At 63.9% G+C, this 227456-nt stretch carries 205 protein-coding genes, 3 tRNA genes, 2 pseudogenes and 2 riboswitches (2 of these 212 only partly in view); of the genes and pseudogenes, 122 read left to right on the top strand and 88 right to left on the bottom strand.

From position 1 onward, the window contains the following. The 4 genes in view from J2Y48_RS05490 to J2Y48_RS05475 are tightly spaced (at most 29 nt apart) and all read right to left on the bottom strand, a layout consistent with a single transcriptional unit that may run on beyond the window. On the bottom strand, positions 1-848 hold the 5' portion of the coding sequence (locus J2Y48_RS05490; RefSeq protein WP_310413909.1) for an ABC transporter ATP-binding protein. The gene continues 70 nt to the left of window position 1, outside the view; the window shows 848 of its 918 coding nt (coding positions 1-848); its start codon is at positions 846-848; the stop codon falls past the left edge of the window. Next, positions 845-2188: a nitrous oxide reductase family maturation protein NosD gene (locus J2Y48_RS05485; protein WP_310413906.1), complete on the bottom strand. Its 1344-nt coding sequence runs from the start codon at positions 2186-2188 to the stop codon at positions 845-847. The genes J2Y48_RS05490 and J2Y48_RS05485 overlap by 4 nt, the downstream gene beginning before the upstream one ends. 29 nt (positions 2189-2217) lie before the next feature. Beyond that, positions 2218-4137, bottom strand: a complete 1920-nt coding sequence (gene nosZ / locus J2Y48_RS05480; RefSeq protein ID WP_310413904.1) for a TAT-dependent nitrous-oxide reductase — start codon at positions 4135-4137, stop codon at positions 2218-2220. A gap of 12 nt (positions 4138-4149) precedes the next feature. Continuing rightward, positions 4150-6450 carry a 4Fe-4S binding protein gene (locus J2Y48_RS05475; RefSeq protein WP_310413901.1) on the bottom strand — a complete coding sequence of 767 codons (2301 nt, stop codon included), beginning with the start codon at positions 6448-6450 and terminating at the stop codon, positions 4150-4152. Positions 6451-6575: 125 nt separating this feature from the next. Between J2Y48_RS05475 and J2Y48_RS05470 the strand changes: the two genes are divergently transcribed. From J2Y48_RS05470 to J2Y48_RS05455, 4 genes and pseudogenes are all read left to right on the top strand, one after another. Beyond that, on the top strand, positions 6576-7406 hold the full coding sequence (locus J2Y48_RS05470; RefSeq protein ID WP_310413898.1) for a ferritin family protein: 831 nt from the start codon (positions 6576-6578) through the stop codon (positions 7404-7406). Positions 7407-7516: 110 nt separating this feature from the next. Continuing rightward, a complete protein-coding gene (locus J2Y48_RS05465) occupies positions 7517-7969 on the top strand; it encodes a hypothetical protein (RefSeq protein WP_310413895.1) in 453 nt (150 codons plus the stop codon). Beyond that, positions 7872-8240 (top strand): annotated as a pseudogene (locus tag J2Y48_RS25315) (hypothetical protein); the annotation flags it as partial. The gene J2Y48_RS05465 and the pseudogene J2Y48_RS25315, both read left to right, overlap by 98 nt. A gap of 195 nt (positions 8241-8435) precedes the next feature. Then, positions 8436-8723 carry a helix-turn-helix domain-containing protein gene (locus J2Y48_RS05455; RefSeq protein ID WP_310413889.1) on the top strand — a complete coding sequence of 96 codons (288 nt, stop codon included), beginning with the start codon at positions 8436-8438 and terminating at the stop codon, positions 8721-8723. Between the two features lie 53 nt (positions 8724-8776). On the opposite strand, the gene J2Y48_RS05450 is transcribed toward J2Y48_RS05455, so the two are convergent. Both J2Y48_RS05450 and J2Y48_RS05445 read right to left on the bottom strand, forming a co-directional pair. Further along, complete coding sequence (locus J2Y48_RS05450) at positions 8777-10177, bottom strand: MFS transporter (RefSeq protein ID WP_310413886.1); 1401 nt, start codon at positions 10175-10177, stop codon at positions 8777-8779. Between the two features lie 139 nt (positions 10178-10316). After that, entirely contained in the window at positions 10317-15107 is a 4791-nt protein-coding gene (locus J2Y48_RS05445; protein ID WP_310413884.1) for an NAD-glutamate dehydrogenase, read from the bottom strand. A 341-nt stretch (positions 15108-15448) separates the two neighbouring features. Between J2Y48_RS05445 and pdxY the strand changes: the two genes are divergently transcribed. Both pdxY and J2Y48_RS05435 read left to right on the top strand, forming a co-directional pair. Continuing rightward, positions 15449-16324: a pyridoxal kinase PdxY gene (gene pdxY, locus J2Y48_RS05440; RefSeq protein WP_310413881.1), complete on the top strand. Its 876-nt coding sequence runs from the start codon at positions 15449-15451 to the stop codon at positions 16322-16324. Positions 16325-16484: 160 nt separating this feature from the next. After that, complete coding sequence (locus tag J2Y48_RS05435) at positions 16485-17126, top strand: carbonic anhydrase (RefSeq protein WP_310413878.1); 642 nt, start codon at positions 16485-16487, stop codon at positions 17124-17126. 273 nt (positions 17127-17399) lie between these two features. Here J2Y48_RS05435 and J2Y48_RS05430 read toward each other — a convergent pair whose 3' ends face one another. Together J2Y48_RS05430 and J2Y48_RS05425 are read right to left on the bottom strand one after the other, a co-directional pair. After that, a complete protein-coding gene (locus J2Y48_RS05430) occupies positions 17400-18221 on the bottom strand; it encodes a lytic transglycosylase domain-containing protein (protein WP_310413874.1) in 822 nt (273 codons plus the stop codon). Between the two features lie 189 nt (positions 18222-18410). Beyond that, a complete protein-coding gene (locus tag J2Y48_RS05425) occupies positions 18411-19445 on the bottom strand; it encodes an aspartate-semialdehyde dehydrogenase (protein ID WP_310413871.1) in 1035 nt (344 codons plus the stop codon). A gap of 584 nt (positions 19446-20029) precedes the next feature. Between J2Y48_RS05425 and J2Y48_RS05420 the strand changes: the two genes are divergently transcribed. Beyond that, positions 20030-21919: an MFS transporter gene (locus tag J2Y48_RS05420; RefSeq protein WP_310413869.1), complete on the top strand. Its 1890-nt coding sequence runs from the start codon at positions 20030-20032 to the stop codon at positions 21917-21919. 66 nt (positions 21920-21985) lie between these two features. Here the strand turns inward: J2Y48_RS05420 and J2Y48_RS05415 are convergent, their stop codons facing one another. Together J2Y48_RS05415 and leuB are read right to left on the bottom strand one after the other, a co-directional pair. Continuing rightward, on the bottom strand, positions 21986-22684 hold the full coding sequence (locus J2Y48_RS05415) for a phosphatase PAP2 family protein (RefSeq protein ID WP_310413867.1): 699 nt from the start codon (positions 22682-22684) through the stop codon (positions 21986-21988). A 684-nt stretch (positions 22685-23368) separates the two neighbouring features. Further along, the gene (gene leuB / locus J2Y48_RS05410; RefSeq protein ID WP_310413864.1) at positions 23369-24481 is read right to left on the bottom strand and encodes a 3-isopropylmalate dehydrogenase; all 1113 of its coding nucleotides are present in this window, start codon (positions 24479-24481) and stop codon (positions 23369-23371) included. A gap of 432 nt (positions 24482-24913) precedes the next feature. On the opposite strand from leuB, the gene J2Y48_RS05405 reads away from it, so the two are divergent. Beyond that, entirely contained in the window at positions 24914-25315 is a 402-nt protein-coding gene (locus J2Y48_RS05405) for a cupin domain-containing protein (protein ID WP_310413861.1), read from the top strand. 60 nt (positions 25316-25375) lie between these two features. Here the strand turns inward: J2Y48_RS05405 and J2Y48_RS05400 are convergent, their stop codons facing one another. The 4 genes from J2Y48_RS05400 to J2Y48_RS05385 form a co-directional block, all read right to left on the bottom strand. Beyond that, the gene (locus J2Y48_RS05400) at positions 25376-25810 is read right to left on the bottom strand and encodes a metallopeptidase family protein (protein ID WP_310413858.1); all 435 of its coding nucleotides are present in this window, start codon (positions 25808-25810) and stop codon (positions 25376-25378) included. A gap of 241 nt (positions 25811-26051) precedes the next feature. Beyond that, positions 26052-26432: a RidA family protein gene (locus J2Y48_RS05395; RefSeq protein ID WP_310413856.1), complete on the bottom strand. Its 381-nt coding sequence runs from the start codon at positions 26430-26432 to the stop codon at positions 26052-26054. A 1-nt stretch (position 26433) separates the two neighbouring features. Continuing rightward, positions 26434-27039 (bottom strand): 3-isopropylmalate dehydratase small subunit, encoded by a 606-nt coding sequence (gene leuD, locus J2Y48_RS05390; RefSeq protein WP_310413853.1) that lies wholly within the window; start codon positions 27037-27039, stop codon positions 26434-26436. 154 nt (positions 27040-27193) lie between these two features. Next, a complete protein-coding gene (locus J2Y48_RS05385; RefSeq protein ID WP_310413849.1) occupies positions 27194-27442 on the bottom strand; it encodes a hypothetical protein in 249 nt (82 codons plus the stop codon). A 155-nt stretch (positions 27443-27597) separates the two neighbouring features. On the opposite strand from J2Y48_RS05385, the gene J2Y48_RS05380 reads away from it, so the two are divergent. Then, positions 27598-28509, top strand: coding sequence for a CoA ester lyase (locus tag J2Y48_RS05380; RefSeq protein WP_310413846.1), 912 nt, complete (start codon positions 27598-27600; stop codon positions 28507-28509). Beyond that, positions 28506-28712, top strand: a complete 207-nt coding sequence (locus J2Y48_RS05375; RefSeq protein WP_310413843.1) for a DUF1737 domain-containing protein — start codon at positions 28506-28508, stop codon at positions 28710-28712. The genes J2Y48_RS05380 and J2Y48_RS05375 overlap by 4 nt, the downstream gene beginning before the upstream one ends. 25 nt (positions 28713-28737) lie before the next feature. Here J2Y48_RS05375 and J2Y48_RS05370 read toward each other — a convergent pair whose 3' ends face one another. From J2Y48_RS05370 to J2Y48_RS05360, 3 genes are all read right to left on the bottom strand, one after another. Continuing rightward, on the bottom strand, positions 28738-30060 hold the full coding sequence (locus J2Y48_RS05370) for a HAMP domain-containing sensor histidine kinase (RefSeq protein ID WP_310413840.1): 1323 nt from the start codon (positions 30058-30060) through the stop codon (positions 28738-28740). Further along, entirely contained in the window at positions 30057-30719 is a 663-nt protein-coding gene (locus J2Y48_RS05365) for a response regulator transcription factor (RefSeq protein WP_310413837.1), read from the bottom strand. Before J2Y48_RS05365 ends, J2Y48_RS05370 begins: the two co-directional genes overlap by 4 nt. A gap of 90 nt (positions 30720-30809) precedes the next feature. Next, positions 30810-32453: a phosphoethanolamine--lipid A transferase gene (locus J2Y48_RS05360; RefSeq protein WP_310413834.1), complete on the bottom strand. Its 1644-nt coding sequence runs from the start codon at positions 32451-32453 to the stop codon at positions 30810-30812. A gap of 359 nt (positions 32454-32812) precedes the next feature. Here J2Y48_RS05360 and J2Y48_RS05355 point away from each other — a divergent pair, with 359 nt between their 5' ends. From J2Y48_RS05355 to J2Y48_RS05335, 5 genes are all read left to right on the top strand, one after another. Then, complete coding sequence (locus J2Y48_RS05355; RefSeq protein ID WP_310413831.1) at positions 32813-33799, top strand: BMP family protein; 987 nt, start codon at positions 32813-32815, stop codon at positions 33797-33799. A 65-nt stretch (positions 33800-33864) separates the two neighbouring features. Beyond that, positions 33865-35259 (top strand): amidase, encoded by a 1395-nt coding sequence (locus J2Y48_RS05350; protein ID WP_310413828.1) that lies wholly within the window; start codon positions 33865-33867, stop codon positions 35257-35259. Next, positions 35256-36791, top strand: coding sequence for an ABC transporter ATP-binding protein (locus J2Y48_RS05345; protein WP_310413825.1), 1536 nt, complete (start codon positions 35256-35258; stop codon positions 36789-36791). The genes J2Y48_RS05350 and J2Y48_RS05345 overlap by 4 nt, the downstream gene beginning before the upstream one ends. Continuing rightward, complete coding sequence (locus J2Y48_RS05340) at positions 36781-37830, top strand: ABC transporter permease (protein ID WP_310413822.1); 1050 nt, start codon at positions 36781-36783, stop codon at positions 37828-37830. Before J2Y48_RS05345 ends, J2Y48_RS05340 begins: the two co-directional genes overlap by 11 nt. Further along, complete coding sequence (locus J2Y48_RS05335) at positions 37827-38768, top strand: ABC transporter permease (RefSeq protein ID WP_310413819.1); 942 nt, start codon at positions 37827-37829, stop codon at positions 38766-38768. Before J2Y48_RS05340 ends, J2Y48_RS05335 begins: the two co-directional genes overlap by 4 nt. 119 nt (positions 38769-38887) lie before the next feature. On the opposite strand, the gene J2Y48_RS05330 is transcribed toward J2Y48_RS05335, so the two are convergent. Continuing rightward, entirely contained in the window at positions 38888-39211 is a 324-nt protein-coding gene (locus J2Y48_RS05330) for a GGDEF domain-containing protein (protein ID WP_310413816.1), read from the bottom strand. A gap of 71 nt (positions 39212-39282) precedes the next feature. On the opposite strand from J2Y48_RS05330, the gene J2Y48_RS05325 reads away from it, so the two are divergent. Next, complete coding sequence (locus J2Y48_RS05325; RefSeq protein ID WP_310413813.1) at positions 39283-40113, top strand: LysR family transcriptional regulator; 831 nt, start codon at positions 39283-39285, stop codon at positions 40111-40113. 81 nt (positions 40114-40194) lie between these two features. Here the strand turns inward: J2Y48_RS05325 and J2Y48_RS05320 are convergent, their stop codons facing one another. After that, positions 40195-40371: a hypothetical protein gene (locus J2Y48_RS05320; protein WP_310413810.1), complete on the bottom strand. Its 177-nt coding sequence runs from the start codon at positions 40369-40371 to the stop codon at positions 40195-40197. 248 nt (positions 40372-40619) lie between these two features. On the opposite strand from J2Y48_RS05320, the gene J2Y48_RS05315 reads away from it, so the two are divergent. The 12 genes and pseudogenes from J2Y48_RS05315 to J2Y48_RS05260 all read left to right on the top strand — a co-directional run bounded on the left by J2Y48_RS05315 (position 40620) and on the right by J2Y48_RS05260 (position 52593). Further along, on the top strand, positions 40620-41066 hold the full coding sequence (locus J2Y48_RS05315; protein ID WP_310413807.1) for a TlpA disulfide reductase family protein: 447 nt from the start codon (positions 40620-40622) through the stop codon (positions 41064-41066). Positions 41067-41068: 2 nt separating this feature from the next. After that, on the top strand, positions 41069-42169 hold the full coding sequence (locus J2Y48_RS05310; protein ID WP_310413805.1) for a transglutaminase domain-containing protein: 1101 nt from the start codon (positions 41069-41071) through the stop codon (positions 42167-42169). A 671-nt stretch (positions 42170-42840) separates the two neighbouring features. Then, positions 42841-45915, top strand: a complete 3075-nt coding sequence (fdnG, locus tag J2Y48_RS05305; RefSeq protein WP_310413802.1) for a formate dehydrogenase-N subunit alpha — start codon at positions 42841-42843, stop codon at positions 45913-45915. A 9-nt stretch (positions 45916-45924) separates the two neighbouring features. Further along, positions 45925-46878, top strand: a complete 954-nt coding sequence (fdxH, locus tag J2Y48_RS05300; RefSeq protein ID WP_310413799.1) for a formate dehydrogenase subunit beta — start codon at positions 45925-45927, stop codon at positions 46876-46878. Continuing rightward, positions 46862-47566: a formate dehydrogenase subunit gamma gene (locus tag J2Y48_RS05295; protein WP_310413796.1), complete on the top strand. Its 705-nt coding sequence runs from the start codon at positions 46862-46864 to the stop codon at positions 47564-47566. Before fdxH ends, J2Y48_RS05295 begins: the two co-directional genes overlap by 17 nt. A 53-nt stretch (positions 47567-47619) precedes the next feature. Next, positions 47620-48537 (top strand): formate dehydrogenase accessory protein FdhE, encoded by a 918-nt coding sequence (fdhE, locus tag J2Y48_RS05290; RefSeq protein ID WP_310413793.1) that lies wholly within the window; start codon positions 47620-47622, stop codon positions 48535-48537. 6 nt (positions 48538-48543) lie between these two features. After that, the gene (locus J2Y48_RS05285) at positions 48544-48828 is read left to right on the top strand and encodes a hypothetical protein (protein ID WP_310413790.1); all 285 of its coding nucleotides are present in this window, start codon (positions 48544-48546) and stop codon (positions 48826-48828) included. 47 nt (positions 48829-48875) lie between these two features. Then, a complete protein-coding gene (locus J2Y48_RS05280) occupies positions 48876-49670 on the top strand; it encodes a tetratricopeptide repeat protein (RefSeq protein WP_310413788.1) in 795 nt (264 codons plus the stop codon). Next, positions 49667-51499: pseudogene (gene selB / locus J2Y48_RS05275) on the top strand (selenocysteine-specific translation elongation factor); the annotation flags it as partial. The gene J2Y48_RS05280 and the pseudogene selB, both read left to right, overlap by 4 nt. Before the next feature lie 129 nt (positions 51500-51628). Continuing rightward, positions 51629-51724: transfer RNA gene (locus J2Y48_RS05270), tRNA-Sec, on the top strand. A gap of 19 nt (positions 51725-51743) precedes the next feature. After that, a complete protein-coding gene (locus tag J2Y48_RS05265) occupies positions 51744-52208 on the top strand; it encodes a hypothetical protein (RefSeq protein ID WP_310413786.1) in 465 nt (154 codons plus the stop codon). Between the two features lie 82 nt (positions 52209-52290). Further along, the gene (locus tag J2Y48_RS05260; protein WP_310413782.1) at positions 52291-52593 is read left to right on the top strand and encodes a hypothetical protein; all 303 of its coding nucleotides are present in this window, start codon (positions 52291-52293) and stop codon (positions 52591-52593) included. Positions 52594-52910: 317 nt separating this feature from the next. Here the strand turns inward: J2Y48_RS05260 and J2Y48_RS05255 are convergent, their stop codons facing one another. Genes J2Y48_RS05255 through J2Y48_RS05245 form a run of 3 tightly spaced genes read right to left on the bottom strand, consistent with a single transcriptional unit; the run spans position 52911 to position 55771 of the window. Beyond that, positions 52911-54206, bottom strand: a complete 1296-nt coding sequence (locus J2Y48_RS05255; protein ID WP_310413779.1) for an FAD-dependent oxidoreductase — start codon at positions 54204-54206, stop codon at positions 52911-52913. A gap of 7 nt (positions 54207-54213) precedes the next feature. After that, a complete protein-coding gene (locus tag J2Y48_RS05250) occupies positions 54214-54537 on the bottom strand; it encodes a 2Fe-2S iron-sulfur cluster-binding protein (protein ID WP_310413776.1) in 324 nt (107 codons plus the stop codon). A gap of 16 nt (positions 54538-54553) precedes the next feature. Then, positions 54554-55771, bottom strand: a complete 1218-nt coding sequence (locus J2Y48_RS05245; RefSeq protein ID WP_310413773.1) for a cytochrome P450 — start codon at positions 55769-55771, stop codon at positions 54554-54556. Between the two features lie 50 nt (positions 55772-55821). Here J2Y48_RS05245 and J2Y48_RS05240 point away from each other — a divergent pair, with 50 nt between their 5' ends. Beyond that, positions 55822-56892 carry a LysR family transcriptional regulator gene (locus tag J2Y48_RS05240; protein ID WP_310413771.1) on the top strand — a complete coding sequence of 357 codons (1071 nt, stop codon included), beginning with the start codon at positions 55822-55824 and terminating at the stop codon, positions 56890-56892. 24 nt (positions 56893-56916) lie between these two features. On the opposite strand, the gene J2Y48_RS05235 is transcribed toward J2Y48_RS05240, so the two are convergent. After that, positions 56917-57366 carry a GNAT family N-acetyltransferase gene (locus J2Y48_RS05235; RefSeq protein ID WP_310413768.1) on the bottom strand — a complete coding sequence of 150 codons (450 nt, stop codon included), beginning with the start codon at positions 57364-57366 and terminating at the stop codon, positions 56917-56919. A 38-nt stretch (positions 57367-57404) separates the two neighbouring features. Beyond that, entirely contained in the window at positions 57405-58172 is a 768-nt protein-coding gene (locus tag J2Y48_RS05230) for an IclR family transcriptional regulator (protein ID WP_310413764.1), read from the bottom strand. Between the two features lie 109 nt (positions 58173-58281). On the opposite strand from J2Y48_RS05230, the gene J2Y48_RS05225 reads away from it, so the two are divergent. From J2Y48_RS05225 to J2Y48_RS05185, 9 genes are all read left to right on the top strand, one after another. Further along, complete coding sequence (locus J2Y48_RS05225; RefSeq protein ID WP_310413761.1) at positions 58282-59433, top strand: ABC transporter substrate-binding protein; 1152 nt, start codon at positions 58282-58284, stop codon at positions 59431-59433. 23 nt (positions 59434-59456) lie between these two features. After that, positions 59457-60329 carry a branched-chain amino acid ABC transporter permease gene (locus J2Y48_RS05220; RefSeq protein WP_310413758.1) on the top strand — a complete coding sequence of 291 codons (873 nt, stop codon included), beginning with the start codon at positions 59457-59459 and terminating at the stop codon, positions 60327-60329. 1 nt (position 60330) lies between these two features. Continuing rightward, positions 60331-61239, top strand: a complete 909-nt coding sequence (locus J2Y48_RS05215; protein WP_310413755.1) for a branched-chain amino acid ABC transporter permease — start codon at positions 60331-60333, stop codon at positions 61237-61239. Continuing rightward, positions 61239-62018, top strand: coding sequence for an ABC transporter ATP-binding protein (locus J2Y48_RS05210; RefSeq protein WP_310413752.1), 780 nt, complete (start codon positions 61239-61241; stop codon positions 62016-62018). Before J2Y48_RS05215 ends, J2Y48_RS05210 begins: the two co-directional genes overlap by 1 nt. After that, positions 62011-62727: an ABC transporter ATP-binding protein gene (locus J2Y48_RS05205; RefSeq protein WP_310413751.1), complete on the top strand. Its 717-nt coding sequence runs from the start codon at positions 62011-62013 to the stop codon at positions 62725-62727. The genes J2Y48_RS05210 and J2Y48_RS05205 overlap by 8 nt, the downstream gene beginning before the upstream one ends. Beyond that, positions 62727-63479: an SDR family oxidoreductase gene (locus J2Y48_RS05200; RefSeq protein ID WP_310413750.1), complete on the top strand. Its 753-nt coding sequence runs from the start codon at positions 62727-62729 to the stop codon at positions 63477-63479. The genes J2Y48_RS05205 and J2Y48_RS05200 overlap by 1 nt, the downstream gene beginning before the upstream one ends. After that, on the top strand, positions 63476-64207 hold the full coding sequence (locus J2Y48_RS05195) for an SDR family NAD(P)-dependent oxidoreductase (protein WP_310413749.1): 732 nt from the start codon (positions 63476-63478) through the stop codon (positions 64205-64207). Before J2Y48_RS05200 ends, J2Y48_RS05195 begins: the two co-directional genes overlap by 4 nt. A 54-nt stretch (positions 64208-64261) precedes the next feature. Beyond that, positions 64262-65089 (top strand): polysaccharide deacetylase, encoded by an 828-nt coding sequence (locus J2Y48_RS05190; protein WP_310413748.1) that lies wholly within the window; start codon positions 64262-64264, stop codon positions 65087-65089. A gap of 63 nt (positions 65090-65152) precedes the next feature. After that, on the top strand, positions 65153-66598 hold the full coding sequence (locus tag J2Y48_RS05185; RefSeq protein WP_310413746.1) for an amidase: 1446 nt from the start codon (positions 65153-65155) through the stop codon (positions 66596-66598). 706 nt (positions 66599-67304) lie between these two features. Here the strand turns inward: J2Y48_RS05185 and J2Y48_RS05180 are convergent. Continuing rightward, a tRNA-Ser gene (locus tag J2Y48_RS05180) sits at positions 67305-67394 on the bottom strand. A gap of 327 nt (positions 67395-67721) precedes the next feature. Here J2Y48_RS05180 and rplU point away from each other — a divergent pair. The 4 genes from rplU (at position 67722) to J2Y48_RS05160 (ending at position 69755) form a co-directional block, all read left to right on the top strand. Beyond that, positions 67722-68096, top strand: coding sequence for a 50S ribosomal protein L21 (gene rplU / locus J2Y48_RS05175; RefSeq protein WP_310413744.1), 375 nt, complete (start codon positions 67722-67724; stop codon positions 68094-68096). Positions 68097-68124: 28 nt separating this feature from the next. Beyond that, positions 68125-68394, top strand: a complete 270-nt coding sequence (rpmA, locus tag J2Y48_RS05170; RefSeq protein ID WP_310413741.1) for a 50S ribosomal protein L27 — start codon at positions 68125-68127, stop codon at positions 68392-68394. Between the two features lie 126 nt (positions 68395-68520). Continuing rightward, positions 68521-69153, top strand: coding sequence for a GNAT family protein (locus J2Y48_RS05165; RefSeq protein WP_310413738.1), 633 nt, complete (start codon positions 68521-68523; stop codon positions 69151-69153). Further along, a complete protein-coding gene (locus J2Y48_RS05160) occupies positions 69150-69755 on the top strand; it encodes a GNAT family N-acetyltransferase (protein ID WP_310413735.1) in 606 nt (201 codons plus the stop codon). Before J2Y48_RS05165 ends, J2Y48_RS05160 begins: the two co-directional genes overlap by 4 nt. Positions 69756-69794: 39 nt before the next feature. Here the strand turns inward: J2Y48_RS05160 and J2Y48_RS05155 are convergent, their stop codons facing one another. Further along, a complete protein-coding gene (locus J2Y48_RS05155) occupies positions 69795-70655 on the bottom strand; it encodes an endonuclease/exonuclease/phosphatase family protein (protein WP_310413732.1) in 861 nt (286 codons plus the stop codon). Between the two features lie 86 nt (positions 70656-70741). Between J2Y48_RS05155 and obgE the strand changes: the two genes are divergently transcribed. From obgE to J2Y48_RS05095, 12 genes are all read left to right on the top strand, one after another. Beyond that, on the top strand, positions 70742-71755 hold the full coding sequence (gene obgE, locus J2Y48_RS05150; protein ID WP_310413728.1) for a GTPase ObgE: 1014 nt from the start codon (positions 70742-70744) through the stop codon (positions 71753-71755). Between the two features lies 1 nt (position 71756). After that, positions 71757-72932 (top strand): glutamate 5-kinase, encoded by a 1176-nt coding sequence (proB, locus tag J2Y48_RS05145; RefSeq protein ID WP_310413725.1) that lies wholly within the window; start codon positions 71757-71759, stop codon positions 72930-72932. Then, positions 72925-74208: a glutamate-5-semialdehyde dehydrogenase gene (locus tag J2Y48_RS05140; RefSeq protein WP_310413722.1), complete on the top strand. Its 1284-nt coding sequence runs from the start codon at positions 72925-72927 to the stop codon at positions 74206-74208. Before proB ends, J2Y48_RS05140 begins: the two co-directional genes overlap by 8 nt. 36 nt (positions 74209-74244) lie before the next feature. Beyond that, positions 74245-74853 carry a nicotinate-nucleotide adenylyltransferase gene (locus tag J2Y48_RS05135; RefSeq protein ID WP_310414320.1) on the top strand — a complete coding sequence of 203 codons (609 nt, stop codon included), beginning with the start codon at positions 74245-74247 and terminating at the stop codon, positions 74851-74853. A 103-nt stretch (positions 74854-74956) separates the two neighbouring features. Next, positions 74957-75370, top strand: a complete 414-nt coding sequence (rsfS, locus tag J2Y48_RS05130; protein ID WP_310414317.1) for a ribosome silencing factor — start codon at positions 74957-74959, stop codon at positions 75368-75370. 101 nt (positions 75371-75471) lie between these two features. After that, positions 75472-75954 (top strand): 23S rRNA (pseudouridine(1915)-N(3))-methyltransferase RlmH, encoded by a 483-nt coding sequence (gene rlmH, locus J2Y48_RS05125; RefSeq protein WP_310413719.1) that lies wholly within the window; start codon positions 75472-75474, stop codon positions 75952-75954. 135 nt (positions 75955-76089) lie between these two features. Next, positions 76090-77514 (top strand): murein hydrolase activator EnvC, encoded by a 1425-nt coding sequence (locus tag J2Y48_RS05120; RefSeq protein ID WP_310413715.1) that lies wholly within the window; start codon positions 76090-76092, stop codon positions 77512-77514. Next, entirely contained in the window at positions 77504-78826 is a 1323-nt protein-coding gene (locus J2Y48_RS05115; RefSeq protein WP_310413712.1) for a S41 family peptidase, read from the top strand. Before J2Y48_RS05120 ends, J2Y48_RS05115 begins: the two co-directional genes overlap by 11 nt. 67 nt (positions 78827-78893) lie before the next feature. Beyond that, the gene (locus J2Y48_RS05110; RefSeq protein WP_310413709.1) at positions 78894-80099 is read left to right on the top strand and encodes a divergent polysaccharide deacetylase family protein; all 1206 of its coding nucleotides are present in this window, start codon (positions 78894-78896) and stop codon (positions 80097-80099) included. A gap of 8 nt (positions 80100-80107) precedes the next feature. Continuing rightward, a complete protein-coding gene (locus tag J2Y48_RS05105; RefSeq protein ID WP_310413706.1) occupies positions 80108-80635 on the top strand; it encodes an RNA pyrophosphohydrolase in 528 nt (175 codons plus the stop codon). Between the two features lie 135 nt (positions 80636-80770). Beyond that, on the top strand, positions 80771-81241 hold the full coding sequence (locus J2Y48_RS05100; RefSeq protein ID WP_310413703.1) for a hypothetical protein: 471 nt from the start codon (positions 80771-80773) through the stop codon (positions 81239-81241). Positions 81242-81292: 51 nt separating this feature from the next. Further along, positions 81293-82426: an AI-2E family transporter gene (locus J2Y48_RS05095; protein WP_310413701.1), complete on the top strand. Its 1134-nt coding sequence runs from the start codon at positions 81293-81295 to the stop codon at positions 82424-82426. Between the two features lie 9 nt (positions 82427-82435). On the opposite strand, the gene ppk2 is transcribed toward J2Y48_RS05095, so the two are convergent. The 4 genes from ppk2 to J2Y48_RS05075 all read right to left on the bottom strand — a co-directional run bounded on the left by ppk2 (position 82436) and on the right by J2Y48_RS05075 (position 86585). Then, entirely contained in the window at positions 82436-83251 is an 816-nt protein-coding gene (ppk2, locus tag J2Y48_RS05090; RefSeq protein ID WP_310413698.1) for a polyphosphate kinase 2, read from the bottom strand. After that, positions 83248-84975, bottom strand: a complete 1728-nt coding sequence (locus J2Y48_RS05085) for a SulP family inorganic anion transporter (RefSeq protein ID WP_310413695.1) — start codon at positions 84973-84975, stop codon at positions 83248-83250. Before J2Y48_RS05085 ends, ppk2 begins: the two co-directional genes overlap by 4 nt. Before the next feature lie 105 nt (positions 84976-85080). Further along, positions 85081-86238, bottom strand: a complete 1158-nt coding sequence (locus tag J2Y48_RS05080) for an HlyD family secretion protein (protein ID WP_310413692.1) — start codon at positions 86236-86238, stop codon at positions 85081-85083. Continuing rightward, a complete protein-coding gene (locus J2Y48_RS05075) occupies positions 86238-86585 on the bottom strand; it encodes a DUF3302 domain-containing protein (RefSeq protein WP_310413689.1) in 348 nt (115 codons plus the stop codon). Before J2Y48_RS05075 ends, J2Y48_RS05080 begins: the two co-directional genes overlap by 1 nt. A gap of 293 nt (positions 86586-86878) precedes the next feature. On the opposite strand from J2Y48_RS05075, the gene J2Y48_RS05070 reads away from it, so the two are divergent. Then, positions 86879-87961 (top strand): porin, encoded by a 1083-nt coding sequence (locus J2Y48_RS05070; protein ID WP_310413685.1) that lies wholly within the window; start codon positions 86879-86881, stop codon positions 87959-87961. A 21-nt stretch (positions 87962-87982) separates the two neighbouring features. Here the strand turns inward: J2Y48_RS05070 and J2Y48_RS05065 are convergent, their stop codons facing one another. The 10 genes from J2Y48_RS05065 to J2Y48_RS05020 all read right to left on the bottom strand — a co-directional run bounded on the left by J2Y48_RS05065 (position 87983) and on the right by J2Y48_RS05020 (position 99403). Then, positions 87983-89497, bottom strand: a complete 1515-nt coding sequence (locus J2Y48_RS05065) for a Na+/H+ antiporter NhaC family protein (protein WP_310413683.1) — start codon at positions 89495-89497, stop codon at positions 87983-87985. A gap of 26 nt (positions 89498-89523) precedes the next feature. Then, on the bottom strand, positions 89524-90459 hold the full coding sequence (gene arcC, locus J2Y48_RS05060; RefSeq protein WP_310413680.1) for a carbamate kinase: 936 nt from the start codon (positions 90457-90459) through the stop codon (positions 89524-89526). Positions 90460-90461: 2 nt separating this feature from the next. Continuing rightward, a complete protein-coding gene (locus J2Y48_RS05055) occupies positions 90462-91466 on the bottom strand; it encodes an ornithine carbamoyltransferase (protein ID WP_310413677.1) in 1005 nt (334 codons plus the stop codon). Positions 91467-91510: 44 nt separating this feature from the next. Continuing rightward, entirely contained in the window at positions 91511-92737 is a 1227-nt protein-coding gene (gene arcA, locus J2Y48_RS05050) for an arginine deiminase (protein ID WP_310413675.1), read from the bottom strand. Between the two features lie 51 nt (positions 92738-92788). Next, complete coding sequence (gene arcD, locus J2Y48_RS05045; protein ID WP_310413672.1) at positions 92789-94258, bottom strand: arginine-ornithine antiporter; 1470 nt, start codon at positions 94256-94258, stop codon at positions 92789-92791. Positions 94259-94733: 475 nt separating this feature from the next. After that, positions 94734-94895, bottom strand: a complete 162-nt coding sequence (locus J2Y48_RS05040) for a hypothetical protein (RefSeq protein WP_310413669.1) — start codon at positions 94893-94895, stop codon at positions 94734-94736. Between the two features lie 154 nt (positions 94896-95049). Next, on the bottom strand, positions 95050-96567 hold the full coding sequence (locus tag J2Y48_RS05035; protein ID WP_310413666.1) for a tripartite tricarboxylate transporter permease: 1518 nt from the start codon (positions 96565-96567) through the stop codon (positions 95050-95052). A 109-nt stretch (positions 96568-96676) separates the two neighbouring features. Continuing rightward, on the bottom strand, positions 96677-97168 hold the full coding sequence (locus J2Y48_RS05030; protein ID WP_310413663.1) for a tripartite tricarboxylate transporter TctB family protein: 492 nt from the start codon (positions 97166-97168) through the stop codon (positions 96677-96679). Further along, on the bottom strand, positions 97165-98109 hold the full coding sequence (locus J2Y48_RS05025) for a tripartite tricarboxylate transporter substrate binding protein (protein ID WP_310413660.1): 945 nt from the start codon (positions 98107-98109) through the stop codon (positions 97165-97167). Before J2Y48_RS05025 ends, J2Y48_RS05030 begins: the two co-directional genes overlap by 4 nt. Before the next feature lie 226 nt (positions 98110-98335). Further along, on the bottom strand, positions 98336-99403 hold the full coding sequence (locus J2Y48_RS05020; RefSeq protein WP_310413658.1) for an ABC transporter substrate-binding protein: 1068 nt from the start codon (positions 99401-99403) through the stop codon (positions 98336-98338). 77 nt (positions 99404-99480) lie between these two features. Here J2Y48_RS05020 and J2Y48_RS05015 point away from each other — a divergent pair, with 77 nt between their 5' ends. Together J2Y48_RS05015 and J2Y48_RS05010 are read left to right on the top strand one after the other, a co-directional pair. Next, positions 99481-100155: a response regulator transcription factor gene (locus tag J2Y48_RS05015; RefSeq protein ID WP_310413654.1), complete on the top strand. Its 675-nt coding sequence runs from the start codon at positions 99481-99483 to the stop codon at positions 100153-100155. Next, a complete protein-coding gene (locus tag J2Y48_RS05010) occupies positions 100152-101558 on the top strand; it encodes a sensor histidine kinase N-terminal domain-containing protein (protein WP_310413652.1) in 1407 nt (468 codons plus the stop codon). Before J2Y48_RS05015 ends, J2Y48_RS05010 begins: the two co-directional genes overlap by 4 nt. A gap of 23 nt (positions 101559-101581) precedes the next feature. On the opposite strand, the gene J2Y48_RS05005 is transcribed toward J2Y48_RS05010, so the two are convergent. Continuing rightward, the gene (locus J2Y48_RS05005; protein ID WP_310413649.1) at positions 101582-102223 is read right to left on the bottom strand and encodes a LysE family translocator; all 642 of its coding nucleotides are present in this window, start codon (positions 102221-102223) and stop codon (positions 101582-101584) included. A 213-nt stretch (positions 102224-102436) separates the two neighbouring features. Here J2Y48_RS05005 and J2Y48_RS05000 point away from each other — a divergent pair, with 213 nt between their 5' ends. After that, positions 102437-102919 carry a MarR family winged helix-turn-helix transcriptional regulator gene (locus J2Y48_RS05000; protein WP_310413646.1) on the top strand — a complete coding sequence of 161 codons (483 nt, stop codon included), beginning with the start codon at positions 102437-102439 and terminating at the stop codon, positions 102917-102919. Then, positions 102916-104127, top strand: coding sequence for a multidrug effflux MFS transporter (locus J2Y48_RS04995; protein WP_405030158.1), 1212 nt, complete (start codon positions 102916-102918; stop codon positions 104125-104127). The genes J2Y48_RS05000 and J2Y48_RS04995 overlap by 4 nt, the downstream gene beginning before the upstream one ends. A gap of 71 nt (positions 104128-104198) precedes the next feature. Here the strand turns inward: J2Y48_RS04995 and J2Y48_RS04990 are convergent, their stop codons facing one another. Then, on the bottom strand, positions 104199-105431 hold the full coding sequence (locus tag J2Y48_RS04990) for a pyridoxal phosphate-dependent aminotransferase (RefSeq protein ID WP_310413643.1): 1233 nt from the start codon (positions 105429-105431) through the stop codon (positions 104199-104201). Between the two features lie 17 nt (positions 105432-105448). Then, positions 105449-106972: an aldehyde dehydrogenase family protein gene (locus J2Y48_RS04985; RefSeq protein WP_310413640.1), complete on the bottom strand. Its 1524-nt coding sequence runs from the start codon at positions 106970-106972 to the stop codon at positions 105449-105451. 447 nt (positions 106973-107419) lie between these two features. Between J2Y48_RS04985 and J2Y48_RS04980 the strand changes: the two genes are divergently transcribed. Both J2Y48_RS04980 and J2Y48_RS04975 read left to right on the top strand, forming a co-directional pair. After that, complete coding sequence (locus J2Y48_RS04980) at positions 107420-108313, top strand: LysR family transcriptional regulator (protein ID WP_310413637.1); 894 nt, start codon at positions 107420-107422, stop codon at positions 108311-108313. Positions 108314-108441: 128 nt separating this feature from the next. Continuing rightward, complete coding sequence (locus J2Y48_RS04975; protein WP_310413634.1) at positions 108442-109725, top strand: FAD-binding oxidoreductase; 1284 nt, start codon at positions 108442-108444, stop codon at positions 109723-109725. 76 nt (positions 109726-109801) lie between these two features. Here the strand turns inward: J2Y48_RS04975 and J2Y48_RS04970 are convergent, their stop codons facing one another. Further along, positions 109802-110998 (bottom strand): MFS transporter, encoded by a 1197-nt coding sequence (locus J2Y48_RS04970; protein WP_310413631.1) that lies wholly within the window; start codon positions 110996-110998, stop codon positions 109802-109804. A 113-nt stretch (positions 110999-111111) separates the two neighbouring features. Between J2Y48_RS04970 and J2Y48_RS04965 the strand changes: the two genes are divergently transcribed. From J2Y48_RS04965 to J2Y48_RS04940, 6 genes are all read left to right on the top strand, one after another. Beyond that, positions 111112-111936, top strand: a complete 825-nt coding sequence (locus tag J2Y48_RS04965) for a helix-turn-helix transcriptional regulator (RefSeq protein WP_310413628.1) — start codon at positions 111112-111114, stop codon at positions 111934-111936. Between the two features lie 157 nt (positions 111937-112093). Further along, positions 112094-112870, top strand: coding sequence for a precorrin-6A synthase (deacetylating) (cobF, locus tag J2Y48_RS04960; RefSeq protein WP_310413625.1), 777 nt, complete (start codon positions 112094-112096; stop codon positions 112868-112870). Further along, positions 112867-114267, top strand: coding sequence for a precorrin-3B synthase (cobG, locus tag J2Y48_RS04955; RefSeq protein ID WP_310413622.1), 1401 nt, complete (start codon positions 112867-112869; stop codon positions 114265-114267). The genes cobF and cobG overlap by 4 nt, the downstream gene beginning before the upstream one ends. After that, a complete protein-coding gene (locus tag J2Y48_RS04950) occupies positions 114264-114896 on the top strand; it encodes a precorrin-8X methylmutase (protein ID WP_310413619.1) in 633 nt (210 codons plus the stop codon). The genes cobG and J2Y48_RS04950 overlap by 4 nt, the downstream gene beginning before the upstream one ends. After that, positions 114893-115630: a precorrin-2 C(20)-methyltransferase gene (locus J2Y48_RS04945; RefSeq protein ID WP_310413616.1), complete on the top strand. Its 738-nt coding sequence runs from the start codon at positions 114893-114895 to the stop codon at positions 115628-115630. Before J2Y48_RS04950 ends, J2Y48_RS04945 begins: the two co-directional genes overlap by 4 nt. Further along, a complete protein-coding gene (locus J2Y48_RS04940; RefSeq protein ID WP_310413613.1) occupies positions 115627-116397 on the top strand; it encodes a precorrin-3B C(17)-methyltransferase in 771 nt (256 codons plus the stop codon). Before J2Y48_RS04945 ends, J2Y48_RS04940 begins: the two co-directional genes overlap by 4 nt. On the opposite strand, the gene J2Y48_RS04935 is transcribed toward J2Y48_RS04940, so the two are convergent. After that, positions 116361-117131 carry a cobalt-precorrin-6A reductase gene (locus tag J2Y48_RS04935; RefSeq protein ID WP_310413610.1) on the bottom strand — a complete coding sequence of 257 codons (771 nt, stop codon included), beginning with the start codon at positions 117129-117131 and terminating at the stop codon, positions 116361-116363. The two genes, J2Y48_RS04940 and J2Y48_RS04935, sit on opposite strands and share 37 nt — an antisense overlap. Between J2Y48_RS04935 and cbiE the strand changes: the two genes are divergently transcribed. Then, complete coding sequence (gene cbiE / locus J2Y48_RS04930) at positions 117115-118392, top strand: precorrin-6y C5,15-methyltransferase (decarboxylating) subunit CbiE (RefSeq protein WP_310414311.1); 1278 nt, start codon at positions 117115-117117, stop codon at positions 118390-118392. The genes J2Y48_RS04935 and cbiE overlap by 17 nt on opposite strands. Next, entirely contained in the window at positions 118389-119150 is a 762-nt protein-coding gene (gene cobM / locus J2Y48_RS04925; RefSeq protein WP_310413607.1) for a precorrin-4 C(11)-methyltransferase, read from the top strand. The genes cbiE and cobM overlap by 4 nt, the downstream gene beginning before the upstream one ends. 14 nt (positions 119151-119164) lie before the next feature. On the opposite strand, the gene J2Y48_RS04920 is transcribed toward cobM, so the two are convergent. Then, the gene (locus tag J2Y48_RS04920) at positions 119165-120043 is read right to left on the bottom strand and encodes a LysR substrate-binding domain-containing protein (protein WP_310414309.1); all 879 of its coding nucleotides are present in this window, start codon (positions 120041-120043) and stop codon (positions 119165-119167) included. Positions 120044-120123: 80 nt separating this feature from the next. On the opposite strand from J2Y48_RS04920, the gene J2Y48_RS04915 reads away from it, so the two are divergent. After that, positions 120124-121149 carry a putative sulfate exporter family transporter gene (locus tag J2Y48_RS04915; RefSeq protein WP_310413605.1) on the top strand — a complete coding sequence of 342 codons (1026 nt, stop codon included), beginning with the start codon at positions 120124-120126 and terminating at the stop codon, positions 121147-121149. A 4-nt stretch (positions 121150-121153) separates the two neighbouring features. On the opposite strand, the gene metH is transcribed toward J2Y48_RS04915, so the two are convergent. Both metH and J2Y48_RS04905 read right to left on the bottom strand, forming a co-directional pair. Then, positions 121154-124942 carry a methionine synthase gene (metH, locus tag J2Y48_RS04910; protein ID WP_310413602.1) on the bottom strand — a complete coding sequence of 1263 codons (3789 nt, stop codon included), beginning with the start codon at positions 124940-124942 and terminating at the stop codon, positions 121154-121156. Positions 124943-125027: 85 nt separating this feature from the next. Then, the gene (locus J2Y48_RS04905) at positions 125028-125240 is read right to left on the bottom strand and encodes a hypothetical protein (protein ID WP_310413600.1); all 213 of its coding nucleotides are present in this window, start codon (positions 125238-125240) and stop codon (positions 125028-125030) included. Positions 125241-125338: 98 nt separating this feature from the next. Next, positions 125339-125561, bottom strand: a riboswitch (cobalamin riboswitch). 456 nt (positions 125562-126017) lie between these two features. Here J2Y48_RS04905 and J2Y48_RS04900 point away from each other — a divergent pair. Further along, complete coding sequence (locus J2Y48_RS04900; protein ID WP_310413597.1) at positions 126018-134507, top strand: GH36-type glycosyl hydrolase domain-containing protein; 8490 nt, start codon at positions 126018-126020, stop codon at positions 134505-134507. Positions 134508-135151: 644 nt separating this feature from the next. Here J2Y48_RS04900 and J2Y48_RS04895 read toward each other — a convergent pair. Further along, positions 135152-136909: a glucan ABC transporter ATP-binding protein/ permease gene (locus tag J2Y48_RS04895; RefSeq protein ID WP_310413594.1), complete on the bottom strand. Its 1758-nt coding sequence runs from the start codon at positions 136907-136909 to the stop codon at positions 135152-135154. A 290-nt stretch (positions 136910-137199) separates the two neighbouring features. Here J2Y48_RS04895 and J2Y48_RS04890 point away from each other — a divergent pair, with 290 nt between their 5' ends. From J2Y48_RS04890 to J2Y48_RS04880, 3 genes are all read left to right on the top strand, one after another. After that, positions 137200-137925, top strand: a complete 726-nt coding sequence (locus J2Y48_RS04890; RefSeq protein ID WP_310413591.1) for a LuxR family transcriptional regulator — start codon at positions 137200-137202, stop codon at positions 137923-137925. Positions 137926-138036: 111 nt separating this feature from the next. Beyond that, complete coding sequence (gene pyc / locus J2Y48_RS04885; RefSeq protein WP_310413587.1) at positions 138037-141492, top strand: pyruvate carboxylase; 3456 nt, start codon at positions 138037-138039, stop codon at positions 141490-141492. A 100-nt stretch (positions 141493-141592) separates the two neighbouring features. Then, positions 141593-142147, top strand: coding sequence for an N-acetyltransferase family protein (locus J2Y48_RS04880; protein WP_310413584.1), 555 nt, complete (start codon positions 141593-141595; stop codon positions 142145-142147). Between the two features lie 111 nt (positions 142148-142258). Here the strand turns inward: J2Y48_RS04880 and J2Y48_RS04875 are convergent, their stop codons facing one another. The 3 genes from J2Y48_RS04875 to acnA form a co-directional block, all read right to left on the bottom strand. Then, on the bottom strand, positions 142259-142654 hold the full coding sequence (locus J2Y48_RS04875; protein ID WP_310413581.1) for a DUF2794 domain-containing protein: 396 nt from the start codon (positions 142652-142654) through the stop codon (positions 142259-142261). A gap of 498 nt (positions 142655-143152) precedes the next feature. Further along, positions 143153-143920 (bottom strand): thioredoxin family protein, encoded by a 768-nt coding sequence (locus J2Y48_RS04870; RefSeq protein ID WP_310413577.1) that lies wholly within the window; start codon positions 143918-143920, stop codon positions 143153-143155. A 173-nt stretch (positions 143921-144093) separates the two neighbouring features. Next, positions 144094-146787 carry an aconitate hydratase AcnA gene (acnA, locus tag J2Y48_RS04865; RefSeq protein WP_310413574.1) on the bottom strand — a complete coding sequence of 898 codons (2694 nt, stop codon included), beginning with the start codon at positions 146785-146787 and terminating at the stop codon, positions 144094-144096. 267 nt (positions 146788-147054) lie between these two features. On the opposite strand from acnA, the gene ccmA reads away from it, so the two are divergent. The 5 genes from ccmA (at position 147055) to J2Y48_RS04840 (ending at position 150164) form a co-directional block, all read left to right on the top strand. Beyond that, entirely contained in the window at positions 147055-147702 is a 648-nt protein-coding gene (gene ccmA, locus J2Y48_RS04860) for a heme ABC exporter ATP-binding protein CcmA (protein ID WP_310414307.1), read from the top strand. A 199-nt stretch (positions 147703-147901) separates the two neighbouring features. After that, entirely contained in the window at positions 147902-148561 is a 660-nt protein-coding gene (gene ccmB / locus J2Y48_RS04855; protein ID WP_310413571.1) for a heme exporter protein CcmB, read from the top strand. A gap of 60 nt (positions 148562-148621) precedes the next feature. Continuing rightward, entirely contained in the window at positions 148622-149398 is a 777-nt protein-coding gene (locus J2Y48_RS04850; protein ID WP_310413567.1) for a heme ABC transporter permease, read from the top strand. Continuing rightward, positions 149395-149556, top strand: a complete 162-nt coding sequence (gene ccmD, locus J2Y48_RS04845) for a heme exporter protein CcmD (protein WP_310413564.1) — start codon at positions 149395-149397, stop codon at positions 149554-149556. Before J2Y48_RS04850 ends, ccmD begins: the two co-directional genes overlap by 4 nt. Next, on the top strand, positions 149553-150164 hold the full coding sequence (locus J2Y48_RS04840; RefSeq protein WP_310413561.1) for a DsbE family thiol:disulfide interchange protein: 612 nt from the start codon (positions 149553-149555) through the stop codon (positions 150162-150164). The genes ccmD and J2Y48_RS04840 overlap by 4 nt, the downstream gene beginning before the upstream one ends. Positions 150165-150387: 223 nt before the next feature. Here the strand turns inward: J2Y48_RS04840 and J2Y48_RS04835 are convergent, their stop codons facing one another. From J2Y48_RS04835 to dapF, 4 genes are read right to left on the bottom strand one after another with little or no spacing between them, the layout of a single operon-like run. Then, positions 150388-151026 (bottom strand): septation protein A, encoded by a 639-nt coding sequence (locus J2Y48_RS04835; RefSeq protein ID WP_310414304.1) that lies wholly within the window; start codon positions 151024-151026, stop codon positions 150388-150390. 14 nt (positions 151027-151040) lie between these two features. Then, positions 151041-152723, bottom strand: a complete 1683-nt coding sequence (gene ftsY / locus J2Y48_RS04830) for a signal recognition particle-docking protein FtsY (RefSeq protein ID WP_310413557.1) — start codon at positions 152721-152723, stop codon at positions 151041-151043. Between the two features lie 12 nt (positions 152724-152735). Further along, on the bottom strand, positions 152736-154013 hold the full coding sequence (gene mtaB, locus J2Y48_RS04825) for a tRNA (N(6)-L-threonylcarbamoyladenosine(37)-C(2))-methylthiotransferase MtaB (RefSeq protein ID WP_310413554.1): 1278 nt from the start codon (positions 154011-154013) through the stop codon (positions 152736-152738). After that, on the bottom strand, positions 154010-154924 hold the full coding sequence (dapF, locus tag J2Y48_RS04820; protein ID WP_310413551.1) for a diaminopimelate epimerase: 915 nt from the start codon (positions 154922-154924) through the stop codon (positions 154010-154012). The genes mtaB and dapF overlap by 4 nt, the downstream gene beginning before the upstream one ends. Positions 154925-155244: 320 nt before the next feature. On the opposite strand from dapF, the gene ffh reads away from it, so the two are divergent. The 5 genes from ffh to trmD all read left to right on the top strand — a co-directional run bounded on the left by ffh (position 155245) and on the right by trmD (position 158989). After that, positions 155245-156831 carry a signal recognition particle protein gene (gene ffh / locus J2Y48_RS04815; RefSeq protein ID WP_310413548.1) on the top strand — a complete coding sequence of 529 codons (1587 nt, stop codon included), beginning with the start codon at positions 155245-155247 and terminating at the stop codon, positions 156829-156831. A 13-nt stretch (positions 156832-156844) separates the two neighbouring features. Next, positions 156845-157168: a chorismate mutase gene (locus J2Y48_RS04810; RefSeq protein ID WP_310413545.1), complete on the top strand. Its 324-nt coding sequence runs from the start codon at positions 156845-156847 to the stop codon at positions 157166-157168. A gap of 36 nt (positions 157169-157204) precedes the next feature. After that, the gene (gene rpsP / locus J2Y48_RS04805) at positions 157205-157567 is read left to right on the top strand and encodes a 30S ribosomal protein S16 (protein ID WP_310413541.1); all 363 of its coding nucleotides are present in this window, start codon (positions 157205-157207) and stop codon (positions 157565-157567) included. 149 nt (positions 157568-157716) lie between these two features. Next, entirely contained in the window at positions 157717-158289 is a 573-nt protein-coding gene (gene rimM, locus J2Y48_RS04800) for a ribosome maturation factor RimM (RefSeq protein ID WP_310413538.1), read from the top strand. A 1-nt stretch (position 158290) separates the two neighbouring features. Then, on the top strand, positions 158291-158989 hold the full coding sequence (trmD, locus tag J2Y48_RS04795; RefSeq protein ID WP_310413536.1) for a tRNA (guanosine(37)-N1)-methyltransferase TrmD: 699 nt from the start codon (positions 158291-158293) through the stop codon (positions 158987-158989). On the opposite strand, the gene J2Y48_RS04790 is transcribed toward trmD, so the two are convergent. After that, positions 158971-159717, bottom strand: coding sequence for a sulfite exporter TauE/SafE family protein (locus J2Y48_RS04790; RefSeq protein ID WP_310413533.1), 747 nt, complete (start codon positions 159715-159717; stop codon positions 158971-158973). The two genes, trmD and J2Y48_RS04790, sit on opposite strands and share 19 nt — an antisense overlap. A gap of 292 nt (positions 159718-160009) precedes the next feature. On the opposite strand from J2Y48_RS04790, the gene rplS reads away from it, so the two are divergent. From rplS to J2Y48_RS04765, 5 genes are all read left to right on the top strand, one after another. Then, positions 160010-160528: a 50S ribosomal protein L19 gene (gene rplS / locus J2Y48_RS04785; protein ID WP_310413530.1), complete on the top strand. Its 519-nt coding sequence runs from the start codon at positions 160010-160012 to the stop codon at positions 160526-160528. 243 nt (positions 160529-160771) lie between these two features. Next, positions 160772-161569: a transporter substrate-binding domain-containing protein gene (locus J2Y48_RS04780; RefSeq protein ID WP_310413527.1), complete on the top strand. Its 798-nt coding sequence runs from the start codon at positions 160772-160774 to the stop codon at positions 161567-161569. Positions 161570-161577: 8 nt separating this feature from the next. After that, positions 161578-162399 carry an amino acid ABC transporter permease gene (locus J2Y48_RS04775; RefSeq protein WP_310413523.1) on the top strand — a complete coding sequence of 274 codons (822 nt, stop codon included), beginning with the start codon at positions 161578-161580 and terminating at the stop codon, positions 162397-162399. A gap of 239 nt (positions 162400-162638) precedes the next feature. Then, positions 162639-164048 (top strand): 3-isopropylmalate dehydratase large subunit, encoded by a 1410-nt coding sequence (gene leuC, locus J2Y48_RS04770; RefSeq protein WP_310413520.1) that lies wholly within the window; start codon positions 162639-162641, stop codon positions 164046-164048. 249 nt (positions 164049-164297) lie between these two features. After that, positions 164298-164816: a histidine phosphatase family protein gene (locus J2Y48_RS04765; RefSeq protein ID WP_310413517.1), complete on the top strand. Its 519-nt coding sequence runs from the start codon at positions 164298-164300 to the stop codon at positions 164814-164816. A gap of 48 nt (positions 164817-164864) precedes the next feature. On the opposite strand, the gene J2Y48_RS04760 is transcribed toward J2Y48_RS04765, so the two are convergent. Beyond that, entirely contained in the window at positions 164865-165413 is a 549-nt protein-coding gene (locus tag J2Y48_RS04760; protein ID WP_310413514.1) for a L,D-transpeptidase, read from the bottom strand. 157 nt (positions 165414-165570) lie between these two features. Here J2Y48_RS04760 and J2Y48_RS04755 point away from each other — a divergent pair, with 157 nt between their 5' ends. Continuing rightward, complete coding sequence (locus J2Y48_RS04755) at positions 165571-166254, top strand: response regulator transcription factor (protein ID WP_310413511.1); 684 nt, start codon at positions 165571-165573, stop codon at positions 166252-166254. A 109-nt stretch (positions 166255-166363) separates the two neighbouring features. Continuing rightward, positions 166364-166819, top strand: a complete 456-nt coding sequence (locus J2Y48_RS04750) for a cyclic nucleotide-binding domain-containing protein (RefSeq protein WP_310413508.1) — start codon at positions 166364-166366, stop codon at positions 166817-166819. Between the two features lie 9 nt (positions 166820-166828). Here the strand turns inward: J2Y48_RS04750 and J2Y48_RS04745 are convergent, their stop codons facing one another. From J2Y48_RS04745 to tesB, 6 genes are all read right to left on the bottom strand, one after another. After that, positions 166829-167635 (bottom strand): exodeoxyribonuclease III, encoded by an 807-nt coding sequence (locus J2Y48_RS04745; protein WP_310413505.1) that lies wholly within the window; start codon positions 167633-167635, stop codon positions 166829-166831. Positions 167636-167757: 122 nt separating this feature from the next. Continuing rightward, entirely contained in the window at positions 167758-168405 is a 648-nt protein-coding gene (locus J2Y48_RS04740; protein WP_310413503.1) for an outer membrane lipoprotein carrier protein LolA, read from the bottom strand. A gap of 91 nt (positions 168406-168496) precedes the next feature. Continuing rightward, entirely contained in the window at positions 168497-171136 is a 2640-nt protein-coding gene (locus J2Y48_RS04735; protein WP_310413500.1) for a DNA translocase FtsK, read from the bottom strand. 259 nt (positions 171137-171395) lie between these two features. Then, on the bottom strand, positions 171396-172757 hold the full coding sequence (locus J2Y48_RS04730) for an ammonium transporter (RefSeq protein WP_310413497.1): 1362 nt from the start codon (positions 172755-172757) through the stop codon (positions 171396-171398). 26 nt (positions 172758-172783) lie between these two features. Continuing rightward, positions 172784-173179 carry a P-II family nitrogen regulator gene (locus tag J2Y48_RS04725; RefSeq protein ID WP_310413494.1) on the bottom strand — a complete coding sequence of 132 codons (396 nt, stop codon included), beginning with the start codon at positions 173177-173179 and terminating at the stop codon, positions 172784-172786. A 165-nt stretch (positions 173180-173344) separates the two neighbouring features. Continuing rightward, positions 173345-174229, bottom strand: coding sequence for an acyl-CoA thioesterase II (gene tesB, locus J2Y48_RS04720; RefSeq protein ID WP_310413491.1), 885 nt, complete (start codon positions 174227-174229; stop codon positions 173345-173347). Positions 174230-174313: 84 nt separating this feature from the next. Between tesB and J2Y48_RS04715 the strand changes: the two genes are divergently transcribed. Continuing rightward, positions 174314-175534: a ubiquinone biosynthesis hydroxylase gene (locus J2Y48_RS04715; protein ID WP_310413488.1), complete on the top strand. Its 1221-nt coding sequence runs from the start codon at positions 174314-174316 to the stop codon at positions 175532-175534. A gap of 16 nt (positions 175535-175550) precedes the next feature. Here J2Y48_RS04715 and J2Y48_RS04710 read toward each other — a convergent pair whose 3' ends face one another. From J2Y48_RS04710 to J2Y48_RS04690, 5 genes are all read right to left on the bottom strand, one after another. Further along, a complete protein-coding gene (locus J2Y48_RS04710) occupies positions 175551-175922 on the bottom strand; it encodes a nuclear transport factor 2 family protein (RefSeq protein ID WP_310413483.1) in 372 nt (123 codons plus the stop codon). A gap of 31 nt (positions 175923-175953) precedes the next feature. Continuing rightward, positions 175954-176142 (bottom strand): Trm112 family protein, encoded by a 189-nt coding sequence (locus J2Y48_RS04705; RefSeq protein ID WP_310413479.1) that lies wholly within the window; start codon positions 176140-176142, stop codon positions 175954-175956. Positions 176143-176152: 10 nt separating this feature from the next. Beyond that, complete coding sequence (locus J2Y48_RS04700; protein WP_310413476.1) at positions 176153-176833, bottom strand: LON peptidase substrate-binding domain-containing protein; 681 nt, start codon at positions 176831-176833, stop codon at positions 176153-176155. A gap of 111 nt (positions 176834-176944) precedes the next feature. Then, entirely contained in the window at positions 176945-177898 is a 954-nt protein-coding gene (gene trxA, locus J2Y48_RS04695) for a thioredoxin (RefSeq protein WP_310413473.1), read from the bottom strand. A 59-nt stretch (positions 177899-177957) separates the two neighbouring features. Then, complete coding sequence (locus tag J2Y48_RS04690) at positions 177958-178479, bottom strand: prolyl-tRNA synthetase associated domain-containing protein (RefSeq protein WP_310413468.1); 522 nt, start codon at positions 178477-178479, stop codon at positions 177958-177960. Between the two features lie 289 nt (positions 178480-178768). Here J2Y48_RS04690 and J2Y48_RS04685 point away from each other — a divergent pair. From J2Y48_RS04685 to J2Y48_RS04650, 8 genes are all read left to right on the top strand, one after another. Continuing rightward, positions 178769-178843 (top strand) — tRNA-Gly (locus J2Y48_RS04685). Between the two features lie 394 nt (positions 178844-179237). Beyond that, on the top strand, positions 179238-180374 hold the full coding sequence (locus J2Y48_RS04680; protein ID WP_310413465.1) for an ABC transporter substrate-binding protein: 1137 nt from the start codon (positions 179238-179240) through the stop codon (positions 180372-180374). Between the two features lie 56 nt (positions 180375-180430). Continuing rightward, on the top strand, positions 180431-181309 hold the full coding sequence (locus tag J2Y48_RS04675) for a branched-chain amino acid ABC transporter permease (protein WP_310413462.1): 879 nt from the start codon (positions 180431-180433) through the stop codon (positions 181307-181309). Beyond that, entirely contained in the window at positions 181309-182289 is a 981-nt protein-coding gene (locus J2Y48_RS04670; RefSeq protein ID WP_310413459.1) for a branched-chain amino acid ABC transporter permease, read from the top strand. Before J2Y48_RS04675 ends, J2Y48_RS04670 begins: the two co-directional genes overlap by 1 nt. Then, entirely contained in the window at positions 182286-183032 is a 747-nt protein-coding gene (locus J2Y48_RS04665) for an ABC transporter ATP-binding protein (RefSeq protein WP_310413456.1), read from the top strand. Before J2Y48_RS04670 ends, J2Y48_RS04665 begins: the two co-directional genes overlap by 4 nt. A 2-nt stretch (positions 183033-183034) precedes the next feature. Then, positions 183035-183766, top strand: a complete 732-nt coding sequence (locus J2Y48_RS04660) for an ABC transporter ATP-binding protein (protein WP_310413453.1) — start codon at positions 183035-183037, stop codon at positions 183764-183766. Positions 183767-184042: 276 nt separating this feature from the next. Continuing rightward, complete coding sequence (locus J2Y48_RS04655; RefSeq protein ID WP_310413451.1) at positions 184043-184747, top strand: GntR family transcriptional regulator; 705 nt, start codon at positions 184043-184045, stop codon at positions 184745-184747. 124 nt (positions 184748-184871) lie between these two features. After that, positions 184872-185834 carry a dihydrodipicolinate synthase family protein gene (locus tag J2Y48_RS04650; protein ID WP_310413448.1) on the top strand — a complete coding sequence of 321 codons (963 nt, stop codon included), beginning with the start codon at positions 184872-184874 and terminating at the stop codon, positions 185832-185834. 163 nt (positions 185835-185997) lie between these two features. Here the strand turns inward: J2Y48_RS04650 and J2Y48_RS04645 are convergent, their stop codons facing one another. Further along, a complete protein-coding gene (locus tag J2Y48_RS04645) occupies positions 185998-187035 on the bottom strand; it encodes an Ldh family oxidoreductase (RefSeq protein WP_310413446.1) in 1038 nt (345 codons plus the stop codon). Between the two features lie 192 nt (positions 187036-187227). On the opposite strand from J2Y48_RS04645, the gene J2Y48_RS04640 reads away from it, so the two are divergent. The 7 genes from J2Y48_RS04640 to J2Y48_RS04610 all read left to right on the top strand — a co-directional run bounded on the left by J2Y48_RS04640 (position 187228) and on the right by J2Y48_RS04610 (position 194871). Next, positions 187228-188745 carry an aldehyde dehydrogenase (NADP(+)) gene (locus J2Y48_RS04640; protein WP_310413442.1) on the top strand — a complete coding sequence of 506 codons (1518 nt, stop codon included), beginning with the start codon at positions 187228-187230 and terminating at the stop codon, positions 188743-188745. A 232-nt stretch (positions 188746-188977) separates the two neighbouring features. Then, positions 188978-189787 (top strand): transporter substrate-binding domain-containing protein, encoded by an 810-nt coding sequence (locus J2Y48_RS04635; protein ID WP_310413440.1) that lies wholly within the window; start codon positions 188978-188980, stop codon positions 189785-189787. Positions 189788-189858: 71 nt separating this feature from the next. After that, the gene (locus J2Y48_RS04630) at positions 189859-190524 is read left to right on the top strand and encodes an amino acid ABC transporter permease (RefSeq protein WP_310413437.1); all 666 of its coding nucleotides are present in this window, start codon (positions 189859-189861) and stop codon (positions 190522-190524) included. Positions 190525-190537: 13 nt separating this feature from the next. Beyond that, positions 190538-191191 (top strand): amino acid ABC transporter permease, encoded by a 654-nt coding sequence (locus J2Y48_RS04625; RefSeq protein ID WP_310413435.1) that lies wholly within the window; start codon positions 190538-190540, stop codon positions 191189-191191. Beyond that, entirely contained in the window at positions 191184-191906 is a 723-nt protein-coding gene (locus tag J2Y48_RS04620) for an amino acid ABC transporter ATP-binding protein (protein WP_310413432.1), read from the top strand. The genes J2Y48_RS04625 and J2Y48_RS04620 overlap by 8 nt, the downstream gene beginning before the upstream one ends. A 7-nt stretch (positions 191907-191913) precedes the next feature. After that, entirely contained in the window at positions 191914-193164 is a 1251-nt protein-coding gene (locus tag J2Y48_RS04615) for an FAD-binding oxidoreductase (protein ID WP_310413429.1), read from the top strand. A 15-nt stretch (positions 193165-193179) separates the two neighbouring features. Continuing rightward, a complete protein-coding gene (locus J2Y48_RS04610) occupies positions 193180-194871 on the top strand; it encodes an aconitase X (protein WP_310413426.1) in 1692 nt (563 codons plus the stop codon). Between the two features lie 175 nt (positions 194872-195046). Here the strand turns inward: J2Y48_RS04610 and J2Y48_RS04605 are convergent, their stop codons facing one another. Next, complete coding sequence (locus J2Y48_RS04605) at positions 195047-196078, bottom strand: trans-3-hydroxy-L-proline dehydratase (RefSeq protein WP_310413424.1); 1032 nt, start codon at positions 196076-196078, stop codon at positions 195047-195049. Between the two features lie 266 nt (positions 196079-196344). On the opposite strand from J2Y48_RS04605, the gene J2Y48_RS04600 reads away from it, so the two are divergent. After that, positions 196345-197010 carry a GntR family transcriptional regulator gene (locus tag J2Y48_RS04600; RefSeq protein WP_310413422.1) on the top strand — a complete coding sequence of 222 codons (666 nt, stop codon included), beginning with the start codon at positions 196345-196347 and terminating at the stop codon, positions 197008-197010. A gap of 20 nt (positions 197011-197030) precedes the next feature. Here the strand turns inward: J2Y48_RS04600 and J2Y48_RS04595 are convergent, their stop codons facing one another. The 7 genes from J2Y48_RS04595 to J2Y48_RS04565 all read right to left on the bottom strand — a co-directional run bounded on the left by J2Y48_RS04595 (position 197031) and on the right by J2Y48_RS04565 (position 203796). Next, positions 197031-197918: an NAD(P)-dependent oxidoreductase gene (locus J2Y48_RS04595; protein WP_310413418.1), complete on the bottom strand. Its 888-nt coding sequence runs from the start codon at positions 197916-197918 to the stop codon at positions 197031-197033. 150 nt (positions 197919-198068) lie between these two features. Then, positions 198069-199253 (bottom strand): VWA domain-containing protein, encoded by a 1185-nt coding sequence (locus J2Y48_RS04590; RefSeq protein WP_310413415.1) that lies wholly within the window; start codon positions 199251-199253, stop codon positions 198069-198071. Positions 199254-199258: 5 nt separating this feature from the next. Then, entirely contained in the window at positions 199259-199708 is a 450-nt protein-coding gene (locus J2Y48_RS04585) for a GNAT family N-acetyltransferase (protein WP_310413411.1), read from the bottom strand. 4 nt (positions 199709-199712) lie between these two features. Then, entirely contained in the window at positions 199713-200636 is a 924-nt protein-coding gene (gene metA, locus J2Y48_RS04580; protein WP_310413408.1) for a homoserine O-succinyltransferase, read from the bottom strand. Between the two features lie 57 nt (positions 200637-200693). Further along, a riboswitch (SAM riboswitch) is annotated at positions 200694-200771 on the bottom strand. Between the two features lie 48 nt (positions 200772-200819). Then, positions 200820-201659, bottom strand: a complete 840-nt coding sequence (locus J2Y48_RS04575; protein ID WP_310413405.1) for a MoxR family ATPase — start codon at positions 201657-201659, stop codon at positions 200820-200822. 126 nt (positions 201660-201785) lie between these two features. Continuing rightward, positions 201786-202511 carry a beta-ketoacyl-ACP reductase gene (locus J2Y48_RS04570; protein WP_310413402.1) on the bottom strand — a complete coding sequence of 242 codons (726 nt, stop codon included), beginning with the start codon at positions 202509-202511 and terminating at the stop codon, positions 201786-201788. Positions 202512-202614: 103 nt separating this feature from the next. Then, positions 202615-203796, bottom strand: a complete 1182-nt coding sequence (locus J2Y48_RS04565; protein ID WP_310413399.1) for an acetyl-CoA C-acetyltransferase — start codon at positions 203794-203796, stop codon at positions 202615-202617. A 339-nt stretch (positions 203797-204135) separates the two neighbouring features. Here J2Y48_RS04565 and phaR point away from each other — a divergent pair, with 339 nt between their 5' ends. Then, on the top strand, positions 204136-204714 hold the full coding sequence (gene phaR / locus J2Y48_RS04560; protein WP_310413396.1) for a polyhydroxyalkanoate synthesis repressor PhaR: 579 nt from the start codon (positions 204136-204138) through the stop codon (positions 204712-204714). Between the two features lie 120 nt (positions 204715-204834). On the opposite strand, the gene rpmF is transcribed toward phaR, so the two are convergent. The 3 genes from rpmF to mtgA form a co-directional block, all read right to left on the bottom strand. Continuing rightward, a complete protein-coding gene (rpmF, locus tag J2Y48_RS04555) occupies positions 204835-205020 on the bottom strand; it encodes a 50S ribosomal protein L32 (protein ID WP_097137963.1) in 186 nt (61 codons plus the stop codon). Positions 205021-205220: 200 nt separating this feature from the next. Next, on the bottom strand, positions 205221-205868 hold the full coding sequence (locus J2Y48_RS04550; RefSeq protein WP_310413390.1) for a glutathione S-transferase family protein: 648 nt from the start codon (positions 205866-205868) through the stop codon (positions 205221-205223). A 76-nt stretch (positions 205869-205944) separates the two neighbouring features. Beyond that, positions 205945-206631 (bottom strand): monofunctional biosynthetic peptidoglycan transglycosylase, encoded by a 687-nt coding sequence (gene mtgA, locus J2Y48_RS04545; protein WP_405030157.1) that lies wholly within the window; start codon positions 206629-206631, stop codon positions 205945-205947. A 240-nt stretch (positions 206632-206871) separates the two neighbouring features. Between mtgA and J2Y48_RS04540 the strand changes: the two genes are divergently transcribed. From J2Y48_RS04540 to J2Y48_RS04530, 3 genes are all read left to right on the top strand, one after another. Next, positions 206872-207789, top strand: coding sequence for a farnesyl diphosphate synthase (locus J2Y48_RS04540; RefSeq protein ID WP_310413384.1), 918 nt, complete (start codon positions 206872-206874; stop codon positions 207787-207789). 3 nt (positions 207790-207792) lie between these two features. Beyond that, the gene (gene hisC / locus J2Y48_RS04535) at positions 207793-208848 is read left to right on the top strand and encodes a histidinol-phosphate transaminase (protein ID WP_310413381.1); all 1056 of its coding nucleotides are present in this window, start codon (positions 207793-207795) and stop codon (positions 208846-208848) included. Positions 208849-208979: 131 nt separating this feature from the next. Next, the gene (locus J2Y48_RS04530) at positions 208980-209624 is read left to right on the top strand and encodes a LysE family translocator (RefSeq protein WP_310413378.1); all 645 of its coding nucleotides are present in this window, start codon (positions 208980-208982) and stop codon (positions 209622-209624) included. On the opposite strand, the gene ispG is transcribed toward J2Y48_RS04530, so the two are convergent. Beyond that, the gene (ispG, locus tag J2Y48_RS04525) at positions 209625-210878 is read right to left on the bottom strand and encodes a flavodoxin-dependent (E)-4-hydroxy-3-methylbut-2-enyl-diphosphate synthase (protein WP_310413376.1); all 1254 of its coding nucleotides are present in this window, start codon (positions 210876-210878) and stop codon (positions 209625-209627) included. 320 nt (positions 210879-211198) lie between these two features. Between ispG and J2Y48_RS04520 the strand changes: the two genes are divergently transcribed. Next, positions 211199-211657, top strand: coding sequence for a 2Fe-2S iron-sulfur cluster-binding protein (locus J2Y48_RS04520; protein WP_310413373.1), 459 nt, complete (start codon positions 211199-211201; stop codon positions 211655-211657). A 2-nt stretch (positions 211658-211659) separates the two neighbouring features. Beyond that, on the top strand, positions 211660-213936 hold the full coding sequence (locus J2Y48_RS04515) for a molybdopterin cofactor-binding domain-containing protein (protein WP_310413370.1): 2277 nt from the start codon (positions 211660-211662) through the stop codon (positions 213934-213936). Between the two features lie 30 nt (positions 213937-213966). Here J2Y48_RS04515 and J2Y48_RS04510 read toward each other — a convergent pair whose 3' ends face one another. From J2Y48_RS04510 to J2Y48_RS04490, 5 genes are all read right to left on the bottom strand, one after another. Then, positions 213967-215163, bottom strand: coding sequence for an MFS transporter (locus J2Y48_RS04510; RefSeq protein ID WP_310413368.1), 1197 nt, complete (start codon positions 215161-215163; stop codon positions 213967-213969). Between the two features lie 66 nt (positions 215164-215229). Next, positions 215230-216048 carry a DeoR/GlpR family DNA-binding transcription regulator gene (locus tag J2Y48_RS04505; protein ID WP_310413365.1) on the bottom strand — a complete coding sequence of 273 codons (819 nt, stop codon included), beginning with the start codon at positions 216046-216048 and terminating at the stop codon, positions 215230-215232. Positions 216049-216194: 146 nt separating this feature from the next. Next, on the bottom strand, positions 216195-216938 hold the full coding sequence (locus J2Y48_RS04500; protein ID WP_310413362.1) for a Bax inhibitor-1/YccA family protein: 744 nt from the start codon (positions 216936-216938) through the stop codon (positions 216195-216197). 260 nt (positions 216939-217198) lie between these two features. Beyond that, positions 217199-219757, bottom strand: a complete 2559-nt coding sequence (locus tag J2Y48_RS04495; protein ID WP_310413359.1) for an ABC transporter permease — start codon at positions 219755-219757, stop codon at positions 217199-217201. Next, positions 219754-220470 carry an ABC transporter ATP-binding protein gene (locus J2Y48_RS04490; RefSeq protein ID WP_310413356.1) on the bottom strand — a complete coding sequence of 239 codons (717 nt, stop codon included), beginning with the start codon at positions 220468-220470 and terminating at the stop codon, positions 219754-219756. Before J2Y48_RS04490 ends, J2Y48_RS04495 begins: the two co-directional genes overlap by 4 nt. A 146-nt stretch (positions 220471-220616) precedes the next feature. Between J2Y48_RS04490 and J2Y48_RS04485 the strand changes: the two genes are divergently transcribed. Beyond that, positions 220617-221261, top strand: a complete 645-nt coding sequence (locus J2Y48_RS04485) for an arylesterase (protein WP_310413352.1) — start codon at positions 220617-220619, stop codon at positions 221259-221261. Between the two features lie 87 nt (positions 221262-221348). Continuing rightward, on the top strand, positions 221349-221930 hold the full coding sequence (gene thpR, locus J2Y48_RS04480; protein ID WP_310413349.1) for an RNA 2',3'-cyclic phosphodiesterase: 582 nt from the start codon (positions 221349-221351) through the stop codon (positions 221928-221930). On the opposite strand, the gene J2Y48_RS04475 is transcribed toward thpR, so the two are convergent. Further along, positions 221849-222355, bottom strand: a complete 507-nt coding sequence (locus J2Y48_RS04475; protein ID WP_310413346.1) for a low molecular weight protein-tyrosine-phosphatase — start codon at positions 222353-222355, stop codon at positions 221849-221851. The genes thpR and J2Y48_RS04475 overlap by 82 nt on opposite strands. A 71-nt stretch (positions 222356-222426) precedes the next feature. On the opposite strand from J2Y48_RS04475, the gene J2Y48_RS04470 reads away from it, so the two are divergent. From J2Y48_RS04470 to J2Y48_RS04445, 6 genes are all read left to right on the top strand, one after another. Beyond that, positions 222427-222726 (top strand): 4a-hydroxytetrahydrobiopterin dehydratase, encoded by a 300-nt coding sequence (locus tag J2Y48_RS04470; RefSeq protein ID WP_310413343.1) that lies wholly within the window; start codon positions 222427-222429, stop codon positions 222724-222726. 79 nt (positions 222727-222805) lie between these two features. Continuing rightward, complete coding sequence (locus tag J2Y48_RS04465; RefSeq protein WP_310413340.1) at positions 222806-223189, top strand: YkvA family protein; 384 nt, start codon at positions 222806-222808, stop codon at positions 223187-223189. 321 nt (positions 223190-223510) lie between these two features. Beyond that, the gene (locus J2Y48_RS04460; RefSeq protein WP_310413337.1) at positions 223511-224014 is read left to right on the top strand and encodes an invasion associated locus B family protein; all 504 of its coding nucleotides are present in this window, start codon (positions 223511-223513) and stop codon (positions 224012-224014) included. A 255-nt stretch (positions 224015-224269) separates the two neighbouring features. Beyond that, positions 224270-225508 (top strand): 23S rRNA (adenine(2503)-C(2))-methyltransferase RlmN, encoded by a 1239-nt coding sequence (rlmN, locus tag J2Y48_RS04455; protein WP_310413334.1) that lies wholly within the window; start codon positions 224270-224272, stop codon positions 225506-225508. 145 nt (positions 225509-225653) lie between these two features. Further along, complete coding sequence (locus tag J2Y48_RS04450; RefSeq protein WP_310413330.1) at positions 225654-226607, top strand: ABC transporter substrate-binding protein; 954 nt, start codon at positions 225654-225656, stop codon at positions 226605-226607. A 125-nt stretch (positions 226608-226732) separates the two neighbouring features. Beyond that, positions 226733-227456, top strand: partial view of an ABC transporter permease gene (locus J2Y48_RS04445; protein WP_310414301.1) — the 5' portion only. It continues 155 nt past the right edge of the window; 724 of the gene's 879 nt are visible here — the first part of the coding sequence; it begins with the start codon at positions 226733-226735; the stop codon falls past the right edge of the window.

The raw sequence follows: 227456 nt of genomic DNA, 5'->3' as shown, positions 1-227456 counted from the left end.
AGACCGGCAAGCGGTGACGGCGGCGCGGTGATGTCGCCAAGCAGTGCGATCTTGTCTTCCGGCGAGACGTCGGCCTCGAAGATCCCGTTTGTCCCCGGCTTCCAGCGGCCGTTGCCCTGAGCCCAGGCCGGAACCGGCGCGTCCTTGGCGAGCTTGACGCTGATCCGGGTCGGCAGCCGCGCAATGCGCCGCAGATCGTCCAGCGTGCCGTCGGCGATCTTGATGCCCTTGTTGAGGATGATCACCCGATCCGCCCTGTCTTCGAGCTCGGTCAGCGCGTGCGAGGACAGGAGCACCGTCGTCCCACGCGTGCGAAGGTCGGTGATCAGGTCGTAGAAACTGCGCCGCAAGGCCGGATCGAGCCCGCTTGTCGGTTCGTCGAGCAGCAGGACGCGGGGCTCGCCGAGCAGCGCCTGGGCAAGGCCCAGCCGCTGGCGCATGCCCTTCGAGTAGGTCCGCACCGGCCGGGCGGCCGCCTGCGGCGCTAATCCGACCCGCTCGAACAGCGCGTCGGTGGAGGCGATATCGACGCGTTTCAGCCGGGCGTAGAAGGCCAGCGTTTCCCGCCCCGTCAGGGCCATGTGAAAGGACACGCTTTCGGGCAGGTAGCCGAGACGCTTACGCGCCATGACGTCACCCTTGCCGGGGTCCTCGCCGAGCATGCGAACGCTTCCCGCGGTGGGGCGGATGAGGCCGAGCATCATCTTGATGAGCGTCGTCTTGCCGGCGCCGTTATGGCCGACGAGCGCAACGGTCTCGCCCCCCTCGAGCGTCAGGGCGACATCCCGCACGGCATCGACCTTGCCATAGCGCTTGGACACGCCCTCGATATTCACGGTTGCCGTCACGGCTTTGCGCTCCTGTCTGCAATCGGTGCCATCAGCGGGTGGCTGTCGACGACGCCCCCCGGCAGCAACGCCGGAAACTGGGACTGTGCCCAACGGATGACCTGGACGGCCGGGCTGGTGGTGAGCAATTTCGCCTGTGGCGCGGTCCAGAGCACCCGATCGATCAGATCGTTCGGACGATAGGGGTTGTCGCCGATGCCGTCGCCGTTGAGGTCGAAGGCGGGATTGTCACTCCAGTAGTTGCCGCGGCCGTCGCTCGACCAGTCGACAAAGCGGGTACCGACGTATTTGACCTGGTTGCGGTTGTCGATGAAGGCGTTGCCGCTCAATTTGTTGCCTTCCGACCCGGCGGTGAAGTGGATGCCGATGTTACACCCCTCGAAGCGGTTGTCGAAAAAACGATTGCGGTTGGCATTGTAGATGAAAACGCATTTTTCCGGGCCGAGCCGCTCGCGCTGATCCGCAGCAACCTCACCGGCGTCTTGCTTCGGCATGCCGTGTTCGCCGCTCTGCACGCCGGCCGACAACCAGCGATCGATGGGCTGCATGCGCCCCCTTACCATGTTGTCTCGGATTTCCGAACTGTTGGCGGCATTGAGAAGCAGGCCGTGGTCGCGGTCGCCATCGGAGACGTTGCCGCTGATCTTCAGCCGATTCGAATACATGATCGCATAGCCGACAGAGTTGCCGGTCGAGACGTTGTCCCTGATCTCGCTGTCGTTCGTATACATGTAGTGGATGGCGAAACGCAGATTGCGGAAGTGGTTGCCGCTGAAGACGTTCCGCTTGCTGGCTGTGGTGGCGATCCCGTCCCTGCCGAAGCTGATGTCGTTGTCCTGTACCTTGGCGCCGGGCGCATTCCATATCGTCACGCCGCTGCCGGCTTCGCTCAGCCGGCCACTCTTCAGGCCGACGATGCGGTTGCGCCGGGCAATCGAATCCACCGCGCCGTAGAGATAGATTCCGGACAGGTTGTCGGTCACCGTGTTGTCTTCGATGACGGCACCCATCGCGGTCTGGGCGGCATAGATGCCGGAATCGCGGGCGGGCAGTTCGCGACCTGATCCGCTGACCGCAAGCCCGCGCACCGTGACACCCTCCGCCTCGATCCTGATGACGCTCCCCCGGCCATTGCCGCGGACCGCTGCCCCTGGCTTCCCGACGAGCGTCAGCGGCTTGTCGATGACGACCGGCCCGATATGGTCGCCCGGCTCGAGGGTGAGGACATCGCCTGGCATCGCCGCATCGATGGCCTGCTGCAGCGGCCGGCCGTCAACCGGCGCCACGGCCAGGCTGGCGGCCACCGCCACGGCTGGAAGGGCGGCCAGAGCGGCCGCCATCCCTGCTGTCTTTGTGAAATGCGCCGACATCACGCCGACTTGGGCTCGACGAACATGCGGCCCTTCATTTCCATGTGCATGGCGTGGCAGAACCACGAGCAGTAGTACCACCATACGCCAGGCCGGTTGGCCTTGAAGGTGACCGATGCGGTCGCCTGCGGGCCGATTTCCATGTTTACGCCGTAGTTGATGATGGCGAAGCCGTGGGTCAGGTCTTCCACCTCGTCGATGTTGGTGATGTATACGGTCACCTCGTCGCCCTGTTTGACAGTGAAGTCCTCCAGGCCGAAGGCCGGCGCTGCCGACGTCATATAGACGCGGACCTTGTCGCCGTCGCGAATGACCTCGCTGTCCAGCATCAGATCGATGCCATCCGCCTTGGCTTGGGCGACGGCATCGGCGAAGAACGGATCGTCACGGTTCCAGACATGGACCGGGTTGATCTTCGAGGCATGCACGATCGTGGCGTCATGCGGTTCGGCAAAGGACGGGCCGTCGTGCACGATGACCATCTCGTCGCCGGAAATGTCGATGAGCTGGTCGTTCTCCGGCTTCAACGGGCCGACGTTGAGATAGCGGTCCTTGGAGAACTTGTTGAGCGAGACGAGCCACTTGCCGTCGGCTTCCTTGGTCTGCCCCATCGACGTGTGGTTATGGCCGGGCTGATAATGGACGTCGAGCTTCTGGCGGATCGGATCGACCTTCTCGCCGGCAAAGGCGCGCTTGGCGTCCTCGATGTTCCATTTGCAGACCTGGCTGTCGATGAACAGCGTCGTGTAGGCATTGCCCTTGCCGTCATAGGCGGTGTGCAACGGCCCGAGGCCCAGTTCCGGCTCGGCGACGACGGTGTCGCGCGGCTTGATCTTGTCGTCGAACAGGTCGTCGAACTTGCGCACGTCGAACACGGTGACCGTCGGCGACAGCTTGCCGTTGGCGACGACGTGGATGCCGTCCGGCGCCGTATTCATGCCGTGCGGGCTGTTGGAGACCGGAACGTAGCGGGTATAGGGGGAACCCTTCCGGCCGTCGATGACCGGCACGCCGCCCATTTCCTTGAAATCGCCCTTGGCGACGGCTTCTTCGATCCGCTTGAGGTTGAAGATGACGACCCAGTCCTGCTCGCTGCCCATCATCTCGGCGAGGTTGACGCCCTCTTCCGAGTTGTAGCAGGTCGCGAACGCATATTTGCCCTGGTAGTCGCAGTCGACGTTGTCGAGGTTGCCGTCGACCATCACCTGCCATGCCACCTTCATGGTTTCGCCGTCCACGGCGGTGAAGATGGCGTGGTACTGCTTGTGATCGCCGAGGATCTTGCCGTCGTTCGGGATCGGAACCCGGTCTTCGCCGTTGCAGAACACGTAGCCGGTCTTCGGGTACTTCTGCACACGCAGGCCGTGCACCGTGTGCTGGTTCGGCAGCTGGATGATCTTGTCGCACTTCATCACGTCAAGACGAATGCGGCAGACGCGCGTGTTGGCCTTGTCGTTGGCAAAGAGATAGCGGCCGTCGTAGGTGCCATCGGTGAAGGACGGATGCGGATGGTGGAGGTCGCCGTTCAGGTAGATGCCGCCCTGGTCGCTGAGGAACTCGACGGTTTCCGGCAGCAGGCCTTCGGTCAGGATCTTGCGGCTTTCATTCGTCTGCCCCCAGCCGGTCGCACTGCAGCGGTTGAAGACCGGAATGCGCATCAGCTCGCGCATCGAGGGGAGCCCGACGATACGGACCTCGCCGGTCTGGCCGCTGGAGAAGAAGGTGTAGTATTCGTCGAGCTCGCCCGGCTTGACTTCATAGCTGTGGCCGTCGGCGTCCTGGGCAACTGCCGATGTAGCCGATCCGGCCGTCAGGCTGATGGCGCCTCCGACGGTTGCCGCGCCTGCTGCGGCGGCGAAAGCGGCCGATCCCAACATCTGGCGCCGATTGAGGCTAATTCGGTTCTCTTGGTCTGACATGGTGTCCTCTCCTTAGTTGGTTGACGGTGCTGGATTGTCCACTTGTGGATCTGCTTTCTGGATCGGCGCTCCCTTGTGGGTAACGACGGTCTTGGCTGGCGCGTCACCGCGCGACGCCGGTGTCGACAGCGCCATGAACTTCTCCCGCTTCAGCCGCACCTGGATCATGTGCGGACAGCGATGGTCGTCGTGATAGAGCTCCTGGCAGTGCATGCAGTAGATGCATTCGTTGACGTTGATCTGGCCCTCGGGATGGATCGACTGCACCGGGCATTCCTTGGCGCAGCGCTGGCACGGCGAGCCGCATTCGGGCCAGCGCTTCAGCCATTCGAACATCCGGATACGGCCCGGGATGGCGAGTGCGGCGCCGAGCGGGCAGAGGTAGCGGCAGTAGAAGCGCTCGATGAACAGTCCCGCCGACAGGACCGTCAGGGCGAAGACCACGAACGGCCATTCCCGTGCGAACTTGAGGATGATCGCCGTCTTGAACGGCTCGACCTCGGCAAAAACCTCGGCAAGCGCTACCGAATAGAGCGACAGACCGAACAGGCCGAGAAAGATGATGTACTTGATCGGCCACAACCGTTCATGCAGCCCCCAGGGGAGGCGAACCTGCGGCACCTTCAGCCACTGGGCGATGTTGTTGGTCAGCTCCTGCAGCGCCCCGAACGGGCAGAGCCAGCCGCAGAACGGTCCGCGACCCCAGAACAGCAGCGCGGCGGCGACCGCTGCCCACAGGATGAAGATCAGCGGCGCCGACAGGAAGAACTCCCAGTTGAAACCGGTGATCAGCGAATTCATGAAGGTCAGGACGTTGACCACCGAAAGCTGCGCGTTGGCGTACCAGCCGAGCCACACCAGGGTGAACAGCAGGAAGCCGCGCCGGATCCAGGCAAACATCACCGGGCGCTTCACCAGCCAGTCCTGGAAGAAGAAGATACCGGTCAGCACGAGCAGGGCGACGGCGGTGACGCCGATCTTGACGCGGTTCATGTCCCACATCCGCAGCCAAAGCGGCTGACCGTCGGCGATCTGCTGGTCCGTCAGGAGGTCGCCGGCCGGAGGCACCGGCGGAGCGGCGGGCACGGCCGCTGGCGCAGGCGGCGGGCTTTCGATCGTCACATAGGCATCGGGCAGCGTGTAGCCCAGATTGTAGGTGAGGACGGACTTGTCACGGCCCTCGGCACTGCGCTGGACCAGCATCTGCAACTCGAACGGCTGCAGGACGTCGAAGGCAAATTCGGTCGGCACGACGTAAAGGGCGATTTCGCGCAGGCGCGGCGCCCCCTCGGCTGCTAGGGCGGGAATGCGGGTATGGTCGCGGTCGCGGAAGCGAAGGCCCTGGCCGTCCTGCAGCAGCTCGATGCGATCGAAGATCCCACCGCGGACATAGCCGGATCCCTTGAACGAATAGGCGCCGTCGCCCGCGACCAGGATAGCGGCCTGTCCCGGCTTCAGCTTCTCCGCCAGCCGGTCATAGGCAGCATCGCCGAGCAATGTCCTGCCAATTGCCGGCACGCTGACGGGTGCGAGATAGAGGTCGATGAAGCGATCCTCGGGATGTTTGGTTTCCGGCTTACCGGCGGCAATCGTCTCACCGGCCTGCCGGAAGGCGTCCGACACCTCGCCCACGGTCATTCGGAGGCTGCGAATCGAGCCATCGCCAAGCAGGGTCTGCCAGTCGCTGGTCTCGGTTTTTGCCAGATTGAGCTTGCGAACTTCCGAGACGGCGGCCGCAGCCACGGGCGTGCCCTGCGCACTTAGGCGATTGCTGCGGATCAGCTGCACCGCCGACCGTGCGACGCTGTCGCCCATCACCAGCACGGTGACGGTCGCACCGCTGACGATGTCGACCTGCGGCGGACGCTCGGCGCCGGCGGCAACGCGCCCCATGTCCTTGCCGATCATCGCGTTCATCGAGGCGACGACCTTTTCCTCCGGTATGCCGATCAGGACGATCGGCTCCTTGTGGTCGACCAGTTTGAAGCCGCGAATGACGCCCTGGGCGTCGATGCCGACGACGATATGGATCGGCTTGCCGGAATAGCCGATCGAACTGGTGAAGTCGGAATTCAGGTAGGCATAGCCGAGTACGTCATCGCCGCGCAGGACCGGCACGATCGGCGGATCGCCGCTCGGTTCGCCAAAGCGGTCGGCGCCCTGGAAGAGTTCGCTCGGTTGGACCTTTTCGAGGAAGGTACCAAGCTGTCCGCCTGCAAAACTGGGAAACGCCAGTGCAAGAACGATCAGAAATGACCAAATCAAAACTGTTGCAATATTGCGGCGCGGCAAAGAGATACGGGTATCTGACATAGGCTCCGGCTTTCTATGGCGGTTAGGCTTATGATGTCAGGAGGCAACGATCCTTGATCTAGGACAAACTTTTTTGGTTGACTTTCGAAGAGAATGATTACCGAGTTCTTTAGGAGAGAAAATCTGTGACCAAATCAGAGCCTTGGATTGTCGGCTCCATGAACGAGGTGCTCGCGCTTGCGCGCTCCATGGAAATGGAAGCGATAAGTGGCTATGCGGCGCTGGCTCGACGGATGCGGGACGAAGACCAGCCCGCCCTCGCCGCGGTATTCGAGGCGCTTGTTTCCGAGGAGCAGGGTCATCTCGACAATGTCGAGAAGTGGATTGGAACGACGAATGCCGCGTCGGCGGCTCCCCCTCCGCCGCCACAGCCGATGTTCGACGACGAGGGCGCGGCACTGGTGGCTCCGGAGCTGCTCAACTCCTACCGCGCCTTTTCCATGGCGGTCAGAAACGAGGAGCGAGCCTTCGTGTTCTGGACCTATGTCGCAGCCCACGCCCCCACGAACGAGATCCGCGAAGCGGCGGAACGAATGGCGCGGGAGGAACTCGGGCATGTCGCGACGCTGCGCCGTGAACGCCGGCGGGCCTTTCATGCGATTCGCGACCGGCGCGGCGATGTTCCGGCCCTTGATCTTGCTGCCCTCGAACAGAAGCTCGCGGATCATCTGGCAAATGCCGCCGGGCGGGCGCCGGCCGGGGGAGGCGAGCAGATTCGGGATCACGCCCGCAAGGCACAGCAACGGGCCGCCGCCGTTGCACCGCGGGATCTCTCGAAACCTTCCCCCGAGCCCGATGTAATGGCCAGGCTTGTTCCGCTTTGCGAGCATCTGCTCGACCACTACCTTGACCTTGCGGAACATGCGCACGACGAGAGCCTGCGGCAGTTCGCCCAAGCCTGCGCGGGCGATCTGGTAGCCTGCCTGCACGCGGTCCGGGCACTGCCGCGGCATTGACATGGCATCCGCCTCCTGCGTGACGCACAGGAAATGGCGCGGCAGAGGCCGGAGAAAATGTCGCATTGTGCAGACGAGTCCGTCCGACTACGTTTTTTTCGGGTGGTGTGATGGCAGATATGACACACAGGTTGTGGGCTTTGGTGCGCGTCTTGTGCGCGATCGCCCTTCTGTCTGTCGGTTTTGCTCACAAGCCGCCGATGCTGGGTGTGCCCGACGGCATTGCGCTGAACGATTATCAGTACGTCCTGCCCGACGGAACGTGGCCCGACAACTGCCTGTCTCTGGCTGGCGGGCACGATGGCGGCGGCCTGGCCTTGAACAAGGGCTGCGAAGCCTGCCGGCTTGGCGCGGCGGCGGCATTGCCCGGCCCGGCCGATACGCTCGGCGAACCGATGCCTTGCGAGCGGGAGCGCAGAACTCCGATCCGCACGGAGGCGTTTTTCCATCGGTTGTTCCCGCCCAATGCGCCACCACGTGGCCCACCATCCGGCTTGCTCGTCAGAGCCGTCGCTGCCCTCGCGGCAGCGGCACCTTCAAGTCGCGCCGGAATCACCGTTTGATGGAACGTCCGGCCTGATACCGGATAGTCCTATGCTCAATACATCCACGACGGTCGACACCACCTTCGTCGAACCCATCAGATCCCAAAAATCCAGCTGTCGACCGGAAAGTTCGCCTGAACCGCTGCTTTACCCGCGTGGCGCGCAGGTCTTCGCCGGCAGTTTCCACCGTGACGCGCTCGTTCGCATTGTCGCGGGCTGTGTTTGCATCTTCCAGACGCTCCGCGATGGACGACGCCAAATCCTGGACGTCCTCGGTCCCGGCCAGATCTTCAGTGCGTGCCAGATCTTCGGTGCAGGCCCATACGCCACTGCGCCAGTCAGGGCCGTTGCGATGGCGATGACGCAATTGGAAGAAATGGACGGCGAAATGGATGCGTCCGGTACCGCCGATGTCTTTCAGCGCCTGCTCGGTCGTTCCCGCGCGCACGCCACGTTGCTCGGGCAAAAGACCGTCCCGGAAAAGATGGCAACGGCGCTGCTCGACCTGGCGAACCAGTTTCCGTGCAACGGCCCCGACGCGGGGGGAAACACACTCTCCTTCAAGCTTCACCTCACGCGCGCCGACCTTGCCGATTGGCTCGGCATGACCCTTGAAACCGTGAGTCGCTGCCTCAACGACTTCAAGCGCAGCGGCCTGATCGAGTTCGACCGACCGTCGGTCATCACGATCCTCAAGCGCGACATCTTGCTGTCGATCGCATCGGGCCGCCACGATGCCGATGAAACGGAAGGCCCAATGTTCCAACCGTAGGAAATGCCTGTACCGACACGACCTCGCCCCGGCGCGGCGATCTGGCCTTGGCGTTATCCTGGGGACCCGCGTTTGTCCGGATTGTGCGCAGGGTAGGGTGTCGGCAGCAGCAGGACGAGGCCAACGCCGAGGAAGACGACGAGCGCTCCCATGCCGAGGGCGGCCGATCCGGTTGCGCTGGTGATCAGGCCGACGGAGAGCGGGGCGGCAAAGGACGTGGCCCGCCCGGTCAACGCGTAGAGCCCGAAATATCGTCCGGCCTCCTCCGGCGCCACGCTGCGCGCCAGATAGGAGCGCGCGGACGCCTGCACCGGCCCAAAGGCAATACCGACAAGCAGCCCGTAGACGATATAGGCCTTCTCCGCGGGGGTGCCGAACAGACCGCCGGAATCGGCGGTGGACAGGGGGACGAGACCAAACAGGGTATGGCCCGGTGCCGTCGAAACGATACCGAGGGTGGCGATGGTCAGGCATATGAGGCTGGCGACGACCACGCCCTTCGAGCCGAAGCGGCTGTCGAGCCGGCTTGCCCACAGGCAGCCACCGATCGCCACCACGTTCAGGATGATGCCGTAGATGCCAAGCTCCATCGTCTGCCAGGCAAACATGCCCGCCGCAAAGGTGCCGCCCAGCGCCAGCAGGCCGTTGACGCCGTCCTGGTAGATCATTCGCGCGATCAGGAACCGGACGATGCCGGGGCGCCCTTTCAGTTCGGCAAATGTGTGACGCAGATCCGCAAGGCCCGCCACAACCGCGGGGCCGATGCGCATGCCGCGTCCGCCATCGGGCGTGAACAGGAACATCGGCAGGACGAAGACAAGATACCAGACGGCTGAAATCGGCCCGGTGATGCGCGCGTCCTCGCCCTTGGCCGCGTCTAGGCCGAACAGCGGCCCGATGCCGAGCGCCGTCCTGCCGGTTTCCGGGTTGGCCGCCAGCAGCAGCACGACGCCGATCAGGACGATCATGCCGCCGAGATAGCCGAGCCCCCAGGCGAGGTTCGAGATGCGTCCGGCCTCCTGCGGCGGCACCAGCCTCGGCATCATAGAATCGTTGAAGACGATCGAAAACTCCGCGGCGATGGTCGCCAGCACGATCATCGCCAGCGGCATGAGAAGACCTGTTCCGGGCACGGCATACCAGAGCATCCAGAGCGATACGATCTGGACGACCGCGAAGAAACCGATCCAGGGCTTGCGCCGGCCGGTCCTGTCGGCGACCGCGCCGAGCACCGGGGAAAGCACGGCGATGATGATGCCGGAGATCGTGAGCGTGTAGCTCCAGGCGGCCTGTCCGGCCACCGGGTCTGCCGCCATCCGCGAGACGAGATAGGGGCCGAAGATGAAGGTGGTGATGACGGTGAAGAAGGGCTGGGCCGCCCAGTCGAACAGCATCCAGCCCCAGATGCCGATCCGCCCTGCTCGGCGTCCGGCCGTATCTTCCCTGCCTGTCATCGCCCCTCCGGTGCCGAGCTTGTGCAGCCGCCCATGCCGGCGATGGCACAGGGCCAGAGACAAGAGCCGATGGTTAGCCGACTATCGTTTTCTCGGGCGCCTCATGCTGCCGGGCGTCGGGGCGCCCGGCAGGACTTTCTCACCTTGCCCGGCCGTGCGCAAGGTCGCTCAAAGAGCCGGCGGCGACGGAGATCTTCGCAAGCGTCGCTTCGCCGGCCTCGGTCAGCGCGCCGAGGCGTCCCGTCACCAGGCTCAGCCTTTCGCCGTCGGCAGCCCGCCAGGCCAAGAGCGGTTGCTTGTCACCCTTGTGCTTGGCGAGCACGGACATGGTGAGCTCGCGGCGCGCAAAGGCGATATCGGCGAGGTTGCGCGCCAGTGCGAGCGATTCGTAGAGGTCCGTGGTCGGCACGCGCGCGGCCGCACCGAGCAGGGCCCCGATGTTGAGGGTCTCGCTGATGCCGGCAAAGGTCTGCGCCGTGCGCACCAGATTGTCGCCCGTCTGGGTGGCGATCAGCATGATCTCCGGAACGAAGCTCATCGCCAGAAGGTCGGCGATCTCGCCCGCAAGCTGCTCCGGAACGCCCTTGTCCTCGAACGAGAGCGCTTTGCGGCGCAACTCCTCGCGCGCCGCCTCGGGCATCAGGCTGGCGAGATGCGGCCGCAGTTGCTTGAGCGCCTGCTTCAGCTTGTGCACCGCCGTGTCCATCGGCGCGTTGATGGCGCCGGTGGTCAGCAGCAGCGCCGTGGCGTTGGAGAAGATCCGGCCGAGATCCTCGTAGACCTCGTTCTGCGCCGATCCGGCGATCGCATTGTCCAGCGCATCAGCGGCCGCATAGAGCGGGAACAGCTCGTAGCCCTCGAAGGCCAGCATGGCCGCCTTGACGACGTCCGCGCTCGAATAGCCGGTGCCGTCGGTCAACTGGCTGACGAAGGCCGGCCCGCCGCGGTTGATCACGCCATTCGCCAGGATCGTCGCGATGATCTCGCGGCGCAGCCGGTGCGACCGGATGTCCTCGGCATAGGCGCGCTGCATCTTTGCCGGGAAATACTTGATCAGGGTCGGCTCGAAATAGGGATCGTCCGGCAGGTCGCTCTCGAGGATCTCGTCGAACAGCACGAGCTTCGAGTAGGAGAGAAGCACGCCGATCTCCGGCCGCGTCAGCGGCTTGCCGGCGTGGTAGCGTTCGTCCATCACCTGGTCGCTCGGCAGCATCTCTACCTTGCGGTTCAGCTGTCCGGCAGCTTCGAGCCGCGTCATCAGCCGCGACAGGCCGGGACGGTTCGCCTGGCCCTGCCGCTCGCAGAGCGAGATCGCCAGCGACTGCAGGTAGTTGTTGCGCAGCACCAGCTGCGCGACCTCGTCCGTCATCGAGGCGAGCAGCGTGTTGCGCTTCGGCCGGGTCAGCCGCTCCTCGCGCATGGCCGAGGCGAGCGCGATCTTGATGTTGACCTCGACGTCCGACGAATTGACGCCGGCAGAGTTGTCGATCGCGTCCGAGTTGCACCGGCCGCCCTTGAGACCGAAGGCGATGCGGCCGCGCTGGGTGACGCCGAGGTTGGCGCCCTCGCCGATCACCCGGGCCTGCACCTCCTCGCCGGTGACGCGGATCGCGTCGTTGGCGCGGTCGCCCACCTCCGCGTCCGTCTCGCTGGCAGCACGGACATAGGTGCCGATGCCGCCGAACCAGAGCAGGTCGACCGGCGCCTTGAGGATTGCGGTCATGATCTCGAAGGGGGTGGCCTTTTGCTTGTCGATGCCGATCGCGGCCATCGCCTCGCTGGTCAGCGTCACGGATTTTTCCGTGCGCGGGATGATCATCGCCCCCTTGGAGAGGGCGGCGCGGTCATAATCCTGCCAGCTCGAGCGCGGCAGCGCGAACATGCGCTTGCGTTCGGCGAAGGAGAGCTCGGTATCCGGGCTAGGGTCGATGAAGATGTCGCGGTGGTCGAAGGCGGCGATCAGCCGCGTCTTCCGCGACAGCAGCATGCCGTTGCCGAACACGTCGCCGGACATGTCGCCGACGCCGACCACCGAGAAAGGCGTCTTCTGGATGTCGATGTCCATCTCGCGGAAATGGCGCTTCGCCGTCTCCCAGGCACCGCGCGCGGTAATCCCCATCTTCTTGTGGTCGTAGCCGGCCGAACCGCCGGAGGCAAAGGCGTCGTCGAGCCAGAAACCGGCCTCCTGCGCCAGCGCATTCGCCGTGTCGGAGAACGTCGCCGTGCCCTTGTCGGCGGCGACGACGAAATAGGGATCGTCGCTGTCGAGCCGCACGGTGTCACGCGGCGGCACGACCGCCTGCCCCTCGATGTTGTCCGTCACCGACAAGAGCGTGCGGATGAAGGTCTTGTAGGCCTCCTTCCCGGCGTTGAAGACCGCATCGCGGCTGCCGCCGACCGGCAGTTGCTTCGGATAAAAGCCGCCCTTGGCGCCGACCGGCACGATCACGGCGTTCTTGACCTGCTGCGCCTTCACCAGGCCCAGCACTTCGGTGCGGTAGTCCTGCGCGCGGTCTGACCAGCGCAAACCGCCGCGGGCGACGCGGCCGTAGCGCAGGTGCACGCCCTCGACTTCGGCGCCGTAGACGAAAATCTCGCGGAAGGGCTTCGGCTCCGGCAGTCCTTCGAGCGCCTGCGGATCGAGCTTGAAGGCAAGGGCGGGAAGCGGCCGGCCCTCGCCGTCGCGCTGGAAGTAGTTTGTCCTGAGCGTCGACTGGATCGCGTTGACATAGCGGCGCAGGATCCGGTCCTCGTCGAGGCTCGGCACGCCGGCCAGCGCCTCTTCGATCTTGGCGGAGAGCTCGCCACCCTGCTTTTCCCGCTTGCGCTCGGCAAGCTTCGGGTCGAAGCGAGTCGCAAACAGGTGGAACAGGTCGGCGGCGATGAGCGGATACTTGTTCAGCGTGTCGGCGATGTAGTCCTGCGAGTAGGCGATCCCGGTCTGGCGCAGATAGCGCGCGTAGGCGCGCACCACCATGATCTCGCCGGCATTCAGGCCGGCCGTCATCACCAGGCGATTGAACGTGTCGTCGTCCGTGCGGCCGTGCCAGGCCGACAGGAACGCTTCCTTCAGCACGCCGGCGAGCTTCGGTAGGTTGATGTCCAGCCCGTCGCGATGGCGCAATTCCATGTCGTGCAGCACGACGAGCCGGCGCGAGCCGTCTTCCTGCATCACTTCGATGTCATGCGTCTGCTCGCTCACCACGTTGAAGCCGAGGTTCTCCAGAAGCGGCACGCGCCGCGACAGCGACACCGCGTCGCCGGCATGGAAGATCTTCAGTTCGAGCATCTTCGTGTCGGTGTTGCCGGGCTTGCGGTAGAAGGCGATGTGGATCGGGTCGGCTTCGGTCGCTGCCTCGATGATGCCGAGGTCGGCGTGGGCCTCCGCCGGGGTGAACGCTTCCTGATAGGCTTGCGGCGCGATCAGCTTGGTCGCATCCGGCCCGGCCAGCGCCTCGAAACGGTCGGTCCAGCGGGTGGCGATATCGCGGACCGCCAGTTCGAGCTTCTTCTGCGGGACGCGCGGCGTCTTGCCGCCGGAGCGGCCGATGATGAAATGCACGCGCGCCAGGCCGCCTTCCGGAAAGGCCGGATAGTAGGCGGACACGCGCCCATCGTAGACCGTCTTGAGGTAGGCGCCGATTTTCTCGCGTACGTCCGAATCATACTGCTCGCGCGGCACGTAGACGATGACGGAGACGAAGCGGTCGAAATGGTCGATCCGTGGCAATACGCGGATGCGCGGCCGGTCGCCGAGTTCGTTGATCTGCTCGCAGAAGGTCGCCAGCAATCCCGTATCGATCTGGAAGAGGTCGTCGCGCGGATAGGATTCCAGCGTGTTGATCAGCATCTTGCCGGAGTGGCTCTGCGGATCGTAGCCGAAATGCTCGATGATCGCCTGGACCTTGGAGCGCAGCAACGGGATCTGCGACGCGGCGTGGGTGTAGGCGGTCGAGGTGAACAGGCCGACGATCCTGAGTTCGCCGGTGACGTTGCCGTCGGAGTCGAACCGTTTCACGCCGATGTAGTCCATGTAGGCGCGGCGGTGGACGACGGAGCGCACGTTCGCCTTGGTGACGATCAGGAACTCGGGCCCTTCCAAGAAGGCCAGGATTTCGGGCGTCGTCGTCACCGCGTCCTTGCCGAGCCGCAGCACACGCACATCCGGATCGGACAAAATGCCAAGGCCCTTGCCGGTGCCGCGTTCGACCAGCGCCTTGTCACCCTTGCCGCTGTAGATGTACTCGCGCATGCCAAGGAAGGTGAAGTTGTCGTCGCGCAGCCAGTCGAGGAAGGCGATGGCCTCGTCCTTGTCAGCCTGGCGGCGCGCGCCGCCGTTCTGCGCCATCTCCGAAACCGCAAGCGCCAGCGTGTCCATCATCGGCTTCCAATCGCCGACCGCCAGGTGAACCTGGGTGAGCACATGGTGGATGCGCTCGATCAGGCTCGCCGCCTCGGAGGCGCCAAGCGCCGTGAGATGGATCTCGATGTGGCTGACGCGATGGGCCGGATCGCTCGGCTCGTCGGGGGAAAACAGCCTCGGCTCCTGGTCCGGTTCGATCACCAAAATCGGATGGATGGCAAGATGGATGTCGCGGTGCGTGCTCGTCACCTCGCCCATCACCGAGTCATACAGGAACGGCTGGTTGCGATCGGTGACTGACAGGATCGAGACCGGCGTTCCCTGCGGGGCGATGGCAGCGGCCGTGGTGACCGTCACGCGCGGTTCGCAGCCGTCCCAGGCAAAGATCTCTGCGTAGGCATGGGCCGCGGTCGCCGCCAGCATCTCGTCGCTGTAGAGGTCGAGATCGTCGTTGCTGGCTCGCCCGAAGAGGATCGAGGGATCGATGAACTTCTCCCCTCTCTTCGCCGCGGCAGCCGCCACCGCATCGATCTGTTTCTCTCTCCTTGTATTGCTGCGTGTAGACATGAATTTCCCCCGAAATTGGATGACAGGACCCTAGCAGAAGAGAAATTCTCCTCGCGACGTTTTTGTAGCTATTCGGCTGATTTCAATCGATTTTGTCCGAAAATCTCCAAAACCGGCGGCAATCTCCGCAAAAAAATGGGCAATTTTCGAATTTTCTGGTCAAAATCGGCAGAAATTGCCGCATTCCCGAAACGCCCCTGATGGGGTTTGGAGGCCCCCGATCGAGGATTTCGGCCAAGCGTCAGCGCATGTTTACTGTCCGCCCAACATTTTCTTGCGGATGGTAAAGCCATGGTTCAATGGATGATCGTTGGCGCAACCGACCTGGAAAGACGCATTGGATGAGCGAAGTCGAAATGGGCGCGATCCTTGTCATATCGAGCCATGTCGTGCGCGGCACGGTCGGAAACCGGGCCGCGGTCTTCGCGCTGGAATCCCTCGGTCATCCGGTGTGGGCCGTTCCCACCGTCATCCTTCCCTGGCATCCCGGGCATGGCCGGGCAACACGGGTCGTGATCGGCGCCGGCGAATTCGACGCACTGGTCGACGACCTGATCGGCGCTCCCTGGCGCGGCGAGATCAAGGCGGTGCTGTCGGGCTATATCGGCGAGGCGGCACAAGCCTCCTCGATTGCCCGCCTCGTGCGCGCGCTGCGGGCCGAGAACCCGGAGATCGTCTATCTCTGCGACCCGGTTTGCGGCGACGAAGGCGGCCTGTATGTGCCGCTTGCCACCGCCGAGGCGATCCGCGACGAACTGCTGCCGCTTGCCTCGATCGCCACCCCGAACCGCTTCGAGCTCGCCTGGCTTGCCGGTGCACCGCTCGAGACGAATGCCGCGATCATGGACGCAGCGCTGTCGCTCGGACCGTCGCGCATGCTGGTCACCTCCGCCGTGGCGATGATGGCCGGAAGCACCGGCAATCTCTATCTTTCCGGCCGGACGGCCCTTCTCGCCGAGCATCGCCAGGTCCCCAACCCGCCGAACGGGACAGGCGATCTCGTCGCCGCCGTCTTCCTGTCGCGGCTGCTCGAGGGCCTGTCCGAGGAGCGGGCTTTGCAGTTGGCGACCGCCAGCGTCTTCGAGATCGTGGCGCGCAGCGCCAAGCGCGGTGCAGACGAGCTGACCCTCGAGCAGGATGCCGCCAGCCTCGCCACGCCGATGGCCATGGTGCAGATGCGCCGGCTCGTCCATCCCGCCGCCAAACGAACCCGGTAGGCGCCGCAAACGCGTAGAATGTGGCTGGTAGTCATCTCCTTGCCCGGTTGCACGACGATGAAAAATCACGGCGCCGTCAGGCTTGCGCAGCGAGGCTGTGCCCGATACAGCATTTTTCCGCGCTTCTACTCATTCGTCATAGTACGGGAGTACCGACCAAATGCATCGCTTTCCGGACCGCCTTCTGACCGGTTATCAGAATTTCATGGACGGACGCTTCAGCGAACAGCAGCAGCGCTACAAGGCGCTCGCGGAAAGCGGCCAGAAACCGAGGACGATGGTGATCGCCTGTTGCGATTCACGCGCGGCTCCGGAAACCATCTTCGACTGCGGTCCCGGCGAACTGTTCGTGGTCCGCAACGTCGCCAATCTGATGCCGCCCTACGAGCCGGACGGCCATTACCATTCGACCTCGGCCGCCCTTGAATTCGCGGTGCAATCGCTACGCGTCTCCGACATCGTCGTCATGGGCCACGGCCGTTGCGGCGGCATCAAGGCCGCACTTGATCCGGATGCGGAACCGCTGTCGCCGGGTGATTTCATCGGCCGTTGGATGAACCTTTTGAAGCCGGCCGCCGCGCAGATCCAGAACAACGACGTGATGACCGCCAGCGAGCGCCAGCGCGCGCTGGAACGCGTCTCGATCCGCAACTCGATCGCCAACCTGAGAACGTTTCCCTGCGTCGAGATTCTCGAACAGCGCGGCAAGCTCAACCTGCACGGCGCCTGGTTCGACATCTCCACCGGCGAACTCTGGATCATGGACGCGAAAACCGGCGACTTTGGCCGGCCGGGAATGTGACGAAGACACTCTGCGCGTGCCCGGGCCAGACTGCCGACGGAACACTCATACGCGCAATCCGCCCTCTTCCGTCGCCCCGGACTTGATCCGGGGTCCAGAAACGCCGCGTCGGCGGCGCGCGAGGGTCTCTCGCTCAAGGACTTGAGCGCGCTGGATGCCGGATCAGGTCCGGCATGACGGGTTCGTTGAGGCCGCTCGAAATATAAGAAGGCTTCGCCCGTGATCGCGGCCCGACAGGTGCCGGGCCTTCGGATCAAGCAGTCAGAACCGGCGTCAGCCGCCGTCGATCTCCGCGGCGATGATGGCGATCGCCTGCTGATAGACGCTGGCCGCGTTCCAGCCCTGAATGGCTGCGAAGTTCGTCTCACCCGGCTGATAGCCGGCGCCGGCGCTCCAGCCGTGGCCGCGCAGGAAGTTTGCGGTCGAGGCGAGCGCGTCCGCCTTGGAGCGGACGAGGTCGATGCGGCCGTCGCCATCCCCGTCCACGCCGTATTTGAGAACGTTGACCGGCAGGAACTGGGTCTGACCGATCTCGCCATGGGCCGCGCCGCGCGCCTGCGTGCTCAACGTGCCGCTCTGCACGAGATTGAGGGCCGCGTAGAGTTGGTTGGTGAAGTATTCCGAACGCCGGCAGTCATAGGCGAGCGTGGCCACCGCCGAAAGCGTGTGCTCCTTGCCCAGGAAACCGCCGAAGCCGGTTTCCATGCCCCAGATCGCGATGAGCGGTCCGGCCGGCACGCCGTACTGGCTCTCAATGCGGGCGAAGAGAGCCGCATTCTGCTTGCGCAGGCCCTTGCCACGGTTGATGATCGTCTGTCCGCCGCGCTTCTGCATGAACTGGTCGAGCGACAGCTTGAAGCTCTTCTGGCCGCGGTCGGCACGGATCGTCGCCCGGTTGTAGCCGACCTCGGCAAACGCCCTGTCGAGGGTGCGCGGGTCGATTCCATTGCCGGAGGCTTCTGCCTTGAACTGGTCGACCCAGCCTGCGAACCCATTGGCGTTGTCGCCGCATGGCGCGGCCAACGTCACCGCTGGAATCGCCGCCGTCAGCATCGCTGCCGCTAGCCCCTGGAACATCCTTTTCATCAAGCCCATAAAATCAACTCCGAGATCTCGAACCGCTTTGCTTCACAAACATGCCAATGCCCGTCAGGCGAGTCGTTGCCGCTTAACGCAATCGGCGGGTGCCATACCCGCCGACAATGTCGCGATCAAGGCAAATGTCCCGCCCCCGTCTGACGGTTGAGGCGGGACCTTTATTTTCACGCTCTATGCTGCTGTCCCTCAGGCGGCCTGCTTCTTCGCCTTGATCAGCCCGCGGTTGACGAGCAACTCGGCGATCTGGATCGTGTTCAGTGCCGCGCCCTTGCGCAGGTTGTCGGAGACGACCCACATGTTGAGGCCGTTCTCGACCGTCGCGTCCTCACGGATGCGCGAGATGTAGGTGGCGTCCTCGCCGGCCGATTCGTAAGGGGTGATGTAGCCGCCGTTTTCCGGCTTGTCGATCACCTGGCAGCCCGGCGCTTCGCGCAGGATATCGCGCGCCTCTTCGGCGGTGATTTCCTGCTCGAACTCGATGTTGACCGATTCGGAATGGCCGATGAAGACGGGAACGCGCACGGCCGTGCAGGTCACCTTGATCTTCGGGTCGAGCATCTTCTTCGTCTCGGCCAGGACCTTCCACTCTTCCTTCGTGTAGCCGTCCTCCATGAACACGTCGATGTGCGGGATGACGTTGAAGGCGATGCGCTTGGTGAACTTCTTGCTCTCGATCGGGTCGGCGACGAAGACGGCGCGCGTCTGGTTGAAGAGCTCGTCCATGCCCTCCTTGCCGGCACCGGAAACCGACTGGTAGGTCGAGACGACAACGCGCTTGATCGTGGCGCGGTCATGCAGCGGCTTGAGCGCGACAACGAGCTGGGCGGTCGAGCAGTTCGGGTTGGCGATGATGTTCTTCTTGGTGAAGCCGGCGATGGCGTCCGGGTTCACTTCCGGAACGATCAGCGGCACCTCGGCGTCGTAACGCCAGGCCGACGAATTGTCGATGACGACACAGCCCTGGGCGCCGATCTTCGGCGAATACTTCAGCGACACCGCGCCGCCCGCGGACATCAGGCAGATATCGGTGTCGGAGAAGTCGTAAGTCTCGAGATTGTGCACCTTCAGCGTCTTGTCGCCGTAGGAGACTTCCGTGCCAACCGAGCGGCTGGAGGCCAGCGCCACGACCTCATCGGCGGGGAAACCGCGCTCGACGAGGATGTTCAGCATCTCGCGTCCGACATTGCCGGTAGCGCCGGCGACTGCAATCTTGAAACCCATGTGTCTAGCTCTCTTTCTCTGTCTCTCCTCGGCTTCGTGAGGGGAAACCCGGCGGCATGCGACGCGGGTTCCGGTCCCCGGCCTTGCCGGGGAGAGAGCGGCGGGCCAGAGACGTCAGACGGTTTTCGTCGTCGTTTTGGCCGGTGTTTTCGAGGAAGCGGGGCAACGCGATTCCGCTCCGGCGGAATCCGCCAGAAGGCTGCTGTCAGCGATAATGAAGTCGCGGCAAAGCATGGGACGCTGTCCTTTTCCGGGGCTGCTATTAAGTGATTTTGCCCGGGAGTCAAGTGAGGGCGGCTGCCGGGGCCGCGGATTGGCGATCACGTTTTGCCAACCCTGCCGGCGCATCGCGCTTGGTCATCGCTCCGCAAGGCGCGATCGCCTCGGGCTGCCGCCCTTTTCCCCGCAATCATGGCGCGATCCTTGGGACTTAGACTAAAGTCATAATCCGAAAGCCGCGCTGCCGCGTTCACCACTTTTCTGCCATTTTGTGACAAGGCGCACCATGTTCGTCCGGCCGAGGAGGATCGGTTGACGAGAGCGGCGGGCGCTCCCCTAGGCCGTTTGAAGTGGAGGATTTCACAATGGCGAATATTGCGACAGCAGAAGGCCCTAAGGCCAAACCCATGACAAGCGAGGAGAAGAAAGTCATCTTCGCCTCCTCGCTTGGCACCGTTTTCGAGTGGTACGACTTCTATCTTTACGGCTCGCTTGCCGTCTATATCGGCGCGGCCTTCTTCAGTTCCTATCCCGAAGCCACGCGCAACATCTTCGCGCTTTTGGCCTTCGCCGCCGGCTTCCTGGTCCGGCCGTTCGGGGCGCTCGTCTTCGGCCGCCTCGGCGACCTCGTCGGTCGCAAGTATACCTTCCTCGTCACCATCCTGATCATGGGTCTGTCGACCTTCCTCGTTGGCCTGCTGCCGGGGGCCGCCTCGATCGGCATCGCGGCCCCGATCCTGCTGATCGTCCTGCGCATGCTGCAGGGCCTGGCGCTCGGCGGTGAATATGGCGGGGCCGCAACCTATGTGGCCGAGCACGCACCGCACGGCCGTCGCGGCTACTTCACCTCCTGGATCCAGACGACCGCGACGCTCGGCCTGTTCCTGTCGCTGGTGGTCATCCTGGGCGTCCAGTTCGCCCTCGGCAAGGAAGCCTTCGCCGCCTGGGGCTGGCGCATTCCGTTCCTGGTCTCCGTCGTTCTTCTCGGCGTTTCCGTATGGATCCGCATGAAGATGAACGAATCGCCGGCCTTCAAGAAGATGAAGGAAGAGGGCAAGACCTCGAAGGCGCCGCTTTCGGAAGCCTTCGGCCAGTGGAAGAACGCCAAGATCGCCCTGCTTGCCCTGTTCGGTGCCGTCGTCGGCCAGGCCGTCGTCTGGTATTCGGGCCAGTTCTACGCGCTGTTCTTCCTGACCGGCGTTCTGAAGGTCGAAAGCCAGTCGGCCAACATCATGGTCGCCGCTTCGCTGATTCTCGGCACCGGCTTCTTCGTCTTCTTCGGCTGGCTGTCGGACAGGATCGGCCGCAAGCCGATCATCATGGCCGGCCTGTTGCTCGCCATCCTGACCTACTTCCCGCTGTTCAAGGCACTGACCTGGGCCGGCAACCCGGCACTCGCACAGGCACAGGCAACGGTCCGCGCGACCGTCACCGCAGCCCCCGGCGACTGCAAATTCCAGTTCAACCCGACCGGCACGGCGAAGTTCACCACCTCGTGCGACATCGCAACCGCGTTCCTCACCAAGAACTCGGTGCCCTATGACGTCGTCACGACGGCGGCCCCGGGCACGCCGGCGACCGTGAAGGTCGGCGACACCGTCATCAACAGCTTCGACGCAATCGCCGCCGGCGACCAGGCCAAGGCCATGACCGCCGCGTTCGAACAGCAGACCAACATGGCGCTGCACGACGCCGGCTATCCGCTGGTTCGCGCCGCCGCCAAGGTTCCGGATGCCAAGCTCGACGCCTTCGTCGCCGCCAACCCGGAGCTGGCCCTCGATGCCGCCGCCATCCGCGCCGGCGAAAAGGCCACGATGACGGGTGCGGACCTTGTTGCCGCCAAGCTGCTGACCGCAGAAGAGGCAAACGGCGTCAACGACATGGCAGTCTTCACTGTTGCCAACGGTGGCGCCTTCGCGATGGTCGCCGACCCGGCTGCCGTCAACTGGACCAAGATCATCGCCGTCCTGACGGTTCTCGTCATCTACGTGACGATGGTCTACGGCCCGATCGCGGCGCTGCTCGTCGAGCTGTTCCCGACCCGCATCCGCTACACCGGCATGTCGCTGCCCTACCACATCGGCAACGGCTGGTTCGGCGGTCTGTTGCCGGCGACGGCGTTTGCGATGAGTGCCGCCCAGGGCGATATCTACTACGGCCTCTGGTACCCGATCGTCTTCGCGGCGATCACCCTCGTCATCGGCCTGCTGTTCCTGCCGGAAACGAAGGACCGCGACATCCACACCATGGATTGATCCCTCCAGCGGGGGGCATGGCGACCGGCGCGTGGTGACACGCGCCGGTCTTTTTATGGGCGCACATCATTCCTTCGCCGGCCCGTCGAAGGCGATCTTGGGTCGCGGCCAGCCGGCGGCATCGAGCCGGAACAGCACGTTCCAGCGGGCGAACAGGAAGGCCGCCATCACCGCGCACCACAGCCCGACCAGCAGCCCGGCGGCAACGTCGCTCGGATAGTGGGCGCCGACGATCACCCGCGACACGCCGATCAGGAGCGCGCCTGCAAGGAACAGCGGCCGCAGCCGCGGCACGAGCAGCGCGAAGGCCCCGAAGAACGAGCCGACCGCCGCCGAGTGGCCGGAAGGAAAGCTCTCGAACACCGTGTTTCCTGTAAACGGCGTCAGGCTATAGGCGCCGAGCTCGACCAGCAATTCCGGCCGCGCCCGGCCGATCAATGTCTTCAGGAGGTGGACGAGCGCGCTGGCGCTGCCGATCGTGACGAAGAAATAGGAAAACAGCCGCATGGCCGTTCGGGCCCGGCCGGCCACCGTCTCGCTGCTACTGGCGTGATGGACGACGAAAGCGACGATCGCCAACAGTCCAGATCCGTAGATCATCCAGCGGAAGGTGCCGAAATCGGTAATCGCCCGATTGAAGGCGATCAGCGGCTCGGGGAGAGCCTGTGCATACTCCGACAGCCGCGCATCGAACGGGACGAGCGCGGCGACGAGCACGGCGGCGGTGGTGAAGATCCAGAGCGAGGAGAATAGCGGACGGTTCATGGGGGCTCCTGTCCGGCGACCATCGCCCCGGCGGGGAGCGTTTTCAAGGTTGCGGCCAAACAACTTCTCGTCGGCGCTTCGCGCCCGCTCTCTCCACGAGGGGACGGCGGCGCGGCAAAGTGGCTATTCATGCATGAATAGCCGCCTGTAGAGCCGGAGCCCAGGATTGATCAACATGATTGCCACGCCGACCAACAGGATTGCTCGAACTGGCGAGATATCAAGCAGTTTCGCCAGTAAAACTGTCGGGAAAAATGATAAATAAATATACGTAATAAATGATAGGCGGCTACCGAGTAACGAGTAAAAGAAGGCTCGTACAAATATATCTAGTTCACGCATGGGATATAACCATGACTGCCCTTTGTTGAGGCGAGGGTAGTGCCTTTCCAAGCAACTTGGAAGGCACGATCTCGATTTTCATGCGGGAACAGAGGACGCAGTTAACATCTTGCGAGCAAAGTCGCCCCATCGTCGCGGCTGCGTAGCGGATCGGGCGCTTTGGGCGCATTCGAGATGAAGCTGACGATCCACAGGCCGACTTGGAACGTTCGCCTGTTAGGATTGCTATCTTAATACGAATACGTAGGCCGCTATTGGTGGCCTTGCCACCCTAGCGGCAAAAAGCCCCTCCTACTTGTGGGGAGGGGCTGGGGAGGGGCGTTTCCACGCCCCACCTTGAAATCAGGCCGACAGCGCCTTGAATTCGGCGAGGATCGCGTCGCCCATCTCGCCGGTGCCGACCTTCGTGCAGCCCTCGGCCATGATGTCGCCGGTGCGGATGCCGCGGTCTAGCACGTTGGCGATTGCCTTTTCCAGGTCGTCGGCTTCCTTCACCAGGTTGAAGGAGTAGCGCAGGCACATCGCAAAGGACGCAATCATGGCGATCGGGTTGGCGATGCCCTTGCCGGCGATGTCCGGCGCCGAGCCGTGCACCGGCTCGTAGAGCGCCTTGCGCTTGCCGGTCTTGGCGTCCGGTGCGCCGAGCGAGGCAGACGGCAGCATGCCGAGCGAACCGGTCAGCATCGCTGCGACGTCGGAGAGCATATCGCCGAACAGGTTGTCGGTGACAATCACGTCGAACTGCTTCGGCGCCCGCACGAGCTGCATGCCGCCGGCGTCGGCCAGCATGTGCTCGAGCTGCACGTCGGAATAGGAGCGCTTGTGCGTCTCGGTCACGACCTGATTCCAGAGCACGCCCGACTTCATGACGTTGCGCTTTTCCATCGAGCAGACGCGGTTCTGGCGGGTGCGCGCCAGTTCGAAGGCGACGCCGGCGATGCGCTCGATCTCGTAGGTGTCGTAGACCTGCGTGTCGATGCCGCGCTTCTGGCCGTTGCCGAGGTCGATGATCTCCTTCGGCTCGCCGAAATAGACGCCACCGGTCAACTCGCGCACGATCAGGATGTCGAGCCCTTCGACGAGCTCGGCTTTAAGCGAGGAGGCGTTGGCGAGCGCCGGATAGCAGATTGCCGGCCGCAGGTTGGCAAACAGCTTCAGGTCCTTGCGCAGCCGCAGCAGACCGGCCTCGGGGCGCACCTCGTAGGGCACCGCGTCCCACTTCGGGCCGCCGACGGCGCCGAACAGCACGGCGTCGGCATCGAGCGCCTTCTGCATGTCCGCTTCCGAGATCGCAGCGCCATGGGCGTCGTAGGCGGAGCCGCCGACGAGGCCTTCGTCGGTGACGAATCCGGCACCCTTTTCGGCGTTCATGTAGGCAATGATCTTGCGGACTTCCGCCATGGCTTCCGGGCCAATGCCGTCGCCGGGCAGGAGGAGGAGGTTGCGCTCTGTCATGGGAAGTTCCTCGTCAAAGAAAGCGGGTTCGCGCGGTTCTTAGCGCAACTTCCGTTCAACGCAAATCGCCGCAACGAAAGAATTTTGCGCGACCGATCCTCTGTCACCGGGGAAACAGGTTCGGCCGCCGCCGTGTGCGATCAAGGGGGCGTAGAGCCGGAAACGAGAAGCCGGCTTGCAAAGACCGGAGGACTTGAAATGTATCGACACATACAGGCCGTCCTCGCCGCGATCCGCTCGGCGATCGATGCGCTCATCTTCCAGCGCCGTCCGCCGCCGGGTTGGGGCTGATGGCAGCGACCCAACCTTTCTTTCCAAGGCCCGGACGCCCCTCGCGTCCGGGGCGCTCTTGCGGCTTCGCCCTTCCCGTCCGACCGTTTCCGTAGCAGGATGATGCGTTGCCGTTCTGCCGTGAGAGAAGGAGAAACCGTCATGATGATCGAGCCCTGCGGCAGCCGCCCCTCCGTCACGCCCTCGCCGGACTATTTCACCGGCCGTGTCCGCCTGGATCCGATCATCGATACCCCGGCGCCCGCCCGTCTGCGGGCGGTCAGCGTCACCTTCGAGCCCGGCGCAAGGACGGTCTGGCACACGCACCCGCTCGGCCAGACGCTGATTGTCACCGCGGGCCGCGGGCTGGCGCAGAGCTGGGGCCACCCGTTGCGCGTCATCCGCGCCGGCGACGTCGTCTGGTTCGAGCCCGGTGAAAAACACTGGCACGGGGCCGCCCCGGAAGCGGCCATGACCCATATCGCGCTGCAGGAGGCCTTGGACGGCAACACGGCCGATTGGCTGGAGCCCGTGTCGGATACGCAATACGCCGGATCGAAATGACTGGCCGGCTACGCGCACCGCGAACCCGAGTGGCCCGGCCCCGGAGGGTGGAGCGACCGCTTAACCCGCCGTCAGATCGGCGTTCGCTTCAATGCGCTCCATGTCGTCGTCTGAAAGGCCGAAATGGTGGCCGATCTCGTGGATCAGCACATGGGTCACGATGTCGCCGAGCGTCTCCTCGTTCTCGGCCCAGTAGTCGAGGATCGGGCGACGATAGAGCGTGATGCGATTGGGCATCTCGCCCGTCTCCAGAGTAAAGCGCTCGGAAATGCCGCGTCCCTCGAACAGGCCGAGCAGGTCGAAAGGCGTCTCCAGCGCCATGTCTTCGAACACGTCGTCGGTCGGAAAGTCGGCGATCTCGATGATGAGGTTTCCGGTCAGCGCACGGAATTCCTCGGGCAAATTGCCATAGGCCTCCACCGCCAGCGATTCAAAGGTGCTGATCGTGGGGGCATGGCGGTTCTGCCAATCTTCAGTCTGGTCGATGCGGGCCATTGGCGCTCCTTTATGCGTCATATAGCACTTCGTGCAGGCTTTTCGAGTGACGAATTCGTTAGTGCGGCTGCAGCCGGCGCCGAAGCGGGCGCCACGCCCCGTGGATGATTTGAGCCTTCACACCGGTTTTTGCGTCGGACTGCGGGCTACCGCCTGATGCAAGGGGAGGACGCACGCCCTTGCATCGGGGGCCGCAGGCAGGCTGTTCATCTGGAGATGGCGGGATATCCCTGCGCCGACTTCAACGTTGCCGCAGGGCCGTGACTTCGATTTCGATCAGCATCTCTGGTTTGATGAGATCGCAGACGATCATCGTGGCCGCCGGGCGAATCTCGCCGAAGGCTTCGCCGAGGATCGGAAAGACGATGTCAGCGAAGGCGACATCGGTCACATAGTAGTGGCAGCGCACGGCATCGGCGAGCGAGAAGCCCGCCTCCTCCAGCGCGCCGCGGATGGTCGAAAGACAGTTGCGCGTCTGCGCCTCGACTGTCTCCGGCATCGTCATCGTGGCGTAGTCATAGCCGGTCGTGCCGGAGACGAAGCACCAGTCGCCCTGCACGACCGCCCGCGAATAGCCGGCGGTGCGCTCGAAGGGCGACCCGGAGGAGATCAGGCGGCGCATATCAGGCCCAGGGACGGGCGTCAGCCGTGGACTTCTCGAAGCTGTCGATGGCGGCCGACTTCTCCAGCGTCAGGCCGATGTCGTCGAGACCGTTCAGCAGGCAGTGACGGCGGAAGGCGTCGATTTCGAAGGAGATACGGCCACCATCGGGGCCGGTGATTTCCTGCGCCTCGAGGTCGACGGTCAGCACGGCGTTGGAGCCGCGGCTGGCGTCGTCCATCAGCTTTTCGAGGTTTTCGGGGCTGACGACGATCGGCAGGATGCCGTTCTTGAAGCAGTTGTTGTAGAAGATGTCGGCAAACGAGGTCGAGATCACGCAGCGGATGCCGAAGTCGAGCAGCGCCCATGGGGCGTGTTCACGGGAGGAACCGCAGCCGAAGTTGTCGCCGGCGACGAGGATGGAGGCGTTCTGGTAGGCCGGCTTGTTCAGCACGAAATCCGGGTTCGGCGAGCCGTCCTCGTTGAAGCGCGCCTCCGCGAAGAGACCCGCGCCGAGACCGGTGCGCTTGATGGTCTTCAGGTAGTCCTTCGGGATGATCATGTCCGTGTCGATATTGACGACGGGCAGTGGCGCGGCGACGCCGGTCAGCTTGACGAACTTGTCCATGACGTAAACCTCGATTGCGATGCGTATCGTTCCGGGCCTGCGTTTAGATGAGTTTCGCCGGGAATTGAAGGAGAATCTTGCGCTGCATCCAGATCGGCCAACCACACAAGCGCCTGAACGGCGCCGATGCGATGGCGTGGCCACCTGCAATCGATCAGAGGTCGATGATCGTCCCGCGACCGTCATTCCAGACGCGCGGTTCGCGATGCCCCGGCCTGTTGGCGCGGGCGTAGACCTTTGCGCGCACGGGCGCCGGCTGCAGCTTGGACGAGATCCAGCTACCAAGCATGACAAGCGAGGCGATGCCGGCGAGCGCCAAGCCGAGCGAAGCTGCGAAGACGAACGTGGCGGCGGCGATGGCGATTGCGACGGCGGTGAGGACGATGGAACGGATGCTGTGCATGTATGATCCTTTCTCTGCGGTCAATGTGGGCAGCGAATGTGGTCTTTGCAAGGCTCGCGCGCGGTCACACTGTCGCACCGGCTGGCAAGCCGCACGGGGCCGCGCGAATGGCAAGACCGCTTGCCCATTCTGACAAAGCGAGGCAGAAAGCAGTCATGGACACGCCGAGCCGCAATCACCCGCTTCGCCTGCGCCGCTCGCTGCTGAGCGTGCCGGCGGCCAGCGCCCGCGCGTTGGAGAAATCGTCCTCGCTCGCCTGCGACGGCGTCATCTTCGACCTCGAGGATTCGGTTGCGCCGGAGAAGAAGGCTGCGGCGCGCGCGGCGCTCACGCAACATTTCGCCGGACTGGAACGCGCGCCGGGGCAGGAACGCATCATCCGCATCAACGCCTTTTCCGACCCTGAGGGACAGCGCGATCTGGACGCAGTCCTAACCTGCGCGCCGGATGCCGTGTTGCTGCCGAAGGTGTCCGAACCGCAGGACATCCGCGCCGTTGCCGACTGGCTGAGCGAGCAGGGCGCCGACGAGAGCCTGCGCCTGTGGGCGATGATCGAGACGCCGGCGGCCATCCTCAACCTTGCCGAGATCGCCGAGGTCGGCCGCACCAGCGGCGGCAGGCTCGATTGCTTCGTGCTCGGGCTCAACGACCTGCGTCTTGCCACCGGCATCGCCGACATCCCCGGGCGCCCCTTTCTCGTGCCGCTGCTGATGCAGACGCTCGTCGCCGCCCGGGCCGCCGGGCTCGACGTGATCGACAGCGTCTTCAACGGCTTCACCGATCTTGAGCCGTTTGCCGCCGAGTGCGAACAGGGCCGGCAGATGGGCTTCGACGGCAAGATGCTCATCCATCCCGCCCAGATCGAAGTGGCCAACCGCGCCTATGGTGTCTCCGCTGCGGCGCTCGCCGACGCGGCTGCCGTGGCGGCCGCCTTCGCCCTGCCGGAGAACGAGGGCAAGGGTGCGATCAACCTCAACGGCCGCATGGTCGAACTCCTCCACCTCGACGAGGCGAAACGACTGCTCGCCAAGGCCGATCTCATCGCGAAGAAAGAAAGCAGCACATGAAAGTCTACCGCTTCCTCACCGGCCCCGACGACGCCGCATTCTGCCACAAGGTAACGTTGGCGCTGAACAAGGGCTGGTCACTGCACGGTTCGCCGACCTATGCCTACAACGCCGAAACGAAGCAGATGCAGTGCGGGCAGGCGGTCGTGAAGGAGGTCGAGGGCAAGGAGTACACGCCGGATATCAAGCTGTCTGAACAGTGAGGCGGCAAGCGGCGGCTAGGCTAGCCTAGCCCGGCGGAACCGGATCGAACCGGATCCGCGCCTCCAGCCCCGACGGCATTCCCTCGGGCGGGGACAGCAATTCCAACCGGGCGTGCATCTGCCGCAGCAGCCGCTCGGCGATGGAAATGCCAAGCCCGGAGCCTGAGGCAGACGTCCGGCCGCGGCCGAAACGCTTGCGGATCAATTCCAACTCCCAGTCCGCCAGGACGTGCCCGTCATTGATGATCCGCACGACGCCGTCCGGCTCGAGCCGGATGTCCACCGGCGCGTCCGCGGCGCCGTGGACCAGTGCGTTTTCGATCAGGTTTCGCAACGCGATCGCAAAGCCGTCCTCGCTGGCCGGATATCTCAGCGACGCGCCCTCGGCGCGCTGAAACCGCAACCGGCCGGAGACCCGGGGATCGCGCTGGAAGTCGAGGACGACCAGCTCCAGCACGCGCGCCAGGTCGACCGGCGTCTCAACGGCGCCGAGCCCGGCCTCGGCCCGGGCCAGCTGCAACAGTTTTTCGGCCAGGTGGCTGAGGTTGGCCAGCGAGGCCTCGATCTGGCGCGCCCGCGCCTTCTTGGCCCCGCTTGGGAGTTCGTCGATCAGCACCTGCGTCTGCGCCAGTGCACCGGCGATCGGCGTCCTGAGCTCATGGGCGCTGTTGGCCGTGAATTCGCGCTCGGCATCGAGCGCCGCCTTCAGCCGGTTCAACAGCAGATTGACGGAGCGCACGATCGGCAACAGCTCGCGCGGCATGCCGTCGCGCGCGATCACGGCAAGGTTTCCGCCGTCCTTGCTGGCAATCTCCTGGCGCAGCGTGTCGATCGGGGCGATCGACCGGCGCCCGATGTACCAGACCAGCGCGATGCTGGCGGGCACGAGCAGAAGCACCGGCAGGAACAGCGCCATGGCGCCTTCGATCAGCGCCTCGCGCCGGTTGGCGAGCGCGTCGGCCACCTGCAGGTAAAGCCTGCCGTCAACGGCGGTTGTCGCCGTGTAGTAGCGATAGCTCGCGTCGCGCCAGAAGCCCCTCTTCAGTGGCACGTCGAACGGCGTCGTCGGCGCATCGTGCGAGCGCAGCAGCACTTCGCCCCGGTCGTTGCGCAACTGGTAGATCAGATACTCCTTGCCGGATGCCGACACCACGCCGCTGTCCGGCGTGGCGTTGTCGGCGACAAGGACCAGCAGGCGTTCCGCCGTTTCCTGCAGCGCACTGTCGAAGATCTCGCCGAACTCGTCCTGCATCACCATGACGCCGAGCGTGGTCGCCAGCAGCCAGAAACCGGCCAATGCGGCGGCCAGCGACAGCGTCAGCCGGCGGGTGATGCTGGCTTCCTTCATGCCTGCATCCCAAGCCGGTAGCCGACGCCGCGAATGGTGAGAATAGTGTCATGCCCCAGCTTCTTGCGCACGCGGCTCACATAGACTTCGACGGTGTTGCTTTCGATCTCCGAGCCGAAGGCGTAGAGCGCCTCCTCGATCTGCGCCTTGGAAACGATGGCGCCCGACCGGGCGAGCAAGGCATCCATGACCGCCCATTCCCTGCCCGAGAGGACGATTTGGCGGCCGTCGCGAACAATGCGGCGGTCTGCCTGGCCGATCTCCAGATCGCCAAGCCGTATGACGGGAGACGGGTTGCCGCCGTAGCGCCGTGCCACCGCGAGCATTCTCGCCGACAGCTCGCCGAGATTGAAGGGCTTGACCAGATAGTCGTCCGCCCCGCTGTTGAGACCCTCGATACGGTCGGAGATCTGGTCGTGCGCCGTCAGGATTATCACCGGCGTACCGTCACCCTCCTCGCGCAAGCCTTTCAGGAAGCCGATTCCGCTTCCGTCCGGCAAACGCAAATCGAGGAGGACAAGACCGTACTTGACCGCCCTGACCGCCGCCTTGGCGTCCTCCAGCGTCCGCACCCAGTCGATCGCGTGCCCGCCCGCCGCCACATAGTCGCGAACAGCCTCGCCCAATATGGCATCGTCCTCGATCAGCAGCACACGCACTTTGCGTCCCTCCCGGAACGCGCCGCGGCGCGTCCATTGCTCTTTGTCCAGACTATATCGGGCGTCACTCCATCGTCCATGCCGTTCCGTTCAGGTGGCGGCAGCAGGCCGACAGCCTGAAAGTACGTCGAGCGCCGGATCGTAGACCGTCGTCGCCACCGACATCAATCCCAGCACGGTGTGGAACAGATTGTCGTGCGACGCCGGTTCGCCGGCGCGTTGGCGCAGGCAGGCCGCGTCGACCGTGGCCTTGTCTTGCGCGCCTAGCCACAGCACGAACGGGACATGCGTCTGCTGTTTCGGCGCAATCAGGTAGGGTGCGCCGTGCAGGTAGAGGCCGTTCTCACCAAGGGACTCGCCGTGGTCGGACATGTAGATCATCGCCCCGTCCAGCCGGCCCTCGCGAGTTTTCAGCGCGTCGATGATCATCGACAGAAAATGATCGGTATAGGTGATGGTGTTGTCGTAGGCGTTGACGATTTCCTCTGTGCTGCAATCGGCAACTTCGGCCGTCCGGCAGTCGGGCTGGAAGCGCCGGTAGGCGTCCGGATAGCGCTCGTAATAGGCGGGGCCGTGGCTGCCGAGCTGGTGGATGACGAGGACGCTGTCCGTCTTCACCCCGTCGAGCCAGGGAACCAGGCGCTCGAGCAGGATGCCGTCCTGGCATTCGCCATCGGTGCAAAAGCGGGAATCGGGGCTGGCGGGTAGGGAATGGTAGGTGACGCGGTCGGCGATCCCCTTGCTGCCGGTGTTATTGTCCCACCACTCGGTCGCAAGCCCCGCATGGGACAGGACATCGAGAAGGTTCTCGGTCTCCAGGCCCTTGCGGTGGCTGTAGCCGTCCCGGTCGTAGATGGAGAACATGCAGGGCAGCGAAACGGCGGTTGCCGTGCCGCAGCTTTCCGTCTGTGAAAAGTAGGTGATATCGCGTGCCGCGAGTTCCGGGTTGGTCGGCCGTGGATAGCCTCCGAGCGAGAAATTGTCGGCACGCGCGGTTTCGCCGGCGACCACGACCAGCACCCGTGGCCGGCGTCCGGCGGCCGCGACGACATGTGCATCGGCGCCGAGCGGCTGCACGACGATATTCTTCTCCGCCTTCGTGCTGATCGCATAGCGGACGGCGCTGACGATCGGCGCGACCGGATTGAGGCTTGCGAGCCAATCGCGATGCTCGCGGCTGGTGACGATCAGCAGGCGCATCTGCATCGACGCGGCGACCGCGGCGATCAGCAGGAGCGGCACCACAAAGGCAGTGTTCCTGCGCGCCTTGGCGAAAAAGGGGCGGTGCTCGACCCGCACCCAGGCGACAGCGAACGAAGGAAGAAGGCCGAACGCGGCAACGTGCCAGGCAAAGGCCGGCGTGATGAGGTTGCTCGCCTCGGCGCTGGTCGTTTCGGCTGCGTTTCGGATCATCTCGACACTGACGAGCACGCCGAAGCGGTCCATGAACCACGAGGCCACGGCACCGGTCAGAATCAGGAAGATGAACAGCGGCTTGGTCAGGAACCGCACGGAGACGGCAATGCAGATGGTGGAAAAGAGCGCGGCCAGTCCAAGCGCCAAAAACGCCATCGCCCCGACGGTTCCGCTGAAATAGATCGCCGTCTTGTCCCAAAAGCTCCGATTTGCCGTCGCCAGCAGAAAGAGCGCCACGACGAAACTCAAGGATACGGCACCGATGCTGGGCCGCAGACTGCGCCGCGCGGCCGTCAGGCCGTCCGTGAAAGTCGTCATCTCGTCTCCTCGTAATCCGCATCATCCGCGGATTAGGAAACCTCGCATGCGCTTCTTGTGAACACGTGCCCGCGCGGGTCAGCCTCGTTGCGGACATTCGCCGCCTCCGCCGCGGCGGAACCTGCCGAGCGATGCTGACAACAGCCTGAACGCGGTCAAGCCCGTCACGGGGCGCCTGCCTCAAGTCGTTGGCAGGACGGAAGTCCTCTCGACGGAAGCCAAGCGGGCCGATTTTCCGCAGCTTGCTGCGGTGGCAAAGGAAGTTTGTCGCCGCGGCGCGGGATCGGCGGAGCTTGACTCGTTTTTGCGAGAAACCTATTGCTTTTGAAGCATTTGGTCAAAACGAAGGGGAACGAAACATGACGAACAGCCTCTTGATTAAACGTCGTACAGTGCTTGCCGGCGGCCTCGTTCTCGGTGCGAGCACGTTCCTGTCGCAGGCGCGCGCCCAGGCACCGCTCAAGGTTGCGGGCATCCATGCCTCCCCCGTCGAAAATGCCTGGAACTCGCGCCTGCACGAGGCGCTGCAGGCGGCGGCCAAGGACGGCGTGATCGAGTACGTGTTCTCGGAAGGCGTCTCCGGCACCGACTATCCGCGCGCCATGCGCGAATACGCCGAGCAGGGCAACAAGCTGATCGTCGGCGAATCCTATGCGGTCGAGCGCGAGGCACGGCAAGTAGCGGCGGACTATCCGGACACCGCCTTCCTGATGGGGTCCAGCGGCGAGGCCGCGGGCGACAATTTCGGCGTGTTCGGCACCTGGAACCATGACGGCGCCTATCTCGCCGGCATGCTCGCCGGCAAGATGACGAAATCCAACATCGTCGGCTCGGTCGGCGCGATCCCGATCCCTGAGGTCAACATGCTGATCAACGCCTTTGCCGCCGGGGTGAAGGACGTGAACCCGGACGCCAAGCATCTCGTCTCCTTCATCGGCACCTTCTTCGACCCACCGAAGGCGCGCGAGGCGGGCCTTGCCCAGATCGACGCCGGCGCCGACATCCTGTTCGGCGAGCGCATCGGCACCGCCGACGCCGCCAAGGAGCGCGGCATCAAGGCGGTCGGCTCGCTGCTCGACTATACGCCGCGCTATCCCGACACCGTCTTCGCCAACGCGATGTGGTATTTCCGCCCAATCCTCGATGCCGCGGTCGCTGACGTGAACGCCGGCAAGCCGGTCGGCCGGAGCTACACGGCGTACGGCCTGATGAAGGAGGGCGGCAGCGACATCGTCTATGTCAAGGGCGTGGCGCCGGCGGAGGCGGAGGCGGCCATGGAGGCCAAGCGGGCCGATATCAAGGCCGGCAAATTCGAAGTGCCGATCATGATGGAAGAGCCGAAGTAAGCCGGCTGGCCGTGGTCGTGTCCACGCCGGAGGCTACAGGTGTAGAAAAGGGAGACGCATCGGCATTGGCCGATGCGATCCGTTCCGGCGTTGTTTCGGCCTGCGAAGCAATGGAGGCGGCGCTGTCGGCCGCTTCCGCCAACACGGCATTCGGCGCGATCTGCCACCTCGATGATGCGCGCGGCCGGGAAGCGGCTGCCAGGCTCGACGCGGAGAGAACGACCAATCCGGCGCATTTCGCAACCAGACCCTTTGGTGGCGTGACGACACTGGCAAAGGACCTCGGCGGCCCCTTTGCCGGCTTTCCCGTCCGCGCGGGGTCGCGCATGCTGGACGGGATGCTGGATCCTGCGATGGATTCCGACCTCGCTGATCGGTTCCGGCAGGCGGGTTTTGCCTGCTTCGGCCTGACGACCAGTCCGGAATTCGGGCTCTCGCTCGCGAGCGAACCGGCCCGCGGGCCGATTTGCCGCAATCCGCTCGACCCGTCGCGCACCGCCGGCGGCTCCTCGGGCGGCGCGGCCGCTGCCGTCGCAGCCGGGATCGTCGCGATCGCCCATGCCACCGACGCCGGCGGCTCGATCCGCGTGCCGGCCGCCTGCTGCGGCCTGGTCGGGCTGAAGCCGACGCGCGGCGCCATGCCCGGCGGACCGCATTTCGGCAACCACCTCGGCGGGATCGCCAGCGAACTTGCCGTCTGCCGCTCGGTGCGCGACACGCGGGCGATCTTCGAGGCGCTGCGCGGCAAGGCCCGAGGTCCCTTTGCCGACCCGGCGCCGGGCGATGTTGCGGAAAGCAATTTGCGGATCGGCGTCCTCACCGAGACCGGCCGCGATTATCCGACGGATGCCGCGCGAAGCACGGTGGTTTCAGATGCAGCGAAGACACTTGAAAGGGAAGGGCACCGGATCGTTCCGCTCTACTGGTCCGACTTTGAGGATTCGGTAGCGATCTCCGCCACCGTCTTCGCCGACATCGCTTCGGTCAATCTGGCCCGGCTCGCCGAGACTGCCGGGCTTGATCTCGACCTTGCCGAACCGCTGACCCGCGCGTTTGCGCAGCGCGGACGAAAAATATCCGGTGGCGACCTCTGGACATCGCTCGATGTCGCGGTGCATGTGAGCCACAGAACCTGGGCCCTGTTCGAAAGCCTGGACTGCGTGCTGATGCCGATGCTCTCTTCCGCCCCCCCGCCGGTCGGGTCCTTTCCCGCCGACCATGCCGACACCGATCTGCACCTGCAGCGGATGACGGCCTTTGCGCCGCTTGCAAGCCTCGCCAACATCTCCGGCTTTCCGGCACTGACGCTGCCCTTCGGCGCGGATGCGGACGGATTGCCGCTGCCGCTTCAGGTGATGGGTCCCATGGGGTCTGAGACGTTGCTGCTTTCCCTCGCCACCCGGCTCGAACGCGAGGCGCGCTGGCAGCATCGTTTTGCCGTCGCGGGACTTGCAGCATGACCCCCGAAACCGTCCTCGAACTGTCCCATATCAGCAAGCGCTTCGGTGCGATCGTCGCGAACGACGATATCTCCATTAGCCTGCGCAAGGGCGAACTGCTGGCGCTGCTCGGCGAAAACGGCGCCGGCAAGACGACGCTGATGAGCATTCTTTTCGGCCACTACACGCCGGACGAGGGCACCGTGCGTGTCGACGGCGTCGAGCTTCCGCACGGCCGCCCGCGCGCGGCGATCAAGGCCGGGGTCGGCATGGTGCATCAGCATTTCTCGCTGTCGCCGAACCTGACCGTGCTCGAAAACGTCATGACCGGCACGGAGCCCCTCTGGTCATGGCGGTCGAACAAGAAGGCGGCGCGGCGCAAGCTGCTTGCAATCGCCGAGCGCTTCGGCCTCGAGGTCGATCCGGGCGCGCGGCTCGGCGACCTGTCCGTCGGCGAGCAGCAACGGGTGGAGATCCTCAAGGCTCTCTACAACGACGCGCGCATCCTGATCCTCGACGAGCCGACAGCCGTACTGACCAACATCGAGGCGGAGCGGCTGTTTCGCACGCTGAAGGAGATGGCGCGCCAGGGCCTGTCGCTGATCTTCATCTCGCACAAGCTGGATGAGGTGATGGCGGCCGCCGACCGCATCGTCGTCCTGCGCGGCGGCAAGGTGGCGGCCGAGCGCATGGCCAGCGAAACCAACAAGGCGGAGCTCGCCGAACTGATGGTCGGCCATCGCGTGACACGGCCGACGCGCGAACCCGCGACACCGGGTGAAACCGTGTTCCAGGCGTCCCGCCTGACGGTGACCAGCGGCGGCATCGACCGTTTGAAGGAAATCGATTTCTTCCTGCGTGAAGGCGAGACGCTGGGCATCATAGGCGTCTCCGGAAACGGCCAGGCGGCGCTGTCGCAGCTGATGAGCGGGCTGGCGGCGCCAAGCAGCGGGGAGATGCGGCTGTTCGGTGAAATCACACCCGCGCTCGACGTGCACGAGTTGGTGGAAGCCGGCGTCGGCCGCATTCCCGAAGACCGCCACCGGCAAGGCACGATCGGCGAAATGGCGATCTGGGAGAATGCTGTGCTGGAGCGGATTCACACCGCGCATTTCTCCCGGGCCGGCCTCGTCAACCGGATGGCCGGCCAGGCGCTGGCCGCCACCATCATCGAGGATTTCGACGTGCGTGGTGGCACGCCGACGAGCCGCGCGCGCCTGCTGTCCGGCGGAAACATGCAAAAGCTGATCCTCGGGCGCAACCTCTACCGGCGGCCGCGCATCCTGATCGCCGCGCAGCCGACGCGAGGCCTCGATGAGGGCGCAGTCGCCGCCGTGCACGCGCGCATCCTCGAGGCACGCCGGCAGGGGACGGCGGTGCTTTTGATTTCCGAGGACCTGGACGAGGTGATCGGCCTTGCCGACCGCATCCAGGCGATCGTCAAGGGGCGGCTTTCCGCGCCGATCGCCGCCGAGGACGCCGACCCGCGCCGCCTTGGCCTGATGATGTCCGGCGACTGGACGTCGAGCGAAGGACAGACCGATGCGCCTTGAACGCCGCGAACACCGCCCGCTGCTGCTGGTCGTCCTGTCACCAATTCTTGCCGTCGCCGCGGCGCTGGCGCTCGCGGGCATCCTGATCGCGCTCGCCGGCGCACCTGTGCTGGAGGCCTATGGCCGCATCCTGACCGGCGCCTTCGGTACGCGGCTCTCCGCCACCGAAACCCTGACGCGGGCGACGCCGCTGATGCTGACCGGGCTTGCGGCTGCCGTCGCCTTCCGTGCACGGCTTTGGAACATCGGCGCCGAGGGACAGTTCTATCTCGGCGCGATCATGGTGGCCGCCCTCGGGTCGAGCGCGCTCTCGGGATTGCCGGGACCGGTGCTGATCCCGCTCCTCTTTGCCGCCGGCGCGCTTGCCGGCATTCTCCTGATGCTGGTGCCGCTCTGGCTGCGTCTGCGCTTTTCCGTCGACGAGGTGGTGACGAGCCTGCTTTTGAACTTCGTCGCCGTCCTCTTCGTCTCGATGATGATCGAGGGGCCGCTGAAGGATCCTCTTGCCTTCGGCTGGCCGCAGTCGATGCCGGTTGCCGACCACGCGCTGCTGCCCAAGCTGATCGAGCGGTCGCGTCTTCATATTGGCCTGCTAGTGGCCGTCGTTACCGCACTGGTGGTCCACTTCCTGCAGGCGCGCACCGTTTTCGGCCTGCAGTCGCGTGCCGCCGGCCTGAACCCGGAGGGAGCCGCCTTTGCCGGCGTGCCGCTCGGCAGGACGCTGGTCAAGGTTGCCTGCCTCTCGGGCGGGCTTGCCGGGCTTGCCGGCGCGATCGAGGTGATGGGCGTGAAGGGATACGTCACGACCGACCTGTCGCCGGGCTACGGCTATGCCGGCATCATCGTCGCGATGCTGGCCAACCTCAATCCGCTCGGCGTGATCGCCGCCGCGCTCTTCACCGCCACCATGTTCGTCGGCGCCGACGGCATGAGCCGCGCGTTGAGCATCCCGACCTACATCGCCGACGTCACCGTTGCGCTGTCGCTCCTGACCATGCTCGTCGCCATCTTCTTCACCCAGTACAGGATCCGCCGATGAGCACGCTGTTCGACATCATCGCCTCGGCCGGCCTGTGGGCCGCGGTTCTGCGGATCGCGACGCCGCTGATCTTCGGCACGCTCGGCGCGCTGCTGTCGGAGCGGTCCGGCGTCCTCAACCTCGGCATCGAGGGGATCATGACCTTCGGCGCGATGATCGGCTGGCTCGCGGTGTTCAACGGTGCCGACCTCTGGACCGGCATCCTTGTCGCCGCGCTATCCGGCGCGCTGTTCGGCCTGCTCCATGCGTCGATGACGGTGACGCTTGGCCTGTCTCAGCATGTGACGGGGCTTGGCATCACCCTGTTTGCCTCCTCGCTCAGCTACTATATTTTCCGCCTGACGGTGCCGCTTGCCTCGACGCCGCCGACAGTGACGCCGTTCCGACCGCTCGCCATTCCGGGCCTCTCGGATCTGCCCTTCGTCGGTCCGGCGCTCTTCACCCAGACCGCGCCCACCTATCTGGCGATCGTCATCGCGCTGCTGCTCGGCTATGTCGTCTACCGCACCCCGCTCGGGCTGGCGCTGCGCATGAGCGGCGAAAACCCGCACGCGGCCGAAGCACAGGGCGTCGACCCGATCAAGGTGCGTTACGGCGCGATCATGGCGGGCAGCGCGCTGATGGCCGTCGGTGGCGCGTTCCTGACGCTGTCGGCGTTCAACAGTTTCTTCCCGACCATGGTGCAGGGGCGCGGCTGGATCTGCATCGCGCTCGTCGTCTTCGCCTCCTGGAAGCCGGCAAGGGCGCTGTTCGGGGCGCTGCTGTTCGCCTTCTTCGACGCGTTCCAATTGCGGCTGCAGGCGGTGCTGGGCGACGTGCCGTACCAAATCTTCCTGATGATGCCCTATATACTCTCCATCGTGGCTCTCGCCGCCATGGCCCGCCGCGCCCGCGTCCCGCAAGCGCTGATGCAGCCCTATCGGCGCGGTGAGCGTTAGGCTCAGGCGGTTGCCCGTTCGGCCCGGTGGGGTCGGAGGCGATGGTCGATCACCTGCTCAAGGCCATGTTCGTTACCTCGCCCGCCTTCATCGCCACGAAGCGTGACGAGCACGGGCGACTACACCTTTGCCATCGAGGCGAGAGACAGCAATGGCGAGCGTAAGGATGGCGCGGATGCAACGCGATCACGGCCGGCTGCCTTGGCGCGGTAGAGGGCGCGATCGGCGCGCTCGATGGCGGGGCCGATCAGGGATCGCCCGAATTCAGCCACACCGAAGCTTGCGGTGACCTGGGAAGTAATACCCGCTGCAGACCAATCGGAAGTTGCCAAATGGTGCCTGGCGCGTTCTGCCCAGTGAACGGCGTCGTCCTCGCGCGCACCTTCAATGAAAATAACGAACTCTTCTCCGCCGAACCGTGCGATATGCATGCGGATATCCAAGCTTATTCTCGGGTCAGAAGAGGGCAAACGAACTATATTGACATTTGAGCGCAGCTTTCATGCTATAAAGCATGGATATTGAGCTCGCCCGCACATTCCTGGAAATCGTTTCGACCGGAAGCTTTATTCGGGCCGCGGAACGTTTGAACGTGGCGCAGACAACGGTCAGCGCGCGGATCCGCAACCTTGAGCAACTCCTTGGCCGGCCTTTGTTCATCCGGAACAAAGGTGGTGCGTCCCTGACACCGGCAGGCGAGCAGTTCCTGCACCATGCGCCGATGTTCGTGCAGCTGTGGCAGCGAACTCGTCATCAGGTCGCGGTTCCCCCAGGCCGCCGTGCGGTGCTGACGATCGGCAGCGAAGTTATGCTTGCGCAACCACTGCTGCTCAATTGGGTCCGATGGATACGCCAGTCCCTTCCCGATATCGCGCTGCGCGTGCATGTGGACGTGCCCCAGGACCTGATCGATCAGGTTGCCTCGGGGATGGTCGACGTGGCGATCATGTATGCGCCCGCCCATCGGCCCGGCCTCAAGATCGACTTGCTCCTGGAAGAAAAGCTCGTGCTTGTGACAACCGACCCAGAGGCGCGACACGGGGAGACGAATTATGTCTATATGGACTGGGGGCCGGACTTCGTGCGGCATCACCATGTGAATTTCCCGGATATCATACCGGATCTCACTTTCGATCTCGGCCCGCTGGCGCTCAGCTATGTCCTTGCAAGCGGCGGGTCGGGTTACTTCAGGTTGAGTACGGTGGAGCCCCTTGTAGCGGCGAAACAGCTTCACATCGTCCCCGAGATGCCGCAGTTCTCCTATCCGATTTACGCGGTACAGTCTGCTACCGCGGATGACAGCATCGTCGGGCCTACCCTCGCCGGACTGCGTACCATTTTCTGACAAGCCGCGTCCTAAGTCACTGATCCAACCGCCGCATATTCGTCCATCGCCGAACTGTCGAGAGCCGGCCAATCGGTGCGCTCACGTATCGCCCCAGGAGTCATCAGCGTGTACGATCGGCAGCCGCTCGGTCGTTGCGAGGGGGCTGGCGATCGATACCGCCTTCGCCGATGCGATATCGACGGGAACGATGCCACCGCTACCCGTCATACTGGTATCGGCAGCGTCGATCGCCACAAGATCGCACCGTGCTGTCAAGCTGGTTGTAGCCTTCCGGACAGGGCAATGACCACCCTGACTTGACAATCAGGCGAGCCGGGCTACCGTTAGGTGTGGCCTTCCATACGGCTCCCGAGGTTCGGGGCGACAGTTTTGCGATCTGTTCTGCCCCCCGCACATTCCTTGCGACGGTGGCCTTGCTCTGCGTTTCCTGGCTGTTGCCGACAATCGCACTGGGCTCTCCTCACGCGACGCTTGCGCCTTGGCTGGGTGGAACAAAACCGCCGTTGGAGCTCGATTCTCTCGACGGCAAAAGGATATCCCTCGAGGACTATCGAGGGCAGGCCGTCATCGTTCATTTCTTCGCCACCTGGTGTGAGCCCTGCGTCGGGGAGTTGAAGTCCCTGGAGAGGTTGGCGGCGCGGCGACACGGCGAGCGCTTGGCCATTCTCGCTGTCGATGTCGGGGAGGTCGATGCACGCGTGCGATCCTTCTTCCAAAAATACCCGGTCAGCTTCCCCGTTCTGCTGGATCGCGATCGAACGATCACAAAGGCATGGCAGGTAATGGCGCTACCGACCAGTTTCGTGCTGGGGCCAGAACTTTCTGCAGTCCTGTTCGTCAAAGGCGAGCTTGATTGGGATAACCGAGATGTCGATTCCGCGCTGGATGAGACGATCAAAACCCCGTTTGAGGGTGGACCGGCATTTGTTGAAAGAGAGGGAGGTAAGTGACAATGACCAGCCGTCGCGAATTCCTGGCCGGGGCAGCGGCCTGTTCTGCCACCGCACTGATGCTGCCGGCACTGGCAAGAGCGGATCTGAGGTTCGATCCTCAGTCCGGGGCATGGCGGACCTTCAGCATTACCACGCGTGTCGATATCCCGAAGTCAAACCGGGCTGCACAGGTCTGGGTTCCATTACCTTCCTTGCACGAAGATGAGTGGATGGTGCCGTCCGGCGACCAATGGTCAGGCAATGCCGCATCCGCCGACATCGTGACTGATCCGAAACATGGCGCGAAGCTGCTGCACGCGAAGTTCTCCGCAGATCAGACATCGGCCGTGCTGCAGATTGAAAGCCGGATCAAGACACAAAGCCGCTCCGCGCCGTTTGGCGCGCGCGCGCCGGTCGCGACATTGAGCGATGCCGAGCGGCAGATTTACCTCGAGGCGACGGAGCTGATGCCGACCGATGGCATCGTGAAGGAAGTCGCCGACAAGATCACGGCCGGTTCGACGACTGAACTTAACAAGGCCAGGGCGATCTACGAATGGATCGTCGAGAACTGCCACCGGGACGGCGCCGTTCGCGGTTGCGGCACCGGGGATGTCGCGAGCATGCTGCAGTCGGGAAATCTCGGCGGCAAGTGCGCAGACCTGAATGCGCTCTATGTCGCGCTGGCCAGGGCATCGGGGCTGCCGGCGCGTGACGTCTATGGGATTCGGGTTGCGCCTTCCCGGTTCGGCTATAAGAGCCTCGGAGCGGGTTCGGAAACGGTCACCAAATCTCAGCATTGCCGCGCCGAGGTCTATGTTTCCGACTACGGATGGATCGCGGTCGATCCTGCGGATGTCCGCAAGGTCATGCTGGAGGAGCCGCCTGGCAACAATGCAATCGATTCTCCGGTGGTCGTTGCCGCGCGGGAGAAGTTGTTCGGGTCCTGGGAGGGCAACTGGCTTGCCTACAACACTGCCCACGATCTGGTGTTGCCGGAGTCGGCCCACAAGGTCGCCTTCCTGATGTATCCGCAGGCCGAGATCGATGGAGAACTGCTCGATACTCTTGATCCCGATGCTTTCAAATACACGATCACTGCCGCCGAGATCGCGTCCTGAGCAACTGACACATGACGGGGCGGGTCCAAGCGATCCGCCCCGCGCGACGATGCGGTTCAAGTGAAATATTGGAGTGTGGCCTGCAAAGGCTCAGAAGATGGTGGTTGCCGGATCAGCGCCCGAGATCTTTTTCGGGTTCGCGAATGAGCCGGTGCGCTTGACGGAACTTGCGCATGGCGGTGGCTGCGGCTGCGCCGATTATTCTTCAGCAACGTCTCGGCTGGCAGCCGGCCACCGTTGTGCAACGTTAAATTCTACCGCCGGAATGAACGAATTTCCAAGCACTTTGCATCATCGACTCGTCGGCTGTTGGCGCGCAATTCAAGTGGTCACTGCTGGCCTCGCCCGAACAACACTGCAAAATTCTTGTTCTTAAGCCGCATTTAAATTCATTTGTACGTGCGCGACCTCATTCGTAAGTTGACAGAGTAAAGCCATCGGCAAGACGCACTCCGCGAACGCGGTGTGGTGACCAGTGTTCGAGGCGAAAAAGATTATCATTAAAGACGTCGAAGGTTATTCGGCGGGTACACTGCGGCGTGTCCTGGAATGCCTAACTATAAGTATTGTTTTCTTGGAAGTTGCTTGTTGCAATGTAATATTTTGTTGCTATCGTTACAGTACTATATGCGCTGATCGTACCCCGGGAGGGTCCCAATCTGGAGGAAAGAATGAACATGGACCTTTCGCGCCGTGCCTTTCTAAAGGGTGCGAGCGCAGGCGTCGCAGGCACCACCCTGGGGGCGTTCGGATTTGGCGGCGTCGAAGCTGCCTACGCGGCAACGGTAAAGCCGTTCAGGCTGACCAAGACAAAAGAGGCGCGAAGCTCTTGCCCGTATTGTGCCGTCTGTTGCGGCATGATGATCTTCTCGGCGGAAAGCAAGGCCGAGCCGGGCAAGATGGAGGTTACCCACATCGAGGGCGATGTGGACAGCCCGGTGAACCGCGGGACGCTGTGCCCCAAGGGCGCGGCAGCGATCGACTACATCAAATCCAAGACCCGCGTGAAGCAGCCAATGTACCGCAAGGCTGGCGGCGACAAGTTCGAGCAGGTGACGTGGGACTTCGCGATGGAACGCATCGCTAAGTTGATGAAGGAAGACCGCGACGCCAATTTCATCGAAACCAACACTGATGGGGTTCCCGTCAATCGTTGGCCGACCATGGCGTTTTTGTCTGGTAGCTCGGTCACCAATGAGACGGGCTGGCTGACCTACAAGGTTGCTCGCGGCCTGGGGATCTTGCAACTCGAGAACCAAGCACGCGTTTGACACGGACCGACGGTGTCCAGTCTGGGCCCATCATTCGGTCGCGGTGCAATGACAAACAGCTGGACGGACATCAAGAATGCTGATGTCGTCTGGATCATGGGTGGTAACGCCGCTGAGGCGCATCCCTGCGGGTTCAAATGGGTCACGGAGGCGAAAGCCGAGCGTGGCGCCAAGCTCATGGTCGTCGATCCGCGCTTCAACCGGTCGGCGGCGGTCGCCGATCACTACGCCCCGATCCGGCCGGGCAGTGACATCGCCTTCCTGTCAGGGGTGGTGAATTACCTCCTGAGCAACGACAAGATCCATCACGAATATGTGCGGCACTATACGAACGCCGCCTATATCGTGCGGGACGACTTCGCCTTCGAGGAAGGTCTGTTCTCCGGCTACGACGAGGAGAAGCGCAGCTACGATCGCAGCAGTTGGGAATATGAGATCGGTCCGGACGGCTTCGCTGTCCGCGACATGACGCTCACCGATCCGCGCTGTGTCTTCCAACTGATGAAGAAGCATTTCGAGCCCTATACGCCCGAGATGGTCGAGCGCATCAGCGGTACGCCGAAGGACAAGTTCCTGCAGGTGGCCGAATGGGCGGCCTCTACCGCCAATGGCGAGCGCGCCATGACGATCATGTACGCGCTCGGCTGGACGCAGCATTCCAGCGGGGCGCAGAACATCCGCACCGCGGCGATGATCCAGTTGCTGTGCGGGAACGTCGGCATTCCAGGGGGCGGGGTGAACGCGCTTCGCGGCCATTCCAACGTCCAGGGCATCACCGATGTGGGGACGCTGACGGCGGCGATTCCGGGCTATCTCGCTCTGCCGACTGACAAGGAGCCGACGCTTGCGGCACATCTGGAGAAGCGGACGTTCAAGCCCCTGCAGCCTGACCAAACCAGCTACTGGCAGAACTACAGAAAGTTCTACGTCAGCTTCCTGAAGAGCTACTTCGGGGCCAAAGCCACGAAGGAAAATGACTTCGGCTTCGACTGGCTGCCAAAGGTGGACGTCGGCTATGACGCGCTGCGCATGTTCGACGTCATGCATCAGGGCAAGACGACGGGCCTGCTGTGTCAGGGCTTCAATCCGCTGATGGCCATCGCCGACTCGCGCAAGACCGGAGCGGCGCTGGCGAAGCTGAAGTTCCTCGTCAGCATGGATCCGATCGAGACGGACACGGTACGGTTCTGGGAGAACCACGGCGAATTCAACGATGTTGAGACCGCCAGCATCCAGACCGAAGTGTTCATGCTCCCGGTCACGTCCTTTGCCGAGGAAGAGGGCAGCCTCACCAACTCCAGCCGCTGCATCATGTGGAAATGGCCGGCTGCGGACCCGTATTTCGAGTCCCGCAAGGACATCGACATACTGGCCGACCTCTTCACGCGCATTCGCAAGCTCTATGAAGTGGAAGGAGGTACGGCCACCGAACCGCTGCTGGCGATTGACTGGAGTTACCAGGACCCGCTGAAGCCCAATCCCGACGAACTCCTGCGCGAGCTCAACGGCAAGGCTCTGGCTGACGTTAAGGATGTCGAAGGCAATGTCATCCGCCGCGCCGGCGAGCAACTCGCCAGCTTCGGCGAGATGCGCGACGACGGCTCGACCGATGGCTCCATGTGGATCTACGCTGGCGTCTACGGTCCGAAGGGCAACTTCGCCCAGCGCCGCGACAACAGCGATCCGTCGGGTCTGGGCGTGTTCGGCAGTTGGGGCTTCTCGTGGCCCGCCAACCGCCGCATCCAGTACAACCGCGCTTCTGCCGATCCGCAAGGAAAGCCGTGGAGCGAGGAGAAGAAGTACATGTACTGGGACGGCCAGCGCTGGACCGGGCCGGACGTGCCGGACTATGTGCCGACCATTCCGCCGGAAAAGGCGGTTGGCCCGTTTATCATGAACGCGGAAGGCGTTTCGCGCCTGTGGGTCCGCGGCCTGATGACGGATGGTCCGTTCCCTGTCCATTACGAGCCGTTCGAGTCGCCGGTCACCAACCCCATGTTCCCGAAGATCAGGGGCAATCCGGTGGCGCGGGTGTTCGATAAGAACATGGAGGTGTTCGGCGATCCGTCCAAATTCTCCATCGTTGCGACCACCTACCGGCTGACCGAGCACTTCCACTACTGGACCAAGAGCGTTCATACCAACGCGGTCCTGCAGCCCGAAGCGATCGTCGAGATGTCGGAGCAACTGGCAAAGGAGAAAGGAATCGCAGCCGGGCAGATGGTCCGCATCTCGTCGCACCGCGGCGAGGTGAAGGCCAAGGCGGTCGTCACCAAGCGCCTCATACCGCTCCAGGTCGACGGCAAGACGGTCCATACGATCGGCCTGCCGCTGCACTTCGGCTTTATCGGGGAAGCCAAAAAAGCCTCGCCGATAAACTCGCTCACGCCACCAGTCGGCGACGCGAACTCGCATACGCCTGAATACAAGGCGTTTCTTGTCGATATCGAGCCCATTTCCGGGCCGGTGGCGTAGGAGGGAGCGATGTTTCCAGTGATTGAGAACCCGACCACGGAACCTGTCGCGCCGAAATTTGGTGACGCAGACCTGATGCGTCGCTCTGCTTCGACCATCGCTCCGCCCGCCCAGCGACAGACGGAAGTGGCCAAGCTGATCGACGTGTCCAAATGCATCGGCTGCAAGGCGTGCCAGTCGGCATGCCTTGAGTGGAACGAGCTGGTGGAGGACGTCGGCGTCAACAGCGGCGTCTATGACAACCCGCATGACCTGACGCCGAATTCGTGGACGCTGATGCGCTTCACGGAGTACGAGAACCCCGACACCGGCAATCTCGAATGGCTGATCCGCAAGGATGGCTGCATGCATTGCGAGGATCCGGGCTGCCTCAAGGCCTGCCCGGCTCCCGGCGCCATCGTGCAGTACTCGAACGGCATCGTGGATTTCGTCCAGGCCAACTGCATCGGCTGCGGCTATTGCGTGAAGGGCTGCCCCTTCAACATTCCGCGCATCTCCAAGGCTGATCACAAGGCCTATAAATGCTCGCTCTGCGTCGACCGTGTCGCGGTCGGGCAGGGGCCGGCCTGCGCCAAGGCCTGCCCGACTCAGGCGATTGTCTTCGGCACCAAGGAAGAGATGAAGCAGCATGCGGCCAGCCGCATCGAGGATCTGAAGTCGCGCGGCTTCACCAACGCCGGCCTCTACGATCCGCCCGGCGTCGGCGGCACCCATGTGATGTATGTGCTGCATCACAATGACAAGCCGGAAATCTATGCGGGGCTTGCCAACAATCCGCGCATCAGCCCGGTGGTCGAAGCGTGGAAGGGGCTGACCAAATATGCCGGCCTGACGGCCATCGGCGCGTTCGCGGCAATCGGCTTCCTCCATCACCTCGTCTCCGGTCCGAACCGGGTGTCGTCCGCGGATGAAGAGGCGGCAAGGCGTCTGGCGGAGGGGAACAGTCATGACCAAGCAAGCTGAAGCGGCGAAAGGCGATAGCATCCACCGGGGCAATCCGGTCACGGTCGACCGCTACACCGCCGCCGCCCGCCTCAATCACTGGATCACGGCAATCAGCCTTGTGCTGCTTGCCTTGTCCGGACTGGCTCTGTTTCATCCAAGCCTGTATTTCCTGACTGGGCTCTTCGGTGGCGGAGCGCTTACAAGAATGATCCACCCCTTCATCGGGGTGGTGTTGTTGCTCAGCTTCATCGGCTTGTTCCTCCGCTTCTGGAAGCTCAATCTGTGGGAGCGGACGGACAGTGTCTGGCTCGGCCGCCTCAGGGACGTTCTGACCAAGAACGACGAGAAACTGCCCGAGGTCGGCAAGTACAATGCCGGCCAGAAGCTGGTGTTCTGGTCGATGTCGCTGCTCATTGTGCTGCTGGTCGCCAGCGGCGTGGTCATCTGGCAGCAATTCTTCAGTGAATACTTCAAGGTCGAGCAGCAACGTGTGGCCGTGCTGATCCATTCAATATTGGCAATCGTGATGATCTGCGTGTGGATCGTCCATGTCTACGCCGCCATCTGGGTGCGCGGTACGATCGGCGCCATGACCCGCGGCCGGGTGACCGGGGGCTGGGCATGGCGGCATCATCGCCGTTGGTTGCGAGAACTGGTCTCCGGTAAGTCCAAGGTTGGCCCCAAGGAGGTCACGCCGGCCGAGTAACAGATAAAGACGGGCCGGCGGCACGTTGCCCGTGTGGTTCGTGGGGGAGAGAATTGAGGAAGTTTCACAACCTGAAAGCCGACCCTACCAAGATTGGGAATATTGCGAAGCCGCCATTCGTGCGGCTTCCCGATCCCGAAAGGCTTTTCATCGATCGGGCAGCACGCTTTCGCCAGTTGGCTGCTGGTCATGACCTCGGTCCCTATCTGGAATTCCTCGCCGGACTTTCAGAGGTTCAGGCTACGATCCAGGACGACCTGCCGGAGCCTTCCATGCCGGCTGCCGAGATCCTCGACCGGGCCGCCGAGCATGAAATGCCGCCGCTCGCCCGCACGGATTTCGTGGCCGACACGGTGTTCTCCTCTCTGTTCGACCGGCTGACGACGGCCGCCGCCGCGCTCGAAATGCCGCCCGAGGCGCATCTCGCTCTTTCCCGCATTCGCGTCGCCGATGAAGAGATGCTGCACGGCGTCATTGGCAATGTGCTGTCCGACTGGGTGCCCGCCGAGGCTGTGGCCGAACACGCCTTCGTGGCGGCGGCGCTCCAGGTTCATTTCGCCCGGCTTGCCGCAAGGCTCGATCCGGACACGCTCCATCCGGTCGGCGACGGCGTCTGCCCAGCCTGCGGTGCGCCGCCTTCAACGAGCATGGTTGTTGGCTGGAACGGCGCGCATGGGACGCGCTTCTGCTCCTGTTCGCTCTGCGGCACGCTGTGGAACTATGTTCGCGCCAAATGCACGCTCTGCGGTTCGACCAAGGAAATTTCGTTCCAGGCGGTCGAATCCGGGCCTGACACGGTCAAGGCCGAAACCTGCAGTTCCTGCCAGGGCTACGTGAAGATCCTCTACCAGGACAAGATGCCGGCTGCCGATCCGATAGCCGACGACGTGGCGACGCTGGGGCTGGACCTGTTGGTGCGCGAACTCAGCTTCCGGCGCGGCGGGGTCAACCCGTTTCTCCTCGGCTATTGAACCGACATGGCGCCGAGGGAAACCACTGCTCCGCTCAATCGTCGACTCCAGGTCGACCAGGGGTTGCAGACGGAAATGGCGTCCCAGGCGCTCGAGCGTTTCGGCCGCCCCCTGGCGGTGGCCTCGGTGCGTGAAAGCTTGCAGGCTGTGCGTACCGGAATGCAATCCGATCCGCCTGAAGCGATCCGGCAGAACATTGCCGACTTGGCGACTGCGTTCGGCGCGTTGCCGGTCTCGGTTGCATCGCTGACCAAATGTTCATTCTCGATTTCCACTGCCTGGAGGATGTAGCTGCAAACACGCGCAATCTCGGCCATCTCAGAATGGATGGGGATCTGATGGGGTTCATCGATAGCTTGCTAAGGCGCTCTGAGACGTCAGTGCCGACACTGCAGGAGCAGATGAGTACTGCACTCACCGCAGCGCAACAGGGCGACTATGATGCGGCCTTGGCGATCTGGGGTCCGCTCGCGCATCTGGGCGTCGCGCGAGCGCAGAACAATATCGGTGCGTGCTTTTCCGGCGGCCTTGGCGTCGAGCGCGACACGGGGCTGGCAATCAAGTGGCTGACGCTTGCCGCGGCGGCTGGCGATCCGGTCGGACAGCGCAACCTCGCCACGGCTTACTTCAGGGGGGAGGGCGTGGGCGAAGATCCGCTACGGGCGGCGGATCTCTACCGTCAAGCGGCTGAAAGCGGCGACGGCGCGGCTCAGGACATGCTGAGCTGGATGCTGCTCGAAGGTGAACTCATAACGCCGGATCATGGCGAGGCGCTGCGCTGGGCGAAGGCGGCCGCAGAACAAGGCGTTGCCTCCTCCATGACGCGGCTCGGCATGATGTATCACAACGCCCTTGGCGTCGAACGTGACGCCTCCGAGGCGCTGCGCTGGTGGGACAGGGCCGCCGCGCGCGGCCAGGCCGACGCGCAGGCCATGCTTGGTGCGGCTTTCCATCTGGGTGCCGGGGTCTCGCGCGACCCGTTCACCGCCCTGGCATGGCTCCTGCGGGCGAAAGCGGGCGGCAGTGAACTGGCTGCTCCGTTCATGGGCGCGGTCGGGGCTTCGCTGTCGGATGCTGAGGTGGCGGAAGCACGCCTCATCGCAGAAAGCCCCCTGCCGGAGCCGGTGGCATGATTGTCGGCACGGCGGGCCATATCGATCACGGCAAGACCTCCTTGGTCCGCGCGCTGACCGGGGTCGACGCCGACCGGTTGAAGGAAGAGAAGGCCCGGGGCATCACCATCGACATCGGCTTCGCCTACATGTCCGGGGCGGATGGCAAGGTGATCGGTTTCGTCGACGTGCCGGGCCATGAGCGTTTCGTGCACAATATGCTCGCCGGCGCGACCGGCATCGACTTTGCGCTTCTCGTCGTCGCCGCCGATGACGGGGTCATGCCGCAGACGCGTGAGCATCTCGCCATCCTCGATCTGCTTGGCATAAAGCGCGGCATCGTCGCGCTGACCAAGGCCGACTTGGTGGCGCCCGACCGGCTCGCCGCAGCGCATAACGAGATTGCCAACGCTCTTCTCGGCACCCGGTTCGAAGGCCTCGACATCATACCGACGTCTGTCGTCACAGAAATGGGTGTGAAGGAGCTTCGTGCCCGCTTGGTCGAAGCGTCCCATCTGCAGGAGCATAGGCAGCTGGAAGGAGCGTTCCGCCTCGCTGTCGACCGCTCCTTTACCTTGGCGGGCACGGGCACGGTGGTGACCGGCATCGTGCTTTCCGGCTCGGTGTCCGTCGGCGACCAGATCGTCATCAGTCCGAAGGGCATCTCGGGTCGCGTCCGCGGTCTGCACGCGCAGAACAGGAAGGCCGAACGCGGCACGGCCGGTGATCGCTGCGCCCTCAATCTGGCAGGCGAGGCCATCTTTAAAGACGCGATCTCCCGGGGAGACATGGTGTTGGACGCAACCCTCCACGGGCCTTGCGATCGCATCGATGCCCAGCTGCGGGTACTTGCATCAGAGACAAAGCCTCTTTCGCAGTGGATGCCGGTGCGTCTTCATCATGCCGCGCTGGAGGTCGGCGCAAGAATCGTGCTGCTGGGAGAACAGCCCATTGCGCCGGGCGAGGAAGGATTCGTGCAACTTGTGCTGGAGCAGCCCGCCGCAATGGCATCGGGCGATCGCTTCGTGGTGCGCGATACGAGCGGGCAGCGGACCATCGGCGGCGGCGTCCTGCGCGATCTACGCGCGCCTGCCCGCAAGCGACGCACGCCGGAGCGCATGGCGCAGCTGAGAGCCTATTCCAACGATGATCCCGAGCGGGCACTGCTGGCTCTGCTGCAAAGCCCGCCACATTACCTCGACATCAACGCCTTCCAACGTGACTTTGCATTGCTGCGCGCACAGGTCGAAGCCATGGCCGAACGGTCCACCCTGCTCAGGCTGCGCGCCGAGACTGCGACGCTGGTGATTGCACCGCCCACGTGGCTGCGCTTGCGCAAGTCGATCCTGGAGCGGCTGGAGAGATTCCACGCCGAGAACCGTGATCTCCCCGGCATCGGCATGGAACGCCTGCGCTTGCAGATCGAGCCGAGGCTTCCGGCGCCGGCTCTTGTCTCGATCCTGCGCGATCTCGCTTCGTCCGGCGTTGTTGCGATGGACGGTGCCTGGGTCAAGCTGCCGACCCACGTCGTCCAGCTCCTGCCGCAGGACGAGGCGTTGTGGGAGATGATTGCGCCGCTGCTGGGGGGCGCGGCGCGTTTCCGTCCGCCGCGCGTGCGAGACATTGCCGACATGCAGGGTGTGCGGGAGACGGAGGTGAGGAAACTCCTCAAACGCCTTGGCCGCATGGGCCGCGTCGACGAGATCGACCACGATCATTTCTTTCTGCGGGGTACCGTAGCGGAGGTCGTGGAGATCGCCAGTGAATTGAGCGCAGCCGCCCAGGATGGACAGTTCAGCGTGGCCCAGATGCGTGACCGGCTCGACAACGGGCGAAAGGTAGCGATCCATATCCTGGAATTTCTCGACCGTCACGGCGTCACGTTCCGGCGCGGCGATGCGCGACGGATCAACAGGAATCGGCTCGACCTCTTCCGTGCGCCTGTGGGCGACGCCAAGGTCGATGCAGTCGTCTTAGCTGGAAGAGATGCGTCCCCGGTGGGGCGTCCGGACTTCAAATCCGGGAGGGGCCGCGAGACGGTCTTTTGTGGGTTCGACTCCCACTCTCTTCCGCCAGAAATCAGGGGAGCACGCGATGATCAGTAGCGAATACGCGGCCTATCTCGACGGTCTCGACCGTCGGGCTCGAGAGGCGAGCGTGGCCGAGGAGCAATTCCGGAAGGAAGCGGCGCGGCAGACCGAGCACCTCAAGAACGAGCGGGTATTCGCCTACCGACGGCTCAATCTGCTCCGTGCAATCGGCAGGGCGGTCGCGACGGCAAAGGACGAGGCAGAGGCGCAAGGCAGCGGCCGAAGCGTGTTTTACCGCGAGGTCGGATGGAATGGGACAACGCAAGCGCAGCGGGATGTCGCGGAGCAGTTCACGCCCGTGATCTTCGCCATCTGGAATGCAGCGGGACCCGACTGGGAGGTCGCCGAGGAGTCCTCCGTTCCCGAGGCGCTGGCCGCTTTCGAACGGTGGTTTGAAGAAAGCCGCAGCACGGCTTTCCTCAACCTCATGGAGCGGGAAGTCGTGGAGCTGCCGCTTGTCGAGGTCTGATGTAGATAGGCATGCGCGTTTTGATAGCTGGATAAGGCAGGAGTTCCGCCGGACGGGCGGTTTCACTGCGCTCGTGATTCTCGTGACCATCGGGAAGCTCAGTGTCACGCCGCTTCGCTCGACCTATTTCCATGTCATCGGTGACGAAATCGGTTGGGCAGAAGTCGCAGCATTGCTCGCCGGGGCAGGCGCTGTCTGGGACGGAGCGGTGTTTGCGACACTGACCGACAAGGACGGGGGCGGCCCGGTCGAGGACGTCAACGCGCGACATGAGTTGCAGCAACTCACCGATCGCCTGATGGAGAGCCGGCTGATTCTCAACGACAATCATTTCTTCGACAGATGGGGCCGGCGACTGAGGATTGATGAGGTGACGGTGCAATGAAGGCGACGCAGCGCGCCGTCGAAACGGGTCCTTCCAACGGACGTGCTCCCGGTAGTTTAGCCATTCCCACTTGCTCCCCGCGGCTCGCGCTTTCGCCGGCAGTCGCACGCTTCAAAGCCAGATCGCCTGGCCCGCCCAGTGGCAGCTTGGTGGACATCACTGGGAGCTGAAGGCCAAGGACACGCATTCTCACCATGACCTTCGACACCGCCACCCCAATGGGACAGCTCATGCTATCCTTCTGGGGCCTACGTAGAGTTTGGGCGAGAATTGATGTTGGAACGTCAACGGGAAGGCCTCGCCGATCCAGGACATCCTCAGTGCCGGCCGCCTGTGGGCTGGCCCCCGGGGGCGGGTTGGGGAAGGTTGGCTTGCGTCATGAATGTCCGAAGGTCACCGTTTGCCTCGGCGATCCGGCCTCGCTCGATTTGTGTGCGATTCGCCAGCAACCGTTTCGCCAGCATATGATCAGCCGGCGAATTTATAGTCTCGACCGCGACCACGAGGTTTTCCCGCATGCGGTACGTGACGAGCCGGTTGTCGCTCTTCAGATAGGAAAGAGCCTCATCCGTTTGCAGGGCCCGGCCGGCTATTTGCAGTTTCATGTCCCCGATATCCGACCAGAACCAGTTCAATGCGTCGAAGGGACCGTTTTCCTTTCCGGTCAGACGGCGCGCCAGGTAGCGGGCTTGGTCGACCGCGTTCTGAACCGATTCGACACGGTGCACTTCGCCGTGACGGTCCGGAAAAAGCGCGCAGTCACCCAGGGCGTGCAATCCCGGCGCTGCAGCTAGAAAAGCGTCCACTGCGATGCCACTGGTTTGTGGTCCAACCGGCGCCTGGACAAGTTCCGCATTCGCGATGCCGCCAATACCGACCAGAATCATGTCGGCTGCCAATTGGCTGCCATCGGTGAGTTGAAGGGAGGAGATTCTGCCGGCTTCATCCAAGATCATAGCAGCGACCTTGGCGTTGGTTTGTATCGCGACTCCCCACGCTTCGAGGCGCCGGTGAATGTGTCCGGCAGTGGCATTGGACAGCACGCGGCCGAGGATAGCCGGTGCCGCTTCGATCACGCAGACCTCGCATCCGAATTTGCGGCGCGCGACGGCGGCAAACTCCAAGCCTATGAATCCGCCGCCAATCACCACGATATGGCGAGCGCTCGTTAATCCTCTCGCCAGGCGATCGGCATCGTCCATGCTTCTCAGGTAATGCGCGTTTTCCGGCAACGGATCAGGGATCAAGGAGTGCGAGCGAGCTCGTGATCCCGTTGCCAGAACGATGTCGGTCGCAAGAATCCTCGTGCCGACTGCGAGGGTGACGCAACCAGTCGATGGATCGATGGTCGACACGGAAATGCCCAGGTGCAACGCGATATCGCGATCCCGAAACAGGGATTCGGGCCGCAAGAGCAGATTCTCTCGCCCGGTCTCGCCCAGCAGGTAGGATTTTGACAGCGGGGGCCGCTGATAAGGAGGATGCGCTTCATCTCCGATCAGCGTGATAGGGTCGTTATAACCCTCGTCCCGGAGCGACAGTGCTAGCTGGGCGCCAGCCTGGCCGGCGCCGATGATCGCGACGCCCGGTGTTTTGGTTGTCATGGTTGTCATTGGATTTTCAGTACTGACTCTCCGGGACGTGCACGCGAATGCCGTCAAGACCGTCGCTCATCGAAATTTGGCAGCATAGCCTCGACGTCCGATCTCGAGAGGTTGCCGTCATGTCCAGCATTTCGTTCTCGAAATCGGATGCTGGTGGAACACGATCAGCCCAATCCTCGTCCAGGTGCACATGGCAGGTGCAGCACGACAATGCGCCGCCGCATTCTCCCACAATGCCCGCGACATCGTTCTGGACGGCGGCGGCCATGATGCTGTCACCTGACCTGGCTTCGACGATGGCCTCGCTCTTGTCCGGCGCGACGAATGTTATTTTCGGCATTTCGATATCCGTATCGTTACGACTTCAATTCAACCGGGACAGAAGCGAAACTGCGCAGGTTGTTGTTGAGATTTCGGCTGGTGGCGCCGGATGGCCGGATCGACTTGACGTGCTTGACCAGCGCCTTCAAAACCAGCTCCCCCTCCATCCGGGCAATCATCTGACCAATGCACATGTGAACGCCGGTGCCCAGCGCAACGTGGGCCGGCATTTTCCGGGTGATGTCGAACTCGTCCGGCCGTTCCCATGCCAGCGGATCGCGGTTCGCCGCCGACAGCAAGACAATGATCTTGTTGTCTTTCGGAACCGTGCGGCCGTCGGCGAAGGTCACGTCTTCCATGGTGAGGCGACAGACGGTCTGGATCGGCGTTTCAAGGCGCATTGTCTCGTCCAGGACACTGCGCACCCTGGTGACGTCTCTGCGAAGCATCTCATATTGCTCGGGAGCTTCGGAAAGCAGCTGGATTGCGGCCGAGATCATTGCCGAAGTGGTGTCGAGGCCGCCGCGCAGGAATGAGCGGATAAGGAGGGGAGCCGTTTCAGGTTCGATTTCGCCACGATCCGCCGCCGCATAGATCTTCTCTCCGAAGCCGCCCGGCAACAATGCCTCGCGTCGCATCTGGGCATTGTTCCAGTCCATGATCTTCGCGGCCGCGGCTTCGGTCGCCAAAAAGCGGGCATTCCTTGGCCCTTGTCCGTCGAAATTCAGTTGGCCGAGAAGAAAGAGTTTTTCGGTGCGGCCCGGACTGTCGGCCCAACCGATCGTGCGGGGGAATACATGAGCCACGAACCGCTCGGATAGCTCGGACACGGCATCGATCCGGCCAGCATCGACCAGGTTTCCGACGAGTTCGTCGGCATAGTCCGCAAACAGTTCTTTCCATTCGCGGATCAGCGCCGGCGTCAGGATTCTCTGTACGGCCATCCGAACCTTCGTATGGTCCGGCGGATCGACCTCGACGATCGGGCTCGGCGCGCGCCAGGCGCCAGGCTTGCGAATGTCCGCTATGCCCGATCCGGAGGTGGACGAGAAGCGCTGCCAATCCTGGAGCACCGGGGCGACATCGGCGTGTCGTCCCATGACATATACCCCGTAGCGCTCCATGAAGGCGACCGAACCGGCATTGCGCACCACCTCATGCATCGCAAACGGGTGCTCAAGCGTCACATCGTCATACGGATCAATGTCGAGGCGGGAAATGTTGTTCGGTACGGTGGGCGTTGAAATATCCATGATGGTGATCAAAGACCTCGAATCTGGAGCCTTGAGGAGGGTGCCGATGCATGCCTTGGCAGTCCATTGGCTTCGTCACCTCCCGGCGGAGAGCGGCGAAGCTGCGGTGCCGCGTGGTGACCGGCAGCAACTCGAAGGAGTATCATCAGATCACTCCGTTCTGTAAAATACATTTGCATAAAGACAGAAATACATTTTATGGGTATCTCATGTCTCAGACGCTAAAACAGCTTTCGTATATCTGCGCCGTTCGTGACCATGGGAGCTTCGCGAAGGCGGCCCACGCGAAGAACATTTCCCAGTCGTCGATACTGGCGGCGGTCGATGCCGCTGAGCAGGAATTCGGGCTTCAGATCTTCTCTCGCCAAAAGGGCAGGGGTGTCGTCATTACCGCTGCCGGCGAACGGTTTATTGCCGCCGCTCGACGGCTTCTGGGGGCCGAGAGCGACTTCAACAGGGAAATGCGCTCACAAGGTCTGGACGGGCGACAGGTGAGGATCGGTCTGTTCGAGCCATTTGGCTCGATCATGATGGTTGAAGTGCTCGATCGCGTGAGAGACCGTCTGGGAGACATATCGATCGAACTGATCGAGGCCGACCAGCCCAGCCTCAAACGCTATCTGGACCGAGGTGAAGTCGACATCATCCTGGTCTACGATCTTGGGCCGGACTTTGATGGAAACATGGAGGTGATCGGTCGCGCCTCGCCGCACGCGGTTGTGCCCGCCAGCAGCCCGCTTGCACAGAAGGCATCGATCAGCATCAACGAACTCGTCAAACATCCGATCCTTTTGCTAAGCCTGCCGCTGACGGTGACTTACATCATGACCTTGTTCGACTACGCCGACCAGCGTCCCAACTTCGCGTTCAAGAGCCGGAGCTACCAGACCATTTTGAGGGCGGTCGCGTCCGGCTTCGGAGCAACGATATTGAATGCGTGGCCGCGAGAACCCTTGCTGGTCGACGCCGGTATCAAGAGGATTCCGCTCAAGGAAAAGCTGCCGTCGGCGACCATCATGACCGTCGATCACTACGGCGACAGGCGCCCTGAGGTGCTGGAGGTTTTTATCCAGACGCTGCGGGATTATTTTCAGGAAGCCTACCAGGAGCGTCTAGCCTAGAGCCGGACGCCCCGTAAGGTAACGTCAGCGCATGTAGCGCAGGAAGTTGGTGTTGCGCGCAATCCGGTCGTAGAGCGTCCGGGCGGTCGCATTGTGCTCCTGCGTAAGCCAGTAGACATTTGCCAGGCCGATTCGGTCCGCTTCGGCGTAGACAGCTTCTATCAAGGCGCGCCCCACGCCCGAGCCGCGATGGTCGGGGTCGGCATAGAGGTCCTGAAGATAGCAGTTGTTCTTCGCAGACCAGCAGGTGCGATGCTGGATGTAGTGAACCAGGCCGACCGCCTTGCCGTCCTTGATCGCGAGGAAGCCGTTCGGCTCGAATTCGCCGCTTCCGAGCAGGCGCTGGAATGTCGTGCGATAGACGTCCTCATCGACACTGGTCTGGTAGAAGTCCAGATAGGCCCTCCAGAGTTGCCGCCATTGTTGCTCGTCGCCTGCTTCGATCGGCCTTACCGTCAGTGTGTTGGTCGTCATGGGCTTTTCCTTGTCATGATGGCCTTCCGGGCGCGCCCTTACGACCTGTTCGAGATGGTGCGTGCGGCGGATATGGCCAGGGGCGCGTGCTTCTTGCAAAAGGCATCCGGATCCCATTCCGATAGCGAGCCTGCGATGTGAACCGCGCCGATCGGCGCATTCCGGTCGTCGAAGATTGCCGCGGCCAGAACGATTTCGCCCAACAGCATCTGCTCGATGCAGAGCGCGTAACCGAGATCCTTCGCCTTGCCGATTTCTGCGATGATTTCCGTCCTCGACGTGATCGTCCGGGGAGAGTGCGGCACGAGATGGGACCGGTCGAGGATGTCCTCGACGACCTCGCTCGGCAGGTGCGACATCACCGCGCGTCCGCCGGATGCGGCGAAGGAGGGGACGCGGCGACCCGTCAGGGTGGCGAAGAATGTCTCGCGCTTGGATTGGCGGCGAAGGGCGTAGACGATTTCCACATCTTCAAACAGGCTGAGATCTATGCGTTCGCCGGTCTCATTCTGGAGATCCATGAGGATGGGGCTGGCGCGCTGGATCGTGGTCGAGTGCCGGAGATACTCGAAGGTGAAGTGCAGGAACTTCTTGCCGAGAGCGTATGTCCGGTTCTGGCCTCGCTCGAGATAGCCGAGTTTGACCAGCGTATGCGACATGCGTTGGATCGTGCTGGCATCCAGGCCAGTCAGTTCCTTCATCTCCTTGTGCGTGAGCCTGCCGCCATCGCCGCTTCTCTCGAAAGCTTCCAGGAGTTGAAACGCCTTCGCCAGCGATTTCACAAACAAAGTATCGTCTTCGATCACGGTACCGCCTCGGCGGACATTGCCGCTTGACCACTATTAAGATGCATAATAAGATGCATAATATCGTAATGCAATATGAAAAGTCAAATTGACTTGATAAGAGGTGAGCATGGGTATCTGGGTAAAGGCTGTTGCCACGGCGGCGTTGTCTGCCGCAGTTTCGATTTCGTCCTACAGTGTTGCGCTGGCTGAGCAGCTCAAGCTGGGGGTTTCGCTCCCGCTTTCGGGGCCGGCCTCGCTCGCCGGAAATTCGATCCGGGAGGGCATTGATTTCGCCATCAAGTCGGCGAACGCCCGTGGCGGTGCCTTCGGTGAGGATGTGAAGCTGTTTGTCGAGGACGACGAAGGTAACCCGACAAAGGGCGTGACGGCCGTCCGCAAGCTCATCGAGCAGGATGGCGTGGTCGCAATCAGCGGCACCTATGTCAGCGCGGTCGCCGCCGCCCAGGTCAAGGTCGCAAAGGACTACAAGGTTCCGATGGTTTCGGCAGGCTCCACGTCGTCTGCCGTGACCGATGCCAACACGCCCGGCGATCCCTGGTTTTTCCGTGCGTTTCCCGGCAGCGTGACGCAGGCGAAGCAGACGGCGTCGGATACCTTGAACAAGCTCAAGGCGCAGTCGGTTGCCGTATTGTATGAAAACTCGATCTACGGAAAGTCGCTTGCCGACGAGTTCAAGGTGAACTTCGAAGCCGCCGGCGGCAAGGTCGTCGCCATGGAGGCCTACAATCCCGGCGAGAAGGACTTTTATTCCCCGCTGACCAATTTGAGAGCCCAATCGCCCGCGGCCGTATATATCGCCGGATTGATGGACTCGGGTGCGCAGATCATCAAGCAGGCAGGCGAGCTGGGCGTGCAGACGCAGATCGTCGGTTCCGGCTCGATGATGAGCGACAAGCTGATCGAGCTGGCCGGGCCGGCTTCGGAAGGTTTCGCCGTGTCCTCCATGTTCGAGCCAAGCACGCCGAACAAGTATGGTGCCGAATTCGCCAAGGAATTCCGGGCTGCCTACAACAAGGAACCGGATGTCTACAGCGCTATCGGCTACGATTCGATGATGCTGCTGATCGAGGCGGCGCGCCGCGCCGGAAAGGCGGATGGTGCCGCGATCCAGCAGCAGTTGCAGAAAATGGAAGATTTCCCGCTGGCCCAGGGGCCGGACGGAACGACCGCGAAGTTCGACGAGAAGGGCAGTGCCGAATTCACGGTTGGTCTCGCTATCGTGAAGAACGGCAAGCGTGAATGGCTTCCGTTCGACTGAGCGGCAGATAAGGAACTCCTTCGTTGATACTTCTGCAGCAATTCCTCGCAAACGGAGTTGTGGTCGGGTCGAGCTACGTTCTTGTCGCGCTCGGCCTGACGCTCATCTTCGGTATCCTGAAAATCGTCAACTTCGCCCATGGTGAGTTCTACATGCTCGGTGGCTATGTGGCGGTCGTCGGCACCCAGTTGCTGGGGCTGAGCCCCATCCCGTCCATCGTGCTGGTTATCACAGTCATGGCGGTCTTCGGCTGTCTCGTTGAGCGCTTCATCTTTCTTCCGATCGGCAAAAAGGATCCGACCAACGTCATCATCGCGTCCTTCGGCCTGTCGATCCTGCTCCAGAACCTGGCGCTCAAGTTTGCCGGTCCCGAACCGATGGCCGCCCAAAGCGGCTTGCCCAGGGGCGCGATCCAGATCGGCGATATCTTCCTGACGAGCGAGCGCCTTGCAATCGTCGCGGTGGCGATCGTCACAGTCACGATCCTGCTGCTCGTTCTTCGCTACACGTGGGTCGGCCTTTCTTTGCGGGCGATGTCCGAAAATGCGACCGTTGCCCGCATCTGCGGCATCAACGTTCGCCGCGTCGGCGTCGTGACTTTCGCCATCGGGGCTGCCTTGGCCGGTCTCTCCGGCGCCTTGATGTCGACGGTGTTCACCGTGCAGCCCAATGCCGGAAGCCTGATCGTCATGAAGGCATTCGTCATCGTTGTTCTTGCCGGAATGGGGAGCATCGAAGGCGCGATCGTGGCGGGCCTTGCCCTCGGCATCATCGAATCCCTCGTCACCGGCTATCTCGGAAGCGAGCTGCGGGACATCGTCGGTTTCATTTTCGTCATGTGCGTTCTGGCCGTACGTCCCCAGGGCCTGTTCGGAATAAAGACGGATCGGTCATAAGATGCGTACAATTCTTCTCATTCTCCTTGCTGCCGCGGCCTTCGCGCTTATGCCGACGATTGTTGGCGGCGGCTATTTCATCAACATCGCGATCGTCGTCTGCATCTACATCATTCTTGCCAGCAGCCTCGATATCGTGATGGGCTGGACGGGGCTCTACTCGTTTGCGCACGCAGCCTTCCTCGGCATCGGAGCCTATACGGCCGCGATCCTCGGACGTGATTTCGGCACGACCTTCTGGATCAACCTGCCGATGGGGATGATCGTCGCCGGACTGTTCGGTTTCCTACTGGGCCTGCCACTCCTGCGCGCGCAGGGGCACTTTCTGGCGATCATGACGATCGCTTTCCAGACGATCGTGTATCTCGTGCTGTCGCAATGGACCGATTTTACCGGCGGTCAATACGGGATCGAGGTCGAGCCCGTCGCGGGCTTCACCGCGCTCTCGTCCTTTTTCTATCTCGTGCTGGCCTTTGCAACGATCTGCCTGATCGCCATCCGTCTGCTGACGCAATCGCGCCTGGGTGATTCCTTGCAGGCGATCCGCGACGACGAGACGCTGGCGAGGACGATCGGCATCAATTCCAAGGCGATAAAACTGGTGGCCTTCGCCATCTCGTCGAGCTTTGCGGGCGGCGCCGGCGTCCTTCTCGCCTATCACATTCGCGGGGTCACTCCGGACGACTACACCGTCCTGGCGTCTGCCACGGTCGTCGCGATGGTGGTGCTTGGTGGCCGCGGCCGGTTCTGGGGTCCTGTCATGGGGGCGGCACTACTGATCGTCCTGCCGGAGCTCCTTTCCAGCCTCGCCGAATACAAGCACGTCTTCTACGGCGCGGTTCTGATCCTGGTCACGATGCTGGCTCCGCAGGGGCTGGCCGGAAAGTTCCTCGAATGGAGGGCTAGATAATGGCTGAGATAATCAAGGCCGAAGGCCTGACCAAGGCTTTCCAGGGAATGGTCGCGCTGAATGCGTTCGACTTTTCCGTCAATGAGGGCGAGATCGTCGGGCTGATCGGCCCGAACGGCTCCGGCAAGTCCACTGTCGTCAACCTGCTGAGCGGCGTTCTGGCGCCAACCAGCGGCCGCGTGCTGATCGAGGGCAAGGACTTTTCCGGAGCTGCGCCGCACGTCGTCGCCAAGCTTGGCGTCGCCCGCACCTTCCAGATGATCAGGCTGTTTTCCAGTTTGACGGTGGAGCAGAACATCGTTCTTGCGCTCCAAGAGCAGTCCGGGCCCGGCTATTTCTCGTCCTTCGTGAACCGAAGGAACGCGCTTGCGTGGCGGGAAACCGCCAGTGCAAAAGCCCGCAAGACGCTGGCGCTGTTCGAGATGGAAAAGCACGCCGAGAAGCTCGCCACCGACCTCTCCATCGGCCAACAGCGGATGGTGGAACTGGCGCGTGGTCTGGCGACGAACCCGCGCATCTTCATTCTCGACGAGCCGGCGGCCGGACTTTCGCCCATCAACGTCGATCGCCTCATCGAGATGATCCGGCGCATGCGTGATGAATTCGGGGTGACGATCCTGCTTGTCGAGCATGTCATGAGAGTAGTCCAGTCTGTCTGCGACAGAGTGGTCGTGCTCGACTACGGCCAGAAAATCGCCGATGGCCGACCTGATCTCGTCGTGAAGGATCCCAAAGTCATCGAGGCCTATATCGGATTGGGGCGGTCGTCCAATGCTTGAGTGCAAAAACGTCAATGCCGGCTATGGCAAGGTTCAAATCCTGTACGGCCTCGACTTTGCCGTGCCGAAGGGCGGCCTGAGCGCGATTCTCGGCAGCAACGGCACGGGCAAGTCGACCGCGTTGAAAACGCTGGCTGGCTTGGTCCAGCCGACGAGCGGTGAGATCCTGCTCGACGGCAAACGGATCGACGGCAAGGGGGCGCATGCCATGGCGGCCGCCGGCCTCTGCCTCGTTCCCCAGGGCAAGGAGGTTCTCGCGGGCCTGACCGTGCACGAGAACATTCTCATCGGCGCCTATCATCGCCGCAAGGACAAGGCCGGCATCGCCGAAGATGTCGAGATGGTCTACTCCGAGTTCCCGCGCCTGAAGACGCGATACAAGGCCGCGGCCGGTCTGCTCTCCGGCGGCGAGCGACAGATGCTCTCGCTCGGCAGGGCACTGATGGCGCGGCCGAGCTTGCTCCTGCTGGACGAACCTTCCGCGGCGCTGGCGCCCAAGGTGGTCGGGGAGATTTCCGACATCATCCGCAAACTGCGGACGCGCGGCCTGACCATGCTGCTCGTCGAGCAGAACGTGTCGATGGCGCTCGAACTCGCAGACGAGGTTCATATCCTGCGCGAGGGGCGGTTCGCCTATTCGCGCAAGAACGGCCCGGATCTCGATGTGGAAGAGCTGCGTGAATTCTATCTCGGAAAGGGGCAGTCGTGATGCGGTTCTCTGGGAAGTCGGTACTGATCACGGGAGCGGCAGGCGCGCTTGGCGCCGATCTCGCCCGGGCGTTTGCCCGCGAAGGAGCCGCGCACCTCTATCTTGTCGACCGCGATGCGGACAAACTCGGCGAATTGTGTGCCGAGTTGGGCAATGTGGCGCAGGCCGTCCACTGCGATGTCGCGTCGGTGGAGAGCATGCGACAAGCCTGGAACAGCATGGACCTCACCGACGGGCTGGATGTTTTGGTGACAGCGGCGGGCACATTGGGCAGCGGAAAGCCTCTCCTGGAGGTCGAGCCGGATGAGTTCGACCAGATGCTGTCGCTGAATGTTCGGGGAACCCTCTTTTCGGTGCAGCTCAGTCTGAGCGCGTTGCGGCTGAGAAAGGGCAATGTCGTCACATACGGATCGACGGCCGGCCTTACCGGCTCTCGCGCTCTCGGGGCCTATTCAACGACCAAGGGAGCGGTCGCGCTGTTGACGCGCAGTCTGGCCCTGACCCTCGCCGAAGAGGGGATCCGGGTCAATTCAGTCTGCCCGGGATCGATCACGTCTCCGATGCTCGAGCGCAACTTTGCGGCGGCTGGAGCCGAAGCCGAGACGCGCCGGCAAGCCTACCGGGAGCTGCACCCGATGAAGCGCTTCGGTGAGACGCGCGAAGTCTCGGAGGCTGTTCTCTATCTTGCCAGTGCTGCGGCCTCGTACACGACGGGCGTTTCGCTGCCGATCGACGGGGGGAGGCTGGCATGACATTCACCGGCAAGACCGCCGTGGTGACCGGTGCCAACAGCGGGATTGGCCGTGCGACCGTCGATCTGCTGCTTTCGCGTGGCGCCTCGGTTGTGGCGGTCGACCGTGATGTCTCGCAGTTGGGCAGCGTCGCCGCCACCGTCGTCTCCGCAGACCTTTCCGAGGATACGGCGCCGCTGCGGGTTGCAGACGTCGCACGCGCGCTGGAGGGGATTGACCTGCTGGTCAACTGCGCCGGCGTCGGCGGTTCAAAGCGACTTGCGGAAACGGATGACGAACTGCTCGACCGGATCGTCGGCATCAATTTGCGTTCGGTCATCCGGTTGACGCGGGAACTTCTGCCCGATCTTCGCCGTCCAGGCGGTGCGATTGTCAATCTCGCGTCCGTATTCGGCGAGGTCGGTCGCAGCGGCACGGCGGCCTATGCCGCAAGCAAGGGCGCTATCTCCCAGTTCACCCGGCAGCTTGGCGCCGAGCTTGGCCCGGAGGGCATCCGGGTCAATGCCGTGGCGCCCGGCTGCATCCTGACCGCAATGACACGCGACAAGATCGATAATGACGCCGAATATCGCAGCACGATGATCGCCGGCACGCCGCTGAAGAGGGTTGGTGATCCCGTCGAGGTGGCCGAGGTGATCGCCTTTCTGGGGTCGCCGCAGGCGTCCTTTGTCAGCGGTCAGGTGATCGCTGTCGACGGCGGCTGGCTGTCTTCCCGCGGTTCATTCTAGGCATAGATTTCCGTTCAGCTTTCGGTGAGCAACTGGACTCAAGGAGTAGGAAACATGGAACACTATGGCCCAATCAAGTGGCCCAATGGCCATCGGCTTGCCGTCATGCTGTCTTTCGACTTCGACGCGGAGACGCTTTGGCTTTCTCGTGATCCGGAGAACGTCCGGCGCCCAGGTACGCTGTCGCAGGGCGTCTATGGAGCCAAGGTCGGCGTGCCCATGATCCTGGAGACGCTGAGCGAGCTGCAGGTTCCAGCAACCTTCTTCGTTCCAGGTTGGACCGCGGAAAAGTACCCCGGCCGGCTGGAGATGATCGTCGCCAAGGGACATGAAGTCGGCCATCACGGCTATCTGCACGAGTGGGTGGATCCCGACCGGCCGGAGCTGGAAGAGGAAGTGTTGGTCAAGGGCCTGGAGGCGTTGAAGGCAACGGTAGGGGTCGTTCCGGCCGGCTACCGCTCCCCCGCATGGGAAACCTCGCCAAACATGATCGGCCTGCTGAAACGCTACGGCTTCTTCTACGACAGTTCCTTCATGGACACGATCAACCCCTATCGGCACCAGCTCGAGGATGGCACGGGCGGTCCGATCGAGCTCCCGGTTCACTGGAGCCTCGACGATGCGCCGTTCGCATTGTTCTCGGTCCGTACGCCGAGAACGATCGTGACCAACGATCACCTCCTCAAGGTGTGGCAGGACGAGTTCCGTGAAATCTATCGCTGGGGCGGGCTTTTCAATTTGACCATGCATCCGCAGATCATCGGCCGACCGTCGAGGATCGCCTTGTTGCGCGAGTTCATTCAGTGGATGCAGACCTTCCCAGGTGTTTGGTTCGCGCCGGGGCGGCAGATCGCCGAGGCATGGAGCACGACTGAACAGTAAATCTTCCGCGTTGTCTGAGCGGATGAACCGAAAGAAAGGCGTTTCTTTCGGAACGGAGATGTTATGAATTTTTCAGAATTTCGGTCCAGGGACGGCGTGGCTCTCGCAGCACTTCTGGCACAGAAGGAAGTCAGCCCGGTGGAGCTGATGCAGATCGCAATAGAAGCCGCGGAACGGTTCAACGCCCACACCAACATGATTTCCTATACGGATTTCGATGGTGCGTTGGACAGAGCACGCCAGCATCAGGTCGTCGCCGGAAAATTCAGTGGCCTTCCTTTCCTGCTAAAGGATTCCGGCCTCGCCTCCACCGATTTGCCGACCAGCATCGGATCGTCGCTTTTTGAGCGCACGACGGCTCAGAGCGATTCAACCCTCGCCATGAGGTTTCGCGATGCAGGCTTCATTTCCTTTGCGCGTTCCACGGTCCCGGAAATGTGCATGGCCCCGACGACCGAGGCGCGTCGCAACGGCGGGCCGACGCGCAATCCGTTCGATCCAAGCCGTTCGTCCGGTGGATCGTCGGGCGGCGCGGCAGTGGCAGTCGCTTGTGGCGTGGTTCCGGTCGCCCATGGCAGCGATGGTGGCGGCTCCATCCGCATTCCGGCGTCCTGTTGTGGCATTTTCGGTCTCAAGCCAACCCGCGGGCGGGTTCCGATGGGCCCCTTTCGCGGGGAGGGCTGGGGAGGACTTGCCTGTGACGGCGTCCTCACACGGACCGTCAGGGACACAGCTCGCGCCCTGGATCTGATTGCCGGGATAGAGCCCGGCGCCCCCTATGCGGCGCCGCCGGGAGACCATTTCGAAGCGGCTTTGGACAGGCCCTTCGAACGGCCATTAAGGATCGCCGTCTGGCAGGATCCATGGGGACTGGCCGTGGATCAGGCCTGCCTTGAAGCGGTTAGGCAGACTGCACAGCTTTGCGAAGCACTCGGACATGAGGTCGTGCAGATTGAAGCGTCTGACTTCGATTATGCGGCTTTCATCAACGCCATAGTGACCGTCATGGCTGCCAATATCACGCTCTCGGCTCGCACGAAGCTCGCAGCGGAACGACGGGATCCCACCGAGGCCGAGCTTGAGCCGGCCATTCTGAATGGATTCCAGATAGGCGCGCGCTTGTCAGCTCCGGATTACGCCGCGGCGATCAACAAGTTGCACGCAACAGGGCGGATGATGGCGCGGATGATGGACGGCTACGACCTCCTGTTGACGCCGACTCTGGCAAGCCTCCCTGTGAAACTTGGCACCATTCCGACGAGCGAACCCGACTTCAGAGCATTCAGGCACAAGGCCGGCGAACTGACGCCGTTCCTTGCCGTCGTCAACGCGTCCGGGCAGCCGGCCGCAAGTCTTCCCCTCTGGCGCGAACAAGGGCTCCCAGTCGGAGTTCAGCTTATCGGGCAATTTGGGCGTGAAGATCTCGTGTTGAGATTGGCAAGCGAGCTTGAGAAATCAGAGCTCTGGCAGGCGGCTCGGCAATGGCCGAGTGTCAATTCTGACGGGTGACGTCACGTTGGATGCGCCGGGGACTGGATGGTTTCGGCTTTGATGGGGCAGTCGCCTCGACTTGGGCAGGGCCACGCGAGTCCGGGAGTTTCAATCGCAAGCCTGACGTCACCAAAGCGCGTCAGGCGGGTTTCGAAGCGCACATCGATCAGGGAGTGCAACGGTCGGAGATTGCGTCGTGACGCTCTGGCCGCGGCATCGAATCGCTTGTCTCCCATCGCCTGGCGCTCATAGGTGAGCTCGCGCAACCGCCAGCGGGTAGTTCCGCCTTCGAACTTCATTGGCTTTGGAAATAGCGTGACGTCTCGGCCCAACGCCAGATGGCTTGCTTCCTCACGCCGCAACGCTCGGCAGCCATGCGGTCAGACAGAAGGCGTCCCTCTGTACCAGCTAGTGCCGGTGCATGCAGGACGGAACCGCAGATGTGATGCGATTCCCCGGCGCGCTGGGCCGCTAAAGCCAGCGGCATCCCAGGGCAATTCGCGCTCGCCGGGACCGATCAGACCCGTCGCAAGGGCATACGAGTTGTTTTGAAGATTTAATGAGTGCGGTGTTTTGCGAATGTTCGACCGCTGACTAGCTCAGAGCCTTTATGAAGTCCAAGATATTTTGTTTCTTTGTCAGCGAGCGCCCACGATGGGGTGACACGGGCCGCCACGGCGTGTCAGCGTAAAAGCGTTATAAAAGAGCATTTTACGCAATTGAATGGCGGAGAGGGGGGGATTCGAACCCCCGATACCCTTGCAGGTATGCCGCATTTCGAGTGCGGTGCATTCAACCACTCTGCCACCTCTCCGCATCGCCGGTTGGCGCCAAAAGGCGCGGTCGGGTACATAGCGGCTGTCTTTTCGCCTTGCAAGGGGATGGCGCGCACAAAAGCGAACTAATTCCATTCGATCCGGCGAAACGTTCTTGACAGTTTTCGGAACCTCGCCTAATGCCGCACGTGCGTGGCAATGGGCAAATGCCATTTGTGCGTGGAATGGTGCTCTGTGCGTGCCGCTTGCGACACCTTGCAGGCCCTCCTTCACCGGCGGACATGTCAATGTCCGTCAAACCCGACTGATAAAAAGACGGCCGCGTCCCTCGGACGAGAGCCGGAACGAACATGAAAGGACAAGAAATGTTCGCAGTCATCAAGACCGGCGGTAAGCAGTACCGCGTGGCGGCCAACGATGTCGTGACGGTTGAAAAACTCTCCGGCGCCGCTGGCGACAAGATCGAATTTGTCGAAGTGCTGATGGTCGGCGAAGGTGCCGACGCAACGATTGGCGCTCCGTTCGTCGAAGGCGCGGTTGTGACCGCCGAAGTCGTCGAGCAGGGCCGCGCCAAGAAGGTCATCGCCTTCAAGAAGCGTCGCCGCCAGAATTCCAAGCGTACGCGCGGCCATCGCCAGCACCAGACGACCGTCCGCATCGTCGAGATCGCGGCAGCCGGCGGCAAGGCCAAGAAGTCTTCCAAGAAGGCTGAAGCCGCTGCCGAAGCAGCAGCGAACTGAGACAACGGACAGGTAAAGGAGAACTCCAATGGCACACAAAAAAGCTGGCGGTTCCTCGCGTAACGGTCGCGATTCCGAGTCCAAGCGCCTCGGCGTGAAGAAGTTCGGCGGCGAAGCCGTCCTCGCAGGCAACATCATCGTGCGTCAGCGCGGTACGAAGTGGCATCCGGGCGCCAATGTCGGCCTCGGCAAGGACCACACGATTTTTGCGCTTACGGCGGGCAACGTGAACTTCCGTACGAAGGCTAATGGCCGCGTGTACGTGTCCGTAATGCCGAAAGCCGAAGCAGCGGAATAAGCCGGTAGCGCTCTAAAACAGCCGGCGTCTCATCGACCCGGCTGATGCTACAGGTGTCAAACCTGCAGAAACAAAAGGGGAGATGGGGCAATCCATCTCCCCTTTGTTCATCTGGAGGATTGAGCCATGATCAGCGAAATGTTGCGGGAAGGCCAAGCCCGGTCTCCCGAAGAACGGCCAAGGCCGGAACGGTCGAGGACCGATTGTCCCATATTGCTGTCGCACAGGCTGGTCCTGCGCGCCCCGCATGAAGACGACATCGACGCCCTTGCCCATCTCGCCAACAACGCCAACATCGCCAATATGGTCGCCCGCATGCCGCATCCCTACACGATCGCGGACGCGGCCGACTTCGTGCGACGCACAAAAGCCGGCGCGATTGGCAAGTGCGTCTATGCGATCACCAAGGCGGACAATGGCGCGTTTCTCGGCTGCTGCGGGATCGAACCGCACGAGGACGGCAAGACCGTCGAGCTCGGCTACTGGCTGGGCGAGCCATACTGGAACCAGGGCTACGCGACGGAAGCGGCGCAGAGCCTGACGGACATGGTCTTCCGCACCCGCGACGTCGAGCAGATCGATGCACGCGTGCGCGTCATGAACATCGCCTCGCGCCGGGTCATCCAGAAGTGCGGCTTCCAATTCCAGGCGACCGGCATGGTCCAGAGCCTTGCCGTCGGCGGCATGGTGCCGGTCGAATGGTACCGGCTCGACCGCAAGACCTGGGTCTCGCTGAAGAGCTGGGGGAACATCGGATGAGCGCGCGGCCGTCGCAACGGGTGTCGTATGCTCAGTCTGATCCCGGGGCCACGCCGGTCGTTGCGACCGAACGGTTGACGCTGCGTCCGCATCGGATCGCCGATGCGGACGCGATCGCCCAGTCACTCGGCGACTTCCGCGTCTCCCGCATGCTGGCGCCGGTGCCTGTACCGTTTGACCGGCAGGATGCAGAGGAGTGGCTTTCCAGCGTCACCAGCGGGCTTCTTCCCGGCTGGACGCTGGCGATCACCACCGGCGACGACGTGCATCTCGGGGTGGTCTCCTTCGAGTGGCGGGCCGGGGCGTGGCATCTCGGCTACTGGCTCAACCGCTTCTTCTGGGGGCGGGGCTACATGAGCGAGGCCGTGCACGCCGCCACCAGCCGCTTTCTCATACGCATGCCGGGCGTGGAGATCTGTTCCGGCGTCTTCGCCGACAACCAGGCCTCGCTGAGGGTTCAGGAGAAGATCGGCTTTCGCATCACCGGCCTGAGCGAGATCTATTCGACCGCACGCAATGCGATGGTCCCGCATGTCGAGACCCGCCTTCTTGCTGGCGACTTTCGCCCGGCGCAGCCACGCGGTAAACCAGCCAACCGATGAGTTGAGCCGATGGCGGCCGTTCCGCCATCGGCCGTTCCTTTAGGCGAGCTCGAACCAGACGGGCAAATGGTCGGAGCCGGTCGCCGTTTCGTCCACCCAGGCCTCCTTGAGGCGCCCGACGAGGCCGTGGCTGACAAAGCAATAGTCGAGGAACATCCGATGGTCGTGGTCGTCGGGATCAATCCAGCTGTAGCTGTCCGGGCGTCGCCCGCCGAGGCCGGCGAGCACATCCAGCGGATTGGTAGCGCGGATTTGGCGGCCGTAATAGCTGTCGATTTCGCCGGCCATGGCGCAATACTCCGGCGATTCGGGAACCATGTTGAAATCACCCATCAGCACATAGTCGTCCGGAAACGGGGGCTCGCGCAGGCCGAATTCCTCGGCGCCGGAAATCGCGCCGCCGTCGAATCCGTAGGCCTGAACGCGTTCCTTCAGATAGCGGATCTGCTCGATCCGTTCGCCGCGGTAGATGTGGTCGAGGTGGACGGAATAGACGCGAAGCGCGCCGCCCGGCGCATTGATGACGGCCTCGGTCGCCCCGCGTTGCAGGTTGAGCTTGCCGATCGTGCGGCTGCGCGGCAGCAAGATGAGGCGCGAGGCGAGGATTGGATCGCGCGACAGCACCATGTTGCCGAACTGGAAACGGCGACTCACGGCGCGGCCGTTCTCGATCGCCGAGCCGGCGTCGACATCACAAGCGGGCCAGTAAACGGAGAAGTACGCCGGCAAAAGCGCCTGCAATTCGGCGACCATGTCGATGTTGCCGTTGCGGTGGAAACCGCGCGTCACTTCCTGCAGCGCGATGACATCGGCGCCCTCGATTTCGGAAGCGATGCGCCTCAGGTCCAATCGGCCATCGAGGCCGACGCCGTACTGGATGTTGTAGCTGACGAATTTCACGATAGTCTTTGACCTCTGCTGGAACCGGCTATATCGATGGCGGCAAATTGATGATCAGGCGCTAGACAACCAAGAACGGCAAACCGATGAAGTTTCTCGACGAAGCAAAAGTCTATATCCGCTCCGGCGACGGCGGGGCAGGGGCTGTCTCGTTTCGCCGCGAGAAATTCATCGAATTCGGTGGTCCGGACGGCGGCGATGGCGGGCGCGGCGGCGACGTCTGGGTCGAGGCGGTCAACGGCCTGAATACGCTGATCGACTTCCGCTACCAACAGCACTTCAAGGGCGCCACCGGCACGCACGGCATGGGGCGCAACCGGACTGGTGCCAATGGTGCTTCGGTGACGCTGAAGGTGCCCGTCGGTACCCAGATCTTCGAAGAGGACAACGAGACGCTGATCGTCGACCTGACCGAAGAAGGGCAACGCTTCCGGCTTGGCGCGGGCGGCAATGGCGGCTTCGGCAACGCCCACTTCAAATCGTCGACGAACCAGGCGCCGAACTGGGCCAATCCCGGCCTTGAGGGCGAGGAAAAGACGATCTGGCTGCGGTTGAAGCTGATCGCAGATGCCGGGCTCGTCGGCCTGCCGAACGCCGGAAAGTCTACGTTCCTCGCAACCTGCACGCGGGCGCGGCCGAAGATTGCCAACTATCCTTTCACTACGCTGCACCCGAACCTCGGGGTCGCCACGGTCGACGGGCGGGAGTTCATTCTCGCCGACATCCCCGGCCTGATCGAAGGCGCGCACGAGGGCACCGGTCTCGGCGACCGTTTTCTTGGCCATGTGGAGCGTACGCGCGTTCTTCTGCACCTCGTCTCGGCGCAGGAGGAAAAGGTCGGCAACGCCTACAAGATCGTCAAGCACGAACTGGAGGCCTATGGCGGCGGCCTGACCGACAAGCCGGAGATCGTGGCGCTCTCGCAGATCGACGTGCTCGATGAGGACGAGCTGAAGAAGAAGGCGAAGGAACTGGAGAAGGCATGCGGGCAGAAGCCGCTGCTTTTGTCGGCGATCACGAACGTCGGCATGCTGCAGGCCCTGCGCGCGCTTCGCGACGAGATTGTCCGCTTCGGGTCGGAAGAACAGGACGAGGCTTGAGATGGCCGCAACCCGCCAGCCGCTGTCGAAGCATCGGCGCATCGTCATCAAGATCGGCTCCGCCCTTCTCGTCGATCGCGCAAGCGGGCTGAAAACGAGCTGGCTCGACGCGATCTGCGCCGACATTGCCACCCTGCGTAAGGGCGGCACCGAGGTGCTTGTCGTCTCCTCCGGCGCGATCGCGCTTGGCCGCACCGTCCTTGATCTGCCGAAGGGCCCGCTGAAGCTGGAGGAAAGCCAGGCGGCGGCGGCTGTCGGCCAGATCGCGCTTGCCCGCGCCTGGTCGGAAAGCCTGTCGACGGATGGCATCGTCGCCGGTCAGATCCTGCTCACCCTTGGTGATACCGAGGAGCGCCGCCGCTACCTGAACGCCCGCGCCACGCTGAACCAGCTCCTGAAGCTCGGCTCGGTACCAATCATCAACGAGAACGACACGGTGGCGACGACGGAAATCCGCTACGGCGACAACGATCGGCTCGCCGCGCGCGTCGCCACCATGGCCGGTGCCGATCTGCTCGTCCTGCTGTCGGATATCGACGGCCTCTACACCGCTCCGCCGCATCTGGATCCCGATGCGCGCTTCCTTGAAACGATTGCAGAGATCACGCCGGACATAGAGGCGATGGCGGGCGGGGCGGCCTCGGAGCTTTCCCGCGGCGGCATGCGCACCAAGATCGATGCCGGCAAGATCGCAACCGGCGCCGGCTGCGCGATGATCATCGCTTCGGGCAAGACTGACCATCCCCTGCGGGCGATCGATGCCGGCGCCCGCTCCTCGTGGTTTGCTCCTTCGGGCTCGCCGGTGACCGCGCGCAAGACCTGGATTGCCGGGCAGTTGCAGCCGGCCGGCACACTTGCGATCGATGCCGGGGCGGAAAGTGCCCTGCGTTCGGGCAAGAGCCTGCTGCCCGCTGGCGTGCGCGCCGTCTCGGGAACATTTTCCCGCGGCGACACGATCGCCATCATCGGTACGGGCGGACGGGAATTCGCCCGCGGACTGGCAAGCTACGATGCCGACGAGGCGCGCCAGATCGCCGGCAAGAAGTCGGCGGAAATCGCTGGGATCCTCGGCTATGCCGGGCGCGCGGCGATGGTGCATCGCGACGATCTCGTCATGACCGGCGCGGCAAAGGCGGACGGCGCGACGGCGCAGGAGAAGGATGCCGCCCATGCCTGACCAGCGCCAGACGAGCAGCGACGTGACCGAACTGATGGCCGAGATCGGCCGGAACGCGCGCGCCGCTAGCCGACCGCTTGCGCTCGCCACGACCGCGACCAAGAATGCTGCGCTCGAAGCGATGGCGCAGGTGATCCTCTCGGATCGTGATCAGATCCTTGCTGCCAATGCGATCGATCTTGCCCGGGCGCGTGAGGGCAGGCTCGCTGCCTCCCTCATCGACCGGTTGACGCTGACGCCGGAGCGGATCGATGCGATCGCAGCCAGCATTCGCGACATCGCCGCCTTCAAGGATCCGGTCGGTGACGTGATTGCCGAATGGGATCGGCCGAACGGCCTGCATATCGAGCGCGTGCGCACGCCGCTCGGCGTCATCGGCGTGATCTACGAGAGCCGGCCGAACGTGACGGCGGATGCGGGGGCGCTCTGCCTGAAGGCCGGCAATGCGGTGATTCTGCGCGGCGGTTCCGACAGTCTCCATTCGTCGCAGGCGATCCACGCCTGCCTAGTGCGTGGCCTGCTCGAGGCCGGCCTGCCGGAGCACGCGATCCAGATGGTGCCGGTCGCAGACCGCGCGGCAGTGGGCGCAATGCTCACCGGCCTCGGCGGCTCGATCGACGTCATCGTGCCGCGCGGTGGGAAGAGCCTTGTCGCACGAGTGCAGAACGAGGCGCGCGTGCCGGTGTTCGCGCATCTCGAGGGCCTCTGCCACATCTACGTCGATCAATCCGCCGACCTTGACATGGCCCGCACCATCGTCGTCAATTCCAAGATGCGCCGGACTGGTATCTGCGGCGCGGCGGAAACGCTGCTGATCGACCGGGCGGCGGCATCGACGCATCTCGCTCCGCTGCTGGATGCGCTCAAGACGGCCGGCTGCGAAGTTCGCGCCACGGAGGAAATCCGCGCGCTCGTTGCCGGTCTGGAATCTGTCGGCGAAACGGACTGGTCGACGGAATATCTCGACGCGATCATCTCGGTGACGCTGGTCGACGGCGTCGAAGGCGCCATTGCGCACATCAACCGCTGGTCCTCGGCGCACACGGAAGCGGTGGTCGCGCAGGACCAGGCGGTGGCCGAGCGATTCTTCGCCGAGATCGACTCGGCGATCCTGCTGCACAATGCCTCGACCCAGTTTGCCGATGGCGGCGAATTCGGAATGGGCGGCGAGATCGGCATCGCAACGGGCAAGATGCACGCGCGCGGGCCGGTCGGCGTCGAGCAGCTGACCTCGTTCAAGTACAGGGTGCGCGGCACCGGACAGGTGCGGCCCTAGGTGCCGCCCGAGGCCGTCGAGGCGCGATACCTGCGGATGCCGCATGTCGAGCAAGGGATGGTCGTCGGCCTGTTCGGCGGCTCCTTCAACCCGCCGCACGAGGGCCACGTGCTCGTCGCCGAGATTGCGCTGCGCCGGCTTCAGCTCGATCAGCTCTGGTGGATGGTGACGCCGGGCAATCCGCTGAAGGATCGCCGTCACCTGGCGCCTTTGGAAGAGCGCCTGCGGTTGTCCGAAGCGATAACCGGGGACCCACGCATCAAGGTCACGGCGTTCGAGAAGACGATCGGCCAGAGCTATACGGCAAGGACGCTGGACGTCGTCAAGGCGCGCAATCCCGGCGTCAGGTTCGTCTGGATCATGGGCGCCGACAACCTGCAGGGCTTTCATCGCTGGCAGAGCTGGCAGAAGATCGTCCGGACATTTCCCATCGCGGTGATCGACCGACCGGGATCGACGCTCGCCTATCTGTCGTCGAAAATGGCAAAGACCTTCGACCGCGCCCGCGTCGACGAGGACGATGCCGGCGCGTTGGCGTTCCGCAGGGCGCCGGCCTGGACCTTCATTCACGGCCCGCGTTCGCCGCTCAGTTCAAGTGCGCTGAGGCAGCGCCAGGAGCTGGAGAAACACGCCGAAAGCAAGTGATGTCTTGAAACCGATAGGCATTGGTGCCTAAATCTAGCGGTGGTTCGTCGCGAGTGGCGCGAATCGCAACCGTGCTGGACCTGTTCAAAGGAAAGGAAATACACTGACAACAGCGCACGCGAAGGGAAGCGTCAGTAGCGCACTTCCCAAAAGCGCAGGACGCGGCGACGATGCCGCCGACCGCGCTCTTCAAGTGGTCCTCGCAAGCCTCGAGGACTCGAAGGCAGAAGATATCGTCACGATCGACATCGTCGGAAAATCCGCACTGGGCGACTACATGGTGGTCGTGTCCGGACGGTCGAACCGTCATGTCGCGGCGATCTGCGACCATCTGCTCACCGACCTCAAGGACGAGGGCTTCGGTTCCGCCCGCGTCGAAGGACTGGAGGCCGGCGACTGGGTGCTGATCGACACGGGCGACATCATCGTCCACGTGTTCCGTCCTGAAATCCGCGAGTTCTACAACATCGAAAGGATGTGGGCGGCTCCGGACATGGAAGAGAGCATGTTGCACTAGATCGTCGCACCGCCCGGCTTCGGGCGCCGCGTGCGGCCATGTTTGACCTTGCACCCGCTCGGGTGAGCGTTGCCGCTGTGTGCGACGGAGGAACCGGATAGATGCGGATCGGGCTTTTTGCGGTCGGACGGCTCAAGGCCGGGCCTGAGCGGGACCTTGCCGCGCGCTATCTTGACCGCTTCGCGAAGTCCGGACCGCCGATCGGCCTCGAACTCGGCAAGCTTGTCGAGGTTGCCGAGAGCCGTGCCTCCAACCCCGACACCCGCAAGCGTGAGGAAGCCGCTCTGCTCGAAAAGGCGCTGCCGGCCGACGCGGTGCTCGTACTGCTCGATGAGCGCGGCAAGGCGCTCGGTTCGGAGGAGTTTGCCGGGCTGATCGGCCGCTGGCGCGACGCCGGCAAGCGCGACGTGATGATCGCGATCGGCGGGGCTGACGGCCTCGACCCCGCGCTGCATGCGCGCGCCGAGGCGGTCCTCTGCCTCGGCAAGATGACCTGGCCGCACCAACTCGTGCGCATTCTCATTGCCGAGCAGCTCTATCGCGCCACGACCATTCTCTCCGGTCATCCCTATCACCGCGCCTGACGATTTCTGCGTCGTCGGGGATTTCGCTCGTCCCCGGACGCAATTTTGGCGTTGTTCCTTGGCGAAATCGGCAAATCGGCTTAGACGGACATTGGAACGGCAACGCGCGGGAAAATGATCACGTCCGCAACACCCATGAACACCAGGCGCCACGCGGCTCGCGGACCGGAACGGCCGCGCCCGTTCATTGTGGCCGTGCTCGGATTTTGCCTCGCCCTGCCTGCCGCACCGCTCCGCGCCGAACCGGCCTCCGCCCCAGTCGCGGCCGGAAAGGTCGGCCGACAGGTGACGGTCGAGGTTGACCCCGCCGCGGCGATCGCCCTTCGGCGCGACAGCACGCGGCGCGAACTGGAGGCGCTGTCGAACACCATCACGCTTTCGGAGGAAAAGGCGCGCGAACTCGAGGCCGGCATCGGCAAGCTGGAGAAGGACCGCGCGTCGCTGCGCGAGGCGATCGTCCAGTCCGCCAGGACGCGCAAGGAGATGGAGGCCAAGATCCTTGCCGGCGAAAAGCGGCTTGCGGCGATGCGGAGCGAGGAAGACGCCGTCCGCGGCTCCCTGCATGAGCGTCGTGGCCTGCTCGCCGAGGTGCTCGCGGCTCTGCAGCGAATGGGCCGCAACCCGCCGCCGGCGATCCTCGTCACCCCCGACGATGCGCTCGCTTCGGTCCGCAGCGCGATCGTGCTGGGCGCGGTCGTGCCCGGCATCCGGGCCGAGACGGAGCGGCTGGTCGCCGACCTGCAGCAACTGGCCACGGTCCGGATGGATATCGACAAGGAGAAGGCCGACCTCGCCGTCGCCATGACGAACCGGCTGGAGGAGGAACGGCGCTCCGAACTGCTGATCAGCGAGAACGAGGCGCTGGCGGCCGCAAACGCCCGCACGCTTGACGCCGAGCGGCGGCGGGCGGAGGAACTCGCCGGTCGCGCAACCAGCCTCGAGGGCCTCATCGGCAGCATGGAGCGCGAGATCACGTCGGTGCGCGAGGCGGCGGCGCTGGCGCGGGTGCAGGAGGCCGAACGTGCCAAGCAAACGGAGGCCGAGCGCCAGCGTGCGCGCGACGCCGCACTGTCGGGTTCGCCCGACAAAAACCGCATTGCTCCGGCATATGCGTTTTCGGAGTTGCAGCAGCGCCTCGATTACCCCGTCGCGGGCGATGCGCTTCGGCAATTCGGCGAGGCGGATGGAACGGGCCATTCGTCCCAGGGGCTGATACTTGCGACCAACCCGGGCGCGCTCGTGACGGCACCGGCCGATGGCTGGGTCGTTTTCGCGGGCGCCTTCAGAAGCTACGGGCGCATGATCATCCTCAATGTCGGCGACAATTTCCACCTGGTGCTGTCGGGCATGGACCGGGTGAATGTCCGTGAAGGACAGTTCGTCGTGGCAGGGGAGCCGCTCGCTGTCATGGGGGAGAAAAGAGTGGCAAGTGTAAACGCATTGGCGCTGGAAACCGACCGGCCGACGCTTTACATTGAATTCCGAAAAAACGGCAAACCGGTTGATTCCCGACCGTGGTGGTCCGCTACTGTCTCTGGAAAGGCAAGCAATGATTCGTAGGGCTTCCCTTGTTCTCGTCGGAGCACTGTTGGGTGCGACGGCCATGAGTTCGATCTACTCGTTGACGATGCCGGCCGAAGCTGCAGGCGCGTCGACCTATCGCGAACTTTCCATTTTCGGCGACGTGTTCGAGCGCGTCCGCGCGCAGTACGTGACGCCGCCGAAGGAAGACCAGCTGATCGAGAACGCCATCAACGGCATGCTGTCCTCGCTCGATCCGCACTCGTCCTACATGAACGCCAAGGACGCCGAAGAGATGCGCACGCAGACGCGCGGCGAGTTCGGCGGGCTCGGCATCGAGGTGACGATGGACGAGGAACTCGTCAAGGTCATCACGCCGATCGACGACACGCCGGCGGCGCGGGCGGGCGTTCTCGCCGGCGACCTGATCTCGAAGATCGATGGCCAGGACGTCCGCGGCCTGAAGCTCGAGGAAGCCGTCGACAAGATGCGCGGCAAGGTCAACACGCCGATCAAGCTGACGATCCTGCGCAAGGGCGCCGACAAGCCGATCGAACTGACGATCGTGCGCGACATCATCGCCGTCAAGGCCGTGAAGTTCCGCGTCGAAGGCGACGTCGGCTATCTGCGGGTCATCTCCTTTACCGAGAAGACCTTCGACGACCTCGAAAAGGGCATCGAGAAGATCAAGGCGGATGTCCCAGCCGACAAGCTGAAGGGCTTTGTCCTCGACCTGCGCCTCAACCCGGGTGGCCTGCTCGACCAGGCGATCAACGTTTCCGACGCCTTCCTGGAGCGCGGCGAGGTCGTTTCGACCCGCGGCCGCAATGAGGACGAGACCCGCCGCTTCAACGCCTCGCCGGGTGACCTGACCGACGGCAAGCCGCTCGTCGTCCTGATCAACGGCGGCTCTGCCTCCGCTTCGGAGATTGTCGCCGGCGCACTGCAAGACCTGCGCCGCGCCACCGTGGTCGGCACCCGGTCGTTCGGCAAGGGCTCCGTGCAGACGATCATCCCGATGGGTGATGCCGGCGCGCTGCGCCTGACGACGGCGCTCTATTACACGCCGTCGGGCAAGTCGATCCAGGGCACCGGCATCACGCCGGACATCAAGGTCGACCAGCCGCTGCCGCCGGAGCTGCAGGGCAAGCTCGAGACCGCAGGCGAGTCCAACCTGCGCGGCCACATCAAGGGCCAGAGCGAGAACGACGAGGGGTCGGGCTCCGCTGCCTACGTGCCGCCGGAAGCCAAGGATGACCTACAGCTGCAGTACGCGCTCCAGCTGCTGCGCGGCGAGAAGACCGATCCGTCCTTCCCGGCCAGCCCGGAAAAGGCCGAGCTGAAGAACTGACGCCTCACGCCCCGGAGGATCGCGGCGATCAAACCGGGGCTCGCTCCTTTCGGCACGGACCTGTCACTTGGGAACGGATCTCAACGCACCGCTCGGCCAGAATCGGAAGGCTGCGTCCGGCCGCGTAAAGTCGTCCCGTTTTTCTGCCGCCCGCGCCGCTGTTGCCGTTGCGGGCGTCTGCGTAGTCGGCCTTTCGTTGTGGACGGCGCTGGCGCCCCGCGGCAACCTGGTAGCGCCGGAGAAAATCGCTCCGCCGGAGGCGCCGGCAACGGAGGAGGCTGGCACCGCGCAACCCGCTGCCGAGCCAGGCGGGCCGGCGGCGGGTATGCGCCGTCAACGGGGTCAATCCGGCGCCAACATCGATGAAACCCGAACTGCCGACGGCAATATCGTGCGGAAGTTCACGCCGAAGGATCGGGGTGACGGCGGGCCGCTCATCCTCGATGCCAGCAGGGTGGGCCAGGACCCGCGTTTCGCCGCGCTTCCAAACGAGGACCTGCTCGAAACCACCGCTCATGGAAAACTACCCGTCACAGGGCCGGACGGCCTGCGCCCGGTCGAACAGTATGCGCGGCCCTGGTCGGGCGCGCGCGGCACCCGGATTGCAATCGTCGTCGGTGGCCTCGGGCTGAGCCAGACGGGAACGCAGCGGGCGATCCGCGACCTGCCGGGCGAGGTGACGCTGGCATTCGCCGCGAGCGGCAACAGTCTGCCGCGCTGGATGCAGGAGGCACGCCGCAACGGCCACGAAATCCTGCTGCAGGTGCCGCTGGAACCCTTTGACGATCCGGGCAACGATCCCGGCCCCCATACGCTTCGGACCGATTTCAGCGCGAAGAAGAATCTCGACCAACTGCATCGCGCCATGGGACAGATCACCAACTATACGGGTGTCATGAACTTCATGGGCGGACGGTTCCTGTCGAGCGCGGATGCGCTGGAGCCGGTCATGCGCGACATTGCCGATCGCGGTCTCCTCTTCCTCGATGACGGCAGCTCGGCGCAGTCCCTGTCGGGAACGGTTGCCGGCGCGCTGGAGATGCCGCACGCCTTCGCCGACCTGCAACTCGACTCGACGCTTTCGCGTGACGCGATCCTGCGCAAGCTGGATGAACTCGAACGTGTCGCCCGCCGCAACGGCACGGCGATCGGCGTCGCGTCGGCCTTTGACGAAAGCGTGCAGGCGATCGCGGATTGGACACAGGAGGCCGGCCAGCGCGGCATCGAGATCGTCGGCGTGGCTGCCCTCGCCGACCAGGACCCGACACAATAGGCATGCCGATGAGCAAGAAAGCGAAAAAGCCCGTGCAACCCGAGGATCTGCCCTACCGGCCATGCGTCGGCATCATGGTGTTGAACAGGGATGGCCTCGTCTGGGCGGGGCGGCGCATCCCGATCGGGAACTCCGAATATGACGGCTCGCCGCAGCTATGGCAGATGCCGCAGGGCGGCATCGACCGCGATGAAGATCCGCTGGCGGCCGCATCGCGCGAGCTCTTCGAGGAGACCGGCATCCGCTCGGTCCAGCTGATTGCCGACGCCGGCCGCTGGATCAACTATGATCTGCCGCCGCATCTGATCGGGATCGGGCTGAAGGGAAAATACCGTGGTCAGACGCAACGCTGGTTTGCCTTCCGTTTCGAGGGCGACGAAAGCGAGATTGCGATCAACCCGCCGCCCGGCGGTCATGAGCCGGAATTCGACGCCTGGGAATGGAAGCCGATGCAGGCGTTGCCTGGGCTGATCGTGCCGTTCAAGCGCAAGGTCTATGAAGAGGTCGTTGCGGCCTTCGCCCATCTCGCGTCCTGACGCCGGACAGCCAATCGGTAAAGCTTAGGCGTTGGCGTGGACCAGTGCGCGTAGCATACTGACATTTCTCTCGTATGTTACTTCAACCCACCGGAGGGACGCTCCAGAATTCGCCTGGATCGTTGGAGGTGCGACATGACCGGTAACGACAAGTCGAATCCGAATGACGCTGTTCTCAGCGCCGAAGCCCTGCGCAAGCAAATTCTCGAGACGCAACTCGCCGACATGGAGCGGGAAGACAAGCTGCGGGATCGCAAAAGGGAAGAGCTCGCCAAGTTTACCGACGAGTTTTTTCACAAGCATGTCGGCGAGCAGGAGCGGGCCATGATCCGCAACGTCGTCGCACGCGCGGTCAAGGAAGGGAAAATGGAGGCCCTGGTCTACACGTTTCCGTCCGATTTCTGCAGCGACAGCGGGCGGGCGATTAACAACGCCGATCCGGACTGGCCGCAGACCCTGCAAGGCAAGGCGAAGGAGCTGTTCGACCGCTTCAAGGAAGTCGCACAGCCACAGGGTTACCGGCTGAAGGCGATGGTGATCAATTTCCCCGGCGGCGTTCCAGGCGATATCGGTTTTTACCTCAACTGGGAGCCCCCGGTCACCTGAGCCGGCCTGTTTCCAAGGCGAGGCGATCGTCCGTTGCCGAGGGGAAACCACATGGACGACAGATCGTCTTCCGCTCCTCAACCGGTGACACCCGACCAGACGACAATCGAACGGCGGGTGACCGATTACGTGCGGCTGGGTATCGTCGCCCTCTTTGCCTACTGGTCGTTCACGCTGGTCGCGCCATTTCTCGTGATCGTGATCTGGGCGGGCATCCTGACCGTTGCGCTCTATCCGGCTTATCAGGCGCTCCGGGTCGCGCTCGGCGGCAGCAAGCGGCTGGCGGCGACCGTGATAACGCTGCTGAGCCTGGCCATCATCATCGGCCCGCTGGCGGCGATCGCGCTGAACTTCGTCGAAGCAACCGATTGGCTGATGACGAAACTGGAAACCGGTTCGCTGCAAATTCCGATACCATCGGAAGCCATCAAGGAGTGGCCGGTCGTCGGCGAGCGCGTCTATGACGCCTGGCGGCTTGCCTCCGAGAACTTGAAGGGCACGCTGGAGCGCTTTGAGCCGTCGCTGCTGGACCTGGGCGGTGATGTTCTCGGCAAGGCCGCCCGTGTCGGCTTGGGATTGCTGAGTTTCATGGCGTCTGTGGTGATTGCGGGATTCTCCTTCGGTCACGGGCCGCAACTGGCCATCGGCATCAACCGCCTTGCCGATCGCATCGCCGGCGACCGTGGAGTGGGCTTTGTCCGGCTGGCGGCCGCGACGATCCACAATGTCGCCAGAGGCGTCATCGGCGTCGCCATCTTTCAGGCCGTTCTGGTAGGGATCGTTCTGTATGTGTTTGCAGTCCCCGCCTCCGGCGGGCTGACCTTCATCGTCCTGATCCTGTGTATCGTCCAGGTCGGCCCGGCGCCGGTGCTGCTGCCCCTGATCATCTGGGCGTGGATGACGAAGGACCTTGGCTATGCGCTGTCGTTGACGGCGTTTCTTGTCCCGGTTGCCGTCATCGACAACGTTCTGAAACCGATCCTAGTGTCGCGCGGGCTCTCGACGCCGATGCTGGTGATCCTCATGGGGGTCCTCGGCGGCACGCTCTCCTACGGGCTCATCGGGCTGTTTCTCGGCCCGATCGTGCTGAGCGTGTTCTACGATCTGCTGGTCGCGTGGCTCCGGGGCCCCTCCGCGCTGGACAGCGGCAAGCTGCCGCTGCCGTGGCAGGACCGGTCGGAATAGAGATCGGTTTCAAGCGACGTCCGGCACTAGTCTCCGAGGCGTCTTGTCTTCCTCGTAGTCATCAGGTCGCTTCTGGCGCTTGCCAAGGTCCGGCGCGTCGAACTTGACCTTCTCATAGGGGATCGACTTGAGGATGTGAGAGATGCAGTTGATCCTGGCACGCTCCTTGTCATCCGAAGGCACGATCCACCAGGGAGAAATGTCGGTGTCGGTCGCCCGCAGCATCTCGTCATAGGCACGCGTGTAGTCCCACCACTTCCGGTAGGATTCCACATCCATCGGACTGAGCTTCCACTGGCGCAGCGGGTCGTCGATGCGACGCCGGAAGCGGCGTTCCTGTTCGTCTTCACTGACCGTCAGGAAGTATTTGAGCAGGATGATCCCGCTTTCGACGATGGCGGCCTCGAACCTTGGCGCCAGTTCCAGGAAACGCCGGGCTTTCTTGTCGCTGCAAAAGCCCATGACACGATCGACGCCGGCGCGATTGTACCAGCTGCGATCGAAGATCACGATTTCGCCGCCTGCCGGCAGGTGCGCGATATAGCGCTGCATATAGATCTGCGATTTCTCGCGGTCGCTTGGCGCCGGCAACGCGGAGACGCGAAACACCCGCGGGCTTACGCGCTCGGTGATGCGCTTGATGATGCCGCCCTTGCCCGCAGCGTCGCGTCCCTCGAAAATGATGACAACGCGCGCACCCGACTTCTTTATCCAGGCTTGAAGATGGGCAAGTTCGACCTGCAGCTTCTCCATCTGCTTGTTGTAGTCGCGGACCTTGCCGTTCTCCTTAGAAGCATTCTCCTTCGCATCGTGCTTCTTGTTCATCGCATCTCTCCCGGTTGCCTGTTTGATTCATTGGCCGCGGATTTCGGTTCGGCGGTCCGAAACGCCTGGAGCGCGTCGTCCAGATCCTCGAAGACGAGCGCTGGACCAATGCGCTCGATCAGCCCCCCGCGCTCGAGAAGGACCTTCGCTTCGGCATGGAGTTCTGCCAGGCAAAGCGCGATGCCGCGCCCGCCGAGTTCGGCGCGAACCTCCTCCAGCATCGCGACGGCGGTGCTGTCCATTTGTGCGATTGCGCCGGCATCGATCACGAACCACCGCGTTCCAGCTGGCAAAGCCGCGGTGATTTCATCCAACCTTCCCCGAACATGGTCGGTATTGAAAAACAACAGGCTGCCTTGGAGGATCCATATGACGATTCCCGGCACCGCCTGCGCCTCCGGGAAGCGATGCAGCTTGTAGAAACCGTCGCGTCCCTGGATGCGTCCGAGCAAAGCGTCGCGCGGATACATCATGTTGCGCAGCAGGTAGACGAGCGTTCCCGCGATCGCCACGATGACGCCGTTGAGGACGCCGAAACTGATGGCGCCCCACATGGTGACCAGCGCAAAGGCGAATTCCACCCGGCTGATGCGCCAGATCTGGCGCAGTTCGTCGACATCGATGAGACTGAGGGCGGCGGAAACGAGAATGGCGGCCAGGGCGGCGACTGGCAGGATCCGCAGGGCATCGTTGAGGAAAAGAAGAACGGCGATCAGGGCCGCGGCAGAGACCAGGCCGGCCAGTTGGGAGCGCCCGCCGATCGACAGGTTTATCGCCGTTCGCGAATCGGAAAAGCTGATCGGAAACGATCCGAACAGGCCTGCTGCGAGCTGGGCGCTGCCAAGGCCGATCAGCTCCCGGTTCGCATCGACCGCTTCCCCCGTGCGCGCACCGAAGCTGCGCGCAGTCACCGCTCCGGAGCCGAAGCTGACCAGGAAGATGGCGGCCGAGCCGAGAACCAGACTGGTAAGCGGCAAGCCCGCCGCCAACGGCAACGAAAATGAAGGGAGAGCGGTGGGTATGTCGCCGACGACGGCAATGCCGTGGGACTGGAAATCGAACAACGCCGAAAGGGTGACGGCGAGCACGACGACGACGACAGGGCCGGGGATGGGCGATCTCAATGCCCTTGCCGCCTGCAGCACGACAAACATGCCGGCTGTCAACGCGACCGTCGGCCAATGGATCAGATCGCGCTTGGCGACAAGTTCCAGCAGCGGCGGGATCAGCCCGTCCGACACGATCTTCATGCCGGTCATGCGGCCAATCTGGCCCACCAGGATCGACAGCGAAATACCGGCAAAGAACCCCACCAGGATCGGCCTGGAGAGGAAAGTCGCAAGCACGCCGAGCCGCAAGGCGCTCGCACCGAGGCAGATCACTCCCACTCCGAGGGCAAGGGTGGAGGCAAGTGCGATGCGATCGATCGGCGTCGCCGCCGGCATGGCGGCGGCGACGGATGCCATTGCGGCGGCAAGCACCGTCATCGTTCCTGCATCGGGTCCAACGATTAGCCGCCGCGACACGCCGAAGATGGCGTAGGCGATCGGCGCCGCAATGCTAGCATAGATTCCGGTCTGGGGCGGAAGTCCGGCGATCACCGGGTAGGCGATGGCGCTCGGGAGGCCGACGGCGGCGATGGACAACCCGGCCGAAATGTCGTCGCGCAGCCAGCCGACGCGATAGTCCGAAAAGCCCCGGAAGATCGGCAGGGCCAGGCTCATGCCGCGACCCCGTCGAGGAGGCGGTCACCGGTCTCGGCCCGCCTGCCGACTTGCGAGGAGGAGGCCCTGACGCACAATCGGACTGGCCGTCGCGGACCACACATCTCAGTGCTCCAGGAAGACGTAGTTCATCCAGGCGCTCATGCGCAGCAGGACCTTGCGTAGGATCGAGACGTGATGCCAGTGATGCGTGTAGACAGCTACATCCGCAACGACGCCGCCCGGCAACTGATAGGCGCTCGTGTCCTCGAGAATGTCGATCCGGGCGAGCGTCTGGCCGGGCTGCAGACGCTCCGGCGCCTGCGGATCGATGAGGGCGCCGGTCGGCTGCAACTGGCCCTGGGCCATCACGTCGATGATGCCGGAGACTTTTGCCTTGAAGATCTTGCCGGGCACGGCCTTGAACGACACTTCCGCGTCATCGCCGACGTTTACGCGCTGTAGGGAATTCTGGATGAAGGCGGCCGCGAGCATGCGGTCCTCGCTGTTGATGAAGACCATGACCGGGCGGAGCGGCAAGGGGTTGGCCATCATACCGGGGCGAAGGAAGACCTGGCTGACATAGCCGTCGCTGGGCGCACGGATGGTCGTCTGGTCAAGATCGAACTCGGCATTGCGCAATTCGGCAGTCAGGCGCGCGACGGCGGGGTTCACACCATTGATCTGCGATTCATAGGCCAGGCGCGCCTGCTGCGCCTGCGCCTGGGCGGTGCCGACGGCGGCGACCTGCGCCAGAAAGAGGCCGCGGCGGTTTTCGACCTCCAGCTCCGAAACAGCCGAATTACCGGTCCGCTGCATCGAGTTCTCGAAGATTTCCCTGTAGCTTTCGAAGCTCTCCTGTGCCCGATCGCGATCGGCAATCGCACCTTCGACGACCGAGTTGGCCGCATCCATAGCGGCCTTCAACTGTTGGACCATCTGCTCGGCTTCGGCCAACGCTGCCTTTTTCTGGTCGACCGTAAACTGGTAGGGCCGCGGATCGATGCGGAACAGCACATCTCCTTTCTTCAGCGGCGTATTCGCGGTCACCGGCACATCCACGACGATGCCGCCGACGGCGGGAATCACCGGCGCCGAGGTGAAGTAGATGCGCCCGTCGCTGGAAAAGGGATGATTGTAGCTCATCAACAGGATGAGCCCAGAGATCAGAAAAATGCCGCCAAGAACTGCCGTGGAAACCGTCCATTGGGTGATCGGAATCCGGAAGATCTTGAAGACCGCGATGCAGATGGCGGCATAGGTCAGGATGAGCAGCAGATCCATCAGGCGGGCTCCCTCGTCTGCAGTTTCAGTTGCTCTTCAAGCTCCTGAACCCGAGCCTGGAGGACTGCGACTTCCGCATTCGCCTCTTTTTCCGACTGCAGCTTGCCGTCCTGTCGGATGCCCCACCCGCGGTCCTCGCGATAGAGCGTCGCCCAGATAAAAAGAAAGGGCCAGATCACGTGCAGCGTAAACAGGCTGACCCAGCCGGCCACATGGATGGCGTCCTGATGCGGATGATTGCGCTTCTTCGCAATCAGATGGGGAATGTCGTGAATGGCGATGATCCCGTAAAAGATGGTCAGCACCATGAAGAGAAGAACACCGAGCGCAAAGTAGTCCAGAAACACGTCCACTCCTCCGCAAGCCGCGCCCCTGCCTCAAGCCGGATGATCTCGGATTAGCCCGCGGCCTTCAATGTCCCGATCCTAGCGCGCATGAAGGGTGGACGCCCGTAGCATCATGTAATCTCTATCGGTTCGATATCGACGACGTCCGGCCGCGAGCAAGGCGTTGCGGTGCCTGACGCGGGCGGGGTCCAACCGCGCCGCACCGAGTTGCCGCCGATTTAGCATGTAATAAACTAGCGAATCATTTCATGCTGCGGCACACTCTGGATTGCGTGCGAGACAAAGGCGGAAACATGAACAGCAAAGCCCTTTTGGTTGCCACTGGTTCAGTGCTCCTCTTCCCTCAAGTTGGCCGTGCTGCCGACGCCATCGTCGCGGCGGCGCCGGAACCGATGGAGTATGTCCGCGTCTGCGATGGCTTCGGCGAGGCCTACTTCTACATTCCCGGTACCGAGACCTGCCTGAAGATCGGCGGCTATCTGCGCGTCGACATCTCTGGCGGTGATCCGAACGGGCAGGATACTTTTCCGGACGGCGGCGCCGAATTTCCGAATGGCGGCGGCGACTCCTGGTTCACGCGATCGCGCTTGAGTTTCCGCATCAGCACGGCAACCGACACGGAATACGGCGCCCTGAAGACCTATGCCGAGACCCTGTTCAATCGAGACAACAACAACGGCGGCAGCGTCGGTCTCGAGATCGGCACGATCGAGCTGGCCGGTTTCCTCGTCGGCTACGTCGACACGCTCTATACAGATTTCACCGATGATGCGGGCAATGGCATCAACGACTACTACGACGTCAACTACGGCGATTTCCACCAGACGCAGATCCGCTACACCTATGACCCCGGCAACGGCTTCGTCGCCGCGATCTCGCTTGAGGATGACAGCGATCCGAGCGGCAGCACGGTCGATGACGTCGACGAGGGCGACGACGACTATGTGCCGGACATCATTGCAGCCGTGGGCTACGTCACCGACCCGTTCAAGGCGCGCCTCGTCGGCGCCTATGACTCGTCGATGGAGGAAGGCGCGATCAAGCTGCGTCTGGACGGCACGATCGGCGACCTGTCGGTCTTTGCGATGGGCGGCTGGAATACCGACGGCGACCGCGTCAACAACTACGCCCAATGGGACGGCGCCTGGGCAGCGTGGATCGGGGCCTCCTACGTGCTGACGGAGAAGGCGACGATCAACGCCTCGATGAACTTCGACGAGGGCGGCGATATCGAAGGCGCACTCAACATCGCCTACGCCGTCGTCCCGGGTTTCGAGATCATTCCGGAACTCGACTTCCGCAACAAGATGGATGAGAAGGCCGGTCCGAACGCCGAAGACTGGGGCGGCGTCATCCGGTTCCAGCGGAACTTCTGACCGGCGAACGGTCGCGCCTACTCACTTCACGACGCGCAGGCGCCGCTTTTGCGGATCGTCTTCCTCGGTCGATTCCGCCTGCTTCGGCAGGGTGACGATCCGCCAGCCGAGGAACGTGAAGGCAATCGTCAGGAGCGGGTTCAGGATGTTGAAGAAGCAGAAGCCGGCGTAGGCGATCGTGCCGACGCCCAGGGCCGATGCCATGTAGGCCCCACAACTGTTCCAGGGGACCAGCGGCGAGGTCACGGTGGCGGTGTCGCCGATGACGCGCGACAACATCACCGGGGCGAGGCCGCGGTCTGCAAAAGCACCCTGGAAGGTCCGTCCCGGCAGGGCAATCGATATGTACTGATCCGAGGTGATGACGTTGGACAGGATCGCTGTCCCCGCCACGGTGGACACGATCCCGGTGCGGGATTTCACCCTGGCGACCAGCGGATCGATCAACCGGTTCAAGAGCCCGGCATGCTCCACCACCGCGCCGAAGGCCAGCGCGGTGATGATCAGCCAGACCGTGTTCAGCATACTCTCCATGCCGCCGCGGCTCAGGATCACGTCGATTGCCTTGTCGCCGCTCTCGACCGTGTAGCCGTTGGCAAGCGCGGACCATGTCCCTTTCAGCAAGGCCAGCGCATGGGGCAGGGTGGCGACATCGGCAAAGGCGACAACCCTTGCTGGGTCCTGGATCACCGCCAGCAGCGCGCCGGCAAGCGCCCCGGCAAAGATCGCGACAAAGGGCGCTACCCGACCGATCGACAGGCCGAAGACGAGAGCCAGCGGCAGAAAGGCCCAGAGCGAGACCTTTGCCTTTGCCTCCATACTCGATAGCAGCGCCGTTGCGTCGAAGTCGCCGGGCTTGCCCAGAAGCGCGAAAAGAACCACCGCGATGCCGAGCGCCGGCACCGACGTCCATAGCGATTCGCGGATATGACCGTAGATATCGGAGCCGGCCGTCGCCGCCGCGAGATTTACGGTGTCCGAGAGGGGAGAAGCCTTGTCGCCGAAATAGGCCCCGGAGATGATCGCCCCTGCTGTGATCGCCGGCGACAGGCCCATATGGGAGGCAACACCCATCAACCCGATACCGATCGTGCCGGCAACGGTCCAGGAACTGCCGATGCCGAAGGCCACCACCGCGCAGACCAGGGCCGTCGTGGCATAGAAATAGTTGGGGCTCAGCAGCTTGAGGCCATAATAGACCATCGACATGATGGTGCCGCTCATGGCCCATGTGCCGATCAGGGCGCCAACGGCAAGGAGGATCATGATCGCCGGCAGACCGGTTGCAATCCCGTCGGTAACCGCCTGACGGATGCCGGACCACGGCATCCCGTTCTTGTAGGCCACCCCTGCGGCGATTACTGCGCAGAACAACAGCGCGACCTGGTTCGGCCCCGATGAGGCTGCGTCGCCGAACAGCGCATAGGACAGCGCCAACAGCACGATGAGGGCGATGCAGGGAATGAGCGCATCGGTCAACGAAGGAGGGCGCAGTGTCGCGCGGTCTGAAGGTCTCTGCTCATTCGTGTCGGTCACGGCGACCCCCTACGTCGTTCGGACCCTCAATGCCACGTCAGGTCTGAGTAGCTTGCGTCGACGATCGTTCCTTTTTCCCCACCCACGATGGCGGCAATGTCGGCCAGCGCGCCGATCGCCGCTGCCTTGCCCGTCTCCCTGGCAAAGTGGCAGGCCGCGTCGACTTTCGGCCCCATCGAGCCGGCCGGGAAGGTGTACTGGGAAAGCGCCGCCGGACTGGCGCGGTGGATCGCCTTCTGGTTGGGCGTGCCCCAGTCGATGCAGACGGCCTGCGCATCCGTGGCCATGATGAACAGGTCGGCCTCAAGCTCGCGCGCCAGCAGCTCCGAGCAGAAGTCCTTGTCGATCACCGCCTCGACGCCTTTCAGGGTGCGTTCCTTGCCCGGCTCATACATGGTGGGTATGCCGCCGCCGCCGGCGCAGATCACGATGGTTCCCTTTTCCAGCAACCATTTCACCGGGCGGATCTCGAAGATTCGCTTCGGCATCGGCGAGGGGACCACCCGACGCCATTTGTCGCCGTCCTGCTTGAAGACCCAGTTCTTCTCGCCCGCGAGCCGGTCCGCGTCCGGCTTCTCGTAGACCGGCCCGACGAATTTCGTCGGGTTCTTGAAGCCGGGATCATTGCCGTCGACCTCGACCATCGTCAGCAGGGTGGCGAACGGGACCTCGAACGGCAGCAGGTTACCCATTTCCTGCTCCAGCATGTAGCCGATCATCCCTTCGGTCTCGGCGCCCAGCACGTCGAGCGGATAGGCCTCGTCCGGCTTGTAGGAGGCGCCCTGCAGGGCAAGCAGGCCAACCTGCGGCCCGTTGCCGTGGGTGATCACCACCTCGTGCTCCCGGGTGATGGGGGCAATGGCTTCGGCCGCTATGCGGATGTTTCGCCGCTGCACCTCTGCCGTCATCGGCTCGCCGCGCTTGAGCAGCGCGTTGCCACCCAGTGCAATCACGATGCGCATGATCAATCTCCCAGCGTTGCCACGAGAATCGCCTTGATGGTGTGCAAGCGGTTTTCCGCCTGTTCGAAGGCGACGTTCGCCTCGGACTCGAACACGTCGTTGGTGACCTCGAGCCCGTTGGACATGCCGTAGTCCTGGGCGATCTGCTTGCCGAGGACGGTCTCCGTATCGTGGAAGGCCGGCAGGCAGTGCATGAACTTGACCTGGCGGTTGCCGCTCGCCTTCATCAGTTCCTTGTTGACCTGGTAGGGGGTCAGCAGCTTGATCCGCTCTTTCCACACCTCCTTCGGCTCGCCCATGGAAACCCAGACGTCGGTGTGGATGAAATCCACGCCCTCGACGGCCGCCTTCGGGTCGTCGGTGATCATCAGCCGCGCCCCCGATTTCTCCGCGAGGTCTTCGGCGATCTTGCGATATTCGTCCGCCGGCCAGAGCGATTTCGGGCCGCAGATGCGCACATCCATGCCCATCAGGCAGCCGACGATCAGCAGCGAATGGCCCATGTTGGACCGCGTGTCGCCGACATAGGCATACTTGATGTCGGCGATCGGCTTGTCGCTGTACTCGCGCATCGTCATCACATCCGCCAGCATCTGGGTGGGGTGATACTCGTCGGTGAGGCCGTTGTAGACCGGCACGCCGGCATACTGGGCCAGCGTCTCGACGCCTTTTTGCGCCGACCCACGGTATTCGATCGCGTCATACATGCGTCCGAGCACGCGGGCGGTGTCCTTGAAGGATTCCTTGTGGCCGATCTGCGAGCCCGCGGGATCGAGATAGGTCACGTTCGCGCCCTGGTCGGAGCAGGCGACTTCGAACGCGCAGCGGGTGCGCGTCGAGGTCTTCTCGAAAATCAGGCAGATTTCCTTGCCTTCGAGGTGCTTCTGCTCCGTGCGGGCGTACTTGGCGCGCTTCAGGTCACGGGCGAGGTCGAGGAGAAAGCGGAACTCGCGCGGCGTATAGTCCTGTACCGTGAGAAGCGAACGGTTGCGAAGATTGAGGCTCATGATGCTGCTCCAAGACTGATGAAAGGTCGTATCGGCAAAAATCGTCAGGCCGGATCGCGCCAGATCGGGCAGGTCATGCAGTGCCCGCCGCCGCGGCCGCGCCCCAGTTCGGAGCCGCGGATGGTGATCACCTCGACCCCGGCCTTGCGCAGCAACGTGTTGGTGTGGGTGTTGCGGTCATAGGCGACCACCACGCCGGGCTCGATGGCGACGACGTTGTTGCCATCGTCCCATTGCTCGCGCTCGGCCTCGTAGGTGTTGCCGCCGGTCGCGACCGTCCGCAACTTCTTCAGCCCCATTGCTTCGGCGACGACCTCCAGCATCGGCTTTGTCTCCGGACGGACCTCGAACGTGCCGTCGTCGCCCTTCGGGTAGACGCTGTAGCAGCGGATCTGGTCGACCACGTCGGCAAACAGCGTGACGAGATCGCGGTCGCAGAAGCTGAACACGGTGTCGAGGTGCATCGCCGCACGGCTCTTGGGCATCAGGCAGCCGATGACGCGCGTCGCGGCCTTCGCCTTGAAGAGCGCCTGGGCAACCTGCCCGACGGCCTGGTAGGTCGTGCGCTCGCCCATGCCGATGAGAACGACGCCGTTGCCGACCGGCATGACGTCGCCGCCCTCCATCGTCGCATTGGCGAAGGGTTCGTCGGAGTCGCCCCACCAGATCTGGAAGTCGCCGCCCTTGAAGGACGGATGGAACTTGTACACCGCCCGTTGCACAAGGGTTTCCGCCCGACGCGCCGGCCAATACATCGGATTGCAGGTCACCCCGCCGTAGATCCAGCATGAGGGATCGCGCTGGAACAGCGTGTTCGGGATCGGCGGGATCACGAACTCGGGCGCGCCCAGCGCCTCGAGCATGAGGTCCTTGCCCCGGATGTCGGGCAGGTCCGAGACGGCGATGCCGCCGATCAGAAATGCGGCGAGCTGCTTGGAGGGCATTTCGTCCAGCCAGGGGCGCATCGCTTCGGCGACCTGGGTGCCGAGCACGTTGGGCACGATCCGGCGATCCAGGACGAAATCGCGCGCTTCCTTGTCGGCCAGTGCCTCGCCCAGCAGGTCATGAAGCTCGAGGACCTCGACGCCGCGCTCCTGCATCTTGAGCACGAAGTCGTAGTGATCCTTCTGGGCTTCATGGACCCAGATCACATCGTCGAAAAGCAGGTCGTGGCAGTTGGCGGGGGTCAGCCGCTGGTGGGCCAGCGACGGCCGGCAGACCATCACCGTCCTGAGCTTGCCGACCTCCGAATGGACACCGAAATTGCGCATCTTGGCTCCTCCACCGCAGGAATGGTTCAGACACGAGCGAAAGGATTGCGGCTACAGGGGGCTGATCGCTCCGGTCCACATCAAGTAGATGGCGAGCAAGGCCAAGATACCAATCCCAATCGCGATAAGAGCTTCCATGCCGACGAACGCCGGCTCGCCATGCTCCCTGCGCGCACGGGCGTAGACGAGAATGCCCGGTGCAAAGAGCACTGCGCACATGAGCAGGTAGCTGAGACCGGCGGCATAGACGAGCCACAGGCCGTAGAGCGTGGCGATGAGCCCGACGAGCATGTCGCGCCGGCGCGCCCTGTCGTCGGGCTGGTAGGTTTCACCGCTCAGTGCGAGCTTCAAAGCGTAGGCGCCGGAAAATACGTAGGGCGGGAGGATCGCAACGGAGGCGATGAAGTAGAAGAACTGATAGGCGCTCTTGGAGAAGAAGCTGAGGATCAGGAACACCTGGATCAGGATGTTGGTCGCCCACAGCGCGTTCACCGGCGATCCGTTTGCGTTCTCCGCGGCAAACCACTTCGGGAACGTGCCGTCGCGTCCGCAGGTATAGGGGATCTCGGCGCAAAGCAGCGTCCAGGACAGGAAGGCACCGCCTACGGAAATCATCAGGCCGAGATTGACGAGCGACGCGCCCCATCGTCCGACGAGCGGCTCGAGGACACCCGCCATCGAGGGCACTTTCAGGCCTGCGAGTTCCGGCTGGCTTAGAATGCCGGTCGACAGCAGCGACACGAGGACGTAGATGCCGAGTGCACCGAGGAAGCCGATGACGGTGGCTCGGCCGACATCCGAGCGGCGCGCCGCGCGCGCCGAGTAGACGCTTGCCCCCTCGATGCCGATGAACACCCACAGCGTCACCAGCATGGTGCTCTTGACCTGGTCGAGAATGCTGCCGAGCCCGGGTCCTTCCGGCCCCGCGCCGCGTCCCCAGTCGAAGGTGAACCTGTCCCAGTTGAAGGCGACGATCGCAATCAGGATGAACAGCATCAACGGCACCAGCTTGGCGATCGTGGTGACGATGTTCACGAACGCGGCCTGCTTGATGCCGTTCAGCACGAGCGCATGGATCAGCCAGAGGCAGAGGGACGCACCGACGATGGATATGAGGTTGTTGCCGCCCCCGAAAACCGGGAAGAAAAACGACAGGGCCGAGAAGATCGCCACGGCATAGGCGACATTGCCGAGGAAGGCGCTGAGCCAATAGCCCCAGGCGCTGTTGAAGCCGATGAACGGCCCGAAGCCGGCCTTGGCGTAGGCGTAGGGCCCGGCGTTGAGGTCGGGCTTGCGGATTGCCAGCGATTGGTAGACGAGCGCCAGCATCAGCATGCCGAAGCCGGTGATGAGCCAGCCGATGAGTATGGCGCCGGGCGACGCCGCCCGCGACATGTCGGACGGCAGGTTGAAGACGCCGCCCCCGATCATCGAGCCAACGACAAGGGCCGTCAGCGGCAGCAGCGTCAGCTTGCCGGACGGCTGTTCGGTTGCGATTACCTGATCATGCGTAACGGCCATAACGTCTCCGATCTTGCAAAGCGAGATATTGGAGGGTCGACTGGACTACGACGATTTCAGCCCACTCTTTTACGTCCTTTTTTGCCGCGCTGGACGTATGTTACCGGAGCATACCCACTAAGCGGGCGGGATACGGTCGACTTGCTCGGTGTGGACCCCCCGGCACTTCTTTCTTGGGCGTCACCCTGTTCACCGTCGTCTGCGTGGCGAAGCGCCGATCAGCGACGTCTTTGAAGACTTCCGCCGGCGGTGCGGCATGGGGCTCTACAACAAGGGATCTGGCGATTGGCGAGAAGTCACGGGCCGCCTCTCCCTCGCAGCCGAAATCCATCGCCAGCCCAGACGGCCGCTCAAAAAGCGACGGCCGCCAATAAAAACAAAGCCCGCCGAAACAGTTCGACGGGCCATCTGCTGAATACTGCTGTCACCGCACCGTGCATCCCTTGGAGATGCAGGTTTACGCTCTTGCGCCGTGTTACCTCGGGAAAGACATCGGATCGATGCCGAGGGTTCTCAGGTCACGGTCCTTCGGCCGGCGGTTGCCTTCGACGGCGGCGGCGGCTGCACCCGCAGCGCCCAGCACCGCAAAGGCACGACCAAGGAAACCCTGGCGAATGGTGTCTCGAAACAGGCTCATCGTCTTGCTCTCTTTGCTCTCTTTTACAGGAACAAAGATGTAACCGATGGGCGCCGCAGACAAGGAGCGGAATCACAGGTCTGCCATGCAAGCCAAGCACGCCACGATTTCCACCGCGGCGTGCTATACTCGCCAAACTTGTTTTTAGTTCTTCTCAGTCCTCGCTTGCCGCCAGTTGCGACAGAACCTCACCACGGCCGCGAGCCCGCAGGACCAGCGGTATGATCAGGGCGGCGGCTGCGACCAACAGCAGCACCACCGCCACCGGCGAAGCGACGAGCGTCGTAAGGTCGCCCTGGCTGATCGACAGCGCCCGGCGCAGCTGCTGCTCGGCGAGTGGCCCGAGGATCAGGCCGACCACGACCGGTGCGATCGGATAGCCGAAGATGCGCATGACGTAGCCGAGCAGGCCGAAGGCGAGCAGCATGCCGAGTTCGAACACCGAAGGATTGGCGCCGATCGTGCCGAGCGTCGCAAACAGCAGGATGCCCGCATAAAGCCACGGCCTCGGGATCGTCAGCAGCTTCACCCAGAGCCCGATCAGCGGCAGGTTCAGCACCAGCAGCATGAGGTTGGCGATCAAGAGGCTGGCGATCAGGCCCCAGACGAGTTGCGGGTTGGTGGCAAACAGCAGCGGGCCTGGTTGCAGGCCGTACTGCTGGAAGCCGGCGAGCATGATCGCCGCCGTCGCCGTCGTCGGAAGCCCCAGCGTCAGGAGCGGCACCAGCGTTCCGGCCGCGGATGCGTTGTTGGCCGCCTCCGGTCCGGCGACGCCCTCGATGGCGCCGTTGCCGAACTCCTCCGGGTGCTTGGTCATGCGTTTCTCGGCCGCGTAGGACAGAAAGGTGCCGATCTCGGCACCGCCCGCCGGCATCGCGCCGATCGGAAAGCCGATGGCGGTGCCGCGCAGCCACGGCTTCCACGAGCGCGCCCAGTCGGCGGCGTTCATCCAGACCGAGCCCTTCACGGCCTCGACCTTGTCCGGTCCCTTGTCGCCTTGTGCTGCGATGTAGAGCGACTCGCCGATGGCGAACATCGCCACCGCGAGCGTCGTCACCTCGATCCCGTCGAGCAGATCCGGAACGCCGAAGGACAGGCGCGCCTGGCCGCTCAGCTGGTCGATGCCGATGATCGCAAGCGTCAGGCCGACGAACAGCGAGGTGAGCCCGCGCAGCGTGGAATCGCCGAAAGCCGAGGACACGGTGACGAAAGCGAGCACCATCAGCGCGAAATATTCGCGCGGGCCGAAGACCAGTGCGACCTTGACGATGAACGGCGCGACGAAGGCGAGCGCCAGCGTGGCGATCAGGCCGGCGACGAACGAGCCGATCGCCGCAGTGGCGAGCGCGGGGCCGCCGCGGCCGGCGCGCGCCATCTTGTTGCCCTCCAGCGCGGTGACGATCGAGGCGCTTTCGCCCGGCGTGTTGAGCAGGATCGAGGTCGTCGAGCCGCCATACATGCCGCCGTAGTAGATGCCGGCGAACATGATCAGCGAGCCGGCCGGATCGAGCTTGTAGGTGACGGGCAAAAGCAGCGCCACGGTCAGCGCCGGGCCGATCCCCGGCAGCACGCCGACGGCGGTGCCGAGGGTCACGCCGATCAGCGCGTAAAGCAGGTTCATCGGCTGGGCGGCAACCAGCAGGCCCTGCATCAGAAATTCGAATGTGTTCATGGTCTGCCGACCCCCTTGAGCAATTCCAGCAAAATGCGCAGCGGTTTTGCGTCAGGAATTGCGTAGAAATTAAAGGTTAGAGCATCTCAGCGACTCGCGCTGCAATGCTCTAGAAGAACAGGTGCTCGAGCGGCCCCGTGGGTAGCGAGAGCTGCAGCAGCTTGGCGAAAATCACCCAGATGGCGAAGCTGAGGACGATTCCAATCGGGATCGTCAGCCAGAGCTTGCGCCTGCCGAAGCCGGCGGCGGTCAAGGCAAACAGCAGTCCGGTGGCGATCGAGAAGCCGGCGACCTTGAGCAGCAGCATCTGCGCGGCCAGTCCGCCGACGATCCAGACGACCGGCCCGAATTGCTGGGGCGCGCGCGCCGGGAACTCGTTGCGGAAGGCCTCAATCGCGGTCCAGATGGCGAGACCGATCAGGCAGTAGGCGATGGCATAGGGCACCGTCGTCGGCCCGACCTGCGAATAGCCGGCCGCACCGGAGAGCCGAGAGACGTCCCAGAAGATCACGCCGGCGATGGCCGCCAGCACGATGGCGATGACCAGCGCCGCCCCATCGGGGCGACGCGTTGCCTTTGCGGGTTTGGTCCCGTCGGTCATTCGACCAGTCCGATTTCCTTGAGGATGCCTTCGGTGGCCGAGACGTCCTTGGCGAGCTGCTCATCGAAGGCCGCGCCAGAGAGATAGGTATCCTGCCAGCCCTTGGTCTTCAGCTGTTCCTGCCAGGCGGCCGACTTGACCAGCTTCTCGATGTCGGCGTTGACCGCAGCCTTCTGCTCGTCGCTCAGGCCGGGAGCCGCGGCGATCATGCGCCAGTTCTGCACGACGACGTCGAGGCCGCTTTCCTTGATGGTCGGAGCGTCGATGCCCTCGATGCGCTCGTCGCTGGAAACGGCGAGCAGGCGCAACGTGCCGGCCTGGACCTGGGATTCAAATTCGCCGTAGCCGGAAATGCCGGCGCTGACCTGTGCGCCGAGGATCGCCGCCAGCGCCTCGCCGCCACCCGAATAGGCGATGTAGTTGATCTTCTTCGGATCGACGCCGGCCGCCTTGGCGATCAGGCCGACGGCGATATGGTCCGTGCCGCCAGCCGAGCCGCCAGCCCAGGAGACCGCGCCCGGATCCTTCTTCAGCGCCTCGACGAGGTCGCCGAAGGTCTGGAACGGCGAGGAGGCCGGAACGACGATTGCCTCATACTCGCCGGTCAGGCGGGCGATCGGCGTAACGTCCTTCAGCGTGACCGGCGACTTGTTGGTGAGGATCGCCCCGACCATGACGTAGCCGCCGACGATCAGCGAACCCGGGTTGCCCTTGTCCTGGCTGGCGAACTGGGCGAGACCGATCGTGCCGCCGGCGCCCGGAACGTTGACGACCTGGACGTTGTTGGAAATGCCTTCGGCCTGCATGACCGTCTGGATCGTGCGGGCGGTCTGGTCCCAGCCGCCGCCGGGATTGGCGGGTGCGATGACCTTGTAGTCGGCTGCGAGTGCCGGCAGCGCCATGGCGCCGGCGAGGATGGAAGCAAGGAAAAACTGTTTCAAGGCGAATCCTCCGTCAAGCGCGACGTCTTCGGTCGCGCATCGTTCGATGATTGAGGGAGAAGCTTGGCCAACGGCTGCCCGTCCGGCCACCTGTTGCGCCCGAACTCCTCCCCAGGGGTCTCGATCATCCGCCTCCACGGACGATGACGCCCTCAAAGGCATCATAGAAACCTGTCATCTAACTGACACCGTAGCACAGTCTTGCCGCAATATGTCCGAACGGAGCTTATTGGGCCCGCAGGACTTCGTTCCAGCGCGCGATCAGCCGCGCACGCTTGACCTGGTCGAGGTAGACCATCAGACCCGGGCTGACCGGGACCGGCTTCAGTTGCGCTCCGAGCAGTTCGCGCATTGTGGTCGCGGTGTTTTCCCCGGCGACCTCGGGCGAGACGGCGGCGATCTGCAGCTTTTGCGCCATGATGGTCTGCCCCTCCTTCGACATGAAGAACTCCAGATAGCGTCGGCCGAGGTCCGGAGAAGCGGCCGCCTGCGGCACCAGCCCGATGCGCGACATCACCACGGTGTAATCCTTCGGCAGGACTATGCCGACGTCCGGATGTTTTGCCGCCCAATCCGCCGCATAGGACCCGAGAATGTTGTAGCCAATGACAAAGCGACCGTCCGCGATCCGTTCCAGGATCGCCGAACTGGTGGAGTAGAGCTTGACGCCGGCGGCTCCCATCGCGCCGATGACGGACCAGATGTCGCCGAACTGCTCCTGGTCACGCGCCATGAAGAGAAAGCCGACGCCCGAGCGCTCGATGTCGTAGGTGCCGATCCGCCCGTAGATCTCGTTGCCGTGACGCTGGAGATAGTCGACGAATTCGGCGCGCGAGGCGGGCGGCTTCTCGTTTTTGAAACTGGGCTTGTGATAGACGAAGACGGCCGGCTCGAAGGTCAGCGCATAGGCCGTATTGCGCCAGTTGGCCCATCGCGGCCAGCGGTCACTCATCGGCAGGTCGCTGCGTTGGGCATAGCCGTCGTTGGAAAGCTTGACCTGCAGGTCCATCGCCGACGAAAACGCAAAGTCGGCTGTCTTCTGTCCGGCATCGGTTTCCTTCACCACCCGGTCATAGACCTCGCCGGTCAGCATTTCCTCATAGCGCACCGCGACGTCGGGATTGGCCTGCTGAAAGCCCTTGATCATCGGCCGGGCAAGCGGCTCATCCAGTGAAGAATAAACGACGAGCACAGATGCGTTTCCCTGCCCGTCCGACGCCGGGTAGAAGGTTTCCGCGGCAATCGCAGAGCTGCAGGAGCAGAACAGGAGCGTAAAGGCGATTAAAATGCGCATGTTGGCGAACTTGCCTCACCGCGACACCGTTCACAAGCCGGCGGGCGATCGCTAGTGTGGAGCGTAAGGAGAACGAGATGCGAATACTGCTCGTCGAAGACAATCAGGCGCTTGCGGATGGTTTGTCCGCCATCCTGCGCGGGACCGGCCATGCGGTCGACGTGGTGAGCGATGGCGCCTCGGCCGACGCCGCGATATCGGCCGAGTCCTTCGACCTGGTGATCCTCGACCTGACCTTGCCGGAAATGGACGGGCTGGAGGTGTTGCGCGTCATGCGCGCGCGGCAGAACCGGGCGGCCGTCCTGATCCTGACGGCGCGTGGCTCGGCGGAGGACAAGGTCAAGGGCCTCGATCTTGGCGCCGACGACTACATGAGCAAACCCTTCGACATCTCCGAATTCGAGGCCCGCGTCCGCATGTTGCTGCGCCGGCAGGCTGGCTTACGGTCCTCGGCGCTCAGCTTCGGCGGTGTCGACCTCGACCTCAACTCGCGCACGTTTTCGGCCGGCGGCGCGCCGCTGGATATCCCCGCGCGGGAACTTGGCCTGCTCGAGGTTCTTTTTCTCCGCGCCGGCAAGGTGGTCTCCAAGGAGGCGATCATCCAGTCGCTCGCCGCCTTCGACGATGACCTCAGCGCCAATGCGATCGAGCAGTATGTTAGCCGGCTGAGGAAACGCATCGCGCCGCACGGGCTGACGGTGCGCACCGCCCGCGGCATCGGCTACTACCTCGACAAGGCGGCTCCGGTTTGACCGGCCATCCCGCATCCTCGCTGCGCCGCCAACTGCTGGGCTGGCTTCTGGTCGCCACTGCCGTGTTCGGGGTCCTTGCCCTGATCGACACCTACCGCGAGGCGGTCAAGACGGCAAACACCGTCTCCGACCGCGTGCTCGCCGGCTCGGCGCTCGCGATCGCTGAGCGGGTGGTGGTGAACGAAAACGGCGCGCTCGAGGTCGACATCCCCTACGTGGCGCTGGAAATGCTGACGTCGGCGGCGCAGGACCGGGTCTTCTACCGGGTCGAGGGACCGCCGGGCAATTTCATCACCGGCTATCAGGCGCTGCCGAGCATCTCCGACACCGGCGGTCAGCCGACCGCCTATGCGGATGCCAGCTTCCGCGGCGAGCCGATCCGGGTCGCGGTGCTGCAGCGCTCCGCCTCGACCGGCGTCAACTCCGTTCCCTTCGTCGTGACGGTGGCCGAAACCACTATCGCCCGACGTCAACTGGCGCAGGCGATCCTGCTGCGGTCAGCCCTGCGCCTCGGGCTGATGATCGTGGGTGCCGCCGTCATCGTCTGGATTGCCGTGACATTGGCGCTGCGCCCCCTCTACCGCCTGAGCGACGCGATCGCCGAACGCAACCCCAGCGACCTCCACCCCATCGATCAAGAGGTGCCAAACGAGGTGCAGGGCCTTGTCGACACCGTCAACTCCTTCATGGTGCGGCTGCAATCGGCGCTGAATTCGCTGCGTCATTTCTCCGGCAATGCCAGCCACCAGTTGCGCACGCCGCTCGCCATCATCCGCACACAGCTTGCGCTGGCCAGTCGGGCGCCGACGCTTGCGGCGGCGCAGGAGGCGGCGCAGAAGGGTGATAGCGCCGTCGCCCATGCCGAGCGCATCCTGGCGCAACTGCTGCTGATGGCCAAAATCGACGCGGCGGCCTCGGCAGAACCGCACCCCCTCGCCGAGATCGACATCGCGGCAATCGCCCGGTCAGCCACGGCCGAATACGTGCCCATGGCCGCCCAGGCGGACATCGATCTGGGCTTCGACGGCAACGGCCCGGCGATCGTGCGGGCCGAACCACTGCTGTTTGGCGAGATGCTGCGCAACCTGATCGACAACGCCATCGCCTATGCCGGGCCGGGCGCGGAGGTCACGGTGGCGATCCAGCCGAAGGGCCAGACGATCCGGTTGCGGGTCGACGACAACGGTCCCGGTATCCCCGCCGAACGGAAAGCCGAGGTCCTGCAGCGCTTCGCCCGCGGGGGAGGCAGCGAGGCCCCGGGAATGGGGTTGGGACTTCCGATCGTCGAGGACATCGCGGCCCTGTTCGGCGCCACACTCGCTCTTGAACAAGGTGCCGGCGGCAGAGGGCTGAGCGCCGTCGTCACGTTTCCCGCCGTCACGACGGATGCCGGAGCGGGCTGATATCGGCAGATACGACCGCGGGCTCAGGCCCGGCGCCAGCTGGCGAGACCCGGGGCGGCATGCCAGACGGCCTGGACCGCGAACCCCATGAAAAGCAGTCCCGACATGCGCACGATCGCCAGCTCGTGCTTGCGATAGAACCGTCGCACGATCGAAGCACCGATGATCGCAATCAGGAAGAGGTCGGCGAGCAGAAAGCCGAAGAGGGACACGGCCAGCAGCATCGGCAAGGTTGAAAAGCTCAGTGCGCTCGCCGAACTTGCGAGCAATGCGGTGAAGGTGGCGAGCGCGACCGGATATCCCTTAGGGTTGGTCAGGCCGAAGATCAATCCGCGCCGCAGCGGACGCTCCACCGTGAGGACCGGCTTGTCCGCACCGCGCGGCTTGGCCCGAAGCGCGGTCCAGCCGATCCAGGCTAGGTAGAAACCGCACAAGAGGCCGAGGACGTCGAAGACCAGGGTGCCGATCGTGTTGGCGCCGACGATCGCAACGAGCGCCAGCGTCGACCAGACAAGGTCGCCGGCCAGATGGCCGCCCAGAAACATCGCGCCGGCCTTCCTTCCTTGCCCCGCTCCGATGCCAAGCAGGGCCAGAAAAGCTGGGCCGGGGATGATGACGTAGAACATGGCGGCGAGAAACGCCCCGGCAAGCATGGATCCGGTCATGAAAAACTCCGTAGAATGTGGCGCCATTCGATCTTGTGCCGACATCCGCGTCAAGCCATTGGGTGTTTGCGCCGCCTTTTCCGCTGGTTCATCCCCATCGGCGAGTCGGAGCGCATTTGGACACCATTCGTCTACGAACGCCATTGCCCCGGCGCCTTCAAAACTGATAAGTAAAGCTTACAAAAATTCGAGCGCCAGATAGTCGACCACCCCATGTCGCAGACATTTCAAGCAGACACGATCGGGCTGTTGCTGAGCGACGTCTCGCGCCTGTTGCGCAGCGCCTTCGACCGCAGGGTCAATGCGTCGGAACTCGCCATCACCCCCGGCGAAGCGCGGGCCCTGATCCAGGTCTCCATCGGCTGTGGCGTCAAGCAGGCCGACATTGCCGCCCGCATGGGCATCGAGCCGATGACCCTCTCGACCTATCTCGACCGGCTGGAGGCGATGGGGCTTGTCACGCGCGTACCGGCCCCGGACGACGGGCGCGCCAAGAACGTGCTGACCACATCCGAGGGCGAAGCCCTGCTTGCCGCTCTCAAGCCGGATGTCTCCGGGCTCATGGATGCGGTGCTGGCGGGCCTCGACGGAGAGGTGCGCGAAGCGTTGCGCGGCAACCTTCGCGTCCTCCGAGATAATCTCATGAAACTGGACCGCTGCGGCGCACGCAAAGAGTCCGAAGGACAGGACGGATGATACCGCACACAATGACCGAGCGGCGCACCACCCTCATCGGCGCGCTCCTGACCTCGCTCGGGCCGATCTCGATGTCGCTCTACACGCCGGCCATGCCGACGCTTGTCGACGCATTTTCCACCAGCGAATCGACCATCAAGCTCACGCTGTCCTTCTATTTCGGCGGCTTCGCCTTTGCCCAGCTCGTGGCCGGGCCATTGGCAGACGCCTTCGGCCGTCGCTTCACCACCCTGCTGTTCCTCTCGATCTATCTCCTCGGCAGCCTGGCTGCGGCGTTCGCCCCGAGCGTCGAGTGGCTGCTCGTCGGCCGGCTGATCCAGGGCATCGGCGCTTCGGTCGGCGTGACCGTGTCGCGCGCCATCGTCCGCGACCAGTTCATTGGCGGCGAGGCGGCGCGGATCATGAACATGATCGGCATCATGCTGGCGATCGGTCCCGCCATGGCGCCGACGATCGGCGGCTTTGCCCTGGCGGCCTTCGGCTGGACGTCGATCTTCTTCCTCATGGTCGGCTTCGGTCTGGCTTCCTGCCTGCTGGTGTATCTTGCCATGCGCGAAACGGTGGTGCCCAACCCGCGTCGCGCCGCACCCGGGCCGCTGGCGCGGGCCTATGCCGAGCTCGCCACCGATGCGCGCTTCGTCGCCGCCGCCTTCGTCATGGGCGGGGCGGTCGGTGCGCTCTATGCGCAGGCAACCATGCTGCCCTTCATCCTGATCGAGAAGGTCGGACTGACGCCGACCCAGTTCGGCCTGAGCATGATCATGCAGTCCGGCTCCTATTTCTTCGGATCGATTGCGCTCCGCTCCTTCTCCCGCCGCCATGGGGGATCGCGGTCGGTCAAAGCAGGCCTTGCCATGATCGGTATAGGCAGCCTGATGATTGTTGCTTCGGTTCATGTCCTGTCGCCGAGCTTCTGGTCGATCATGCTGCCGGTTGCGATCTACACGTTCGGCATCGCCTTCGTCTCACCCCAGATGACGACGGCCGGCATGTATCCGTTCCCGCATATTGCGGGCTCTGCCTCCGCGCTGATGGGCTTCATCCAGATGGGTTCCGGTTTTCTCGGTGGTCTCGTCGCAGCGCTGCTGGGTCTGCCACTGCTTGCCTTCGGCATCGTCGTGCCCGTGATGGGCCTCGCCTCCATCCTCTCCTACCTCTGGTTTCTCGCGGCCGTTCGCCGGGCCGACCGCCTAGCTGCCCGCCAGTAGCATCAAAGAAATCACGCCGGAGTTTCCTCCGGCGTGCTGCAAATTATCTCTGATTTCTTTGTCGACATAGCTCACGTGAGCTTGCCGCACGCCTCCGCGATCCGCTTCAGCGCTTCCGTCAGTTCCGCTTCCGAGGTCGCATAGGAGATGCGGAAGTATGGCGACAGGCCGAAGGCGGAGCCGGGGACGACGGCGACATGGGCGACTTCCAGCAGGTAGTCGGTGAAGTCGGCGTCGGTCTCGATGACCTTGCCGGCCGGCGTCGTCTTGCCGATGAGCCCGCCGCAGCCGGCGAAGGTGTAGAAGGCGCCTTCGGGGGTGCGGCAGTCGAGGCCGTCGATCGCGTTCAGGCCGGAGACGACGAGGTCGCGGCGGTGCTTGAAGCTCGCCTGGCGTTCCTTCAAAAACCCTTGCGGGCCGTTCAGCGCCTCGACCGAAGCCGCCTGGCTGACCGAGGAGGGGCAGGAGGTCGCCTGGCTCTGGATCACCGCCATCGCCTTGATCAGCGCCTTCGGCCCGCCGGCATAGCCGATGCGCCAGCCGGTCATCGCATAGGCCTTGGAGACACCGTTGATCGTCAGCGTCCGGTCCTTCAGCTTCGGCGCGATCGCAACCGGGGTGACGAACTTGAAGCCGTCATAGACGATGTGCTCGTACATGTCGTCGACCATCAGCCAGACATGCGGATGCTTCAGCAGCACGTCGAGCAGCGGGCGATAGTCGGCTTCGCTGTACGCCGCTCCGGACGGGTTGGAGGGCGAGTTCAAAAGCACCCAGCGCGTCTTGTCGGTGATTGCCTTTTCCAGCTGCTCGGCCTTCAGCCGGAAGCCGGCGTCGGCATCGCAGGGGATCAGCACCGGCACGCCGCCGCAGATCTCGACGATGTCGGAATAGGAGGTCCAGTACGGCGTCGGGATGATCACCTCGTCGCCGGGATTGACGCTCGCCATGAAGGCGTTGAACAGGATCTGCTTGGCGCCGGTCGCGACGGTGATCTCGTCGAGCGAATAGTCGACACCGTTCTCGCGACGGAATTTTTCGGCGATCGCCTTTTTCAGCTCCGGCGTGCCGTCGAGCGCGGTGTACTTGGTCTCGCCGCGGTCGATTGCCGCCTTGGCCGCAGCCTTGACGTTATCAGGCGTGTCGAAATCCGGCTCGCCGGCACCGAGGATGATGACCGGCAGGCCTTCGCGCTTCATCGCCGCGGCCCGCGCGCCGATCTGCAGGATCTTGGAAACGCCGATCGCGGCGATCCGCGAGGCGGGCTTGAAGCCCGCCTCCTCTATCTTGGTCGCAATGGTCATGGGCGCTCGCTCGCCACTTACTCGATGTCGAAGGAGACGCCCTGTGCCAGCGGCAGCGCCTTCGAGTAGTTCACCGTGTTGGTGGCGCGGCGCATGTAGGCCTTCCAGGCGTCGGAGCCGGATTCACGGCCGCCGCCGGTTTCCTTTTCGCCGCCGAACGCGCCGCCGATCTCGGCGCCGGAGGTGCCGATGTTGACGTTGGCGATGCCGCAGTCGGAACCGTCAGCCGACAGGAAGCGCTCGGCCTCCTGCATGTTCAGCGTGAAGATCGACGACGACAGGCCGGCGGCGACCGCGTTGTGCTCCTCGAGCGCCTTGTCGAAGTCGGAATACTTCATGACGTAGAGAATCGGTGCGAAGGTCTCTTCGAGAACCGGGCCGGCCTGCTTCGGCATTTCGACGATTGCCGGCTTGACGTAGTAGGCGGTGTTCTTGCCGGCTTCCGTGACGCGGTTGCCGCCGATGACCTTGCCGCCTTCGGCCTTGGCCGCTTCGAGCGCCTTCTGCATGTTGTCGAAGGCCTGCTTGTCGACGAGCGGGCCGACGAGCGCCGAGGTTTCCAGCGGGCTGCCGACGGAGACGCTCTCATAGGCCTTCTTCAGGCGCGGCACGAGCTGGTCGTAGACGCTGTCGTGGACGAAGAGGCGGCGCAGTGTCGTGCAGCGCTGGCCGGCGGTGCCCATGGCGCCGAAGGCGATAGCGCGCAGGGCCATATCGAGGTCGGCCGACGGGCAGACGATGCCGGCATTGTTGCCGCCGAGCTCGAGGATCGAGCGGGCAAAGCGCTTGGCAAGCCGCGGGCCGACTTCCTTGCCCATGCGGGTGGAGCCGGTGGCGGAGACGAGGGCGACCTTGTGGTTGTCGACGAGGGCTTCGCCGATGGTGCGGTCGCCGATGAGGACCTGGGAGAGGTTCTTCGGCGCGTCGCCAAAGCGGGCGATGGCGCGCTCGAGGATCGCCTGCGAGGCGAGTGCGGTGAGGGGGGACTTTTCCGACGGCTTCCAGACGACCGGGTTGCCGCAAACGAGCGCGAGGGCCGCGTTCCACGACCAGACGGCGACCGGGAAGTTGAAGGCGGAGATGATGCCGACGACGCCGAGCGGGTGCCAGGTTTCCATCATGCGGTGGCCGGGACGCTCGGTGGCGATCGTCAGGCCGTAGAGCTGGCGGGAGAGACCGACGGCGAAATCGCAGATGTCGATCATTTCCTGCACTTCACCGAGGCCTTCGGAGGTGATCTTGCCGGCTTCGATCGAAACGAGGCGGCCGAGATCGGCCTTGGCGGCACGCAGCTCTTCGCCGAGCAGGCGGACGAGCTCGCCGCGCTTCGGAGCCGGCACGAGGCGCCAGGCCTTGAAGGCCTCATGGGCGGCGTCGATCGCCTTGTTGGTGTCTGCGGCCGAAACGGTCTTCAGCTTGGCGATCTCTTCGCCGGTAACCGGGCTGAAGGAAGCCATGTCGCCGCCCTGCCAGGCGGCGGCCGGTACACCGAGCTTGTCGAGAAGCTTGGCGGTTTCCTGTTTCACGTCGACAGTGGTCATGGTCTCTAACTCCATTTTTATCGTATCGCTGACGGCTGAGCCGCCGATCTCATCAAGGGATCGCATCGCCAAACCGCGTCGCGATCGTTCAGATTCGTTTGCACCGGTTCAGGTCTTCCCGCAGGCCGCTGCGAGATTGCCTGTCGGCGACGTCGCAGGCCTAGCCCACTTAAGGCGCTCGCCCCTCCTTCATATGGTCAAGGACGTGCCTTTTGTCATCCCGGCCCCGCGGCTCGTCCGCGTGCTGCGGGCGGGTCCCTGGGCACCGTACATCGTGGCGCAGAAGCCCGAGCCTATCGCATCGGCGCAAGCGCACGATTTTGCTTTCATGGCCGCCTCTCTCGTCCTAAAAGGGTGACGGAATTCCGATCATGCTGAAAACGGATCATAACGGATTGGGCCTGCGAGCGATCGCGCATGTTTTGACTAGGTTGATGCGAGAGACGAATGAAGTTGAGCCGCAGGCTGATACCGGACGTGACGACCCTGCAGGCCTTCGAGTGCGCCGCGCGCCACGGCAGTTTCACCCAGGCCGCCAATGAGTTGAACCTCACCCAGAGTGCCGTCAGCCGCCAGATCAAGGATCTGGAGGAACAACTCGGCGTGCTGCTCTTCGAGCGCGTGCGCCAGCGCGTCGTGTTGTCGGAGGACGGGCGCCGTTTCCTGCCCGAGGTGCGCAAGCTGCTGCACCAGACGGAAGAGACGATGCTGCGCGCCATGTCGGCGGCGCGCTCCGATCACAGCCTGACGATCGCCACGCTGCCGACCTTCGGCAGCCGTTGGCTGACGCCGCGCATTCCCGCCTTTCTGGAAATGTTTCCGGGCACGATCATCAACGTCGCCTCGCGCTCGGCTCCTTTCGACTTCGATGAGGAAAGCTTCGACCTGGCCATCCACTACGGCCAGCCCGTCTGGGCGCGGGCGACCTGCTCCTATCTTTGCAGCGAGGTCATTCTCCCGGCGGCAAGCCCCGATCTGATCCGCCAATGGCAACTGGAGGATCCCAAGGACCTGGAGATTGCGCCGCTGCTGCATCTCGCTACCCGGCCGAAGCTCTGGGCGCAGTGGTTCGAGCTGAACGGCGGGGCGGCCGAGACCGCCTATCGCGGCCATCGCTTCGACCAGTTCTCCATGGTCATCGAGGCGGCGGTCGCCGGCCTCGGCTTCGCGCTGCTGCCGCGCTATCTGATCGAGCAGGAGCTGGCGAGCGGCCGTCTTGCCGTCGTGTTTGATCGGCCGATGCAGACGGACAACAGCTATTATCTGGTCGTGCCGGAGGGAAAGCTGGAAAACTCGCTCAGCCAGGCCTTCCGCGGCTGGATCGCGACGCAGGTCGCTTGAACAGCGTCAACCGCTCATTCGCAGCCAGAATGACCCGGTGTCAAATCAGCACTTTCCTCCTTGCCTGCGATGGACGAATGTGGCGACATCGGAACACGCCCCGCCACCTTCCATCGAAGAAGACGCCCATGCAGAATGATCCCCGTTCCCACGGCCTGTGGGAAATGACCGCTCCGGCCGCTCCTGCGACGCAGACCCTTTCCGGCAGCTGCGAGGCCGACGTGGTGATCGTCGGGGGCGGATACACCGGCTTGTCCGCAGCGCTCCATCTTGCCGAGCGGGGAACGAAGGTCGTTGTGCTGGAAGGCAAGGAGATCGGCTTCGGCGGTTCGGGTCGCAATGTCGGGCTCGTCAATGCCGGCATGTGGACGATGCCGGACGAGTTGCCCGGCGTGCTCGGCCAACTCTACGGCGACCGGCTGCTGGATCTTCTCGGCAATGCGCCGAAGCTCGTCTTCGAACTGGTGCAGAAGCACGCGATCGAATGCGAGATCAATCCGGTCGGCACGCTGCATTGCGCGATCGGCAAGTCCGGGCTCGAGGAACTTCAGGCGCGCGCCGAACAGTGGCAACGGCGCGGCGCCCCGGTGACGCTGCTCGGCGCCGAGGAAACGGCCCGCCGGGTCGGCACCGCGGCCTATGCCGGCTCGCTTCTCGACATGCGCGCCGGCACGATCCAGCCGCTCGCCTATGTGCGCGGCCTGGCGCAGGCCGCAATCGCGGCAGGCGCGAAGGTGTACACCGCAAGCCCCGTGATTGGCGCCGAGCGGTCCGGCCGGCGCTGGACCGTAAAAACCGGAAAAGGTGCGGTGACCGCCGACTGGGTCATCGTCGCGACCAACGCCTACACGGTTTCTCCCTGGGCGGAGGTCCGAGCCGAACTCGTCCATCTGCCCTATTTCAATTTTGCCACCAGGCCGCTTTCGCCGGAGCTGCAGAAGAAGATCGTGCCGGGGCGTGAAGGCGTGTGGGACACCGCGGAGATCCTCTCCTCCTATCGTTATGACCAACGCGGTCGGCTCGTCTTCGGCAGCGTCGGTGCCTTGCGCGGGACGGGCGCGGCGATCCACAAGGCATGGGCACGGCGTGCGCTGAAGAAACTGTTCCCCGAGATCGGCGACGTCGCGTTCGAGGCGGAGTGGTACGGCCAGATCGGCATGACCGTCGATAACCTGCCGCGATTCCACCGGCTGGCCGAGAACGTCATCGGCTTTTCCGGCTATAACGGCCGCGGCATTGCGCCGGGGACGGTGTTCGGCAAGGTGCTGGCGCGGCACGTCGCCGGCGAGATCACCGAGAAAGACCTGCCTCTGCCGGTCACCGACCCGGTGGCGCAGAGCTTCCGGCCGGTTCGCGAGGGCTACTACGAAGTCGGCGCCCAGCTGGCGCATCTGGTGCAAGCGCGGATCTGACCGACTTTCTGCCATTCAAATTGAAAAACCCGCGCATTCGGCAATGTGCGGGTTTTTCAATTTGCAGTCGGTGTTCTCACCGCGTCCGCAGGCGCGGCAGGAAGATGGTGAGGATACCGAGCAGCGGCAGGTAGGAGCAGATGCGGTAAACGAAGGCGATGCCGTGGGTATCGGCGAAGACCCCGAGGGCGGCAGCGCCGAGACCGCCGGCGCCGAAGGCGAAGCCGAAGAAGACGCCGGCAATCAATCCGACGCGTCCAGGCACCAGTTCCTGGGCGAAGACGACGATCGCCGAGAAGGCGGAGGAAAAGATCAGACCGATCATTACGCTCAGCACGCCTGTCCAGAACAGGTTGGCGTAGGGCAGGAGCAGCGCGAAGGGGATCACGCCGAGGATCGAGAACCAGATGACGAAGCGTGCGCCGAAGCGGTCGCCGATCGGCCCGCCGAGGAAGACGCCGGCGGCGGAAGCGCCAAGGAACAGGAACAGCATCAGCTGTGCGTCCTGTACCGACAGGCCGAAACGCTCGATCGTGTAGAAGGTAAAGTAGCTGCCGATCGAGGACATGTAGACGTTCTTCGTCGCCGTCAGCAGCACGAGGACGGCGATCGCCCAGGCGACGCGACCGCGCGGCAGCGGCAAGGCGCGGCTGACCGCGGCGCGGCCGGCCATGCGCAGGCGCTCGGCGGCATACCAGCGGCCGACCCAGGTCAGGATCACCATGCCCAGCAGCGCTGAGACCGAGAACCAGGCGACGCTGGACTGGCCGAAGGGCAGCACGATGAACGCCGCAAGCAGCGGGCCGATGGCGGTGCCGGCATTGCCACCGACCTGGAACAGCGATTGGGCCAGGCCGTGGCGCCCGCCGGAGGCGGCGCGGGCGACGCGGGAGGATTCCGGGTGAAACACCGCCGATCCGAAGCCGATCAGGCAGGCGCCGAGAACGAGGATTGGGAACGAATGGGCGTAGGCGAGGAAGAACAGGCCGAAGAAGGTGCTGCCCATGCCGAGCGGCAGCGAGAACGGCATCGGCCAGCGGTCCGTCACCATGCCGACGACCGGCTGGAGCAGCGAGGCCGTCACCTGGAAGGCCATGGTGAGAAGGCCGATCTGCATGAAATCGAGCGCGTAGTTTTCCTTCAGGATCGGATAGAGCGACGTCAGCAGCGACTGCATGATGTCGTTCAGCATGTGGCAGACGCTGACGGCGACGATAATGGAGAAACTGGTTCGCGCGGCATGTGGCGGCGCGACGGTGACTGCCGTCGACATGCTGACCCTCAATGATTTCTGCAGAATTGATGACTGCCAAGCTTCCCATAGCGTGATTGCCTGCGGCCTGCTTTTGTGCTGAGGTCCAATTCTTTCGCAAGTGGGCCAGACGGATGCCAAAGCTCAACCCGAAACTGCTTTCGAGGCTTGATGACGACCATCTTCGCAATCTCGCGTGGATGGAGCAGTCAAATGCGGACGTGCTCGTGCACAGCAACGAGATCCCGCACGGCTATGTCGTGCCGCTGCACAGCCACCGGCGCACACAGGTACTTTGCGTCTTCGCCGGTGTCGTTCTGGTCGCCACCGCGCGCGGGCGCTGGATGATCCCGCCCGGCCATGCGCTGGTGATCCCGCGCGGGCTGAAGCATTCGGTGGAGATGTACAGCGATGTCAGCATGCGCTCGATCTACATTCTCGCGCCGAGCGGTCGCGCGGCCGCGGAGGTGCCTGAGGTGTTGGCGGTGACCGATCTGGCGCACCATCTGCTGGCGGAAGCGATCCGGCTGCAGGGGATGGACGGTGACGCGCATCGTGCCGACCTGGTGATGGCACTGCTCGTCGACGAAATCGGACGGCTCGAGCAGCAACCGCTGGGACTGCCGTTTCCGGCAAGTGCGCGGCTGGCAAGCCTCTGCCGGGACTTCCTCGACCATCCGGTGCCCGGAGCCAAGATCGATGACTGGGCGCGGCAGCTGAACATGAGCCGCCGCTCATTCACGCGCCTTTTTCGCGAGGAAACCGGCGTCAGCTTCACCACCTGGCGGCAACAGGCCTGCATTTTCGCTTGCCTGCCGCGGCTGGCGAACGGCGAGCCGGTGACGACGGTGGCGCTTGAAGCCGGCTACGAGAGCGTTCCGGCGTTCATCACCATGTTCAAGCGCATGCTCGGCTCGTCACCGCGCAGCTATTTCAGGGCGCGCGAGGCGGTCGCATAGCGGCATGGCAAAGGTCCGCTTTTCGGGAGGCGTCTCAAAAAGACCGGCCGACGCCGCTATTCAGGCACTGTTCTCAGCCTCACTTTGGGATTAGGAAGGTCGGGCGGGACCCATATCGGGACGCAACCGGGAGCGCTGGGCCGCACGGGGAGTGGACGTGTCTAGAACCATTTTGATCATCGGGATCGGCGCGGGCAACCCCGAGCACATCACCGTTCAGGCGATCAATGCCCTGAACCGGGCCGACGTGCTGCTCATTCCGACCAAGGGCGAGGAGAAGTCGTTTCTTGCCGACATGCGCCGCGACATCTGCGAGCGCTACCTTACTAATCCCGACACGCGCATCCATGACTACGCCGTGCCGCAGCGCCGCGCAGATGGCGGCTATGACGACGGCGTGCAGGACTGGCACCATGCCATCGCAAGAATCTATGAAGAGCTGATACTTGAAGTATCCACTGACCGCGAGGTGATAGGTCTGCTCGTCTGGGGCGACCCGATGCTCTATGACAGCACGATCCGTATCATCGAGCACGTGCGTGCCAATGGCCGCGTCGCCTTCGACCTCGAGGTCATTCCCGGTATCACCAGCATCCAGGCGCTCTGCGCCAGCCAGAAGATCGCGCTGAACCGCATCGGCCTGCCGGTCGAGATCACTACCGGCCGCAGGCTCTCGGAGGGCTGGCCGGCGGGGGTGGATGACGTCGTCGTCATGCTCGACGGCGTCGAGGCTTTTCGGGCCGTCGAGGACCGCGACGCCCACATTTATTGGGGTGCCTATCTTGGCACGGAACTGGAAATTACGCTTTCCGGCCGCCTCGGCGACGTCGCGGAGACGATTTCCGAGACGCGGCGCCGCGCGCGGGAGGAAAACGGCTGGATCATGGATACCTACCTGATCCGCCGTGCGCGCGAGACGGAGAGCGAGACGTGACGACGACGGTCTCTGCTCTGACGGACACTGCTTGCAGTCCCGCTGCCACCGCCGCGTCAGCGGCGCTTCGGCGTGGGTTCTGTCCGTCACTCGCTTCGCCGATGCGCACCGGCGACGGGTTGCTGGTCCGGTTGCGTCCGGCGCGCATCGGTCTAACACCTTCCGACTACATTGGGATCGCCCGGCTGACCGCAGCGCATGGCAACGGCCTGCTGGAGGTGACAGCGCGCGGCAACCTGCAGATCCGCGGCTTGCGCGAGGAGACGGTGCCGACGCTTGCCGCCGGACTGGCGGAGGCGGAGATCGATTTCCATCGGGGCGTTGCGGTAGAGACGCCGCCGCTGTCCGGCATCGATCCGAACGAGATCGCCGATGCCGAACCGCTCGCCGCCGCAATTCGCGCGGCCATCGCAGCCCATCTGCCGCCGCTGGTGCTGGCGCCCAAGCTGTCGATCATAATCGATGGCGGCGGAACGCTCGGCCTTTCCAATATGGTCGCCGACATCCGCCTGGACGCACGCCGTCGGGCCGACGGACTGTTCTGGCGCCTTTCGGTAGGCGGTGATGCGTGTTCGGCCGCTGAAGTGGCGGTCGTCGCCGATGACGATGCCGGCAGCGCACTCCTGACTGCGCTTGAGGCGCTTCATGGCCTCGGTCCCGTCGCCCGCGGCCGCGACCTCGACGCGGAGGCGTTGCGTTCGCAGATCGGATCGCTCGCCTGCTCTGCCGGTTTCGCGGACCTGTCGGCCCCGCGGTCACCGTCGCGGCCCGTCGGTCGCCATCGACTTGGCGAGGACACCGCCCTCGGCGTCGGTCTTGCCTATGGACAGACGAGTGCTGCGCATCTCGAGACGCTGATGCAGGGGCTCGCGTCGCTCGGCGCCACGGAGGTGCGGCTGGCGCCGCACCGGTCGCTGATTGTCCTCGGTCTCGCCGATGCGGCGATCGAACCGGCCATTGCCCTTGCCGAGCGCGAAGGCTTCTGGACGCAGGCCGACGAGCCTGGAAATGCGATCGCCGTATGCGCCGGTTCGGCCGGCTGCGCTTCGGGGCGGTTCGATACGAAGGCCGCGGCCGATCTTCTGGTGGCGGAGGGGCCCGATCTGCTGGACGGGTCGATGACCGTCCATATATCCGGCTGCGCCAAGGGATGCGCACATCCGCCCGCCGCGGCGTTGACGTTGGCCGGCCAGGACAATGGCGTCACGTTGGCAATTGATGCCCGCGCAGCCGACGAAACCGGTGTGACGGTGCCGGCCGACGCCCTCGGCGAGGCTTTTGCGCGTATCGTCGCGCTCTTTCGACAGGAACGACAACAGAAGGATACGGCGCGGCACACGTTCGATCGAATCGGCGCGTCCACGCTTGCCAAGGCTTTTCGGCAGGGTTCGCAATGACAGACTACGACTACATAAAAGATGGCAATGCCATCTACGAAAAATCCTTCGCCATCATTCGCGCTGAGGCCGATCTCGCCCGGTTTTCCGATGACGAGACCGATGTCGCCGTGCGGATGATCCATGCCTGCGGCCTGGTGGAGGCGGCGGACCAGATCGTGTTTTCGCCGGATTTCGTCGCGGCCGGCCGTCAGGCGTTGCGGAACGGTGCGCCGATCTTCTGCGATGCGGAGATGGTGGCGCGCGGCGTCACCGCAGCGCGGCTGCCCGCCGCAAACGAGGTGATCTGCACGCTGCGCGATCCGCGCACGCCCGATCTGGCGGCCGAGATCGGCAATTCGCGGTCGGCGGCGGCGATCCGCCTCTGGCTCGAGCGAATGGCCGGATCCGTCGTCGCCATCGGCAATGCCCCCACCGCTCTTTTCTACCTGTTGGAACTGTTGCGCGACGGCGCGCCGATGCCGGCGGCCATTCTCGGCATGCCGGTCGGTTTCGTCGGTGCGGCGGAATCCAAGGAGGCGCTGGCGGAAAACTCCTATGGCGTCCCCTTCGCCATCGTCCGCGGCCGCCTGGGTGGCAGCGCCATGACCGCGGCGGCGCTGAATTCGCTCGCGAGGGCGGGCCTGTGAGCGCGGTGCAGAAGGGCCGCCTCTACGGCGTGGGCACCGGTCCGGGCGATCCGGAGCTTTTGACGCTCAAGGCCGTGCGCGCGATCGGCGAGGCCGACGTGCTCGCCTTCTTCGCCAAGGCCGGCCGCTCCGGTAATGGGCGGAGGATCGTCGAAGGTCTTGTGAAGCCCGGTATCGTCGAGCTGCCGCTCTACTATCCGGTGACGACCGAGATCGACAAGGATCACGACGAGTACAAGCGCCAGATCACCGAATTCTATGACGCCTCGGCCGCAGCAGTCGCCGCGCATTTGGCGGCCGGCCGGACGGTGGCGATCCTCTCCGAAGGCGATCCGATGTTCTACGGTTCCTACATGCATCTGCATGTGCGGCTTGCCGACCGGTTCCCGACCGAGGTCATTCCCGGCATTACGGCGATGTCGGGCTGCTGGTCGCTCTCCGGCCTACCGATCGTGCAGGGCGACGACGTGCTGTCGGTGCTGCCGGGCACAATGGTGGAAGAGGAACTGTCGCGTCGGCTGGAGGACACCCAGGCGGCCGTCATCATGAAGGTTGGGCGCAACCTGCCGAAGATCCGCCGAGCCCTGTCGGCTGCCGGGCGGCTCGCCGAGGCGATCTATGTCGAGCGCGGCACGATGGCCGAAAGTAAATCGCTGCGGCTGTCCGAGAAGCTCGACGACACGGCACCCTACTTCTCGCTGGTGCTGGTGCCCGGCTGGAGCGGCCGGCCATGACGGGCACGGGCACGCTGTATGTGATCGGAACCGGACCGGGCAGTCCGGACCAGATGACGCCGGAGGCGGCAAGAGCGGTCGAGGCGTCGACCGAGTTCTTCGGCTATTTTCCCTATGTCGATCGCCTGTCGCTTCGTCCGGACCAGATCAAGGTCGCCTCCGACAACCGCGAAGAGCTGAACCGGGCCCAGGCGGCGCTGAACCGTGCGGCGGCCGGCGTCAACGTCTGTGTCGTGTCCGGTGGCGACCCCGGCGTCTTCGCGATGGCGGCGGCCGTCTGCGAGGCGATCGACGCGGGACCGGCCGAGTGGCGAGGCATCGACCTGGTGGTGGTTCCCGGCGTGACCGCGATGCTGGCCGTTGCGGCACGGATCGGTGCGCCGCTCGGCCATGATTTCTGCGCGATATCGCTGTCCGATAATCTGAAGCCCTGGCCGGTGATCGAAAGGCGGCTGCGCATGGTGGCGGAAGCCGGACTGGTCATCGCCCTCTACAATCCGATCAGCAAGGCGCGACCCTGGCAGCTCGGCACGGCATTCGAGATTTTGCGGAACGTGCTTCCGGCGGAAACGCCGGTGATCTTCGGCCGGGCTGCCGGACGACCGGACGAGCGGATGCTGGTGATGCCGCTCGGCGAGGCGGATGCCGCCCGCGCCGACATGGCGACCTGCGTCATCATCGGCTCGCCGCAGACGCGCGTGATCGCGCGCGAGGGCAGGCCCGATCTCGTTTATACGCCACGCTTCCTACCCGCGGAGGCCACATGATCGATCAACCGCAGCGCTTCCTCGACGGTTTCCGCCGTGGTGACGCCGCCCTGCCGTCCCCGATCGACCAGGATCACGGGAATACTGAGAGCGCGCGCCGCGGCGATCTTGGCGTAGGTGGCTTCACCGCCGCTGTTCTTGGAGACGACCACCTCGATGCGATGATCGCGCAAGAGCGCGGTCTCCTCCTCGACGGCGAAGGGACCGCGGGCGAGGATGTAGTCGACCGATGGGGCCGTCAACGGCGGCTCGACCGGGTCGACGCTGCGGACGATGTAATAGTGCTGCGGCGCGGCGTTGAAATGGAACGCCTCCTGCCGGCCGATTGCGAGAAAGACGCGACGCGGCTCGGCGCCGAGGGCCCCGACCGCGTCTGCCAGCGTTGCGACACGGGTCCAGCGGTCGCCATCGACGGCCTGCCAGCCGGTCCGCTCGAGGCGGATCCGCGGCGTGCCGGCCCGGTCTGCAGCCTGTTCGGCATTGACGGAAATCTGGCGGGCAAAAGGATGAGTCGCGTCGATCAGCAGATCGATGCCGTTCGCGGCGAGGTAGTCCGCCAAGCCGGCCGCGCCACCGAAGCCGCCGGTTCGGACGGGAACGGGTTGCGGTGCTGGATCGATCGTGCGCCCGGCGAGCGACAGGGTCACATCGAAATCGTCGCGCGGCGCAAGCCGGCGCGCCAGTTCGCGCGCTTCCGTGGTGCCGCCCAGAATGAGGATGCGTCTCTTGTCCACGCCTGATCCGTCCGTTGTCCCTGCCGTATCGCCGCCCTGGCTGACCATCGTCGGGATCGGCGAGGATGGTTTAGCCGGTCTCGGCGATGCGGCCAAGGCAGCAATCGCCAAGGCCGAGATCGTCTTCGGCGGCGCGCGACACCTGGAACTCGCAGCCGCGGCCATCATCGGCGAAAGCCGTGCCTGGCTCAGCCCGTTCGAGCGCTCCGTGGAAGCCGTGCTTGCCGCACGCGCCCGACCGGTGGTGGTGCTCGCCTCGGGCGATCCCTTCTTCTACGGCGTCGGCGTGACGCTGTCGCGGACAATCCCGCGAGCGGAGATGACGGTTTTTCCCGCGCCGTCTTCCTTCAGTCTCGCCGCCTCCCGCATGCGCTGGGCGTTGCAGGATGCGACCTGCGTCTCGCTGCACGGGCGTCCGATCGACCTGATCCGGCCGCACCTGCATTCGGGCAGCCGCATCCTGGCCCTGACCTCCGACAGCGACGGTCCGCGCGCGCTCTCGGCATTGCTCACGCAAGCCGGATTCGGTGCGTCGGCCTTGACTGTTTTGGAAGCGCTCGGCGGCACGCGCGAAAGGGTGAGCACGCACCGTGCCGACCGGTTCGCGCTCGACGAAACCGACATGCTCAACGTTTGCGCGGTCGAGGTCGCAGCCGGTGCGGCAGCACGCGTGCTGCCGTTCACGTCCGGGCTGGACGACACGCTGTTCGAGCACGACGGCCAGATCACCAAGCGCGAGGTTCGCGCACTCACCCTTTCGACGCTTGCGCCGCGGCACGGTGAGCTCCTCTGGGACATCGGCGCGGGGTCCGGCTCGATCGGCATCGAGTGGATGCTCGCCGATCCGTCGCTGCGGGCGGTCGCAATCGAGGCGGTGCCGGAGCGGACTGCGCGCATCCGGCAAAACGCGGCCCACTTTGGTGTCCCGGGGCTTGCCGTCGTTGAGAGCGCCGCGCCCGGCGCGCTGGTGGGCCTGGCCGTGCCAGACGCCATCTTCATTGGCGGCGGCGGCAGCGAGGACGGCGTGTTCGATGCGGCGATTGCCGCGCTGAAACCCGGCGGTCGGCTGGTCGCCAATGCGGTGACGATCGAGATGGAGGCGGTGCTTCTCGCAGCGCATGCGCGCCTGGGAGGTTCGCTGATCCGCATCGACATTGCCCGGGCCGGACCGATCGGCCAGATGACCGGCTGGCGGCCGGCCATGCCGGTCACCCAATGGAGCTGGCGAAAGCCGGCTAATGAAATCGAGGAACAAGAATGACTGTCCATTTCATCGGCGCCGGACCGGGCGCGGCCGACCTGATCACCGTGCGCGGGCGCGACCTGATCGGCAAATGCTCGGTTTGCCTCTATGCCGGCTCGATCGTCTCGCCGGAGCTGTTGCAATACTGCCCACCGGGCGTCCGCATCGTGGATACCGCGCCGATGTCGCTCGACGAGATCGAGGCGGAATATGTAAGGGCGGCGGAGGCAGGCGAGGACGTGGCGCGGCTGCATTCCGGCGATCTGTCGGTGTGGAGCGCCGTCGCCGAGCAGATCCGCCGGCTGGAGAAGCACGCGATCGACTACACGCTGACACCCGGTGTGCCGTCCTTTGCGGCGGCGGCGGCGGCGCTGAAGCGTGAGCTGACGATCCCGGCGGTCGCCCAGAGCCTGGTGCTTACCCGCGTGTCCGGCCGCGCCTCGCCGATGCCGAACCGGGAAACGCTGCAGGGTTTTGGAGCGACGGGCGCAACGCTCGCGATCCATCTGGCCATCCACGCGCTCGACCAGGTGGTTGCCGAACTGGTGCCGCACTATGGTGCCGATTGCCCGGTGGCGATCGTGGTCAAGGCGTCCTGGCCGGACGAGCGGATCGTGCGCGGCACGCTCGCGGACATCGCCGCCAAGGTCGCCGAGGAGCCGATCGAGCGCACCGCGCTGGTCTTCGTCGGGCGGACGCTCGCGGCCGAGGATTTTCGCGAGAGCTCGCTTTACGATCCGGCCTACCAGCGGCGCTTTCGCGGGCGGGGCGAATGAGGCGCTGACGCAGGTCAACGACCTTGCGTCATCACCATTTCCTCGAAGGCGAGGGACGCCTTCGAACGATGGCGCTCGCGATGGCGCAGCATCAGGAATTCGCGCTCCGGCAGGGTGAAGTCGAGCTTCACCAGCCGGCCCGCATCGATGTCCGCCTGCACGATCAACTCCGACAAGGCTCCGAGGAAGGGCCCGGCGCGAACCGCAGCGCGCACCGCCTCGTTGGAGGGCAGCGTCAACTCGGCTGTGAGCTGCCCCGGCCTGGCCTCAAGTGCGGCTGTGAGGACGGAGCGGGTGCCTGACCCCGGTTCACGCAGCACCCACCGCGCGGCAAGCAGATCGTCCCGCTCGATGCCGCGCCGTTGCGCCAACGGATGGTCCGGCCGTGCAACGATGACGAGGCGATCGCGGGCGACCACCTGCTGTGTCAACAGAACGCTGTCGATCGCTCCTTCCACGAGACCGATTTCCGCCGCTCCGTCGATTACGGCCGCGGCGACGAGTTCGGTGTTGGCGGCGGTCACGCGCAGATCCAGGCCGGGGTAGCTCGAATGCAGGTGCATCACCACCGGTGGCAGCCAGTAGCTGGCGATGGTCTGGCTGGCATGCAGCGTCAGCGAACCCCGCCGCAGATCGCCAACCTCCGCCAGGAAGAGCTCCGCTTCCCGTGCCCGCGCCACCGTCGCCTTCGCTTCTGAAAGGAAGGCGCGCCCCGTTTCCGTCAGCTCGATCCGGCGGCCGGTCCGATGAAAGAGGGCAACCGAGTATCGCTCCTCGAGCGTGCGGACGGCCGAGCTGACGGCCGACGGCGTCAGGTGCAATGCCAGTGCTGCCTGGGTGAGATGCTCGCGTTCGGCAACGGCGATGAAGATGCGAAGCTGTTCCAGCGTCATGACGATCATTCAAAAATATCGAACGAAACGTACCTTATTTGCCGATGGATTGCACAAAAAATTTCCGTCATTGAAGGCGCATGAGCAAAGTCATTCCATTTCGCGCCTACATCCCGGGCGTGGTTCTTTCGCTGGCCGTGGCCGGCCTTGCGCTTCTTGGCGACTTCGCCGAGCGGCAACTGACAGGGGAGGCGTGGATTGAGGCGCTCGTGCTGGCAATCCTGCTTGGCGCGGTCGTGCGGCTTCTGCTTCGACGGCCTGCGACCTTCGACCCCGGTATCGAATTCAGCGCCAAATACTTCCTGGAGATCGCCATCGTCCTGCTCGGCTCCGGCATCAGCGCGGCGGCCCTTGCCTCGATCGGGCCGGAAATGCTCGGAGCGATCGCGTTCGTCGTGTTTTGCGTGCTTGCGGTCAGCTATGGCATCGGCCGCTTTCTTGGCCTGCCGAAGCGAATGGCCGTGCTGGTCGCCTGTGGCAATTCGATCTGCGGCAATTCGGCGATCGCCGCGACCGCGCCGGTCATCCAGGCGCGACCCGACGACGTCGCGTCCTCGATCGCCTTCACCGCCGTGCTCGGCGTCTTGACGGTGCTGCTCCTGCCGTTGCTGGTGCCCGTTTTGCGGCTTTCGGGTGTCGACTATGGCATTCTGGCCGGCATGACCGTCTATGCGGTTCCGCAGGTCTTCGCAGCCACGGCCCCGGTCTCGGCCGTCAGCGTGCAGGTGGGCATGCTGGTCAAGCTCGTGCGCGTGATGATGCTCGGGCCGGTCGTGCTGCTGCTGTCGCTGGTGTCGACGAGTCGGTCGGGCGGCGGTCGCCGCCGGCCGCCGCTGCACCGTCTCGTCCCGTGGTTCATCGTTGGCTTCCTGCTGACGCTGGCCGCCCGCTCGCTCGGTTTGATCGGCGAGCCGGCGGCCCTGGTTTTGAGCAAGGCGTCCGGCGCCCTGACCGTCGTTGCCATGGCCGCCCTCGGGCTCGGTGTCGACGTCCGCAAGGTCATGCAGGCCGGGATGCGGGTGAGCGCCACCGTGCTCCTGTCGCTGCTGGCGCTGCTTGCGGCGAGCTACGCGATGATCCTGCTGCTGCAGGCAAGCGCGGCCTGATGGCCTATTCGGCGGCTTCGCTCAGCGGTGCCGGCACATAGTTCAACACCGGCCCCAGCCAACGCTCGACCTCGGCGATGGCCATGCCTTTGCGCCGGGCGTAGTCCTGAATCTGGTCGCGCTCGACCTTGGCGACGCCGAAGTAGTAGCTTTCCGGGCAGGCGATGTAGAGGCCGGAGACGGACGAGCCCGGCCACATCGCCATGCTTTCGGTGAGTTGGACGCCGATTTCCTTTTCCGCGTCGAGCAGCCGGAAGAGCGTCGTTTTTTCCGTGTGGTCCGGCTGGGCTGGATAGCCCGGTGCGGGACGAATGCCGGCGTAGGGCTCGGCGACCAGGTCCTGCGGCGTGTGGCTTTCCTCCGGGGCATAGGCCCAGAGTTCCTTGCGGACATACTCGTGCATCCGCTCGGCGAACGCCTCGGCGAAGCGATCGGCCAGCGCCTTGACCAGGATCGACGAATAGTCGTCATTGGCGCGCTCGAAGCGTTCGGCAATGGCGATCTCGCCGATGCCGGCGGTGACGACGAAACCGCCGATATAGTCGGAAAGTCCGCTTTCCTGCGGCGCGACGAAATCGGAGAGCGCCAGGTTCGGCCGGCCATCGCGCTTCGACAACTGCTGGCGCAGGGTGAAGAAGGTCGCAAGCTCCGTAGACCGCGTTTCGTCGGTGAAGAGGCGGATGTCGTCACCGACGGCATTCGCCGGCCAGAAGCCGACGACCGCCTTGGGGGTGAACCATTTTTCGGCGATGATCTTCTCCAGCATCGCCTGTGCATCGGCAAAGAGCTGGCGGGCGGCCTCGCCCTGCCTTTCGTCGTCGAGGATCCTCGGATAGACGCCCTTCAGTTCCCAGGTCTGGAAGAACGGCGTCCAGTCGATGTAGCGGGCAAGCTCCGCCAGGTCCCAGTCCTGCCAGACGCGGGTGCCGAGGAAGGAGGGCGTCTTCGGTCGGTAGGCCGGCCAGTCGGGCTTGAAGGCGTTTTCGCGCGCCCGCGCCAGCGGCAGGCGCTGCTTTTCCGCTTCTGCCCGCATGTGCGCATCGGCGACCTTGCGGTATTCCGCCTGCAGCGTTTCGACGTAACCAGCCTTTTGTTCGGGTGAGAGCAGGCTGGAGACGATGCCGACGGCGCGGCTGGCGTCGGTGACGTAGACAGCCTGGCCCTTTTCGTAGCGCGGGTGGATTTTCACTGCCGTGTGCACGCGGCTGGTCGTGGCGCCGCCGATCAGGAGCGGAATGTCGAAGCCTTCGCGCTCCATCTCGCTTGCCACGTGCGCCATCTCGTCGAGCGAGGGGGTGATCAGGCCGGACAGGCCGATGATGTCGACCTTCTCGGCGCGGGCGGTTTCAAGGACCTTGGCTGCCGGCACCATGACGCCGAGGTCGATGATCTCATAATTGTTGCAGGCGAGCACGACGCCGACGATGTTCTTGCCGATGTCGTGCACGTCACCCTTCACCGTCGCCATCAGGATCCTGCCGGCGCTCTCGCGTGCGGCACCGCCGTTGGCAAGCTTTTCCGCCTCCATGTAGGGCAGCAGCACGGCAACCGCCTGCTTCATCACGCGCGCCGACTTCACCACCTGCGGCAGGAACATCTTTCCCGCGCCGAAGAGGTCGCCGACGACGTTCATGCCGGCCATCAGCGGGCCTTCGATGACATGCAGCGGCCGCTCGGCGGCCAAGCGGGCCTCCTCCGTGTCTGCCTCGATGAATTCGGTGATGCCGTTGACGAGCGCGTGCGACAGCCGCTTCTCGACCGGCCAGTCGCGCCAGGCGAGATCCTTTTCCTTCGCTTCCCTGCCGCCGGTGCCCTTGAAGCGCTCGGCGATCTCCAGGAGCCGTTCGGTCGCCGTGCCGCCGGCCTTCGGTACGCGGTTCAGCACCACGTCCTCGCAGGCCTCGCGCAGTTCCGCGTCGATCGTGTCGTAGACGGCGAGCTGGCCGGCATTGACGATGCCCATGTCCATGCCGGCCTGGATCGCGTGGTAGAGGAACACCGCATGCATCGCCTCGCGCACGGGCTCGTTGCCGCGGAAGGAGAAGGAGAGGTTGGAAACGCCGCCGGAGACGTGCACGTGCGGCAGCGTCTTAACGATCTGGCGCGCGGCCTCGATGAAGTCGACGCCGTAGTTGTCGTGTTCCTCGATGCCGGTGGCGACGGCAAAGATATTGGGATCGAAGATGATGTCCTCCGGCGGAACGCCGGCCACCTCGGTCAGCAGCTTGTAGGCGCGGCTGCAGATCTCGACCTTGCGCTGCTGCGTGTCGGCCTGGCCCTTTTCGTCAAAGGCCATGACGACGACGGCGGCGCCATAGGCGCGCACGAGGCGGGCGTGATGGAGGAAGGCTTCTTCGCCTTCCTTCAGTGAGATCGAGTTGACGAGCGGCTTGCCCTGCACGCATTTCAGGCCGGCCTCGATCACCTCCCATTTGGACGAATCGATCATGATCGGCACGCGGGCGATGTCCGGCTCGGCGGCGACGCGGTTGAGGAACTCCGTCATCGCCCTCGCCGAATCGATCAGGCCTTCGTCCATGTTGACGTCGATGATCTGGGCGCCGTTCGCGACCTGGTCGCGGGCAACGTCGAGGGCTGCCGCAAAGTCGCCGGCGGTGATCAGCTTGCGGAATTTTGCCGAGCCGGTGACGTTGGTGCGCTCGCCGACGTTGACGAAGGGAATGTCCTTGGTGAGCGTGAAGGGCTCCAGCCCGGACAGGCGCATGTGGCGGGGGATGTCCGGGATCTGCCGCGGCGCGTGGCGGCTGGCCGCCTCGGCGATCGCCCTGATGTGGTCCGGCGTCGAGCCACAGCAGCCGCCAACGATGTTGACGAGGCCGTCGCGCATGAAGCCTTCGATCTGTGCGGCCATCTGTTCCGCCGTCTCGTCGTACTTGCCGAAGGCGTTCGGCAGGCCGGCATTCGGATAGGCGCAGACGAAGGTGTCGGCAACGGATGAAATCTCGTCCAGATGCGCGCGCATCGCGTTGGCGCCGAGGGCACAGTTGAGGCCGATCGAAAACGGCTGTGCGTGGCGCACCGAGTTCCAGAACGCTTCCGGCGTCTGGCCGGAGAGGGTGCGGCCGGAGAGGTCGGTGATCGTGCCGGAGATCATGACGGGCAGCTCGATGCCCTTCTCGGCGAACACTTCCCTGGTCGCAAAGATCGCCGCCTTGGCGTTCAGCGTGTCGAAAATCGTCTCGATCAGGATGATGTCGGCGCCGCCGTCGATGAGGCCACGCAGCTGGTCGGCATAGGCGAGCCGGAGATCATCGAAGGTGACGGCGCGGTAGCCGGGATTGTTGACGTCGGGCGAGATCGAGGCGGTGCGGTTCGTTGGTCCGAGCGCGCCGGCGACGAAACGGCGCTTGCCGTCCTTTTCCTGCGCACGCAACCCGGCACGGCGGGCCAGTCGCGCGCCGTCGCGGTTCAGTTCATAGACGAGTGCTTCCATGCCGTAGTCGGCCTGGGCGATCGCGGTGGAGGAAAACGTATTGGTCTCCAGGATGTCCGCGCCGGCAAGCGCGTAGCGATAGTGGATGTCTTCGATCGCGGCCGGCTGCGTCAGCGTCAGGAGGTCGTTGTTGCCCTGCTGGTGGCAGGCGCAGTCGCCGAAACGGCTGCCGCGGAAATCCGCCTCGATGAGGCCAAGCGTCTGGATTTCCGTACCCATGGCGCCGTCGAGAACGAGAATGCGTTCCTTCGCAGCAGTTTGAAGCGCGTCGGCGATGTCCTTGCCAGTGCGAGGTGAAAGTTCGGGACCGAACAGGTCGTCGAGGTCGGCTGCTGCCATGGCAAAGCCCTCCGATGCAGAATTGTCTGCATCGGAGATCACATAAGGATATCTTTATGTCAATATGTCTTTATGCGGTAAGTTGCTAATGAAGCTTCCCCCGCCCAGCCAGCGTGGCAAAGAGCGACCGCAGACGGGCGATGTCCGGGTTTCGGTCTGCATAGCGCGCGAGCTTGCAAAGCTCCTTCAGCGCTTCGGTCTGGAGATCGGCCCCGCGCGGCTGCCACAGCAGCCAGGAGACGAACACCGCTTCCGGTCGCCCGGATTCGGAGGGATTGGTTTCAACGGTGACAAGCATGACTTCCCCAATCTGCAATTGGGGGATGACCGGACGCACGCGAGCTAAAAATTCCGCTCTCGCGGAGCAAGCGCAGCCGTGGGACACCCCGCCCATGGACGTTACAAGTTCATCAGGGCAGGTCTCCTGGCTTGCGGGTCGTTGCGGCTGTCTTGCCTTCCCGGCACGTGATCGTGCCAGTGGCATCGGCGACAGCAGCTCACCGCTTACAGTTGCGGGGGCAGCGCCGGCCTTGATGTTCCCTTGCGGGGCATCGCACCGGCTTCCCTCTTAGCTCCGGATCGAGAACGATTCGAAAGAACCCTGATGGTTTACGTTGGCCCGATGGCGTCGGTCCTGTCAATGACACAGCCGGCCTTGTCGACAGATACCGGCCGATTTCGGAACCCCTTGCTGCGCTTTGCGTTCAGCCCCTGTTCACCGTGGATTGTCTAGGGGGGATCGAATTTTTTGCCAGTTGTGCGCCTCTTGCCAAGGAGTGACCCTCTTGCCCAGCCGCCTTGTTGCAACCACCTCCCTTTGCGGCTAAAAAATGCTGTTTTCATGCACCACGCGGCCCCGATGCACATTTGCGTGTCGCCTGAGCCATATCGCGCCATGATCAAGGTGCGCGGGCTTGCGTATTCCGCCCCCCTTCAGGACTGGCGGTGGCACGCAAAGGACGCATGAAGGCGTCATGGTTCATGGTGGCGCACGAGTGAACTTCGTCCGCCGAATGCGATCCGCGATCCAGGATTGCGGCACAAATCCACGTTGCTCGAACCCAGAAACAAGCAAATGCCCCTTCACAATCGACCCCAGCCTTCGCCGCGCGAGACGGAATCCAAGCAGATCGACTACAACGATTCGATCCGGGATACCTATTTCACACTCGAAGAGCTGAGCGCCTGCGGCGAAGACCTGGCGCGTGACGGTGCAAGCACCCTGCCGGGTTTCAAGCCGTTCGAGTTTCGCGCGCGCCAGAAGGAAAACGAGCGGGAGATCTTTCGCGTCTACCAAACGATCGCCCGCGACGTCGAAGCCGGGGCCGCCATCACGCCGGCGGCCGAGTGGCTGCTCGACAACTATTATGTCGTCGAGGAGGCCGTACAGGAGGTACGCCGCGATTTTCCGCGCCGCTTCTATCGCCAGTTGCCGACGATGAAGGTTGGCGACGTCGATATCCCGCGCACGATGGCGCTGGGGTGGCTCTATGTCGCCCATACCCACAGCAGCGTCTCGCGCGACAGCCTGACGGCGATCGTCGAAGGCTTCCAGAAGATCGAGGCCTTCAAGATCGGCGAGCTCTGGGCATTGCCGTCGATCATCCGCTTCATCCTGATCGAGAACCTGCGACGGATCTCGATCCGCGTTGAGCAGTCGCGTGGCATGCGGCGCAAGGCAAATGAGATCGCCGACGAACTGATCCGGCAGAACGATCCGGAGCGGAGCGTCGTGATCCTGCGCGAGATCGAAGAGCTCGTCGCCGACAACACCTTCGTCGCCCAACTTCTCTACCGACTTCGTGACGGTCTGCAGGCCTCCGGTGCGGCGATCCAATGGCTGGAACGCCAGATCGAAGCGCGCGGCAGCGATCTCGAGGAGGTGCTTGTCGCCGAGCAGAACCGCCTGTCGTCCGGCAACGCCACGATGAGCAACCTCATCAAGAGCCTGCGCGCGATCGACGACACGGAATGGCCGGTCTGGGTCGAGAGCGTCAGCCGGTTGGACGCCGCCCTTCGTGAAGGGTCCGACTACAACGATCTCGACTTCGGTTCGCGCAACGCCTATCGCGACACGATCGAAAAACTCGCCCGCCGCTCGGGCCGGACCGAGCTGGAGGTGACCCAGACCGCGCTTGCCATGACCGCGGAGGACATGGCCGCCGGCAATGTCGCCGGCGCCCACGAGGCCAATGTCGGCGCCTATCTCATCGGGAAAAAGCACGGGCTCCTGGAACGGCGCATCGGCTACCGGCCGTCCATCCTGCAACGCATTGTCCGTTTCACGCGGGCTCTGAACTGGTTCGCAATTGCTGGGCCGGTGACACTGTTGACGCTTCTGGCGATGGTCGGGGTCTATTTCTTCCTCGATCAGATGGACATTCCCGACGGCGCCTGGCTGATCATGCTGGTCCTTTTCGCGCTGCCGGCATCGGAAGGCGCGGTCGGCCTGTTCAACACCGTCGTCACCCTGTGTGTGAAGCCGACGCGCCTGGTGGGCTACGAGTTCCGCGAGGGCATTCCGGAGGAGGCGCGCACGCTGGTTGCGGTTCCCTGCCTCATCTCCAAGCGCGACCACGTCGACGAACTCGTCCGCAACCTGGAGGTTCATTACCTCGCCAATCCCCGTGGCGAGATCTACTTCGCGCTCGTCAGCGACTGGACCGACAGCAAGGTCGAGGAGACGCCGGAAGACCTGGAAGTCCTGGAATATGCCAAGCGCGAGATTGCGCAGCTTTCGGCGCGCTATGCCTATGACGGCCGAACCCGATTCTATCTCCTGCACCGCCGCCGGCTGTTCAATGCCCAGGAAGGCGTGTGGATGGGCTGGGAGCGCAAGCGCGGCAAGCTGCATGAACTGAATTTGTTGCTGCGCGGCGACGGCGATACGAGCTTCCTGCCCGGCGCCAACATCGTACCCGACAATGTCCAGTACGTGCTGACGCTCGATTCCGACACGCGCCTGATGCGTGACGCCGCGACCAAGCTCGTCGGCAAACTGTTCCATCCGATCAACCGCCCCCAGATCGATCCGACGACCCAGCAGGTCGTCGCCGGCTACAGTATCCTGCAGCCGCGCGTGACGCCGTCGCTGACGACCGGCGACGAAGCTTCGACCTTCCAACGGATTTTCTCCGCCAATCGCGGCGTCGATCCGTATGTCTTTACGGTATCCGACGTCTATCAGGATCTCGCCGGGGAGGGCACCTTCACCGGCAAGGGTCTCTATCACGTCGATGCGTTCGAGGCGGCGCTGAAGGGGCGAATCGAGGAAAACACCATTCTCTCCCATGACCTCCTCGAAGGCTCCTACGCACGCTGCGCGCTCGTGACCGACGTCGAGTTCATCGAGGACTTCCCGATCCGCTACGAGGTGGAGACCTCGCGCCAGCATCGCTGGGCCCGCGGGGACTGGCAGCTCTTGCCCTACATATTCAAGCCCTCCAGCGGCGTCTCCATGCTCGGGCGCTGGAAGATGTATGACAACCTGCGCCGCTGCCTCATCCCGATCGGCTGGCTCGTCGCCTCGGTCATGGGCTGGTATTACATGGAGCCGCGCCAGGCCTTGATCTGGCAACTGGTGCTCATCTTCTTGCTGTTCGTGGCGCCGACTCTGTCGCTGATTACCGGCGCGGTACCGCGCCGCAGCGACATCGTCGCCCGCGCGCACCTGCAGACCATCCTCTCCGATGTCCGCGCGGCAAATGCCCAGGTGGCGCTGCGCATCGTCTTCATCGCGGATCAGGCGGCTCTGATGGCCGACGCGATCGTCCGGTCGCTCTTTCGTCTGTTCGTCAGCCGCAAGCATATGCTCGAGTGGCGCACGGCGGCGCAGGTCCATAGCTCGTCGGGCGGTGGCGTCCTGTCCTACTACATCGACATGTGGCAGGCGCCAGTGCTGGCGGCAATTTCCGTCGCGCTCGCCCTGTTCTCCGATACGGGACTGCCCTTCATCGCCATCCCGTTTGCGGCGATCTGGGCGCTGTCGCCGGCGATTGCCTGGTATGTCAGCCAGACCGCGGAGACGGAGGACCAACTGGTCGCACCCGAAGAGGTGGTCGTGGAGTTGCGCAAGATCGCCCGCCGGACCTGGCGCTACTTCGAGGAGTTCGTCACCGCCGAGCAGCACTTCCTCCCACCGGACAACTTCCAGGAATCGCCGCATCCGGTACTGGCCGAGCGTACCTCGCCGACCAATATCGGCGTCTATCTGCTGTCGGTGATCTCGGCACGCGATTTCGGCTGGATCGGGTTCGAAGAAACCGTGCGGCGCCTGGAGGAGACCGTTTCGACGATCGACGGCATGCCGAAGTTCCGCGGTCACCTTTACAACTGGTATCGCACCAATACGCTGGAAACGCTCGGGCCGCGCTACGTTTCGGCCGTTGACAGCGGCAACCTTGCCGGCCACCTGATTGCCGTGTCCTCACTCTGCCGCGAATGGGCGGAAGCGCCGTCGGCGCATCTGCATGGGAGCCTTGACGGCATCGGCGACGTCGCTTCGATCCTGTCGGAGACGCTTGCGGACCTGCCGGACGACCGCAAGACGGTGCGCCCGCTGCGCCGCCTGATCGAGGAGCGGATCACCGGTTTTCACAACGCGCTCGCTGCGGTGAAGCGCGAACACGAGTTTGCCTCGATCCGGGTGATCAACCTCGCGGTGCTGGCGCGCGACGCCAACAAACTGATTGCCAACCTCGATCACGAGATCAAGAGCGCCCAGAGCGGCGAGGTGGTCAAGTGGGCGAATGCCCTTGTAGCCACCTGCGAGGCGCACATCGCCGACAGCGTTTTCGACCTCGGCAGCATCGAGGCGCTGCGCCAGCGCCTGATCGTGCTGCGTGACCGCACCCGCGACATCGCCTTCTCGATGGACTTCGGGTTCCTCTTCCGCCCGGAACGCCGCCTGCTGTCGATCGGCTACCGCGTCGAGACGAACGAGCTCGACGAGGCCTGCTACGACCTTTTGGCGTCGGAGGCGCGCCTGACCAGCCTGTTTGCGATCGCCAAGGGGGATCTTGCGACCGAGCACTGGTACAAGCTCGGCCGTCCGATCGTGGCGATCGGCTCGCGCGGCGCGCTGGTTTCGTGGTCCGGCTCTATGTTTGAGTACCTGATGCCGCCGCTCGTCATGCAGGAGCCGCAGGGCGGCATTCTCAACCAGACGAACAATCTGATCGTCAAGGAGCAGCAGAACCACGGCAAGCGGCTTGGCACCCCCTGGGGCATCTCGGAGGCGGCCTTCAACGCCCGCGACCATGAGATGAATTACCAGTACACCAACTTCGGCGTGCCGACGCTCGGCCTGAAGCGCGGGCTCGGCCAGAACGCGGTGATTGCGCCCTACGCCTCGCTGCTTGCAAGCCAGTACGCGCCTAAAGCCGCACTGGAAAACCTCGAGGAGTTGCGCAGGCTCGGCGCGCTTGGCGTCTACGGCTTCCACGATGCGGTGGATTTCACGCCGACGCGCGTGCCCGAGGGCAAGCGCTGCGCGGTGGTGCGCAACTACATGGCCCATCACCACGGCATGTCGATTGCAGCTGTCGCCAACGTCGTCTTCAACGGCGCGCTCAGGGCGCGGTTCCATGCCGATCCGGTGATCGAGGCCGCCGAACTGCTGCTGCAGGAAAAGGCGCCACGCGACATCCCGATCATCAACACCAAGCGCGAGCCGGAAACGGTGGGCAGCACGCAGGCGGATCTGCTTCGCCCGGAAGTGCGCGAGATCGAGGATCCGATGAACGAGGACCGCGAGGCGGTATTCCTCTCCAATGGCCATTACTCGGTGATGCTGACGGCGACGGGATCGGGCTACTCGCATTGGAACGGCCAGTCGGTGACCCGCTTCCGGCCCGATCCGGCGGAGGATCGCTGGGGCACCTTCATTTTCCTGCGCGACACGGCGACCAACGAATGGTGGTCGGCGACAGCTGCGCCCAAGCGTGCCGAAGGCGAAGAGGTCAAGGCGCAGTTCAGCGACGACAAGGCCGTGTTCTTCAAGTCGGTTGGCACGCTCTTCAGCGAGGTCGAGTGCATCGTCGCGAGCGAGCACGATGCGGAAGGCCGTCGCCTGACATTGTTGAACACCGGTACCGAGGATCGCTTCATCGAGGTGACCTCCTATGCCGAGCCGGTGGTCACGACGGATGACGTCGACAGCGCCCACCCGCTGTTTGCGCGGATGTTCCTCAAGACCGAGATTGATCGCAACGGCGACGCGGTCCGCGTGCTGCGCAACAAGCGCGACCCGAACGAGCCGGACATGTGCGTCGCGCACCTGATCGTCGACAATGCCGGCGCACGCCGCACGGAAGTCGAGACGGACCGGCGCAATTTCATCGGCCGGGGCCGGAGCCTTGCCACGGCTGCTGCCTTCGATCCGGACACGCAGCTTGTCGGCACTGACGGATTTACGCTCGATCCGATCGTGGCGTTGCGTCGCGTCGTGCGCGTGCCTGCCGGCAAGAAGGTCAAGGTCATCTTCTGGACGGTCGCCGCGCCCAGCCGCGAGGAACTCGACCGCGCCATCGATCGCTACCGGCATCCCGATGCGTTCAACCACGAGCTGATCCACGCCTGGACCCGCTCGCAGGTGCATCTGCGGCACATCGGTGTCACGTCGCAGGAGGCTGCGAGCTTCCAGGCGCTCGGGCGCTACCTCGTCTATCCCGACATGCATCTGCGTGCCGACGCGGCAACGGTGCAGGCGGGCCTGACTGTGCAATCGGCCCTGTGGCCGCTCGCCATTTCCGGGGACTTCCCGATCTTCGTGCTGCGCATCAACGACGACGCCGATCTCGGAATTGCCCGCGAGGCCCTGCGCGCCCAGGAGTACCTGCGCCATCGCGGCGTGTTGGCCGATCTCGTCATTCTCAACGAGAAGGCGTCGTCCTACGCCCAGGACATGCAGCACACGCTCGAGCAGATGTGCGAGAACCTGCGCATACGCAGCCAGCCCGACGGCACGCGCCAGCACATCTTCGCCGTCCGCCGCGATCTGATGGAGGTGACCACCTGGCAGGCGCTGCTGGCGACCGCGCGCGCCGTCTTCCATGCTCGCAACGGTACGCTTGCCGACCAGATCGAACGGGCGGTGTCGCTGTTTGCGACGCCCGTTCCATCCGAGCAGGCCGATGTCCGCCACTCCGCCCCGGCGGCCAAGGTGGCGCGGACGCCGGAGCCGGTGCAGGTCGACGGCGGTTCGCTGGCCTTCTGGAACGGTTATGGTGGCTTCAACGTCGAGCGTCGCGAGTACGCGGTGAAGCTCAGGGGCGGCGAGGGAACGCCACACCCGTGGATCAACGTGATCGCCAACGAACGTTTCGGTTTCCATGTCGCCGCAGAGGGCGGAGCCTATACCTGGAGCCGCAATTCGCGCGACTATCAGCTCACCCACTGGACCAACGACCCGGTGATCAACCGGCCGAGCGAGGCGATCTACGTGAAGGATCGCGACAGCGGCGCCGTCTTCGTGCCGTTCGCCGGGCTGTCGCGCGACCCTTCGGTGCTGTTCGAGACCTGGCATGGACTTGGCTATTCCGCCTTCCGCAGCACGTCCGGCGGGCTGGAGCTCGATCTGGTCCAGACGGTGGATGTGGAGCGTCCGGTCAAGTATTCGCGCCTGATCGTCCGTAACAAGGGGCCGGCCGCGCGCAGCCTGTCTGTCTACGGCTACGTGGAATGGGTGCTCGGCAACAATCCGGCCAAGACTGCCCCGTTCGTGCTGTGCAGCCAGGACGAGGCGAGCGGGGCGATATTCGCCACCAATCCCTACAGCCTGGATTACTCGGGCCGCGTTGCGTTCTTTGCGACGACTGCGAAACTCGCCGGCGCAACCGCGAGCCGGCGGGAGTTCATCGGCCAGGAGGGCGACATCGTCCTTCCCGGTGTGCTCGCCAGCGGTGCAGCACTGTCCGGCACGATGGAAAGCCTCGGAGCGCCGTGCGCGGCGCTGATGAGTGAGCTTGAACTGGCGCCGGGCGAGGAGCAGGAGATCGTCTTCCTGCTCGGTGATTGCGATGACGTCGAAGCCGCGAGGGCGCTCGTTTCCGACGCCGCTTCGGTGACGATCGATACAGCGCTTGCCAAGATCCGCACCTTCTGGGGTGATTTCACCGGCGCCTTGCAGGTCGAAACGCCGGATCCGGCGTTGAACCTGATGGTGAATACCTGGTTGCCCTATCAAAGTCTCGGATGCCGGTTGATCGCACGGGCGGCATTCTACCAGGCGAGCGGCGCATTCGGCTTCCGCGATCAGTTGCAGGATTCGCTGGCTTTTCTCACGCATCGACCGGACCTCGCCCGCAAGCAGATCCTCAATGCGGCCTCCCGTCAGTTCCAGGAGGGCGATGTGCAGCACTGGTGGCTGCCGGAGAGCGGCGCCGGTGTGCGCACGATGATTTCGGACGATGTCGTCTGGCTCGCCTATGCGGTCGTTCAGTACTGCAACTCGACCGGCCAGCACGACATCCTGGATGAGAAGCTGACCTTCATTGAAGGGCCGCCGCTCGCGGAGGGGCAGCACGATGCGTTCTTCAAGCCCAGCCGGTCGGTCGGGTCGGCAGATCTCTACGAACATTGTGCGCGTGCGCTCGACCTGGCGATCCAGCGGACCGGCGAAAACGACCTGCCGCTGATGCTCGGCGGCGACTGGAACGACGGGATGAACCGGGTCGGCGAAGCCGGCAAGGGTACCAGCGTCTGGTTAGGCTGGTTCCTCGCAGGAACGCTGCCAGCCTTCGCGGCCATCGCGCGTGAGCGGGGTGACGCCACGCGCGCGCGCAAGTGGCTCGGCCACCTGGCAGGCCTCAAGGCGGCGCTGGAAGCAGTCGGGTGGGATGGTGCGCATTATCGCCGCGGCTATTTCGACGATGGCAGCCCGCTTGGTGCCGACGGCAACGCCGAGTGCAGGATCGATTCGATTGCCCAGTCCTGGAGCGTGCTCTCCGGCGAGGGCGACAAGGAGCGGGCCCAACTGGCCATGGATGCCGTGCTCGGGAAACTGGCGGACGAGCAGACCGGCATCATCAAGCTCTTCACGCCGCCCTTCACAAAGGGGGTGCCGGATCCCGGCTACATCAAGGGCTACCCGCCGGGTGTACGCGAGAACGGCGGTCAATACACCCACGCGGCAACCTGGGTGGTGATGGCGCTGGCGATGCAAGGGCGGGCGGATGACGCCTGGAACTGCCTGGACATGCTCAATCCGGTCAATCACTCCGCGAGCCGCGAGGCTGCCGACCTGTACCGAGTAGAACCCTATGTCGTCGCCGCCGACGTTTATGGCGAAGGCGATCTCAAGGGCAGGGGGGGCTGGACCTGGTACACCGGCTCGGCCGGCTGGCTGTATCGCGTGGCCGTGGAAGGAATTCTCGGCATCCGCAAGCGAGCCGGCCGCTTGGTCGTCGAACCCGCCCTGCCGTCCGACTGGCCGGGCTTCTCGGCGGTGGTGCGTTGCGACGGCACCGAGCACCGGATCCGTGTCGAGCGAACCGCAGATGGCAAGGTCGTCGCGCACATTGACGAGACGCCCGTGCCGACGGAGGAAGTCGAGGTCACGGCTTAAGACCAGCTCCCGGCCGCAGTCCAAACGTGCAGAAAGCCGCGCAGGCGGCTTCCTGCGTCACGATCCTCAATTGGCCGCGCTGCGTTGTCATAGACGACGTGTCTCCCAGCAGATCCCGGCCTCCGCAGGCGTGTCCACGCCCTCTTGGTCGCGGTCCATTCGCTGAGACAAGTGCAGAGTTGCCGAGTTGCCGGCGCCTCTGACGATCGCATTCCAGAACATCTATGTCGGGTCTTCGTCCTCCCTCGGCGGCCGGTGGATCGGAGGCGCGTTGCATGGGAGCCCCTACCCATCGCGGCCAGGGTTCAGATGGAACAGATCGGCCGGCATTTTGCGGCCAGAAGCCGCTCCTGCTGTCGAATCCAACCTTGCCGACCGGCAAGGTACTCTTGCTTGCGATGCCAGCTTTGTCCGCCCGCTTAGACGTGGCACCCATACGATCCAGCGCGCCGTCTTTGCCGATCGCCATTGCGGAAGCGGTCGGCCGATATGGGTTCCGCCTTGCGGCTCCAGCCTGACACTGGTTGCAACGAATGCCGGGAAGCTGCCGACCCGTCGAATCGATCGACGCGTATTGCCACGAACGAAGCCGGCGCACGTCTGGGTGACGTGCGCCGGCCGAAGTTCGCAGTTTTGCCGGTCGATCAGGCGGCCGTGTAGCTCTTGCGGACGTCTTCGTCGGTCAGGATGCCGCTCGCCCGCAGCAGGGCGGCAAACCGGCCGTTGCTCTGGCTGAGATCCTGGAAGCTGCCCATCTCGGCAATTTGGCCGTGGTCGAGGAAGAGCACCATGTCGGCTTCCCGGACAGTGGAAAGGCGATGCGCGATGATGAAGGTCGTGCGGTTCTTGCGCAAATTGTCGATCGCCGCCTTGACGCGCGCCTCGGTCTCGACGTCGAGCGCACTCGTCGCCTCGTCCAGCACCAGGATTGGTGCATCCTTGAGGATGGCACGCGCGATGGCGATGCGCTGGCGCTCACCGCCGGAAAGCCGGTTGCCGCGCTCGCCGACATGGGTGTCGTAGCCAGCCTGGCGTGTCCGGATGAAATCGCCTGCTGCCGCCGCTTCCGCAGCTTCCATCACCTCTTCCAGCGTTGCGCCGTCCCGGCCGAGTCGGATGTTGTCGGAGATCGAGCGGTTGAGAAGGCCGGCATCCTGGAAGACGGTCGCGATCGAGCGGCGCAGCGACTTGCGCGTCACCGTCGAGATGTCGACGCCGTCGATCAGGATTTCACCCTTCTGCGGGTCATAGACGCGCTGGAGCAGGTTGACGAGCGTCGTCTTGCCGGCCCCGGTCGGACCGACGATCGCAACCGTCTGGCCGGCTTCGGCTGTGAACGAGATGTCGCGCACGCCCTGCGTCGCGTTGGCGAAATCGAAGCTGATATTGCGGAATTCCACCTTGCCGCGGACGTCGGTGAGTTCACCGGCGTTGGACGGCTCTTCGCGGTCCTTGACGGCGTCCTCAAGCGAGAAGAAATCCTCCAGCTTGGCGCGCGCCTCGAAGATCTGCGTGGCAAACTGCTTCATCTGGTCGAGGCGGCCGATCAGAAGGCCGGCAAAGCCGATGAAGGCGATGACGTCGCCGACACGCAGTTCCCCGCGCTGCACCAGGATGGTGCCAATCACGAGAATGGTCATCATCGAGATGGTCGAGGCTATCCGGTTCAGTGCGCTTGCCAGTGCCCACCAGTCGAGCACGGGAAACTGGGCGTTGATCAGTTGCTGCGCGAACTGCTTCAACTGCTTGGTTTCTGCCTCGATGCGGTTGTAGCTGTGCACGACCGAGACATTGCCAATCGCGTCGGACACGTGGGAGAAGACGGTGTGATAGTGGCCCTCAACGGAGGTCTGGCCATCACGCGTCCGGTCCATCACCACCTTGCCGATGAAGACATAGGCGGCGCCCAGCACCACCAGGACCAGCGACAGCCGATAGTCCATGGCAAATGCGGTCGGGACCAGCAACACCAGCGCCACCGCCGTTGCCAGATGCGTGCGCATGAACTCCAGCCACAGGCCGAACAGCGTTTCGCAGGCGCGCAGGAGCGTATGCAATGCGTTGGAGGTGCCGCGCTGGCTGTGCCAGGAGAGCGGCATCGAAATGATCCGGCCGAAAGCCTCGGTCAGGAGGCTTGCCCGCCGGCCGTGCGCCAGGCGGTCGGCCTCACGCGCGACAAGGACGAAGGCAATCGTGTTGAAAACGCCGAAGCCGGCCCACATCAGGAGCATCGGGGTGACATTGCCCTTGTTCGATATGGCGTCGATGATCTTGCCGAACAGGATTGGTTCGGCAATGGCGATCACCGCCAGCACCACGTTGGCAACGACGATAGAGGACACGCGAAGTCTGTAGACGGACAGATAGCTGAGCGCCCGCGCGTAAACCTGAAACAATGACACTTCGAAACCCTTTCGCGGTCCTGATTGGGCGCCGTTTCGTCGTTCGTTCGACGCGCGCGACGCGGTACGGCCCTGGTCCCTGGACGGCAGTCACCCCGGGGACATTTCCAGCGATTGCGGGATGCTATGTGCCTGTCGATGAATGGACGCTGAACGGTCCGTTGCCAAATCGGTTTATCTTGATAAACGAGGAGGGTGGCGGACGTTTTGTCCGATGAAGCTCGCGCTGCGGGCCACGATATTATGGTACATATGTATTGGGAGGGGCCGCGTGGCCGGTCAATTTCATAATGAACATCAATCTTCTCGTTCAGTTCATCGGATTGATCGATGAACTTACGCATCGGAATGAACTCATAGCAGAGTTCGAAAGGCTAATTGAGCTCTACGGCTTCGAGTACTATGGGGTGATCCGACAGGTTCGGCTAAGCGACGACCCGATGGATCTCGTTCTTTCCGGGCGTTGGCCGGATCGGTGGCCCGAGATCTATATTCGCAAGAAGTACATCATCATCGACCCGACGATCCTTTACATGGGCCAAGCCCGCGGTGGATTCCGCTGGCGGGATACAGTCGCGGCCTTTCGGACCAACCCGCACCGAAAGCGGATGGAGCGGATGATCGTCGACGCTCGCAACCATGGACTGGAGGACGGCTACATCTTTCCGGTGCATGCCCGCCGTGGCCTGGTCGGCAACATCACGCTTGGCGGAAAGCCGGTGGATCTGCATCCCATCGAGATGGGCCTGTTCGACTGCGTGGCGAAGAAAATGTTCTGGAAGCTGCAGAATGCCGATGGCACCGAGAAGCCTGACGTCGATGTTAACTTGACGCGGCGTGAGATGGAGGCGCTAGGTCATCTTGCCGACGGCATGACATCGCATGAGATTGCCCGCGTGCTTTCGATCTCGAACCACACGGTCGACTGGTACATGACCGGCATTCAGGAGAAACTGAATGCCAAGAACCGCCATCATGCGGTTGCGCTGTCATTCCGGTTGGGTCTGATCTCCTGACGTCGCAAATCGTCAGGTGGCGATATCAAATTTGGGCTTTTATTTTGGACGCGCTGGTGATTTTCTTCGCAGGCGCAGCATTCCTGTGTTCAAGTCTATGAGGAGTCCGACTTGCCCATCTCGAAGATCCTGGTCGCCAACCGTTCTGAAATCGCCATCCGCGTGTTCCGCGCGGCCAATGAACTGGGGCTTAAAACGGTGGCGATATGGGCCGAGGAGGACAAGCTCGCACTGCACCGCTTCAAGGCGGATGAAAGCTATCAGGTCGGTCGCGGGCCACACCTTGCCCGCGACCTCGGCCCGATCGAGAGCTACCTGTCGATCGACGAGGTGATCCGTGTCGCCAAGCTGTCCGGCGCCGACGCTATCCATCCGGGTTACGGCCTGCTGTCGGAGAGCCCGGAATTTGCCGAGGCATGCGCCGCAAACGGCATCACCTTCATCGGTCCGAAGCCGGAAACGATGCGCCAGCTCGGCAACAAGGTGGCCGCCCGCAATCTGGCGATTGCGGTCGGTGTTCCCGTGGTTCCGGCGACCGATCCGTTGCCCGACGACATGGACGAAGTCGCCCGCATGGCCGAAGAGATCGGCTATCCGGTCATGCTGAAGGCGTCCTGGGGTGGCGGCGGGCGCGGCATGCGGGCCATCCGCGATCCGAAGGATCTCGCCCGCGAGGTGACGGAAGCCAAGCGCGAGGCGAAGGCCGCCTTCGGCAAGGACGAGGTCTATCTGGAAAAACTGCTCGAGCGGGCGCGTCACGTCGAGAGCCAGATCCTCGGCGACACGCACGGCAACGTCGTACACCTGTTCGAACGCGACTGCTCGATCCAGCGGCGCAACCAGAAGGTCGTCGAACGGGCCCCGGCCCCCTATCTCAGCGAGGCGCAGCGGCAGGAAGTCGCCGCCTATTCGCTGAAGATCGCCGAGGCGACCAACTATGTCGGCGCCGGCACCGTCGAGTACCTGATGGATGCCGACACCGGCAAGTTCTACTTCATCGAGGTCAACCCGCGCATCCAGGTCGAGCACACCGTCACCGAGGAGGTGACCGGCATCGACATCGTCAAGGCGCAGATCCACATCCTCGACGGCTTTGCGATCGGCACGCCGGAATCGGGCGTGCCGAAGCAACAGGACATCCGCCTCAACGGCCACGCGCTGCAGTGCCGCATCACCACCGAGGATCCGGAGCAGAACTTCATTCCCGACTACGGCCGCATCACCGCCTATCGCGGCGCCACCGGCTTCGGCATTCGCCTCGACGGCGGTACCGCCTATTCCGGTGCGGTGATTACCCGCTTCTACGACCCGCTGCTGGAAAAGGTGACGACCTGGGCGCCGACCGCCGACGAGGCGATCCGGCGCATGAACCGGGCGCTGCGCGAGTTCCGCATCCGCGGCGTGGCCACCAACCTGACCTTCCTCGAAGCGATCATCGGCCATCCGCGGTTCCGCGAAAACAGCTATACGACGCGGTTCATCGATTCGACGCCGGAACTGTTCCAGCAGGTTCGCCGCCAGGACCGTGCGACGAAGCTGTTGACCTATCTGGCCGACGTGACCATCAACGGTCATCCGGAGACCAAGGGCCGGCCGAGGCCGCCGGGCGACGTGGCCCGCCCGGTCGTGCCCTTCTCCGAGGGGTCGATCGCCGCGGGCACGAAGCAGAAGCTCGATGAACTCGGACCGCGGAAATTTTCCGAGTGGGTGCGCGCCCAGCCCCAGGTGCTGATGACCGACACGACGATGCGCGACGCGCACCAGTCGCTGCTGGCGACCCGCATGCGGACCTATGACATCGTCCGCATCGCCGAGACCTATGCGCGCACGCTGCCGCAGCTGTTCTCGCTCGAATGCTGGGGTGGGGCGACCTTCGATGTCGCCATGCGCTTCCTCACCGAAGACCCCTGGGAGCGCCTCGCCATGGTTCGCGAGGGCGCGCCGAACCTGCTCTTGCAGATGCTTCTGCGCGGCGCCAATGGCGTCGGCTACAAGAACTACCCGGACAATGTCGTAAAATACTTCGTCCGCCAGGCGGCAAAGGGCGGGATCGACGTCTTCCGCGTCTTCGACTGCCTGAACTGGGTGGAGAACATGCGCGTGTCGATGGACGCGGTGGTCGAGGAGAACAAAATCTGCGAGGCGGCGATCTGCTATACCGGCGACATCCTCAACGCCGCCCGGCCGAAGTACGACCTGAAGTACTACGTGGCCCTTGCGGACGAACTGGAAAAGGCCGGGGCGCACATCATCGCCGTGAAGGACATGGCCGGCCTTTTGAAGCCGGCCGCCGCCCGCGTGCTGTTCAAGGCGCTGCGCGAGGCGACCGACCTGCCGCTCCACTTCCACACCCACGACACCTCAGGCATTGCCGCCGCCACGGTGCTTGCGGCCGCCGACTCCGGCGTCGACGTGGTCGATGCGGCGATGGACGCGCTGTCCGGCAACACCTCGCAGCCCTGCCTGGGCTCGATCGTCGAGGCGCTGCGCGGCTCGGAGCGCGACTCCGGCCTGGATCCGGAATGGATTCGCCGCATCTCGTTCTACTGGGAAGCGGTGCGCCACCAGTACGCGGCCTTCGAGAGCGACCTGAAGGGGCCGGCCTCCGAAGTCTATCTGCATGAAATGCCGGGCGGCCAGTTCACCAACCTCAAGGAGCAGGCGCGTTCGCTGGGGCTGGAGACCCGCTGGCACGAGGTGGCGCAGGGCTATGCCGACGCCAACCGCATGTTCGGCGACATCGTCAAGGTGACGCCGTCGTCGAAGGTGGTGGGCGACATGGCGCTGATGATGGTCAGCCAGGACCTGACCGTCGCCGACGTGGAAAACCCCGGCAAGGACGTTTCCTTCCCCGAATCGGTCGTCTCCATGCTGAAAGGCGATCTCGGCCAACCCCCGGGCGGCTGGCCGCAGGCGCTGCAGAAAAAGGTGCTGAAGGGCGAGGCCGCCTACACCGAGCGCCCGGGCTCGCTGCTGCCGGACGCCGACCTCGACGCCGAACGCAAGGAGATCGAGACCAAGCTCGAGCGCAAGGTCAACGATTTCGAGTTCGCCTCCTACCTGATGTATCCGAAGGTCTTCACTGACTATGCGCAGGTCGCCGAGACCTACGGTCCGGTCAGTGTCTTGCCGACGCACGCCTACTTTTACGGCATGGCGTCGGGTGAGGAACTCTTCGCCGACATCGAGAAGGGCAAGACGCTCGTCATCCTCAACCAGACACAGGGCGACGTCGACGAGAAGGGCATGGTCAAGGTGTTCTTCGAGCTGAACGGCCAGCCGCGCCCGATCAAGGTGCCGGACCGCAACCGCGGCGCATCGAGCGCCGTCCGCCGCAAGGCGGAGGCGGGCAACGCCGCGCATCTTGGCGCGCCGATGCCGGGCGTCGTCTCGACAGTTGCGGTCGCGGCGGGCCAGTTGGTCAAGGCCGGCGATGTGCTCCTGTCGATCGAGGCGATGAAGATGGAAACGGCGCTGCACGCCGAGAAGGACGGCGTGATCGCCGAGGTGCTCGTGCGTGCCGGCGACCAGATCGACGCCAAGGATTTGCTGGTCGTGTTCGGATGACCGGCAGGGGGCAGCCCCGCCGCTGTCCCCGCTTTCCCTTTCAACCGTGCGAGGAGACCAACGCTGCGTCTCCTCGTGCAAACCAGTGGGTTCATGGCAGATGAATTATACGATCCGCACCGCAGACGTCGGCGATCTTCCCGCCATCAACGAGATCTATCGCGAATCGGTGCTGCACGGTGTCGCCACCTACGAAATCGATCCGCCGCCGCCTGAGGAGATGCACGCCCGCTTTTCCGCGATTACCGGCCAGGGGTATCCCTATATGGTTGCCGCCGATCGGCAGGGCCGGATTCTGGGCTATGCCTATGCGTCGGCCTTCCGCACGCGCGCGGCCTACAGTTGGCTGGTGGAGGATTCGATTTACCTGGCACCGGAAGCGCGCGGGCGAGGCATTGGCAAGGCTCTGCTTGCCGAACTGATCGCGCGCTGCACGGCACTTGGATTCCGGCAGATGGTCGCCGTGATCGGGGGTGCGCATCCGGCTTCGATCGCCGTCCACCGGGCGACCGGATTCGAGCACGGCGGCCTGATGAAGGCGTCCGGGTTCAAGCACGGCCGCTGGCTCGATACGGTGATCATGCAGCTTGCGCTCGGCGAGGGGGCGTCGAGCCATCCCGCATCGGACGTTCATCCAGCCATGAGCGGGAAATGAACAGCGTCTAGAGCGCGTCGCAATCCTTCAGGTTCGCTTGCCGCGCTTCAGGTTGTTTTTCATTCGCATGTCATTGTCCCGAAACCAGTTCTCACGTTCGGGAGACTTGCTTTAAGTCTTGATGAGCTTCAGTGCCTTGTCGAAAACCCTGAGAACCTGTTCAAGCTCGTGGCCGCGCTTGAGGATCATTCCGTGGGCGTTGAGCACGCAGTAGGCGCCCTGCTTGGCGGCGAGCTTGGGATTCTTCTCGACACGATAGAGCGGCATCTCGCCGGAGCGCTTGAAAATCGAGAAGATTGCCTTCTCATGGGTGTGGTCGATCGCATAGTCGCGCCACTCGCCCTCACCGACCATACGCCCGTAAATCCTGAGGATCGCGTCCAATTCCCTGCGATGAAAAGTGACCGGGACAGGGTCTTTGTTGCTTCGGTATTCCCGGAGGTCGACGACAACATTCGACCCCTGGGCACCGGCCACTCCCGGCGACGAATCCGGCTGATCAGTCATCGAGACTCCGCTTCGACTGCGACAGGACGATGACAGTGTGCCCTACCTGAACCGAAATGCAAGCGCTTAAGCCGCTTGCCTGGGCCGAGACGGCGCGCCTTCGCTCGCGCCTTGCCTTGCCGCGCCGGAGGCGCAACCCTGCGGATGGGCAAACCCACCTGCAGGGTTCGCTGCGCTCGCTGCGTGATCGATCGCGGCCGGTTCAACCACGCCGCGTCATGCCGTCCATCCGTGTTAACAACTGCGGCGACGCAAAAATCGAAGATGCCGCAATTCAGACAAAACCGCGCCCAAATTTTCGGGGAAAGTCGAATCGCTGCCCCGCAGCCGAGCCGCTTTGCATGTGCGGGAAATCGGCCGGCCACTGGGGGTGTGCGTCGAAGCTGTTCCTGTATTCCGTTGCCGGAAGCTTCGTCAAGGTCCGGTCCGGCGTGTCTTCGAACCCTCAAGCCCCAGCCCCTCGAAGAACCCGGCCGGACCGCTCCAAAATCGCGAAGCTCAGCGGTGACTTGCAGTCTCCGACACCGGACCATTCGTCACGACGGCGGCGCCAAGGATTGCGCCGGGCGTATCGGCCGTCTTCATCCGCTGCAGCAGGATGGCGCAACCGCCGTTGCCCATGCGGTTCAGAAGGCTGGCCGGCAGCACTAGGCTCGTTTCCTTCCCCTCCCACATGCCGACCGTTTCGATGTTGGTTACCGCGTGCCAGTAGTCGACCCGTCGTCCCCGGTTTTCGCCGTCCTCGATGTCGACCGCCTTCTCGCCGTCGAAGTAGGCAATGACGACGTTCGCCTTGCCCTCGCCGCTGCCGATGCGGATTCGCATTTCGTCCTGGACGATGTCGGCGGATACGTCGACCGACAGGCCGTGTCCTTGCGTGCTTAGCGATTGCAACTGATTGCGAATTTGCGTGAGATCGCCGCCATTGACGTGTTCGCGTCCGTTGATCACGGCCTGCGGAGTGTAGACGCTACCGCGGCCAAACATCCGCGCATAGGAATATTGCCGCTCGGTGTTCTCCTTGGTCGACATCGTGTCGGTCCAGCCGAGATAGTTCCAGTAATCGACGTGGTAGGCCAGCGCCACGACGTCGCCCTCGCGGATCAATGTCTCCAGCGCCTTGTCCGCCTTCGGGCAGGATGAGCAGCCCTGGCTGGTGAAGAGCTCGACCACGCCTTTGGGCTTGTCGTCTGCCACGGCAGCCGTGCCTGCTGTGGAAACGGCAAGCAGGCACGAGAGGCAACCAAGAATGACCAGTCTGGGCATGAATCTTTCCAGGAGATGCAGCGAACGGCCGCTTGTCGGCCACCGTCATACCCGCTTGCCCAGTCAACAGGAAGTCACGATGGAGTGAAAGTCATACGATTGGAGAGTGTTCCGGAAAATAAAATGCCGGGGCATCGGCCCCGGCACCATATTGGCTGAAGATTCAGTCGAAATCAGGCGGCGAGATCGCGCAGAACCGTCTGCAGGATGCCGCCGTTGTTCATGTAGGTGACCTCGTCCAGCGTGTCGATGCGGCAGAGGATCGGAACCTCCTTCACCGAGCCGTCGCCGTAGGTGATCTTGGCAACCTTCTTCTCACGCGGCTTGATCTCGCCTTCGAGGCCGTCGATCTCGACGAGCTCGTCGCCCTTGAGATTGAGGCTGGCCCAAGTCGTGCCTTCCTCGAAGACGAAGGGCACGACGCCCATGCCGACGAGGTTGGAGCGGTGGATGCGCTCGAAGGACTGCGCGATCACGGCCTTGACGCCGAGAAGGTTGGTGCCCTTCGCCGCCCAGTCGCGCGACGAACCGTTGCCGTATTCGACGCCGGCGAAGATGACGAGCGGAACGCCCTCTTCCTTGTACTTCATCGCCGCATCGTAGATCGACATCTCTTCCTTGGACGGATAGTGGATGGTGTAGCCCCCCTCCTTGCCGTTCGGGCCGAGCATGTGGTTGCGGATGCGGATGTTGGCGAAGGTGCCGCGCATCATCACCTCATGGTTGCCGCGGCGCGTGCCGTACTGGTTGAAGTCGGCAACGCCGACGCCGTTCTCAAGAAGATAAGCACCGGCCGGCGAAGCCGCCTTGATCGAACCGGCCGGCGAGATGTGGTCGGTGGTGATCTTGTCGCCGAAGAGACCGAGGACGCGCGCGCCCTTGATGTTCTTCAGGCCCGAGCCCTTCTTGCCCATGCCGACGAAGTAGGGCGGGTTCTGCACGTAGGTCGACTTGTCGTCCCAGGCATAGGTCTGCCCGGCCGGAACCTGCACCGCCTGCCAGTTGGCGTCGCCCTTGAACACGTCGGCGTACTTGGACGCGTAGAGTTCGCGGGTGACATACTTCATGATGAAGTCCTGGATCTCCTTGGAGGAGGGCCAGATGTCCTTCAGGTAGACCGGCTGGCCGTTCTGGTCCTCGCCGATCGGCTCCTTGGTGAGGTCCTTCTGGACCGAGCCTGCGAGCGCATAGGCGACGACGAGCGGCGGCGAGGCCAGGTAGTTGGCCTGGACGTCCGGCGAGATGCGGCCCTCGAAGTTGCGGTTGCCGGAGAGAACGCCGGCGGCGATCAGGCCCTTGTCGTTGATGGTCTTCGAGATCGGACCCGGCAGCGGGCCGGAGTTGCCGATGCAGGTCGTGCAGCCGAAGCCGACGAGGTTGAAGCCAAGCGCGTCGAGGTCCTTCTGCAGGCCGGACTTGGCCAGGTATTCACCGACCACCTGCGATCCGGGGGCCAGCGAAGTCTTGACCCACGGCTTCGTCTTCAGGCCCTTGGCGACCGCGTTGCGGGCCAGCAGGCCGGCGGCGATCAGCACCGACGGGTTGGAGGTGTTGGTGCACGACGTGATGGCAGCAATCGCCACGTCGCCATGGCCGAGATCGAAGTCGGTGCCTTCGACCGCGTAGCGGTTGGACAGCTGGCCAGGCTTCTTGTAGTCGGCGTCGAGAGCGGCGGCGAAGTTCGGCGCGATCGTCTCGAGGGGCAGGCGGCCTTCCGGACGCTTCGGGCCGGCCATCGAGGGCACGACATCGCCAAGGTCGAGTTCGAGGGTGTCGGTGAAGACGAGGTCGGAGCCGTCACCATCGCGCCACATGCCCTGCGCCTTCGAATAGGCTTCGACGAGCGCGATCCGCTGTTCCTCGCGACCGGACATGGTCAGGTAGTTGATGGTCTCGGAGTCGACCGGGAAGAAGCCGCAGGTCGCGCCGTATTCCGGGCCCATGTTGCCGATGGTGGCACGGTCGGCGAGCGTCATGTTGTCGAGGCCGGGGCCGAAGAATTCGACGAACTTGGAGACGACGCCCTTCTTGCGCAGCATCTGCACGACGGTGAGCACGAGGTCGGTGGCGGTGACGCCTTCCTTCAGCTTGCCGGTCAGCTTGAAGCCGATGACTTCCGGCAGCAGCATGGAAACCGGCTGGCCGAGCATGGCCGCCTCCGCCTCGATGCCGCCGACGCCCCAGCCGAGAACGCCGAGACCGTTGATCATCGTCGTGTGGCTGTCGGTGCCGACGCAGGTGTCCGGATAGGCGATCGTCTCGCCATCCTCTTCCTTCGTCCAAACGGTCTGGCCGAGATATTCGAGGTTGACCTGGTGACAGATGCCGGTGCCGGGCGGAACGACGCGGAAGTTCTTGAACGCCTGCTGGCCCCACTTCAGGAAGCGGTAGCGCTCGCCGTTGCGCTCGTATTCAAGCTCGACGTTGCGGGCAAAGGCGGTCGCGGTGCCGAACTCGTCGACGATGACGGAGTGGTCGATGACGAGGTCGACGGGCACGAGCGGGTTGATCTTCTCCGGATCACCGCCGAGCGCCTTGATGCCGTCGCGCATCGCTGCCAGGTCGACGACGGCGGGGACGCCGGTGAAGTCCTGCATCAGCACGCGTGCCGGGCGATAGGCGATCTCGCTCTCGACGAGGCCCTTGTTGGAAAGCCAGGCGGCGACGCTTTCAATGTCCTTCTTGGTAACCGAGCGGCCGTCTTCGTTGCGCAGCAGGTTCTCGAGCAGCACCTTCATCGAATAGGGCAACTTCGACACACCCGGAAGGCCGTTCGCTTCGGCCTTCGGAAGGCTGTAGTAGACATAGTCGACGCCGTCGACAGTGAGGGTCGAGCGACAGTTAAAGCTGTCAAGGGACTTGGACACTGGATACCCCGTTCCGCTGATCGCCAAAGCTTGACGTACGAACGCCCGTGCGCCGGAGAGGCGCGAATTGGGATGCGGGTGCGGTCATTTCCGCTGTCCGTACGCGGAAATCATTCCGTGTTCGGCGCTAGGATGAAAATCACGCCGACCGCTGGCGTGTTGCCGGCCTTATAGATAATTTCTAAGGAACGATCCAGAGCGCCTGCCCGCGGATCGGGAGAATTTTTTTGCATTGCGACCAAGGTCGTAAAGGGGAAGTGAAAAGTGATACGTCTCGTTGCCGAGGGCCTGAGTGCGAAACGAGGCGAAGACCTGATATTCCGGGACATCTCCTTTGAGATCGAAGCCGGCAGGGCCCTGGTCGTGAAGGGGCCGAACGGATCCGGCAAGTCGACGCTGCTACGCGTCGTCGCCGGGCTTTTGCCGCGCGAATCGGGGAAGGTTCGCTTTAGCGGCGAAGGTTCGCAGGATATCGAAACCGTCGCCGCCGCCTGCCACTACCTCGGCCATCGCAATGCGATGAAGCGCGAACTGACGGTTGTGGAGAACCTGCGCTTCTGGAAGGCCTTTTTTGGTGATTCGGCTGGCGGCAACGGGATGGACGTCGAAGAGGCGGCGGAGGCCGTCGGCCTCGGTGGCATCGTGCACCTGCCGTTCGGCTATCTCTCCGCCGGCCAGCAGCGGCGAATGGCGATGGCCAAGCTGCTCGTTGCCTGGCGGCCGGTGTGGATCCTCGACGAGCCGACGGCGGCACTGGATACGGCAGCCGAGATGATGTTTGCCGGCCTGGTGAAGGAGCACCTCAAGCGCGGCGGAATTGCGCTTGCGGCGACGCACCAGCCGCTCGGGCTCGGGGAGATGGCGGAGTTGCAGATGACGGGTTTCGACGGCGTTTCCGCGGAGGTGTGGGGTTGATGAGGGCAGTCCAGATTTCCAGCTTGGTCCTTTTGAGACGGTGCAGTCTGCCCCTCACCCTCGCCCCCTCCCCCCAGGCGGGGAGAGGGGGCGCAGGGCGTTTCGGCATTGGTCCTTCGCCCCGCTTGCGGGGAGAAGGTGCCGGCGGGCGGATGAGGGGCTGTGTTCGCCGGTTGTTTGCCGCGCAGGAGCTTGCCGTATGACCGGGCTCCTGCTTCGCGACCTGAAGCTGTCCGTGCGCGCCGGGGGCGGTGCGATGATCGGCGTGCTGTTCTTCATGACAGTGGTCGCCGTGATCCCGTTCGGTGTCGGGCCGGATTTGAACCTGCTTGCCCGCATCGGCCCGGCGATCCTGTGGATCGGGGCGCTGCTCGCTGCGCTACTCGGCCTCGACAGGCTGTTCCAGGCAGAGCGCGAGGACGGATCGCTCGATCTTCTGTTGATGCAGGACACGCCGCTGGTGCTGACGGTGCTGACGAAGTGCTTGGCGCACTGGATTGCCACCGGCCTGCCGCTGGTTATCGCCTCGCCGCTGCTGTCGCTTTTCATGAACATGGAGGTTCCGGCGATTGGCGCCACGGTGCTGACGCTGCTCGTCGGCACGCCGGCGATCACCTTCATCGGGGCGGCGGGGGCCGCGATCGCCGTTGCCCTGCCGCGCGGCGGACTGCTGGTGTCGATCCTCGTGCTGCCGCTTGCAATTCCCGTTCTGATCTTCGGCGTCAGCGCCGTCTATGCGGCCGTGCAGGACCCCGCGCCGTTCCTGCCGCCCTTCCTGATCCTGACGGCGCTGACGCTCGTCTTCGCCGTGATCGGTCCGGTCGCGGCAGCCGCGGCACTTCGCGCCTCGACGGATTGACGCAAATGTGATTGATGCGCGTCAATTGAAGCCGTGGGGCGAAAGCGTTAAAAGGCGCATATGAGCGAACAGAGCCTGGCGATCCGCAAATTTTCCGACCTTGCCAATCCGACGCGGTTTCTCGCGCTGAGCAGCATGCTGTGGCCGTGGATGGCGGCTGCGGCTGCAGTGCTTTTCGCCGTCGGCCTGTATCTCTCCTTCTCCACGGTCGGCGACTACCAGCAGGGCGACACGGTGCGGATCATGTATATCCACGTGCCCGCCGCCTGGCTTTCGATGATGTGCTATTCGGTGATGGCGATGTCGGCGCTCGGTACGCTCGTCTGGCGTCACCCGCTCGCCGACGTTTCTGCCAAGACGGCGGCACCGATCGGCGCCTGTTTCACCTTCATCGCACTCCTTACCGGCTCGCTCTGGGGCAAGCCGATGTGGGGCACCTGGTGGGTCTGGGACGCGCGCCTGACCTCCGTCTTCGTGCTCTTCTTGATGTATCTCGGCCTGATCGCGCTGAACCGTTCCATGGATGATCCGGCACGCGCCGCAAAGGTCGGCGCCATTCTGATCCTGGTCGGTTTCGTAAATATTCCGATCATCAAGTTTTCCGTCGAGTGGTGGAACACGCTGCACCAGCCGGCGAGCGTCATCCGGTTGGACGGACCGACGATCGATTCGGAATTCCTGCGGCCGCTGCTTGTCATGGCGGCCGCATTCACGCTTCTGTTCTTTACGCTGCATATTCTGGCGATGCGCAACGAGATCCTGCGCCGTCGCGTGGCGACATTGCGCAGGCTGGCGGCGCGCACCGCCGGGACCGAACGCCAGGGGGCTCGCCGATGACGCATTTCGCCTATGTCCTGTCGGCCTATCTGACCACGGCCGCGACCATCGCCGGCCTTGTCCTCTGGGTGTGGCTCGACGGGCGCGCGCGCCGGCGGGAACTTGCAGTCCTCGAGGCCGCCGGCATTCGCCGCCGTTCCGCAGCGGAGACGAAATGAACCAGCCCATCGATGAGAGACCCGCCGGATCGCGGACGCGCATCCTGCTCGCCCTGACGCCGTTGATCATTTTCGCAACCCTCGCCGCGATCTTCTTTCTGCAGCTGAGTTCGGGGCGCGATGTTTCCGAAATCCCCTCCGCCCTGATCGGCACCAAAGCGCCCTTCCACAACCTTGCACCGCTCGAGGGTGCGACCCGCAACGGGGCGCCGATGCCCGCGCTGACGGCCGAGACGGCCAAGGGCAAGCTTACCCTCGTCAATTTTTGGGCGTCCTGGTGCGTGCCCTGCCGACAGGAGCATCCGGTCATCCTGGCCTTGTCGCAGGATCCGCGGCTGACGGTCGTCGGCGTGAACTACAAGGACGGTGCCGAAAACGCGTTGCGCTTCCTCGGCGAACTCGGCAATCCCTACGCTGCGATCGGCATCGATCCGAACGGCAAGATGGCGATCGACTGGGGTGTCTACGGCATTCCGGAATCCTATCTCGTCGGTCCGGACGGTACGATCCTCTACAAGAAGGTCGGCCCGTTCGACGAGAACAGCGTGAAGACAGGGCTTATGCCAGCTATCGAGAAGGCACTGGTTCAGCCGGCGCCGGCCGGCTGACGATTTACTCAGTGCCCTCCCTTCCGTCATGCCGGGCTTGACCCAGCATCCAGCAGCGCCGCGTCTGCGGCGCGAGAACATCCGCTCAGCCGCCTGTAAGGAAAAGCATCCCTTCGCCGCGCGGACGCGCGGCGGCTGGCTCGGGGCAGGGATGACGGGAGAGGGGGTGGCTGGCGTCATACGAGCAGTCAGCCGGACAGTCGGTTGGCTTGTCCTTTGCGCCTTAGGGCGCTTTGCTCTCTTCAGACGTTTCCACCGAATACTTCATGATCAGCGGCATCTGCGACAGGGTGAAGAGGATCGTGATCGGCATCGTGCCCCAGACCTTGAACGCCACCCAGAAATCCGTCGAGAACTGCCGCCAGACAACTTCGTTCAGGATGGCGAGCACGAGGAAGAACACGCCCCAGCGCAAGGTCAGCTTGCGCCAGCCTTCTTCCGTCAGCTTGAAGGCGGCGTTGAAGACATAGCCGAGCAGCGGCTTGCCGAAGGCGAGGCCGCCGAGCAGGATGGCGCCGAACAGCGTGTTGACGATCGTCGGCTTCATCTTGATGAAGGTGTCGTTCTGCAAATAGAGCGTCAGCGCGCCGAAGACGAAGACGACGATGCCGGAGACGAGCGGCATCATCGGTAGCGTCCGGGTCAGCACCCAGGAGACGATGAGCGCTGCCGCGGTTGCCGCCATGAACAGGCCGGTGGCGATGAAGATCGGCCCGCCGAGTTCGGCAAGGGCGGGGAAATGCCCGGCCAGCCACTCGCCGCGCGAATTGGCGAAGAAGAAGACGACGAGGGGCCCCAGTTCCAGCACCAGCTTGAGGAGCGGGCTGACCTTCGGCTTGCCGGCATCCTCCAGCGTCTCGATGATCCTGTCTTCGCTCATGCCTCAACCCCTGCGATCGCCTGCGCGAAATCCTTGGCCTCGAACGGCTCGAGATCGTCGATCCCTTCGCCGACGCCGATGAAATAGACCGGCAGCTTGTGCTTGGCGGCGATCGCCACCAGGATGCCGCCACGGGCTGTACCGTCCAATTTTGTCATGATCAGGCCGCTGACGCCGGCGATGTTGCGAAAAATCTCCACCTGGTTCATCGCGTTCTGGCCGGTGGTGGCATCGAGCGTCTGCAAGACGGTGTGCGGCGCGTCCGGGTCGAGCTTGCCGAGCACGCGAACGATCTTCTCCAGCTCCGCCATCAGCTCCGTCTTGTTCTGCAGCCGGCCGGCGGTGTCGATGATCAGCACGTCGCTCTTCTTCTCCCGCGCCTGCTCGTAGGCCTCATAGGCGAGACCGGCCGCGTCGGCGCCGAGCTTGGAGGAGACGATGTCGGAGCCGGTACGTTCGGCCCAGATGTGAAGCTGCTCGATTGCGGCAGCCCGGAACGTGTCGCCCGCCGCCATCATAACCTTCAGGCCGGCGCCGGAGAGTTTTGCCGCAAGCTTGCCGATCGTCGTCGTCTTGCCGGTGCCGTTGACGCCGACGACGAGGATGACGTGCGGCTTGTGGGACAGGTCGAGCTCAAGGGGTCTTGCCACCGGTTCCAGAACCTTGGTGATCTCGGCGGCCATTATGTGCGCCACGTCCTCGCCGGTGACTTCCTTGCCATAGCGCTCGGCGGCAAGCGTATCGGTGATGCGAAGTGCGGTCTCGACGCCGAGATCGGCCTGGATCAGCAGGTCTTCGAGGTCCTGCAGCGTCGCGTCGTCGAGCTTGCGCTTGGTGAAGAGGCTGGTGATCTGGCCGGTGAGATGGGCGGAGGTACGGGCAAGGCCTGCACGCAGCCGCTGGAACCAGCTCCGCTTCGGTGCGGGCTTGGGCGCTTCCGTTTCCCTCGACCGCTGGTCGGCGGAGGAAAAGCCCTTGGGCAGGATCGGCGCCGGCGTACCTTCCTCGACGGACTCGACCGGCTCTTTCCTTGCCTTGGCTGGCTTCGTTTTCGCAGGCGCGGCCGGAACCGGAACGACGACCTCAGGGTTTTCTACGGACGCAGCCTCCGCAGTGCCAATGATCGCTTCGGCAGGCATACCCTCCTCGGCAGGCGCATCGACGGGTGCGTCTTCGATAAGCGGGCCGTTGGCGGCCGCCTCGCTGGCGGCAAGTTCCTCGTGGGCATGTTCCACGCCGCCCATGCCGAGGTTGATGAGTTCGGCCGCGCGGGTGGTCTCGGTCTCGGGCGACAAGCCGGAGACGCCGGCTTCCGGGACGACATCAATTGCTTCCCCGGCGGCCGGAGAGGCGACACCAGCGGATTCGACGGCTGGAGCCTCGTCTCCGTCGGTGGGCTGAACCGGGTGAATGAGCGGGGGAAGGGGGTAGATGTCGGATTGCAGTTCAAGACGGTGCAGGTCCGCGTCCGGGTTGGCGGCTTCGGCTTCCTCCAGAAGCAGGTCGCGCGCCTCGCCGGCGGGTTCTTCGGCGGCGTGCGGATCCTCGACCAGACCCTCGACATGAGCCGCCTCTACCTTGCTCACAAACGCCTCGGGCGTGCTCTCCTGCTGCGTTTCCGCTGCGGGCACGGTGTCCTTGCCGAAGGAGAAGATCTTCTTGATGAAGCCGAGGGCCATGAACGAAATCCGCTAGCTACGAGGTAATACGGGGTCTGCCTGCACGGTCAAATGCTTGCCATTGTGGCCGGTGACGGTCACCGGCACAAGGTCGCGCGGCGCAAGGCCATCCGCCTCGACCAGCGTGAAGTTTTCCGTATGCGCCAGTCCGTTGTTTTCGACAAGGATCATTTGCCGGCTGTCGACCATCGAGGCGAGATGGGACAGGTGGAGGCGTCGCCCTGTTTCGCGCAGTTGCGCTGCCCGTTCCTTGACGAGCGCCCGATCGAGCTGCGGCATCCGCGCCGCCGGCGTGCCGGGGCGGGGGCTGTAGGGAAAGACGTGGAGGTGGGCGATGCCGCACTCGTCCGCGAGGCTGGCGCTGTTGGCCGCCATCGCCTCCGATTCCGTCGGGAAGCCGGCAATCATGTCGGCACCGAAGCTGATGTCCGGTCGCAACCGCCGCGCCTCGTGACAGAACGCAATGGCGTCGTCGCGCAGATGACGGCGCTTCATGCGTTTCAGGATCAGGTCGTCGCCATGCTGGAGCGACAGATGCAGGTGCGGCATGAAGCGCACTTCGTCGGCAATCAGGTCCCACAGATGCCGGTCTGCCTCGATGCCATCGATCGAGGAAAGCCGCAGCCGCAGTATCTCCGGGACCTGCTTCAAGAGGGTCTTTGCGAGAAGGCCGAGGCTCGGCTTGCCGGGCAGGTCGTCGCCGTAGCTGGTGGCATCGACGCCGGTCAGCACAACTTCACGGTAACCAGCTTCGACGAGCTTTCGTGCCTGGTCGACCATCGCTCCCATCGGCACCGAGCGGGAATTGCCACGGCCGAAGGGGATGATGCAGAAGGTGCAGCGATGGTCGCAGCCGTTCTGGACCTGAATGAAGGCGCGCACGTGCCCGTCGATCGACTTTACCAACTGCGGGGCGGTTTCCCGGACGCTCATGATGTCGTTGACGCGGACTTTTTCTTCCGCCGAGACGCCGAAATCGGGAAGGCCGCGATAGGAGGCGCTCCGCAGCTTCTCCTCGTTGCCGAGCACGGCGTCCACCTCCGGCATCTCGGCAAAGGTGTCCTTCTCGGTCTGCGCGGCGCAGCCGGTGACGATGATGCGGGCGTGCGGGTTGTCGCGGCGGGCGCGGCGGATCGCCTGGCGCGCCTGGCGCACGGCCTCGCCGGTCACAGCGCAGGTGTTGACGAGGATGGCGTTGTTGAGCCCCGCCTTCTCGGCCTCGCCGCGCATCACTTCGGATTCATAGGTATTGAGGCGGCAGCCGAAGGTTATGACCTCGACGCCACTCAAGGCGCAGCCACCCCTTCTTCGGCCATATCCGCGTCACGCTGCCAGGCGCCGCTCGACGGATCGAGCGTACCCGACCACTCCCACTCGGCGGGGCCGGTCATGACGACATGGTCATCGCTTTCGCGCCATTCGATGGTGAGGATGCCGGGCGGATTGGCCGAGGCGACGTGGACGTCGACCTTGCGGCCGGTGCGTCCGGTACGGGCGGCGTTGACGGCGGCGGCACAGGCGGCCGAGCCGCACGCAAGCGTCAGCCCGGCGCCGCGTTCCCAGGTGCGCGTCGTCATCGACGAGCGCGAGGTGACCTGCGCGAGCGTGATGTTGGCCCGCTCGGGAAAGATCGGATGGTTTTCCAGAAGCGGTCCAAACCGGGCAAGATCATAGGACATCACGTCGCGATCAACCCAAAAGACCGCGTGTGGGTTGCCCATCGACATGGCGGATGGCGAATGCAGGACCGGATCGTCGATCGGGCCGATCTGCAGTTCGATCCGGCGGGTGTCGTGAAATTCTTCGGCAAGCGGGATCCGGTTCCACTCGAACACGGGCTTGCCCATGTCGACGGAGATCGTCCCGTCCTCGTGCTCGACCGCGTTCAGGATGCCGGCGACGGTCTGGAAGGTGAAAACCTTCTTGCCGGTCTCGGCGGCGAGCGCCTGAACGACGCAGCGCGAGCCGTTGCCGCAGGCCTGCGCCTTGCTGCCGTCGCAGTTGAGGATGTCGATATAGGCGTCGGTGCCGCTTGCCTTCGGATCGTGGATCGCCATGATCTGGTCGAACGCGGTCTCGGCGTTGGCCGCGAGGGCCACGGCAGCTTCGGCGCTCACGCGATCGGTGCGGCCGCGCATGTCGACGACGAGGATCTGGTTTCCCAGTCCGTTCATGCGGGCGAATGGAACGTTGGCGGTCATGTCGGCTATCCGGCGAGCCCGGGCTTCCGGGAATTGCGTCATTTTCCGCCGTATATGGCGGAAAAACGCACGAATTACCAGTGGTCGCCAATTTGCGGTCGTCTTGACTTTCCGCCCTCTTTCCTGTTTAAGCCCGCCATCTGCGACAAGTAACGACACTTGAAGCCCGCCGACCGGGACCCGAAAAGGTATAAAGAGATCCCGGAGGTCAACACCCGACAGCGCGATGCGCCCTCGGGTGGTTTTTGGCTTTGCGTCTTGTTTTTGTCGCTGATTGCACCGACGTTTCCGACCGATGCGGAAACAAGAAGGACGACGTGATGTTTGAAACACTCCAGGACCGCCTTGGCTCCATTCTGAATGGACTGACAGGCCGTGGCGCGCTTTCGGAAGCCGATGTCTCGGCGGCGCTGCGCGAGGTCCGTCGTGCGCTGCTCGAAGCGGACGTGGCGCTGGAAGTGGTGCGCTCCTTCACCGAAGCAGTGCGCGAAAAGGCCGTTGGTGCTGAGATCCTGAAGTCGATCAAGCCGGGCCAGATGGTCGTCAAGATCGTCCATGACGAGCTGATTTCGATGCTCGGCTCCGAGGGCGTCTCGATCGACCTCAATGCCCCAGCGCCGGTCGTCATCATGATGGTCGGCCTGCAGGGCTCGGGCAAGACGACGACCTCGGGCAAGATCGCCAACCGGCTGAAGACGCGCGACAAGAAAAAGGTCCTGATGGCCTCGCTCGACACGCGTCGTCCGGCCGCGCAGGAACAGTTGCGCCAGCTCGGCGTGCAGACCGGCATCGACACGCTGCCGATCATCGCCGGCCAGTCGCCGACCGACATCGCCGCGCGCGCCGTGCAGGCTGCCAAGCTCGGTGGCCATGACGTCGTCATCCTCGACACCGCCGGCCGCACCCATATCGACGAGCCGCTGATGATCGAGATGGCGGAGATCAAGCGGAAGTCCAATCCGCACGAGATCCTGCTCGTCGCCGACGCGCTGACCGGTCAGGACGCCGTCAACCTCGCCCGCAATTTCGACGATCGCGTCGGCATCACCGGCCTCGTCCTGACCCGCATGGACGGCGACGGCCGCGGCGGCGCGGCGCTTTCGATGCGCGCCGTCACCGGCAAGCCGATCAAGCTGATCGGTGTCGGCGAGAAGATGGGCGAGCTGGAGGAATTCCATCCCCGCCGTGTCGCCGACCGCATCCTCGGCATGGGCGATATCATCAGCCTCGTCGAGAAGGCGGCGGAAAACATCGACGCCGAGAAGGCGGCCGCCATGGCCGCCAAGATGGCCAAGGGCAAGTTCGACCTGAACGACCTCGCCGACCAGCTGCGCCAGATGCAGAAGATGGGCGGTATGGGCGGCATCATGGGGCTGATGCCCGGCATGGCCGGCATGAAGGACAAGATGGCCGCCGCCGGTCTCGACGACAAAATGTTCGGCCGACAGCTCGCCATCATCTCGTCGATGACGAAGGCCGAGCGCGCCAATCCGGACCTTTTGAAGCATTCGCGCAAGAAGCGCATTGCGAGCGGTTCCGGCACCGACGCCGCCGACATCAACAAGCTTCTGAAGATGCACCGCCAGATGGCCGACATGATGAAGATGATGGGCGGCAAGAAGGGCGGCGGCCTGATGAAGCAGATGATGGGCGGCCTGGCCGGCAAGATGGGCCTCGGTGGCGGAATGGGCGGCCTTGGCGGTGGCATGGGCGGCATGCCCGACCTGTCGAAGCTCGACCCGAAGCAGTTGGAAGCCCTGCAGAAGCAGGCGGAAGCCGCCGGCATCAAGCCGGGTGGCGGCATGCCGGGCCTCGGCGGCGGGGGGCTCCCTGGTCTTGGCGGGGCGAAGCTGCCCGGCCTAGGCGGCGGGTTCCCGGGCCTTCCCGGGTTGTCCAAGAAGAAGTGAGGTAGGGCGAGCAATGGTCGACCCCGAAATCAAGAAGCAGCTGGCCGAATACCGTCAGTCGATCGACAACATCGACGCGGCACTGGTCCACATCCTGGCCGAGCGTTTCCGCTGCACCCAGGCAGTCGGCGTGCTCAAGGCCACCCACGAATTGCCGCCGGCGGACCCGGCGCGCGAGGAATACCAGATCGATCGCCTCCGTCGCCTGGCGAAGGACGCCAATCTGGATCCGGATTTCGCGGAGAAGTTCCTGAACTTCATCATCCGCGAGGTGATCCGGCATCATGAAGCCATCGCCGCCGATTACAGCGGCTCGAACAATCAGCATACCGCTTGAAAGAAGCGGCCAGCCATATCCCGAAGGAGAAATGAAATGTCCCTGAAGATCCGTCTCGCCCGTGGTGGTTCCAAGAAGCGCCCGTACTACCAGATCGTCGTTGCCGACGCGCGCAGCCCGCGCGACGGCCGCTTCCTCGACCGCGTCGGCGCCTGGAACCCGATGCTCGGCAAGGAAGATGCCAAGCGCATCGAGCTGAACGAAGAGCGCATCAAGGAATGGCTCGCCAAGGGCGCCCAGCCGACCGACCGCGTCCTGCGCTTCCTGAACGAAGCCGGCATTGCCAAGCGCGACGCCCGTAACAACCCGGATAAGGGCAAGCCGGGCAAGAAGGCGCTCGAGCGCGCCGCCGAGAAGAAGCAGAAGGCCGAAGACGCCGCTGCCGCTGCTGCGGAATAATTCCGGCCGGAACCCAGGTTCGGAGCGGGCGGCGTGTCTCATGCCGCCCGCTTTCGTTTGTGAGCATGCTTGCTCCGCACGCATATCGAGGCGTAATGGAGCGGTAGAACATATCTGCGCACGGTCCGTGCGCGAGCGGATCGAAAACGATGAGCAAACTCGAAAACCCTGTCCTGATGGGCACGATCGGCGCAGCGCAGGGCTTGCGTGGCGAGGTCCGCGTCAAGGCCTATACGCTTGATCCGACTTCGTTTGGCGACTACGGCAGCCTCCACAGCGAGGACGGGCGGCTGTTCGAGGTGCTGGAGATCCGCGAAGCGAAGAATGTGGTCGTCGTCCGCTTTCGCGGCGTCAACGACCGCAACGCGGCCGAGGCCTTGAAGGGGCTGGATCTCTTCATCGAGCGCGACAAGCTGCCGGACGAGGAACTGGAAGACGATGAGTTCTTCTATGCCGATCTCGAAGGGCTGGAGGCCGTTGACGCAACCGGGCGTAGCCACGGCACCGTCACCGGCATCTTTGATTTCGGCGCCGGCGACCTCTTGGAACTGAAGGGTCCCGGCAAGCGGCCGGTGCTGATCCCATTTTCGGAGGCCGCCGTGATCGAGGTGGATTTCGAAAACGGCAAGATGCTGATCGATCCGGTTGCCGCTGGCATCGATGGCGGCGAAGAGGACGGTCCTGGCAGCCGCCGGCGCCGTCCGCCGCAAGAAGGGGAATGACGTGGCTTTCCGCGCCACCGTCCTGACGCTCTACCCGGAGATGTTTCCGGGCCTCCTTGGCCAATCGCTGTCGGGCAAGGCGCTTAGCCGTGGCGACTGGTTGCTCGAGACCGTGCAGATCCGCGACTTCGCCACCGACCGCCACCGCACCGTCGACGACACGCCGGCCGGCGGCGGCGCCGGCATGGTGCTGAAACCGGACGTGCTGGCGAGCGCGATCGACCAAGCCGCGCCGGAGGGCGATACGCGTCCTCGACTGTTGATGAGCCCGCGCGGCCGGCCGTTGACGCAGGCCCGCGTGCGCGAACTTGCTGCAGGTGAGGGCGCCGTCATCGTCTGCGGCCGGTTCGAGGGGGTCGACCAGCGGGTCATCGACGCGCGCAGCCTCGAGGAGGTGTCGATCGGCGACTACATCCTGTCCGGCGGAGAGCCGGCAGCGATGATCCTGCTCGACGCCATCGTCCGCATCCTGCCCGGCGTGATGGGCAATGCGCTGTCCGGCGTACACGAGAGCTTCGAGGGCGGACTGCTGGAGCATCCGCACTACACACGCCCGCAGGTCTGGGAGGGTCGGGAGATCCCGGCCGTGCTTGCTTCCGGCCACCATGCCGAGATCGAGAAGTGGCGACTGGGAGAGGCGCGCCGGCTGACCGAGGAGCGCCGTCCGGACCTTCTGATCGATCAGCCGGTCACGAAATAGTAGATCGTCAGCAGTGCCCCGACGGCGATGACCAGCGTCCGGATCAAGCTCTGCGGCACGCGGCGGGCGATCCAGACGCCGGAATAGCCGCCGATCGCGCCGGCCGGCACCATCACCGCCGCCTGCGGCCAGCCGACCACGTCGCCGCTGGCGAAGACGATGATCGCGACGGCGGCGATCAGCATGGCCAGAAAATTCTTCAGCGCGTTGAGTTTGTGGTAGTCGCCGCCCTTGGAGAGGCCGAGCACGGCAAGCGTCATGATGCCCATGCCGGCGCCGAAAAAGCCACCGTAGATCGAGGTCGCGAACTGGCCGAAGAGGCCAAGCGGACCGATCGGCTGCTCGGCGTGCAGGTTCTTCGGCCGCAGCAGGGGCCCAGCCGCGAAGATTGCGGTCGCCGCCAAGAGCAGCCACGGCACCAGCGTGCGGAAGCCCGGGTTCGACATGGACAGCAGCAGCAGCGATCCGCTGACGCCACCGATCAGCGAGAGGACGCCGACCTTCACCGCTTCCCGCCAGTCGGCGCGGATTTCGCGCCAGTAGGCCATCGCCGAGGTGACGTAGCCGGGAAACTGGGTGATCGATGAGGTGGCATTAGCGACGATGGGCGGGACCCCGGTTAGGGTCATGGCGCCGAAGGTGAGAAAGGTGCCGCCACCCGCGATCGCGTTGACCACGCCGGAGAGAAACCCGGCTACGAACAGGAATGCGGCATCGGCAATCGGCATGTTTCCCCCTCGGTTGGCCTCCCCCGGCCAACGGCTGAACCGACCGTCTGATATCGTCCCGTGCACCGGGGCGGCAATCCCCGATACCGGAAAAGGCGATTTATCGTTTCGGCAGGGATGACAAGCGCTGGCGATTGGTGTAATGGCCGACACGGTTTTGGGATCATCCCGGAAAACCGCAAGCAAAGAATGGCGAATCCGCTCCTGCCCGGCATCGGGCATTTCCCCGAGGCTTCCGACGGGAGAAGGTCGAGCGCTCTGGCTGTTTCAGAAGAACGTAAAGGTTAGACCGATGAACATCATCCAGCAGCTCGAGGCCGAACAGGCCGCCAAGATCGCCGCCAAGCGCACCCTTCCGGAATTCTCCCCGGGCGACACGCTGCGCGTCAACGTCCGCGTGACGGAAGGCAGCCGCACCCGCGTGCAGGCCTATGAAGGCGTCTGCATCGCCCGCTCCGGCGGCGGCATCAACGAGAGCTTTACCGTCCGCAAGATCTCCTACGGCGAAGGCGTCGAGCGCGTATTCCCCGTCTACTCCCCGCTCGTCGAAGGCGTCGAGGTCATCCGCCGCGGTAAGGTTCGCCGCGCGAAGCTCTACTACCTGCGCGATCGTCGCGGCAAGGCGGCCCGTATCGTCGAGAACACCGGCACCCGCGCCCGCAAGCTGAACGACGCCGAGCGTGCAGCCGTTGCCCAGGAAAAGGCACGTCTGGAAGCCGAGAAGGTAGCAGCCGCCCAGGCGCTTGCCGCCGAGAAGGCAGCAGCCGAGGCCGCCGAAGCCGCAAAGGCAGCGGAAGCCGCAGCCGAATAAGAACGGCGCGTATTCTTTCTGAAGGGCCGTCGGGGCTTAGTCCCCGGCGGCCTTTTTGCTTTGATCCGTCGGTGCTCAAGTGGAGGCCAGTTCCGCAGGTCGACAGAGGCAGTGACCGTAACCGTCGACGACAACCTTTGCGGAAGGGAATTGTCTCCTGCACCTGAAATCTGGCACCAACTCGCTTGCCAGCGCCGAGCGATCTGTGACAGGTTTCGCTCGCCACGTTTCAGGAGAATTCCTATGCTTTTCCGCCGCACAATCCTTGCCGGGCTTTCCGCCCTTGCCCTCATGCCGCTGACCGCTGCTGCAGCCGATCTACCCGATCTCGGCGGGCGGACGGTCGTCGTCGTGACGGAGAACGCCTATCCGCCGCTGCAATTCGTCGACCCGAAGACCGGCGAGCAGATCGGCTGGGAATATGACGCGATGAACGAGATCGCCAAGCGGCTGAATTTCAAGGTCGAGTACCAGAACACCAGCTGGGACGCGATGATCCAGGCGGTGCATGATGGTCAGTACCAGGTCGGCATGACCGGCATCACCATCAAGGACGACCGCAAGGAGAAGGTCGATTTCTCGGACCCCTACATGCGTTCGCAACAGTTCATGCTGGTGCGCGCCGACGAGGACCGCTTCACCGATGCCAAGACCTTCGGCGCCTTCGCCGATGGCCTGATTGCCGCGCAGCCGGGCACCTCGCCCTTCTATACGGCCGTCTACGAGATCCTCGACGGCAATGAGCAGAACCCGCGCATCAAGCTGTTCGAGACCTTCGGTGCGACGGTGCAGGCGCTGAAGGCCGGCGACGTCGATCTCGTCCTCACCGACAGCGTCGCCGCCAAGGGCTATGTGGATGCCTCGGAAGGCAAGCTGAAGGTGATCGGTGAACCGCTCGGCACCGAGGATTTCGGCTTCATCTACCCGAAGGGCTCCGACCTCGTGGCCCCGATCAACGCCGCCATCGCCGCACTGAAGGCGGACGGAACGCTGGACGCGCTGAACAAGAAATGGTTCCTCGACTACAAGATGGGTCAGTAAGCGACCCCATGGCATCCGTATCCCCCCGTCCGGGAGCGGCGAAGGGCGACTATCCCTGGTGGCTGGTCGCCCTTGTTGCGATCGGCCTCGCCATCGCCGTCGTCATCGCCGCGAACGACATCTATGCCCAGGTCTTCGGCGTCATCCTGAAGGGGCTGTGGGTGACGATCTTCGTTACCATCGTCGGCTTCGCGCTTGCCACGCTTCTGGGGCTCGGGGTGGCGCTGCTCGGACTTTCCGACCATGCGCCGCTCCGCCAGGTTGCCCGGTTCTATACCGAGGTGATCCGCGGCGTGCCGATCCTGGTGCTGCTGTTCTACATCGCCTTCGTCGGTGCGCCGGCCCTCGTGGCACTGGCGAACCTCGTCATCGCGCCGCTGGTCGCTGCCGGTTATGTCGAACCGCTGCTCGTCCGGGACGTGTCGCTGATGTGGCGGGCGATCATCGCGCTGATGATCGGCTATTCCGCCTTCATCGGCGAGGTCTTCCGGGCCGGTATCCAGTCGGTGGACAAGGGGCAGGTCGAGGCGGCCAAGGCGCTCGGCCTGTCGCGCACCCAGCGCTTCCGCCTCGTCGTGTTTCCGCAGGCGATCCGCGTCATCCTGCCGCCGCTCGGCAACGACTTCGTCGCCATGGTCAAGGATTCCTCGCTTGTCTCCGTGCTCGGCGTCTCCGACATCACCCAGATGGCCAAGGTCTACGCGTCCGGATCCTTCCGCTTCTTCGAGACCTATTCGATCGTCGCCTATGTCTATCTGATCCTGACGATCGGCCTGTCTGTCGCGCTGCGCGGTCTGGAGCAGCGGCTGCGGCGGGGCATTGAGCGCTGATAGCGGCGAATCTCTCCGATTGCCGGGGCGCCGAAAAATTGATATGTGCGGCCCATGGAATCCAAGTTCGCATGCATTGGCGCGCATATCGTCGTTCTGCAGGATCACAAGCGCCTGCCGGTACGCTTCTTTGCGCGCGTGCGCGGGGCGCTCACGAGCCGCCTAGCCTGATCCATTCGGATCCCGCGGCTCCTGCCGCAATCGCTTCCATTTCCATCGCATCAACCGGATGAAGAGCCATGAGCGCACCCCGTACCCTCTACGACAAGATCTGGGACGACCATGTCGTCAACACGCAGGAAGACGGCACCTGTCTTCTCTACATCGACCGGCACCTCGTCCATGAGGTGACGAGCCCGCAGGCGTTCGAGGGCCTGCGCATGGCCGGCCGCAAGGTCCGTCATCCGGAAAAGACGCTCGCCGTCGTCGACCACAACGTGCCGACCTCGCCGGACCGCAAGAACGGCATCAAGAACGAGGAAAGCCGCATCCAGGTTGAGGCGCTCGCCAACAACGCCGCCGAATTCGGCGTCGAATATTACTCGGAGAATGACATCCGCCAGGGCATCGTCCACATCGTCGGTCCGGAGCAGGGCTTCACGCTGCCCGGTATGACGATCGTCTGCGGCGACAGCCACACCTCCACGCATGGTGCTTTCGGCGCGCTTGCGCACGGCATCGGCACCTCCGAGGTCGAGCACGTGCTCGCCACCCAGACGCTGATCCAGAAGAAGGCGAAGAACATGCTGGTGCGCGTCGACGGCCAGCTGCCGCCGCATGTCACAGCCAAGGACATCATCCTCGCCATCATCGGCGAGATCGGCACCGCCGGCGGCACCGGCTACGTCATCGAGTTCGCCGGCGAGGCGATCCGCTCGCTGTCGATGGAAGGCCGCATGACGGTCTGCAACATGACGATCGAAGGCGGCGCCCGCGCCGGCCTGATCGCGCCTGACGAGACGACCTTCGCCTATGTGAAGGACAAGCCGCGCGCGCCGAAGGGCAAGGCCTGGGACATGGCGCTCGATTACTGGAAGACGCTGCACACCGATGAGGGCGCGCACTACGACCGCGTCGTCGTGCTCGACGCCGCCAACCTGCCGCCGATCGTCTCCTGGGGCTCCTCGCCGGAGGACGTCGTCTCGGTGCAGGGCATTGTGCCGAACCCGGACGAGATTGCCGATGAGACGAAGCGGGCCTCGAAGTGGCGCGCCCTCGACTACATGGGCCTGAAGCCGGGCACCAAGATCACCGACATCGCCATCGACCGCGTCTTCATCGGTTCGTGCACCAACGGCCGCATCGAGGACCTGCGCGAAGTCGCCAAGGTCGTCGAGGGCAAGAAGGTGGCCTCGACCGTCAGTGCGATGATCGTTCCGGGCTCGGGCCTGGTGAAGGAGCAGGCGGAAGCGGAAGGGCTCGACAAGGTCTTCAAGGAAGCGGGCTTCGACTGGCGCGAGCCGGGTTGTTCCATGTGCCTCGCCATGAACGACGACCGGCTGAAGCCGGGCGAGCGCTGCGCCTCGACCTCGAACCGCAACTTCGAAGGCCGCCAGGGCTTCAAGGGCCGCACGCACCTCGTCTCGCCGGCGATGGCGGCGGCGGCCGCCGTGTCCGGCCATTTCGTCGACATCCGCGAGTTCAACTGAACCGGGCCCGCGCGGCCATTGCTGCGAATGTGCAGATCGAAGGGGCCGTCCGCGAAGGGCGGCCTCTTGCATTTGGGCCGGGATGGTCGCCGTAGTTAGAGCATGTCTCCCGAAAGTGGGAACCGGTTTCGGGACGAAGACATGCGGAGGAACAAGGACCTAAAGCGTGGCAAAGCGAATCTGAAAGATCGCGACGCGCTTTAGAGGGATTGAACATCCATTGCTCTCATGCGTTCGGAGGAGCAGACGATGACCGACCGCCGCCTTATTCTGCTGCGCCATGCGAAATCCGCCTGGCCGGACGACGTCGCGGATGAGAAGCGGCCGCTGGCGCCGCGCGGACAGAAAGCGGCACCGCGGATGGGCGCCTACATGGCGCGGGAGCGCCTGATACCGGACCTGGTCCTCGTCTCGACGGCCCGGCGGACGCAGGAGACCTGGAACCTGGTCGGTCCGAATCTGCCAAAGGGCGTGAAAAAGCGTGACATCGAGGCGATCTACGAGGCGCCGCCAAACCGGCTTGTGGAGGTGGTTCGCGATACCAACGCCACCGTGCGCTGCCTGATGCTGGTCGGCCATAATCCCGGATTGCAGCAGTTTGCGCTCGCCCTCGTCGGCGCCGGGGACGCCGATGCCGTCAGGCGGCTTGGCGAAAAATTTCCAACCGCCGCATTGGCGGTGTTCGATTTCTCGCTGGAGTTCTGGTCGGATGTGCATGCCGGGACCGGCACGCTGGAACGCTTTGTGACGCCGAAGTCCATCGCCTGAAAGGCGCTGCGCGGACTACTCTCGACCGTCGCCGGTGCGCACGACGCCTCAGATCACGCGAAGCCGGGTGCCCCGTCGCAGGAACGGCAGCAGCCGCATCATGTCGCCCGCCGTCACGGCGACACAGCCGGCCGTCGGTTCATAGCCTGGCCGAATGAGGTGGAAAAAGATGGCCGATCCCCTGTTCCTGCGCCGCGACGTGATGTTCCAGTCCAGAACGAGGCAGACGTCATAGAGGCCGTCGGTACGTCGCATCTCCTCGTGGCTGGCCCGGAAGGGCGCGTCCACGAGCCGGTTGTAGGACGGGCTCTCCGGCGCATCGCACCACAGCATGCCAGGGCGAATGCGTCGCATCGGCAGGCCGGTCGCAGGCCCTTTCATCCGATCCGCCCGCCAGAAGCCGTGAAGCAGGCGCATCGACGCGATCGGGGTGGCGCCGTCGCCTTCGCGCTTTAGGGCAGTTGTACCGCTGCGGCCGATCGCGGCCGGAATGCGCAACCCTCCGTATTGCAGAATGGCGCGGCTCTTTTTCGCAGGGGCGCGCCGGACCACGATTGTGCCGTGTTTTTCTGGTGCTGTCTTTGCTATTCGTCTCATGCTGCGGCCCGTAGGTGCTCATGCAGTTGTGTCATGTCCGCCAATCTCCGCAAATACACTGGCACGGCTGTGGGACCCGGAGCTTACCAATAACCCAAGCGGGGTTGTCAAAAAGACAATTTTGCTTAGGTTCATCTCGAATACCGGAAGGGAAAAGATGACGTCGCGAACGATCCTCATTGTCGATGATGACAACGACCTGCGTGAAACGCTGGTCGAGCAGCTAGCGCTTTACGAGGAGTTCACGATCCTTGAGGAAACGACGGCGGCCAAGGGCATGCAGGCCGCGCGCGCGGGCCAGGTGGATCTGTTGATCATGGATGTCGGCCTGCCGGACATGGACGGGCGCGAGGCCGTCAAGCTCCTGCGCAAGGGCGGCTTCAAGGCGCCGATCATCATGCTGACCGGGCACGACACCGATTCCGACACCATCCTCGGTCTGGAAGCGGGCGCCAACGACTACGTCACGAAGCCGTTCCGTTTTGCCGTGCTTCTCGCCCGCATCCGTGCACAACTGCGCCAGCACGAGAGCAGCGAGGACGCCACCTTCACCGTTGGCCCCTACACCTTCAAGCCCGGCCAGAAGCTCCTGACGATGGACAACGGCCAGAAGATCCGTCTCACCGAGAAGGAAGCGGCGATCATCCGCTATCTCTATCGGGCGGACCAGAAGGTGGTCACCCGCGATGTCCTGCTCGAAGAGGTGTGGGGCTACAACTCCGGCGTCACGACTCATACGCTTGAAACCCACGTGTACCGGCTGCGCCAGAAGATCGAACGCGACCCGTCGAATGCCGAGATCCTCGTCACCGAGAACGGCGGCTACAAGATCGTCCCTTGATGCTCCCGCGCCCGCTGGACGCGGCGGGTCGTTGCCGATATTGGATTCGCCAAGAGTTCGACAAGGCTTTGCGGTTCGCGGAGCCTCGACAGCATGCCGGAGGCGCCGCTTGGCTCTCATAGACGATATCAGGCTTTTCGCGCAGGTTCCCTTGTTTTCCGGACTTTCGGAAGACAAGCTGCGGCTGATGGCCTTTGGCGCCGAGCGCCGCCGGCTCGTCGAAGGCCAGACGCTGTTTCGCGAAGGCACGTCCGCCGATTGCGGCTTCGTGATCGCCTCGGGCAATTTTCGCCTCTATTCCACCGCGCGCGACGGCTCGGTGCGGGACGAGGGCGCCGCCGGCCGCGGGTCGCTTCTGTCCGAGCTTGCGATGATCTCCGTCGTCGAGCGGAAGTTCACCGCCACGGCGACGGAAGACAGCGAGGTCATTCGCATCAACCGTCCGCTGTTCCGACGGATGCTGGAAGAGTATCCGGACGTGGCGATGCTGGTGCAGGAGCGCATCCGTGCCAATCTGGAAGTCATGATCAGCGGCGCGAAGGGCATGGCCGGCCGCTTCGCCTGAACCTCTCTCTTACAGGTCGAACGTCGCGATGACCGGCACGTGATCCGAGGGGCGCTCCCAGCCGCGCGCTTCGCGCAACACGGTGATGTCGGACAGATGCGCGTCGAGATCGACCGACGACCAGATATGATCGAGACGGCGCCCCCGGTCGGCCGCGGCCCAGTCCTGGGCGCGATAGCTCCACCAGGTGTAGAGCTTCTGGTCGGCCGGGATCTTGCGGCGCATGAGGTCGACCCATGCGCCTTTTGTCATCACTTCCGTCAGCCCTTCAACCTCGACCGGCGTGTGGCTGACGATCTTGAGCAACTGCTTGTGCGACCAGACGTCGTGCTCCAGCGGAGCGATGTTGAGATCGCCGACGAGGATGGAGGAAATGCCGGCCTCGGCTTCCGCATGCAACAGCTTCATTTCCTCGATGAAGTCGAGCTTGTGGCCGAATTTGGGATTGATCGTCCGATCCGGCTCGTCACCGCCGGCCGGCACATAGAAATTGTGCAGTCGGATCGACTTGCCGCCATGCGTGAAGACGACCGACAGGTGCCGCGCGTCGCCGACGCCGCAATAATCGCGCCGCTCGACGAGTTCGGTCAGGGGAAGCCGGGAGATCGTCGCGACCCCGTGATAGCCCTTTTGGCCATGCATGACGATGTGTTCATAGCCGAGCGCCTTTAGCGGCTTCGACGGGAACTGGTCATTCGGGCATTTGGTTTCCTGAAGGCACAGGATGTCCGGTTCGTAGGTCTTGAGGAAATGCTCGACAAGGCCGATCCGCAGCCGGACGGAGTTGATGTTCCAGGTTGCGATCGAAAGCGGCATTCGGTGTCCTCGTATTCCCAGCGTCAGGTTTGCCAGGTACTTAGACGGGTCTTGCACAGAAGAAAACAGCCGCAGCGGCGAAACCTCTGCGGCTTTGATGTCTTCGGGCCGACGGGATACGGTTATCGACCGTGGATCTCCTCAAAGGGGATCCTGAAGATCTTCGCGTCGAGCTGCACGCCGGTCTTGACGTTGAAGATCATGACGGATGTGTCCTTGCCCTGCGCATCCCGGATCGTCCACTGGCGCAGGTCGTAGGTCTTCGGGTCAAACATCATGGTGATCGTCGAATCACCGAACATGTTGCGGTCGCCGAGCACGATCGTCGTCAGGTCGGCTTCCTCCTTCACGCCGCGCACCATCCGTGTCGAGAGATCGATGCGGTTGCCCAACAGCAGATTGAGCGGCGTCTTGGACAGGGGATAGACGTCCCAGGTCTTGAGCTTGCGGTTGCCGATCACCACCGTGCGGCCGTCGGAAATGACGCGCATCGGCGAAGGGTCCTCGTAGTTGAAGCGGATCTTGCCGGGGCGGCTGATGTAGAACTTGCCGCCGGTCTGCTCGCCGCGCGGGCCGAATTGCACGAACTCGCCCATCATCGTCTTCACGGAGGAGAAATGGTCGGCGATCCGCTGAGCCGCACCGGAAGCCTGGGCGGCGGCCGGGCGCGGCGCCAGGATGGACGGTCCGGCTGCGAGCAGCAGCGCCGTCAGACCGACGAAGCCGCGTCGCGTGGTACCCATGCCAGCGGTCGTTTGGTCAGCGCGCATGTTGATCTCCTTTATGTCGCTCTCATGTACGCCAAGTACGGCGCCATCAAGGCGCAATCTCCGGCGCCGGTTCGCGCTGCGGCAAGGAACGTTACCGGTTCGTGATTTCATCTTCCGTCGGGACCAGGATCTCGCGCTTGCCCGCGTGGTTCGCTGGCCCGATGATGCCCTCCTGCTCCATCCGTTCGATGAGCGAGGCGGCCCGATTATAGCCGATGCCGAGCCGGCGTTGGATATAGGATGTCGAGGCCTTGCCGTCACGCAGGACCACGGCCACGGCCTGGTCGTACGGGTCGTCCGAGTCCTCGAGGTTCGACGTGCCGGCCGGGCCGCCGCCGTCCATGTCCTCGTCGTCGTCCTCGGTGATGGCGTCGAGATACTGCGGCGCGCCTTGCGTCTTCAGATGGGCGACCACGGCCTCGACCTCGTGGTCGGAGACGAACGGGCCATGGACGCGCTGGATGCGCCCGCCGCCGGCCATGTAGAGCATGTCGCCCATGCCGAGCAGTTGCTCTGCGCCCTGCTCGCCGAGGATCGTGCGGCTGTCGATCTTCGAGGTGACCTGGAAGGAGATGCGGGTCGGGAAGTTCGCCTTGATCGTGCCGGTGATGACGTCGACGGACGGGCGCTGCGTCGCCATGATGACGTGGATGCCGGCGGCGCGCGCCATTTGCGCCAGGCGCTGCACGGCGCCCTCGATGTCCTTGCCGGCGACCATCATCAGGTCGGCCATCTCGTCGATGATGACGACGATATAGGGCATCGGCTGCAGGTCGAATTCCTCGGTCTCGTACATCGCCTCGCCGGTCTGGCGGTCGAAGCCGGTCTGGACGGTGCGGGTGATCGCCTCACCCTTGGCGATCGCCTGCTCGACGCGGCTGTTGAAGCCGTCGATGTTGCGCACGCCGATCTTCGACATCTTCTTGTAGCGCTCCTCCATTTCGCGGACGGTCCACTTGAGGGCCACGACGGCCTTCTTCGGATCGGTGACGACCGGGGAGAGCAGGTGCGGGATGCCGTCGTAGACGGAGAGTTCCAGCATCTTCGGATCGATCATGATCAGCCGGCACTGCTCCGGCTTCAGGCGATAGAGGATCGACAGGATCATCGTGTTGATCGCCACCGACTTGCCCGAACCGGTGGTGCCGGCGACGAGCAGGTGCGGCATCTTGGCGATATCGGAGATGACCGGCTCGCCGCCGATCGTTTTGCCGAGCGCCATGGCGAGCTTCGCCTTGCTGGTCTCGAAGTCGCGGCTGGCCAACAGTTCGCGCAGATAGACGGTCTCGCGGCTCTGGTTCGGCAGTTCGATGCCGATCGCGTTGCGGCCGGGAACCACGGCGACGCGGGCGGCGATCGCACTCATCGAGCGGGCGATGTCGTCGGCGAGGCCGATGACGCGCGACGACTTGATGCCGGGCGCAGGCTCCAGTTCGTAGAGCGTCACCACCGGACCGGGGCGCACTTGGATGATCTCGCCCTTGACACCGAAGTCCTCGAGCACGCCCTCGAGCATGCGGGCGTTCTGCTCCAGCGCATCGGCCGAGAGCGAAGCATCGCGCGTGACGTTGCGCGGCTCTGCAAGAAGGTGCAGCGATGGAAGCTGGAAGCCATCCGGGCCGACGAGCGAGGACTGGGCCTCGCGCTCCATCCGCTGGCCGGCCTTCGGCTTCGGCGCGGCGGCGGCGATACGCGAACGCAGACCCGCAGGCCCGGCCGGGGCGGCACGTGGTGCCCAATCGTCGTCGTCGGGCAGGATGCCGGCCGGACGCGGCAGCTCTGCGCCGTCGTCCTCATCGTCATCGAAGGACGAGATCGGCGGCGATGTTACGGCGCGGCGGGCACCACCCTCCATCGACGGTTCGACCCGGTCGGAGAACCTTGATGCAGCTTTTGGCCGCGAGGGTTCGTTCAGGGTGCCGAATTCGTCGTCGTTGAAGTCGTACGGCTGCTCGACGGCGCGCGAATGGGTCTTGCTCCGGCCGGACAGGCCGAACAGGCGCCGTACCCGGGCCTGGTTGGTATACCAGGCATGGGTCAGGGCGCCGGCCACCAGCATCAGCGGTCCCTCGGCCTCGTCTTCTTCCTCGGCATCGCTGACGGTGCGGGTCCGTTCGACCGGCGCCGGCGCCGGGAGTTCGTCCTCGTCCACCGGGTCGTTGCCGATCAGGCCTGCACTGAAGACCAGCAACCAGGCCGAGGGAAGAGCCAGCAAGGCGCCGAGGATGCTCGCGAGCGTGCCGGTCGGATAGGTGCCGGTGAACAGGGCCGGAAACCGCAGGATCATGTCGCCGAAAACGCCGCCAAGCCCGTTCGGCAGCGGCCAGGTGATCGGCGCGGGAATGCAACTGAGCGCCGCCGATGCGAGCACCGCTCCGCCGAACCAGGCGCCGATGCGTTTCAGGACGCGCGCGAGCCGGCGGTTCTTGACGAGCGCGATCGCCCAGGCGACGACGGGAAGGAGCGCGATGACACTCGCAAGCCCGAAGAACTGCATGAAGACGTCGGCGAATACGGCGCCGCCATAGCCGAGCGCATTGGACGGTTCTCCGCCGGAGGCGTAGGAGAGGCTCGGGTCGGACACGTTCCACGTGGAGAGCGCCGCGACGGCAAGCGCGAGCGCTATGATCAGGCCGAAGCCGAGGAGGGCCCGTATCTGCCGCCAGAGAAAGGCGGATAGGACGAACCGTTCGGGACGGTTGTCCAGCATTGCCGATGTGCTTCTCGCCATATGTTTCAGCCTGTCGTGCGGTCAGTCCGGATGAGCTTTTCCCGCCGGTTCGGGAGCGTGGATGATGTTGCGACCCTAACGGGTCAAGCGTTAATGGCATGTTAACCATGGCGAGCGTGTCGATCGTTTCCTCGGTATTTGCCGCCTGACAACGCAAAAAGGCCCGAACCAACGGCCCGGGCCAAGCACTGCATATTCGGACAATCGCCGCCATGGGGCGTTCAACGACGGCAGCCGGGCCGCCGTCGCAAGCACTCCATCAGGCGTGGTAGGCGGCCTCGCCGTGCGAGGACAGATCCAGGCCCTGGCGTTCCGATTCGACCGTTACGCGCAGACCGACGACCGCGTCCACGACCTTGTAGAGGATGGCAGAGACGATCCCGCACCAGGCAATGGTGATCACCACGGCGGTCAGTTGGGTCATGAACTGCGAGGTGATCGAAAAATCCGCTCCGCCGGTGCCGCCGAGCCAAGGTGCCGTGAAGATTCCGGTGCCAAGCGCGCCGATGAAGCCGCCGACGCCGTGGACGCCGAAGACGTCGGCCGTGTCGTCATAGCCGAACTTGTTCTTCACGACGGCGACGAAGAAGTAGCAGGCCGGCGAAACGAGCAGCCCGAGCGCGATGGCGCCCATCGGACCGACCGAGCCGGCGGCCGGGGTGATGACGACGAGGCCGGCGATCATGCCTGATGCAGCACCGAGCAACGATGCCCGGCCGCGGGTGAAGCTCTCGACCAGCGACCAGGCGAGGATGGCGGCCGCGGTCGCGACGAAGGTGTTGACGGTGGCCAGCACTGCTCCACCCGAGGCCTCGAGGTTAGAGCCGGCGTTGAAGCCGAACCAGCCGAACCACAGCATGGCGGCGCCGACGAGTGTCAGCGTCAGCGAGTGCGGCGCCATCATGTCCTTGCCGAAGCCGGTGCGCTTGCCGACCATGATCGCGCCGATCAGGCCCGCCACGCCGGCGTTGATGTGCACGACGGTGCCGCCGGCGAAATCGAGCGCCCCCATGTTGAAGATCAGGCCGTTGCCGTCCCAGACCATGTGGGCGATCGGGAAATAGACGAAGGTGGCCCAGAGCAGCGTGAAGAGGATGACGGCGGAGAACTTGATGCGCTCGGCGAAGGCGCCGACGATCAGGGCCGGGGTCAAGGCCGCAAACGTCATCTGGAACAGCATGAAGAGGTATTCCGGAATGACGACGCCGTCAGAGAAGGTTGCGGCCGTGCTGTCGACCGAGATGCCCGCCAGGAAGATCTTGGCGAAGCCGCCGAAGTAGGGGCTGGTCGAGCCGCCGAAGGCGAAGGAATAGCCGTAAGCGACCCAGACGATCATCATCATGGCGCCGATGACTGTGCACTGCATCAGCACCGACAGCATGTTCTTGGCGCGAACGAGGCCGCCATAGAACAACGCGAGGCCCGGGATCAGCATGAAGAAGACGAGCAGCGTGGACAGGAACATGAACACGGTGTCGGCCTTGTCCGGAACCGGGGTGGCCGCCGCGGCTTCCGTCGCCGCAGGGGCGGTTTCCTGTGCGAAGGCGACGACCGGGGCGAGGAGTGCTGCTGCGGCGGCGCCCAGGCGGGCAACCATGCTGGAAAGAGTATGCGATGACATTGACGGTGCTCCCTGATCTGCCGTGCTTACAGTGCTTCGGAATCGGTTTCGCCGGTGCGGATGCGCACGGCATGGTCAATCGAGTAGACGAAGATCTTGCCGTCGCCGATCTGGCCGGTCTTGGCGGCGGTGGCGATTGCCTCGACGGTCCTGTCGGCAATTTCGGTCGGAACAGCGACCTCGATCTTCAGCTTGGGGAGAAAACTCACCGCATATTCGGTGCCGCGATAGATTTCCGTGTGCCCCTTCTGCCGGCCGTAACCTTTCACTTCAGTCACGGTCAGGCCCTGGATGCCCACTGCGGTGAGAGCCTCTCGCACCTCATCGAGCTTGAACGGCTTGATAATCGCCATCACAATTTTCATCTGGTTCCCATCCTTCGTGCTTGCCACGGCCGAAACCGTTCCCGTTGCCGCAAGCATGTCGCTGCAGCTGCTGGGCATACACATTCAAGGAGCGTGCCAGATTCGAGTGATTACTTTAGGTGTTTGATAAATATGCTTTTTTTGCAAGGAACTTGACAAGCGGCAGTGAATTGCTGCGGCGTCCGCCTAAAAAAACGGCGATTGCGTGCGGATGCGCTAAAATTAGTCAGCCGCCTTCTTGCGGATCAGTCCCTCCTGCGCCACCGAGGCGATAAGTTCGCCGGAGCGGCTGAAAAGGCTGCCGCGCGTCAGCCCGCGCGCGCCCGATGCCGAGGGGCTGTCCTGCGCGTAGAGGAGCCAGTCGTCGAGCGCGCAGGGGCGATGGAACCACATGGCGTGGTCGAGGCTCGCGACCTGGAGCGTCCGGTCGAACACGGAGGTTCCATGCGCAAACAGCGCCGTGTCCAGCAGCGTCATGTCGGAGAGGTAGCCGAGAACCGCCGCCTGGAGTTGGCGCGCATCCGGAACCGGTCCGGTTGCGCGCACCCAGACGTTCTGGGTCGGCAGCAGCTTTTCCGGCGACAGGTAATGCGTCAGTTCCACCGGCCTTAGCTCGATCGGCCGGGGGCGTTCCCAATACTCGCGGATGTTCTTCGGCGCCTGGGCGAGGAAGCGCTCGCGAATCTGCTCCTCGACAAGCAACTCCTCCGGCGGTGGCACGTTCGGCATCGGGATCTGGTGGTCGAAACCGGCCTCATCGAGGTGGAAGGAGGCCGTCATGAAGAAGATCGGCCGGCCGTGCTGGACAGCAATGACGCGCCGCGTCGTGAAGGCGGCGCCGTCGCGAACGCGGTCGACGTCATACAGGATCGGCACCGTCGGATCGCCGGGGCGGACGAAATAGGCGTGCAGCGAATGGACGAAGCGGTCGTTTCCGACGGTGCCGCAGGCCGCCACCAGCGCCTGCGCGATCACCTGACCGCCGAACACGCGCTGCCAGCCGACCTTCGGGCTACGCCCCCGGAAAAGGTTCACCTCCAGCGGCTCCAGATCCAGCGTCGAAAGCAACTCCTCCATCGGTGAACGGGTCTCGACCGAGCGCGACATTTGGGCATTCTCCCACGGTAGGAAACTACGGTTTCGTCCTCTATATAGACTGCTCGGGTTGCTCAAGGGGCAGGGAGAAGCACAATGATCGACGTTCTTGTAGCGGGCGGCGGGTATGTCGGGTTGTCACTGGCCGTGGCGCTGAAGACAGCAGCTCCGTATCTCAGGGTCGAGCTCGTCGACGGCGCGCCGGCCGAAGCCTGGAAGCGTGACGAGCGGGCATCGGCGCTCGTTGCTGCCGCGCGCAACCTTCTCGACGTGCTCGGCGTCTGGGACCAGATCGCGCCGGAGGCAGAACCGATCCGGCGAATGGTGATCACCGATTCGCGCACCGCCGATCCCGTCCGCCCCGTGTTCCTGACCTTCGAGGGCACCGGTTCCGAAGACGACAGCTCGCCGTTCGCCCACATGGTGCCCAACCGTGCGGTGACCGGCAGCCTGCTTGCTGCCGCTGATCGGCTGGCTCTGCCGGTTCACTGGGCAACGTCGGCGGTGGATTTCTCCACCGGTCCGCACGCGACCGAGGTGCGCCTTTCCAACGGCGAGACCATCGAGACCCGCCTGCTGGTGGCCTGCGACGGCGTCCGCTCGAAGCTGCGCGATATTGCCGGCATCAAAACCATCCGCTTCGATTACGGCCAGTCCGGTATCGTGACCATGGTGGAGCACGAGCGGCCGCACGAGGGAACCGCGGAGGAGCATTTCCTGCCGTCCGGCCCGTTTGCGACGTTGCCGATGACGGGCAACCGCTCTTCGCTCGTCTGGACCGAACGGACGGAGGACGCCAATCGCCTCGTCGCAGGCGACGACCTGGTCTTCGAGGAGGAGCTAGAGCGCCGTTTCGGCCACAAGCTCGGCGCGCTCAAGATCGTCGGCGGCCGCAGGGCCTTCCCGCTCGGCCTGACGCTGGCCCGCTCCTTCATCGCGCCGCGCTTCGCGCTCGCCGGCGATGCCGCGCATGGCATTCATCCGATTTCCGGCCAAGGCCTGAACCTCGGCTTCAAGGACGTGGCGGCGCTGGCCGAGACGATCGTCGAGGCGGACAGGCTGGGGCTGGATATCGGTTCGCTCGCGGTGCTGGAGCGCTACGAGACGTGGCGCCGCTTCGACACGTTCCGCATGGGAGTGACCACGGATGTGCTGACCCGGCTCTTTTCTAACGACATCACGCCGGTGCGGGTGGTCCGCGATCTCGGTCTCGGGATCGTCGATCGCCTTCCGGGGCTGAAATCGTTCTTCATTCGCCAGGCCGAAGGGCTTTCCGGCAGTGACCAGCCGCGCATGCTGATCGGTCAGCCGATCTGAGCATTCCTTTGGGCAGCTACTCGACGATCTTCCAGTAGGAATCCTTGCGGATCACCTTGCCGTTGCGAAACGTGTAGAAGTCGCAGCCATGGACTTCGGTTCGCCGTCCCTCGCGGGAGGTGCCGGTGAGGAGCCATTTGGAGATGCCGGTCTCGGCGTCCGCATCGACAAAGTGCTCGGCATTGGCATAATGGGCGTCCGGCAAGCCTTCGAAGCGTGTGGCCAGCGCTGCTCCAACTTGTTCCTTGCCTTGGAAACGAGAGCCCCAGGGCTTGTCTCCCCTAGGCATCTCAAGGACGCAATCGTCGGAAAAGAACGCCATGATCCGATCGAGATCGTGCGCGTTGAAGGCCTCGCACAGTCGCTCCAGGGTCGATCGAATGTCCATCGCCTGTCTCTCCCTGTACGGGTGTCCGGCCTCAATCCTTCAGTTCCCGTGCCTCCGACACCAGCATGATCGGAATGCCGTCGCGGACTGGATAGGCGAGTTTCGCCCGCTCGGAGACCAGTTCGCCGGCTTCCGCGTTCCAACTCAGCCGGCCCTTGCTCAACGGGCAGACGAGCAGTTCCAGCAACTTCGGATCGACGTGATGCGTCTTGTTGTCCATCGGTGCTGCCCTACTGCAGGCGTGTGTCGACGTCGCCGAAATCGCGGGCCAGCACGATCTCGGTGATCGCTATCAGCGTTTCGGCGCGGGTCTTGAGGTCGGGCGCCTCGAGCAGTGCCTGCTTCTCGGCGGGGCCATAGGGCGACATCATCGACATGGAGTTGACAAGCGTCGTGTTGCTGGCGCGCTCGACGCTTTCCCAGTCCGCCTCCAGCTTGTTGGCATCGAGATAGGCGCGAAAGGCGGAAAGCAACGCCTCGCGGTCGACGCCGCGCTCGTCGTCGGCGCCGGAAAGATCGCTGATGAAGGGAGCAATATTGAAGCAGCGGTAGGCCTTGGTCGTGCGCACTTCGCTGATCAGCCGATAGCGACACACCCCGGTCAGCGAGGTGATGTAGCGCCCGTCGCCGGTCTCGGCGAAGGAGGTGATGCGGCCGATGCAGCCGACCCGGCAAAGCGCTGGCGCCTCCGCCGACGGATCGGATTCGACATGGTCGCCGAAGACCGGTTGGACCATGCCGATCAGCCGACCGCCGGCAAGTGCGTCGTCAAACATGGAAAGATAGCGCGGCTCGAAGATGTTGAGAGGCAATTGCCCGCCCGGCAGAAGCAGGGCGCCCGTGAGCGGAAATACAGGAATCGTCCCGGGCAGGTCGTCCGGTTTCAGATAACGGGCATTTCCGACATGCATTTTCTCGCCTTCCCCTTGCATTTTGCGGCGTCCGGAGTGCGGGCCGGACAGCCGCGATGCCTTTGAAATGGGGTTTGCGGCGAATTTCTCAAGATGTCGAGGGGCGATCGATCAGGAAAACAGGATCGAAGAGAGCTTGCGCCGGGCGGCGATTGTCGCCGGATCCTTCGGCCCCCATACCTCGAAGAACTGGAGAAGCTCCCGCCGGGCCGCATCGTCCTCGAAGGTGCGATCGCGTTTCATGATCATCAGCAGATGATCGGCAGCCGCCTGCCGATCACCTTCGACGTTGCGGATCTTGGCGAGCTTCAGACGGGCGGCGTGGTCATCGGCGTTGACGGCAAGGGCGTGCTCCAAAGCCTGCGGGTCGCCGAGCTTGCGCGCCTCTTCGATCTGATCGAGCTGCTTCAGCACCGCGGCGATCGCCGGATCCTTCGCCATTTCCTCGGTGGCGGATGCAAGCGCCTGACGGGCGTTTTCGTGCTGGCCGGCGGCAATCATGCACTGGGCCATGCCCGCGAGGGCCGCGGCACTGTCAGGGTCCGCCTGCAGGATGGCGCCGAAGAGATCGGCCGCGCCGGCAATGTCGTTTTGGTCCAGAAGCGCTTTTGCCTCGCTGAGAACGGCTTCCAACTCCGCCTTCTGATCCGCACCGGCGGGGCCGGCGACCTTGTCGATGAAGGCGCGCACCTGACTTTCCGGCAAGGCACCCATGAAGCCGTCGGCCGGGCGGCCGCCGACGAAGGCGATCACGGCGGGAATCGACTGGATGCCGAGCTGGCCGGCGATCGAAGGGTGATCGTCGATGTTCATCTTGACGAGCTTCACGCGGCCGGCGGCTTCCTTGACCACCTTCTCGATGACGGGCGTCAACTGCTTGCAGGGGCCGCACCAGGGCGCCCAGAAATCGACGAGCACCGGCTGCTGGCGCGAGGCCTCGATGACGTCCTTGGCGAAATTCGCGGTCGTCGTGTCCTTGATCAGGTCGGCCGCGGGGGCGCCGCCATAGTTAACGGCCGCGTTCATCTGTCCGCCGAACGATGTCGCATAGGGATTGTCGCTCATCATCTTCTCCTCACGGACCATCGCCCGACTTCAATCGAATTTCGCCAGAAGATCGTATGTCAGGCAGTCACTTTCAAGACAAGCGGCTCGTGGCCCGTCGCCTCGATGAAACGGAGCAGGTCCTTCGATCCGATCGAAGTGGTCGCGTCGTTCCGCAAGGGGTGCGCGTTGATGATGTCGTAGGCCATCAGGTCCGCGTCGATGATCACCTTCACATTCAGGCCGGTGTCGTTGATGACGCCGAAGGCGGTAACCGAACCCGGAATGACGCCCAGATATTCCATCAGCTTTTCCGGCTTGCCGAACGAGACGCGGCTTGCCGCGCCGATAACGCCATGGATCGTCTTCAGGTCGACGGTCGCGTTCTCCTCGACGGTCAGAAGGAAAAAGTTGTCCTTCTTGTCCTTGAGGAACAGGTTTTTCGTGTGGCCGCCGGGGATCTCGTCGCGCAGCGCCACCGATTCGGCGACCGTGAAGACCGGTGCATGATTCTTCGTCGTGTGCTTGATGCCGAGGCCGTCGAGGAAGGCGAAAAGCTCCTCTTCGGTCTTCGGCCGCCGTGCGTCGCGCTGCATGTCCATGTCTGATCCCACTGGTGTCCCGCCTTTGCCGTTGCCCGGTTCAGCGTTTGCGATGGACCGGCTGGCTTGCATTGTTGCTTAAAACCTATCGCAAGCAGAGGCAACGGGCGTTGCGCCGGGCGCCTGTCACGGCAGCGGCCGGATTTCAGGCTTTCCGCGGTCCGATCGAAAATTTCTGGAAAATCTCGCCATTTCCCTGTTGCATTTGAAAAACGCTTGGGTCATATACCGCCCGTCGCCGCAACGCAGCGACCTTCGGCCACCGACTACCCCAGGCCGTCGACGATGAGCGGGTGTAGCTCAGGGGTAGAGCACAACCTTGCCAAGGTTGGGGTCGGGCGTTCGAATCGCCTCACCCGCTCCATTTCTTCCAAAAATGCGCAGAGTCTACTTTCGGTGATCGTGCCGACGCGTTTGCGTTGCGCATCGATGTGCGGTCGTGCGAACGTCGCGATTGCAGTTCGAGCGCTTTTCGAACTGCTATTTGGCCAACGGTCGTCGCAGTTCGTCGCCTGCATCATCTCCAGGCCGCAGCTCTCGCCGCTATCGATACGACTCGGCTGCGCGTCGTTCTGCGATGTTGGTCGCCGGGAGTTCGATGCCGCAAGCGGAAACATTGGTGGAAACCTCCAATTACGTCGCAGATGGGGAGCGATGAATTTGACTTTTGTCTCCTAGTATTTTCAATGCGTTGGCGACTCCGGCAGGAGGCCGAGCCACCGGAGATCCAAGGCATAAATTTTTAGGGGATGACTTAAATGTACCGCAAATACTTATTCGCAGCGTCGACCGCACTTCTGGCAACCGTCAGCGCGGCCCATGCGCAGGAATCGATTAAGCTGGGCATGGTTGCCGAACTTTCCGGACCAGGCGCGCCCGCCGGCACCAATTGGCGTGATGGCATCAAGATCGCAGCCGAGGAAATCAACGCCGAGGGCGGCATTCTCGGAAAGCAGGTCGAGGTCGGTGAATACGATACCCAGACCGATCCGCAGGTTTCGCGCGCCATGGTCCAGAAGGCGATCGACGACGGCGCCTATGCGATCCTCGGCACGATCTATTCCGGCTCGACGATGGTCAACATGCTGGTTGCGCAGCAGAACAGCATTCCCCAGTTCGTCGGCTCGGAGGCGCCGAGCATCGTGGAGAAGGGCAATCCGTTCGTCTTCCGCACGTCGTCCGGCGCGCAGAAGGGCGTTCCGGCGCTGACGAATTATTTCACTGACACGCTGAAGGCGAAGAAGGTGGGCGTGGCCTGGCTCAACAACGAGTTCGGCAAGGGTGGTCACGACGTCTTCGTTGAAGAAATGAAGAAGGTCGGCATCGAGGTCGTCATCGACGTCGCTTCGGAACAGGCGCAGACCGATTATGCCGCCGACGTTGCCAAGCTCAAGGAAGCCAACCCCGAGGCCGTCTTCGTCTACATGAACCAGGAAGAGTCCGCACGCTTCCTGATCGAGGCGAAGAAGCAGGGCTTGGCCATGCCGCTCGTCGGCGAAGTCACGTTGACCGAGGCCAAGGTCGTGGAACTGGCCGGGGCCGCGGCCGACGGCGCAATCGCCCACGTCGGCGTCACCGCGACTGCGACCGAAGTGCCTGGCATTGCGGCTTTCACGACGAAGTTCGAGGAGACTTTCAAGCGCAAGCCGACCCATGATGCCATCAAGGGCTATGTCGGTGCCTGGACGACCAAGTACGTCACCGAGATGGTGGGCGACCTCAACGGCGAGGCCTTCTCCGAAAAGATGCGCGGACTTTGCCTGACCGCGGCAGACTACCCGAAGATTCTGCTCGACACCTGCTGGGATGACAAGGGCGAGATGTCCCGTCCGAGCTTCATGGTCCAGGTCAAGGACGGCGCGCCGGTGGTCATCGGCACGGTTCCGGCCAACTGATCAACCCTCTCCCGCCGCGGCGAGCACGCTTGCCGCGGCCTTCGGAAGTAGACGCGATGTCCCAGTTCCTACAGGTCCTTCTGTCCGGTTTGGCGACCGGCTCCATCTACGCGCTTGTCGCGATCGGCTTTACCCTCGTCTGGCAAGCGGCGCAGACGGTGAATTTCGCCCAGGGCGAATTCGTCATGCTGCCGGCCTTCTTCGTGCTGGCAGGAATGAGCCTTTTCGGCTTGCCTTTCTGGACCGCATTGCTGTTCGGTCTCGCTGTTTCGGTCGTGGTGCTCGGGCTGATGTTCAAGAAGCTTGTCGCCGAGCCGATCCTGCCGCACGGGGGCATCACGCTGATTATTGCGACGATGGCCCTCGGCATCCTGCTGAAGGAAAGCGTGAAGGAATTCTACTCCGCGGAAGCACAGCCGTTCCCGTCGATCTTTCCGAACGACCCGATCAATGTCTTCGGTGCCGTCCTCTCGATGCAGGATATCCTCAATCTCGTGCTCTCGCTCGCGATTGTCGTGGCGCTGACGCTGTTCCTGAACCGGACGCGTACGGGCCGTTGCATGCAGGCCACCGCCCAGAATCCCGCCGTCGCCGAAATTCTGGGCGTCAACGTGAAGCGCATGATACTGTACGCCTTCCTGATCAACGCGGCGCTGGCAGCACTTGCCTCATTCCTGATCACACCGGTCTATCTGGCCAAATTTTCGAACGGCGAGACGCTTGGTCTGATCGCCTTCATCGCTGCCATAGTGGGGGGCTTTAATCAGATTCGCGGTGCGCTCGTGGGCGGCCTGCTTATCGGCGTTCTCGACAATCTCACCGCAGCCTATGTCACGGCCGAATATCGTGCGGCACTGCCGCTTGTCCTTCTGATCGGCATCATCCTCGTCAGGCCACAAGGGATCATGGGGACATCGGAAGGCAGGGCTGTCTGATGAACGGTCGCAGGCGCACTCTCTTCATTCTGGGACTTCTCGTCCTGGCCATCGCCGCTCCAATCGGGCAGGGCAACTACATCATCTACGTCCTGACCTCGTGGCTCGTTTTTGCCATCGCCGCCATGGGGCTCAACCTCACGCTCGGATATGCCGGCCAAATCTCATTGGCACAGGCTTCATTCATGGCGATCGGTGCCTATGTGACGTCGCTGCTGACGCTTGCGGGCTGGCACTGGATACTGACGCTGCCGCTCGCGCTCATAGCCTGTTTCGTCGTCGGCCTGCTGCTCGGTTATCCGGCGTTGCGGGTGAAGGGCCATTTCCTGGCCTTCGTCACGCTCGCCTTCAACACGCTGGTCTTCCTGGTGCTGCGAAACGAGGACTGGCTGACCGGCGGCTCCTACGGGCTCGTCGGCATGCCGCGGCCGGATTTCGGCCTGTTCTCGACGATGAAGCAGTTGCACTTCTACTACTTCACGCTGGGCGTAACCGTGCTGGCCGCGCTGGCAATGTGGGGCATCGTCCGCTCGCCGTGGGGACGTGCCTTCAAGGCGCTGCGGGAAAACCCCATCCGCGCCGAAAGCCTCGGCGTCGATACGCGGCGCATCACCCTGCTCGCCTTCGCCATCGGCTCGGCCTTCGGCGGGTTGGCCGGCACCCTGATTGCGCCGCTCGTGCAGTTCATCGAACCGGGATCGTTCGGACTTGCCCATTCGCTTCGCATCCTGTTGATGGTCGTGGTCGGCGGCTCCGGCTATTTCTTCGGACCATTCCTGGGCGCGGCCGTGGTGATCCTGCTGCCGGAGGTGCTGCGATTCACCGAGGGGTATTACCTGATCATCTACTCGGCGCTCGTCATCGTGATGCTGGTGTTCGTGCCTTCCGGATTGATCGGCGTGTGGGGGCGGTTGCGTGAAAAGTTCTGGCCTCGACACCAGGTTCGGGCCGACATGAAAGAGGGGGCGGGCCTGAAATGAACGCGCCAGTCCTATCCGTCCGCGGCATCAAGAAGAGCTTCGGCGGCATCACGGCCGTGAACGGTGTCTCGTTCGACGTGCACAAGGGGGAAATCCTTGGCCTGATCGGCCCGAACGGCTCGGGCAAGTCGACACTTTTCAACTGCATCCTCGGTCAACTCCCGCCGGATGGCGGCGACGTCGCGGTCAACGGCAAGAACGTTTCCGGGATGCGCGCCTCCGCGCTCAACAAGCTCGGCGTCGGCCGCACCTTCCAGCAGCTGTCGGTCTTTCCAAAAATGTCGGTGCTCGACAATGTCATCCTTGCCGGCCAGGAGCACCACGGCAGCATGCTGTCTCGCCTCTTCGGACCTGGTGATGCCGGCCTGACCGCCGAGGCCGAGAAGTTGATCGCCTTCTTCCGCCTTTCCCATCTCCGCGACACGCTGGCCGGTTCGCTGTCCTATGGCCAACAGAAGCTGGTCGATGCGGCGATGGCCTTCATGGCGGGGCCGAGCCTCGTGCTGCTCGATGAGCCGGCGGGCGGCGTGAACCTCACCATGCTCGCCGGTCTGAAGGAGCGTCTGACGGCCTACAACGCCGAACATGGCACGACCTTTGTCGTGATCGAGCACAATATGGAGTTCGTCATGAGCCTTTGCACCCGCATCATCGTGCTGGCCGAAGGCAGCATCATCGCGGAAGGCACGCCGGAGGAAATCCGCGCCAACCAGACCGTCATCGACGCCTACCTGGGGGGCTGACGATGCTTGAACTGAAGAACATCCACGGCGGTTACGGCAAGATCACCATCCTGAACGGCGTGTCGTTCTCGATCCCGAAAGGCTCCATCACCACGGTGATCGGGCCGAATGGGGCCGGTAAGTCCACCGTCTTCAAGGCGATCTTCGGCCTGCTCAACATCCAGTCCGGGCAGGTTCTGCTCGACGGAACGGACGTGACGAGGAGCACACCGCGGCAGATGATCGGCCATGGCGTCACCTACGTGCCGCAAGGGCGCAATGTGGTGCCTCAGCTGTCCGTCTACCACAACTTGGAACTCGGCGGCATCACCACACCGGATCAGGCGCAGGTGCGTCAGCGCATCGAGACGGTCATGGACCAGTTCCCGATGCTGCGGCAGTTTCGCGACCGCAAGGCGATCGAGCTGTCAGGTGGGCAGCAAAAGCAGCTCGAAGTGGCGCGCGCGCTGCTGCTTGATCCGAAGCTGATCCTGATCGACGAGCCGTCGATCGGCCTGTCGCCGAATCTCGTCCAGGAAGTCTTCCAGACGCTCATCCGCTTGCGTGATCGAGGCGTTACCATTCTGATGGTCGAGCAGAACGCCAAGTCGGCGCTGGCGATGTCCGACTACGGTCTGGTCCTGGAACTCGGGCAGACGCGCATGCACGACAAGGCGGCAAAGCTACTTGCCGATCCGCGTGTAGGACAGCTTTTCCTTGGTGGCCACGTCGGCGGGGACGCTGCCGAGAACTGAACTACGGCGGATGCCAGGCAGGTGCGAGCGAGCCGGACGGCCTCTGGTGGGCGGATGTGTTTGCCCCGGCCTTTGGGCTCCCAGAGACGGCGATGGTGTGCGCCACGAGGTAGGGGGCGAGGCTTCTTGGATCCGTTGTTCCGCGTCGATTGCTGCATCGAATGTCGGGCCGTGGCGCGCTCGTGACCGGCATAGCCAGTGAAAATAGTTTCCGGCGGTGGGCGTTGAATTCGCAGCCAATGTGTGTATTTCTTTTGTCGACACAGAGTTTGACAAATGAATGAAAAACTGGCGACACCAAACCTGGAACGCAAGCGCGGATCTGGCGTAAAACTTGTCTACGACATCTTGCGCGACGAGATCCTCGATCTCGTGCTGGCGCCCGGCAGCCCGATTGACGAGGTGCAGTTGGCGGAGCGCTTCGAGATGTCACGCACGCCGATTCGCGAGGCGCTGGTGCGCCTGGCGGGCGAGGGGCTGATCGATACGCTGCCCAACCGTTCGACCATGGTGTCGAACATCGACTTTCTCAATATGCACACCTTCTTCGATGCGCTGGTGTTGATGTACCGGGTCACGACGCGGCTGGCGGCACAATACCATCGCCCGGAGGACCTAGTCGTGATTCGCGGCTTCCACGAGGAATATGCCGCGGCGGTCGAGGCGAGGGATGCGCTGGCGATGATCGCCACCAATGCCGCCTTCCACTCGGCCATCGCCGATGCGGGCCGCAATCCCTATTTCACGAGCCTGTTCCGTCGGCTGCTGGATGAGGGGCGGCGGATCCTGCGCCTCTACTACCAGTCCTACGAAGAGCAATTTCCGCAGCGCTTCATTGACGAGCATGCCGAGATGATTGCGGTGATCGCGGCGCGTGACATGGAGGCCGCCGACCGCCTGGCGAAGGCGCATGCGGACCAGATCGTCTCTCAAATTCAGAAGCTTTTTACCCGCAAGGAACGGCTGAACATCACGCTCTGATGTTTTGTGCATTTCTTGTCGACAAATAAAATACAAGTGCTATTATCCCTGTCGAAGGCGATGAGACGCCGACGCCGTTGGCGCGCCAAAGTTGCCCGATCGACAGCCTAAAGAGGAGTTTACAATGAAGACCGAGATTTTTTCCGGCGTGATCCCCGCGCTGATGACCCCTTGCAAGGAAGACCGCACCCCCGACTTCGACGCGCTCGTCCGCAAGGGCAAGGAACTGATCGAAAAGGGCATGTCGGCCGTCGTCTATTGCGGCTCCATGGGTGACTGGCCGCTGCTGACCGATGCGCAGCGCATGGAAGGCGTCGAGCGCCTGGTGAAGGCCGGCGTTCCGGTCGTCGTCGGCACCGGTGCCGTCAACACCGCCACAGCCGTGGCCCACGCCGCGCACGCCCAGAAGGTCGGCGCGCAGGGCCTCATGGTCATCCCGCGCATCCTGTCGCGCGCTTCGATCGTCTCCGCCCAGAAGGACCATTTCAAGGCGATCCTGGCGGCCGCTCCGGACCTTCCGGCGGTCATCTACAACAGCCCTTACTACGGTTACGCCACCCGCGCCGACCTGTTCTTTGCGCTGCGCGAAGAGCACCCGAACCTCATCGGCTTCAAGGAATTCGGCGGTGCGGCGGACATGCGCTATGCGGCCGAGCACATCACCAGCCGCGATGACAACGTCATCCTGATGGTCGGCGTCGACACCTGCGTGTTCCAGGGCTTCGTCAATTGCGGCGCGGTCGGTGCGATCACCGGCATCGGCGTCGTGCTGCCGAAGGAAGTCCTGCACATGTGCAACCTGGCACGCGCCGCGGCCGCCGGCGACGTGGAAGCCCGCCAGCGCGCGCTGGAGCTGGAACAGGCGCTCGCCGTCCTCTCTTCCTTCGACGAAGGTCCGGACCTGGTCCTCTACTTCAAGCACATGATGGTGCTGAAGGGCGACAAGGAATACACGTTGCACTTCAACGCGACCGACGCTCTCTCCGAGAGCCAGCGCGGTTATGTCGAAGCCCAGCTCAAGCTGTTCGAAACCTGGTACGCCGAGTGGAGCAAGCTCCCGGGCGCAGTCGAGAAGTACAAGCCCTGAACTGGGGCCACCTATCCTTTGCAAGAAGGCTCTCCCTCGGGAGGGCCTTTTTTCGTTCTGGAGGAGACGGAGAAGGCGGTCGCGAAGGTACAAAAAAACCCGGCCTGGACGATGCCTAGGCCGGGGTCAATTGTGGCGACGGCGCAAATCCTGCGCCGGCTACTTAGGCAATGGCGTCAAGCCCGAGCGCCAGGAGGCGGTCGAGTTGCTCCACCTCGGCGCCGGTCAAGGTGATGCCCTCAGCCTGCGATTTTGCGCGCGCGACATAGCGGCGCTGCGAGGGCAAGCGGGCACCCTGGCCAACGATTGCCTCGAACAGCACCTCGGCGCGGGCGAATGGATCGCCGGCACGGCCTGCGGCGAAAGCCTCCGGCGAGAAGGCGAGGATCAGTTCGCCGTGGAAGGGGGACAGCGTCGTCGTGCCGAGGTAGTCCAGCACTTCCGGGCTGGTCAGGTCGCCGATCATGATGCCGGCAAGCAGTTCAACCATCGTGCCGATGGCCGAGCCCTTGTGGCCGCCGAACGGCAGCATGGCGCCGGCGAGCGCCGCTTCCGGATCGTTCGTCGGCTTGCCTTCCGCGTCGATCGCCCAGCCGTCGGGAAGCTGCTTGCCTGCCCGCCGGTGCAACTCGATCTCACCGCGCGCGGCCACCGAGGTGGCAAAGTCGAAGACGTAGGGCGACTTGCCCGGACGCGGCCAGCCGAATGCGAACGGATTGGTCCCGAGCAGCGGCTTGTTGCCGCCGGTCGGCGCGACGGTCGCATAGCTCGGGCACATGACGAGCCCAGCAAGGCCCTGGGCCGTTACCGCCTCGACCTCCGGCCAGAGAGCCGAGAAATGCGTGCAGTCGTTGATGACGAGAGCCGCCAGGCCGCAGGCGCGGGCGCGCTCTGCCAGGGCCGGCACGCCGAGCTCGACCGCCGGATTGGCAAAGCCGCCCTTCGCGTCCACCTTGACGATGGCCGAGCCTTCCGTCACCGTCAGTTCCGGCACCGCATCCGGCTTGACCTTGCCCGCCTTGACCGTGCGCAGGGCGCCCTCGATCCTGTAGATGCCGTGCGATTTGCAGGCATCGCGCTCCCCGGCGACAATCACCCGGGCGACCGCACCCGCCTGAACCTCGTTGAGCCCGCCCTTGCGGAAGATCTCTTCGACGCGCTTGGTCAGGGCCTCGATTGTGAGGATGGTGTCTTGGCTCATTACAGCTTCCTTTCGTGCGTCATGCGGTGTGGCTGTCGCTTGATCGGAAGTGCGCGGCACTGCCGAGACAAGCGTTGCAATCATGTGGACATGTTGTATGCATGATGGGGTGAAAGATGCAAGTGCCGGGCCAGCGTGCCGGTTAGTCCCCCATCCCCTGGCCGAGGCACAAGACACGAAGGATCCCAAGACATGCCTTATACCCCCAACGGCAAACACCTGATCGCTGGCGAATGGGTCGCCGGTGAACAGACCTTTACCTCCGCTCCGGCGCATGGTCCAGCACATCGCTTCTCTGTCGGAACCGTTGAACTGGTCGACCGCGCCTGCCAGGCTGCCGAACAGGCTTTCTGGAGCTACGCCGCCACCTCGCGGGAAGCGCGCGCTGCGTTCCTCGATGCCATTGCCGAGGAAATCGAGGCCCGCGCCGAGGCAATCACTGAAATCGGCACCCAGGAAACCGGCCTGCCGGAGGCGCGGCTGCAGGGTGAACGCGGGCGCACCGTCGGCCAGTTGAAGCTTTTCGCCGAGCATATTCGCAAGGGCGACTACCTCGATCGCCGGCGCGCACCGGCGCAGCCCGACCGGCAGCCGGCACCGCGGCCGGAGATCCTGATGGTGCAGCGCCCGATCGGGCCGGTGGCCGTCTTTGGTGCCTCCAATTTCCCGCTCGCCTTCTCGACGGCCGGTGGCGACACGGCGGCGGCTCTCGCGGCCGGCTGCCCGGTCGTGGTCAAGGGACATTCGGCCCATCCCGGCACCGGCGAGATCGTCGCCGAAGCGGTCCTTGCGGCAATCGAAAAGACAGGCATGCCGAAGGGGGTCTTCTCGCTGATCCAGGGCGGCAAGCGCGACGTGGGTCACGCACTGGTGCAGCATCCGAAGATCAAGGCCGTGGGCTTTACCGGCAGCCTCGCCGGTGGGCGCGCGCTGTTCGACCTGTGTGCCGCACGGCCCGAGCCGATCCCCTTCTTTGGCGAGCTCGGCAGCGTCAACCCCATGTTCATTTTGCCGCATGCCGTTGCCGCGCGCGCTGAATCGCTGGGGCAGGGTTGGTCGGCCTCGCTGTCCATGGGTGCTGGCCAGTTCTGCACCAACCCCGGCATTGCCGTAGTGATCGATGGCCCCGATGCCGACCGTTTCGTCGACGCGACGAAGGCTGCGCTTGCGCAGGTGGCTCCGCAAACGATGTTGACCGACGGCATCGCCTCGGCCTACCGCGAGGGACAGGAGCGGCTTCTGGCGAGCAATTCGGTGCAGGCGACGCTGGTGACGCGCTCCGAGGGACGCCAGGCGTCTCCCAACCTGTTCGAGACGAAGGGGTCTGACTTCCTGGCTGATCATGGTCTGGGCCAGGAAGTCTTCGGTCCGCTCGGCCTTGTCGTGCGGGTGAACTCGATCGACGAGATGCTTCGCCTTGCCGGCTCCTTCGAGGGACAACTGACGGCGACCCTGCACATGGACGACGCGGATGTGGACGCGGCCCGCCGTTTGCGGCCCGTGCTCGAGCACAAGGCCGGCCGCGTGCTGGTCAATGGCTTTCCGACGGGCGTCGAAGTGGTGGACTCCATGGTCCATGGCGGCCCTTATCCGGCCAGCACCAACTTCGGAGCGACCAGCGTTGGCACCATGTCGATCCGCCGTTTCCTCCGCCCGGTTGCCTACCAGAACATGCCGGCTGAAATTTTGCCTGAAGACCTCTTGGCCTGACGGCCAATAAGGCCTAGTAACCCTCCGGCTCTGCCGCGATGGATGAATGACGGTGTCCATGGAATGCATTTGGCGTTCCATGGCGCTTTTCCGGTGCAAGGAAAGTGGTTGGAATATCAACCACCTGCATTCAAAATGTATACAACAAGTATTTTTTATGTTGATTTTTAAGGCGCCATTATGATTATGGCGCCTTTCTGGCACCCATAATTGCCTATGAAGGGAGAGACGTATGAAACTTTCAACCGTGATGGCTGGCCTCGTGGCCGCAACCTGCATGGTCTCCGCGGCTAAGGCCGACAAGCTGGACGATGTCATTTCCTCGGGCACGCTGCGTTGCGCCGTGGTGCTCGACTTCCCGCCGATGGGCTCGCGCGACGAGAGCAACAACCCGATCGGCTTCGACGTCGACTACTGCAACGACCTTGCCAAGTCGCTGGGCGTGACCGCCGAAATCGTCGAGACGCCTTTCCCCGAGCGCATTCCGGCGCTGATGTCCGGCCGCGTCGACGTCGGCGTCGCCTCGACCTCTGACACGCTGGATCGCGCCAAGACCGTCGGCATGACCATCCCGTACTACGCCTTCGAGAACTCGGTCGTTGCCAGCGAGAAGGCTGACTTCACCACTTGGGAAGGCATGAAGGGCAAGGTCGTCGGCGCCACCGCCGGTACCTATGAAGCGATCTGGCTGGAAGGGCAGGTCAAGGCTTGGGGCGAGGGCGAGTTCCGTCCCTACCAGACCCAGGCCGACGTCTTCCTCGCACTGAGCCAGGGCCAGCTGGATGCCACCGTCTCGACCACCGAAGTGGCGAATGCCAACGTGAAGTCCGGCAAGTTCCCGGGCATCAAGATCGTCGACAAGGCGCCGATGGTACCGGACTACGTGGCCCTCTTCACCAACCGCGAAGAGTACGGCTTCATCAACTACCTGAACCTGTTCATCAACCAGCAGGTTCGCAGCGGTCGTTACGCCGAACTCTACAAGAAGTGGGTTGGCGAGGGCGAGCCGGCCAACCTGTCGGTAAACGGCGTCTATCGCTAAGCTGACCGTTCGCTGGCGGCGCGGGGGACAGTCCCTCGCGCCGCTGCTCCTTTCCAAGAGGTGAGACGGTAATGTTCAGCTACACCTTTCAATGGAAGCAGGCGTTCAAGGCGCTGCCGCAGATGCTCGACGGCGCCCTGGTGACGCTGCAGATTGCGCTGCTCTCCATGGCCATCGGCCTGGTGATCGCCATCGCTCTGACGCTGTTCCGTCGGTCGGGCAATCGCATCCTCAGCGGTTTCGCCACCGCCTGGGTCGAGGTCGCGCGCAACACGCCCGCACTGTTCCAGATCTACATGGCCCATTTCGGGCTTGGCAATTTCGGCATCCACCTGAGCCCCTTCACGTCGCTCCTGGTCGGCATCGCCTTCAATAATGCCGGCTACCTGGCGGAAAACTTCCGCGGCGCGCTCAAGGCAATCCCCGACACCCAGACGCGCGCGGGCCGGTCGCTCGGCATGAGCTCGCTGCAGGCGTTTCGGCTGATCGTCATGCCGCAGATGCTGCGCATCGCCTTCCTGCCGGTCACCAACCAGATGGTCTGGGCGATCCTGATGACCTCGCTTGGCGTCACCGTCGGCATGAACACCGATCTCGCCGGCGTCACGCAGGACCTGAACGCCCGTACGTTCCGCACCTTCGAGTTCTTCGCTTTGGCCGCGGTGATCTACTACGTCATCGCCAAGGCCGTCACGCTGGGCGCCCGGGCGTTTGCCTCGCGCATGTTCCGCTACTAAGGAGAGGTGAGTGATGTTTGATACTGCCCTCACCTGGGGTGACCTGGCCTTCCTCGCGCAGGGCGCGGGGATGACGCTGGCGGTCACCGCCATCTCGGTCGCCGCCGGCACTGTGCTCGGGGTCCTATGCGGGGTGATCCGCTTCCAGTTCGGGCCTTACTGGTCCGCACCGTTGACCTTCGTGCTCGACGTGTTCCGATCCGTGCCGCTGCTGATCCAGCTCGTGCTCGGCAATGCCTTCCAGTCGATCGCCAAGCTCGGCTGGCCTCCGTTCACGACCTCCTGCGTGGTGCTGTCGCTCTATACGGCCGCCTACTGCACCGAGATCGTCCGCGGCGGCATGTCGTCGGTGCCGGTGACCACCCGGCGCGCGGCCCGCTCGCTCGGCATGACCTGGTGGCAGGACATGCGCTACATCGTGGCGCCGCTCGCCACCCGCGTCTCGCTGCCGGCCTGGATCGGCCTGGCGCTCAGCGTGATGAAGGACTCCGCGCTCGTGCTCTGGCTCGGCCTGATCGAGCTGCTGCGCGCCTCGCAGATCCTCGTCACCCGCCTGCAGGAGCCGCTGTTCATCCTGCTGATCTGCGGCGCCATCTACTTCATCATCAGCTTCCCCATCGCCCGGCTCGGCGGGTATCTCGAGAAACGGTGGTCTCCCAATGATTGAGATTGAAAACGTCCGCAAATCCTTCGGCGAGCTGGAGGTTCTGAAGGGAATCAACCTGACCGTCAACAAGGGCGAAGTGCTGACCGTCATCGGCGGCTCCGGCTCCGGCAAGTCGACGCTGCTCACCTGCATCAACGGCCTGGAGCCGATCGATGCCGGCCGGATCGTCATCGACGGCACCGACGTTCATGCCAAGGGCACCGACCTGAACAAGCTGCGCCAGAAGGTGGGCATCGTGTTCCAGCAGTGGAACGCCTTCCCGCATCTGACCGTGCTCGAAAACGTCATGCTCGCGCCGCGCAAGGTCCTCGGTCTGTCGAAGGCCGAGGCTGAGGCCGTCGCCGTCCGGCAGTTGACCCATGTCGGTCTCGCCGAAAAGCTGTCGGTCTATCCGAACCGCATGTCGGGCGGCCAGCAGCAACGCATGGCGATTGCCCGGGCGCTGGCCATGTCGCCGGAATACATGCTGTTCGACGAAGTGACCTCGGCGCTCGACCCGATGCTGGTCGGCGAGGTTCTCGATACGCTGCGGATGCTGGCATCCGAAGGCATGACGATGATCTGCGTCACCCACGAGATGAAGTTCGCGCGCGAGGTTTCCGACCGCGTCGCCTTCTTCCATCAGGGTATCATGGCCGAGATTGCTCCGCCGGAGCAGTTGTTCGACGCGCCGCAGCACGCCGAGACAAAGAAGTTCCTGGCTGCGACGCATTGAGGGCATGATGAAAGAGCAGGGTCAGGCCGATGTGATCGTCATCGGCGCGGGTGTCGTTGGCCTTTCCGCGGCAATCGCCGCGCAGGCGCGGGGGTTGTCGGTCGTCGTCCTGGATCGCGAAGGCCCCGCGGCCGGCGCCTCGGCGGGCAATGCCGGAGCCTTCGCGTTCACCGATATCCTGCCGCTCGCCTCGCCGGGCATCCTGATGAAGGCGCCGAAGTGGCTGCTCGACCCGCTCGGGCCGCTGACGGTGCCGCCTTCCTATGCTCTGCAGATCGCACCCTGGATGTTCCGCTTCTGGCGGGCCTGTGCACCTGGGCGCGTCGCGGCCTCGACCAAGGCGCAGACGGCGCTGATGGATCTGTCGAAGGCGGAGCTGGAGCCCTTCCTGCAGCAGACCGGCACCCTGCCGATGCTGCGCAAGGAGGGCAACCTCCAAGTCTATGAGAGCGAGGCCGAACTCAAGGCCTCGTTGCCCGGCTGGAAGGCACGGGCCGAGCACGGGATCGAGTTCCGCCACATGAAGGTGGAGGAAATGGCTGTGATCCAGCCTGGCCTCGCGCCGCGCTTCACCCATGGGACCTTCACGCCGGGCTGGTACTCGATTGCCGATCCGAAGCTCTTCACGCTCGCACTTGCCGATCATTTCCGCGCCATGGGCGGCGTGATCGAGCGGGCAGGCGTAACGGCCCTGCGCCCGGTCGCGGACAGAGTTGAAATCCAGACGGACGACGGCGGCACGCGCCGGGCAGCGAAGGTGGTGCTGTCGGCAGGTGCGTTCTCGCACAAGATCGCCAAGTCGCTCGGCGAGAGCATCCCGCTGGAGACCGAGCGCGGCTACAACACCACGCTTCCCGCCGACGCCTTCGACCTGCGCACGCAGGTCACCTTCGGCGGCCACGGTTTCGTCGTCACGCGCCTGTCGACCGGTATCCGCGTCGGCGGTGCGGTGGAACTTGGGGGCCTGAAGCTGCCGCCGAACTTCCGCCGGTCCGAGGCGATGCTCAAGAAGGCGCAGGCGTTCCTGCCCGGGCTGAAGCCGCAGGGCGGCGAGCAATGGATGGGCTTCCGCCCCTCGATGCCTGACAGCCTGCCGGCTATCGGCCGCGCCCGGGCAACGCCAAGCGTGATCTTCGCCTTCGGGCACGGCCATCTTGGCCTGACCCAATCGGCGGGCACGGCGCGGATTGTCGCCGACCTGTTGACCGATCAGGCCCCCGCCATCGACCTTGCTTCTTTCTCGCCTCAACGTTTCTGAGAGAGGGACCCCCGAATGAATTCGCAGACGCCCGCCCAAAGCATTCTTGGCGGCGTGGCCGAAGGCCCCGTCGTGGTATCAGCGGAAGCATTGAGCTTCTGGGGTGGGGTTGACCCGGCGACCGGCTCCGTCATCGACGTCCATCATCCTCTGCATGGCCAGTGTCTGACCGGCGGCATCCTGATGATGCCGTCGAGCCGTGGCTCCTGTACCGGATCGGGCGTGCTGCTCGACCTCGTGCTCACCGGACGGGCGCCGGCCGCGCTGGTGTTCTCCGAGGCCGAGGACGTGTTGACCCTTGGCGCGCTGATCGCATCGGAAATGTTCGGCAAGCCGCTGCCGGTCCTGCGTCTTTCGCCGGACGCTTTTGCGGCGTTGTCGCGCGCATCGACGGCGCGGATCAGCAATGGCATGATCGAGGCCGAAGGCCTGACGATTCCGGTCAGCCCGCCGGGCGCCGCGGCGCTCGACCTGACCGAAGACGACCGCGCGATGCTCGAAGGGAGGCAGGGCGTGGCGGTCCAGCAGGCGATGCGCATCATCTGCGCCATGGCGGCGCAGCAGGGCGCGCGCAGCCTCGTGGACGTAACGCAGGGCCATATTGACGGCTGCATCTACGCCAGTCCCGCGAACCTGACCTTTGCCGAGAAGATGGCCGACATGGGTGCACAGGTCCGTGTGCCGACGACGATGAATGCCATTTCCGTCGATCGCGCCAACTGGCAGGCGCAGGGTGTTCCGCATGCGTTCGGCGATCCGGCGGCGCGCCTTGCCGATGCCTATGTGCGCATGGGGTGTCGGCCGACCTTCACCTGTTCGCCCTATCTGCTCGACAGCGCACCGCAAGCGGGCGAATCGATCGCCTGGGCCGAATCCAATGCGGTGATCTTCGCCAATACCGTGCTCGGCGCGCGCACGGCGAAGCACCCCGATTTCCTCGATCTCTGCATTGCGCTGACCGGGCGGGCGCCGCTGTCGGGCGTCTATCTCGACGAGCACCGCAAGGCGCAGCGCGTCATCGACGTGGAGTTGCCGGAGGGCGTGGACGATGCATTCTGGCCGCTGATCGGCTATCTCGCTGGCCGGGCTGCTCCGGACCGGATCCCGCTGTTGCGCGGGCTTGCTTCCGCGCAGCCGTCGCGGGACGACCTCAAGGCACTTTGCGCCGCCTTCGGCACCACCTCCGCCGCGCCGATGCTGCATGTCGAGGGCGTGACGCCGGAGGCCGAGGGTGCGGTGGCCGACAATGCCGACCGCGTGACCATCAGTCGTTCCGATATGGCAGCCGCCTGGAGGCTCTTGAACGAGGGGCCTGAAGAGGTAGAGCTTGTCGCCATCGGCAGCCCGCATGCTTCGCTGGAGGAATGCCGCGCGCTGGCCGATGTGCTTGCCGGCAAAAGATGCCACGCGGGCGTCGCGGTGATCGTCACGGCCGGAAACCAGGTCATCGCCGATGCGAAGCGCGACGGCACCTTCGCCCGACTGCAGGACTGCGGCGTACAGGTGTTGCCCGATCTCTGCTGGTGCTCGATCTCCGAACCGGTGTTTCCGACGCGCACCAAAGCGGTGATGACCAATTCGGGCAAATACGCCCATTATGGCCCCGGCCTTTCCGGCCGCGCGGTGCGGTTTGGCAGCCTTGCTGACTGTGTGGTGGCCGCCCAATCCGGCAAGGTCCCCGTCAGGCTGCCGGAATGGCTGGCCTGACGCCAACCTGGTCAAACGACGCATAAAGCGCGTCGCGGTGTTTCAGATCCGCCAGACGCGCTTTCGTTCTTGCTTTTCACGTGTCCCGTTTCGCGGCCCTGGGGCTGCTCGAGAGATCGCCTCGCGACCGCTATGCGGCGCCGCGCCTTAGCCGCGCGGCGCCGCACAAAGTGGATTACTGCTTGCGTGGCCAGGTGTCGGCGAGGCGGTAGCCGGTCGGCCACGGATCGTCCGGATCGAGCATCACCTGGCTGGTGCCGGTGATCCAGGCCCGGCCGGAGATTTCCGGCACGATCGCCGGGCGGCCGCCGACGGTGGTCTCGCCGACGATGCGGCAGTCGAAGCGCGAATCGATGATCGAATAGCCCGAGAAGCCCTGGCCGACCTTGATCTGGCCGCGGGCATGCAGCACGGCCATCCGCGCCGAGCAGCCGGTGCCGGTCGGCGAACGGTCGAGCTTTGCAGGCTGGATGACGACGGTGTTGCGGCCATGCAGTGCGCCATCGCGTTCCTCCACGGGCAGCGTCAGCTGGCAAAAGGAGATGTGGCTCCACTCCGGATTTTCCGGATGGGTGAAGCCGAGCTGCTCGTTGGCGGCCTTGGTGATGCGGATGCCGGTCTCGGCCAGCTCGCGGGCTTCGTCCGGCGTTACGGAGAAACCAAGCGCGCGGGCATCGGTGATCACGAAACTGTCGCCGCCATAGGCCGTGTCGACCGTCAGCGTCCCAAGACCTTCCACCTCAAGCTTTGCATCGAGCTTGTCGGCAAAGGACGGTACGTTGGTGACCGTGATCCGCTCCGCCTTGCCGTTGCGGCAGGTGGCGACCACGTCCACCAATCCGCCCGGCGCTTCCAGCACCATGCGCGTTTCCGGCTCGACCATCGGCACGATGCCGCTGTCGAGCAGCACCGTCGACACGCAGATCGAATTCGAACCGGACATCGGCGGCGTGTCCTCCGGCTCCATGATGATGAAGCCCATCGTCGCGCGCGGGTCCTTCGGCGGCACCAGCAGGTTGATGTGACGGAAGACGCCGCCGCGCGGCTCGTTCAGCACGAAGTTGCGCAGGCCCTGGTCCTCCGCGATGAACCGGCGCTGCTCCCACACGGTCTTGCCGGGCGGTGGTGCGACGCCGCCGACGATGACGTCGCCGACTTCGCCTTCGGCGTGACAGGAAACGATGTGGATGACCTTGCTACTGCGCATACCTCATACTCCCTCATTGCGGCGCGCCCCAACTTCACATGCATCTTTCATGAGATCGGTGACGCTCTTGAGATTCGTGCCGGCTCGGCCGATCGTCTGTCCGGGCCAGCGGAAATCACTCATAGAAATATTGGATCCAATATACAATATGAAAAGAAGCAAAACCTCCGGCCGCCTGCGCTCTGTTGCCCGCGTGCCGGATTGGACCTATGACCGAACAGCGGCAGCCGCAGACGCTGCCCGTTCGCAAACCGGGATTTTGACACATGAAGCTCGATGCCGTCGATGTCAGGCAAGCCGCGTCAGCGGCCGATATCGTCTATGAGGCGCTGCGCAAGGCCATCGTTGAGGGCGATCTCGGCGAAGGCGAGAATCTCCGGCAGGACCAGATCGCGCAGATGTTCAACACAAGCCGCATCCCCGTGCGCGAGGCATTGTCCCGGCTCGAACAACAGGGCCTGATTACGACGCAACGCTACAAGGGCGCAGTGGTCGCCGGCCTGTCGATCGAGGAAATCGAGGAGATCTTCGAATTCCGTGCCATGCTCGAGGCAGAGGTCATGCGTCTGGCCGTGCCCAACATGGATCGGCGGATGCTCGACATCGCTCGGGCCTATTGCGAGGAGTTCGGGCGGGAGCCCGACCCCGGCAAATGGGGCGAGACCAACCGCCTGTTTCACTACAGCCTCTACGAGGCCGCCGGCCGGCCCTACTATCTGCAGATTGTCCGTGGCTCGCTTGATCGCATTGATCGGTATCTGCGGGCACAGCTCACTTTGACCGACGGCGTGCAGCGGGCCAAGCGCGAGCATGAGGCGATCCTCGAGGCATGCGCTGCGGGGGATGCCGAACTTGCCTCCCGACTGACGCGCGACCACGTGCTGGATGCCGGGCGCTCGCTCGTCATCTTTCTGCGCGGGGAGAGGGCCTGACCGGAGTGCCCCAGCTTCGACTACTTCAGGCCGTTCGCCGCGCCGACGAAATCCGACAGCATCGGCACGTAGTCGTCGCCGCGGCCGGCGTTGACGGCGAGGGCGAATGAATTGCGCACGGCCGCTCCGACGGGATTGGCAACGCCCTCGGCGTTGGCGAAGGCGGCCAGATAGCTCATGTCCTTGAAACCGTTGCGGATCGCAAACTTGTGCGCGTTCGGGTCGCGCTCCAGAACCCAGCGGAAGAAAGTCTGGTAGAAACCGCAATCCATCCGTCCGCCACGGATGACGCTGTCGAAGGTTTCCGGCGTCAGCCCCGCCTTGCGGCCAAGCATGAGGGCTTCCGAATAGAGCGCGGCATAGCCCATCGACAGGAAATTGTTCAGAAGTTTCATCGTGTGGCCGGTGCCCGTCGGTCCGGTATGGATGACGCGGCCGGCGAAACAGTCGAGGATCGGACGGACCCGGGCAACGTCGGCATCGGTCCCACCGACCATCACGTCAAGCGTGCCGGCGGCGGCATCGGCCGGCGTGCGGCCAAGCGGCGCGTCGATGAGCGTAGTCCCCTTCACTGCGAGCCTTGCTGCAAGCGACGTGGTCACGGACGGGTCCGAGGTGGAGCAATCGATGATCGTGAGAGGGCGGCCGGCAGCGGCAATGCCCTCGTCCCCCTCGACGACCGCCAGCACTTCGGGCGATCCGGTCACGCAAAGAACGATGGTGTCGCAGTGTTCCGCCATCTCGCGCGGCGACTTCGCCTCGGTCGCTCCCTTCGCGACCAGGGCCTCGAGCGGCGCGCGGTTGCGATGCGCCATGCCCACCAGCGGATAACCTTTGGCCAGAATGTTTGCCGCCATGCCCTGACCCATGAACCCAAGTCCGATGAAGCCCACTGCCTGCGTTGTCATGGTCGTCTTCCTTTGCCGTCCGGGGTACCGCCAGCATAGCAGCCTGTGTAGCCGAAGCGTAGGATTGATGCGCACCTCGACGATGCCAGCGCGCTACGGCAGCAGCGGGTTACGACTTCATTGAGATGCTGGCGGAACTGCTTCCGGCGGTCAGCGCGACAGTTCCTTCGTCGCCGATTGCAACCCGGCAAGGGTCAGGGGGAACATGCGGCCGTGCATCAGGCGGCCGATCAGGTCGGTCGACTGGGTGTAGCGCCAGTGCTCCTGGTGCACCGGATTGAGCCAGATCGCCCGGGGGAAATGCTCGGTGATGCGGGTCAGCCAGACCGCGCCGGCCTCCTTGTTCCAGTGCTCGACGGAGCCGCCTGGATGGGTGATCTCATACGGGCTCATTGCCGCATCGCCGACGAAGATCACGCGATAGTCGTTGCCGTAGGTGCGGATCAGCTCAAGCGTCGGCGTGACGTCGGTGCGCCGGCGGCGGCTGTCTTTCCAGACGCCTTCGTAGACGCAGTTGTGAAAGTAGAAATGCTCCAGGTGCCGGAACTCGGCACGTGCCGCCGAGAAGAGCTCCTCGACGGTGCGGACATGCGATTCCATCGAGCCGCCGGCGTCGAAGAACATCAGCAGCTTCACCGCATTGCGCCGCTCGGGCCGGGTGACGACGTCGATGTAGCCGTGCTGGGCGGTGGAGTGGATCGTGCCGGGCAGGTCGAGTTCGTCCACGGCACCCTCGCGCACCCAGCGCCGCAGCCGTTTCAGCGCGACCTTGATGTTGCGGGTGCCGAGTTCAACGCTGTCGTCGTAGTCCTTGAATTCGCGCCGGTCCCAGACTTTGACGGCCCGGCGGTGCCGGGAGGCGTGGCCGATGCGAACGCCTTCCGGATTGTAGCCGAACGCGCCGAAAGGAGAGGTGCCGGCCGTGCCGATCCACTTCGAGCCGCCCTGGTGGCGTCCCTTCTGCTCGGCTAGGCGCTGGCGCAGGGTCTCCATGAGCTTGTCGAAGCCGCCGAGGCTCTCGATCAGGCGTTTCTCCTCATCCGTGAGGTATCGCTCGGCCAGCTTTTGCAACCACGCTTCGGGAATTCTCGCGTCGATTCTGTCAAGTGCCGCGCCCGACACGGCTTCGAGCCCCTTGAAGGTCTCGGCAAAGACCCGGTCGAACCGGTCGATGAAGCGTTCGTCCTTCACCAGCGCGCTGCGGGCAAGATAGTAGAAGGCCTCGACGTCGAAGTCGGCAATGCCTGCTTCCATGCCTTCCAGCAGCGACAGGAACTCCCGCAGGGTGACGGGAACCTTCGCGGTCCTCAGCGCGAGGAAGAACGGGATGAACATGGCGGTCAGAGGTTCTTCTGGTAGATGATGAACGGCGTCTTGTCGGCGATGCGGTCATAGAGACGGCGCGCGGTCGCGTTGAATTCCTGTGTCATCCAGTAGACTTCCGGCGTGCCCGCATCGGCAGCCTTCGCATAGACCGCCTCGATCAGCGCCTTGCCGATGCCGGTGCCGCGCACTTCCGGATCGGCGTAGAGATCCTGCAGGTAGCAGACATTGTTGGTCGTCCAGCACGAGCGATGGAAGAGATAGTGGGCGAGGCCGACAGGCTTGCCGTCGAGGACGGCCAGCAGGCCGGCGAACTCGTTGGCGCCGCCACCGGTCAGCCGTGCGAAGGTCGATCGGTAGATTTCTTCCGGGAGCACGGTCTCGTAGAAGGCGAGGTAGGCCGTCCACAAACGGCGCCACGCGGCCTCGTCGTCAGCTGCAACAGGTCTGATCACGAGGCCGGTCATCTGCTTATCCTTCCTTGCCAATCTTCTCCAGATCATACGGTGTTGTCTGGTACATCTCGTTGATCCAGTTGCCGAACAGCAGATGCGCATGGCTGCGCCAGCGGTTCAAGGGGGGGATCGCCGGGTCGTTGTGCGGGAAATAGTTCCTCGGCATCTTGATCGGTACGCCGGCGTTCACATCACGGAAATACTCGTCGGCAAGTGAGGTTGAATCGTATTCGACGTGATTGAAGACGTAGAGCCGCTTGCCGGCCTTCTCCTGCACGTAACAGACGCCCGTCTCGTCCGATTCCATCAGGATCTCGAGGCCCGGTCGCTGGCGGATGTCTTCGGAGCGCACCTCGGTCCAGCGCGAGACGGGGATCTGGAAATCGTCCGAAAATCCGTTGAGGAAGACGGAGGAGGGATTGCGATTGTGATGGCGGAAGACACCGAATGCCTTTTCGTCGAGCGTAAACTTCGGCACGCCGTGAAAGTGATAGATCGCCGCCATCGCGCCCCAGCAGACATTCAGCGTCGAATGGACGTTCGTCTCGGTCCAGTCGAAGATCTGCTTCATCTCGTCCCAGTAGGTGACATCCTCGTAGTCGAGCGTCTCGATCGGCGCACCGGTGATGATGAAGCCGTCGAACTTGCGGTGCTTGATATCCTCCCACGTGTCGTAGAAGGCGAGGAGATGTTCTTCCGACGTGTTCTTCGCCCTGTGGCCGCCGATGCGCACCAGCGACAGCTCCACCTGCAGCGGCGACGCGCCGACCAGCCGCGCCATCTGGATCTCGGTCTTGATCTTGTTCGGCATGAGGTTCAGGAGTCCGATCTGCAAGGGGCGGATGTCCTGGCGGACAGCCACCGTCTCGGTCATCACCCGCACGCCCTCGTGAACGAGGGTCTCGAAAGCAGGCAGCGTATCGGGAATCTTGATGGGCATGGCTTCACTCGATCAAACAAAAAAACCGGCGGCGACAAAATCGCAACCGGTCCGGGAAGGTCTCTTCTCGCGGCCCTTTAGCGACTTGTTTTACGTGGCTGCAAGCCGGCCGGCCAAATCACCACGGGACATATCCTAAATAGCGCCAGTCCGCCTCGGAATCAATCGGCGATGCCGGAATGGCTAACCGTCGCGCCGCGCCATGAAGGCCAGGCGTTCGAACAGGTGCACATCCTGCTCATTCTTGAGCAGGGCTCCGTAGAGCTTAGGCAGCATCGTTTTCGGATCGGTGCGCAGGTCGGCAGGCTCCACCTCGTCGGCCACCAGCAGCCGGATCCAGTCGAGGGCTTCGGACGTGGAAGGCCTTTTCTTCAGTCCGGGCGTTTCGCGGATATCGAAGAAGGTGGAAAGTGCGGCCGAAAGCAGCGCCTTGCGGATGCCGGGATAGTGGACTTCGACGATGCGGGAAAGCGTGTCCTGGTCGGGGAAGCGGATGTAGTGGAAGAAGCAGCGGCGCAGGAAGGCGTCCGGCAGTTCCTTCTCGTTGTTTGAGGTGATGATGACGATCGGGCGGTTCGCCGCGGCAACGGTCTCGCTCGTCTCGTAGACATGGAATTCCATGCGGTCGAGTTCCTGCAGGAGGTCGTTGGGAAACTCGATGTCGGCCTTGTCGATCTCGTCGATCAGCAGAACGGTTTTCCTCGGCGCCTCGAAGGCCTGCCAGAGCTTGCCCTTGCGGATGTAGTTGCGCACGTCGTTGATGCGCTCGTCGCCGAGCTGGCTGTCGCGAAGACGCGAGACGACGTCATATTCGTAGAGGCCCTGCTGGGCCTTCGTCGTCGATTTCACGTTCCATTCGATGAGGTCGAGGCCGAGGGCCGTCGCAACCTGGCGGGCGAGTTCGGTCTTGCCGGTGCCAGGCTCGCCCTTGACGAGCAGTGGCCGCTCCAACCGGATCGCCGCATTGACGGCAACCATCAGATCCTTGTCGGCGACGTAGTCGGCTGTTCCGGTAAACTGCATGCCTCTGCCCCTACTGCTGTACTGCAGAGCCGTCTAAGGGATGGCGGCAGGTCCGTAAAGGGTAGATGGCGGAACGCTGCTCGCCATCGGCAGACGGCGAGCAGCTATAGCACAGCGATCCGTGGCTCAGACCACGAACTGCCCGCCGTTGGCCGAGATCGTCGAACCGGTAATGAAGCCCGCATCATCGGAAGCGAGGAAGAGGACGCATCGAGCGATCTCCTCGGGTTCGCCCAACCGCCCGACGGGGATCTGCGGGATGATGCGCTCGTTCAGGACTTTTTCCGGCACGGCGCGGACCATCTCCGTGCCGATATAGCCCGGGCAGATGGCGTTGACGGTGATCCCCTTGGCGGCGCCCTCCTGGGCCAGCGCTTTGCTGAAGCCGAGATCACCCGCCTTGGCGGCCGAATAGTTCACCTGACCCATCTGGCCCTTCTGGCCGTTGATGGAGGAGATGTTGATGATCCGGCCGAAACTGCGGTCGCGCATTCCCGTCCAGACCGGATGGGTCATGTTGAACAGGCCGGTGAGGTTGGTGTTGATGACCTCGCTCCATTGCTGCGGCGTCATCTTGTGGAACATCACGTCCCGGGTGATGCCGGCGTTGTTGACGAGCACCTCGATGGGACCGAGATCGGCCTCAACCTTGGCAATTCCCGCCGCGCAGGCGTCGTAGCTCGAGACATCCCACTTGTAGACGGAAATGCCTGTTTCGGCCTTGAAGGCGTTGGCGGCCTCATCGTTGCCGGCGTAGGTGGCGGCAACCTTGTAACCGGCCTTTTTGAGAGCCGTTGAAATGGCCGCGCCGATGCCGCGCGTGCCGCCAGTGACCAATGCTACCCTGCTCATGTGTGCACTCCCCTCAGACGTTTTTTCGTTGGGCCTTGGAGTGGCGCCTGAAGCGCCACCCTTGAATGCGATGTGCGGCGTGCCGGCCGATGTTGGCAGGTGCTTACATCCGTTCCACGCACATGGCGACGCCCATGCCGCCGCCGATGCAGAGCGTTGCCAGGCCCTTGGAGACGCCGCGGCGCTTCATTTCGAACAGAAGCGTATTGAGGACGCGCGCGCCAGAGGCGCCGATCGGATGGCCGATGGCGATCGCGCCGCCATTGACGTTGACGATCGAAGGATCCCAGCCGAGGTCCTTGTTGACGGCGCAAGCCTGGGCGGCAAACGCTTCGTTGGCCTCGACGAGGCCGAGATCGCCAACCTTCCAGCCGGCCTTTTCGAGTGCCTTGCGGGAGGCCGGGATCGGGCCGGTTCCCATGATCTTCGGGTCGACGCCGGCGGTCGCCCAGGAGACGATGCGGGCCAGCGGCTGGATGCCGCGACGCGCGGCTTCGGCTTCGCTCATGAGAAGAGCCGCCGCCGCGCCGTCGTTGATGCCGGAGGCGTTGGCGGCCGTCACCGTGCCGTCCTTGTCGAAGGCCGGTTTCAGCTTCGCCATGGAATCCAGCGTCGCGCCGTGGCGGATATACTCGTCGCTATCGACGATGATGTCGCCCTTGCGGGTCTTGACGGTGAAGGGGACGATCTCGTCCTTGAAGCGGCCCGCCTTCTGCGCAGCTTCGGCCTTGTTTTGCGAAGCGACGGCAAAGGCATCCTGCTCGTCGCGGGACAGCTGCCACTGCCGGGCGACGTTCTCCGCCGTGATGCCCATGTGATAGCCGTAGAAGGCGTCGGTCAGGCCGTCCTTGATCATCGTGTCGATCATCTTGAAGTCGCCCATCTTCACGCCGCCGCGCAGATGCGCGCAGTGCGGCGCCATCGACATCGACTCCATGCCGCCGGCGACGATGATGTTGGCGTCACCGGTTGCGATCTGCTGCATGCCGAGGGCGACGGCTCGCAGGCCGGAGCCGCAGAGCTGATTCATGCCCCAGGCGGTCTTCTCCTGGGGTACGCCGGCCTTCATCGCCGCCTGGCGGGCCGGGTTCTGACCCTCCCCGGCCGACAGCACCTGGCCGAGGATGACCTCGTCCACCTCGCTTGCGGATACGCCGGCCCGCTCGAGAACGGCCGCGATCACTGTGGCGCCGAGTTCATGGGCGGGCGTGTTGGCGAAGGCGCCATTGAAGGAGCCGACGGCGGTGCGGGCCGCGCTGGCGATGACGATGGACGAAGTGCTCATGGGGGTCTTTTCCTCACTCTTTCGACCCACGACCGCAGGTGCGCCGCAGCTTGCGGCGGTTCCCGGCGCGGGAAATCCTTCCGGTTGCGTGCCAGTCGACGACCCTGCAGAGCAACCACCTCAACGGCAAAACTGGCAAAGCTTCGATGGAGAGTCAAACGGGTTGTCGCGGTCGCCGTCCGTGCTGCAGCCGTGCTGCGCTCGCAGCGCGGGCGCGCTAAAAAATGTTGCGCAGCATTTTTTTCACTGCAACGCACAATTGGATTGTCATACCATTATTTTTGCGGATACTCGCAGCGACCAGCAAGCGATTGGAAATGCGGGGATGAGGAGACCCAGATGGCCAAGAATGACGGTCAGATCACGATCAAGAAGTATGCGAACAGGCGACTCTACAACACGGGCACGAGCACCTATGTGACGCTCGACGATCTTGCGGTGATGGTGAAGAAGGGGGAGAACTTCATTGTCCAGGACGCGAAATCCGGCGATGACATCACGCATTCGGTGTTGACCCAGATCATCTTCGAGCAGGAATCGAAGACCGGCAACACGCTGCTGCCGATCTCCTTCCTCCGCCAGCTCATCGGCTTCTACGGCGATCAGATGCAGATGGTGGTTCCGAGCTACCTCGAGCATTCGATGCAGGCGTTCACCGAGCAGCAGTCGCAGATGCGCGAGCAGATGAACAAGGCCTTCGGCGACACGCCGTTCGGCAAGAACCTGCAAGTGCCGATGCAGCTGGTGGAAGAGCAGGTGCGCCGCAACACCGAGATGTTCCAGAAGGCGATGCAGATGTTTTCGCCCTTCATGAACGCGCCGCCGCAGAAGGAAACGAAGAAGGCCGAGGCCAAGGACATCGACGAGCTGAAGGAGCAACTGCGGGCGCTGCAGTCGAAGCTCGACAACCTGGGCTGACGCCGTTCGAAGGTATGTGCGAACCCGGACGACGAGGGAAAGCGCGGTCGGCTTGGATATGTGTAAAAGAAAAGGGCCGGAGGATGCCGGCCCAATTTCATTGTCGAAGATTGGAAGCGATTATGCGCTTTCCTTCGGCGTCAGCACCTGGCGGCCGCGATACATGCCTGTCTTCAGGTCGATGTGGTGCGGGCGGCGCAGTTCGCCGGAGTTCTTGTCTTCGATGTAGCTCGGAGCCTTCAGAGCGTCGGCGGAGCGGCGCATGCCGCGCTTGGACGGGCTCGTTTTTCTTTTCGGTACAGCCATTTCACTACTCCACTGAACGGGCAAACACGTCCCAGGCCACTCAAAATGGCCGAAAAAGACATGCATCTATCTCGGAAATTTGCCGGGCTTATACATGGCAAAAACCTGCTTGACCAGTCCCCGCAAGGATTTTTTCGCGTGAGCCGCCGCTGGTTGCTTCCATGCAGTGTTGACAGGAGTGCCAGCACCAGATGGTCAGCTCAGGCCTCGTCCTCCGGCACGGTCCAGGGTTCAGCCAACGCGGCCGCTTCCCACTTCTTCCAGGCCGGATGGGCCATGACGCGATCCATGTAGGCCAGCGAACCGTGGTCGGCGGTCAACTTGTAGGCATGGAAACGGTTGACGACGGGCGCATACATCGCGTCGGCGGCGGAAAAGGCGCCGAACAGGAACGGGCCGCCCCAGCGCTGCAGCGCATCACGCCAGATCGCTTCGATCCGCTCGACGTCGTCGAGGACGCCGTCCGGCAGATCGATCGCGCGCTGCGGCCGGCGGATGTTCATCGGGCAGGCGCCGCGAAGCGCCCGGAAGCCGGCGAGCATTTCCATCGAGACAGACCGGGCTTGCGCGCGCGCTTCGCGATCCGTTGGCCAGATGCCGGCGTCGGGGTAGAGCTCGGCGACATATTCGATGATTGCCAGAGACTCCCACACCCGCACCTTGCCGTGGTGCAGCACGGGCACGCAACCGGTCGGGGAGAGTTCCTTGAAGGCGGGATTGCCGGCGGCGAAATCGAACGGGATCACCCGATCGGAAAAAGGAATGCCGGCGGCCTCCATCGCGATCCAGGGGCGGAAGGACCAGGACGAATAGTTCTTGTTGCCTATATAGAGCACGAGGTCGGGCATGCGGGACTCCTGCGGATCCGGATTGGTCCAGACTCTAGAATCCCTGCCCGTTCAGCGCCAATGAAAAGGCATGAACTCAGTCATAAAGGCATCTGATGTATTCGCCCGAGCGGCTGGCGCGGCGCTCGATCAGGCTCGCGAGCCGCTTCAGGCCGCGGCCCGGCTTGCCGGCCTTGCGGTCGATCGGATTGGGCAGTGAGACCGCAAGCAACGCCGCCTGGCGCCGCGACAGCTTCTTGGCGGGCACGTTGAAGTGGTGCTGGGCGGCCGCCTCGATGCCATAGATGCCCGGCCCCCATTCGGCGATGTTGAGGTAGATCTCCATCAGCCGGCGCTTGCTCCAGACGACGTCTGCGGCAACGGCGAGCGGCAGTTCCAGCCCCTTGCGCAGGAAGGAGCGTCCGTTCCAGAGATAGAGGTTCTTGACCGTCTGCATCGGGATCGTGCTCGCCCCGCGGGTCGCCTCGCCCTGCAGCGCGTCGTTGACGACGCCGCGCATCTGGTTCCAGTCGACGCCGTCATGGGCGCAGAACTGGCCGTCCTCCGACATCATCACCGACTGCACGAGAACCGGGGCGATGTCGTCGAAATCGACCCATCGGCGGTCGTAGCCCTGCAGTGTGACGAGGTCCCGCAGCATCAGCGTGGAGACGGGATGGACGAAGCCGAGAGCATAGACCGGAATCAGGAGGTAGGGCAGGGCCAGCAGCGCGACCGCCACGAGCAGGATCTTCCGCCAGCTGCCACGCAGTCGCCGGATCAAGCCTCTGTCCTCGCCAGGGCCGGGGTCTGGGGCATCCAGCTGCCTGGCATCCAGTTGCGCCTCAACGCGGGTTTCCGGTGCAATCTCCAAAGGCCGGTATCCGTCCTCTCGCCGTTCCGGCTTTTCATAACGTCGCAGCGGCCGGTTTGCCAGTGGTTGTAGCGAACTTTGCCCGCGTTTGACTCCGCTATCCAAACCTTCGCCGTTGCCTATCGTTGCGCCCCATGCCAAAGAGCCACCATGACCAGCCATTCCACCCTTTTCCAGCAACGCATGAAATCGCATGCCGAGGCTGTCGAAGCCACGCTCGCGGACCTGCTTTCGCAGGGCCTGCGCGACGGGGAGACGGCGCGTCCTGAACGGCTGATGGCGGCGATACGGCATGGCGTGCTCAACGGCGGAAAACGGCTGCGGCCCTTCCTCGTCATCGAGTCCGCAGCACTCCTGGGCGATGGCTTTGCCTCCGCCGCCCTCAGGGTCGGGGCGGCGCTCGAATGCGTGCATTGCTACTCGCTGGTGCATGACGACCTGCCGGCGATGGATGATGACAACCTGCGCCGCGGCCAGCCGACCGTTCATGTTGCCTTTGATGAAGCATCGGCCATTCTTGCCGGCGACAGCCTGCTGACGCTCGCCTTCGACATCCTCGCCGCGCCGGAAACGGCATTGGCAGACAGGCTCAAGATCGAGCTCGTCCTTTCGCTCGCACGCGCAGCCGGCATCGGCGGCATGGCCGGCGGACAGGCGCTGGATCTCGCGGCGGAGAAGGTTGCACCGGATGAAGCCGGGATCGTCACCCTGCAGGCGATGAAGACCGGTGCCCTGATTCGTTTCGCCTGCGAAGCGGGCGCGATCATCGCCGATGCCGATAGTGCCACGCGCGACCTACTCAAGCGCTACGGCGAGACGGTCGGCCTTGCCTTCCAGCTCGCCGACGACCTGCTCGACCTGACGGCAGACGCCGCGACGATGGGCAAGGCGACCGGCAAGGACGCCGCGCGCGGCAAGGGCACGCTGGTCTCGCTCAAGGGACAGGCATGGGCCGAGAACCGGCTCAACGAACTGGTGGGCGAGGCAGAGGCCCTGCTTGCGCCGTTCGGCGAGCGGGCCAACATTCTGATCGAGGCCGCCCGCTTCATTGCCAATCGCAGGAGCTGATTGATGAGCAAGTACTGGTCACCCGTCGTTGCGACGCTGAAGCCCTATGTCGCCGGCGAGCAGCCGCGCATTGCCGATCTCGTCAAGCTGAACACCAACGAAAACCCCTACGGCCCCTCGCCAAAGGCGATAGCGGCCATGCAGGCGGCGGTCGCGGACAGCCTGAAGCTCTATCCCGATCCGTCCGCGCTGGCTTTGCGGGAAGCGATCGCGAAGACCTATGGCGTCGCGCCGGACGAAGTGTTCGTCGGCAACGGCTCGGACGAGGTGCTGGCGCACGCCTTTGCAGCGCTGCTGAAACACGACAAGCCGCTGCTCTATCCCGACGTCACCTACAGCTTCTACCCGACCTATTGCGGCCTGTTCGGCATCGAGGCAGTCGAGGTGCCGTTGAAGGACGACTACACGATCGACATCGCCGCCTACCGGCGCGATTGCGGCGCGATCATCCTGCCCAACCCGAATGCGCCGACCGGCATCGGCCTGCCGCTTTCGGCGATCGAGACGATTGTCGCCGAGCATCCGGACCAGCCGGTGGTGATCGACGAGGCCTATATCGATTTCGGCGGCGAGAGCGCCATCCCGCTGACGCGCAAGTACGAGAACCTGCTCGTCGTGCACACGCTGTCGAAGTCGCGCTCGCTCGCCGGCCTGCGGGTCGGCTATGCGATCGGCCAGCGGCCGCTGATCGATGCGCTGGAGCGCGTCAAGGACAGTTTCAATTCCTATCCGCTGGATCGCGTCGCACAGGCGGGCGCGACGGCGGCGATCGAGGACGTCGCCTGGTTCGACGAGACGCGCAAGAAGGTGATGGAATCGCGCGAACGGGTGACCGGAGCGCTGCGCCAGCGCGGCTTCGAAGTGCTGCCGTCGCAGGCGAACTTCGTCTTCGCCCGCCATCCCGGCCACAGCGGTGCTGATATTGCCAAGGGCCTGCGCGAGCGCGCTGTCCTCGTGCGTCACTTCGCCAAGCCACGCATCTCGGATTTTTTGCGCATCACCATCGGCACGCCGGAGGAATGCGACCGGCTGATTACGGCGCTCGAGGAGATCGTCTGAAGCTGGCACGGCGCGTGGATGCGGCAGATACCGGATCGAGCGCTTTCAAATCCTGTCTGCCGACGCGCCTTCCGCGGGCCGAGACACCGTGGTAGGACTGCTTCGACGTCGCCAGCTGAAGTAGAGGCTGTATGAAAGAAATCCTGTCATACTTGCCGCAGCTGGCCGTCGGCTGGACCGCCTATCTGATCGCGACCGCCTCGCCGGGACCGGCGATCCTCGCCATCATCGGTACTTCCATCAGCCAGGGACGCAAGGCCGGCCTGTCCCTGGCGCTCGGCGTGCTGACCGGCTCGTACATCTGGGCGATGCTGACCTCCTCAGGCCTTTCGGCGCTCATCCGCACCTACGGGCAGGCGATCATCGTACTCAAGATTGCGGGCGGATGCTATTTGCTGTGGCTCGCCTGGCATGCACTCCGCTCGGCCATGCGCAATGGTGCAGCGTACGAGTCCCGGCAGCAGGCGTTGCCACGCCTCTCGCCCCGCCGGCAGTATATGAAGGGCCTCGGAATCCACCTCACCAATCCGAAGGCGATCTTCTCGTGGATGATGCTGACGTCGCTCGGAATGCCGCCCGGCGCCCCCGCAGGCACGATGGCCGTTTTCATCGCCGGCTGCATGGTGCTGGGCCTGACCACATTCATCGGCTTTGCGCTGGTCTTTTCGCTTACGCCCGTGCATCGCGCCTATTTGAGGTCGCGGCGGATGATCGAAGGGCTGATGGCCGGTTTCTTCGCCTTTGCCGGCTTCAAGCTGCTGACGGCGCGGATCTGACTATTCCGCTGCGGCCTGGCCCGCCCCAAAACGCTTCTCGATGTAGTCGGCGACGAGCGCCTCGAACTCCCCGGCGATGTTAGTGCCGCGCAGCGTCATCGCCTTCTTGCCGTCGATATAGACGGGGGCGGCCGGCAGTTCGCCGGTGCCGGGCAGCGAAATGCCGATATCGGCGTGCTTGCTCTCGCCGGGGCCGTTGACGATGCAGCCCATGACAGCGACCTTCAGCGCTTCCACTCCGGGATATTTTTCCCGCCAGACCGGCATGTTCTTGCGGATGTCGTCCTGGATTTTCTGGGCGAGTTCCTGGAACACGGTCGAGGTGGTGCGGCCGCAGCCGGGACAGGCGGCGACGACTGGCACGAACTGGCGGAAGCCCATGACCTGCAGAAGCTCCTGGGCAACCTGCACCTCGCGGGTGCGGTCGCCGCCGGGTTCGGGCGTGAGCGAGATGCGGATCGTGTCGCCGATGCCCTGCTGCAGCAGGATGCCGAGCGAGGCAGACGAGGCGACGATGCCCTTGCTGCCCATGCCGGCCTCGGTGAGGCCGAGATGCAGGGCGTGGTCGGAGCGGGCCGACAGCATGGCGTAGACGGCGATCAGGTCCTGTACGTTGCTGACCTTGGCCGACAGGATGATCTTGTCGCGCGGTAGGCCGATCTCCTCGGCAAGTTCGGCCGACAGCAGCGCCGAGGCGCAGATCGCCTCGCGCATCACCTCCTGGGCGGTGAGGGGAAAGCCCTTCTCCTGGTTCTCGTCCATCAGCCGGGTCAGGAGTTCCTGGTCGAGCGAACCCCAGTTGACGCCGATCCGCACCGGCTTGTCGTGGCGGATCGCCGTTTCGACTATCGCGGCGAACTGCCGGTCCTTCTTGTCCTTGAAACCGACATTGCCGGGATTGATGCGATACTTGGCCAGCGCCTCGGCGCAGGCGGGGTGGTCGGCGAGCAGCTTGTGGCCGATGTAGTGGAAGTCGCCGACGAGCGGCACGTCCATACCGAGCCGCAGCAGACGTTCGCGGATCTTCGGCACGGCGGCGGCGCTCTCGTCACGATCGACGGTGATGCGCACGATCTCGGAGCCGGCGCGGAACAGGGCAGCGACCTGTGCCACCGTCGCATCGATGTCGGCCGTGTCCGTGTTGGTCATCGACTGCACGATTACCGGCGCCCCGCCGCCGACCATCACGCCGCCAACATCGACGCCGACGGACTGGCGGCGCGGCTTGGGTTCGAAATCGAAGGAGAAGGACATGGTAGCCTCGTGCTGGCCCGATCTGCAGGCGGCGTCTTACCGGTAGATTGTGACAGGACTACCGGGACTTTTCGCCTCTCAGGTGGAACAGGAAATGTGGCTTGTCAACAGTCGCGCTCTTCCTTGACGGCGTAGCGGCGATTTCACTCACGTTGGCGCGGCGAAGTCACGGCTTGGGGTGAGGTCGCAACGGGAGGCTTCGGCTATCATTTTCTGTTCAAGCCTGATGCGACGGTATATCAACCGGGATCGGCGACCGCGACGCGGTGGACTGCACTACGCCAGCCCGCGCCAGCAAGATCATCCTTGAGGAGACGGCGATGAAGCTGATCGTGAACGGCGCGGAACACGAGTTGAACGTGGAGCCGGAAATGCCGCTCCTCTGGGTGCTGCGCGACGAACTCGACATTCGCGGGCCGAAATTCGGCTGCGGTATGGCCCAGTGCGGGGCCTGCACGGTGTTCATCGACGGCGAGCCGATGCGCTCCTGTTCGGTGCCGGTCGGCGACGTTGCGGGCGTGGTGACGACGATCGAAGGGCTGACGCCGGACGGTCGGCTGCATCCAGTGCAGCAGGCCTGGATCGACGAGCAGGTTGCCCAATGCGGCTATTGCCAGGCGGGGCAGATCATGAGCGCGGTCGCCCTGCTCGAGGCCAACCCCAACCCGACCGACGAAGACATCGACAACGCGATGTCCGGCAATCTCTGTCGTTGCGGCACCTACCCGCGCATCCGCGCGGCGATCAAGCGTGCGGCGAATACGACGACGGGAGCGTGACGATGGGTATCATTGGAAAAATAGCGCGGCGCACCTTCCTCGTCGGAACCGCCCTTGTCGCCGGCGGCCTCGCCGTTGGCTACTACTTCTATCGCAAGCCCTATCCGAATCCGCTCGACGACGAGTTGGCCGAGGGCGAGACGACGTTCAATCCCTATGTGAAGATCGCGCCCGACAACACGATCACGCTGATCGCGCCGCGGGCCGAGATGGGGCAGGGTGTTGCAACGACGCTGGCGGCCATCGTTGCCGAAGAACTCGACGTTCGCCTTGATCAGGTGATCGTCGAGCACGGACCGGCTGGCCACGCCTATGTCAACACGACGATGTTGGAGGAGGGCGTGCCCTTCCCGCACTTCGACGAGTCGACCATGGCCGAGACGATGCGCGCCGGCATGGGTGTGCTCGGCAAGCTCCTCGGCGTCCAGGCCACCGGTGGATCGACCTCCGTCGTCGACGGTTACTACAGGATGCGCCAGGCGGGAGCCGCGGCGCGCGAGGTGCTGAAGCTCGCCGCGGCAAAGCGGCTCGGCGTGGAAGCCGGTTCGCTATGGACGGCGGACGGCGTGATTACGGATCCGGCCTCCGGCAAGACCTTCACCTATGGCGAGCTGGCGCAGGAGGCGGCCGCCTTTGCGCCACCGGCCGAGATTCGCCTGCGCGAAAGGGCCGAGTGGAAGATCCTCGGCAAGCCGCAGAAGCGCGTCGACATGCACGCCAAGGTGACCGGCGCACCGATCTTCGGCATCGACGTGCGGCTGCCGGATATGCTTTTCGCGACGCTGCGGATGAATCCCTATCGCGGCGGCGCGATCGTCGGGTTCGACGCGGCGGAAGCGGAGAAAATGCCGGGTGTCGTCAAGGTCCTCAAGGTCGAGACGGGTATCGCCAACGGTTTTGCGGTGATCGCCGACAACACCTGGCGGGCGTTCCAGGCGGCCGATGCGGTCAAGGCCGAATGGGGCAAGGGCAGCTATCCGCCGAACGATGCCGATATCCGCAAGGTTTTGGAGGATGCGCTGAGGGGCAGCGACATCAGCTACGGCCGCAACGACGGGAATGTCGAGACGGCCTTTGCCGATGCGCCGCGCGAACGGATCGTCGAGGCTGACTACAGCGTGCCCTATCTGGCGCACGCGACGATGGAGCCGATGAACGCCACCGCGCAGTTGAAGGACGGCCGGCTCGACATCTGGGCGCCTAACCAGGCGCCGACGCTGGTGCGCCAGCTGGCCGCGGCCGCGGTCGGCATCGAGACGGAAAACTGCTTCGTCCACACCACCTATCTCGGCGGCGGCTTCGGACGGCGTGCCGACGTCGACTATGCGATCTATGCCGCGATCCTCGCCAAGGCGGCGGACGGGCGACCGGTGCAGGTCATCTGGACGCGTGAGGAGGATATCGGCCAGGACATGTATCGTCCCGCCGCGGCCGGCCGGTTCCGCGCCCGGCTCGGTGATGACGGTTTGCCCGTTGCGGTGGACATGCGCATTGCCGCCCCCTCGATCATGGGCAGCGTCCTGCCACGCTATTTCCCGAGCCTGCCGCCGATGGGGCCCGACAAGACGATCACCGACGGGTCCGCCAACCAGCCCTATGCGATCGCCAACTACCGGGTCGGCGGCATCAAGGCGCCGATTTCAATCCCGGTCGGCTTCTGGCGCTCGGTCGGCAACTCCTTCAACGGCTTCTTCCACGAAAGCTTCATGGACGAGATCGCCGTCGCCGGAAAGCTCGATCCGCTGGAGATGCGCCGCAGGCTGATGGCCGACCATCCGACTGCGGTGAATGTCATCGACAAGGTGGGCGCGATGTCGCGCTGGGGCGAGAAGCTGCCGGCCGGCAAGGCGAAAGGCTTCGCCTTCACGCTCTCCTTCGGCACCTGGGTGGCGGAGGTCGTGCAGGTCGAAGACATCGGCGGCAAGATCCGCATTGAGAAGGTCTGGTGCGCGGCCGATCCGGGGCAGGTGATCGACCCCGGCATCTTCACGGCGCAGATGATGTCGGGCATCGTCTACGGCCTCTCGTCGGCGATCGGCGAGGCGATCACCTTTGCCGACGGGGCCGCGCAACAATCGAATTTTCACAACTACGGCCCGATGCGCATGTCACAATGCCCCGCGATCGAGGTGGGACTGTTGGAAACGGCGAACCGGATGGGCGGTGCCGGCGAACCCGGCACCCCGCCCTCGATCCCGGCCCTCGCCAACGCGGTCCATGCGCTCACCGGCAAGCGGGTCCGCACGATGCCGCTGTTGAAGGAAGTGGAGTTCCTGTAACCGATCGCTGATCGGGCGCGAGCGAGGTGCTCAATGCTTCTCCCGCACGTCGGCATGAACGGCATGCTTGGAGAGCAGCAACACCACCAACAGCAGCACTGGCAGTACGGAGAAGACCCAGGCGAAGCCCGTGTGTTCGGCGATGAAGCCGATCGAGGACGGGGCGAAAAGGGCTCCGGAGTAGCCCATCACGGTCGTGACGGACAGTGCAACGCCCTGTGCGAGGCCCGGAAGATTGCCGGCCGCGGAGAACGCGATCGGCACCATGTTGGAGATGCCGACGCCGCAGATGGCAAAACCGACCATCGCCAAATAGGCATTCGGCGCAAGGCCGGCGAGCCCCATGCCGATGATGGCAAGCACGGTGGAAACCCGCAGCGTCTTCACGGCGCCAAAGCGATCGCGGATATGGTCGCCGGCGAAACGCATGACCGCCATGGTGGCGGAGAAGGCGCCGAAGGCGAACCCGGAGAGGGCAAGCGAAGCGCCGAGCTCGTTGCGCATGTAGAGGGCGCCCCAGTCGAGGATCGACCCTTCCGGGATCATCGTGAACAGCGCCATGACGCCGATCAACCATGGCAGCGGCGAGAGCGGCAGCCGGACCTTCTGACGCGTTTCCGCCGGATGCGGCTTGTCGGACAGAACCAGACGCCAGAGGAAGGCAAGGCCGAGTGCTGCGAGCACGGTCAACAGTGCGGCGTGGCCAAGCACGCCGATCGTCTCGATCAGGAAACCGCCGGTGGTCGCCCCCAAAAAGGCGCCGAGACTCCAGAAGGCGTGACAGGACGACATGATCGCCCGCCGCATGGATTTTTCCACTTCGACGGCGTTGGCATTCATCGCAATGTCCATGGCGCCGGTCAGGCCGCCGAAGAGGAAAATCGCGCCCGCGGCCGACCAGATGTTTGGGGCGAGCGACAGCAAAAGCAAAGTCGGCAGAAAGACCAGGGTCGCCCCCCGGAGCGCGCGGGAGGTGCCGAAATGGGCGATCAGGATGCCGGCGATCGGCATGAGCACGAGCGAGCCGATGCCGAAACAGACGATCATCAGGCCCAGCTGGGATTCGCTCAACGACAGGCGGCTTGCGAATTCCGGGATCTTTGGAGCCCAGGCGCCCACAAAGATGCCGTTTAGCAGGAACAGGCCCGATACGGCGATTCGGGACGACGGATAATAGGACGATCTAACTCTGGCGCCGGTCGCCGTCGTGCTGTCTTGCGAACTCATTTGCGGGTCCTGTCTGTACGTCGCACCGTTTGCGGTGCGGGTCGAAGTGCCTGACAAGCGTTGCTCTCAGGATGGTATCGTGATTTTCATCCGGCCGGGTGAGCGGGATGCCGGCCGCTCGGCACGCGTGATGCGAACGCCGAGTGCCGCGAGTTCCTGAAGGTCGGTCTCGTCGGCATCCGCCTCGAGGACGGCGTGGTTCAGGCGTGTGAGCGGAACGACCGCATAAGGGGCCGCCAGCGAAAGCTTATCGTTCGTCACGGCGGTCAGAACCGTGCGGCTGTTCATGGCAACGAAGCGCTTGAACTCCGCCTCCTCGAAGCTGAAGGCCGTGATGCCCGCATCCGGATGCAGGCCGCAAACGCCGAGGATGTACAGGTCGGGGCGAAGGGCCTCGGCGTCGCGTAGCGCTTTCGCGCCTGTCGCAGCCCCGGTCTTTCTGTCGATCGGCCCGCCGATCTGAATGACCTCGATGCCAGACCGATCGATCAGGGCCGCCGCGATCGCCGGCGCATTGGTGACGACGGTCAGGTTTTTCTCCGCAGGCAGGCTTCTGGCAATCGCCAGGTTCGTGCTGCCGGCATCGAGGAAGATCGTGGCGCCTGATGCGATCAGCGTGACGCTCGTCCGGGCCAACGCCTCCTTGCGGTCGACGTTGACACCGACGCGTTCGCTGAATGACGGCGAGATGCTGAGTTGAAGGGCACCCCCGTAGACCCGCCGGCACAGCCCGGCGGAAGCCATCTCGCGCAGGTCGCGGCGGATGGTGTCCTCTGACACGCCGAGTTCGTCCGCCAGGTCGGCCGCGATGACCCGGCCATGAGCGGCAAGCCGATCCTGGATGAGTGTTTGCCGTTCGCCGAGAAGCAGTTCGCTATTCGCCATGGGGGCCTCGATCGTGCATCATCATGCATAAATACGTATAAATCGGCAGTGGTGCAAGCGAACGGTCACGTCGGCGCGGTAGCGGCATCAAAAAAGCCCCGCCGAGGCGGGGCTTGTCTTGATCCTTGCGAGAGGCTTGTCCGTCCTCAGTCGTTGCGGTTTCCGAGGAAACGCAGCAGGAACAGGAACAGGTTGATAAAGTCCAGGTACAGCGTCAGCGCGCCCATGATCGCCTTGCGACCGGCTACACCAACCTCGTCGGCTTCAAAGTACATTTCCTTGATCTTCTGCGTATCCCAGGCGGTCAGGCCGGCAAAGACCAGCACTCCGATCGCGGAGATCGCGAAGTCGAGCGCCGAGGATTGCAGGAAGAGGTTCACCAGCGAGGCGATGATCAGGCCGAACAGGCCCATGACCATGAACGAACCCATGGCGGACAGATCACGCTTTGTCGTGTAGCCGTAGAGTGACAGTGCGCCAAAGGCCGCAGCCGAGACAAAGAACGTCTGCGCGATGCTGGCGCCGGTGTAGACCAGGAAGATCGACGACAGCGATAGGCCCATCAGCGCGGCATAGACCCAGAAGGTCATCTGTGCGGCGGAAACGCTCATCGTGTGGATGCGGAAGCTCAGGAAGAACACCAGCCCAAGCGGCGCAAGCATGACCACCCACTTCAGCGGGCTGACGTAGATTGCCTGACCGAAGGCGGTGAGTTGTCCGCCCGAGAACGCCGCCTGCGAGGCGAAGAACGCCACGACGCCGGTGATCGCCAGCCCCAATGCCATCAGGTTGTAGACCTTCAGCATATAGGCGCGAAGACCTTCGTCGATGACGGCGCCGGCCTGCGTGCCGGTCGTCGCTCGAGTCTGGTAGTTGCGGAAATCAGCCATTTTTTCCTCTCAAAAGCCCCGTAGGTTTCTTCGGTGTCGGGTATCGCATCCAGTCCCGAAGGACCGAAGTGTCTTGCGGACCCTCCAGCTTTTCGCCGGTTTTGGCCCAACAACCCAGGCGCCGCTGCGGAGCTCAGCATGCCTAGCGGCAAATATGATAACGAATCCCGCCGAGTACAAGACCCAACGTTGAATCATCGATCAACTTCGCGAGAGGTTGGACCCGACGTGCTGCAGCAACAAAAGGACGTTTGCGCCGGTCAAAGCTCCCTTAGAACCGGGGCCGCCTTCTGTCCCAGCACGCGCCAGGTGCCAGCCAGCCCGATGCCGACAGTCATGAGCAGCGCGATGACGACCGTCATGATGGCGACATCTGGCAGGAAGTGGGAGGGCAGCGTCATGATCCGGCTGACGACGAACCAGGCGGCGACCCCGCCGGAGAAGAGGGCGAAAACGGCCGTCGCCAAGCCCAGCATCATGTATTCGTAGCCAAAGGCCCGGATCAGCGTGCGGCGCGTGGCACCAAGCGTCTTCAGCACGACGGCGTCGTGTGTGCGGGCGCGGTTGCCGGCCGCCAGCGCCCCGGCGAGCACGAGGACCGAAGCGATGAGGGCCACGGCGGCAGCCGCGCGAATGGCCGCAGCGAGCTGGTTCATCAGTTCGCTGACGATTTCCAGCGCGTCCTTCACCCGTACGCTGGTGATCGTCGGATAGGCATTGGTGAGGGCGCGGAGCGTGGCGGCCTCCTGTTCGGCCGTTGCTTTTGGATCGATCATTGTCGCCAGCCAGGCGTGCGGCGCGCCGGCGAAGGTGTTCGGCGAAAACACTATCACGAAGTTGATCGACAGCGATTCCCATTCGACGTTGCGAAAATTGGCGATGCGGGCGGTGATGTTGCGGCCGAGTACATTGACCGTCACGGTGTCGCCGATCTTCAGACCGAGTTCGCCGGCTTCCTCGGCCGAAAAGGACACCAGCGGCTCGCCGGAATAGTCGGCCGGCCACCACTCACCCTCAGCAAGCGTCGAGTTTTCCGGCACGTTCTTCGCGTAGGTGATGCCGCGGTCGCCCTGCAGCACCCAGCGACCGGCCGGCGGCACGTTGCGGCGCGAGATGTCCTCGCCATTGAAGGCGACGATCCGGCCGCGCAGCATCGGCACTTCGATGATCTTGCCGTTCGGCATGTTTTTCTGCAGCAGCGCACGGAATCCCTCCAGGTCCGCCCGCTGGATGTCGATGAAGAAGAAGTTCGGCGCCCGATCCGGCAGGCTCCCGGTCAGTTCGCGCCGCAGATTGCCGTCGATCAGCGTCAGCGTCACGAGCAGTGCCAATCCAAGCCCAAGCGACAGCACGACGGAGGGCGTCAGCGCGCCAGGCCGATGGATGTTGCCGATCGCCAGACGGAGCGCCGGCGAGTTGACGCGCGGCGCGCGGCGGGCGAGCGCCGTGATGAGGAATGCGACGAGGCGCAGCACGATGAAGGCAAAGGCGATGGAGCCGAGGAAGACCAGGGCGATGGTGCGGTCGTAGGCCGTCAGAACGGCCAGCCCCGCAAGGGCTGCGAGGAAAAGCCCGGCGCCGAGGATGTAGGGCCAGGCCGGCAGCCGCCGCCGCTCAAACCCCTGCTCGCGGAAGAGGGCCGTCGCGGGAACCTCGCGGGCATGGCCGAGCGGCAGGATCGCGAAGGCAAGGGCCGTGATCAGTCCGAAGCCGGCCGCAAGCAGCAGGGCGACCGGATAGACGGCGACCTCGGATGGGACCGGCAAGACGCCCTCGAGGAAACGCATCGCGACGATGGGTATCAGCGCACCGAGCACGAGACCGATCGCAATCCCGATGACGGCAATAAGGGTGATCTGGATCAGGTAGATGGTCGAGATCAGCCTGGCCGGGGCGCCGAGGCATTTGAACGTTGCGATGACGCCGCGCTTGGAATCGATGTAGGCCCGCACCGCGTTGGCAACGCCCACGCCGCCGACGATCAGCGCCGTGAGGCCGACCAGCGTCAGAAACTGCGAAAAGCGGGTGATGTTGTTGGAGAGCGCCGGCGCGGCGTTGTTGCTCGTGCGTACCGACCAGCCGGCGGACGGGAACGCTTTTTCCGACTGCTTGCGGATCGATGACAGCTTGTTTGCGGCGGGGTCGTGGAGGCGGATCTTGTAGGCATGTTCGACAAGGCTGCCGGTCTGGATCAGACCCGTCGCCGCCAGAGCTTCGGTCGATATCATCAGTCGCGGCGCCAGACCGAACCCCTCCGAAAGAGCGTCGGGTTCGCGATCGAGCGTCGCCGTGATCTTGATGCGGGCGGTGCCGAGCCGCAATTCGTCGCCGACGCGAACGCCGAGCCGCTCAAGCAGGAGCGGTGCCGCCAGGGCGCCATAGCTCTCATCCTGCTTGGCGAGCAGTTCCGCAAGCGAACGCTGCGGCGACGTTTGGACCGTGCCGTAAAGCGGGTAGGTGCCGTCGACGGCCTTGAGTTCCACAAGCGCCTGGTCGGAGCCGTCAGGCATTCGGGCCATGGAGCGCAGGTCCGAGGAGACGGAGACGGTGCCAAGTTTGTCGAAATAGGTGCGCTCCTCGGTCGTGGCCACCCGGTTCCTCAATTGGAAGCGCACATCGGCGGCAAGCAGCGACTGACCCTGGGCATCGATGGCTGAACTGATGGCGCGGGAAACGGAATTGACGCCGGCAATGGCGGTGGTGCCGAGCGCGATGCACGCGAGGAAGACATAGAACCCACGCAGGCCACCGCGCATCTCGCGCACGGCAAACCGAGCGGCAAGCGAGAGCCAGGCTGTCCTGCTTGCTGCAGCGGTCATGCGGGCACCCGTTTCGTTTTGGTGGCGACGGCGGGCCCTGCATCGTTGACGATCTCGCCGGAGCGCATTCGCACTTGCCGCTGGCAGCGCGCGGCAAGCGCCGCATCATGGGTCACCAGAACGAGGGTCATGCCGCGGCGGGCCTGCTCGGCGAAGAGGAGGTCGGAGATCTGCCGCCCGGTGTCGGCGTCGAGGTTCCCGGTCGGCTCGTCGGCGATCAGCAGGCGCGGTTGCGGCGCCAGTGCGCGGGCAATGGCGACGCGCTGCTGCTCGCCGCCGGAAAGCTGGCCTGGATAATGCGACAGGCGCTCGCCGAGCCCGACGGCCTCCAGTTCGCGTCGGGCAATGGAAAACGCGTCGCGGACATTGGCAAGCTCCAGAGGGACGGCGACGTTTTCGAGCGCCGTCATGTTGGGGATCAGGTGGAACGACTGGAAAACGATGCCGATGTTGCGGCCGCGAAAGTCGGCGACCTGATCCTCCGTCATGCCATGGAGGGCTGCTCCATCGATATGGATTTCGCCCCGATCCAGTTTCTCGAGGCCGGCCAGAACCATCAAAAGCGTCGACTTTCCCGATCCCGAAGGACCGACGATACCCACGGATTCGCCAGCGTCGATGGAAAGGTCGACCTGCTTCAGGACGTGGACCGATGCCGCGCCGGAACCGAGGGTGAGGTCCGCCTGTTTGAGATCGATGATGGTTTCGCCCACGGAAATCTATCCTATATCTTGAAGCATCGCAGGATCGGCACGACAAAACTGCAGCAAAGCCGAGTTCGTTGCGCCCGCAATATACGCATGCCCCGCCTGTCACCGTCCCGTTTGCGGGGCTGCGTCAGCAACTTAGGATCACCGATATGCCGTTTAAAGCCGCTCACGGAATTTTCATCGCGCTGGTGCTTGCCGCCACGTCCATCGTGCGGCCTGCCGCGGCCGAGCCCGTCCAGATCGTCGGCTTCGGCGACAGCCTGATGGCAGGATACCAGCTTCCGATCGAGGACGCCTTCCCGGCACAGCTCGAAAAGGCACTCAGGGCCAAGGGATTGGACGTCTCGATCGCCAACGCCGGCATTTCCGGTGACACGACGTCCGGCGGTCTGGCCCGCGTCGACTGGTCGGTGCCGGACGGAACGAAGGGTGTCATCCTCGAATTGGGCGCCAACGACGCGCTTCGCGGAATTCCGCCGGAGGAGACGGAACAGAACCTGGAGAAAATGGTTTCCAGCCTGAAGACGCGGGGCATCGGCGTGCTGCTGGTCGGTATGCTGGCGCCGCCGAACATGGGCGAGGACTATGGCAAGCGCTTCAACGGCATCTACGCGCAGGTCGCCGGGAAGCATGACGTCCCCCTCTATCCGTTCTTCCTGGACGGCGTTGCCACGCATGCCGATCATCAACTCGACGACGGCATGCATCCGAATGCTAAAGGTGTCGCGGTGATGGTCGACAAGATGCTGCCGACGGCCGAAACCTTCGTCAAAAGCCTGGGGGTAACCGACTGAGGCTTTTTGCGGCTGCGAAATTTGGGTTGCACCTCGAGGCAATGCATGATTCGCTTGCGGTACGACCACAGATTCGGGGAGCTCGCCATGCCGAGACTATTCGTTGCCCTCGAAGTGCCGCGCAATGCCGCAATGAGCCTGTCTCTGCTCCGCGGCGGCCTCCAGGGAGCGCGCTGGATCGACGTCGAGAATTTTCACATCACACTGCGGTTCATCGGCGACGTCGATGGTCGGACCGCCGATGAGGTCGTCGACAAGCTCGACCGGATCGAGCGGCCTGAATTCCAGCTTTCGCTGGCCGGGGTCGGCTCATTCGGCTCGAAGAAGCCGCATTCGATCTATGCGGGGGTTTCGCCCGCACCGGAAATGTATGCGCTGCAAGCGGAAATCGAGCGCATCTGCCAACGCCTCGGCCTGCCGGCGGATCCGCGCAAGTTCACCCCGCACGTGACGCTCGCCCGGCTTCGCAATGCCCGGCTGGAAGATGTGGTCTTCTACCTCTCCGGCCGCGCGAACTTCGTCTCCTCACCCTTCACCGTCAATCGCTTCGTGTTGATGTCCTCGAAGGAATCGGTCGGCGGGGGTCCCTACGTCACAGAGGAAGTGTTTCCGTTGTTTGAAGCCGGTCCCTCATTCGAGGCCGCAGCGATGGATGTGCATCCGCGATAAAGCAGACGAAAGACGGCCTCAAAATCGGTGCTGTCGCCGTAATAGGGGTCGGGGACGTCTTCCGCGGTGCCGAAGGCTCGTGTCGAAAACAGTTCGATCCTTGCCCGGCAGGTCGGTGGCGCAACGCCTGTCAGGTCGCGCAGATTGCTGCGGTCGAGCGCCAGGATGAGGTCGAAGCGGTCGAAGTCCGCGGACGACACCTTGCGCGCCTTCAATCGCGAAATATCGATGCCGTGATCAGCCGCAACCGCGATCGCGCGATCGTCCGGGGCGTGGCCAACGTGCCAGCCGCCGGTTCCGGCCGAATCGATCACGAAATCCTGATCGCGGCCTTGCTCCGACGCCAGATGGCGGAGGATTCCTTCCGCGAGCGGTGATCGGCAGATGTTGCCGAGGCAGACGAACAGGATGGAAAGCGGGGCCACGCAGACCTCCTTGAAGGTGAAGCACGGCAAACTATCTGCTAAGACAAAGCCCTGCAACGGAGGACGCGTCGATGAAGCAGGAGAAACTCGGCAAGGAAGCGATCACCTCCAGTCTCGCCATGCTCGAGGGCTGGACGCTTGAGGACGATGGACTGGCGATCGCCAAATCGTTCAAATTCAAGGGTTTCGGCGATGCCTTCGCCTTCATGTCGGAATCGGCTGAGGCGGCGGAGCGGCTCAACCACCATCCCGAATGGTTCAACGTCTACAATCGGGTGGACGTGCGGCTGACGACGCACTCGTCCGGCGGCGTGACGGCCCTCGATTTCCGGTTGGCCGAGGCAATGGAGAAGGCGGCGCGCGAGCGATGAAGTGTCTTGTTGCAGGGAATGCGGGTTCCCATATTTGTCCACGCGTTGAAACTGACCGTCGCGCAGGGAGTGTGTCGGAATGGATGATGTGAAGATTGGCGAAATCCTTCTGCCCGGCGACGAGGACGAGCAGGAAAGACAGCAGCAGCGCGTCCGCAACCGCTTCTGGCCGGTGCTGAAGCGGGCGTTCCGACAGGTTCCCTTCAGCCGCGACCTCGTCGCCGCTTATTTCTGCGCGCTTGACCGCAGGACGCCGACGCGCGTGCGCGGCATCCTGCTGGCGGCGCTCGCCTATTTCGTCCTGCCCATCGACGGGATTCCCGACATTCTCGTCGGCATCGGGTTCTCCGACGACATCGCCGTCCTGACGGCCGCCTTCGCCGCCATTCGCGGACATATCCGTGAAGACCACTACGTGTCGGCCGATCGCGCCCTGGCGGACGGTTTGCCGGAGGCTGGTTGATCGGCTTGCGATTTTGGGTGCGCCTGAAGCCCCGTCGCAGAGCAACTGCGGCGTTCTCGACGGGCGTCAAACTCTTGCCCGAATCTTTGTCGACTAACTCAATTCGATGGGATGGGCTTCGCCATCGTCACCCTGCGATTGCGCCATGAATCTTGCAAGCGGTTTGCATCGCAGCAGGTTTCATAGTAACCGCCGGTTCGATGAAATGAGCGTCTGTTGACGATTTGGTAACCAGAATTAAGTCAAATTAATTCAAATCGTGATGATGCGAGCCGTCACGTCCGTCTGGGCGAAAGACAGCAAGACAACCGGCAGGGAATCATGTTCGTAAGGAAAATCGCAACCGCACTTACCCTCGTACTGGCAACGGCCGGCGTCGCATCGGCGCAATCGCCAACCCGGATCCAGCAGTTCAACGCCTGGGGGGCGTACTCCTATCAGTCGAGCGGCGGCAAGGTCTGCTACGTTCTTTCCGTGCCGAAGGAGAAGGCGCCGGCCGGCGTTGATCACGGCGACATCTTCTTCCTGGTGTCGCAGCGCCCGGGCCAGAACATCTCCTACGAGCCGCAGGCGATGATGGGCTATCCGCTGCAGGAAAACTCCAAGGTCAATGTCGTCATCGACGGCCGCACCTTCGTCATGTTCACCAAGGGCAATTCGGCCTGGGTCGAGAATGCCGCCGAGGAGCCGGCTTTGGTCGCCGCCATGAAGTCCGGCAAGGACATGGCGGTCAAGGCCACCTCGCGGCGCGGCACCGGCACCACCTATTCCTACTCGCTGTCGGGCATCTCGGCCGCGCTGAAGCAGATTGAAAGCTGCAAATAGTCCGCTGAAGAAGCTAAGAAGCAAAAGGCCGGTCGATCGACCGGCCTTTTGCGTTTCGGGTCTCGGACGCTTGATTGCCGTCCCCGCTTTCCGCCGCGCGTGACTCTGCGGCCGAAGGATGCTAAAGGCGCCGGTAACGTGAGGAACCGCGCGCAGGCAGTTGCGCCGCCGGGTTCCGAAGACTTCATGTTCGATGGACGGCAAATCCGCGGGCCGATGGCCGCGCAGGCTCTGTGCCGCGATGGGATTGCAGTGATGGCCACCTTGGATTTCCTGAACGGGGCGGAGCCCACGACCGAAAAGCCTGTGCGCAAGGCGCCACTGGCCGAAAAACCGTCGCTGATCGGCCTCTCGCGCGAGGACATGGGCAAGGCTCTTGCCGAGAAGGGCGTGGCGGAGCGGCAAGTCAAGATGCGCGTCAGCCAGCTCTGGCACTGGTTGTACGTGCGCGGCGTTTCCGATTTTGACCACATGCTGAACGTGTCGAAGGACATGCGCGAGATGCTGAAGGAACACTTCACCATCGCCCGCCCCGAGATCGTCGAAGAGCAGGTGTCGAACGACGGCACGCGCAAGTGGCTGCTGCGGTTCCCGCCGCGCGGCGCTGGCCGTCCGGTCGAGGTCGAGACGGTCTATATCCCCGAAGAGGGCCGCGGCACGCTCTGCATCTCCAGCCAGGTCGGCTGCACGCTCACCTGCTCCTTCTGTCACACGGGCACGCAGAAGCTGGTGCGCAACCTGACGGCGGAGGAAATTCTTGCCCAGCTCCTGCTCGCCCGCGACCGGCTTGGCGACTTCCCCGACCGTGATACGCCGGCCGGCGCCATCGTGCCGGCGGAAGGCCGAAAGGTCTCCAACATCGTCATGATGGGCATGGGCGAGCCGCTCTACAATTTCGAGAACGTCAAACAGGCGCTGCTGATCGCCACCGACGGCGACGGGCTGTCGCTGTCGAAGCGGCGCGTCACGCTCTCGACCTCCGGAGTCGTGCCGGAAATCTACCGGACCGGCGAGGAGATCGGCGTGATGCTGGCGATTTCGCTGCACGCCGTTCGCGACGAACTGCGCGACATGCTGGTGCCGATCAACAAGAAGTATCCGCTGAAGGACCTGCTCGACGCCTGCCGCGCCTATCCGAGCCTGTCGAACGCGCGCCGCATCACCTTCGAATACGTGATGCTCAAGGACGTCAACGACAGTCTCGAGGACGCCAAGCTTTTGGTAAAGCTGCTGAAGGGCATCCCGGCGAAGATCAACCTGATCCCGTTCAACCCCTGGCCGGGCACGAACTATCAGTGTTCCGACTGGGAGCAGATCGAGAAGTTCGCCGACTTCATCAACCAGGCGGGCTATGCCTCGCCGATTCGCACGCCGCGTGGCCGCGACATCCTCGCCGCCTGCGGCCAGCTCAAGTCGGAATCGGAGCGGATGCGCAAAGTCGACCGCCTGGCCTACGAGGCGATGATGATCGCCGGTCACGGCGAGGATGATTGAGCGGCCCCCGGGGAGGCGGCCTTCCAATCGGCTCTGATTGTGTCCCCTCATCAGAAAATGTGGTCGATCAACCGGAATTCGAGAATTGATTTGCGCGGCCGTTTTGCCTAGAAGCTGGCCGCAATTCATTCTGGGAGGTTAATTCATGCGCTCACTCTTGCTGGCCTTTGCGGCGACCCTTGCAATTTCGATGCCCGCCCGGGCCGACGAGGTCACCGTTGCCGTGACCGCCATCGTTGAACATCCGGCGCTCGATGCCGCCCGCGACGGCGTCAAGGAGGCGCTGGAAGCGGCCGGCTACAAGGAAGGCGAGAATCTGAAGTTCCTCTACGAGTCGGCCCAGGGCAATCCTGCGACGGCAGCTCAGATCGCCCGCCAGTTCGCCGGCGAAAGCCCGAACGTCATCGTGCCGATCTCCACGCCATCGGCGCAGGCCGTCGTTTCCGCGACGAAGGACATCCCGGTCGTCTTCACGGCCGTTTCCGACCCGCTCGGCGCACAACTCGTCAAGGACATGGATAAGCCCGGCGGCAACGTCACTGGCCTTTCCGACATGTCGCCGGTCGCCGAACACCTGGCGCTGATCAAGGAAATCCTCCCTGAGGCCAAGACCGTCGGCTATCTCTACAACGCCGGCGAGGCGAACTCCGTTTCGCTGCTGGCCGTCTTGAAGGCCGAAGCCGAAAAGGCCGGCCTGACCGTCGTCGAATCCGCCGCCACGAAGTCGGCCGAAGTGCAGGGCGCCGCCCGCGCGCTCGTCGGCCGCGCCGATGCGATCTACGTTCCGACCGACAACACGATCATCTCCGCGCTGGAAGGCGCCGTCGCCGTTGCGGAAGAGGCCAAGCTCCCGCTGTTCACCGCCGACACGGACTCCGTCTCGCGCGGCGCTGTCGCGGCCCTCGGCTTCAACTACAAGGATGTCGGCCGGCAGACGGGTGAAGTCGTTGTGCGTATCCTCAAGGGCGAAAACCCGGGCGACATCCCGGTGAAGGTTGCCGCCGGCACCGACCTCGTCGTCAACAAGGGCGCAGCCGCGAAGATGGGCGTGACCCTGCCGGAAGCCGTTGTCGGCCGCGCGACCCGCGTGATCGAATAATCCCGGTTCGCCGGAAAATTGAAATCGGAATCAACCGCTGCCGGATCGCCCGGCAGCGGTTGATCCGTTAGAACGGCCCTTCCCGCGAAGACCGCGGAATGGGCGAGAAGAGAAAGCCGAGAGCCGTGAGCCTGATTGCCTTCTGGGGTGCCGTCGAACTGGGGCTGGTCTATGCCTTCGTCGCGATCGGCGTTTACCTTGCCTTCCGCGTGCTGGACTTTCCGGACCTGACCGTAGACGGGTCGTTTCCGCTCGGCGCTGCCGTCACGGCTGTGCTGATCATCGCCGGTCTGAACCCTTGGCTGGCCGCAGCGGTCGCCATGGTGGCCGGCGCCGGCGCCGGCCTGGTAACGGCGATGCTGAACGTCCGCTTCCGCATTCTCAACCTGTTGGCCTCGATCCTGACGATGATCGCGCTGTTCTCGGTCAACCTGCGGGTCATGGGCAAGCCGAACGTCGCGCTGATCAATGCTGACACCATGCTCAGCCCGTTCTTCGGGCTGGGGCTGCGCGATTTCTACGTTCGTCCGCTCTTCATCGGCGTGCTGGTGGTCGTCGCGCTGTTCCTGGTGTGGCGCTTTCTCGAAAGCGATGCCGGCCTGTCGATGCGCGCGACTGGCGCCAATGCCCGTATGGCCCGCGCGCAGGGCGTCGATACCAGCCGGCAGATCTATCTCGGCATCGCGCTTTCCAACGCGCTGGTTGCCCTTGGTGGCGCGCTATTTGCGCAGACCAATGGTTTCGCCGACGTGACCTCTGGCGTCGGCACCATCGTGGTCGGCCTTGCCGCCGTCATCATCGGCGAGACGCTGTTCGGGGCGCGCGGCATCCTGATCGCGCTGATCGGCT

Source organism: Mycoplana sp. BE70 (genome assembly GCF_031455855.1).
GTDB lineage: Bacteria > Pseudomonadota > Alphaproteobacteria > Rhizobiales > Rhizobiaceae > Mycoplana.
Note: the sequence above shows the minus strand (reverse complement) of the source record. Positions and strands in the feature narration are given on the sequence as shown.

Coding starts and splice junctions, on each gene's coding strand:
- J2Y48_RS05485 (WP_310413906.1), bottom strand. CDS start 2,188: ATGGCGGCCGCTCTGGCCGCCCTTCCAGCCGTGGCGGTGGCCGCCAGC.
- nosZ (WP_310413904.1), bottom strand. CDS start 4,137: ATGTCAGACCAAGAGAACCGAATTAGCCTCAATCGGCGCCAGATGTTG.
- J2Y48_RS05475 (WP_310413901.1), bottom strand. CDS start 6,450: ATGTCAGATACCCGTATCTCTTTGCCGCGCCGCAATATTGCAACAGTT.
- J2Y48_RS05465 (WP_310413895.1), top strand. CDS start 7,517: ATGGCAGATATGACACACAGGTTGTGGGCTTTGGTGCGCGTCTTGTGC.
- J2Y48_RS05455 (WP_310413889.1), top strand. CDS start 8,436: ATGGCAACGGCGCTGCTCGACCTGGCGAACCAGTTTCCGTGCAACGGC.
- J2Y48_RS05450 (WP_310413886.1), bottom strand. CDS start 10,177: ATGACAGGCAGGGAAGATACGGCCGGACGCCGAGCAGGGCGGATCGGC.
- J2Y48_RS05445 (WP_310413884.1), bottom strand. CDS start 15,107: ATGTCTACACGCAGCAATACAAGGAGAGAGAAACAGATCGATGCGGTG.
- pdxY (WP_310413881.1), top strand. CDS start 15,449: ATGAGCGAAGTCGAAATGGGCGCGATCCTTGTCATATCGAGCCATGTC.
- J2Y48_RS05435 (WP_310413878.1), top strand. CDS start 16,485: ATGCATCGCTTTCCGGACCGCCTTCTGACCGGTTATCAGAATTTCATG.
- J2Y48_RS05430 (WP_310413874.1), bottom strand. CDS start 18,221: ATGGGCTTGATGAAAAGGATGTTCCAGGGGCTAGCGGCAGCGATGCTG.
- J2Y48_RS05425 (WP_310413871.1), bottom strand. CDS start 19,445: ATGGGTTTCAAGATTGCAGTCGCCGGCGCTACCGGCAATGTCGGACGC.
- J2Y48_RS05420 (WP_310413869.1), top strand. CDS start 20,030: ATGGCGAATATTGCGACAGCAGAAGGCCCTAAGGCCAAACCCATGACA.
- J2Y48_RS05415 (WP_310413867.1), bottom strand. CDS start 22,684: ATGAACCGTCCGCTATTCTCCTCGCTCTGGATCTTCACCACCGCCGCC.
- leuB (WP_310413864.1), bottom strand. CDS start 24,481: ATGACAGAGCGCAACCTCCTCCTCCTGCCCGGCGACGGCATTGGCCCG.
- J2Y48_RS05405 (WP_310413861.1), top strand. CDS start 24,914: ATGATGATCGAGCCCTGCGGCAGCCGCCCCTCCGTCACGCCCTCGCCG.
- J2Y48_RS05400 (WP_310413858.1), bottom strand. CDS start 25,810: ATGGCCCGCATCGACCAGACTGAAGATTGGCAGAACCGCCATGCCCCC.
- J2Y48_RS05395 (WP_310413856.1), bottom strand. CDS start 26,432: ATGCGCCGCCTGATCTCCTCCGGGTCGCCCTTCGAGCGCACCGCCGGC.
- leuD (WP_310413853.1), bottom strand. CDS start 27,039: ATGGACAAGTTCGTCAAGCTGACCGGCGTCGCCGCGCCACTGCCCGTC.
- J2Y48_RS05385 (WP_310413849.1), bottom strand. CDS start 27,442: ATGCACAGCATCCGTTCCATCGTCCTCACCGCCGTCGCAATCGCCATC.
- J2Y48_RS05380 (WP_310413846.1), top strand. CDS start 27,598: ATGGACACGCCGAGCCGCAATCACCCGCTTCGCCTGCGCCGCTCGCTG.
- J2Y48_RS05375 (WP_310413843.1), top strand. CDS start 28,506: ATGAAAGTCTACCGCTTCCTCACCGGCCCCGACGACGCCGCATTCTGC.
- J2Y48_RS05370 (WP_310413840.1), bottom strand. CDS start 30,060: ATGAAGGAAGCCAGCATCACCCGCCGGCTGACGCTGTCGCTGGCCGCC.
- J2Y48_RS05360 (WP_310413834.1), bottom strand. CDS start 32,453: ATGACGACTTTCACGGACGGCCTGACGGCCGCGCGGCGCAGTCTGCGG.
- J2Y48_RS05355 (WP_310413831.1), top strand. CDS start 32,813: ATGACGAACAGCCTCTTGATTAAACGTCGTACAGTGCTTGCCGGCGGC.
- J2Y48_RS05345 (WP_310413825.1), top strand. CDS start 35,256: ATGACCCCCGAAACCGTCCTCGAACTGTCCCATATCAGCAAGCGCTTC.
- J2Y48_RS05340 (WP_310413822.1), top strand. CDS start 36,781: ATGCGCCTTGAACGCCGCGAACACCGCCCGCTGCTGCTGGTCGTCCTG.
- J2Y48_RS05335 (WP_310413819.1), top strand. CDS start 37,827: ATGAGCACGCTGTTCGACATCATCGCCTCGGCCGGCCTGTGGGCCGCG.
- J2Y48_RS05325 (WP_310413813.1), top strand. CDS start 39,283: ATGGATATTGAGCTCGCCCGCACATTCCTGGAAATCGTTTCGACCGGA.
- J2Y48_RS05310 (WP_310413805.1), top strand. CDS start 41,069: ATGACCAGCCGTCGCGAATTCCTGGCCGGGGCAGCGGCCTGTTCTGCC.
- fdxH (WP_310413799.1), top strand. CDS start 45,925: ATGTTTCCAGTGATTGAGAACCCGACCACGGAACCTGTCGCGCCGAAA.
- J2Y48_RS05295 (WP_310413796.1), top strand. CDS start 46,862: ATGACCAAGCAAGCTGAAGCGGCGAAAGGCGATAGCATCCACCGGGGC.
- J2Y48_RS05285 (WP_310413790.1), top strand. CDS start 48,544: ATGGCGCCGAGGGAAACCACTGCTCCGCTCAATCGTCGACTCCAGGTC.
- J2Y48_RS05280 (WP_310413788.1), top strand. CDS start 48,876: ATGGGGTTCATCGATAGCTTGCTAAGGCGCTCTGAGACGTCAGTGCCG.
- J2Y48_RS05265 (WP_310413786.1), top strand. CDS start 51,744: ATGATCAGTAGCGAATACGCGGCCTATCTCGACGGTCTCGACCGTCGG.
- J2Y48_RS05255 (WP_310413779.1), bottom strand. CDS start 54,206: ATGACAACCATGACAACCAAAACACCGGGCGTCGCGATCATCGGCGCC.
- J2Y48_RS05250 (WP_310413776.1), bottom strand. CDS start 54,537: ATGCCGAAAATAACATTCGTCGCGCCGGACAAGAGCGAGGCCATCGTC.
- J2Y48_RS05245 (WP_310413773.1), bottom strand. CDS start 55,771: ATGGATATTTCAACGCCCACCGTACCGAACAACATTTCCCGCCTCGAC.
- J2Y48_RS05240 (WP_310413771.1), top strand. CDS start 55,822: ATGCCTTGGCAGTCCATTGGCTTCGTCACCTCCCGGCGGAGAGCGGCG.
- J2Y48_RS05235 (WP_310413768.1), bottom strand. CDS start 57,366: ATGACGACCAACACACTGACGGTAAGGCCGATCGAAGCAGGCGACGAG.
- J2Y48_RS05225 (WP_310413761.1), top strand. CDS start 58,282: ATGGGTATCTGGGTAAAGGCTGTTGCCACGGCGGCGTTGTCTGCCGCA.
- J2Y48_RS05215 (WP_310413755.1), top strand. CDS start 60,331: ATGCGTACAATTCTTCTCATTCTCCTTGCTGCCGCGGCCTTCGCGCTT.
- J2Y48_RS05210 (WP_310413752.1), top strand. CDS start 61,239: ATGGCTGAGATAATCAAGGCCGAAGGCCTGACCAAGGCTTTCCAGGGA.
- J2Y48_RS05205 (WP_310413751.1), top strand. CDS start 62,011: ATGCTTGAGTGCAAAAACGTCAATGCCGGCTATGGCAAGGTTCAAATC.
- J2Y48_RS05200 (WP_310413750.1), top strand. CDS start 62,727: ATGCGGTTCTCTGGGAAGTCGGTACTGATCACGGGAGCGGCAGGCGCG.
- J2Y48_RS05195 (WP_310413749.1), top strand. CDS start 63,476: ATGACATTCACCGGCAAGACCGCCGTGGTGACCGGTGCCAACAGCGGG.
- J2Y48_RS05190 (WP_310413748.1), top strand. CDS start 64,262: ATGGAACACTATGGCCCAATCAAGTGGCCCAATGGCCATCGGCTTGCC.
- J2Y48_RS05185 (WP_310413746.1), top strand. CDS start 65,153: ATGAATTTTTCAGAATTTCGGTCCAGGGACGGCGTGGCTCTCGCAGCA.
- rplU (WP_310413744.1), top strand. CDS start 67,722: ATGTTCGCAGTCATCAAGACCGGCGGTAAGCAGTACCGCGTGGCGGCC.
- rpmA (WP_310413741.1), top strand. CDS start 68,125: ATGGCACACAAAAAAGCTGGCGGTTCCTCGCGTAACGGTCGCGATTCC.
- J2Y48_RS05165 (WP_310413738.1), top strand. CDS start 68,521: ATGATCAGCGAAATGTTGCGGGAAGGCCAAGCCCGGTCTCCCGAAGAA.
- J2Y48_RS05160 (WP_310413735.1), top strand. CDS start 69,150: ATGAGCGCGCGGCCGTCGCAACGGGTGTCGTATGCTCAGTCTGATCCC.
- obgE (WP_310413728.1), top strand. CDS start 70,742: ATGAAGTTTCTCGACGAAGCAAAAGTCTATATCCGCTCCGGCGACGGC.
- proB (WP_310413725.1), top strand. CDS start 71,757: ATGGCCGCAACCCGCCAGCCGCTGTCGAAGCATCGGCGCATCGTCATC.
- J2Y48_RS05140 (WP_310413722.1), top strand. CDS start 72,925: ATGCCTGACCAGCGCCAGACGAGCAGCGACGTGACCGAACTGATGGCC.
- J2Y48_RS05135 (WP_310414320.1), top strand. CDS start 74,245: ATGCCGCATGTCGAGCAAGGGATGGTCGTCGGCCTGTTCGGCGGCTCC.
- rlmH (WP_310413719.1), top strand. CDS start 75,472: ATGCGGATCGGGCTTTTTGCGGTCGGACGGCTCAAGGCCGGGCCTGAG.
- J2Y48_RS05120 (WP_310413715.1), top strand. CDS start 76,090: ATGAACACCAGGCGCCACGCGGCTCGCGGACCGGAACGGCCGCGCCCG.
- J2Y48_RS05115 (WP_310413712.1), top strand. CDS start 77,504: ATGATTCGTAGGGCTTCCCTTGTTCTCGTCGGAGCACTGTTGGGTGCG.
- J2Y48_RS05105 (WP_310413706.1), top strand. CDS start 80,108: ATGAGCAAGAAAGCGAAAAAGCCCGTGCAACCCGAGGATCTGCCCTAC.
- J2Y48_RS05100 (WP_310413703.1), top strand. CDS start 80,771: ATGACCGGTAACGACAAGTCGAATCCGAATGACGCTGTTCTCAGCGCC.
- J2Y48_RS05095 (WP_310413701.1), top strand. CDS start 81,293: ATGGACGACAGATCGTCTTCCGCTCCTCAACCGGTGACACCCGACCAG.
- ppk2 (WP_310413698.1), bottom strand. CDS start 83,251: ATGAACAAGAAGCACGATGCGAAGGAGAATGCTTCTAAGGAGAACGGC.
- J2Y48_RS05085 (WP_310413695.1), bottom strand. CDS start 84,975: ATGAGCCTGGCCCTGCCGATCTTCCGGGGCTTTTCGGACTATCGCGTC.
- J2Y48_RS05080 (WP_310413692.1), bottom strand. CDS start 86,238: ATGGATCTGCTGCTCATCCTGACCTATGCCGCCATCTGCATCGCGGTC.
- J2Y48_RS05070 (WP_310413685.1), top strand. CDS start 86,879: ATGAACAGCAAAGCCCTTTTGGTTGCCACTGGTTCAGTGCTCCTCTTC.
- arcC (WP_310413680.1), bottom strand. CDS start 90,459: ATGCGCATCGTGATTGCACTGGGTGGCAACGCGCTGCTCAAGCGCGGC.
- J2Y48_RS05055 (WP_310413677.1), bottom strand. CDS start 91,466: ATGAGCCTCAATCTTCGCAACCGTTCGCTTCTCACGGTACAGGACTAT.
- arcA (WP_310413675.1), bottom strand. CDS start 92,737: ATGCGCAATTTCGGTGTCCATTCGGAGGTCGGCAAGCTCAGGACGGTG.
- arcD (WP_310413672.1), bottom strand. CDS start 94,258: ATGGCCGTTACGCATGATCAGGTAATCGCAACCGAACAGCCGTCCGGC.
- J2Y48_RS05040 (WP_310413669.1), bottom strand. CDS start 94,895: ATGAGCCTGTTTCGAGACACCATTCGCCAGGGTTTCCTTGGTCGTGCC.
- J2Y48_RS05035 (WP_310413666.1), bottom strand. CDS start 96,567: ATGAACACATTCGAATTTCTGATGCAGGGCCTGCTGGTTGCCGCCCAG.
- J2Y48_RS05030 (WP_310413663.1), bottom strand. CDS start 97,168: ATGACCGACGGGACCAAACCCGCAAAGGCAACGCGTCGCCCCGATGGG.
- J2Y48_RS05020 (WP_310413658.1), bottom strand. CDS start 99,403: ATGCGCATTTTAATCGCCTTTACGCTCCTGTTCTGCTCCTGCAGCTCT.
- J2Y48_RS05015 (WP_310413654.1), top strand. CDS start 99,481: ATGCGAATACTGCTCGTCGAAGACAATCAGGCGCTTGCGGATGGTTTG.
- J2Y48_RS05005 (WP_310413649.1), bottom strand. CDS start 102,223: ATGACCGGATCCATGCTTGCCGGGGCGTTTCTCGCCGCCATGTTCTAC.
- J2Y48_RS05000 (WP_310413646.1), top strand. CDS start 102,437: ATGTCGCAGACATTTCAAGCAGACACGATCGGGCTGTTGCTGAGCGAC.
- J2Y48_RS04995 (WP_405030158.1), top strand. CDS start 102,916: ATGATACCGCACACAATGACCGAGCGGCGCACCACCCTCATCGGCGCG.
- J2Y48_RS04990 (WP_310413643.1), bottom strand. CDS start 105,431: ATGACCATTGCGACCAAGATAGAGGAGGCGGGCTTCAAGCCCGCCTCG.
- J2Y48_RS04985 (WP_310413640.1), bottom strand. CDS start 106,972: ATGACCACTGTCGACGTGAAACAGGAAACCGCCAAGCTTCTCGACAAG.
- J2Y48_RS04980 (WP_310413637.1), top strand. CDS start 107,420: ATGAAGTTGAGCCGCAGGCTGATACCGGACGTGACGACCCTGCAGGCC.
- J2Y48_RS04975 (WP_310413634.1), top strand. CDS start 108,442: ATGCAGAATGATCCCCGTTCCCACGGCCTGTGGGAAATGACCGCTCCG.
- J2Y48_RS04970 (WP_310413631.1), bottom strand. CDS start 110,998: ATGTCGACGGCAGTCACCGTCGCGCCGCCACATGCCGCGCGAACCAGT.
- J2Y48_RS04965 (WP_310413628.1), top strand. CDS start 111,112: ATGCCAAAGCTCAACCCGAAACTGCTTTCGAGGCTTGATGACGACCAT.
- J2Y48_RS04950 (WP_310413619.1), top strand. CDS start 114,264: ATGACAGACTACGACTACATAAAAGATGGCAATGCCATCTACGAAAAA.
- J2Y48_RS04940 (WP_310413613.1), top strand. CDS start 115,627: ATGACGGGCACGGGCACGCTGTATGTGATCGGAACCGGACCGGGCAGT.
- cbiE (WP_310414311.1), top strand. CDS start 117,115: ATGCGTCTCTTGTCCACGCCTGATCCGTCCGTTGTCCCTGCCGTATCG.
- cobM (WP_310413607.1), top strand. CDS start 118,389: ATGACTGTCCATTTCATCGGCGCCGGACCGGGCGCGGCCGACCTGATC.
- J2Y48_RS04920 (WP_310414309.1), bottom strand. CDS start 120,043: ATGACGCTGGAACAGCTTCGCATCTTCATCGCCGTTGCCGAACGCGAG.
- J2Y48_RS04915 (WP_310413605.1), top strand. CDS start 120,124: ATGAGCAAAGTCATTCCATTTCGCGCCTACATCCCGGGCGTGGTTCTT.
- metH (WP_310413602.1), bottom strand. CDS start 124,942: ATGGCAGCAGCCGACCTCGACGACCTGTTCGGTCCCGAACTTTCACCT.
- J2Y48_RS04905 (WP_310413600.1), bottom strand. CDS start 125,240: ATGCTTGTCACCGTTGAAACCAATCCCTCCGAATCCGGGCGACCGGAA.
- J2Y48_RS04900 (WP_310413597.1), top strand. CDS start 126,018: ATGCCCCTTCACAATCGACCCCAGCCTTCGCCGCGCGAGACGGAATCC.
- J2Y48_RS04890 (WP_310413591.1), top strand. CDS start 137,200: ATGAACATCAATCTTCTCGTTCAGTTCATCGGATTGATCGATGAACTT.
- J2Y48_RS04880 (WP_310413584.1), top strand. CDS start 141,593: ATGAATTATACGATCCGCACCGCAGACGTCGGCGATCTTCCCGCCATC.
- J2Y48_RS04875 (WP_310413581.1), bottom strand. CDS start 142,654: ATGACTGATCAGCCGGATTCGTCGCCGGGAGTGGCCGGTGCCCAGGGG.
- J2Y48_RS04870 (WP_310413577.1), bottom strand. CDS start 143,920: ATGCCCAGACTGGTCATTCTTGGTTGCCTCTCGTGCCTGCTTGCCGTT.
- ccmB (WP_310413571.1), top strand. CDS start 147,902: ATGACCGGGCTCCTGCTTCGCGACCTGAAGCTGTCCGTGCGCGCCGGG.
- J2Y48_RS04850 (WP_310413567.1), top strand. CDS start 148,622: ATGAGCGAACAGAGCCTGGCGATCCGCAAATTTTCCGACCTTGCCAAT.
- ccmD (WP_310413564.1), top strand. CDS start 149,395: ATGACGCATTTCGCCTATGTCCTGTCGGCCTATCTGACCACGGCCGCG.
- J2Y48_RS04840 (WP_310413561.1), top strand. CDS start 149,553: ATGAACCAGCCCATCGATGAGAGACCCGCCGGATCGCGGACGCGCATC.
- ftsY (WP_310413557.1), bottom strand. CDS start 152,723: ATGGCCCTCGGCTTCATCAAGAAGATCTTCTCCTTCGGCAAGGACACC.
- dapF (WP_310413551.1), bottom strand. CDS start 154,924: ATGACCGCCAACGTTCCATTCGCCCGCATGAACGGACTGGGAAACCAG.
- ffh (WP_310413548.1), top strand. CDS start 155,245: ATGTTTGAAACACTCCAGGACCGCCTTGGCTCCATTCTGAATGGACTG.
- J2Y48_RS04810 (WP_310413545.1), top strand. CDS start 156,845: ATGGTCGACCCCGAAATCAAGAAGCAGCTGGCCGAATACCGTCAGTCG.
- rpsP (WP_310413541.1), top strand. CDS start 157,205: ATGTCCCTGAAGATCCGTCTCGCCCGTGGTGGTTCCAAGAAGCGCCCG.
- rimM (WP_310413538.1), top strand. CDS start 157,717: ATGAGCAAACTCGAAAACCCTGTCCTGATGGGCACGATCGGCGCAGCG.
- J2Y48_RS04790 (WP_310413533.1), bottom strand. CDS start 159,717: ATGCCGATTGCCGATGCCGCATTCCTGTTCGTAGCCGGGTTTCTCTCC.
- rplS (WP_310413530.1), top strand. CDS start 160,010: ATGAACATCATCCAGCAGCTCGAGGCCGAACAGGCCGCCAAGATCGCC.
- J2Y48_RS04780 (WP_310413527.1), top strand. CDS start 160,772: ATGCTTTTCCGCCGCACAATCCTTGCCGGGCTTTCCGCCCTTGCCCTC.
- J2Y48_RS04775 (WP_310413523.1), top strand. CDS start 161,578: ATGGCATCCGTATCCCCCCGTCCGGGAGCGGCGAAGGGCGACTATCCC.
- leuC (WP_310413520.1), top strand. CDS start 162,639: ATGAGCGCACCCCGTACCCTCTACGACAAGATCTGGGACGACCATGTC.
- J2Y48_RS04765 (WP_310413517.1), top strand. CDS start 164,298: ATGACCGACCGCCGCCTTATTCTGCTGCGCCATGCGAAATCCGCCTGG.
- J2Y48_RS04760 (WP_310413514.1), bottom strand. CDS start 165,413: ATGAGACGAATAGCAAAGACAGCACCAGAAAAACACGGCACAATCGTG.
- J2Y48_RS04755 (WP_310413511.1), top strand. CDS start 165,571: ATGACGTCGCGAACGATCCTCATTGTCGATGATGACAACGACCTGCGT.
- J2Y48_RS04745 (WP_310413505.1), bottom strand. CDS start 167,635: ATGCCGCTTTCGATCGCAACCTGGAACATCAACTCCGTCCGGCTGCGG.
- J2Y48_RS04740 (WP_310413503.1), bottom strand. CDS start 168,405: ATGCGCGCTGACCAAACGACCGCTGGCATGGGTACCACGCGACGCGGC.
- J2Y48_RS04735 (WP_310413500.1), bottom strand. CDS start 171,136: ATGGCGAGAAGCACATCGGCAATGCTGGACAACCGTCCCGAACGGTTC.
- J2Y48_RS04730 (WP_310413497.1), bottom strand. CDS start 172,757: ATGTCATCGCATACTCTTTCCAGCATGGTTGCCCGCCTGGGCGCCGCC.
- J2Y48_RS04725 (WP_310413494.1), bottom strand. CDS start 173,179: ATGCTTGCGGCAACGGGAACGGTTTCGGCCGTGGCAAGCACGAAGGAT.
- tesB (WP_310413491.1), bottom strand. CDS start 174,229: ATGTCGCGCTCGGTCGAGACCCGTTCACCGATGGAGGAGTTGCTTTCG.
- J2Y48_RS04715 (WP_310413488.1), top strand. CDS start 174,314: ATGATCGACGTTCTTGTAGCGGGCGGCGGGTATGTCGGGTTGTCACTG.
- J2Y48_RS04710 (WP_310413483.1), bottom strand. CDS start 175,922: ATGGACATTCGATCGACCCTGGAGCGACTGTGCGAGGCCTTCAACGCG.
- J2Y48_RS04705 (WP_310413479.1), bottom strand. CDS start 176,142: ATGGACAACAAGACGCATCACGTCGATCCGAAGTTGCTGGAACTGCTC.
- J2Y48_RS04700 (WP_310413476.1), bottom strand. CDS start 176,833: ATGCATGTCGGAAATGCCCGTTATCTGAAACCGGACGACCTGCCCGGG.
- trxA (WP_310413473.1), bottom strand. CDS start 177,898: ATGAGCGACAATCCCTATGCGACATCGTTCGGCGGACAGATGAACGCG.
- J2Y48_RS04690 (WP_310413468.1), bottom strand. CDS start 178,479: ATGGACATGCAGCGCGACGCACGGCGGCCGAAGACCGAAGAGGAGCTT.
- J2Y48_RS04680 (WP_310413465.1), top strand. CDS start 179,238: ATGTACCGCAAATACTTATTCGCAGCGTCGACCGCACTTCTGGCAACC.
- J2Y48_RS04675 (WP_310413462.1), top strand. CDS start 180,431: ATGTCCCAGTTCCTACAGGTCCTTCTGTCCGGTTTGGCGACCGGCTCC.
- J2Y48_RS04670 (WP_310413459.1), top strand. CDS start 181,309: ATGAACGGTCGCAGGCGCACTCTCTTCATTCTGGGACTTCTCGTCCTG.
- J2Y48_RS04665 (WP_310413456.1), top strand. CDS start 182,286: ATGAACGCGCCAGTCCTATCCGTCCGCGGCATCAAGAAGAGCTTCGGC.
- J2Y48_RS04660 (WP_310413453.1), top strand. CDS start 183,035: ATGCTTGAACTGAAGAACATCCACGGCGGTTACGGCAAGATCACCATC.
- J2Y48_RS04655 (WP_310413451.1), top strand. CDS start 184,043: ATGAATGAAAAACTGGCGACACCAAACCTGGAACGCAAGCGCGGATCT.
- J2Y48_RS04650 (WP_310413448.1), top strand. CDS start 184,872: ATGAAGACCGAGATTTTTTCCGGCGTGATCCCCGCGCTGATGACCCCT.
- J2Y48_RS04645 (WP_310413446.1), bottom strand. CDS start 187,035: ATGAGCCAAGACACCATCCTCACAATCGAGGCCCTGACCAAGCGCGTC.
- J2Y48_RS04640 (WP_310413442.1), top strand. CDS start 187,228: ATGCCTTATACCCCCAACGGCAAACACCTGATCGCTGGCGAATGGGTC.
- J2Y48_RS04635 (WP_310413440.1), top strand. CDS start 188,978: ATGAAACTTTCAACCGTGATGGCTGGCCTCGTGGCCGCAACCTGCATG.
- J2Y48_RS04630 (WP_310413437.1), top strand. CDS start 189,859: ATGTTCAGCTACACCTTTCAATGGAAGCAGGCGTTCAAGGCGCTGCCG.
- J2Y48_RS04625 (WP_310413435.1), top strand. CDS start 190,538: ATGTTTGATACTGCCCTCACCTGGGGTGACCTGGCCTTCCTCGCGCAG.
- J2Y48_RS04620 (WP_310413432.1), top strand. CDS start 191,184: ATGATTGAGATTGAAAACGTCCGCAAATCCTTCGGCGAGCTGGAGGTT.
- J2Y48_RS04615 (WP_310413429.1), top strand. CDS start 191,914: ATGAAAGAGCAGGGTCAGGCCGATGTGATCGTCATCGGCGCGGGTGTC.
- J2Y48_RS04610 (WP_310413426.1), top strand. CDS start 193,180: ATGAATTCGCAGACGCCCGCCCAAAGCATTCTTGGCGGCGTGGCCGAA.
- J2Y48_RS04605 (WP_310413424.1), bottom strand. CDS start 196,078: ATGCGCAGTAGCAAGGTCATCCACATCGTTTCCTGTCACGCCGAAGGC.
- J2Y48_RS04600 (WP_310413422.1), top strand. CDS start 196,345: ATGAAGCTCGATGCCGTCGATGTCAGGCAAGCCGCGTCAGCGGCCGAT.
- J2Y48_RS04595 (WP_310413418.1), bottom strand. CDS start 197,918: ATGACAACGCAGGCAGTGGGCTTCATCGGACTTGGGTTCATGGGTCAG.
- J2Y48_RS04590 (WP_310413415.1), bottom strand. CDS start 199,253: ATGTTCATCCCGTTCTTCCTCGCGCTGAGGACCGCGAAGGTTCCCGTC.
- J2Y48_RS04585 (WP_310413411.1), bottom strand. CDS start 199,708: ATGACCGGCCTCGTGATCAGACCTGTTGCAGCTGACGACGAGGCCGCG.
- metA (WP_310413408.1), bottom strand. CDS start 200,636: ATGCCCATCAAGATTCCCGATACGCTGCCTGCTTTCGAGACCCTCGTT.
- J2Y48_RS04575 (WP_310413405.1), bottom strand. CDS start 201,659: ATGCAGTTTACCGGAACAGCCGACTACGTCGCCGACAAGGATCTGATG.
- J2Y48_RS04570 (WP_310413402.1), bottom strand. CDS start 202,511: ATGAGCAGGGTAGCATTGGTCACTGGCGGCACGCGCGGCATCGGCGCG.
- J2Y48_RS04565 (WP_310413399.1), bottom strand. CDS start 203,796: ATGAGCACTTCGTCCATCGTCATCGCCAGCGCGGCCCGCACCGCCGTC.
- phaR (WP_310413396.1), top strand. CDS start 204,136: ATGGCCAAGAATGACGGTCAGATCACGATCAAGAAGTATGCGAACAGG.
- rpmF (WP_097137963.1), bottom strand. CDS start 205,020: ATGGCTGTACCGAAAAGAAAAACGAGCCCGTCCAAGCGCGGCATGCGC.
- J2Y48_RS04550 (WP_310413390.1), bottom strand. CDS start 205,868: ATGCCCGACCTCGTGCTCTATATAGGCAACAAGAACTATTCGTCCTGG.
- J2Y48_RS04540 (WP_310413384.1), top strand. CDS start 206,872: ATGACCAGCCATTCCACCCTTTTCCAGCAACGCATGAAATCGCATGCC.
- hisC (WP_310413381.1), top strand. CDS start 207,793: ATGAGCAAGTACTGGTCACCCGTCGTTGCGACGCTGAAGCCCTATGTC.
- J2Y48_RS04530 (WP_310413378.1), top strand. CDS start 208,980: ATGAAAGAAATCCTGTCATACTTGCCGCAGCTGGCCGTCGGCTGGACC.
- ispG (WP_310413376.1), bottom strand. CDS start 210,878: ATGTCCTTCTCCTTCGATTTCGAACCCAAGCCGCGCCGCCAGTCCGTC.
- J2Y48_RS04520 (WP_310413373.1), top strand. CDS start 211,199: ATGAAGCTGATCGTGAACGGCGCGGAACACGAGTTGAACGTGGAGCCG.
- J2Y48_RS04515 (WP_310413370.1), top strand. CDS start 211,660: ATGGGTATCATTGGAAAAATAGCGCGGCGCACCTTCCTCGTCGGAACC.
- J2Y48_RS04510 (WP_310413368.1), bottom strand. CDS start 215,163: ATGAGTTCGCAAGACAGCACGACGGCGACCGGCGCCAGAGTTAGATCG.
- J2Y48_RS04505 (WP_310413365.1), bottom strand. CDS start 216,048: ATGGCGAATAGCGAACTGCTTCTCGGCGAACGGCAAACACTCATCCAG.
- J2Y48_RS04500 (WP_310413362.1), bottom strand. CDS start 216,938: ATGGCTGATTTCCGCAACTACCAGACTCGAGCGACGACCGGCACGCAG.
- J2Y48_RS04495 (WP_310413359.1), bottom strand. CDS start 219,757: ATGACCGCTGCAGCAAGCAGGACAGCCTGGCTCTCGCTTGCCGCTCGG.
- J2Y48_RS04485 (WP_310413352.1), top strand. CDS start 220,617: ATGCCGTTTAAAGCCGCTCACGGAATTTTCATCGCGCTGGTGCTTGCC.
- thpR (WP_310413349.1), top strand. CDS start 221,349: ATGCCGAGACTATTCGTTGCCCTCGAAGTGCCGCGCAATGCCGCAATG.
- J2Y48_RS04470 (WP_310413343.1), top strand. CDS start 222,427: ATGAAGCAGGAGAAACTCGGCAAGGAAGCGATCACCTCCAGTCTCGCC.
- J2Y48_RS04465 (WP_310413340.1), top strand. CDS start 222,806: ATGGATGATGTGAAGATTGGCGAAATCCTTCTGCCCGGCGACGAGGAC.
- J2Y48_RS04460 (WP_310413337.1), top strand. CDS start 223,511: ATGTTCGTAAGGAAAATCGCAACCGCACTTACCCTCGTACTGGCAACG.
- rlmN (WP_310413334.1), top strand. CDS start 224,270: ATGGCCACCTTGGATTTCCTGAACGGGGCGGAGCCCACGACCGAAAAG.
- J2Y48_RS04450 (WP_310413330.1), top strand. CDS start 225,654: ATGCGCTCACTCTTGCTGGCCTTTGCGGCGACCCTTGCAATTTCGATG.